The organism is Streptomyces sp. Je 1-332 (assembly GCF_040730185.1).
Taxonomy (GTDB): domain Bacteria; phylum Actinomycetota; class Actinomycetes; order Streptomycetales; family Streptomycetaceae; genus Streptomyces.
The window spans coordinates 1,689,849-1,915,707 of sequence record NZ_CP160402.1; the positions used below are offsets into that span (position 1 = coordinate 1,689,849).

Here is a 225,859-nt window from a genome sequence, read left to right on the forward strand (position 1 = left end):
GCCCGCGGGGCTCGTCGTGCTCTCGGGGCTCATGTGGCCGTCTCCTCACTCGTCTCGCCCGTCACCTCGGGCGCGCGGTCGAACTCGTCGGTCACCGTCGGCTCCCCGTCACCGTCCCCACCGGTCCACCGCACCATCAGCTCGCCCAGGGCGGTCTCCTGGTCCAGCTCGACGGCCTTCTCGCGGTACAGCTCCAGGAGCGCCAGGAAACGGGCCACGACGGTGAGGGTGTCCCCCGCGTCCTCGACGAGCGCCTGGAAGCTCACCTCGCCCCGCTCCCGCAGCAGGGCCACGACCAGACCCGCCTGCTCCTGCACGGAGACCAGCGGGGCATGGATGTGGTCGACGTACACCTGGGGCTTCGCCCGGGGCTGCATCGCCTTCACGGCGAGCCGGGCGAAGCCCTCCGCGCCGATGCTGATGACGACCTCGGGGAGCAGCTCCGCGTGGTGGGCCTCCAGGCCGACGGTCCGCGGATAGCGCCGCGCCTCCTCGTCCAGCCGCTCGCTGAAGATGTCGGCGATCCGCTTGTACGCGCGGTACTGGAGCAGCCGCGCGAAGAGCAGGTCACGCGCTTCGAGCAGCGCGAGATCCGCCTCGTCCTCGACCTCGGCGGAGGGCAGCAGACGGGCCGCCTTGAGGTCTAGCAGCGTGGCGGCGACCACGAGGAACTCGGTGGTCTGATCCAGGTCCCAGTCGGGCCCCAAGGCACGGATGTACGCCATGAACTCGTCGGTCACCGTGGACAGCGCGACCTCGGTGACGTCCATCTTGTGCTTCGAGATGAGCTGAAGCAGCAGATCGAAGGGGCCTTCGAAGTTGGCGAGGCGGACCTTGAACCGCCCGTCGTCGGGCTCGGAGGGCGAGTCCGGTTCCGGTGGGGGCTCGAGGGCCGGCTGCGGCTCCGGTTCGGGCTCCGCCGGAGCCGCGGCGGGGCCACGCCCCAGCGCACGCCGACGGACGGCCGGTGCGGAATCGTCGTTCAGGGGCATCGGCGGGAACGCTACCGCTACCGCCCGCGAAGCCGTCGTACGAGAATGCTCGCGTCCCCGCGCGACTCCAGATCCGCCAGCACCACGGCCACCGCCTCGCGGACGATGCGCCCGCGGTCGACCGCGAGCCCGTGCTCGCCCCGCAGCACCAGACGCGCGTGCTCGAGGTCCATCAGCTCCTCGGCGGACACGTACACGGTGATCTTCTCGTCGTGCCGCTCGCGCCCGCTGGGCCGCCGGTTGGCCGCCCGTGCACGCCGCCGCGCCTGTGCCGTGGAGGAGGCGTTCGCGGACCGGCCGCCGCCGCTCTGTGCGGCGGCGTCCTCCTGGTCCTGACCCTGCCCCTGGGCGGCACGTCCCTCGGCGGTGGCCGACCGGCTGCGGGATTCTCCCGACTCCGCGTCGGCGGCGCCGTGTTCGGCGCCGTCACCGCCGCCTGGCGCCGTGACACTGCCGTGCGCGTCGACGGCAGCGGCTTCGTCGCTCCCGCCGGCGGGAGCCGGCACCCGCGCCTCGCCGTTCGCCTGGCGTCGCGGGGACGACGACTGCAGCGCCATCCCCCCGGTCGTACGGAACAGTTCGTCGGCCCCCGGCAGACTCACTCGGCGTGACACCGGGCGAGCACCTCCCTGGCGAGCTGGCGATAAGCGGCCGCGCCGACCGAGTTCGATGCGTACGTCGTGATCGGCTCACCGGCGACCGTGGTCTCCGGGAAGCGGACCGTGCGTCCGATCACCGTGTGGTACACGTGATCGTCGAAGGCCTCGACCACCCGCGCGAGCACCTCACGGCTGTGCACCGTGCGGGAGTCGTACATGGTGGCCAGGATGCCGTCGAGCTCCAGGTCGGGGTTGAGCCGCTCCTGGACCTTCTCGATGGTCTCCGTGAGCAGGGCCACACCGCGCAGCGCGAAGAACTCGCACTCGAGCGGCACGATCACCTTGTGAGCCGCCGTCAGGGCGTTCACGGTGAGCAGGCCGAGCGAGGGCTGACAGTCGATCACGATGTAGTCGTAGTCCTGCATCAGCGGCTTCAACGCCCGCTGCAGCGTGGACTCGCGCGCGACCTCGCTCACCAACTGCACTTCGGCGGCGGACAGGTCGATGTTGCTGGGCAGCAGGTCCATGTTCGGGACCGCCGTCTTCAGCAGCACCTCGTCGGCCGACATGCCCCGCTCCATGAGCAGGTTGTAGACCGTCAGGTCCAGCTCCATCGGGTTCACCCCGAGGCCCACCGAGAGGGCGCCCTGCGGGTCGAAGTCGACCAGCAGGACCCGGCGTCCGTACTCCGCGAGCGCGGCACCCAGGTTGATGGTCGACGTCGTCTTGCCGACGCCGCCCTTCTGGTTGCACATCGCGATGATCTTCGCGGGACCGTGATCGGTCAGCGGACCCGGAATCGGGAAGTACGGCAGCGGGCGTCCGGTGGGGCCGACGCGCTCACGGCGCTGACGGGCCGCGTCCGGGGCCAGCGTGGCCGCGTACTCGGGATCGGGCTCGTACTCGGCGTCAGGGTCGTAGAAGTGCCCCTGGGGCAGTTCCTCGTAGTCGGCGAGTTGGGTGTGGGTGGTGTTCTCGCCACTCCGGTCGCCGGCCATGGCGTTCACGTGATGGCCATCCATGCTCTGGGGTGCAGACGATGCCGACTGAATCGCTTGCGTCGGCTGTGTTTGCTGGGGGTTCTGGCGGGCTGCGAAGGTGCGGACAGCGACGGAGCCGACAGCTTCGAGCCCCACGGGTCCTTGGCCCCGCTCAGAGGTTCCTGGTTGACCACCCCCGGGAGCAAATGTCGACTCATTCACAAGTCGTCTTACCTCCTTGGTGACCAGGAAATTTCTCGATAGGTCAGCGTGGCACCATGCCGACGGTTGGCGACTCTATGGCGTGTCACCGGTCCGCAGCAACACAATCCGCCGGACCCGGCCCGATGTGTCGGCAATCGAACGCCCCCATGTCAAGGGCGCGCGGGGTGCCGTTGGCACATTTCCGGGGTGTGCGAATCGGTTAAAGGGTTACGTTCAAGGCGAGTTGACCATGTCCACGGACATACGCATACGGCCGGACCCCTCTCAAGGTCCGGCCGTGGGCGTGAGATTGACGACTTTCGTTGACGAAAGCGGTCAGGATCAGCCGAGGAGCGTCTCCAGCTCGACGTGCTCGAGGCCGTGCGACTCGGCGACCTCCCGGTAAACGACCTTGCCGTCATGGGTGTTGAGGCCGAGGGCGAGCGCCTTGTCGCGGCGCAGCGCCTCGACCCAGCCGCGGTTCGCCAGCTCGACGATGTACGGCATCGTCGCGTTGGTCAGCGCGTACGTCGACGTGTTGGGCACCGCGCCGGGCATGTTGGCGACGCAGTAGAACACCGAGTTGTGGACCGGGAAGGTCGGCTCGGCGTGCGTCGTCGGGTGCGAGTCCTCGAAGCAGCCGCCCTGGTCGATCGCGATGTCGACAAGGACACTTCCCGGCTTCATGCGCGACACGAGCTCGTTGGTGACGAGCTTCGGGGCCTTGGCGCCCGGGATGAGAACGGCGCCGATGACGAGGTCGGCGTCGAGGCAGGCCTTCTCGAGCTCGAAGGCGTTGGAGACGACGGTCTGGATCTTCGTGCCGAAGATCTTGTCCGCCTCCTTGAGCTTGTTGATGTCCTTGTCGAGCAGGGTCACGTGGAAGCCCATGCCGATTGCGATCTGCATGGCGTTCCAGCCGGAGACGCCACCGCCGATGACGACGGCCTTACCGGCCGCGACGCCAGGGACACCGCCGGGCAGGACACCGCGGCCGCCCTGGGCGGCCATCAGGTGGTAGGCGCCGACCTGCGGGGCCAGGCGGCCCGCGACCTCGGACATCGGGGCGAGCAGCGGGAGCGCGCGGTTGGCGGTCTCGACGGTCTCGTACGCGATGGCCGTGGTGCCGGACTCCAGGAGCGCGTCCGTGCACTCCTTGGACGCGGCCAGGTGCAGGTAGGTGAAGAGGGTCTGGTCCTTGCGGAGGCGGTGGTACTCCTCCGCGATGGGCTCCTTGACCTTCAGGAGGAGGTCGGCGGTGGCCCAGACCTCGTCGGCGGTGTCCAGGATGACCGCGCCCGCGGAGACGTACTCCGCGTCCGTGATCGAGGAGCCGACACCGGCGTTCCGCTCGATGACGACCTGGTGGCCGTGGCGCACCAGCTCGTGCACACCGGCGGGGGTGATGGCCACCCGGAACTCGTTGTTCTTGACCTCGCGGGGGATGCCGACCTTCACGTCGATCACGGTCCTCTTGGCTCAGGGGTTCTTCGGGCAATGCACTACATACCGATACACAAGAGGGCGCATCGGAGACACCACGGAAGTACGCGGCGGAGCCAGTCTAATGAAGGACTTCTCGCTGTCTAGCCTTTCAATGCATCAATCTTCTGCGGAAGCGCTACGGATTTCGCAGGCGGAAGCCCCGGGTCCATCCTTCGAATCCTTCGATGCGAGGCCCCTGACCTCCTCGGCCTCCGTTTCCAGCATGCGCTCGGCCGCACTGCGGTGCAGCCGGGCGGCCGCCGGGTCCCCGAGCCGGTCCAGGGTGTCGGCGAGCCTGAGCTGCAGCGCCGCCTGGAGGCGTACGTCATCGGCCTGCCGCGCCCACTCGCCGGCTTCCTGGCAGGTGCGCAGCGACTCCTCGGGCCGCCCGGCGTACTCCTGCACCCGCGCCAGCTCGCTCAACGCCCTTGCCTGGCCCGCCACATCACCGACCTTGCGGTACCCGGTGACCGCCGAGCTCCAGTTGCGCAGCGCCTCTCCGTAGCGGCCCGCGTAGGTGTGCGCCGTCGCGATGCGGCCGTAGAGCCGTGCGGCGTCGGTGCGCTCGCCCCGCGCGAGCCGGTGGGCGAGGGCGCGCCCGAACCAGTCCGACGCACGCGACCAGTCCCCCAGCTCCTGGTGGGCACCGCCTACGGATTCCATCGCCCGGCCGGTCGCATACGGATCATTTGCTTCCCGTCCGGCGTCCAGAGCGAGCCGATAGCGCACCAGCGCCTCTTGCGTGCGTCCCGTCCTGGCGTCCAGATCCGCGAGATTCAGCAGGGCCGCCGCCTTCTCGCGGGGCAGGTTCCGGCGCTCGGCGACGTCCAGGACGAGGCGGTGGATGCCGTACAGGTCGGGAGCCGCGTCCTCCGTGCCCCGGTGGGCCACCAGGGCCCGCGTCAGCGCGGCCATCAGGCGTCGCGCCAGGGTGTCGAGCTCCCCGTCGGCGACCGCGAGGCGGGCGGCGGCCAGCAGGGCGGGCCTGCGGACGTGCAGCCACTCGGCGGCGGCGCCGGGGTGGGGGAAGCGCAGGGCCCGCGGCAGGCCCGCGAGCTTCTTGCGGGCCCCGGAGCTGTCCGGCTCCGTGATCGCCCGGCAGGACTGCAGGAGGCGCACGGTCCGCTCCAGCATCCTGGCCCGCGCGAGCTGCACCTCGGCGGCCCGGTCCTGGCTCTCGGTGCGTGCGCGCAGCAGCGGCACCAGGCAGGCCGGCACCTCGTACTGCGGAAGCGACGAGTCCACGGCCCTGACCAGGCCGAGCTTCACGAAGTCGTCCAGGGTCGTGCGAGCGGCGGAGACCGAGCAGCCGGCGAGCGCGGACGCGGTGTGCGGGTCGACGTACCCCGCGGGGGCGAGCGAGAGGTAGCGCAGTATCCGCGCCGCCGCCCCCGGCAGCGAGGTGTACGAGAGCTGGAACATCCGGGAGAGCGCGCCGGGCGCCGAGTCGTCGTCGGGCCGGTCGTGCATCTGCTTGGCGAGGTCGGCCACTGCCGCCTTGGGCCGCCCGGAGAGCCAGCCGCCGGCCAGGACGAGGGACGCGGGGTGCGCGGCGCACGCCTCGACCAGGCTCTCCGCCGACCGCGGGTCGACGGTGATGCGCACCGGGCCCGCCGCGCGGGAGAGCAGTTCGACCCCCGCGGCGGTGTCCAGGCCGCCCAGCGTGCACGGCCGCACGTCCGGGATGCCGGTGAGCGGGCCCTGGGACACGGCGACGACCAGGCACTCGGGCGCGTCCGGGAGCAGCGGGTCGACCTGTTCGGCGTCCGCGGCGTCGTCGAGGAGCAGCAGGGCCCTGCGCCCGGAAAGGGCCTCGCGGAGCACTTCGGCGAGCTCGTCCTCGTCGGCTCCCGCGGGCGCCGGGACCTTGAGGGCGTCCAGGAGCTCCCGTGCGGTGCGTTCCGTGGGCACGCGCGTGCCGTCGGGTTCGGTGAGCTGGGCCCGGAACATCCCGTCGGGGTAGTCGTCGGCGACCTGCCGCGCGAGTTCCTCGGCGAGCGCGGTACGCCCTGAGCCGGGGCGGCCCGCGATGAGGAGCACGCGTGCCCGAGGCGCTTTGCGGCCCGAGATGGTGTCGAGCCCCGCACGGTCGATGTCGGCCCGGAGCTCTTTCAACTCCCTGCGACGGCCGACGAACTGACCGCCCTCGGAGGTCTGGGCCGGAGCGGGCCGCGGCACCGCGCCGCCCGCTGCCGAACCGTCCGTGTCGACCGCCTGATCCGTCACGGGCCATGCTCCGTCCGCCTGCGCGCGAACCCGCCGGGAATCCGGTCGGGACGCTTCCAGAGCCTAGTTCAGGCCCTGCCGCCTCCCCCGGCGAGCGGCACGCGCAAGTCCCCCGATCGGATCAGCAGATCGTCACACCGGAGAGCTCCAATGGCGCAGAGCGCTGCCTCTCAGGCCTCGAAGGGACGCGCGGGCCAGGGCGCGTCGGCGGGGCGCAGCGCGTCGACGCCGTCGCCGCTCAGCGCGGCGGTCAGCGAGAGGGCGCCCACGACGAGGCAGTTGTTGTGCAGCTCACCGGCGAGCACGCCCCGTACGAGCTCTTCGAGCGGTACGCGCGCCAGCTCCATGTCGGCCTCCTCCTCGGAGACTTCGAAGCGCTCGCCCTCGGCCTCGGAGAGGTCGCGCGCGAGGAAGATGCGCACGGCCTCGTCGCAGCCGCCGGGGGTGGTGTAGACGTCGGTCAGGACACGCCAGTCCTCGGCCTTGACGTGCGCCTCTTCGTAGAGCTCGCGCTGGGCGGCGTGCAGGGGGTTCTCGCCGGGGATGTCGAGCAGACCCGCCGGGATCTCCCACAGCTTGTGGCGCACGGGGTGGCGGTACTGGCTCAGGACCAGGACGCGGCCCTCGTCGTCCAGGGCGAGCACCGCGACGGAGCCGGGGTGCACCTGGTAGTCACGGTGGACGACGGACCCGTCGGGCATGACCACGTCGTCGGTGCGAACCGAGGTCTTGTTCCCCACGAAGGGCGTCTTCGTCGCCGTGACCTGCCACTCCTCGGCGGTGTCCTTGATCGTCATGTCGCCCTGTCCTCCCACACGTGCAAACAGAAACCGGGGCACGCGCCTCATAAGGCCCGTACCCCGGCAACCGTATCGCTCTTGTGTTACTTACCCGTCTGGCGTGCTTCTTCCTGCCTCGCGACCGCGGCCTTCACCAGGCCCGCGAAGAGCGGGTGCGGGCGGGTCGGGCGCGAGCGCAGCTCCGGGTGCGCCTGGGTGGCGACCAGGTAGGGGTGGACCTCGCGGGGGTACTCGACGTACTCGACGAGCTTGCCGTCCGGGGACAGGCCGGAGAAGAGGATGCCGGCCTTCTTCTCGAGCTCGGCGCGGTAGGAGTTGTTCACCTCGTAGCGGTGACGGTGGCGCTCCTCGACGTACTCCTTGCCGTCGTACACCTCACGGGCGATGGAGCCCTCGGCGAGCTTGGCCGGGTACATGCCCAGGCGCATCGTGCCGCCCATGTCGCCCTCACCGGCGACGATGTCCAGCTGCTCCGCCATGGTCGAGATGACCGGGTGGGCGGTCGCGGAGTCGAACTCCGTGGAGTTGGCGTCGGGGATGTCCGCGAGGTTGCGGGCGGCCTCGATCACGATGCACTGCAGGCCCAGGCAGAGGCCGAGCAGCGGGATCCTGTTCTCGCGGGCGAAGGTGATGGCGCCGACCTTGCCGGTCACGCCGCGGTCGCCGAACCCGCCGGGGATGCAGACCGCGTCGACGTCACCGAGCTGCTTGGCGGCGCCCGACGGGGTCTTGCAGTCGTCGGAGGTGACCCACTTGACCTTGACGCGGGCGCGGTTGGCGAAGCCGCCCGCGCGCAGGGCCTCGGTCACCGAGAGGTAGGCGTCGGGCAGGTCGATGTACTTGCCGACCAGCGCGATGGTGACCTCGTGGTCCGGGTTGTGCACCCGGTCCAGGAGGTCCTCCCACTGGGTCCAGTTCACGTCGCGGAACGGCAGGTCGAGCTTGCGCACCACGTAGGCGTCGAGGCCCTCGGTGTGCAGGACCTTCGGGATGTCGTAGATCGACTTGGCGTCGATGGCGGCGACCACCGCGTCCTCGTCGACGTCGCACATCAGCGAGATCTTGCGCTTGATGGCGGTCGGCACCTCGCGGTCGGCGCGCAGCACGATGGCGTCCGGCTGGATACCGATGTTGCGCAGCGCCGCGACCGAGTGCTGGGTCGGCTTGGTCTTGAGCTCACCGGAGGGACCGATGTAGGGAAGGAGCGAGATGTGCACGACGAAGACGTTGTCGCGGCCGACCTCGTGGCGGACCTGACGGACGGTCTCCAGGAACGGCAGGGACTCGATGTCGCCGACCGTGCCGCCGACCTCCGTGATGACGACGTCGACGTCGTCGGTGGCCATACGGCGGATGCGGTGCTTGATCTCGTTCGTGATGTGCGGGATGACCTGCACCGTGTCGCCGAGGTACTCGCCGCGCCGCTCCTTGGCGATGACCTGCGAGTAGACCTGGCCGGTGGTGACGTTCGCCGAGCCGTCGAGGTCGACGTCGAGGAAACGCTCGTAGTGGCCGATGTCCAGGTCGGTCTCGGCGCCGTCGTTCGTGACGAACACCTCGCCGTGCTGGAAGGGGTTCATCGTGCCGGGGTCGACGTTCAGGTACGGGTCGAGCTTCTGCATGGTGACGCGCAGTCCGCGCGCCTTGAGGAGCGCACCCAGGCTCGAGGCAGTCAGACCCTTGCCGAGGGAAGAGGCGACACCCCCGGTGACGAAGATGTGCTTGGTCGTCGTGGACTTTGGCTGCATGGCCAAGAGGGGGCTCCCGTGGTCGCGGTCTGAAGGGTGCGTACCGGCACCCTCACCGGGCATTTTGGGGAGGTGCCGTCGCTGCGGTTCGGGGGTTCGATGACCACCGGCTCACGGGCTACCAGGGTATCAGCGACGGGACGAGGGTGCTTCCGGCCACGCACGGGCGCCCCCGTCACACCCACGTCACACCTCCCTCACCCGGCGCTCACCCGTTCGGCGCAGGCTGGTTGCCAGGAGCGGCGCGCAGATCACCTGGGTGCGTCGTATCCTGCTCGGACACTCGCTGCCGAGCCGGTCCGATCAACGGCAATCACCCCCGTACCGTTCCCCGGAACAAGAGGCTCGCGCAGTTCGTTTTACAGCGAAGCCTTGACCGTAGAGCGAGCGCCCCCGAGAGGGCGACGTGGCCGTTTGACTGGAGATGCACGTGGCCGGGCGCATCGAGGATTACGCACTCATCGGAGACATGCAGACCGCTGCCCTGGTCTGCCGGGACGGCACAGTCGACTGGCTGTGCCTGCCCCGCTTCGACTCGCACGCCATCTTCGCCGGATTGCTCGGCACGGAGGAGCACGGATTCTGGCGTCTCGGGCCCGCTCACAGCCCCGACGCACCACCGCCGACCGCCGCGCGGCGCACGTACCGCGGCGACTCGCTGATCCTGGAATCCGAGTGGGACACCCCGCGCGGCACGGTCCGCGTGACCGATTTCATGCCGCCGCGCGACACGGACGCCCCGCAGCTGGTACGGATCGTCGAGGGCGTCAGCGGCCGGGTGCCGATGCGCTCCGCCCTGCGGATGCGTTTCAGTTACGGCCGCATCGTGCCCTGGGTGCACAAGGTCGACGATCGCACGGTGGCCGTCGCCGGACCCGACTCCGTGTGGCTCGACACGTCGGCCGAGACCTACGGCAAGGACCTCACGACGTACGCGGACTTCACGGTCTCGCCCGGTGACCGGGTCGCGTTCACCATCTCGTGGCAGCCCTCGCACAAGCAGCCGCCCCCGCCCGCAGAGCCCGAGAACGCCCTCACGGCCACGCAGGACTTCTGGCGGGATTGGGTCGAGCACTGTACGTACCACGGCCCGTACCGCGAGGCCGTGGTCCGCTCACTGATCACCCTGAAGGCCCTGACGTACGCCCCCACGGGCGGCATCGTCGCCGCGCCCACGACGTCACTGCCGGAGGACATCGGCGGCTCCCGCAACTGGGACTACCGCTACACGTGGCTGCGCGACGCCGCCATCACGCTCTCCTCGCTGCTGCGCACCGGGTACCGCGAGGAGGCCCGTGCCTGGCGCGAGTGGCTCCTGCGCGCGGTGGCGGGCGACCCCGAGAACCTGCAGATCATGTACGGCATCGCGGGTGAGCGCGAGCTCGGCGAGGCCGAGCTCGACTGGCTGCCGGGGTACGAGGGCTCGACACCGGTCCGGGCCGGCAACGGCGCGGCGCACCAGCTCCAGCTCGATGTGTACGGCGAGGTCACCGAAGCCCTGCACCTGGCACACATGACGGGCCTGGCCCGCAGTGACTACGCCTCACTGCTCCAGCTCAAGCTGATCCGCTATCTGGAGACGCACTGGGACGAGCCGGACGAGGGCATCTGGGAGGTGCGCGGCCCGCGCCGCCACTTCGTGCACTCCAAGGTGATGGTCTGGGTCGCCGTCGACCGCACGATCAAGCTCATCGAGTCCGGCGACGCGGACGGCCCCCTGGACAAGTGGCGCGAGCTGCGCGACGACATCCACCGGGACGTCTGCGAGAAGGGCTACGACAAGGAGCGGAACACCTTCACCCAGTCGTACGGCTCCAAGGAGCTGGACGCCTCGCTGCTGCTCATCCCGCAGATGGGCTTCCTGCCGCCCGACGACAAGCGGGTGATCGGCACGATCGAGGCGATCCAGCGCGAGCTCTCGACGTCGGACGGCTTCATCCTGCGCTACCCCACGGCCGGGGACGACGCGGGCGTGGACGGCCTCGAAGGCGACGAGGGCGCGTTCCTGGCCTGTTCGTTCTGGATGGCGGACGACCTGGCGATGATCGGCCGGGTGGACGAGGCCCGCAAGCTCTTCGAGAAGCTCCTCGCGCTCCGCAACGACCTCGGGCTGCTCGCCGAGGAGTGGGACCCGCGGCTGCAGCGCCAGGTCGGCAACTTCCCCCAGGCGTTCAGCCACGTGCCGCTGATCGACACGGCACTGCGGCTGACGGCCAGCGGGGCGTACGGCGGTTAGCGAGCCCCTGCAGGACCGGACGGCGACGGGCGTGCCCGTCGCCGTCCGTGCGTTCAGGTACCGTCCGCCCCATGGAAAGTCAGGGCACTCAGGGCACTCAGGGCGGCATCACCGTGCAGCGGGCCCTGGAACTTCCGGGTCTTCGCGGCGGGCTCCCCGAGGTGGTCGCGGGCGCCGAGCGGCTGCAGCGCACGGTGCGGTGGGTGCATGCGGGCGAGGTGCCGAACATCGCCTCGCTCCTCAAGGGCGGCGAACTGCTCCTGACCACGGGCCTCGGCCTCGGCGCACGCCCCGCCGAGCAGCGTGTCTTCGTGCGCAAACTCGCCGAGCGGGGCATCGCGGCGCTCGTCGTCGAACTGGGCCCGCGCTTCGCACGGCTGCCCTCGGCGATAGTGGAGACGGCTCGGGCGGCGGGTCTTCCGCTGGTGCAGCTGCACCGCGAGGTGCCCTTCGTGACGGTCACCGAAGAGGTCCACACCGAGATCGTCAACGGCCATTACGCGCTCCTCCAGCAGGCCGAGGAGGTCCACCGACGCTGCACGGAGGCGCTGCTCGGCGGGGGCGGCGTCCCCCAAGTCCTGTCTGTCCTCGCCGAGTTCAGCGGTAACCCGGTGTTCCTGGAGACAGCGGACGGACAGCTCCTGTACGCGGCCGGTGCGGGCACGGAGTGCGCCGATCCGCTCCAGGTGTGGGAGGGCCTGCGGGGTCAGCACAAGGACGGGCCGCCCGCGGGTGCGCTGCTCGTCGACGTGCCGGGCGGCGGCCCCGGCTCGGGCTCGGTGCGCGCCCGGCTCGTGCTGCTCGCCGTGGAGTCCGCGCCGCTTCCGGTGCACCGGATCGCGGCGGAGCGGGCCGCGGGCTCGCTCGCGGTGGTCCTGATGCAGGCCCGGCAGGAGGAGGAGCTCGCCGCGCGGGGCCGGGGCGACTTCCTGACCGATCTCGCGGAGGGCCGGATCCAGGCCGAGGATGCGCCCGCCCAGGCGCGGGTGCTCGGTTTCAAGCCCGGCGAGAGCCCGCTGCTCCCGGTGGTGATGCGGCTCGCGGACGGACTGCCGCCGGGCGGCGGCTGGGCGGTGCTCGCGCGGGCGGTGGCGGAGGAGCTGGCCGCGGTAGGGGTGCCGGTGCTGCTCGGCGTACGTCCGGTCGAGGGGCGCGTCCCGTTGCTTCTGGGCCTGCGCTCGGAGTCCGAGCGCACCGCGGTGGCCGACCGTGTCGCCGCCGCGCTGCGCGCGGGCGTGGAGCGGGCGGGGATGCAGCGGGCCGGGGCGCTGCCGCCGGTCGTGGTGGTCGGCGTCGCGGGCGGCTGGGCGGCGGCGTCGGCGGGGCTGCGGCACGCCGCGGAGACGGCGACGGCCGCGCAGGGTCTCATCGACCGCCCTTGGTACGACGCGCGGCGTCTGGACATCGATCTGCTGCTGTGGCGCCTGCACAACTACGACGACTCGGCGCTCGCGGCGTTCGTGGACCGCGCGATCGGCCCGCTGCGGACCCACGACCAGCGCTCGAAGCCGCCGCTCCTGCCGACCCTGCAGACGTATCTGGCCCATGCGGGACGCAAGGCGGAGACGGCGCGCGAGCTGCACCTGAACCGTCAGACGCTCTACAACCGCCTCGCCCGGATCAGCGAGCTCCTCGGCACGGACCTGGACGACCCGCAGACGGTGCTCGCGTTGAGCCTGGCGCTGCGGGCGCGGAGGCATGTGGCGTAGCGGCCCCGCGCAACCCCGGCGCTACACGCCGAAGGGCCGCGTCAACTCGTCGTAGACGCTGAGGACTTGAGTGACCGTTTCGTCCTCGGTCGGCCATGTCGCCGCCTGGGCCGTGCCCTTGTCCTTGAGCCGCTCCCTGAGCGCGGGGTCGGCGAGGAGACGGGCGACGGCGGTGGCCAGGGCCTCGGCGTCGCCGTACGGGACGAGGGCGGCGGCGTCGCCGACGAGTTCGGGGATGCCGCCGACCGCGGTCGCGACGAGCGGCACGCGTGCGTGCAGGGCCTCTTGCGCAAGCACCGAGCGGGACTCCCAACTGGTGGGCAGCACCACGAGATCGGCCGCCGCGAGCATCTCGGGCACGTCGTCGCGCCGGCCGACGAGCCGGACCGGAAGGCCCTCGTTCTCGATACGGCGCTGCAGGGCGCCGCGCTCGGGCCCTTCGCCCGCGATGACGAGGAGCGGCAGAGGATCGAGGTGGCGCCACGCGCGCGTGGCCTGCAGGAGGACGTCGTATCCCCGCTGCGGTTCGAGCGTGCCGACGGTGACGATCAACGGGCGTCCTACGGCGCCGAGTTCGGCCAGGGCCTTGTGGCGCAGCCCCTCGGCGTCCTCGACCTCCCCGTCCGTCGGTCGCGGCGCGGGGAGTGTGACGGGAGCGAGGCGGGCGTCCCGCGCGCCCCTGCTGCGGGCGCGGTCGACGAGGTCGGACGAGGTGCCGAGGACCACGGCGGCGGCCTTGGCGACGCGTCGCTCCAGGAGGCGCAGGACGCGGGCGCGCGCTCCTTTCGCGTGCGCGCGCGTGTGCCAGGTGACGACGAGGGGGGTGCGCCGGCCGGTGAGCGCCAGGGCGGCGCGGAGCGCGGCGTGCAGTCCGTGCGCGTGCACGAGGTCGGCGTCGGCGCAGGCCAGCCGGAGGGAGGCGACCGATGCGGGGTCGTTGCTGCGCGGTACGTGGACGTGCCGGGCGCCGGTGCCTGTCAGGTCGTAGGCACTGGCGGCTTCGGCGGGGGCGCACACCGTGACCCGCACGCCCCGCGCCGCGAGTCCCGCGGCGAGCGACCTGACGTGGGCGCTGCTGCCCGCGCTGCCACCGCCCAGCACTTGCACGGTGTGCAGCGAGGTCTGACCGTGCGGTGAGTGGCTGCTCACGTGGCTCACGTAGCCGGGGCTCCTGGGTCGGCGTCGGGGGGCTGCGCCAAGGATGCCAGTCCGTACGGACGTTCCGGCACCGCCGAAAGGCCTCGTCCGTGTCGCACAGGGCAACTCCCTGACCCGGATCACCCACACGGGTGAGGACAACGGGGATTCAACACCGCGGATGACCTACGGCCCTCGCATCTTCGCAGCGCCACTCCCGTAACGAAAGCGTTCCGAGCCCTCAGGGCGCGGCAGCCCCCGCCAAGGAGCCACAGCCGCGAGGCACGACGCAACGACGAGAAGTCACATCAGCCGGGAGGCGGCACCTCGACGCCTACGCGCCCACCCCAACCCCACCCGCCCTCAACGCTTCACGCTCCCCCCACGCCTTCCGGCAGCGGGGCCCCCGCACCCGCCGCGACCGCGCCACGCCACACCACACCACAGCGCACGCTCTCAGCTCAACGAGGCCGCAGCTCAGCGGTGCCGAGTGGCTAGCCCCAACGCCCCGCACCCGCCGCGAACGCGCTGACCTTCTCGCCGTACGCGGCCGCCGCCACGACGCCGACCGCGTGGACGGCGAGACCCGTGCGGCCGTTGCCCGCGGCGATGGCGAGGCCGAGGGCCGCGCCCAAGGCGTGTGCTCCCGCGTCGCCGATCATGGCGTGCTCCCCGATGTCCTCCGGGAGCACGGCCGCCGCGGCTCCGACGGAGGCGGCGGAGAGCGCTCCGGCGGCGCCTTGGCGCAGCAGCCCCGGCATCCCCAGCGCGACCACCGCTCCGGCCGCCCACCCCGGGCGTACGTCCACGAGGTTGACGAAGTGAGCGGCGCCCGCAACCACGACACCGGCAAGAAGCTTGTCCACCGGCCGCTCCTTGAGCAGCGCGCCGGCGGCAAGACCTGCCGCGGAGACCCCGAACAACTTCACGGCCCCGCTGGTGACTTCCCCCGCCCGCAACGCGCCCAGGTGCGCACGGAAGCCCCGGCGCGGATCGCCCTCCCCCGCCACATCGTCGTACGCCCCGCACGCCCCCGCGGAGAGCACGGCGAGCGCGGCGGCGGCGCGGGCCCTGGCGGGCAGCACCACAGCTCCCGCCGCCGCACCGAGAGCGGCGGCGGGCCCGGCGTACAACTCCACCGTCCGCCCGGCATAGTTCTTCCGCTGCCAGCGCCCGACTCCACCCGGAGGGCGCGAACGCAACGCGGTGGTGGCGGCGCGGGTGACGGCGGCCGCGGCGAGAAGAGCGGTGCAGCGCTGGACGATCATGCGTTTCAGCGTACGCCGACCAGGTCACGGCCTCTCCGGCGTCCAAGGACAAAGGCGACGGAGCAGGCGATCGGCAGTACCCGAACCCCACCCACCGAAGACGCCCCACCAACCACCCACCCCCGAGCCGACCAGGCCACAGCCACCCGGCGCCCGACGACCAACTCAGCAGAGCCAGTGACAGGCGCACTCGAACCCCACCCACCGAAAGCGACCCGCCAGCCACCCGCGTCCGAGCCGAGCACGTCACAGCCCGACCGGCATCCAAGAACCAAGCCGGCCGAGCCGGAGATCCACCGGCTCCGCCGGGCTCGTTCTTGGATGCCGTTGGGCTGTGGCCTGGTCGGCACGGGGGGGGCGGGTGGTTGGTGGGGCGTCTTCGGTGGGTGGGGTTCGGGTACCGATAGCCAGTGACCGGCAGCACGCGAAGCCCACCTGCCGAGGGCGACCCGCCAGCTACCCGTCCCCCCGAGCCGTGGCCAGCAGTTCCTCCGCGTGGGCCCGTGCAGTCTCCGAGTCCTCCTGGCCCGCCAGCATCCGGGACAACTCCCGCACCCTGTCCTCCCCTTCGAGCACCAGGACTCCGGACCGCGTCACGGACCCGTCGTTCGTCTTCTCGACGAGCAGCTGCCGGTCGGCGAACGCCGCCACCTGCGGCAGATGCGTCACGACCACGACCTGCGCGGACTTGGCGAGGCGGGCGAGTCTGCGGCCGATCTCGACCGCGGCCTTGCCGCCGACACCCGCGTCGACCTCGTCGAAGAGGTACGTCGGCACGGGATCCGTACCCGCGAAGACCACCTCGACGGCGAGCATCACGCGCGACAGCTCACCGCCGGACGCACCCTTGGCGATCGGTCGCGGCGGGGCGCCCGGATGCGGGGCCAGGAGGAGTTCCACCTCGTCGACGCCCGCGGGCCCGTACGCGACGAGGCGGCCGTCGACCGGCACACCGTCCCCGCCCTCGGGCACCTCCGTGGCGGTGATGTCGATCGTCACGCGCGCGTGCGGCATCGCGAGCGAGGCCAGCTCTTCGGTGACGGCCGCCGCGAACCGCGAAGCCGCCTCCTGGCGCGCGTCGGTCAACGCCTGCGCGAGCCCCGCGAGTTCGCTGCGGAGCGCGTCACGCTCGGCGGTCAGTTCCTCGAGACGGTCGTCGTCACCTTCGAGTTCCGTGAGCCGCGCGGCCCCCTCCTGGGCCCAGGCGAGGACGGAATCGATGTCGGAGCCGTACTTCCGGGTCAGCTGGGTCAGTGCGGCCCGCCGCTCCTCCACCGCCGCGAGACGCAGGGGATCGGCGTCGAGGTCGTCGGCGTACCCCGCGAGCTCCCCCGCCACATCGCCCAGCAGAATCCCGATCTCGCCGATCCGCTCGCCCAGGGCGGCCAGGGCGGGGTCGTGGGAGCGGACCGCCTCAAGAGCCCGGTGGGCGCCCGCCACCAGCGTCGCGGCGTCCACACCTTCCGGGTCCTCGGGGACGCCCGCGAGCGCGGCGTGCGCGGCCGTCGCGGCGGAGGCGAGGGCCTCCGCGTGGCCGAGCCGCTCGGCCTCGGCGGCCAGTTCGGTGTCCTCACCCTCGCGCGGCTCCACGCCCGCGACCTCGTCGAGGCCGAAACGCAGCAAATCGGCCTCCTGGGCCCGTTCACGCGCGCGCGTGGTGATCTCGTCGACCTCGGTCGTCACGGCCCGCAGCCTGCGGTACGCCGCCGTGTACTTGGCCAGCGGCACGGCGACGGCGTCGCCCGCGTACCGGTCGAGGGCTCCGCGCTGCCGGGCCGGTTTGAGCAGGCCCTGCTGGTCCGTCTGTCCGTGCACCGCCACGAGGTCGTCGGCGAGTTCGGACAGCAGGCCCACCGGGACCGACCGCCCGCCGAGGTGCGCACGGGAGCGGCCCTCCGCCGAGACCGTACGGCTGATCAGCAGCGCCCCGTCGTCGAGCTCGGCCCCCGCTTCCTCCGCGCGCACGGCAGCCGTGGCATCCGCGGGCACAGTGATCCGCCCCTCCACCACCGCCGACTTGGCGCCGATCCGCACCAGGGCGGCATCGGCACGTCCGCCGAGCAGCAGGCCAAGGCTGGTGACCACCATCGTTTTGCCCGCACCGGTCTCGCCGGTCACCGCGGTGAACCCCGGCGACAGCTCGACCACCGCGTCGTCGATGACTCCGAGCGACCGTATCCGCATCTCCTCCAACACGGACACGACCTTACGAGGTCATGGGCCAGGTGTGCGACGGCCCCTGGTCTCCTTCCACCTTCCTTACACGAAGACGCAGGTGGCAAAGGCGGATCGAACGGACGCTGTCACTCGCAGGGGGTGGGCAGCCTGGGGGCTCCAGGGGTGGGGATTACCCCACCATGATCTTCCTGGCAGCCTCCTGGTGCACGGGTGACCCGGCACCCCACCATGATCGGTATGGGAACGGGACTGGTACTGGCGGCGCTGCGCGCGCATCGCCCGGCATTCGTGGGCACGGCGGTGGCCGCGCTCTTCGCGGCGACGGTGGTCAGCGCGTCGACGATGATGCTCGGCTCGACCGGCGCAGACGGGCTCTCCGCACGGGCACGCAGGCAGATCAGCGAGAACGGCGTGGGCGACATGGCCGTCGTCCTGCTCATCGGATCGATCTACATGTCGATATTCGTGGTCGTGTCGACGATGGGCACGGCCGTCGCACAGCAGCACCGCGAGCTCGCCCTGGTGCGTTCCATCGGCGCCAAACCCCGCCAGGTCCGCCGCGCGGTGGCCGGCCAGGCCCTCGCCGCGTCGATCCCCGCGGCGCTCGTCGGCTTCGTCCTCGGCGGTCTCGTCGCGCGCTGGTGGCACGCGGGCATGGTGTCGCACGGACTGCTCCCCACCGAGGCGGCCTTCCGCTTCGGCTGGGTCGCCCTGCCGGTGTGCGTCGGCGTGGCCGTGGTGACGACGACGCTCGCCGCGCTCCTGTCGGCACTGCGGTTCTCGCTGCTTCGCCCGGCCCGCGCTCTGAGCGAGGCGGCGACCGGGCGGCGGGGGCTCGGCATCCTCCGGGCGCCGCTCGGCCTGGCAGCGGTCGCGGGGGCCTGCGCCGTCTCCGTACTCCTGTCGAAGCAGCCCGCGGACGAGGCGAGTGAGGGCGCCTTCCTCGTCCTGATCCTCTTCTGCGTCGGCGCGGGGCTGCTCGGCCCGCGGATCATCGGGCCCGCGGCCTGGCTCGTCTCCGCGCTGGTGGGCCGGTTCGGCGGCAGCGCGCGCCTCGCGATGCTGAACGTCCGCTCGCAGCCCCGCCGCTTCTCCGCCGCGGTCGTGCCGCTCGTCCTGGTCGTGGGCTTCGGCCTGACCAAGATCGGCATGCACACCACGGCGCAGCACCACACGGGTTCGGCGGGCAGCACGGGCGAGGTCTGGCTCGACTACGTGGGCACGGGGCTCTACGCCGGCTTCGCCGCGATCGCCGCGGCGAACACCCTCGCCATGATCTCCTTCGAGCGCCGCCGCGACATCGCCCTGCTGCGAGTGGTCGGCAGCCGGCGCGCCCAGGTGTGGGCGATGGCCGCCTGGGAAGCGGTGGTCGTCGCCGGGACGGCACTGCTCCTCGGCACCGCGATAGCGCTCGGCACGCTGGCCCCGATCCTCAGCACGGCCTTCGGCTCGACACTCCCCCACCTGCCGTGGGCGGTACCGACGGGGATCGCGACGGGCACCTTGCTGCTTACGCTGCTGGCTACCGGCCTGCCGGTACATGCGGTCATGCGGAAGCGGGCCATCTCAGTGGTCGGCTCCACATGACCGCGGCGAGGCTGCGCCCCGAAGGGGCGCGAGGAACTGCGCGACCAGCCCCCACCGGGCCCGCAGTGATGACCGCACCCCCAGCGGAGCGCTAGTGCGGTGCCCCCCGCCACCCCGACACCGGCAACGCGAACTTCGCCACGAGGCGGTCGGTGAACGACGCGTGGTGCAGCCGCGCGAGCCGCACCGGCACCTCACCCCTGCGCACCTCGACCCGGGCCCCCGGCGGCAGTTCGACGGTCCTGCGGCCGTCGCACCACAGCACCCCGTGCGACGTGTGCTGCTGGACCTCGACGGCGAGCACCGAGTCCGGCGAGGTCACCAGGGGCTTGGCGAACAGGGCGTGGGCGCTGATCGGCACCATCAGGAGCGCCTCCACCTCCGGCCACACGACGGGTCCGCCCGCGGAGAAGGCGTACGCGGTGGAGCCGGTCGGCGTCGCGCACACGATGCCGTCGCAGCCGAAGCCGGTGACCGGACGGCCGTCGATCTCCAGGACGACCTCGAGCATCAGCTCGGCCGACATCTTCTGCACGGCGGCTTCGTTGAGCGCCCAGTCGCGGTGCACGACATCGCCGTTGCTGCGCACGACGACATCGATGGTCATCCGCTCCTCGACCTCGTAGGACTTCGTCACCACCCGGTCGACGACCTTGTCGAGGTCGTCGCGCTCGGCCTCGGCGAGGAAGCCGACGCGTCCGAGGTTCACGCCGAGCATCGGCACCCCGGACGCGCGGGCGAACTCCGCGCCGCGCAGCAGCGTGCCGTCGCCGCCGAGCACGACGAGCAGTTCACAGCCGTCGAGGCACTGGGGGGTGGCCTCCTTCACGGTGCCGACCTCGGTCGGCAGCGGCAGATCGGCCGCCTCCGCCTCCAGGACCCGTACCCCGATGCCGCTGCGCAGCAGCCCCTGGACTACGAGTTCGGCACTGCGGATGGCGGCAGGCCGTCCGGTGTGCGCGAGCAGGAAAACGGTACGAGCTCGGGTCTGGGTCTCTCGGGTCTGAGTCAACGGGGCCCCTCCGCCACGGCACGGTCAACGTCCGCCGGGTCGAGTTCGGGCGCCCCGGCACGCAGCCACAGAAAGTACTCGACATTTCCGGAAGGTCCGGGCAGCGGGCTCGCGGTCACGCCGACCACGCCGAGCCCGAGCCCCCACGCCTGGCGCGCCACTCCGCGTACGGCATCGGCCCGCAGCTCCGCGCTGCGCACCACACCGCCGCTGCCGAGGCGTTCCTTGCCGACCTCGAACTGCGGCTTGACCATCAGGACCAGGTCGGCGTCGGGGGCCGCGCACCGCGCGAGGGCAGGCAGCACAAGGCCGAGCGGGATGAAGGAGAGATCCCCGACGACCAGGTCGACGGGGGTGCCGTCGATGGCCTCCAGCGTCAACTCCCGTACGTTCGTACGGTCCTTGACGGTGACCCGGTCGTCGCTCTGCAGCGACCAGGCGAGCTGACCGTAGCCGACGTCCACCGCGACGACGCCCGAAGCGCCCGCGCGCAGCAGCACATCGGTGAAGCCGCCGGTGGACGCGCCCGCGTCGAGCGCGCGCCGCCCCTCGACGACCAGGCCCTGCGGCACGAACGCGGCGAACGCGCCCGCAAGCTTGTGACCACCGCGCGAGACGTAGTCGGGGTCACCCTCGTCGTTGGTGACCACGATGGCCGCGGCGGTCTCCACCTGCGTCGCGGACTTCGTCGCGGGGTTCTTGCCGACGGTCACACGGCCGGCGGCGATCAGCTGGCTGGCGTGCTCGCGCGAGCGCGCCAGCTTGCGCCGGACGAGCTCGGCGTCGAGGCGGCGGCGTGCCACTCCTGCCACGTTCTGTTCAGCTCCTGTTGTACGAGGTCGAGTGCTGGGGCGTGTACGGGGACGAGTGCTGGGGCGAAGCCGCGGGCGTCCCCAGGGGTGAGGGCGCCGGCGGCCCGGGGCGTGCGTCGAGCGCGGTCAGCGCGTCACGCAGGCCCCGGTGTACATCCTCGTACACCTCGATGTGGCCGTCCGTGGCGAGGTGGTCCGCGTCGCCGAGACGCCGCAGCAGACCGTCCACCCCGGCGTCACCGGTCGGCACACGCTCCACCCCGAGGGGCGCGGGGCCGACGGGGTCGTACGTCTCCGGCTCAGGCTCGGGGCCCGGCAACGAGTCGTTCATGCCACGACGCTACCGCGAAGCGCTGCGGTACCGTCGATCACGATGGCGACGATCGAAGAGTGCCGTGCGGCACTGGACAAACTCTCGGGCAGTCTCGCGGGCGCCGATGGCGGCGTGCGCAGTGCCGCCGCGCTCAACCGCTCGCTGAGCTGCCGCATCACCGACCTCGACGTGACCTTCACGGGCCGTCTCGGGAACGGCCGGATCACGGTGCTCGACACGCATCCCGGCGCCCCTCGTGAGAAGGCGGAGATCCGCCTCACCATGTCCGGCGACGATCTGGTGGCCCTGGTCGACGGCGAGCTGAACTTCGCGAAGGCCTGGGCCTCCGGCCGGGTCAAGCTGGAGGCGGGCCTGCGCGACATGCTCCGCCTCAGGTCGCTGCTTTAGCCCCCGCGCCCGCCGCATCGACAGTCTTCGTCCGCCCCCGCCGTGCCGCGGGCACCACGAGCGGCGTCCCGGTCTCCGGGTCGTCGATGATCTGGCAGTCCATCCCGAAGGTGTCCCGCACCAGCTCCGTCGTGACGACGTCGGCCGGCGCGCCCTCCGCGACGACCGCGCCGTCGCGCAGGGCGATGAGGTGGGTGGCGTAGCGAGCCGCGTGGTTGAGGTCGTGCAGGACGGCGACGAGCGTGCGGCCCTGCTCCTCGTGGAGGTCGGCGCACAGGTCGAGCACGTCGATCTGGTGCTGGATGTCGAGGAACGTCGTCGGCTCGTCCAGGAGCAGGAGCGGGGTCTGCTGGGCGAGCGCCATCGCGATCCACACGCGCTGACGCTGGCCGCCCGAGAGCTCGTCGACGTAGCGATCGGCCAGTTCGGCGACACCGGTCGAGGCCATGGACTCGCCCACGATCCGCTCGTCCTCCGCCGACCACTGGCGCAGGAGCCCCTGGTGGGGGTAGCGGCCGCGCGCCACGAGGTCGCCCACGGTGATCCCGTCGGGTGCGATGGACGACTGCGGGAGCAGGCCGAGCGTCCGCGCGACCTTCTTCGCGGGCATCGACTGGATGACGTTCCCGTCGAGCAGGACTCGGCCCGCGGAGGGCTTGAGCATCCGCGACAGAGCACGCAGCAGGGTGGACTTGCCGCAGGCGTTCGGGCCGACGATCACCGTGAAGGAGTTGTCGGGGATCTCGACGGACAACTTCTCCGCGATGACGCGCTGGTCGTAGCCAAGGGTCACGTCGTCCGCGATGAGCCGGTTCACTGCGGCACGCTCCTGCCTGTCGGTGCTCTCAGAGGTTTTCGTGTTCATGGCCGTACGCGTCTTCATATCCGCCCCGCCTTGCGCTCGATGACGAGGAGCCACAGCAGGTAGATGCCGCCGAGCACGCCCGTGACCACGCCGACGGGCAGCTGGTCGGCGCCGAAGGCCCGCTGCGATGCCCAGTCCGCGACGATCAGCAGGGTGGCGCCCATGAACATCGCCGGCATCAGGTTGGGCCCCGGCGAGCGGGTGAGCCGCCTCGCCAGCTGCGGCGCGGTGAGCGCGACGAAGCTGACGGGGCCCGCAGCGGCGGTGGCGGCGGCGGTGAGCAGCACGGCCGAGGCCATCAGGACGATGCGGGTGCGCTCGACGGGCACGCCGAGCGCGTACCCGACGTCGTCACCCATCTCCAACATTCGCAGCGGACGCGCGTACGTCATGACGAGGGGTACGAGGATGGCGCACAGGACGAGCAGCGGCCAGACCTGGTCCCAGTCACGCCCGTTGAGGGAGCCGGTCATCCAGACGACGGCGCGGGCGGCGTCGACGAGGTCCGCCTTGGTGAGCAGATAGCCGTTGATCGCGGTGACGAAGGCGGAGACGCCGATGCCGACCAGGACGAACCGGAAGCCGTGCACGCCCCGCTTCCAGGCGAGCACGTAGATCGCGAAGCCGGTCACCAGACCGCCCACGAGCGCACCCCCGGCAACCTGCACCGCGGTCCCCTGGAAGAGGACGATCATGATGAGCGCGCCCGCGGTGGCCCCCTGCCCGAGGCCGAGGATGTCCGGACTGCCCAGCGGATTGCGGGAGATGGACTGGAAGATCGCGCCGCCGAGCCCGAGCGCGGCCCCCACAAGGAGGCCGACCAGGACCCGCGGCAGGCGCAGGTCGTTGATGATGAACTCCTGCCCGGCGTCTCCGTTGCCGAGCAGGGTGCGGATGACGTCGGCGGCGGGGATGGGGAAGTCGCCGGTGCCGATCAGGACGACGCTCGCGACGAGCGCGGCCAGGATGAGCACGGCGACGACCACGGCCGTGCGGACGTCGAGGCGGAAGCTGAGCCCGCCCCGGGTGCGTATCGCCTTCACAGCTGAGCCAGCCTCCGCCGTCGTACGAGAAAGATGAAGACCGGGGCGCCGATCAACGCGGTGATGATGCCGACCTGCAACTCCGCGGGCCGCGCGACGATACGCCCGATGACGTCGGCGCCGAGCAGGAGCACCGGCGAGAGGATCGCCGCGTAGGGCAGGATCCAGCGCATGTCGGGCCCGGTGAAGGAGCGCACGACGTGCGGCACCATCAGGCCGACGAACATGATCGGCCCGCAGGCCGCGGTCGCCGCCCCGCAGAGCAGCGTCGCGGCGGCCATGGACAGGGCGCGGGTGCGGTTCAGATGGGCGCCGAGCGCGCGGGCGGTGTCGTCGCCCATGGCCATGGCGTTGAGCGGCCGGGCGAGGCCGAGTGCGAGCACGATGCCGATGACGAGGAAGGGCAGGACCTGAAGGATGGTCTCGTTCTTGGCGGATGCCAGGGAGCCGACCGTCCAGAAGCGCATCTTGTTGAGCGCGGCGTTGTCCGTGATCATCACGGCCTGCAGATAGCCGTAGAGCGCGGCGCTCAGCGCGGTACCGGCGAGCGCGAGCCGCACGGGCGTCGCGTTGCGGGTCCCGCCAAGGGCGTAGACGGCGGCTCCGACCACGGCCGCTCCGGCGAAGGCGAACCACACGTAGCCGCTCAGCGAGGTGACACCGAAGAAGCTGATGGCGGTGACGACGGCGGCCGACGCGCCGAGGTTGATGCCGAGCAGTCCCGGATCGGCCAGCGGGTTGCGTGTCAGTGCCTGAAGGACGGCGCCCGCGAGGCCGAGGGCCACGCCGACGAGCACGCCGAGCAGCGTCCGCGAGAGCCGCTCTCCGACGACGACATCGCCGTACGTCCCGGTGTCCTGGAACAGGCCGTGCCAGACCTGGTCCATGGACAGCTGTTTGGCACCGACCGCGATGCTCGCCACGACGACGAGCAGCAGCACGCAGACCGAGACGAGGAGCCCGGCGCTGCGTATCGCGCGGCGGTTGGGTGGCGCGGGGGCGGTCTCCGCGCTTGCTTCGGGGGGACTGTCGACCAACACCAGGTTAGGTTAGCCTACCCTCGCACTGGACTTCGACGAGAGAAGCACCACCTATGCGCGCCCGCCGCCCGATAACTCCCGCTCCGCCCCGCCGTGACGCGCTTGTCACCCGCGGCATGTCCCGCCGCGGCCTGCTCGCCTCCGGCGGAGCCCTCGGCATCGGCGCCCTGCTCAGCGGCTGCGGAAGCGAGGAGAAGTCCGGGAAGAGCGCGGGCTCCAAAGCCTGGACCTTCAAGGACGACCGTGGCAAGACCGCCGAGGTCAACCACACCCCGAAGAATATCGTCGCCTACATCAGCACGGCGGCGGCCCTGCACGACTACGGCGTCACCTGCACCGGAGTCTTCGGCCCCTCCAAGCCGGTGGACGGCAAGCCCAACCCCCAGGCGGGCGACCTCGACGTCAGCAAACTGACGAGCCTCGGCGAGTCGTTCAACCAGTTCAACATCGAGAAGTACGCGGGTCTCGACCCCGACCTCCTGATCAGCAACATGTTCCCGCCGCCCGCCCTCTGGTTCGTGCCCGCGGACAGCACCAAGAAGATCGAGGCGCTCGCGCCCACGGTCGGTATCAAGGGAGCCCGCGTCTCGCTGCTCGAACCGCTCAAGCGCTACACCGAGCTCGCCGAGGCGCTCGGCGGGGACCTCGACTCGGAGAAGGTGCGCGCCGCGAAGGCCCGTTTCGACAAGGCCGAGCGCCGACTGCGCGAGGCGGCGAAGGGCAACCGCGGCCTGAAGGTCCTGGCGATGACCGGCGACGCCGACCAGTTCTACGTCGCCGTACCGGACTCCTACTGCGACCTGAACTACTTCAAGGACCGCGGTGTCGAGTTCGTCGAGGGCAAGAAGAGCGACGAATGGGGCTTCTGGGAGTTCCTCAGCTGGGAGAACGCCGACAAATACCACGCGGATCTCATCATGATGGACAACCGGTCGACGGCGCTGCCGGCCAAGGAGCTGGCGAAGAAACCCACCTGGGAGCTGCTTCCCGCCGTCAAGGCCGGCCAGACGGTGCCCTGGTCGATGGAGGAGCGCTACAGCTACGCCGGTTTCGCCCCCGTGCTCGAACGACTCGCCGCCGCCATCGAGAAGTCCAAGAGGCTCACCTGATGACTGAATCGCCGTACCACTTCTTCGACTGCCACGTGCTGCGCGCCGAGTACGTCACGCCCTCCATGATCCGCGTGGCCCTCGGCGGCGACGGCCTGTCCCAGATGGCCTCGGCCGGCCGCGACCAGCGCATCAAGATCTTCCTTCCGCACCCGGGCCAGGACGCCCCCGTCATGCCGGACACGGCCGAAGGCGACGCGTCCAGCTGGTACGCGGACTGGTGCGCCCTCGACCCCGATGTCCGGGGCATCATGCGCACTTACACCACGCGTGAACTGCGCCGCGACCCCGACGAGTTGATCGTCGACTTCGCGGTGCACGGCGCGGCTCCCTCGCCCCACGACGGCCCGGCCACCAGTTGGGCACGGTCCGCGGGCCCCGGCGCGCGGATCGGCGTACTCGCCCCGATCGAGGAGGAGAACGGCGCCTACGACTTCCGGCCGCCGCAGGACACCGACTGGGTGCTCCTGACCGCCGACGAGTCGGCGCTCCCCGCGGTGGCGGCCATCCTGGAGACGCTCCCGCCGGGGACGCCGACCCGCGTGTGGATCGAGGTCCACGACCCGGCGGACCAGCAGGAGCTGCCCACGAAGGCGGACGCCGAGATCACCTGGCTGACGGAGGAGGGCGCGACTCCGTCGGCTATCCGCGCCGCCGAGCTGCCCTCCGGCACTCCGTACGCCTGGGTCACGGGCGAGTCCGCGACGGTCAAGACGGTCCGCCGCCACTTGGTCGGCGACCGCGGGTTCGACCGCAAGCGGATCTCGTTCTCCGGTTACTGGCGCAAGGGCACCACCACGGACGAACTGATAGACCGCAACGAAACGGCCTGACTCCGGCCACTCCGCTGCCCGAGGCCCCGGCCCACGCAGCGGCCGGGGGTTCGGCGCGAGAGGAGCCAACCCCCGGGCCGGCTCACCCCGAAGCCCCATCCCGAGCCACACCAGCCCGGGGCTGCACCCGGAAGCGCATCGCTTCAGAGCGACGACTCGGCCAGGTCAATCCGGAGCGCAACTCACAGCGCCGCCCCGCCACCAGCCGCCGGCGCCGGGACTACAACCCCAGCCGCCTCAACGCCTTCTCCCCGTCCAGCGCGCACTTCCCCTCCCCCGCCTCCGTCCATGCCGCAGCGCACAGCGCCCGCAGTCCGTCCATGGCGTCGCCCTCGCCGTCCAGCGCCAGCTCGTGCCCCCGGGCCGCCGCCGTCCAGCCGCCGCAGGCGAAGCCGCCCTCCGCCGAGGTCACTTCGGGCTGGCCGGTCAGCATGCCACGCAGGTCCGCGTCCACGTACGTGGGCCGGTGCTCGGGCGGGGCCGCGAGCAGCTGGGCGCCGTCCGTGACCCCGGTCAGGACGAGCAGCGAGTCCACCTCGCCGTTGAACGCGCCCTCGATGTCCGTGTCGAGCCGGTCCCCCACGACCAACGGCCGTTCGGCGCCCGTGCGCAGAATCGTCTCGCGGTGCATCGGAGGCAGCGGCTTGCCCGCCACCTGCGGCTCAGCGCCCGTCGCGATGCGTACGACCTCGACCGCTGCGCCATTGCCCGGCGCGATCCCCCGCGCACTGGGAATCGTCAGGTCAGTGTTGGACGCGAACCACGGCACGCCCCGCGCGATCGCGTAACAGGCCTCGGCGAACCTGCCCCACGCCATCTCGGGCCCGCCATACCCCTGCACCACCGCCACAGGACTGTCGTCCGCCGACTCCACCGGCTCGAGCCCACGCTCCCGCAGCGCGACCCGCAGCCCTTCCCCGCCGACGACCAACACCCGCGCGCCCGCGGGGACTTGCTCGCTCACCAGCCGCGCCGCCGCCTGCGCGGACGTGATGACGTCCGCGGCCCCGGTCGGAATGCCGAGCTCCGTCAGATGCTGGGCCACCGCGTCCGGCGTACGCAGCGCGTTGTTCGTCACGTACGCGAGATGCATGCCGCCGGAGGCGGCCTTACCGAGCGACTCGACGGCGTGGGCGATCGCTTGGCCGCCCGCGTACACCACCCCGTCCAGGTCGAGCAGCGCCGTGTCATACGCCTCGCTCAGCACATCCCGGCTGCCTTCGGGCCGCGTCCTGACGGTCTGGCTCATTACGCATCGCTCCTCGATCGATCCCACTCCCCCGATCATCGCTCATGCCACTGACACACATACGATGCAGCAATGAACACAGCGGGTCATACCGACGACCGAGGCCTCGACCTGATCCCGTTCCGAGGCGTTCGCTACGTCCCCGAACGGATCGGCAGCCTTGCCGCCGTGACGTCCCCGCCGTACGACGTGGTCGTACGGCCCGACGGCCTGCTCCACCTGGAGTCGGCCGACCCGCACAACATCGTCCGGCTGATCCTCCCGCAGGCCACCACACCGGCGGCCCGCAACCAGCAGGCGGCCGAGACCCTGCACGCCTGGCTCTCCCAGGGCATTCTCGCCCCCGATCCGGAGCCCGGTCTCTACGTCTACGAGCAGCGCGACGCAGGCATCCTGCAGCGCGGCATCATCGGCGCACTGCGCCTCTCCGAGGCGAAGGACGGCATCGTCCTGCCCCATGAGGGCGTCATGTCCCACGTGGTGGAGGACCGCGCGGCCCTGATGCGCGCGACGAGCGCCAACCTCGAACCCCTGCTCCTGACGTACCGCTCCACCGGCGACCCCACGGGCGCGACAGCCGTCATCGAACGCACCGTGACGACCGAGCCCCTCCTGTCGACGACCACGGAGGACGGCTTCAGCCACCGCCTGTGGGCCGTCACCGACCCCGCCGACCTCACCGAGATCCAGTCGGATCTCTCCCACCGGCAGGCCCTGATCGCGGACGGACACCATCGCTGGGCGACCTATCTCCGGCTGCGCTCGGAGCACCCGTCGGCCGGCCCCTGGGACCATGGCCTCGTCCTCCTGGTGGACACCGCCCGCTACCCGCTCCGGGTCCGCTCCATCCACCGCTACCTCCACCGGCTCCCGGTCTCCGACGCCCTGACCGCCGTCAAGGACTCCTTCCGCGTACGCACCGTCGAGGGTCCCCTGCCCCGCGCCCTGGAAGCCCTTGCCGATGCGGCGGCCGAAGGCAACGCCTTCCTCCTCGCGGGCGACGGAGCCTTCCACCTCATAGACCTCCCCTCCCCCGACCTCCTGGCCCGTACGATCCCGGCGAACCCCCCTGAGGCCTGGCGCACCCTGGACGCGACGGTCCTGCACTCCACGCTCCTCGATCACATCTGGCAGATCCCGGACGCTCCGGAGCACATCGCGTACATCCACGACACCGAGGCGACCGTCGAGAAGGCGGAACGGGACGGCGGGACAGCCGTCCTGATGCACCCGGTCCGCGAAGAGGTCGTACGCGACCTGGCCCGCCAAGGCGTCACGATGCCCCGCAAGTCCACGTCCTTCGGCCCCAAGCCGGCCTCGGGTCTGGTCCTGCGGAGCCTCGACTTCTGAAGCACGCGGACAGGTGAATCACGCGCACATGTGAGTTACGCACACATACGACAACGGGCGGGGCCCCTGATGGGATCCCGCCCGTTGTCGTACTACCAGGTCAGAGTCAGTGCTCAGGCCTTGCGGTCCTCATCACCGTCGTCGTCCAGCTCGAAGTCGTCCTCGTCGTAGTACTCTTCCACGCCCTCGTCCTCCTCGTCCTGGCCCTCCTGGACCGGGGCGACGAAGACGACGTCGGGCTCCGAGACCGGCGCCGCCTCTGCGACCGGCGCCTGCGACTCCCCCTCCATCACGTCGACGAACTCGACACCGTCAAGCTCGGCGAGACGGTCCGAGGCGTCCGTGCTGCCGTCCTTGTCGGACTCGATGACCTTCGCGAACCACTCGCGCGACTCGTCCTCACGCCCCGCCGCGAGCAGCGCGTCGGCGTAGGCGTACCGCAGCCGCGCGGTCCACGGCTGGACGGAGTTCGACGCGAGCTCGGGGCCCTGCAGGGTGACGATGGCGGCATCGATCTGCCCCAGGTCACGCCGCGCACCGGCGGCGACGAGACGCATCTCGACCTGCCCCGGCTTGTCCAGCTTCTGCACCTCGGGCGCACCGGCCATGTCCAGCGCCTTCTCGGGCCGGCCCATGCCGCGCTCGCAGTCCGCCATGACGGGCCAGAGCTCGACACTGCCGGTCATCCGCTTGGCTGCCCTGAACTCCCCGAGCGCCTCGCTGTACTTCTGGGTCGCGTACGCGGCGAAGCCCGCCGCCTCGCGCACGGCGGCGACGCGCGAGGCGAGCCGCAGAGCGATCCGCGAGTACTCGTAGGCCTGCTCGGGGTCCTCGTCGAGGAGGTTGGCGACCATCACCAGGTTCCTGGCGACGTCCTCGGCAAGCCCCTTGGGAAGGCTCTGCAGCTCCTGCTGCACGTCCTTGTCGATCTCGTGGCCCGTTACGTCATCGGGGATCGGCAGCCGCTTGATCGGCTCGCGGTCGCGGTCCCGGTCGTCACGCCCGCGGTACCCACCGCGGTCACCGTCACGCCGGTCGTCGCGCCCACGGAAACCGCCGGGCCGACCGCCTCGGTCATCACGCCGGGGCCCACGGTCATCACGCCCGCGGAAGCCGCCACCGCCACCGCCGCGGTTGTCATCGCGACGGAACCCGCCACGATCGCCACCGCCACGGTTGTCGTCACGCCGGAACCCACCCCGGTCGCCACCGCGGTCGTCACGCCGGTCGTCCCGACGGTCATCCCGGCGGAAGCCACCGCGATCGCCACCGCCACGGTTGTCGTCACGACGGTCATCGCGCTGGAAGGCAGGACGGTCACCACCACGGGGGCGGTCATCACGGCGGTCATCCCGGCGATCGTCACGACGGAAGCCGCCACGGTCACCACCGCGGTCGTCACGCCGGTCATCCCGACGGAACCCTCCGCGGTCACCACCACGGTCATCGCGACGATCGTCGCGGCGGAAGCCACCGCGATCGCCGCCGCCACGGTTGTCGTCACGCCGGAACCCACCCCGGTCACCGCCGCGGTCGTCACGCCGGTCATCCCGGCGGTCATCACGGCGGTCGTCGCGACGGAACGGAGGACGGTCGCCGCCGCGGTCGTCGCGGCGCGGAGCGCCGGAGGTCGAACGGTCATCACGGCGGAACGCGGGACGGTCACCGTCACGGCGGTCGTCGCGGCGCGGGCCACCGGAGGTCGAGCGGTCGTCACGGCGGAACGGAGGACGCCCACCGCCACTGCGGTCATCGCGCCCGCGGAAACCGCCGCCGCCACCGCCGCGGTTGTCATCGCGACGGAAGCCGCCACGGTCACCGCCCCGGTCGTCACGCCGGTCATCCCGGCGGTCGTCACGACGGTCGTCACGGCGGAAGGGGAGTCGGTCGCCGCCGCCACCCCGGTTGTCGTCTCGGCGCGGAGCGCCGGAGGTCGAACGGTCATCACGGCGGAACCCACCACGGTCACCACCGCGGTCATCCCGCCGGAAACCGCCGCGCTCGCCACCGCGGTCGTCGCGGCGAGGCGCACCCCGGTCGCGGTCGTCGCGACGCGGCCCACCGGAGGTGGAGCGGTCGTCACGGCGGAACGGGGGACGCCCACCGCCGCTGCGGTCGTCGCGGCGGGGCGCGCCGCCACGGTATCCGCCCCGGTCGCCACCGTCCCGGCCGCGCTGGCCGCGCTCCGGTCGCTCGTCGGGAGAGTTGGTGGACATCGGTGACTCCTAGTCTTCGGTACCGCAGTCATTCTCGCGCAGCCGGGTAGCCGGCGCGCTTCGACAAAACAAAAAGGACCCATGGTCCCAGCGTGTGTGCTGGGACCATGGGTCCTCCAAAGATTGTTCGGCGGCGTCCTACTCTCCCACAGGGTCCCCCCTGCAGTACCATCGGCGCTATGAGGCTTAGCTTCCGGGTTCGGAATGTAACCGGGCGTTTCCCTCATGCTATGACCACCGAAACCCTATGAAATATCCCGCCGCAAGAGCGGGATCTCAAACAGGGCAGCGAACAAGCACACTCTTCAATTAAGTGGTGTAGCCGTTCAGCCGACACAACTGTTCGTTGTTTCAGAACTAACACAGTGGACGCGAGCAACTGAGGACAAGCCCTCGGCCTATTAGTACCAGTCACCTCCACCCGTTACCGGGCTTCCAGATCTGGCCTATCAACCCAGTCGTCTACTGGGAGCCTTAACCCCTCAAAGGGGGTGGGAATACTCATCTCGAAGCAGGCTTCCCGCTTAGATGCTTTCAGCGGTTATCCTTTCCGAACGTAGCCAACCAGCCATGCCCTTGGCAGGACAACTGGCACACCAGAGGTTCGTCCGTCCCGGTCCTCTCGTACTAGGGACAGCCCTTCTCAATATTCCTACGCGCACAGCGGATAGGGACCGAACTGTCTCACGACGTTCTAAACCCAGCTCGCGTACCGCTTTAATGGGCGAACAGCCCAACCCTTGGGACCGACTCCAGCCCCAGGATGCGACGAGCCGACATCGAGGTGCCAAACCATCCCGTCGATATGGACTCTTGGGGAAGATCAGCCTGTTATCCCCGGGGTACCTTTTATCCGTTGAGCGACGGCGCTTCCACAAGCCACCGCCGGATCACTAGTCCCGACTTTCGTCCCTGCTCGACCCGTCGGTCTCACAGTCAAGCTCCCTTGTGCACTTACACTCAACACCTGATTACCAACCAGGCTGAGGGAACCTTTGGGCGCCTCCGTTACTCTTTGGGAGGCAACCGCCCCAGTTAAACTACCCATCAGACACTGTCCCTGATCCGGATCACGGACCCAGGTTAGACATCCAGCACGACCAGAGTGGTATTTCAACGTTGACTCCACGAACACTGGCGTGCCCGCTTCAAAGTCTCCCACCTATCCTACACAAGCCGAACCGAACACCAATATCAAACTGTAGTAAAGGTCCCGGGGTCTTTCCGTCCTGCTGCGCGAAACGAGCATCTTTACTCGTAGTGCAATTTCACCGGGCCTATGGTTGAGACAGTCGAGAAGTCGTTACGCCATTCGTGCAGGTCGGAACTTACCCGACAAGGAATTTCGCTACCTTAGGATGGTTATAGTTACCACCGCCGTTTACTGGCGCTTAAGTTCTCAGCTTCGCCAACCCGAAAGTTGACTAACCGGTCCCCTTAACGTTCCAGCACCGGGCAGGCGTCAGTCCGTATACATCGCCTTACGGCTTCGCACGGACCTGTGTTTTTAGTAAACAGTCGCTTCTCGCTGGTCTCTGCGGCCACCCCCAGCTCATGGAGTAAATCCAATCACCAGTGATGGCCCCCCTTCTCCCGAAGTTACGGGGGCATTTTGCCGAGTTCCTTAACCATAGTTCACCCGAACGCCTCGGTATTCTCTACCTGACCACCTGAGTCGGTTTAGGGTACGGGCCGCCATGAAACTCGCTAGAGGCTTTTCTCGACAGCATAGGATCATCCACTTCACCACAATCGGCTCGGCATCAGGTCTCAGGCACAAGTGTGACGGATTTACCTATCACACGCCCTACACCCTTACCCCGGGACAACCACCGCCCGGGCTGGACTACCTTCCTGCGTCACCCCATCACTCACCTACTACCACCTTGGGTCGGCGGCTCCACCACTTCCCTTTGCCCGAAGGCTCCAGGACGGCTTCACGGCCTTAGCATTAATGGGCTCGATGTTTGACGCTTCACAGCGGGTACCGGAATATCAACCGGTTATCCATCGACTACGCCTGTCGGCCTCGCCTTAGGTCCCGACTTACCCTGGGCAGATCAGCTTGACCCAGGAACCCTTAGTCAATCGGCGCACACGTTTCTCACGTATGTATCGCTACTCATGCCTGCATTCTCACTCGTGAACCGTCCACCACTCGCTTCCGCGGCAGCTTCACCCGGCACACGACGCTCCCCTACCCATCCCAGCAGGCGTTGGCCCTATATGCTGGAATGACACGACTTCGGCGGTACGCTTGAGCCCCGCTACATTGTCGGCGCGGAATCACTTGACCAGTGAGCTATTACGCACTCTTTCAAGGGTGGCTGCTTCTAAGCCAACCTCCTGGTTGTCTCTGCGACTCCACATCCTTTCCCACTTAGCGTACGCTTAGGGGCCTTAGTCGATGCTCTGGGCTGTTTCCCTCTCGACCATGGAGCTTATCCCCCACAGTCTCACTGCCGTGCTCTCACTTACCGGCATTCGGAGTTTGGCTAAGGTCAGTAACCCGGTAGGGCCCATCGCCTATCCAGTGCTCTACCTCCGGCAAGAAACACACGACGCTGCACCTAAATGCATTTCGGGGAGAACCAGCTATCACGGAGTTTGATTGGCCTTTCACCCCTAACCACAGGTCATCCCCCAGGTTTTCAACCCTGGTGGGTTCGGTCCTCCACGACCTCTTACAGCCGCTTCAACCTGCCCATGGCTAGATCACTCCGCTTCGGGTCTTGAGCGCGCTACTGAATCGCCCTATTCGGACTCGCTTTCGCTACGGCTTCCCCACACGGGTTAACCTCGCAACGCACCGCAAACTCGCAGGCTCATTCTTCAAAAGGCACGCAGTCACGACGTACAGCACAAGTGCTGCACGCGACGCTCCCACGGCTTGTAGGCACACGGTTTCAGGTACTATTTCACTCCGCTCCCGCGGTACTTTTCACCATTCCCTCACGGTACTATCCGCTATCGGTCACCAGGGAATATTTAGGCTTAACGGGTGGTCCCGCCAGATTCACACGGGATTTCTCGGGCCCCGTGCTACTTGGGTGTCTCTCAAACGAGCCGCTGATGTTTCGACTACGGGGGTCTTACCCTCTACGCCGGACCTTTCGCATGTCCTTCGCCTACATCAACGGTTTCTGACTCGCCTCACAGCCGGCAGACTGTGAAAGAGAGATCCCACAACCCCGCACACGCAACCCCTGCCGGGTCTCACACGTATACGGTTTGGCCTCATCCGGTTTCGCTCGCCACTACTCCCGGAATCACGGTTGTTTTCTCTTCCTGCGGGTACTGAGATGTTTCACTTCCCCGCGTTCCCTCCACACTGCCTATGTGTTCAGCAGCGGGTGACAGCCCATGACGACTGCCGGGTTTCCCCATTCGGAAACCCCCGGATCAAAGCCTGGTTGACGACTCCCCGGGGACTATCGTGGCCTCCCACGTCCTTCATCGGTTCCTGGTGCCAAGGCATCCACCGTGCGCCCTTAAAAACTTGGCCACAGATGCTCGCGTCCACTGTGCAGTTCTCAAACAACGACCAACCACCCGTCACACACCCACACTTGGATGCTTCACCGGGGTCGGCATTGAGGTCGGGAACAAGTCCGTACCCTCAGATACCCAACAGCGTGCCCGGCCCGACCAATTGACTCTGTGTTCCACGCCGAAGCAGTACTAACAGATCCAACCAGCCGTGCCGAATAGTCAACGTTCCACCCATGAGCTAACCACCGTCGAACATTTGCCGACGTAATGGCTCTTGGACCACCAAGCAAGCTTGGCAGTCTAGATGCTCCTTAGAAAGGAGGTGATCCAGCCGCACCTTCCGGTACGGCTACCTTGTTACGACTTCGTCCCAATCGCCAGTCCCACCTTCGACAGCTCCCTCCCACAAGGGGTTGGGCCACCGGCTTCGGGTGTTACCGACTTTCGTGACGTGACGGGCGGTGTGTACAAGGCCCGGGAACGTATTCACCGCAGCAATGCTGATCTGCGATTACTAGCAACTCCGACTTCATGGGGTCGAGTTGCAGACCCCAATCCGAACTGAGACAGGCTTTTTGAGATTCGCTCCGCCTTGCGGCTTCGCAGCTCATTGTACCTGCCATTGTAGCACGTGTGCAGCCCAAGACATAAGGGGCATGATGACTTGACGTCGTCCCCACCTTCCTCCGAGTTGACCCCGGCAGTCTCCTGTGAGTCCCCATCACCCCGAAGGGCATGCTGGCAACACAGAACAAGGGTTGCGCTCGTTGCGGGACTTAACCCAACATCTCACGACACGAGCTGACGACAGCCATGCACCACCTGTATACCGACCACAAGGGGGGCACCATCTCTGATGCTTTCCGGTATATGTCAAGCCTTGGTAAGGTTCTTCGCGTTGCGTCGAATTAAGCCACATGCTCCGCTGCTTGTGCGGGCCCCCGTCAATTCCTTTGAGTTTTAGCCTTGCGGCCGTACTCCCCAGGCGGGGAACTTAATGCGTTAGCTGCGGCACCGACGACGTGGAATGTCGCCAACACCTAGTTCCCACCGTTTACGGCGTGGACTACCAGGGTATCTAATCCTGTTCGCTCCCCACGCTTTCGCTCCTCAGCGTCAGTAATGGCCCAGAGATCCGCCTTCGCCACCGGTGTTCCTCCTGATATCTGCGCATTTCACCGCTACACCAGGAATTCCGATCTCCCCTACCACACTCTAGCCTGCCCGTATCGACTGCAGACCCGGGGTTAAGCCCCGGGCTTTCACAACCGACGTGACAAGCCGCCTACGAGCTCTTTACGCCCAATAATTCCGGACAACGCTTGCGCCCTACGTATTACCGCGGCTGCTGGCACGTAGTTAGCCGGCGCTTCTTCTGCAGGTACCGTCACTTTCGCTTCTTCCCTGCTGAAAGAGGTTTACAACCCGAAGGCCGTCATCCCTCACGCGGCGTCGCTGCATCAGGCTTTCGCCCATTGTGCAATATTCCCCACTGCTGCCTCCCGTAGGAGTCTGGGCCGTGTCTCAGTCCCAGTGTGGCCGGTCGCCCTCTCAGGCCGGCTACCCGTCGTCGCCTTGGTGAGCTTCTACCTCACCAACTAGCTGATAGGCCGCGGGCTCATCCTGCACCGCCGGAGCTTTCAACCCCCTCCCATGCGAGAGGGGATATCATCCGGTATTAGACCCCGTTTCCAGGGCTTGTCCCAGAGTGCAGGGCAGATTGCCCACGTGTTACTCACCCGTTCGCCACTAATCCACCCCGAAGGGCTTCATCGTTCGACTTGCATGTGTTAAGCACGCCGCCAGCGTTCGTCCTGAGCCAGGATCAAACTCTCCGTGAATGTTTACCCGTAATCGGGTGCACATCCGCGTTGAGCGGAACCAGGAAGAGGAATAATCTTCCGGTTCACAGCGTCCTCGCTGATGTTTTCTTCAAAGGAACCTCGTCCCGACCATGACGGCCGAAGACGGGGTATCAACATATCTGGCGTTGACTTTTGGCACGCTGTTGAGTTCTCAAGGAACGGACGCTTCCTTTGTACTCACCCTCTCGGGCTTTCCTCCGGGCGCTTCCCTTCGGTATTTCGTGTTTCCAACTCTACCAGATCCGTTTTCCGTTCCGTTCCCGGTTCGGATTTCATTTCCGGTGGCCGTTGGAGGGCCTTTGCCTTTCGGCGTGTTCACTACGTTAGCGGATTCCCTCGGCAACTCATAATCGAGTTCCGCGAGTTCGAATTCAGACATGCGAGCACGCCAAATTCGCCCCCGCTGAGGGGAAGTCGTAGGTAGTGGTTGGCCGCTTCCAGCTGTCGGCAGATTGCCGTCACCGGGTCAAGCGGCTCGGGCCACATTACGGTCCGCCCGGGGCCGCGTCAAGTTCGGCGGCGTCGGGGCGTATGGGCCCGATAAGGGCTCACCGTCGGGTCGTTGAGGGTCCAGAAGCGCCAGGGGTGGGCGGCTCCGTCGCCGCCGACTCCGGTGCGGGGGCCGCTGCCGACCTGGTCGGAGCCGATGGGGGCGCCCGTAAGGAGAGTGAGAGGGGCGTCCCCGCCCGCGCAGAGGTCGGTGCCGTTCAGGTCACGGTCCACGTCGAGGGCCGTGGCCAGGCGCGCCGGGCCTTTGGCCAGTTCCCTGTCGTTGCGGGCCGAGAGCCGACGCTTGCGGGCGATCTCGGCTCCGGTCGTGATCTCCCCGGCCCGGAGCAGAACCCCGCTCGCCTTGCCTTCCGGACCGCACACCACGTTGAGGCAGTGCCACATGCCGTAGGTGAAGTAGACGTACGCGTATCCGGGCGGACCGAACATCACGCTGTTGCGGGCGGTGGGGCCGCGATAGGCGTGTGACCCCGGATCGGCATCGCCCGCGTACGCCTCCACCTCTGTCAGGCGCAGCTCGATCGGACCGTCCGGTGAGCTGCGTACGAGGACGCGGCCCAGCAGATCAGGGGCCACGTCGACGACAGGGCGCTCGAAGAAGTCGTGGGTGAGGGGCGTACGGTCAGGGGCCTCGATCATGGCGTCCGAGCGTACTGGAGACAGTTCTGTACGGGCGGGTGGTCACCTGCCGGGCTGATTGCCAGGGTGAGGACGCGGAACCGGACGTGGGTTCACCGCGTTTGTATGGATCAAGGATCAAGTCGAGTCGAACCACAGGCGCGGCCTGGGGGAGGAGAGTCATGGGGTTCAAGAAGCTGCTTGCGAGCCTGGGTGCCGGCGGTGCGTCGGTGGAGACGGTGCTGACCGAGGTCAACGTCGTACCGGGTGGTGTCGTCCAGGGTGAGGTGCGGATCCAGGGCGGGTCCGTGGACCAGGAGATCGAGGGTCTCTCCGTCGGTCTGCAGGCGCGGGTCGAGGTCGAGGGCCAGGACCAGGAGACGAAGCAGGACATCGAGTTCACCAAACTGCGGCTCGGTGGGGCCTTCACGCTCCAGGCGAACCAGGTGCACGCGGTGCCGTTCGGACTCGAGATTCCCTGGGAGACGCCGGTCACCTCCATCGACGGGCAGCAGCTGCGCGGGATGAACATCGGTGTGACCACCGAGCTCGAGATCGCGCGGGCCGTGGACTCCGGCGACCTGGACCCGATCAACGTGCACCCGCTGCCGGCGCAGCAGGCCATCCTGGACGCCTTCATCCAGCTGGGCTTCCGCTTCAAGAGTGCGGACATGGAGCGCGGGCACATCCGTGGCACGCGGCAGAAGCTGCCCTTCTACCAGGAGATCGAGTTCTTCCCGCCGCAGCAGTACCGCGGACTCAACCAGGTCGAGTTGAGCTTCGTGGCCGACGACCGCGAGATGGACGTCATCCTGGAGATGGACAAGAAGCCGGGCATGTTCAGTGAGGGCAGCGACTCGTTCCGCTCCTTCAAGGTCGGTCTGAACGACTTCCAGGGCACGGACTGGGCGGCGTACCTCAACGAGTGGCTGTCCGCGGTCGGCAGCAAGCGCAACTGGTTCTAGGCTCGGGAGAGCAGAGCTGTAGAGCTACCGCCGAGCAGGAACCGATCAGGAGGTGCCGACGTGACCGAGCTCAAGAGGCCGCCGCTTCCCCATGACTTCCATCCGCCCGTGCCGTCGTTCACGGTCGTGAGCGAGGATCTCGAGCCGGGTGCGGTCCTTAAGGACGCTCAGGTCCAAGCGGCCGGGAACACCTCGCCGCACCTGCGGTGGGAAGGCTTCCCGCCGGAGACCAAGAGCTTCGCCGTGACGTGCTTCGACCCGGACGCCCCGACGGGCAGCGGGTTCTGGCACTGGTCCGTCTTCGACATCCCGGTGTCGGTGACGGAACTGCCCACCGGTGCGGGCAGCGGCAAGTTCGAGGGGCTGCCCGAGGGCGCGGTGCAGGTGCGGAACGACTTCGGGACGAAGGAATTCGGGGGCGCCGCGCCGCCGCCCGGTGACCCGGCGCACCGTTATGTGTTCACCGTGTACGCGGTGGATCAGGAGAAGCTCGGGCCGGACTCCGACGCCTCCCCCGCCGTCGTCGGATTCAACCTCCGGTTCCACACGCTCGGGCGCGCGCAGGTGCTCGCCGAGTACGCGGCTCCGGCCGATAGCTGAGCGTTCGCTGAACGTTTGCCCGCCCCTGGTCATGGAAGTGATCAGGGGCGGGCATTTTTATTGCGTTGTCCATCTCGGCGTGCCCGGCCAGAGTTGATCCAAGCCCGCCAGGGGTGGGTCGGTGTGCATACGGGAGGTGGGCGAAATGCGGGACACGCTGGTGCTGAACGCGAGCTTCGAGCCGCTGTCGACGGTGACGCTGAACCGTGCCGTCGTGCTGGTCCTCAGCGACAAGGCAGTCGTCGAGCAGGCCCACCCCGGACTCCGTGTGCGCGCGGCCGCGGTCGAGATACCGGTGCCTCGGGTGATCAGGCTCTGCAGGTATGTACGGGTCCCGTTCCGAAGACGGGCTCCGTGGTCGCGGCGGGGTGTGCTCGTGCGGGATCAGCACCGGTGCGCGTACTGCGGGAGGCGGGCGACGACCGTGGACCACGTGGTGCCGCGGGCGCAGGGTGGTACGGACACCTGGCTCAATACGGTCGCCTCGTGCGCGATGGACAATCACCGTAAGGCCGACCGTACGCCGGAGGAGGCGGGGATGCCGTTGTTGCGGCAGCCCTTTGAGCCGACTCCCGCGGACGCGATGCTCTTGTCGCTCGGCCGGGACGAGAGGGCCACCCTGCCGGAGTGGCTGGCGGCGCCTGCCGCCTAGTTCCCCGCGCCCCTTTGGGGCGCCTCAGTCGATGCGCGGCTGTTCGCGGCGCTCGGTGGCGGGGGCGGGGACGGAGGCACCGGAGCCGCCCGAACCGCCCGAACCGCCGCCCAGCGGGCCGAAGTTGCCGAGTGCTCCGCCGAGGCCCTTGAGGGCGTCGCCGATTTCGCTGGGGACGATCCAGAGCTTGTTCGCGTCGCCCTCGGCGATCTTCGGGAGCATCTGGAGGTACTGGTACGAGAGGAGCTTCTGGTCCGGGTCTCCGGCGTGGATGGACTCGAAGACCGTACGGATCGCCTGGGCCTCGCCCTCGGCGCGCAGGGCCGCTGCCTTGGCCTCACCCTCGGCGCGCAGGATCGCGGACTGCTTCTCACCCTCGGCGCGCAGGATCTCCGACTGCCGTACACCTTCCGCCTGGAGGATCGCGGCGCGCTTGTCGCGGTCGGCGCGCATCTGCTTCTCCATCGAGTCCTGGATGGAGGTCGGCGGCTCGATGGCCTTGAGCTCGACGCGGTTGACGCGGATGCCCCACTTGCCGGTGGCTTCGTCGAGGACGCCGCGCAGTGCCGCGTTGATCTCCTCGCGGGACGTCAGGGTCCGCTCGAGGTCCATGCCACCGATGATGTTGCGCAGGGTGGTGACGGTGAGCTGCTCGATCGCCTGGATGTAGCTGGCGACTTCGTACGTCGCGGCGCGGGCGTCGGTCACCTGGTAGTAGATGACGGTGTCGATGTTCACCACGAGGTTGTCCTGGGTGATCACCGGCTGCGGCGGGAACGGGACGACCTGTTCACGGAGGTCGATGCGGTTGCGGATCGAGTCGATGAACGGGACGACGATGTTCAGGCCCGCGTTCAGCGTGCGGGTGTAGCGGCCGAAGCGCTCGACGATCGCGGCGCTGGCCTGCGGGATGACCTGGATCGTCTTGATCAGGGCGATGAAGACCAGCACCACCAGAATGACCAGGACGATGATGATTGGTTGCATCGTTGTTCCCCGTACCCCTCTTGCCTCGGTGTTCCCGGAAGATCCGCAGAGCCCGGAAGCGGGTCGGCGAAGATCTTGCTGGTCGAGTCTGACAGACCGTCGCACACCCCGTGGCGGATTCGCCCGACGATGGCCGCCACACGACGGTGGCTGTCCGTCACATGACGATGGCTGTCGCTCCGTCGATCTCGACCACGTCCACCTCGCGCCCCGCCTCGTAGCTCTGGGCGGTGTCGAGCGCGCGGGCCGACCAGATCTCGCCGGCGAGTTTGATCCGGCCGCCGGAGGCGTCGACGCGTTCCAGGACGACGGCCGACCTGCCCTTCAACGCGTCGACGCCCGTGGCCAGTTCGGGCCGCCCGGCCCGGTGTCTCGCCGCCACCGGGCGTACGACCGCGACGAGCGCGACCGACACCGCGGCGAAGACGACGACTTGAAGCACGGTGCCGCCGCCGAGGCCCGCGGTCACGGCGCCCGCGACGGCGCCCACGGAGAGCATGCCGAACTCCGGCATCGCGGTCAGTACGAGCGGGATTCCGAGCGCGACGGCTCCGATCAGCCACCACACCCATGCGTCGATGTCCACATGGTCATGGTAGGACCGCGGGACCTTCCCGCACAGGGCACGTGATCTACCGACCGGCGCGGGCACGGTAGTTCGCGCCGGTGTCAGCCGAGCGGGAGGCCCTGGGCGCTCCAGCGCTCGCCCCGCTCCTCGACCACCAGGGGCAGTCCGAAGCAGAGGGAGAGATTGCGGGAGGTGAGTTCGAGTTCCAGCGGGCCCGCGGCCATGATCTTGCCCTGGCGGATCATGAGGACGTGCGTGAAGCCGGGGGCGATTTCCTCGACGTGGTGCGTGACCATGATCATCGAAGGGGCGATCGGGTCGCGGGCCAGACGGCCCAGGCGGCGTACGAGGTCTTCGCGTCCGCCGAGGTCGAGGCCCGCGGCGGGCTCGTCCAGGAGGAGCAGTTCGGGGTCGGTCATCAGGGCGCGCGCGATCAGGGTGCGCTTGCGCTCTCCCTCGGAGAGGGTGCCGAACCTGCGGTCCAGGTAGTCGGTCATGCCGAGGCGGTCGAGGAAGGCGCGGGCGCGCTGCTCGTCGACGTCCTCGTAGTCCTCGTGCCAGCCGGCGGTCATGCCGTACGCGGCCGTGAGCACCGTCTGCAGGACGGTCTGGCGCTTGGGCAGCTTCTCGGCCATCGCGATGCCGGCCACACCGATCCGCGGGCGGAGCTCGAAGACGTCCGTGCCGGGCTTGCCGAGGGTCTCGCCGAGGATGGTGGCGGTTCCGGCGCTCGGGTGGAGGTAGCTGGACGCGACGTTCAGGAGGGTGGTCTTTCCCGCCCCGTTCGGTCCGAGGATGACCCAGCGCTCACCCTCCTTGACCGACCAGGAGACCTGGTCCACCAGAGCCCGGCCCTCGCGGACCACGGATACGTCCTCCAGCTCCAGTACATCGCTCATGAGCGCGTTGTCTCCCATTGCAGTCTCGGCTGTCGCTTGCGCCTGTGGGCGCAGTCCCCTGGGAGAAAACCTACGCCACCGGCCGAGCGCTCCAGCCCTTAGCCCGGTCCTTAGGCTGTACGCATGCTCTCGGAACCACGCTCAGGACGCTTGGCTGCATGGGGAAACGCCCTTCTTGCCGGACTTGTCTCGCCGGATGAGGCGGTGCTCGCGATGGTCGGCGACGATGCCGTGCACCGGGTCGAAGGCCTGCCCGGCGAGTCGGGGCCCGTCGGTCTCACGCTCGCGATCGGACGACTGCGCACGCTCGGGGTGACCGGGCTCCGGGTCGCGCTGCCCGCGCCGGGGCATCCGCTCGGCCTCAGCGGCCCGCCCGAATTCAACGCACGGGCCCTGGACGCCCAGGAGGCGGTCGTCGCCTTCGGGGCGCCGTACGGCTTCGTGCCGGAGGTGTCCGAGGCGGGGCCCGCCGGTGATGTGCACGTGGAGGTCCGCTGGCACTGCCTGCCCGTGCGGGAGGCGCCGCCCGCCGACGTTCCCTCGCTGGGCGAGGCGGAGCGCGAGCTCGCCGAGGCGCTGCGGGATGCGACGGAGGTGCTCTCGCGGCTCGACGTGGCGGGCTCGGGGCCGGTCGCCGAGGCCGCGGTGGACGCCTACCGGGCGCGGGCGGAGCGGGGGCGCGAGGCTCTGGCGCCTGGCTATCCGCCGCGTGCCGTACGGGTGTTGGAACTGGCCCAGCGGGTCGGCCTGCTCATCTCGGTGGCGTACGAGAACGGCCACGGCGGGGCCGTGAGTGCCTCGGAGATGGCCGCGCGGGGGGCGGCGTTGCGCCCCGTGGAGCGGACTGCCCGGCGGGCGCAGGTGGCTGCGTACAACGCTTATGTGGAGGAGCGGGAGCGGTAGCCCTGGGGGCGTCTGAGCGGTCGGGGCTTCGCCTTTGGCCGCGAGCGCTCGGTGGCTTGTCGCGCGGTTCCCCGCACCCCTTTGGGGCGCAGTGCGCGGCCCCGGGGCTTTGCCCCGGGGCCGCGGCTTCGGAACTGCGTCAGTGGTTGACGCCGAGGTTGCCGAAGGCCGGGTTGAGGGCACCGATGACGGACACGGTGTTGCCCACGGCGTTCACGGGGATGTGCACCGGCGCCTGGACGAGGTTGCCCGAGCCGACGCCCGGGGACTTCACGGCCTTGCCGTCGGCGTGCGCGCCGCCCGTGGCGGAGGCGAGACCGGCACCGGCGACGACGAGGCCACCCGCCACCATCGTGACAGCAGCGGCCTTCTTCAGGTTCTTCACTTCTGGACCCTCCTAGCGATCGCTGCGGCCAGCCGCCGCAGCACGCACTGGAGAACGGCCGGGCGGCGCGCAGGTTGCGCCATACGAGGGACATCTACACGACGGTATGAATCTCAGTCCGGAACGCGACGGTCCGCATTAGGGGTTGACGAAGTGCGCCGGAACGTAGATCAGCCGGTCACACCATGTCGTACGGCCCACAGGGCGGCCTGCGTGCGGTCGGCGAGGTCCAGCTTCATCAGGATGTTCGACACGTGGGTCTTGACGGTCTTCTCGGAGAGCACGAGGGCGCGCGCGATCTCGCGGTTCGAGCGGCCGTCGGCGATGAGCCCCAGGACCTCGCGCTCCCGCTCGGTGAGCGAACCACCCCTCCCCTGACCGGTGTTGGCCTCCTCCTGGGACAGCAGCGCCCCCGCCACCTCGGGCTGGAGCAGCACATGGCCCGCGTGCACGGAGCGGATGGCACCCGCGAGGGCGTCCGGGTCGACGTCCTTGTAGACATACCCGGCGGCGCCCGCGCGCAGGGCCGGGACGACCGTGCGCTGCTCGGTGAAGCTGGTGACGATGAGCACGCGCGCGGGGTTGGCCAGTTCGCGGAGCTTGCGCAGCGCCTCGACCCCGTCCATGCCCGGCATCTTGACGTCCATGAGGACGACGTCCGGTTTCAACTTCTCGGCCTGCTCGACTCCTTCGGCGCCGTCCGACGCCTCGCCCACGACCTCGATGTCGTCCTGCACCTCGAGGAACGTACGCAGACCGCGGCGGACCACCTGGTGGTCGTCGACCAGCAGCACCCGGATTCCCGCCTTCGGGCCCGGCTTCGGATGGGACACAGCGTCAGCCACCGGGAACCTCCATCTCGATCGTCGTGCCCTTGCCGGGCTCCGATTCCACGGTCAGCCGTCCGCCGACCCCGCCGGCCCTGTCCCGCATGGAGACCAGGCCCAAGTGCCGCCCCGCGCGCCGGATCACGCGCGGGTCGAAGCCGCTGCCGTCGTCCGTCACGCGCAGCGCCGCGCCGGCTCCGCGCCGCGCCAGGGTGACGCGGACGTGCTCCGCGCCGGAGTGGCGCAAGGCATTGTGCAGCGCCTCCTGGGCGACGCGCAGCATCGCTTCCTCCTGGGACGCGGGCAGGGCGCGGACCGCGTGGCTCTCGAAGGTGACTTCGGCGGCGTGCGCGCGGTCGAGGACCTGCGTGTGCGTGCGCAGGGTGGCCACCAGGCCGTCCTCGTCCAGGGCCGCGGGGCGCAACTCCACGACAGCGGCGCGCAGTTCGTCCGCCGCCTCGGCCGCGAGGGCGGCCACCTGCTGGAGTTCGCCCTTGGCGCGCGAGGGGTCGCGGTCCACCAGGGCGGCCGCGGCCTGGGCCGTCAGGCGCAGTGAGAACAGCTTCTGGCTGACGGCGTCGTGCAGTTCGTGGGCGAGGCGCGAGCGCTCCTCGGCGATGGTCAGCTCGCGGCTGCGCTCGTAGAGCCGGGCGTTCGTGAGGGCGATCGCGGCGTGCTGGGCGAGGATCGTCAGGAGCTCTTCGTCGTCGGCGGTGAAGCCGCAACCGCCCTCAGGTTTGGGGCAGTTCTTGTTGGCGAGGAAGAGGGCGCCGAGTGTCTCGTCCCCGTACCGGATCGGCAGGCCCAGGAAGTCGGACATGTCCGGGTGGGCGGACGGCCAGCCCTCGAAGCGCGGGTCCTTGCGCACGTCGGCGAGGCGCTCCGGCTCGGCCTTGTGCAGCATGGAGGCGAGGATGCCGTGCTGACGGGGCAGCGGGCCGATGGCGCGCCACTGCTCGTCGCTGACGCCGTCGACGACGAACTGGGCGAACCCGCCGTGGTCGTCAGGAACGCCGAGCGCCGCGTACTCCGCGTCGAGCAGCTCGCGGGCCGAGGCGACGATCGTCTTGAGGACGTCGCGCACCTCGAGCTGCCTGCTCATGGCGAGAAGCGCGGAGCTCACCGCGTTCAGGCCGGACCGGGGACCTTGACTCATGGCCTCACCGTACCGGCGGGGTGTGACAGCGCGTATCGGACCTGTGGTGGCCGCCGCCTAGGGCTGTCGGCTTAGGCCCAAGGGCCCGCAGATGTTGCGGCCGGCGCACGAGGCGCCGGGAGCGGGCCCGTTCCTACCGTGGGGTCATCCGCTGGAGAGGCGGCCACAGGGCGACCTGAGGGGACGGATGTCATGCCGGTAGCGATCATCACGGGGGCTTCGAAAGGGCTGGGGCGCGCGCTGGGGGCGGCGCTCGCCGAGCGGGGGTGGGATCTGGTGCTCGACGCGAGGACGGCCGCCGTGCTCGACGAGGCGGCCCGCGAACTGGCGGGGCGCGGCGCGCGCGTGGAGGCCGTCCCCGGGGATGTCACGGACGCCGGGCACCGGGCGGATCTCGTGGCCGCGGCGCGGAAGCTGGGCGGTCTCGATCTGCTGGTGAACAACGCGAGCGCGCTGGGTGCGGAGCCTCTCGTACGCCTTGAGGAGCTCACGCTCGACGGGCTGCGGCAGGCGCTGGAGACCAATGTGGTGGCCGCGCTGGGGCTGATCCGCGAGGCGCTGCCTTTGCTGCGGGCCTCGGAGACGGGGGCCGTGGTCGACGTCAGCTCCGACGCGGCCGTCGAGGCGTACGAGACGTGGGGCGGTTACGGGGCTTCCAAGGCCGCCCTGGATCATCTGTCGGCGGTCCTCGCGGTGGAGGAGCCGGGGATCAGGGTGTGGGCGGTCGATCCCGGTGACATGCGGACCGATCTCTACGAAGCGGCCGTCCCGGAGGACGACGCCGCGGGGCGGCCGGCACCGGAGACAGTGGCGCCCGCTTTCCTGCGGTTGCTCGACGAGCGGCCGGCGAGCGGGCGGTACGCCGCCCCCTCCCTGCTGGACGCTCTCTCCTCTTTGGACGCGCTATGACGCTGGCCGTGCGGGTGCCGGACGAGCTGTCGGCGCGCGTCCCCGCCGAGCAGCGGGGCGAGGGCCTGGGCAGGGACGCGGTGCGGCTGCTCGTCTCGCGCGGGTCGGAGGTGTCGCATCACGCGTTCACCGAGTTGCCCGCGCTGCTGCGGGCCGGGGACGTGCTGATCGTGAACACCTCACAGACGCTGCCCGCCGCGGTCGACGCGGTCGCCGGGCACGCGCGCGTGGTGGTGCACTTCTCGACGCGGGGCGACGACGGCCGGTGGGCCGTGGAGGTGCGGGAGCCGGACGGCAGGGGCACCACGCGTCCGCGGGCGGGCGGGCCCGCGGATTCAGTCGTGCGGCTCCCCGGGGACGTACGCCTCGTCGTCGAGGAACCGCTGGCCCCGGGAAGCGGGCGTTTGTGGTGGGCCAGGGTGTCGGCCGACGTGCCCTCGCTGCTGCGGCGGCACGGGCGTCCCATCCGTTACTCCTACACGGAGAGGGACCAGCCGCTGTCCGCGCACCAGACCGTGTTCGCGCTGCCGTCGGCCGACGGGGCGGGCAGCGCGGAGATGCCGAGTGCGGCCCGGCCCTTCACCGCGGACCTGGTGGCCCGCCTGGTGAGCCGGGGTGTGCAGTTCGCACCGGTCACCCTGCATACGGGGGTGGCGTCCCCCGAGGCGCACGAGCCGCCGTATCCCGAGCTCTTCGAGGTGCCCGGGACTTCGGCGCGGCTGATCAACGCGGCCAGGGCGGGCGGCGGACGGGTGATCGCGGTCGGTACGACGGCGGTGCGCGCCGTCGAGTCGGCCGCGGGGCCCGGCGGGGTGGTCCGGGCGGCAGGGGGCCGTACGGAGCTCCTGGTGACGCCCGAGCGGGGCGTGGGTGTGGTGGACGGGCTGCTCACGGGGCTGCACGAGCCGCAGGCCTCGCATCTGCTGATGCTGGAGGCGATAGCGGGCCGGGCCGCTGTGGGCCGCGGTTATACGGAGGCGGTACGCCGTCTCTACCTGTGGCACGAGTTCGGCGACGTGCATCTCCTCCTTCCGGAGGAGTTTGCTCACACAGAGAATTGCTCTGGCAACTGTTGGTAAGGCTGTTACGTGTTCGATGTGAGCCCGCGCATAGGGCGCACGTCACGTACGAAGGTCCCTAGTGGTCAAGAAAGTCCGTTATCGGCTGGAGCGCGTTGCCGTCATAACGTACAAAGCACCCCCTGATCCACTATCCGGCTTCGTACGTCACTGCTTTGCCACAGAATTTTGCGGCCGCTAAGAATTGCATCCGTCGTTCGGCGCCGCGGTCTCGCACCGCGGCGTTTGTGCCGGATATGAACATGTCCCCGCCGGCCGGAACGACCTCCGCGATTCGAAGAGGTCCATCAGCATGTCCAAGCTCAGCACCCCTGGTCATAGTCGCCCCGCGCCGACCAAGACCCAGAAGTTCACGATCGCCGGTGTCGCCACGCTCGGCGCCGCCGCCCTCGCGTTCTCCCTCGTGCCGGGCAGCGCCGACGCCGGAACCGAGACCCAGAACGTCGAGGCCGCTCCGGTGGCCTTCAAGCAGAACGCCGACGCCCAGCAGGCCGTCGAGGCCGGTGTCATCAAGCAGCACACCGCCGTCGACAAGCAGGCCAAGGACGCCGCCGCCGCGAAGGCGAAGGCCCAGGCGGACGCCGCCGCGAAGAAGCGGGCCGCCGAGCAGGCCGCGGCCAAGAAGAAGGCCGAGGACGAGCGCAAGGCCAAGGAAGCCGCGAGCCGTGCCGCCGCGCGCAAGCCGGTCTACACCAACAACCTCGACGGCTGGATCCGCCAGTCCCTGGACATCATGAAGTCCAAGGGCATCCCCGGTTCCTACGAGGGCCTGCACCGCAACATCATCCGTGAGTCGGCGGGCGACCCGAACGCCAAGAACGGCTGGGACATCAACGCCATCAACGGCACCCCGTCCGTCGGCCTGCTGCAGGTCATCCAGCCCACGTTCGACGCCTACCACGTCCAGGGCACGTCCACGAACATCTACGACCCGGTCGCCAACATCACGGCCGCGGCCAACTACGCGGCCGACCGGTACGGCTCGATGGACAACGTGAACGGCGCCTACTGAGCCTGATCTCCTGATCAACGGACCTCTTCACCGAGGCTCGTCAGACGCCGAAGGGCGGCACCCCGCGCGGGGTGCCGCCCTTCTCGTCGTGTCCTAAGGCCCGCTACTTGCGCATGACCTCGGGCTCGTGGCGGCGCAGCAGCCGCGCGACCGCGAAGCCGCAGGCGATGCCGATCAGGAGCAGGATCGTGATGTTCATGCCCCACTGGCCCGCCGAGTGCTCCCACAGCGGGTCGAGGTCGCCCGGCTTCTTCGGGTCCCACGGCGGCATGAGGTGGGCGAGGTCCAGCGTGGCGCCCGCGCCGGCGATGGCCCAGCGCGAGGGCATCAGCCAGGCGAACTGCTCCAGGCCCGGCGAGCCGTAGACCTGGAAGAGCACGCCGGTGAAGACGACCTGGACGATCGCGAACATCACCAGGAGCGGCATGGTCTTCTCGGAGGTCTTCACCAGCGAGGAGATGACCAGGCCGAACATCATCGACGTGAAGCCCAGGGCGATGATGACCAGGCAGATCTCGACGGCCGGGGGCATGATCAGGCCCTCTTCCGGCATGTCGCGGGTCGCGAAGCCGATGCCGCAGATGATGACGCCCTGGAGGGCCGTGATCACGCCGAGGACGATGACCTTGGACATCAGGTACGCCGAGCGGGAGAGGCCGGTGGCGCGCTCCCGTTCGTAGATGACCCGTTCCTTGATCAGCTCTCGTACGGAGTTGGCCGCGCCCGAGAAACACATGCCGACCGCGAGGATCAGCATGATCGTGCCGGCGTCGCCGTTGAACTTCGACGGCGGCTCGGGAGGCGCGAGGCCGAAGTCGGCCGGGATGACGACGCTGACGATGCCGAGGACCGCGGGCAGGATCACCATCAGACCCATGAAGCCCTTGTCGGACGCGATCACCGAGGTGTAGCGGCGGATCAGGGTCCACAGCTGCGAACCCCAGCCCTGCGGCTTGGGCGGTCTGATCGCCTGCGGGGGCGGCATGTGGACGGACTGCGCGGCCACGGCGTCGATGTCGGCGGCGTACATCTGGTAGTGCTGCGAGCCCTTCCAGCGGCCCGCCCAGTCGTAGTCGCGGTAGTTCTCGAACGCCGAGAAGACGTCCGCCCACGTCTGGTAGCCGAAGAAGTTGAGCGCTTCCTCCGGCGGACCGAAGTACGCGACCGAGCCGCCCGGCGCCATCACCAGGAGCTTGTCGCAGATCGCCAGCTCGGCGACCGAGTGCGTGACGACCAGGACCGTGCGGCCGTCGTCGGCGAGGCCGCGCAGGAGCTGCATGACGTCGCGGTCCATGCCCGGGTCGAGGCCGGATGTGGGCTCGTCCAGGAAGATCAGCGACGGCTTGGTGAGCAGCTCCAGGGCCACCGACACGCGCTTGCGCTGGCCACCGGAGAGGGAGGTGACCTTCTTCTCCTTGTGGATGTCCAGCTTGAGCTCGCGCAGGACCTCGCCGATGCGCTGCTCGCGCTCCTGCTCGCTGGTGTCCGAGGGGAAGCGCAGCTTGGCGGCGTACTTGAGGGCCTTCTTGACGGTCAGTTCCTTATGCAGGATGTCGTCCTGCGGGACCAGACCGATGCGCTGGCGCAGCTCGGCGAACTGCTTGTAGAGGTTCCGGTTGTCGTAGAGGACGTCGCCCTTGTTGGCGGGCCGGTAGCCGGTGAGCGCCTTCAGGAGGGTGGACTTTCCGGAGCCCGAGGGGCCGATGACCGCGATGAGCGACTTCTCCGGGACGCCGAAGGAGACGTCCTTGAGGATGTCCTTGCCGCCGTCGACCGTCACCGTCAGGTGGCGGGCGGAGAAGGAGATCTCACCGGTGTCGACGAACTCCTCGAGCCGGTCGCCGACGAGCCGGAACGTCGAGTGGCCGACGCTGACGATGTCGTTCGGGCCGATGAGGGCCGTGCCCGACTTCGCGACCGGCTGACCGTTGATGTACGTGCCGTTGTGCGAGCCGAGGTCGTGGATCTCGAAGCGGCCGTCCGGAGTGGCCGTGAACTCGGCGTGGTGCCGCGAGACCTGGAGGTCGGAGACGACCAGTTCGTTCTCCAGGGCGCGGCCGATGCGCATCTTGCGGCCGAGCGAGAGCTGGTGGAACGTCGTCGGGCTGCGGTCACCGTAGACCGGCGGGGCCCCCGCGACACCGCCGGAACCCGCGCCGGGACCCTGCTGCTGCGGGACCTGCGGCTGCTGGTGCTGAGCGGCCTGCTGAGGCTGCGGCCAGCCCTGCTGCTGGGGCATCTGCTGCTGCGCCTGGTACTGCGGCGCCTGCGGCTCGGGTGCCTTGGCGGCCCAGCCGGGCCCGCCCTGCTGCTGCGCGTGGTGCTGCGGTGCCTGGTGTTGCGGCGCATGGTGGGCCGGGGCCTGCTGAGCGGCCTGCTGCGGTGCGGATACGGCGGCGGCGCCCGAGGCGCCACCGGACACATTCAGCCGCGGGCCGTCGGTCGCGTTACCGAGGTTCACCGCCGAGCCGGGGCCGATTTCCATCTGGTGGATCCGCTGGCCCTGCACAAACGTGCCATTGGTGCTGCCGTGGTCCTCGATGACCCAACTGCGGCCGCTCCAGCTGATCGTGGCGTGCCGCCAGGACACTCTGGCGTCGTCAAGCGCGAGATCCCCCTGCGGATCACGTCCGAGGGTGTACGACCTGGACGGATCGAGCGTCCAGGTCCTTCCATTCAATTCCAGTACGAGTTCCGGCACTCCAGCCCCACTGAGTTGTCCCCCGAGCTAGCCCCCGTCATGGGGAGTCTAGGGATGTCGAACATCGGGAGGAACTATTTCAGGCGGAGGCCTCTGACCGAAAGTCGGGCCTTGTGAAGACTGCGTACGGGCCTCTGTGGCCGCCCCGTTGACGGGGCAGAAACCACCCCGGAGAGTAGTAACCGCCCATGAGTCCATACGGATCATGCGCATTGCGCATATCTCGCATGAATCGGGCGATGCGACGTGAGTCGGGGGGTCCTGATGGAGTCCGGCGGAAAACGGGTCGAAGGCCGGGGTGTGCGGTGGGGCGATGTGCTGCTCTCCGCGATCGCCGCTGTGAGCTGGGCACTTGTCGGGATGGCCGGTGCGGCGGCGCTCGGTCTGCACCTTCTCGGCGCGAACGCGGTGGGGTCACTGGGGCCGATGACGGCTGCCGTGGTGGCGCTCGGCGCGGGTGGCTCGGTCACCCCGTCCGGTGACGTGTCGGCGTTCGGGCTCGAAGGGGCCGAGGCGACCACGGCGATCGACGTCGCGCCACTGGGGGTCGGCCTCGCGGGCGCGGTGCTGCTTGCGTATTTCTTCCTACGCTCCTTGCGCGGAGCGGGAGTTGTGATCACGACCGCCGAGTTGGCTGCGCGTGTCAGTGCGGTGATCGTCCTCTTTCTTGTGATGCTCGGCGGGTTGGCATGGGCTGGTCACGACATCATCACGATCGACGGCGAGCAGCTGGGGATCGACAAGGGCATCGAGGAGGGCGTCGACCAGCTCCCCGATGACATCACGGACAAACTTCCCGACGGTCTCGGTGACATCGGCGGTCTGCTGCCCGACCGGCTCGGCGATCTCGCCCAGGCGAAGGCCGCGGTCGGCTTCACGGTGGACACGGGGCCGACGCTGCTCGGGGGCGCGGTGTGGGTGAGCGTCGTCCTGCTGATCGCGCTGCTCGCCTCGCGTCGTACGCCGTTGCCGCGCGGGTGGGACAGCGTGCACCGCGTGCTGCGTCCTGCCGCGTCGGCGCTGGTCACGGTGTTGCTCATGGCGGTGCTCGCCGGTCTTGCCGCGGCGCTGTACGCGATGATCGGCGACGCCCATCCTCGGCGGATCGCGGGCGCGGCGTTGCTCGGGGCGCCGAACGGGGTGTGGCTCGGGGTGCCGGTCGGGCTCTTCGTGCCGTGGGACGGCGAGGCGACGGGCGAGCTGGCGAAGCTTCTGCCGGATCCGCTGGACGAGCTGCTCGCGGGTTCGGGCACCGCGGGCGCCGCGGGGGGCGAGGCGGTGACGCTGGGGCGGCTGGCGGAACTCGACAGCCGGGTCTGGCTTCTCGGGGTCGCGGCGGCGCTGATGATCCTGTGCGCCGGGGTGCTCACCGCGGTCCGCACTCCTTACATACGTGGTGAGACAGGCCCCCTGCGGTTCGCGGGACAGTGCGCGGTGCGGCTCGGCGCGCTGACGGCGGTGGCGCTGCCGCTGCTGGTGTGGCTGACGGGAGTCTCCGCGAACGCCTCACTCTCGGTCCTCGGCTTCGACGCTTTCGGGGCGGGGATAGAACTGCACGGCCAACTGGGGATGGCCTTGATCCTGGGGGCGGCGTGGGGTGCGGGGGCGGGGGCGGTGGGGGCGGCGCTTGCTGTGGCCAGTGGGGCGGCAGGGGGGAGGGTTGCTGCGTTGGCCCTTGTGGGGGTGGGGGCTGCGGGGGCGGGGGTGGATGCTGCGGGCCCAGCGGGGGCTGGGGGGTCGCGGGGAGCTGCGGGGGCCGCGGGGGCGGCCGGAGCTGCGGGGGCGCCCGGAGTCGCGGGGGCGACCGGCACCGCCGGGGCTCCGGGGCCGCACGGCACCGCCGGGGCTGCGGGGTCGCCGGGTAATGCGGGGGCTGCGGGGTCGCCCGGTGCTGCGGGGCCGTACAGCCCGAGCGCGCCCTTCCGGCCCTCGAACCCTGACACGAACCCCTACCTGCGTCCGCCCAGCGATGTCTCCGGGGCGCCGACGGTGGTGGGCCCGATCACGCCTCCCCCGCGCCCAAAGCCGAAGCCGCGCCCGCGCTCATCGGGCAACGGAGACTGGCCACCCCCGCCTCCCCCACCGCCGCCGCCTCCGAAGCGGGGGCCGCGGGGGCCGCGGGGCGGCGGGGGGCGGTAGGGCGTTCTGTCCCGCCGCTTCGCGGCGAATGCTTTCCCGCCCACCCACCCGATCACCCTGCGGCCGAGACTGCGATCGACAGGCGGGGACCGTCGACGCCGCGGGGTAAACGGGTGGGCGGGCGGGAAAGACCCGCCGGAGGTGAACGCCCGGGAGGCATAAAAGCCGCCGAGAGGCACCAGCGGCTAGGAAAAGCCGCCGCCCGATGGCCACCCGCCAGCGGGGACCGTCGACGCCACGGGGTGAACGGGCGGGCGGGCGGGCGAAAATCCGCCGGAGGTGAACGCCCGGGCGGGGAAAGAAACCGCCGAGGGGCACCCGCGGCTGGGAAAAACCGCCGCCCAAGGGCCACCCGCCCCCGGGCACCGTCGACGCCCCGGGGTGAGCGGCGGGTGGGTTGGGGGAGGAAAAGTGGGCCGGGGAGGAGGCGGTCGGCGCCCTGCGTGGGTGTCCGGGGAGCGGACCGGCGGTACGCCCCCGAGGGGCGACGGATACCGTGGAGACACCATGAGCGCTTCGCAGCCCCCGCACCCCGCAGACGCCCCCACGCTCCTCGTCAAGATCTTCGGCAAGGACCGCCCAGGACTCACCGCAGGCCTCTTCGACACCCTCGCCGCCTACTCCGTCGACGTCGTGGACATCGAGCAGGTAGTCACCCGTGGCCGCATAGTGCTGTGCGCGCTCGTGACCGCGCCCCCGGCCGGCCTGGAGGGCGACCTCCGGTCCACCGTGCACAGCTGGGCCGACTCCCTGAAGATGCAGGCCGAGATCATCTCGGGCATCGGCGACAACCGCCCCCGTGGCCACGGCCGTTCGCACGTCACGATGCTCGGGAACCCCCTGACCGCCGAGTCGACCGCCGCGATCGCCGCCAGCATCGCCGCGATCGGCGGCAACATCGACCGTATCTTCCGGCTCGCCAAGTACCCCGTGACCGCCGTCGAGTTCGACGTCTCCGGCACGGCGACCGAGTCGCTGCGCACCGCCCTCGCCCTGGAGGCGGCCAAGGTCGGCGTGGACGTCGCCGTCATCGCCGCGGGACTGCACCGCCGTGCCCAGCGGCTCGTCGTGATGGACGTCGACTCGACCCTCATCCAGGACGAGGTGATCGAGCTCTTCGCGGCACACGCCGGCTGCGAGGACGAGGTCGCCGAGGTGACCGCGGCCGCGATGCGCGGCGAACTGGACTTCGAGCAGTCGCTGCACGCCCGCGTGAGACTCCTCGCCGGGCTCGACGCCTCGGTCGTCGACAAGGTCCGCTCCGAGGTCCGCCTCACGCCCGGCGCCCGCACCCTCATCCGTACGCTCAAGCGCCTCGGCTACCAAGTGGGCGTCGTCTCGGGCGGGTTCACCCAGGTGACCGATGACCTGAAGGAACGTCTCGGCCTCGACTTCGCCCAGGCCAACACCCTGGAGATCGTCGACGGCAAGCTCACCGGCAAGGTGACCGGCGAGATCGTGGACCGCGCGGGCAAGGCCCGGCTGCTGCGCCGCTTCGCCGACGAGGCCGGGGTTCCGCTGGAGCAGACCGTCGCGATCGGCGACGGCGCCAATGACCTCGACATGCTGAACGCGGCCGGTCTCGGGGTCGCCTTCAACGCCAAGCCCGTCGTGCGGGAGGCCGCGCACACCGCGGTGAACGTCCCCTTCCTCGACACCGTCCTCTACCTCCTCGGCGTCACCCGCGAAGAGGTCGAGGCAGCGGACACCCACACCGACTGAGACCGCGGTCCGGGAGCCGCGAAGTCGCCATCACACCGATGGCCCCCGTACCGCTGCGGTACGGGGGCCATCGGTGTATGTGCGTCAGGGGGTCAGTCAGAAGGCGCCCAGTAGTCGGCGAGCGTGCCGACTCCGGGCTCCAGGGCCTTCCATGAGCCGGAGTACGTCAGTACGGCGAAGGCGGCGGTCGGGAAGCCGCGGCCGTTCATGCGCGTACGGGCGTCGCCCTCCGCGTCGCCCGCGAGGACGTCGGCGAGCCCCTGCACTCCGGGGTTGTGGCCGATCAGTACGACGTTCTGTACGTCGTCCGGGGTTTCGTTGAGCACGGCGATCAGTTCGCCCGGAGAGGCTTCGTACAGCCGATCCTCGTAGACCGTCTTGGGCCGTTGCGGAAGCTCATGGACGGCGAGCTTCCATGTCTCGCGGGTTCTGGCGGCGGTCGAGCAGAGGGCCAGGTCGAAAGAGATGCCGCTGTCGGCCAGCTTGCGCCCGGCGACGGGGGCATCCTTGCGGCCGCGCTCCGCGAGGGGCCGCTCATGGTCGGACACCTGCGGCCAGTCGGCCTTCGCATGCCGGAAAAGGACAATCCTGCGGGGTTCTGCGACGCTCATGCGTCCCAGCTTCGCACGAAACCCGCCAGCGGGCGCAGGGAGTTGGTGGGCTCCCCCGCCATGGGTGACGGCGTCCGCCCGGGGCAGGTCACGGGGCCGTACGGAACACGGTCTCCTGGATGCGCTCGAGCAGGTGCGTGACCACCGGCTCGCCGCTCGCCGCGTGTGCGTCGGCGGGGTTCAGTATCAGCAGGAGGAGGGCGGCGAAGGCGATGGCGGGGAGGGCGATCGCCCACCACGGAAGCTGGATCTCGACGCTCGCGGAGTCCTTGGTGGCTCCCAGGTCGCGCCGAGTGTGCGAGTGGGCCGACATGCCGCCTCCGGGGTCTTCGAGTCCTCCGTGCCACGTCTTCGCGGCCACATCTCGAAGGTACGGATCCCGCGACCCTCAGCACATCCGGTGATCCACCCAGTTGACCCTGACACTGGCCCCCTAGGGGATGGTGGTGCTAGCCCCACCATCGGCCCCGCCGGGTTCAGTTCACGGCGAGGCGATGGAGGCGATGATCCCGATGATCACGGTGATGGCCAGCATCGAGCCAAGCACGATGAGCAGCTTCTTCTGGCCGTTCTGGGGGTTCGGGTCGAGCACTGGCATGGAAAGAGTCTCGCACCCTTTGTCCGACGCGTCGCCGCCGGGGTCAGGTTGCCCGTCGAGCCGTCGCCGGGGCCAGGTTGCCGTCGAGCCACCCCCGTCGGGGCCGGGCAACCGCCTCCGGGCTCAGGCAGCCGCCGCGACCTCGTCCTCGACCGTGCGGTTGCGGCCCGCCAGGATGCCCACCACGATCTGCGGCACCATCAGGCCCGCCATGAGCGCGATCGGCAGCCCCCAGCCACCGCTGTGCTGGTAGAGCACGCCCACCAGGAGCGGACCCGGGATCGAGATCAGATAGCCCGTGCTCTGGGCGAAGGCCGAGAGCTTGGCGACGCCCACGCTGCTCTTGGCCCGCATGCCGACCATGGTGAGGGCCAGCGGGAAGGCGCAGTTGGAGACGCCGAGCAGCAGGGCCCAGGCCCAGGCTCCGCTCTCGGGGGCGAGATAGAGACCCGCGTATCCGGCGAGGCCACAGGCGCCCAGCACGACCACCACGGGCCCCTGGTTCGGCAGCCGGGTGGCGACCCGCGGGATCACGAAGGCCAGCGGCACGCCCATCGCCATGGTGACGGCGAGGAGCACACCGGCCTCCCCCGCCGGCACCCCGGCGTCACGGAAGATCTGCGGCATCCAGCCCATCGTGATGTACGCGGCGGTGGCCTGGAGCCCGAAGAAGGAGGCCAGCGCCCACGCCGTACGGCTGCGCGTGATGCGCAGTCCCGCGTCCTCCTGGCGCACCTCGGAGCTGACGTGCTCCGGGGCGGCCGACGCGGCGCTCCGGTCCCGCACGAGCGGGACCCACGGCACCACGGCGACGACCGCGAGCGCCGCCCACATCACGAGTCCGTTCTGCCAACTGCCGCCCATGGCATCGGTCATGGGCACGGTGATGGCCGCGGCCAGCGATGTACCGAGGGCCAGCGCCATCGAGTACAGCCCGGTCATCGAGCCGACCCGGTCGGGGAACCAGCGCTTGACGATCACCGGCATCAGGACGTTGCTGACCGCGATGCCCATGAGGGCGAGCGCGCTCGCGGCGAGGAAGCCGACGGTGCCGCCGAGGAAGGGGCGGATCGCCAGGCCCGTGGCGATGGCGACCATGCCCGCGCAGACCACCGCGCTGGGACCGAACCGGCGGGCGAGCCGCGGTGCCATCACACCGAAGACCGCGAAGCAGAGCGGTGGGACGGAGGTGAGCAGTCCGGCGAGCGTGCCGCTCATGCCGAGTCCGTCACGTACCTCTTCGAGGAGGGAGCCGAGGCTGGTGATGGCCGGACGGAGGTTGAGGGCGGCGAGGACGATGCCGACCATGACGAGACGCGTCGCCCACGCGCGCGTGGCGGGCTGTTTCTCCGCCGCCCCGTTCGCCGCGTCGGTACGTATCGGTGTCGTCGGTGTCGGTGTCATCGTCGTGGATTCCTCACTAGCCATGGAGCCATCATAGAATCATGGGATGATTGGCTGTCCAATCGGTTCGCCGATCCGCTCGCCCATCCGATCGCGTCACCTCACCCGTAACCTCGTCCCGCACGGCCCCGCCCGTCATCCCGCGCACGAAGGAACGTCATGCCGCTGACCACCCCTCACCGATCGGCGCTCTCCGAACAGGTCATCGCCGAGCTGCGCAACCAGATCTCCACGGGCGAGTGGCCGGTCGGATCCCGCATCCCCACCGAGCCCGAGCTGGTCGAGCAGCTGGGCGTGGCGCGCAACACCGTCCGGGAGGCGGTCCGCGCCCTCGCGCACAACGGCCTGCTCGACATCCGGCAGGGATCGGGCACCTACGTGGTCGCGACCAGCGAACTGGCCGGTGTCATGCAGCGCAGGTTCGCCGAGACGGATCCGCGGCACATCGCGGAGCTGCGCAGCACGCTGGAGTCGAGCGCGGCGAAGCTGGCCGCGCAGCGGCGCACGGAGCGCGACCTCAAACAGCTCGACACCCTGCTGGAGCGCCGCGAGGAGGCCTGGGCGTCGGGCGACGCCGAAGCCTTCGTGGCCGCCGACGCGACGTTCCACCTGGCCGTCGTGGCCGCGTCGCACAACGACGCGATGACGGCGATGTACGCCGACCTCGGCGAGGTGATGGTGGACTGGCTGCGCGAGGACATCGGCGATGAGCTGACCCCCGAGAGCCACATGGACCACGCCCGGCTCGTCGACGCGATCCGCGAGAACGACGCGGAGGCGGCGGCCAAGGAGGCCGCGGGCTACCCCTTCATGTGCCGCAGGGAACTCTTCGAGGACCCCGCCCGCCCCTGACGCCCGCGCACCTGGCCCTCACTTCTGGTGGCTGACCCAGACCGAGCGGATCTCCTTCCAGCACCGTCCGGTGAGCCGCACGGTCTGGGCGGGCCCGGCCTCCACGAAGACCCCGTCGCTGTCGATGTCCCACCACTGCTCGCACTCCAGGTGCAGCCGGACCCTGTCGGTCTCGGGGTACGGGTTGTGGCAATAGGCGACCGCGTCCGAGCCCTCGACACGAGTGCGGCACTCCGAGCCGAAGGGCCGCGGTTTCGCCGCCTCTTGAGCCTCCACGCGCGCGCGTGGGGGCTCCGCCTCTCCGACGGCATGCGACGCGGCGCCGTACGGCAGGGCGATCAGCAGGGTGAGAGCGGCGAGCACCGCAGGAGGTGACGGGCGCACACTTCAGGGTGCGCGGTGATGCAGCGACCCCGCCTGGCCGGTGGGCCGAACGGGTGACGCCCCGCCTCCCGCGCGGCGCGGGGACGGGGCGTCAAGAACGTACGAAAATGCCTGGTCAGGCACCCATCATGTGCACGCCGCCGTCGACGTGGATGATCTCGCCGGTCGTCTTCGGGAAGAAGTCCGAGAGCAGCGCGACGATGCCGCGGCCCGCCGGCTCCGGGTCGGCCATGTCCCAGTCCAGCGGGGAACGGGTGTTCCAGACGTCCGCGAGGTCGGCGAAGCCCGGGATGGACTTGGCCGCCATGGAGCCGATCGGGCCCGCGGAGATCATGTTGCAGCGGATGTTCTCCTTGCCCAGGTCGCGGGCGAGGTAGCGCGAGGTGGCCTCGAGGGCGGCCTTGGCCGGGCCCATCCAGTCGTACTTGGGCCAGGCGAACTGCGCGTCGAAGGTCAGCCCCACGACGGAGCCGCCGTTCGGCATCAGGGGGCGGCACGCCATGGTGAGCGACTTCAGGGAGAACGCCGAGACGTGCATGGCCGTCGAGACGTCCTCGAAGGTCGCCTCGAGGAAGTTGAAGGCGCCCTGCGGGGCGAAGCCGATGGAGTGCACGATGCCGTCGAGGCCGCCGAGCTCGTCCTTGACCAGGCCCGCGAGCCGGTCGAGGTGCTCCTGGTTGGTCACGTCGAGCTCGATGACCTTGGCGGGCTTGGGCAGCTTCTTGGCGATGCGCTCGGTGAGCGTGGGGCGCGGGAAGGCGGTGAGGATGACCTCGGCGCCCTGCTCCTGCGCGACCTTGGCCGCGTGGAACGCGATGGAGGACTCCATCAGCACGCCCGTGATCAGGATCTTCTTGCCGTCGAGAATTCCGCTCATGGTGATCAGTGACCCATGCCCAATCCGCCGTCAACGGGGATGACGGCTCCAGTGATGTACGAGGCGTCGTCCGAGGCGAGGAACTTCACCGCGGCGGCGATCTCCTCGGGCTGCGCGTAACGGCCGAGCGGCACCTGCGCCACGATGTTCGACCGCTGCTCGTCGGTGAGCACCTTGGTCATGTCGGTGTCGACGAAACCGGGCGCGACGACGTTGAAAGTGAGGTTGCGCGACCCGAGTTCACGGGCGAGCGAGCGCGCGAAGCCGACCAGGCCCGCCTTGGAGGCGGCGTAGTTCGCCTGCCCCGGGCCGCCCATCAGGCCGACGACGGAGGAGATCAGCACGACGCGGCCCTTCCTGGCGCGCAGCATGCCGCGGTTGGCGCGCTTCACGACACGGAAGGTGCCGGTGAGGTTGGTGTCGAGGACGGACGTGAAGTCCTCCTCGGACATGCGCATGAGGAGCTGGTCCTTGGTGATCCCGGCGTTGGCCACCAGGATCTCGACCGGACCGTGCTTCTCCTCGATCTCCTTGTAGGCCTGCTCCACCTGCTCGGAGTCGGTGATGTCGCACTTGACGGCGAGGACTCCGAGCTCAGTGAGGGCCTGGGGCGGTTCACCCGAGCGGTAGGTGATCGCGACCTTGTCTCCGGCGTCGGCGAAGACGCGGGCGATGGCGAGGCCGATGCCCCGGTTTCCTCCGGTGACGAGAACCGAGCGGCTCAACGGATCACCCTTTCGATAGCGGTCTGGTACCTCGAAAACCTATCGGTACGGTGCTCCATACGGAGAATCGACGACCGACAGTGGCGTACCGGACTCGCTGTCGGGTCCCTACAGAAATCTCTGGCCGCCGGGCCCTCACGCGCGACATGATCTGAGCGACCGGTGCCGACAGCAGGGAGACATCCGTGCCTCATTCCATCGATGAAGCCTTCACGGCGCTGCCGCTGAGGGCTCTCGCCGACGCCGCGCTGGCTCGGGCGCGCGCCCTGGGCGCAGACCACGCGGACTTCCGCTTCGAGCGCGTGCGCAGCGCCTCCTGGCGGCTGCGGGACGCCAGGCCGTCCGGCACATCGGACACCACGGACCTCGGCTACGCGGTCCGGGTCGTGCACGGCGGGACCTGGGGGTTCGCCTCGGGCGTCGATCCGACGATGGACGCGGCGGCGAAGGTGGCGTCCCAGGCCGTGGCGATGGCGAAGCTCTCGGCCAAGGTCATCAAGGCGGCCGGCTCGGACGAGCGGGTCGAACTCGCGCGGGAACCGGTGCACGCCGAGCAGACCTGGGTGTCGTCGTACGAGATCGACCCCTTCTCCGTGCCGGACGAGGAGAAGAGCGGGTTGCTCGCCGAGTGGAGCTCGCGTCTGCTCGCCGCCGACGGCGTCTCGCATGTCGACGCCTCGCTGCTCACCGTGCACGAGAACAAGTTCTACGCGGACACGGCGGGGACGGTGACCACGCAGCAGCGGGTCAGGCTGCACCCGCAGCTCACCGCGGTCGCGGTGGACGGGACGAGCGGCGAGTTCGACTCGATGCGGACCATCGCGCCGCCGGTCGGGCGCGGCTGGGAGTACCTCACGGGGACCGGCTGGGACTGGGACGCCGAGCTCGCGCGCATCCCGGAGCACCTCGCCGAGAAGATGCGGGCCCCGAGCGTGGAGGCCGGCTCGTACGACCTGGTCGTCGACCCCTCCAACCTCTGGCTGACCATCCACGAGTCCATCGGCCACGCCACCGAGCTGGACCGTGCGCTCGGCTACGAAGCTGCGTACGCGGGGACGTCGTTCGCCACCTTCGACCAGCTCGGCAAGCTCGCGTACGGCTCGTCGATCATGAATGTGACGGGTGACAGGACGGCCGAGCACGGACTCGCGACCATCGGGTTCGACGACGAGGGGGTGGCCGCGCAGTCCTGGGACCTGGTGAAGGACGGCACCCTGGTCGGCTACCAACTGGACCGGCGCATCGCGAAACTCACCGGCTTCGAGCGGTCCAACGGCTGCGCGTACGCGGACTCCCCCGGCCATGTGCCGGTGCAGCGCATGGCGAACGTGTCGCTCAAGCCGGATCCCGGCGGGCTCTCGACGGAGGACCTGATCGGGGGCGTGGACCGGGGCATCTACGTCGTGGGCGACCGTTCGTGGTCGATCGACATGCAGAGGTACAACTTCCAGTTCACCGGACAGCGCTTCTACCGCATCGAGAACGGCCGCATCACCGGCCAGCTGCGCGATGTCGCGTACCAGGCGACGACCACCGACTTCTGGGGCTCGATGACGGCGGTCGGCGGCCCGCAGACGTACGTACTCGGCGGCGCCTTCAACTGCGGCAAGGCCCAGCCGGGCCAGGTCGCGGCGGTCTCCCACGGCTGCCCGTCGGCCCTGTTCCGGGGCGTCAACATTCTGAACACCACGCAGGAGGCGGGTCGATGAGCCGTAGCGCCAACAAGCCGCACGAGGTCGTCGAGCGCGCCCTCGAACTGTCCACCGCCGACGGCTGTGTCGTCATCGCCGACGAGCACTCGACCGCGAACCTGCGCTGGGCGGGCAACGCCCTGACCACGAACGGCGTCACCCGCGGCCGCACCCTCACCGTCATCGCGACCGTCGACGGCAAGGAGGGCACGGCGTCCGGCGTCGTCTCCCGGTCGGCCGTGACCGCCGCCGACCTCGAACCCCTGGTGCGTGCCGCCGAGCACGCCGCGCGCGGCGCGGGTCCCGCCGAGGACGCGCAGCCGCTGGTGGCCGGGGCCAAGGAGTCGGCGGACTTCGGGGACGCACCGCTCGCGACGTCCTCCGCGGTCTTCGACGACTTCGCCCCGGCGCTCGGCGAGGCGTTCGCCGCGGCCCGAGCGGGCGGACGCGAGCTGTACGGCTTCGCGAACCACGAACACACGACGAGCTACCTCGGTACGTCGACGGGGCTGCGGCTGCGGCACGATCAGCCGAGCGGCACCCTGGAACTCAACGCCAAGTCCCCCGACCGCACCAAGTCCGCGTGGGCGGGCCGCGCGACCCGTGACTTCAAGGACGTGGACCCGGCGGCGCTCGACGCTGAGCTCGCCAAGCGTCTGGGGTGGGCGCAGCGGCGCATCGACCTGCCGGCCGGGCGGTACGAGACGCTGCTGCCGCCGACCGCCGTCGCCGACCTGCTGATCTACCAGCTGTGGTCGGCGTCGGCCAGGGACGCCGCCGAGGGCCGGACGGTGTTCTCCAGGCCGGGCGGCGGCACCCGCGTCGGCGACCGCCTCGCCGAGCTGCCCCTGACGCTGCGCAGCGACCCGAACGAGCCGGGCCTTGAGTCCGCGCCGTTCGTGCTCGCGCACGCGTCGGGCGGCGACTCGTCCGTCTTCGACAACGGGCTGCCGCTGGCCGCCACCGACTGGATGCGCGCGGGCGAGCTCGCGCACCTGACCAGCACCCGGCACAGCGCGTCCCTGACCGGCCTGCCGGTGGCCCCCGCCATCGACAACCTCATCCTGGACGGCGGCACCGACCGCAGCTTGGAGGACATGGTCGCGGGCACGGAGCGCGGGCTGCTCCTGACCTGCCTCTGGTACATCCGCGAGGTCGACCCCGCGACCCTGCTGCTCACCGGGCTCACCCGGGACGGCGTCTACCTCGTCGAGAACGGCGAGGTCGTGGGCGAGGTGAACAACTTCCGCTTCAACGAGTCGCCGGTGGACCTGCTCTCGCGGGCCTCGGAGGCCGGCCGCACGGAGAAGACGCTGCCCAGGGAGTGGGGCGACTGGTTCACCAGGGCCGCGATGCCCGCCCTGCGCATCCCCGACTTCAACATGAGCTCGGTCAGCCAAGGCGTGTGACGCCCATAGACTGGCCGGTACCGGCCAGAAACCTCAAGCCCTTCGACCGGCCAGAAACCTTTCAAGGAGACACAGGACCGTGACGGACATCGTCGACGAGCTGAAGTGGCGGGGCCTTTTCGCCCTGTCCACGGACGAAGATGCACTGCGCAAGGCGCTCGCGGACGGTCCCGTCACGTTCTATTGCGGCTTCGACCCGACCGCGGCCAGCCTGCACGTCGGGCACCTGGTGCAGGTCCTCACCGTCCGCAGGCTCCAGCAGGCGGGGCACCGCCCGCTCGCCCTGGTGGGCGGCGCCACGGGTCAGATCGGTGACCCGCGGCCGACCGCCGAGCGCACCCTGAACGACCCGGAGACGGTCGCGAACTGGGTGGCCCGGCTTCGCTCGCAGATCGAGCCGTTCCTGTCCTTCGAGGGCGAGAACGCCGCGACGATGGTCAACAACCTGGACTGGACCGCGGGCATGTCCGCGATCGAGTTCCTGCGGGACATCGGCAAGCACTTCCGTGTGAACAAGATGCTGACCAAGGACTCCGTGGCCCGCCGCCTGGAGTCCCAGGAGGGCATCTCGTACACGGAGTTCAGCTACCAGCTGCTGCAGGGCATGGACTTCCTGGAGCTCTACCGTCGCTACGGCTGCACGCTGCAGACCGGTGGCAGCGACCAGTGGGGCAACCTCACCGCGGGCATCGACCTGATCCACCGCCTGGAGCCGGACGCCACGGTGCACGCCGTCGGCACGCCGCTGATGGTCAAGGCGGACGGCACCAAGTTCGGCAAGTCCGAGAGCGGCGCCGTCTGGCTCGACCCGCAGATGACCACGCCGTACGCGTTCTACCAGTTCTGGCTGAACGTGGACGACCGTGACGTCTCGACGTACATGCGCATCCTCAGCTTCAAGTCCCGCGAGGAGATCGAGGAGATCGAGAAGCTCACCGAGGAGCGCCCGCAGGCCCGTGCGGCCCAGCGCGCGCTCGCCGAGGAGCTGACGACGCTGGTGCACGGCGCCGACCAGTGCGCCGCGGTCATCGCCGCGTCCAAGGCGCTGTTCGGCCAGGGTGAGCTCGGTGACCTCGACGAGGCGACGCTGAGCGCGGCCCTCTCCGAGCTGCCGCGCGTCCAGGTCACGGAGCTCGGCCCGGTGGTGGACCTCCTCGCGGAGGTCGGCCTGGTGGCGAGCAAGTCCGCGGCCCGGCGCACGGTCAAGGAGGGCGGGGCCTACGTGAACAACACGAAGGTCGCATCCGAGGACGCCGTCCCGTCCCGCGACGAGCTCCTGCACGGGCGCTGGCTCGTGCTGCGCCGCGGCAAGAAGAACCTGGCGGCCGTCGAGGTCACCGCGGGCTGACCCGCGGCACCGTAGGCGCGCGTGAGGGGCCGGCCCGACGGACCGGCCCCTTCCGCACGCCGCGTACGGGCAGGTCAGGCGCGTTGCCTGTTGCCCTTGATCATCTTGTACGCCATGTCTCCGACGCCGACGACGACGAGGGCCGCCACGAGCTGCAGGGCGTGCCGCCCCCAGTCGATGCCCTTGGTGTCCTCGATGCCGAACGCGGAGGCAAGCGAGTTGCCGATGATCGCGCCGATGATGCCGAAGATCGTGGTCAGCCAGAGCGGACTGTGCTGCTTCCCGGGCAGGATCGCCTTGGCGATCAGTCCCAGCACGAATCCCACGATGATGGCCCACAACCAGCTCATAGCTGCCTCCTCGTTCGGCTCAACATGAGCATTACGGCAAGTCTCGACCGATCCTCCATACGGCGCATGTCGGGCACCCCCATACGTGGCATGACGCAGACAGGACACCGAGAAGAGGCCCGCCCCGGTCTCGAAGGCTGCGCAGCCCAGGCGTAACGTGGAGCGGGTCCGGGCCGGGGAGCGCCCGGCTTCTTGTGAGCAGGCGGTGGAATGTGATGCGGAAGCAGAGCGGCGCCCAGGTCTTCCGGATCACAGGGGCCCGGCAGTCACTCGCGGACGACGTGCGCGGCCGGCAGCGGCGGTACGTGATCTCGATGTCGATCCGTACTCTTTCGGTCATTGCCGCGGCGGTGCTGTGGAACGTCGAGCGGCATGTCGCCTTCGTCGCCCTGGTGCTCGGCATCCTCCTCCCGTACATCTCCGTGGTGATCGCCAACGCGGGCCGGGAGAACGCCCCTTCACTGCCGTCGACCTTCGTACCGGCGCCGTCCCGGCCGATGCTCGCGCCACCGCCCCTGCGTACCGAGTCCCCGGAACCCGTCCCGGAAGCGGGCGCGGGCCCCGAGACGGGCGAGCCCAACGCTCCGTACGGCCACCAGAACTGACCGTCGACGTTGCGCCAAGCTCAAGAAAAGCTCAGATCAATCATGTAGTTCCGGTGCCAGGCACCGGGTCCCCCATGACATACTTCGTACGCGCTCCGCATCCCCCGTCGGAGCGACAGACCGACGCCGGGCAGCTCCCCCCGTGGCTGCTCGGCGTCGCCTTGTTTTGAACGCACTTGGACGTTACTCGTGAGCGACGAAACACCGATCTGTTCCGCCAAGGGCTGCCGCGCCGCCGCGGTGTGGGTGCTCGCGTGGAACAACCCGAAGATCCACACCCCGGAGCGCCGCAAGACGTGGCTCGCCTGTGCGGAACACCGCGAGCACCTCTCTCAATTCCTGGGCGTACGCAGCATGTTGAAGGACGTCGTGCCGCTCGCCGAGTGGGAAGCCCCGGAGAGCTAGCGCGCGAGAGCTCGCGCGCCCTAGCCGCCGATCGCCGACATCGGGCGGTCGGGCTGCAGGAACGTCGGGTCGTCGAGGCCCGAGCCCGCCTTCTTGCCCCACATCGCGAGCTTCCATATGCGCGCGATCGCCTCGTCCGAGCCGGCTGCGTCGTCGGCGCTGTCCTCCCGATTGGCCCGCAGGGCCGCCCTCAGGTCGGTCTCCTCCGTGGCGAACAGGCAGGTGCGGACCTGGCCGTCGGCCGTGAGCCGGGTGCGGTCGCAGGCCGAGCAGAACGGGCGGGTGACGGAGGCGATGACGCCGACGCGATGCGGGCCGCCGTCCACGAGCCAGCGCTCGGCCGGCGCGGAGCCGCGCTCGCCGGAACCCTCCTCGGTGAGCTCGAAGCGCGTACGCAGCGACTGCAGGATGTCACCGGCGGTGATCATGCCGTCGCGCTTCCAGCCGTGCTGGGCGTCCAGGGGCATCTGCTCGATGAACCGCAGTTCGTAGTCGTTCTCGACGGCCCAGGCGAGGAGGTCGGGGGCCTCGTCGTCGTTCAGGCCCGGCATCAGGACCGTGTTCACCTTGACCGGGGTCAGGCCCGCGTCACGGGCCGCTTCCAGGCCCTCCAGGACGTCCTTGTGGCGGTCGCGGCGGGTGAGGGTCTTGAAGACGTCCGGGCGCAGCGTGTCCAGGGAGACGTTCACCCGGTCGAGGCCCGCGGCCTTGAGGGCGGCGGCGGTGCGCTTGAGGCCGATGCCGTTCGTCGTCAGGGACATCCGGGGGCGCGGCTCCAGCTGGGCACAGCGCTCGACGATGCCGACGAGGCCGGGGCGCAGGAGCGGCTCGCCACCGGTGAAGCGGACCTCGGTGATGCCGAGCTGCGTCACGGCGATCCGGATGAGGCGGACGATCTCGTCGTCGCTGAGGAGCTCGGACTTGGACAGCCACTGCAGGCCTTCTTCGGGCATGCAGTACGTGCACCGCAGATTGCACTTGTCGGTCAGCGAAACCCGCAGATCGGTGGCCACTCGGCCGTAGGTGTCGATGAGCACGTGGGCCCCCTCCCTGATCCTGTTCAGCCGTTCGGTCCAGATAACACGAGCCTACGTGACGGGACCGACAGTGAGGGGGGCCCGATCCCACGAGGAGCGGTACGGCCGCGTCGTAGAGATCTACCAACGATCTACGACGCGGCCGCTGACCTGCGTGTTTCAGGCGGAACCGAGGAGGATCAGTGGGCTCCGGTTCCCGTCAGGGACCGTACCTCCAGCTCCGCGTACTTGCCCTTGTCCGCCTCCTCCTTCGACAGCAGCGTGCCGAGCCAGCCGAGCAGGAAGCCCAGCGGGATGGAGATCAGGCCCGGGTTCTCCAGCGGGAAGAAGTCGAAGTTCGCGTCGGGGAACATCGAGGTGGGCTTGCCCGAGACGACCGGCGAGAACAGCACCAGGCCGACCGCGGCGATCAGTCCGCCGTAGATGGACCAGAGCGCGCCCTGCGTGGTGAACCGCTTCCAGAAGAGGCTGTAGAGGATCGTCGGCAGGTTCGCGGAGGCCGCGACGGCGAAGGCGAGGGCGACCAGGCCCGCCACGTTGAGGTCACGGGCCAGGGCGCCGAGGGCGATGGAGACGATGCCGATGAAGACGGTCGACCAGCGGGCGGCCTTCATCTCCTCCTTCTCGGTGGCCTTGCCCTTGCGGATGACGTTCGCGTAGATGTCGTGCGCGAACGAGGACGACGAGGCCAGGGTGAGGCCCGCGACGACCGCGAGGATCGTGGCGAAGGCGACCGCGGAGATCACCGCGAGCAGGATCGCGCCGCCGGTGGAGTCGCCACCGCCGCCGATCTCCAGGGCGGCGAGCGGTGCCGCGGTGTTGCCCGCCTTGTTCGAGGCGATGATGTCGCCGGGCTTGAGCAGGGCGGCGGCGCCGAAGCCGAGGACGATCGTCATCAGGTAGAAGGAGCCGATGATGCCGATCGCCCAGTTCACGGACTTACGCGCGGCCTTGGCCGTCGGCACCGTGTAGAAGCGGATCAGGATGTGCGGCAGTCCCGCGGTGCCGAGCACCAGGGCGATGCCGAGCGAGAGGAAGTCCAGCTTCGAGGTGCCGCTCACGCCGTACTTGAGACCGGGCTCCAGGAAGGCCGAACCCTTGCCGCTGTTGGAGGCGGCGGTGCCGAGCAGGTCGGAGACGTTGAAGTTGAACTTCAGCAGGATCAGGAAGGTGATCAGGATGGTGCCCGCGATGAGCAGCACGGCCTTGACCATCTGCACCCAGGTGGTGCCCTTCATGCCGCCGATGGTGACGTAGACGATCATCAGGACGCCGACGAGGGCGACGATCAGGATCTTGCCCGCGTCGCTGGTGATGCCGAGCAGCAGCGAGACCAGGACGCCCGCGCCCGCCATCTGCGCGAGCAGGTAGAAGATCGAGACGACGATCGTGGAGGTGCCCGCGGCGGTGCGCACCGGACGCTGGCGCATCCGGAAGGCCAGCACGTCGCCCATCGTGTAGCGGCCGGAGTTGCGCAGCGGCTCGGCGACCAGGAGCAGCGCCACCAGCCAGGCGACGAGGAAGCCGATGGAGTAGAGGAAGCCGTCGTACCCGAAGAGCGCGATGGCGCCCGCGATGCCGAGGAAGGAGGCGGCGGACATGTAGTCGCCGGAGATCGCCAGGCCGTTCTGGAAGCCGGTGAACTGGCGGCCGCCCGCGTAGAAGTCGGCGGCGCTCTTGGTCTGGCGTCCGGCCCAGACGGTGATGAAGAGGGTCGCGACGACGAAGGCCGCGAAGAGGCTGATGATCAGCGCACGGTGCTCGGAGGCGTCGGAGGCCGCGGCCAGGACAGTGGTGTTCAGCGCGGGGCTCATGCGCCGCCCTCCATACGGGACTTGATCGCGTCGGCCCTGGGGTCGAGCTTGGTGGCCGCGTGGCGGGAGTACCACCAGGCGATGAGGAACGTGGTCAGGAACTGCCCGAGGCCGAGGACAAGGGCGACGTTGATGTTGCCGAAGAGCTTGGTGCCCATGAAGTCGCCCGCGTAGTTGGAGAGCAGGACGTACACGAGGTACCAGGCGATGAAGGCGATGGTCAGCGGGAAGGCGAAGGAGCGGTGCGCCTTGCGGAGTTCACCGAACTCGGGGCTCGCTTGCTCCTGGAGGAACTCTTCCGTGGACGGCGCGTGCGGAGCGGGGGCTTCTCCGTCCTTGGACGGTGGGGATGCATCGGGGGCCACGGAGTCTTCTCCTCGTGGTGCGGGTGCGGTGGGGACGGACAGCTGATCCATTGGCTCTCTCTGATCCGGCAGTGACGCGGATCACGTGAGCCACGGATGGCGATGCTAAGGCCATGGGACGTGATCCGACAGGGGTCGATGTTGCTTCCGTTACCTGTTCAACGTCTCGGCGGCGCGCCCGGCGCGGGGTTACGCGTCGTTTTCTTCCGGAATCCATTGCTGGCCTGGGAGTTCGGGGGATAGCTTCACCCTGCACACCCCGTCATGTACCTGCCCGATCACTAGATGTGTTCGGGCAGTTCACGTATCCGGATGATGTGGAGATCCCATGGCTCATCTGCGTTCCAGACGTCGCATCGCCCTCACCGTGCCCCTCGGCATCGCGCTCGCGGCGTCGGTCGGTTTCGCTCCCGGCGTCGCGACCGCGGCCCCCGACGCACCCGCCACCGCGTCGGCGAAGGCCGAGGCCCCGAAGCTCGCGTACGTCGTCAACACCCGCACGGACTCCAAGACGATCGCGTACGTCAAGAAGGCGATCGCCAGGGCGGACGGCACCGTCGTCGTCACGTACCCGAAGATCGGCGTCATCGTCGTGCACTCGGCCAACCCCGACTTCGGCAAGCAGCTGCGCAAGGTGAAGGGGGTCAAGTCCGCGGGCGCGACCCGTACCTCGCCCCTGACGGCCGCGGGCACCACGGAGGAGGGCGCACCGACCCTCCTGTCGAAGTCCGAGGCCAAGTCGCTGAAGGCGAAAGCAGTTGCGGGCACCGAGCCCCTCGAAGCGGACCAGTGGGATCTGCGCGCGATAGGCGCCGACAAGGCGGCGAAGATCAACCCGGGCAGCAAGAAGGTCACCGTCGGCGTCATCGACACCGGAGTCGACGACACCCACCCGGACCTCGCGCCCACCTTCTCGGCCTCCCAGTCGGCGAGCTGTGTCGGCGGCAAGGCGGACACCTCTCCCGGCGCCTGGCGCCCGGAGAAGCCGGAGCACTACCACGGCACGCACGTGGCGGGCGAGATAGCCGCCGCCCGCAACAACGTGGGTGTCGCGGGTGTCGCCCCCGGTGTGAAGGTCGCGGGCATCAAGGTGGCCGACCCGGTCAGTGAGCTGTTCTACCCGGAAAGCGTCGTCTGCGCGTTCGTGTTCGCCGCCGACAAGGGCATCGAGATCACGAACAACAGCTACTACGTGGACCCGTGGCTCTACAACTGCATGGACGACCCGGACCAGCGGGCCATCGTCGACGCGGTCAACCGCGCCCAGCTGTACGCCCAGAAGAAGGGCACCCTGAACCTCGCCTCCGCAGGCAACTCCAACCACGACCTCGCCGCCGACGAGATCCTGGACGACTCGAGCCCGGACGACTCGACGCCGGTGCCGCGCACCATCGACCCCTCCGAGTGCTTCGACCTCCCGACGCAGCTGCCGGGTGTCGTCACGGTCAGCGCGACGGGCGTGCAGAACCTCAAGTCGTACTACTCGACGTACGGCAAGGGCGTCATCGACGTCGCTGCCCCGGGCGGCGACGCACGCCAGATCCCGGCCGACACCCCGTCGAAGAACGGCCGCATCCTCTCCACGATGCCGGGCAACCAGTACGGCTGGCTGCAGGGCACCTCGATGGCGTCGCCGCACGCGTCGGGCGTGGCCGCGCTCCTGAAGTCGACGCACCCCAAGGCGAGCCCCGCCGAGCTCCAGCGGCTGCTCAAGAAGCAGGCCGACAACCCGGGCTGCCCGACGGAGCCGTACGACCCGGACGGTGACGGCAAGGTCGACGCTGTCTGCGAGGGCTCCAAGAACAAGAACGGCTTCTACGGCAGCGGGATCGTCGACGCGCTCGACGCCGTGAAGAAGTGAGGGGCACACGCAGCATGACCGCACCGTTCACACGCTCCCGACGCGTGCTCGCACTCCCGCTCGGCGTGGCGGTGGCCTCGGCCGTCGCCTTCCTGCCGGGCACGGCGTCGGCCCAGCCCGATGCCGCGTCTCAGCCGGGCGGCCCTGTGTCGTCCGTCGTGTCCGCCGTCGGCGCCTCGCTCAGCGACGGCACGTCGATGAGCTACGTCGTCAACGTCAGCTCCGGGCATGGCGGTTCACCGTCCGCCAAGACGTCGGCGTACGTGAAGAGGGCCATCTCCAAGGCGGGCGGCAAGGTCGTCATCGCGTACGACAGGATCGGCGTGATCGTCGTCCACGCGTCGAACGCGGACTTCGCCAAGAAGATCCGCGGGGTGAAGGGCGTCGCGTCGGCGGGAGCCACCCGTACGGCTCCGCTGTCCGCGCAGTCCGACGACGCCCTTGAGGCCGACCGGCCCCTGACCGCCGCCGAGGCGAAGCAGGCCGCCGGACGGGCGGGCGCCGGCCAGGACGAGCTGGAGCCGCTCCAGTGGGACCTGCCCGCCATCAAGGCGGACAAGGCTCACAAGGAGTCCCTCGGCAGCTCCAGGGTCACCGTCGGCGTCCTGGACTCCGGCGTGGACGACACGCACCCGGACATCGCGCCGAACTTCGACGCGAAGGCGTCAGCGAGCTGTCTGGGCGGCGTGCCCGTGCAGAAGGACAGCGCGTGGCGTCCGGTGAGCGGGGAGAGCGACCACGGCATGCACGTGGCGGGTACCATCGCCGCCGCGAAGAACGGCACCGGCGTCACCGGTGTCGCTCCGGGCGTGAAGGTGGCGAGCCTGAAGGTGGCCGAGCCCGCGACCGGCATGTACTACACCGAGGCCGTGGTCTGCGGCTTCATGTGGGCGGCCGAGCACGGGGTCGACGTCACCAACTCCAGCTACTACACCGACCCGTGGCTGTTCAACTGCAAGACGGACGCCGACCAGAAGGCCTTGGTCGACGCCGTCGGGCGGGCCACGCGGTACGCGGAGCGCAAGGGTGCGGTGAACGTCGCGGCGGCCGGAAACGCCGAGACCGACCTGGCGCAGGACGAGATCGTCGACGACTCGAGCCCGGACGACACGACGCCCACGGAGCGGGTCATCAAGACCGCGGACTGCCTCGACCTTCCGTCGCAGCTTCCGGGTGTGGTGACCGTCTCGGCCACGGGCGCGAAGGGCGTCAAGGCCTCGTACTCGAACTACGGCAAGGGCGTCATCGACATCGCGGCGCCCGGTGGCGACTCGACGAAGTTCCAGGCACCGGACGCGCCGGCCACGGACGGCCGTATCCTGTCGACGCTGCCCGGGGGCAAGTTCGGCTACAAGGCGGGTACGTCGATGGCGTCACCGCACGCCGCGGGCGTGGCCGCGCTCATCAAGTCGGCCCACCCGTACGCGTCTTCGTCGAAGGTGAAGGCGCTGCTCCACGGCGAGGCCGACGCCATGAAGTGCACCGATCCGTACGACATCGACGGCGACGGCAAGGTCGACGCGGTGTGCGCTGGCGGCAAGAACAAGAACGGCTTCTACGGCGTGGGCATGATCGACGCCTTGGACGCCGTGCGGAAGTAGCCCTCCCGCAGAGGGTGTCGGGCCGGGCGGTCGCGGACCGCCCGGCCCTTCGCGAGAGGATCTCGTTCCATGTATGAGTACAAGGACTCCCAGTTCGTCCAAGCCGACACGGAGCACTGGGTGGCGGCGCCCGTCCGGCCCCGAGGGCTGCTGGTGCTCGGCTTCGTGGGCATGATCGCGTACATACCGGTGTGGTGCGCTCTCGCGGTGGTGAAGGTAGCGGGGTTCATCGTGTGCCTGCTCCTCGCGGACATCGTCGGTTCGGTCAGCGACTCGGGCGGGCGGAAGCTGGTCGCCCTGTCGGACCGCATGCTGGGACGCCTCCGGCTGCCGGGCTGGTGCGTGACCTGGCCGGAGCTGCGCCACGAGGGAGACACGGCGTACCACCGCGCGCGGGTCGACAAGGTCGTCGGCCGCTGGACGGCCCGGGCGTCCGCCCCCCGGAAGCCGAACAAGCGGCTCTGGCCCGTCGAGTGTGAGATCCCGTGGCGCGTCTACCACGGTGTGGGCGGCCACTACGTGGTCGAGACCGCGACGGCCCAGGGGTGGGAGCTGCGGCCGTCGGAGCCGCGGGTGTCGATCAGGCTGTGGTGGTCGGCGGCCACGCAGAGCGAGGCCGGCAAGGACACGGTGGGGTAAGTGGCCTGTGGGGCGGAACGCGGTTCCGCCAGTTGTTTGCCAGGACTTGCCCCTTAACGGTGCACCTGGTGAAGATCATGTGGTGAGCTCCATACAACCGTCCGCCGACCCCGGAGGCGAGGCCTCGGCGGAGGCGGTCGCCGCCGCGCCCCGCGCCTCGCATCGCGCCCCGCGCCGCCCCTCCACGGCCCGTGCCGTCGCCCTCCTCCTCCTGGTGGCCGTCGCCGCGCTCGTGCCGCTGCTCGGCCCTTCGGCGGCGCTGAGCGGCACCGGGGAGGCCAAGGCGCCCGGCACGGCCGGGATCACCTTCCTGCGGACGGCTCTGTTCGCCGCGCTGTGCGTGCAGTTGGGCGAGGTGTACGCGATCCGTCTGGCCCGCAGGGTGCCGGGAGCGCCGCTGGAGCGCGAGCCGCGGAGCTGGTCCACGTACGCGGCGGTGGCGGGTGTCGTCGCCTCGCTCGGCCTCGCCTCGGTCGTGGCCACCGGCAATCTGGTGCCCCGGGCGCTCTCCGACATGGACCTCGGCGGGCTCTACGCGTCGCGGGACGGCAGGCTGGCGCTCCTGGAGGTCAACGCCTTCATCGTGGCGCTGCTCTGCTCACGCTCGCGCCGCCCCTCCACCGCCGCGCTTCCGCTGGCCGCGGTGATCGTCGCGGAGGCGCTGCGGGCCCACCCTCCGGTGGAGGACACCCCGCTCGTCGGCACCGGTCTGACCCTGGTGCATCTGACGTGCGGGGTGCTGTGGGCGGGCGGCCTGCTGCAGGTCCTCCGGATGCTGCGGCTGTGGCGGACGTTCGCCCCGGAGGCGGGCGCGGCGCTTCTGGGGCTCTACGCGCGCGTGGCGGCTGTCCTGTTCGCCGCGATCACCGTGACGGGGGTGTGCAGCACCCTGCGGCGGATGCCGCCGGGCACGGTCCTCGATCAGCTCACGGAGACGGCCTACGGACGCACGCTGCTCGCCAAGGTGCTCCTCGTGGCGGCCGTGGCCGTCCTCGCGCTGCTCGCGCGCCTGCGGCTGCGCAGGCCCGCCGGCCCGGCTTCGGCGTACTCCCCCGCGCGCTGGGAGGTCATCGCGCTAGGGGTCGTGGTGGCGGTGTCGGCTCTGCTGACCGCGTTGCCGCTGCCGATTCGCTGGTGAGCCGAGCCGCCAGTACACCGCTGACGAGCAGGAACTGTGCGGCGATGTAGGTGAGCATGATCCAGAAGTCGGGGCGCGGGGCCTGCGGCCACTCGGCGACGCCGGTCGCGATGAGGGTGTCCGACAGGAGGAACAGCGCGCCGCCCGCCGCCGCGGTGAGGCCGAGCCTCGTGGCGCCGAAGGCCATCGCGGTGAGCAGGAGGCTGTAGCCCGCCACCGGGCCCCGCATGTCCGCGGGGAGGTCCGGCCACAGGAGGGCGACCGTGGCGATGAGGGCGGTGGCGTATGCGGCCACCAGCCAGGCGCCACGCGCGCGTGGCGTGCCGTGACGCTTGAAGAGGGCGAGGTAGCAGATGTGGCCCGCCGCGAAGGAGCCCATCCCGGCGAGGAACGCGGCATCGGCGTCCGCCAGCAGCAGGACGTCACCTCCCCAGCCGAAGAGGAGCGCGGCGATCAGTAGGCGCGGGCCTTTGACCGTGAGTACGTACGCCGTCAGGAGCGGCATGAGCAACGGCTTGAAGACCGTGTGCGCCGCGTCCGAGCTCGCCAGCAGTGCCGCCAGGTCGCCTGTGGCCGCCAGGGCGAATGCGGCCAGGAGGAGCTTGGCCGCGGGGCGCCCGTCCCCAACCGTCACGCCGCGCTCTCCGTAACCGGCTCCGTAACCGGCTCTGTCACCGTCGCCGGCTGCGGTGCCGGCTGCGGTGCCACAGGCGCCTGCGGCTGCCAGCCAGGACCGCGGAACAGCCTTCCGCCGCGCTCGCGCCAACTCGTCGCCGTCTTGAGGTCCTTGGCTATCGCCGCGTACTCGTGCGTGGCCACCCGCAGCGGGTTGTACGTGGCGATGTTCTTCGTGAGGCCGTAGACGGGACGGTCCGTCTCCGCGACCCACGAGCCGAACACGCGGTCCCAGATGATCAGGATGCCGCCGAAGTTGCGGTCGAGGTAGCCGCCCTGCGACGCGTGGTGCACGCGGTGGTGGGAGGGCGTGTTGAAGACGAACTCGAAGGGCCGCGGCAGCTTCCCGATGCGTTCGGTGTGGATCCAGAACTGGTAGACGAGGTTCGCCGACGAGCAGAACGCGAGCGCCGCCGGATGCACGCCCAGAGCGATCAGCGGGACGTAGAACGGCCAGACGGTCAGGCTCGTCCAGGGCTGGCGCAGCGCCGTCGTGAGGTTGAACTTGCGGCTGGAGTGGTGCACGACGTGGCAGGCCCACAGGATGCGGATGACGTGGTGTCCGCGGTGCGACCAGTAGTAGAAGAAGTCCTGCGCGAGCAGCATCAGCGGGATCGTCCACCACAGGACGGGGATCTGCAGCGGCGTCAGCGCGTACACCGCCGAGTAGATCGCGACTATGGGGATCTTCCACAGGAGGTCGAAGACGAGGCTGCCGAGCCCCATGGTGACGGAGGTGGCGGCATCCTTCGTCTCGTACCCGGCTTCGTCCTCGTCCGGATGGATCCGGTGGCTCACGATCTCCACGACCGTGAGCAGCACGAAGGCAGGTATGGACCACAGCACGACATCGGGCAGGTTCGGCGGCATGCGTGCACCGTAGAGGCCTCTGGACGGCCGCCGCTAGACGTAGTTACCGACAAGTATTACCAGGGGTACGACAGCGGATGTTGGCAATCTCCGCCAAAAGCGGACGCTCAGACACCGACCGCCCCGCACCTGATCGCTCACCCGGGGAGGTCTCCCCGGGTGAGCGGTTTCGGCAGGGGCACGCCGTCACCAGACGCGTACGGACCCTCCCGGGGCGAACACCGGGCTCGTCGCGCCGGCCGGCGTCTCCTTGAGGGGTTCGTCCAGCTCCTGGACCGTCGGGCCCACGCGCGCCGCGATCTCCCCGAGCCGCTCCAGGTCGAAGCCGTACACACGGGCCGCGTTACCGCCGACCATGGCGGCTATCTCGTCCTTGGGGAGACCCGCGTAGGCGATGCGCAGACCCTCGCGCGAGAAGGGATGGGTGCCCTCGTCGTGCGGGTAGTCGCTGCCCCACATGATCTTGTCGAGGCCGATCCTGTCCCTCATCCGCGCCTCGTGCGGCCGCATGAAGCTCGCGCCGACGAAGCAGTTGTCGCGCCAGACCTCGGAGGGGCCCTTGCCCATCGAATCGGCCAGGCCCGCACCGAACTTCGCCTCGGCGGTCTCCGCCTTCGAGGCGGCGGCGACCAGCCGCCCGTGGTAGTAGTCCAGCATGTCGAGCACGCCCGGGATCCACCCCGAGCCCTGCTCGGTGAGCACGAGCCGCAGCTCCGGGTGGCGGCGGAAGGCGCCGCCGAACACCAGGTGCCACAGCGCCCGGTGCGAGAACCACGTCGTCTCCACCATGAAGACGGCCCGCGCGGCCGGCTCGTCACCGAGTGGCGGGGAAGCCGATCCGGCATGGTGGTTGACCGGCATACCGCGCTCGGCGCAGGCCGCCCAGATCGGGTCGTACGTCGAGGAGTAGAGCTCCGCGAGCCCGCTGCCCGGCGGTGTGCCGGGCAGCAGCAGACCGCCGTTCAGGCCCGCGTCGGCCGCCCAGTGGATCTCCTTGACGGCCGCGTCCACGTCGTTGAGGAGGATCTGGAAGGCGCCCGCCCTGCGCCCCGGGGCCGCGGCGCAGAAGTCGGCGAGCCAGCGGTTGTGGGCCCGCAGGCCCGCCCATCGCTGCTCGAACTCCTCACGGGTGGGCGCCGGCGCCATCAGGGAAGCGCTCGGGAAGAACGGCGGGATGGTGTTCGGGAAGACGACCTCGGCGACGATGCCGTCCTGCTCCAGCTCCCTGAGGCGGCGGTCCGAGTTCCAGTTGCGGTCCGCGGTGTCGGCGAGCAGGTCCTCGTACGGGTTGACGTAGGTGGCCGCCCACGCGTCGAACGCGTCGTGGTGGCGTGACTCCAGGTAGGGGCGGTAGTCGAGGAGATCGGCGCCCGCGTGGCAGTCGGCCGAGATGACGGTGTAGCGCTCTTCGGTCATGTGCTGCCGGCTCATGTGTCCGCCCCCATCACCGGGAAGTCGTGGTCGGTCAGCCAGTGGCGCCCCACCTCGCGCGAGCGCGCCCAGGAGGCCTCGACGGCCGACTGGTCGGGCTGCTGGCCGAGTTCGGCGGGCGTCGGGCCGATCCTGCGGGCCAGCGGCGCCAGCTTCTCCGTGTCGAAGCCGAAGACCTCGGCGGCCGCGAGACCGAGCATCCGGCGGGTCTCGCTCACCGGGATGTCGTGGAAGGTTTTCCTCAGCCACGCGCACGTGTCGGGCCAGGTCCCCTCGGGGTGCGGGAAGTCGCTGCCCCAGAGGATGTTGTCGACGCCTATCTCGTAACGCTGGGCGAGCTCGCGGCGCTTGGTGTTGGTCGCGCAGATGAAGATCTGCCGGTCCAGGTACTCGTGCGGGGGCCGCCGCAGCTCCGCGAACGGGGAGAGCTTCTTGCCGCCGTGCGCGCCCAGGTAGAGGCGGTCCATGAACCACAGGAGGTTCGGCAGCCACCAGCAGCCGGACTCCGCGACACCGAACTTCAGCCCCGGATGACGCTCGAAGACGCCCGACCAGAGCATGAACCACAGCGGCCGGGCGGGCCACCAGGTCACTTCGGAGACGTAGATCCCCAGGTGATCGCCGTACTCGTGGCGGGGCGCCGCCCCGGAGTGGGTCACCACGGGCATCGCGCACTCGGCCGCCGCCGCCCACACGGGGTCGTAACGCCGGTCGTGGTAGGGCGCCTTGTCGACCCACATGGAGGGGATCATCAGCGCGCCGAGCCCGGACTCCTTGGCCCGGTGGACCTCGGCGACGACCCGGTCGACCTCCCCGGTGATGGGCAACAGGGCGACCCCGCAGTGCCGTTCGGGGTGCTCGGACACGAAGTCGGCGAGCCAGCGGTTGTGTGCCTGCGCGCCCGCCATGCCGAGCTCCGGGTCCTGGTCCCCGGAGAGCCCGAGGCCCACCCCGAAGGGCGCGGCCGTCTGACTGTCCACGGCGTCCGCGTCGGGGAAGACGACCTCGGCGGCCACCCCGTCGCCGTCGAGCTCCTTGAGGCGCTGTGCGGTCTCCCAGCCGCCGCGCAGGCCCTCCTCGTTGTCCTGGAACCACTTGGCGGCGAACGCGTCGTTGCGGATGCCGAGCCGCGTCGCCTCCGCGCGGCGGGCGTCGCGCTCCCCCAGGAACTGATCGAAGTCCCGGTGGAAGCGGCTGTCGAGGTAGGGCCGGTACTCCTCGGTGGGAAGCCCGGCGTGGCAGTCGGAGGAGATGATCAGGTAGGGGTCCTGGTCGGTCATCACGTGCCCTTCAGTCCAGAATGAAGCTCTCCAGATACGCCGGGTTCGCGCGGTCGAGCATCGACCGCGACCTCGCCTTGATCTGCCGGTCGCTGTGCTCGCTCTGCGGGAGCAGCCAGAAGCGGTCGGCCGCGATCCCCTCCGCCACGAAGTCCGCGACCTGCTCGACGGGCGTGAACGCGACCTCCTTGCCCGCGTCCTTCATGGCGGACTCCCACTGGTCGAGAGAGCGGTAAGGGGTCCTGCGGGGGCGGGACTTGGCGTACCGGTCGGGGCGGTTGCGGTGCGACTCCCACAGCCCCGTGCGCAGCATGTGCGGCCCCGGGAAGAGCACGGAGGCGCCCACGCGCGCGTGCTCCGCCTTCAGATGCGCGTACAGCGACTCGGTCATCGTCACGACGGCCGCCTTGGTGACCGCGTACACGGACGCCGTCGGCAGCGGTGCGATGCCGCCGTCACCGGAGGAGGTGTTGACGACATGGCCGGGCTCGCCGCCCGCGAGCATCCGGGGCACGAAGGCCTGGATGCCGTGGAAGACGCCCCACACGTTGACCTCGAAGGCCCACTTCCAGTCGTTCGGCTCGTGCTCCCACATGCGGCCCTCGGCGCCCGAGCCGACGCCCGCGTTGTTGCACAGCACATGCACGGCGCCGAACTTCTCGTACGCCGCTTCGGCGAGCGCGAAGACCTCTTCGCGGGAGCCGACGTCGACCACGCGCGCGTGCACGCTCGCCCCGTCCTCGCGCAGCCCGGCCGCCGCCTTCTCCAGGGCGCCCTCCTCGACATCCGCGAGGACCACCTTCAGGCCGTCCGCCGCGAACCGCCGCGCCATGGCGAGGCCGATGCCGCTCGCGGCGCCCGTGACGACGGCGACCTGTCCTTGCCGCAGCTCCATCTCAGACGCTCCCCTCGGGCGGGCCGTCGAGGATCTGCTGCGGGTCGTCGTAGCGCTGGTGGATGTAGGGCAGCAGTGCCTGCGCGCTGACACGCTCGGCCACCCGGCCCCTCTGGTCCGTGGTCTTCTCGCCGATGGTGATCTCGACGACCGTGCGCACGGGCAGGTCCGCCACCGGGTCGTACATCGACTCGCGCAGCACGACGTCCCCGGTGATGCCCTCCAGCTTGCGGACCTTCTCGTTGCGTACGCAGTGCACGAGCACCGGGTCGGCGTCGAAGCCCGAACCGTCCACCGCGGGCAGGAACTTGAAGTAGAAGTCCGTCTTCTGGACCGGCTCGGGAAGCGGCAGTGCGCCGCTGACCGCGCCCCGCACCTCCACGAAGGCGATGCCGTGCCGGGCCAGCGAGGCACGGATGACCAGGCCGTCGCGCTCCACCTCGACCTCGCCCAGCTTCTTCGGCTCCCCGAAGACCTCACGCCCGCCGATCAGGGCCCGTTCGTGGGTCATCGGCATGACGAGCGGATACCAGCCCTCCACCCCGTCGTGCTCGGCGGCGACGGCGACCGAGCCCGCCCCGAGCGGATATCCGGGCAGGTCGACCTTGCTGATGTTGGCGCGCACCAGCGGCCGGTGCGTGGGCTTCAGCGGGGGCGGCAGAACGGCAGCCACCGCGTCCGGGTCGCTCTCCCAGAGGGCCACCACACCCGTGGACCAGATGTCGGGCAGCTTCGAACTCGCACCGCGCGCCGCGGCGATCTCCGCCTCCGTACGCGCTCCATAACGTACGCGTGCCATGTCGTACCACCCTTCGTCAGGACTACAAGAGGTCTTGCGGGCGGTTCTGTAACACAGTTACAACAGGAGGCGTGAAGAGTGAAGAGACGCGTACGCATCCGGAGCGGGAACGCGGCCATCTCGACCGGGAACAGGTCCTCGCCGCCGCCGCGGCGCTCGTCAAGCGGCACGGCCCGCAGGCCCTGACGATGCGCGGGCTCGCCGCCGAGCTCGGCGCCGCCGTCACCTCGATCTACTGGCACGTCGGCAACCGCGAGTCGCTTCTTGACGCCCTCGTGGAGCGCACCCTCGCCGACCTCGGCGCGATCCGGCCCACCGGCCGCACCCCCGACGGGCGCATCGTCTCCGTCGCGCGCGCCCTGCGCCGGCAGCTGCGCGACCACCCGCACCTCATCGCGATGGTGCACGAACGCGGCCTCACCGAGCGGATGTTCCTGCCCGCTCAGCAGGTCCTCGTCCACGAAGTGCACGCGGCGGGACTGCGCGGCGCCCGCGCCGCCGACGCCGTACGCGCCGTCCAGGTCCACGTCGTCGGCCACCTCCTGGTGGAGCGCAACCGCGAACGTGCCCCCGCACAGCACCCCGGCGAGGAGGAACTGTGGAGCGCGCAGACGGCCGAACAGGACCCGGCGCTCGCCCGCGCGCTCGCCCGACCCGCCGACCCCGAGGCGCTGTTCACCCTGTCGGTCAAGGCACTGGTGTCCGGACTCCTCGGCCGGGGGAACAGCCCAGGGACCTGACTGTCAGTCGTGGCCCGTATCCTCATGGACCATGCTCGAAGACCAGACGACCGCAGCGTCCGCAGCCTCTTGGCCGGCCGCGTACCCAACGGGGTACGCGGTCGTCGACGTCGAGACCACCGGTCTCGCCCGCGACGACCGCATAGTGTCGGCTGCCGTCTACCGCGTGGACGCCCAGGGCGAGGTGGAGGACCACTGGTACACACTGGTCAACCCCCAGCGCGACCCCGGTCCCGTCTGGATCCACGGCCTCACCAGTGAGCTGCTCGCCGGCGCGCCCCTCTTCAGGGACATCGCCGAGGAGTTCGCCGCGCGCCTGGCCGACCGCGTCCTGGTCGCGCACAACGCCGTCTTCGACTGGTCGATGATCGCCCGGGAATACGCACGCGCGGAACTCACCGCCCCCGTGCGCCAGCGCCTGTGCACCATCGCCCTCTCCAAGGAGCTGCGGCTCCCGCTGCCCAACCACAAGCTGGAGTCGCTCGCCGCGCACTTCGGGGTCGAGCAGCGCAACGCGCACAACGCGCTCGACGACGCGCGCGTGCTCGCCGAGGCCTTCCGCCCCAGCATCAAGGCCGCGGCCGGCGGCGGGGTGCGGCTGCCGCTCCTGGAGTGCCGTCCGCTCACCGAGTGGTCCGACGGCGCGCCCCGCATCGCCCGCCAGCCGGCCGGACCGGGCTCGGCCGCCTCCTCGTACTCCTCGTACGGCCCCGCGAGTTGGCGTCCCTCGCGCAAGCGGCCCGCGTGCCCGTTCCCCAACCCGGGTCGGTACGAACCGGGCAAACCGCTCCAACAGGGCATGCGTGTCGCGTTCTCCGGCGACACGTCCATCGAACGCGACCTCCTTGAGGACCGCGCGGTCGAGGCCGGGCTGCACATCGCCACGAGCGTGTCGCGTCTGACCAGCCTGCTCGTCACGAACGACCCGGACTCGGGCACCTCCAAGACCGTGAAGGCGCGGTCCTTCGGTACGCCCGTCATCGACGAGGCCGCGTTCGGCCAGCTCCTGCAGGACGTCGCTCCGGCGGCGGAGGGCTGAGCCGCCCGCGAGCGGCAGACGGGTGATTGTCGGACCGGCTCCCGCCTGCTTGCTCGCATGCGGGCGCCCGGCGTCCCACCCTGTGGCGCATGGCACGTTGCGAGGTCTGCGGAAACGACTACGGCATGTCCTTCGAGGTGCATGCCCAAGGGGCAGTGCACGTCTTCGACTGCTTCTCCTGCGCCATCCACCGTATGGCGCCCATCTGTGAGCACTGCCGGTGCCGGATCATCGGCCAGGGCGTGGAGGCCGACGGACGGTGGTACTGCGGTGCGCACTGCTCGCGGGCGGAGGGGCAGGTGGGCATCGTCGACAGGGTGTGACCCGAGCCCTCCCCCAGGGTCCCGGCGGCCCTCCCCTGCTCCGTTCCGGAGTACCCCACCCCCGTGCACCCCACGACCGAGTTGTACCGTCGTGGGGTGTACCGCTTCCTGTTGTCCCGGCAGTGGGTGATCCTCACCCTCATCGCCCTCGTTCTCATCCCCACGATGATCGAGCTGGGCTTCTGGCAGTTGCACCGCCACGAGCACCGCGTCGCGCAGAACGCGGAGATCTCCAGGGCGCTGGACGCCGAGCCGGTGCCGGCCGAGACACTGACCTCGCCCGGCCACTCCGTCAAGGACGCCGAGCGCTACCGCCGGGTGAGCGCGAAGGGGACGTTCGACACGAAGGACGAGGTCGTCGTGCGGCGCCGCACGAACTCCGACGAGGAGATCGGCTTCCATGTCCTGACCCCGTTCGTCCTCGACGACGGCAAGGTCCTGCTCGTCAACCGGGGCTGGATCCCGGCGAACGGACCGCAGACCGTGTTCCCGAAGGTCCCGGCAGCGCCCAAGGGCGAGATCACCGTCACCGGCCGTCTGATGGCCGACGAGACGTCCGCGCAGAGCGGCATCAAGGACGTCCAGGGGCTGCCTGACCGTCAGATCATGCTGATCAGCAGCGGTCAGCAGGCGCACAGCCTCGGCAAGGAAGTGCTCGGCGGCTACGTCGAGCTGACCGCCCCGGAGCCCGCCGGCGACTCCCCGCAGCTGATCGGCGAGCCCGAGCACGGCGACATCGGCCCGCACATGGCGTACGCCGTCCAGTGGTGGCTGTTCTGCACCGGCGTGCCCATCGGCTGGGTGATCCTGGTGCGCAGGGAGGTGCGGGACCGCAGGGCCGCTGCCGCTCAGACGGCGCCCGCCACGGAGTCGACGCCGGCCGCCGTATAGCGAGCCTCGCGTTCCGTGGCCTCGACGCGGCAGGATAGAGCCATGGATCTTGGACTGAAGGACCGCGTCTACGTCATCACCGGTGCCACCCGCGGCCTGGGCAACGCCGCCGCGCGTGCGCTGGTCGCGGACGGCGCGAAGGTACTGATCAGCGGCCGGGACGAGAAGACGGTCACCGAGGCGGCGACCGAGCTCGGCGCCAACGCCCGCGGGCTCGCCGCCGACAACGCCGATCCGGCCGTCGCCGGGCGGCTGATCGCCGCCGCGCGCGAGCACTTCGGTCGCTTCGACGGTGTGCTGATCAGCGTCGGTGGTCCGGCCCCCGGTTTCGCCGCCGACAACACGGACGAGCAGTGGGAGTCGGCCTTCGAGTCGGTGTTCCTCGGAGCGGTGCGGCTCGCCCGTTCCGCGGCGACGGAGCTCGGCGAGGGGGGCGTCATCGGCTTCGTGCTCTCCGCCTCCGTGCACGAGCCGATCCCGGGGCTCACCATCTCCAACGGACTGCGGCCCGGACTCGCGGGCTTCGCCAAGTCGCTCTCCGACGAGCTCGGCCCCCGGGGCATCCGCGTCGTGGGGCTGCTCCCGTCCCGTATCGACACCGACCGGGTGCGTGAGCTCGACGCGCTCTCCGCGGACCCGGAGGCGACGCGGGCCGGCCACGAATCCAGGATCCCGCTGCGGCGTTACGGGACCCCGGAGGAGTTCGGGCGTACGGCGGCGTTCTTCCTCTCGCCCGCCGCCTCGTACCTGACGGGCGTCATGCTGCCGGTGGACGGCGGGGTGCGGCGCGGCTTCTGACCGGCCGCAGGGCCCGGCACATGCGGCCCGTCAACTCACCCGCCCGGCCCGGTGCTTGACCGCCCGCAGCTGCACCACCGCGGGCAGCCGGGCGAGGCCCGCCGAGTCCCTCGCGTGCGCCAGCGCCTCCGCGGAGAGCTGGTGCAGCGCCTCACCGGGCGTCGCGTCGGGCTCCAGGTGCAGGGACACCCGGGCCTCGGGAGCGTTGCGGCGCCCCGTCAGCATGACCCCGGCCCGCTGCACGCCCTCCAGGGACTCCGCCTCCCCCACGAGGACGCTCTCCAGGGCGCGCCCCCGCAGCAGCGCGCCCTCCCCGTCGCCGGTCTCCACGAGCACCTCGGCCAGCCTCCGCCGCCGCAGCTGCGCCACCAGCCACCACAGGGCGAGCAGCAGGAGCACCGCGAGTACGGCGATCACCGTGGGCCAGAACCAGCCCTCGTCCCGCCACCGCGACCGGTCCGCGTCGCTCAGCAGGACGTCACGCTTGCCGTCGTGGACCCACCACGACGGTGGCGGCGCCCCGAGCCCGACCGCGAGGACCGAGCCGCCCCCGAGAACCAGCACCAGGCCGATCAGGCCGAGCACCACACGGTTGACCGTCTTCAGCATCGCGCGCTCAGCCCTTCCTGCCAGGCCGTGCCACCCGGACGGAGAGCGCGGGGCCGCGGGCGAGGCCCAGGTCCCTGATGCCGTCGGCCAGCGTGGCGTCCAAGTCGTTTCGTACGTCGTCGAGTTCACGGAAGTGGGAGACCGCGTGGACGTCCACCTTGGAGCGCTTCATGCGGACCCGCACCGACTGCACGCCGGACACGTCCATCGCCCGGTCCCGCAGCACCATCGCGGCGGCGCTCCTGTGCAGCCCCGCCCGTACGTCCGCGTCCTCGCGCCGCATGGCGAGCACCGCCCGCAGCCCGGGTGTCGCGGCGAGCACGATCAACCAAAGGCCGAGGGCCGCGACCACCCCGGCGCCGACGAGGACGGCCGTGTCGTCCAGGGGCCGTTCGCCGAGTTCACGGGCGAGGCCGCGCCGCCATCCCATCGCGGAGTGGCCGGCCCGCACCGCGGCGACGTCGTACAGAAAGAGCCCCGCGCCACCGAGGAGCAGCAGCGCGAGGAGGGCGGCGGGCACGCGGCGCGGTGACCAGAAGCGGGACGCCTTGGTCTCGTCGGCCAGCGTGGGCCGCGGGTCGTAGGACGCCGCGGAGGCCGACTGGTCGAGTTCGCTCTCGGCGCGTTCGACGACGGGCAGCGGCTGCGTGCCGCCACCCGCGCCCGCGGCGCCCGCCCTGTGCGACCCCTGAGCCTCGCTCATCGCGTCCTCCCCCGCGCCGCGGCGCGCACGTGTGCCGAGTGCAGCCGCTCGACCTGGACCGCGACCTCGGGAACTTCCATCCCCGCCAACGCCTCTACCCGCTGGGCGACTTGGCGACGCACGGCGCCGCACTGCCCGCCGATGTCCGAGGGGTAGTCCAGCTCGACGCTGACCCGGACGCGGGCCACGTCATGGCGCACGTGGACGGTCGCGTGCGGTGGCGAGCAGTCCGCGGGCAGCTCCGTCAGCGCCTCGCGTGCCGCCCGCGCGGCGATCTTCGCGACGACCCGGTCGGCGATCAGGGTCGCGCCGCGCTCCCCGGGCGCGACCTGTGCCGCCACGGCTCACCGCCGCCGGTCGTCGCCACGGGTACGGAAGAAGTCGCCGGGCTCCAGGTCCCCCTCGAGGAACCGGCCGGCGACAAACCCTATGGCGCCCAGGGCCGCCACCAGCACAAACGCCCCGAACCCGCCGAAGTATCCGGCGAAGCCGAGGGCCATTCCGGCAATCATGCCGATCACGGCCATGCTCATCGTGCGCTCCTTAGCAAGACACGGATGTCACTGAAGGCGGCCTTGCGGCTCGTCGTCGTCCTCGTCGTCGTCCGGGAGCTTCACATCGCTCACGGCGATGTTGACCTCGACGACCTCGAGCCCGGTCATGCGCTCGACCGCCCCGATGACGTTCTCCCGCACATCGCGCGCGACGTCGGCGATCGGGACGCCGTACTCGACGACGATCTCCAGGTCGAGTGCCGTCTGCACCTCACCGACCTCGGCCTTCACTCCGCGCGACACGGACTTGGAGCCCGAACCGCCGGGCACCCGGTCACGTACGGCCCCGAAGGTCCTGGAGAGGCCGCCGCCCATCGCGTGCACGCCGTCCACATCGCGGGCCGCGAGCCCGGCGATCTTCTCGACCACGCCGTCCGCGATGGTGGTACGCCCACGGGAGGCGGGGTCACCGCCGCCCTTCCTGGTCGTGCCGCCCTTCCCCGCCGTCTCGTCCGAAGCCCCCTTCTCAAGGGTCTCCCCCGGCCGGTTCCGCTGTCCGATGTCACTCATCGCCGTGTGTCCCTTTCGAACGGGGATCTACTCCTTCGTCCACACTAAGTGCGGTTACGTCCTCGCGCGCCAGGGATGCGGCAGGCTGGGGCAATGACCGGTGACGGATGGACCGATGCGGTACGGCGGCAGCTCGGCCTGGGGCGCGTTCTCCCCCTCGGCGGACCGGGCGACGGCTCCTGGCTGACCGAGGCGTGCGCGGACGGGGTGCTGCGCCATGCGGCGCAGCGGGTGAGCGGCGTACGCCTCGGCGGTCTGCGGGTAACGCTCGCCGATCCTTCGCGGGAGTACGTCTCTTCGGTGCCCGCGCCGCCGAGCGCGCTGCCGCCGGGGCCGCTGCGGATCACCGCGGACTTCGCGGCCGAACCGACCGAGCCGTTGCCCGCGGCGGCGGCCCGGCTGCGGACCGCCCTGTTCGCGGCGGCCGGGGAGCGGCTCGGCCTGGTCGTCGAGGACGTGGACCTCAGCGTGACGACGCTCCTGGAGGCGGGGCAGGCCCCCGCGGCCGTACCGGCGGACGGAGCGACGCCGCCGGACGCTGCGCAGGCGGCGCCCGGCGACGGGGACGAGGCCCGCGTGGCGAGCGCGGCCCTCGACGTGCCGGGCGTCCGGCGGCTGACCGGCGCCCTCGGCGGTTTCGGCCGCGCCGTTCACCTCGACGAGGCCGTGAGCGATCGAGCGGCGGACGCCTCCCTGCCGCGTCGCCACGCGCGCGTGGAGCTGGCGACGGACCGCGAACACCGCGCCCTGGACGTGGCGCTCGCGGTCCGCGCGGCGGTCGGCGACGTGCTGCGGGACCACCCTTCGGTGGCCGTCCTGGTCACCGGGGTGGAGTGACGGCGTCAGTCTCCGAGCCCCGCCAGGTCCCGCAGCCGGCGCCCCTGCGCGGCACGCTCGGCGGTGCGCTGCTCCTCGTATGTACGACCGGCGACACCCTGGAGCAGGGCCTTGGTCTCGATGACGGCGTCGCGCGGCGCGGTGAGCAGCGCGGCCGCGAGGTCGCTCACGGACGCGTCGAGCTGGTCGGCGGGCACGACGAGGTTGGCCAGGCCCACGCGCTCCGCCTCGGGCGCGTGGACGAACCGCCCGGTGGCGCAGATCTCAAGGGCGCGGGCGTATCCGACAAGCCCCACGAGGGGGTGCGTGCCGGTGAGGTCGGGCACCAGGCCCAGGCTGGTCTCGCGCATGGCGAACTGCACGTCGTCGGCGGCGATCCGCAGGTCGCAGGCGAGCGCGAGCTGGAAGCCCGCACCGATGGCATGCCCCTGGACGGCCGCGATCGACACGATGTCGCTGCGCCGCCACCAGGTGAACGCCTCCTGGTATTCGGCGATCGTCGCGTCGAGGACGTCGTCTTCGCCGCGCGCCAAGTCGATGAAGGACGGCTCACCGTCGAAACCCTCGGGCGTGAACGCCTGGCGGTCGAGGCCCGCGGAGAAGGACTTGCCCTCACCGCGGAGCACGACGACACGGACACTGCCCGGCACCATCCGGCCTGCCTCGGCCAACGCCCTCCACAGCGCGGGAGATTGGGCGTTGCGCTTGGCCGGGTTGGCCAACGTCACCGTGGCGACAGCCTCGTCGACAGTCAGGCGTACGCCGTCCTTGTCGAGTACCGGTGCGGATCCGCCGAGTTCACTGCCGGGCGAAACCATGGGAGCCTCCGATGGTGGTGTGCAGTCGGTCCGGACGCTGTACGCGCCCGTAAGTGACTGCACAGTAACCACCCAGTCGACAGGGAGTCCCCCCAGGTCCCGTTAAGGACTCCGGGGGACGATCGACCGGGTGGCCACCGTCGGAGCCGGTGAACCGCCCGCAGCCGTCAGCCGGCTGCGGCCTTCTTGCCTCGCGTCGCCCCGCCGCGTCCCCGCAGCGTGACGCCGGACTCGCTGAGCATCCGGTGCACAAAGCCGTACGAACGGCCGGTCTCCTCGGCCAACGCCCGGATGCTCGCACCGCCGTCGTACTTCTTCTTCAGGTCTGCCGCGAGCTTGTCGCGCGCGGCGCCGGTTACCCGGCTGCCCTTCTTCAGAGTCTCGGCCACCCGTGCCTCCTCATGGGAAGTGCGCTCTGGACTTCTCATGATCACCCCTCCCGGGCTTCCTGGCCACCCATTCGGCAAGGTCCGTACGACGAGGTTTCCCGCAGGAGAAGGCGACACCACGAGTGGAATTAACGATTCCGCGCGGGGAATTCCATGGGGCCGAATGGGTTGCGAGGCGAAGTGCCAGGTCAGCGCGGTGCCGGGCGAGAACAGGGCCCGTGGCCCGCGCCGCCCCCGAAATCCGTGTACCCCACACTTCGGTACGAGGACACCTCACACAGATGAAGGATCACGGCTCGGCCGAATGATCCATACGCTGTGGATCAGCTATTCGATCAACCTGTGTGGACTCCTCGCGGGGCCCGCCCGGCGATCAGCGGGGCCCGCCCGGCGATCAGGCGAGCGCGACCAGATCCGCGTAGTCCTGGCCCCACAGGTCCTCGACGCCGTCGGGCAGCAGGATGATCCGCTCCGGCTGGAGCGCCTCCACCGCGCCCTCGTCGTGCGTGACGAGGACGACCGCGCCCTTGTAGGTGCGCAGCGCGCCGAGGATCTCCTCGCGGCTGGCCGGGTCGAGGTTGTTGGTGGGCTCGTCGAGGAGCAGGACGTTGGCGGAGGAGACCACCAGGGTCGCGAGCGCCAGACGGGTCTTCTCGCCACCGGACAGGACGCCCGCCGGCTTGTCGACGTCGTCGCCGGAGAAGAGGAACGAACCGAGCGTCTTGCGCACCGCCACGAGGTCGAGGTCGGGGGCGGCCGAGCGCATGTTCTCCAGGACCGAGCGCTCCGGGTCGAGGGTCTCGTGCTCCTGCGCGTAGTAGCCGAGCTTGAGGCCGTGGCCCTCGATGACCTGTCCCGTGTCGGGCTTCTCGGCGCCGCCGAGGAGCCGCAGGAGGGTGGTCTTGCCCGCGCCGTTCAGGCCGAGGATGACCACGCGCGAGCCCTTGTCGATGGCGAGGTCGACGTCCGTGAAGATCTCCAGGGAGCCGTACGACTTCGAGAGGCCCTCGGCCATCAGCGGGGTCTTGCCGCAGGGCGAGGGGTCGGGGAAGCGCAGCTTGGCGACCTTGTCGCTCTGGCGCACCTCGTCCAGACCGGCGAGGAGCTTGTCGGCGCGCTTGGCCATGTTCTGCGCGGCGACGGTCTTGGTGGCCTTGGCGCGCATCTTGTCGGCCTGCGAGTGGAGCTGGCTCGCCTTCTTCTCCGCGTTCTGGCGCTCGCGCTTGCGGCGCTTCTCGTCGGACTCGCGCTGCTGCTGGTAGAGCCGCCAGCCCATGTTGTAGACGTCGATCTGGGCGCGGTTGGCGTCCAGATAGAAGACCTTGTTGACGACCGTCTCGACCAGTTCGACGTCGTGGGAGATCACGATGAAACCGCCGCGGTAGGACTTGAGGTAGTCCCGCAGCCAGACGATGGAGTCGGCGTCGAGGTGGTTCGTGGGCTCGTCGAGGAGCAGGGTGTCGGCGTCCGAGAAGAGGATGCGGGCCAGCTCGACGCGGCGGCGCTGGCCACCGGAGAGCGTGTGGAGGGGCTGGCCGAGCACGCGGTCGGGGAGGCTGAGCGCGGCGGCGATGGTGGAGGCCTCGGCCTCGGCGGCGTAACCGCCCTTGGTGAGGAACTCCGTCTCCTGGCGCTCGTACTGCCGCATCGCCTTGTCGCGCGTCGCGCCCGAGCCGCTGGCGATGCGCTGTTCGTTCTCGCGCATCTTGCGGATGAGGGTGTCGAGGCCGCGCGCGGAGAGGATGCGGTCGCGGGCGAGCACGTCCAGGTCGCCGGTGCGGGGGTCCTGCGGGAGGTAGCCGACCTCTCCGGAGCGGCTGATGGTGCCGCCGGCCGGGATGCCCTCACCGGCGAGGCACTTGGTGAGCGTGGTCTTGCCCGCTCCGTTGCGGCCCACCAGACCGATGCGGTCGCCCTTGGCGATGCGGAAGGTGGCGTTCTCGATGAGGATGCGGGCGCCGGCGCGCAGCTCGATGCCGGAAGCGGTGATCACGGACAGACTCCTGGGCAGGGGTGGGTTCGGACGGCGGAAAGGCTAGAAAGGTGGTGCCGCGCGCAGCGCGCCGTTGGAAGGGCGGTGGCGGGCTGGCGGGCGGGCGTTCACGCCGTCTAATGCACGAGGAGAATGGCCATACGGCCAATTCTAACGGGGCGGTGCAACCGCTTTTCCTGCCCGGGTTCGTACGTCGTCGGGGGCGCCGCCCGGCAGCTCGTTGCCCAGGGGTGAGCGGCGGGGCACGATGCGGCCGAGGTCGTCCACCGCGATCAGCTGCGAGGTCCACGGCGTCGCGGCGTCGCCGCAGGGCTGGGCGACCATCAGGGCGCCCTCGCGCCGCACGGAGCGTGCGGGCTCGAAGGCGCACCCGGGGTGGGCCGGCAGCACCCAGCGCAGGTCGCCGTCGGCGCTGCGGTAGGCGGCGATGCGCTGCGGGGTGACGACGGCGATCATCCGGCCGCGGAGATCGAGCGGCTGGAGGACTCCGGCGGCTCCCCGGGAGGCCGCGGAACCGAGCCAGGACGCGCTGTCGGGGATGCCGCGGTGCCAGCGCACGGCGCTGCCGTCGGCGCGTGGCGCGGTGTCGGTGACCAGACCGTCGCTCCAGAGCGCGACGGCGTGCCCGGGGACAGGGAGCAGCGCGAGCGGGCGGGCCCCCTCGCGGCGGTACGTCCAGTGGGCGCGCCCGCTCGCCGGGTCGTACGCCTCGACAGCGCGGCCCGTGGTGCGGAGCTCGGGGGCTGCCGTGCCGTCGGCCACGCGCGCGTGCACGGTGACGTGGTCACCGTAGGGGGCGGGCAGCGAGTGGTGGGCCGCGGTGATGAGCGGCAGGGCGAGCAGGCCGAGAGCCGCCGGCAGGGCGAGCCGGGATCCGCGGCGGGCGGGCACCGGTTCCGCGGGGCTCGCGCGACCGGATCCGGTCACCCCGAACGGCACAACGGACACGACGCCCCCCTCATGCGGGCACCTCGGCCGGTACCTCTGCCCACGCAACAGGCGCAGAGCGTAGCGGCGGCCCCGCCGCACGGCCCCGGGCGACGGCCGCGACACGACGCACCGATCGGCGAGGGTCCCCCGTTCGGACCCCCGTCCGGCGCCACACCGAGTGGGGCATATCAGGATGAAGGCGCCGGCATCTCGGCACAGGGCGGCGCGACGCCGCCCCGGACGCGAGGCAGAGGGTGGTGCGCCCATGCAGTTCGACGACGACGCCAATCTGGACACGTCCGAGGTACAGGACGTGCGGGGCAGCCGGATCCCCGGCGGCAAGGCGGTCGGCGGCGGCATCGCGGGCCTGATCGCGCTGCTCCTCGGGCTGTTCTTCGGGGTCGGCCCCGACCAGCTCGGCCTCTCGTCGGGCAACGAGGAGCCCGCCGCCACCTCCACGTCCCTCGCGCAGGTCCAGCAGAGCTGCCGTACCGGGCAGGACGCCAACACCAAGGACGACTGCCGCATGGTGGCCGTGGTCAACAGCGTCCAGGACTACTGGCGCCCGGAGTTCCAGCGCCGGGAGGGGACCTACTCCGCCGCGCCGACCGTCCTGTACACCAGCCGGGTGGGCACGGCCTGCGGCGCCGCGTCGTCGGCGGTCGGCCCCTTCTACTGCCCCGGCGACCGGAAGGTCTATCTGGACCTCGGCTTCTTCGACGAGCTGCGGACCAAGTTCGGCTCCAGCGGCGGCCCCTTCGCACAGGCGTACGTCGTGGCGCACGAGTACGGGCACCACGTGCAGAACCTGATGGGGACGCTGCAGCGCTCCCAGGACGGGCGCACGGGACGCAACAGCAACGCCGTGAAGGTGGAGCTGCAGGCCGACTGCTACGCGGGTGTCTGGGCGCGGCACGCGACCCGCACCGCCGACGACAGGACGGGCAAGCCGCTGATCACCAGCCTCGACGAGGCGGACATCCGCGAGGGCCTGGACGCGGCGGCCGCCGTGGGCGACGACCGCATCCAGGAGAAGTTCCAGGGCCGGGTCACCCCCGAGTCCTGGACCCACGGCTCGGCCGAGCAGCGCCAGCAGTGGTTTTACCAGGGCTACCGCACCGGCGACATGGCGCAGTGCAACACCTTCCGGTGAGGCTCCGCAGGCTCTACACCCCTCCGGTGTGCACCTGGAAGGCCGCCCGGCGCACGGCCTTGGCCAGCGCCGGGTCGGGGTGGGCCGCCGCGAGGGCCACCAGGACCTGGACCGTGCGGGGGTGGCCGACCCTGCGGACCTCGTCAAGGAGCGCGGGCACGGTGGGCTGCACCGCGGACTCCAGATGGCGTACGAGGAGGTTGATCTCCCCGTGGTCGGCGACGGCCGCCGCCGTGTCGACCCACAGCCACGTCGACTCCTCCCGCGTCAGGACGAGGTGGACGTCCTCGGGGTCGGCGCCTTCGTGCTCGGCCAGCCAGATGAGGGCGTAGGGCCGCAGCGGGGTCTCCTCCACGGCGGCCCGCACCTCCGCCTCGGCCGGGGCGCCGACCACCCGCAGGGCCTCGAAGGCGAGGCCGCGCAGCAGGGCGTCCTCGCCGCGGGCGGCCTCCAGGAGCTCGGCGACGGCGCTGCCGACGGGGCGGGCGGCGAGCCAGGCGCGGTACTCGGAGCGGGCGGCGTTCGGGCGCAGGCGGGCGCAGCCGCGCAGCATGTCGTCCGCTGACTGCTCGATGTTGCCCGCCGGGCTCTGCGCGGCCACGCAGATCTGCTCCAGCTTGACCCAGACCGCCCAGCTGCCGAGCGGCGTCAGGGTGGCCTGTCCGTCGGCGTACGTCAGCGCTCCGACGGCGGCGAGACCGCGCAGCGCCCAGTCCAGGAGGGTGGCGAGGGACGGGGTGTCGGCCACGTCGAGCGGCTCGGGCTGCGGGCCGTAGGGGATCTCGCAGCGTTCCGTGCGCAGTTCGGTGACGCGCTGGTCCAGGAGGTCGAGGAGCTGCGGCACGGGGACGGGGCCCGCGGAGAGCTGCAGCAGGGTGAGGAGCTGCGGCATGGCCTCGACGGTCTCGGCCACGGTGGCGGGCGGCAGTTCGCGCGACGCGGGGTGCGCGAGCGACCAGGCGTCGAAGAGGGCGACCCAGCCACGCAGTACGGCGGCGTCGTCACGGTCCCAGGCGCGCAGCCGCCAGCCGGGGCGCGCACTGTCACCGTGCACCTCGATGAGGCCGGCGAGCCGTGCGGTGTCCCAGTCGGCGCGGACCTGATCCGGGGTCAGCGCCAGTTCCGCGGCGGCCCGTTCGGCGGTGGCGGCGGAGAGGGTGCCGTCGCCGCCTTTGGCGGCCGCGGCTCCCGTCGAGCCCGTGGGGGTTCCCGGGCGGGTGCGCCCCGGGTGCAGGGACGCGTCGGCCCAGCGCGCGATCCGTACGGCGTCGGCGAGGCTCCTGCGCGCCATCCGGGCCAGCTCTCCCGGGGCGGGTGTGCCCTCGGGCGGCCGGGGCGCGGGGCGGCGCGCACGTGCTTGCGTCACTGCGCCGGGGGCGGTCAGGGGCCGCGCTGCGCCGCGCTCCACCCCCGCTCGCCTCTCGGCCCCGGGGGACTGAGCGCGGACGAGTCGGAGCCTTGAGTCGCGCGGGATACGGGACGTCACGGGAGCAGTCTTCCTGTTGACGGTCCGAAAACCCAAACGGAATGTCTGCGCAAGGCTTCCGAGCGCCGCCTCGGAGGGCTTTCGCGCGCTACATGAGGGGCGTGAGGAAGCGCCGCAGTGCTTCTTCGTAGCCCGCGGGGTCGGCGTTCCACATGGCGCCGTGGGGCGCATCCGGAACGGTGTGGAGTGTGACCAGCTCCGGGCGGCGCTCGGCCAGTTGCCGGGAGAGCGCCCAGGGGGCGATGACGTCGTCGGGGCCGTGGAAGAGGAGCGTGGGGACCTTGAGCACCTCGGGGTCGGCGGCCTCCAGGATGCGGTCGCCGCGCAGGCCCGTGCGCCCCTGGGCGGCGCGTACCGCGAGCGGCAGCAGGGGCCCCGGTGTGCGGCGGGCCGCGGCGAGGGCACGCAGGGTGGTCTCCCAGTTGAGCACCGGGGAGTCCAGGACGAGTCCGCTGATCCGGTCGCGGAGTGCCGAGTACGCGGCGGCGTGCAGGGCCATGGCGGCGCCGGTGGACCAGCCGTGCAGGATCACCTTCTGGGCGCCGTAGCGCACGGCGTAGCGGATGGCCGCGTCCAGGTCGCGCCACTCGGTCTCGCCGAGGTGGCCGAGGCCGTCCGGGGAGCGGGGCGCTCCGAGGTCGCCGCGGTAGGCGAGGTCGAGCACCGGAAACTGCTGGTGGTGCAGGAAGTCCATGACGACCATGGGGTGCTCGCGGGTGGTGCCGAGGCCGTGCACGGTGATCACCCAGGTGTCGCGGACGCCCGGCACGAACCAGGCCGGCAGACCGCCGAGTTCGCCGGGGATGTCGACGTCCGCGTGGTCGATGTCCAGGGCCGAGTGCGGGTCACCGATGTGGACCTGCGGGGTGAGCCAGACCTTCGCGCCGGGTTCCATGGCGCCATGCGTGACGCGCTCCAGGCGGCGTACGACGGTGTCGGCCGCGTGCGGGGCGGCGTCCAGGACGGGCCCGATCACGGCATGACTGCCGTGGCCGCTGAGCCCGTACGTACCGGGGCGCAGGCTCGCCAGGGCGCGGGTCAGGGTGATCTGCCCGGCGGCCGTGGAGTGGACGGTGAGGCGGGGCTCGGTCGGCAGCGGGCGGCCGGCAGGTGCTTTGAGGGCCGCGTTGCTGGCGAACCGGCCCGCGGCGACGGCGGCTGCGCCGCCCAGGAGGGCGGTCGTGACGGCGGTGACGGCCGTTGCCGTCGCGTTGGCTGGGCGCACCTGCCCAGTGTCGGGCCCTGGCCTGGCTGGGGCCAGTGGGCGGGGCCCGCGGGGTGACGCGACTTCACCTTCGGCCCCACCGGGGGGCGTCCGTGATGTCACTTCGCCCGCGCCACCACGGGGCCGCGTCACTGTTGGCCGTAACCCCGCAGCCTGTCCTCCGCCTCCCTCAGCTGTCCCGTCGACAGGAGGGTCGGGGCGTGACCAGGGACGGAGCTGGCCGTCAGCCACAGGTGGGACATCCACTCCAGCTGCGCCGTACGGTCGTACGCCTGGTCCAGGGTGTCCCCGTACGTGATGGTGCCGTGGTTCTGCAGCAGGCAGCCGGTGCGTTCCCTGAGGGCCCGGAGCATGTTCTCGGCCAACTCGTCCGAGCCGTACGGCGCGTATCGGGCCACCCGTACGGGGCCGCCGAGCGCGGCGGCCATGTAGTGGATGGGCGGGAGCTCCGGGACCAGGGTGGAGACGGCGGTGGCGTGCACCGCGTGGGTGTGGACCACGGCCGCGGCGTCCGTGGTGCGGTAGACCGCGAGGTGCATGGGAAGTTCGCTGGTCGGGGCGAGCTCACCGAAGAGGCGGTTGCCGTCCGTGTCGACGCCGACCGCGTCCCGCGGTCCCAGCCGGTCGTAGGGGACCCCGCTGGGGGTGACCAGGATCGTGCCGCCGAGGCGCACCGAGACGTTGCCCGAGGTGCCCACCACCAGGCCGTCCGCCACCGTCCTGCGGGCCGCCGCCACCAGTTCGTCCCACGCCCGCTCCACGCCCCGCCGGCCTTCGTCCCGCTGCTCCGTCATGCCGTGATCCTGCCAGGCGCCTCGCGATCCGCCGGCGCGGCGGCCGGGCGGCTCGGGTGATCAGAATCTCTTCGGCGGCTCGCCGAGGCGGCTTGAGGGGCGGGCCCGAGGGTGGTGAGGCACCCTGGGAAGCCGGGAATCCGGGCCTCCCGCCGCCGCTCCGGTCGATCACCGGCACGGCACAAGCGGAACCGGAGCGAAGGCGCCCCGTATTGGGTCACCGCACGGCCCGGCCCAGTTCACTTTCCGTTCACCAAGGTTGCCTACGTTCCACTTGCCACTGACGTCCAACAGAAGCCTGGGTAAATGGAACACATCACGCTTCTCCTCGGGATCGTGATCGTTACCGCTCTCGTGTTCGACTTCACGAACGGTTTCCACGACACAGCCAACGCGATGGCTACCACCATCTCGACTGGCGCTCTCAAGCCCAAGACGGCGGTGGCCATGTCCGCCGTGCTGAATCTCGTCGGCGCTTTCCTCTCCGTCGAAGTCGCCAAGACGATCTCTGGCGGCATCGTCAACGAGGACGGACTGAAGACAGAGGTGATCTTCGCGGCGCTGGTCGGCGCGATCCTCTGGAATCTGCTGACCTGGCTGGTGGGCCTGCCCTCCAGTTCCTCCCACGCACTCTTCGGTGGCCTCATCGGCGCCGCGGTCATGTCGATGGGCTGGTCGTCGATCAACGGCGGCACCGTCGTCACCAAGATCCTGATCCCGGCCCTGGCCGCGCCCCTCGTGGCGGGTCTCGCCGCGCTGGTGGCCACGCGCCTGACGTACCGGATCGGCCGCAACACCGACACCAAGGCCACGGCCAAGGGTTACCGCGCCGGACAGATCGCCTCCGCGGGCCTCGTCTCGCTGGCCCACGGCACGAACGACGCGCAGAAGACCATGGGCATCATCACGCTCGCCCTGGTCACGGGCGGCGTCCTGAATCCGGGTGCCAACCCCCCGATGTGGGTCATCGTCTCGGCCGGTGTCGCCATCGCGCTCGGCACCTACCTCGGCGGCTGGCGCATCATCCGCACCATGGGCAAGGGCCTCACCGACCTCCAGCCGCAGCAGGGCTTCGCCGCCCAGACCAGCGCCGCGACGGTCATCCTGGCCTCCTCGCACATCGGTTTCTCGCTCTCCACCACGCAGTCCTGCTCCGGCGCCGTGATGGGCGCGGGCCTCGGCCGCAAGGGCGGCGTGGTCCGCTGGTCCACGGCGACCCGCATGTTCGTCGCCTGGGGTCTGACCCTGCCGGCCGCCGGTCTGGTCGGCGCGGGGGCCGAGTTCCTCACCAAGCAGGGCCCCTGGGGCATCGCGGCCACCGCCGCGCTCCTCATCGGCGGCTCCGCCGTCATCTGGGTGCTGTCCCGGCGCAACGCCGTCGACCACACGAACGTCGCCGACGACGAGATCGGCGGCTCCTCCGCCGCCGAGCCCGTGGGCGTCGTGACCAACGCGATGGCCGCCGTCACACCGCCCCCCACCGGGTCGGCCGTGGCCAGCGCGGACGTCGACTTCGTCAAGGCCACCATCGCGGCCCCGACCAGCACCGTGGCGGACCCCGCCCGGCCCGCCACGGTGTAAGGAAGAGTCAGCATGGACATCGACTGGGCAGCTCTCGGCTCCGTCTTCGGAGTCAGCCTCGCGGTGACGGTGGCCCTGGTGGGCCTGTTCACCCTCGGCATCGTCGGCCTCTCCAAGCACGAGGCGGCCACGTCCGGCGCCTCCAGCGCCGGCGCCTCCGCGGGTGCCTCCACGGCGGGCGGCACCGCCGCCGCGGCCCGCACGGGCGCGTACGTGTGCTTCGCGCTCTGCGCGGCGGCCGTGGCGTACGGGATCTATCTGATCGTCGCCTGACGACCGGCCTCGAAGGTGGGGTGCGGGACGCTTCTGCGTCCCGCACCCCACCTTCGTATGTGGGCCTCCGCACACTCTCCCGTCGCAGGTCAACGGCGAGTTGACGGGCCTTCGCGGGCCGTGGTGGACTGCCGGAGCCAATACGGCAGCAGGAGAGGAAGCCGGTGCGAATCCGGCGCGGTCCCGCCACTGTCATCGAGGAGCTGACTCCTCGGAAGCCAGGAACTCTCGCCGCCGATCACGTCGAACCAGGGCGCGGACACCCTGAGTGAGGACATTCGCCATGCGCGGCCGCCCGTTGCCGGACCAGTTCCCGAGCGTGAGCTCTCTTCTCGGCACGACGACCGGCTGAAGCCATGCGTGCCGATCGCGACTTCGCGTACGGCGCCGCCGCCGGCCTCCTCGGTGATCTGTTCCTCGGCGATCCGCGCCGCGGGCATCCGGTCGCCGCGTTCGGGCGGGCCGCGAGCGCTGTCGAGCGACTGCTCTGGCGTGACCACCGCGGGTGGGGCGCCCTGCACGCCGTGGTGTGCGCCGGAGGCGCGGCCGGCGCCGCCGTCCTGGCCTCTTCTCTTGTACGTGACTCACGCGCCGCGTCCGTCGCGCTGACCGCCGCTACCACCTGGGCCGTGGTCGGCGGCACCTCGCTGGGGCGTGAGGCGCGGGCGATCGGCGGGGCGCTCGCCGCCGGGGACATCGAGGTGGCGCGTGAGCGGCTGCCGCATCTGTGCGGCCGCGATCCGCAGGCGCTCGACGCCGACGGCATCGCGCGGGCCGTGGTCGAGTCCGTCGCCGAGAACACCTCCGACGCCGTGGTGGGGGCGTTGATGTGGGGGGCCCTTGGCGGGGTGCCCGGCCTCGTCGCCTTCCGCGCCGTCAACACGCTCGACGCCATGGTCGGGCACAAGTCCGTGAAGTACCGGCGCTACGGGTGGGCTTCCGCGCGCCTCGACGACGTACTGGGGTGGCCGGGCGCCCGGCTCACCGCGGTGCTCGCGGCTGCCGCCGGGGACGCGCCGCGTGGCGCGGTGCGGGCCTGGCGGGAGGACGCCGCCAAGCATCCGAGCCCCAACGCGGGGCCCGTCGAGGCCGCGTTCGCCGGGGCGTTGGGCGTACGGCTCGGGGGGACCCTCTCGTACGCGGGCCGGGTCGAGCACCGGCCTGTCCTGAACGGGGACGGGCGGGGCGTCGAAGTCACCGACATCGAGCGGGCAGTGAAGCTGTCGCGGCGGGTCGGGCTGCTGGCTCTCGGGGTCGCCGCAGCCGTGAGCACCATACGGAAAGGCAGGGCCTCATGAGTGGTGGGCTGCTCGTCGCAGGAACCACGTCCGACGCGGGCAAGAGCGTCGTCACCGCCGGGATCTGCCGGTGGCTGGCCCGAAAGGGCGTCTCCGTCGCGCCCTTCAAGGCGCAGAACATGTCCCTCAACTCCTTTGTCACGCGCGAAGGCGCCGAGATCGGGCGGGCGCAGGCCATGCAGGCGCAGGCCGCCCGGGTCGAGCCGACCGCGCTGATGAACCCCGTGCTGCTCAAGCCCGGCAGCGACCGCAGCAGCCAGGTCGTGCTCATGGGCAAGCCGGTCGGTGAGATGAGTGCGCGTGGCTACCACGGTGGGCGGCAGGAAGCGTTGTTGTCGACCGTCGTGGGATGCCTCGAGGAACTTCGGGGCAGCTATGACGCCGTGATCTGCGAAGGTGCGGGCAGTCCCGCCGAGATCAATCTGCGGCGTACGGACATCGTGAACATGGGGATCGCGCGGGCCGCCCGCTTCCCTGTGGTCGTGGTGGGAGACATCGACCGCGGGGGCGTCTTCGCCTCCTTCTTCGGGACGACGGCGCTGCTGAGTGCCGAGGACCAGGAGCTGGTCGCCGGGTATCTCGTCAACAAGTTCCGGGGCGATGTCTCGCTGCTCGAACCGGGGCTCGACATGCTTCATGAGCTGACCGGGCGGCGCACGTTCGGTGTGCTGCCCTTCCAGCACGGCCTCGGCATCGACGAGGAGGACGGGCTCCGGGTCTCCCTACGGGGTGCCGTGCGGGAGTCCGTGGTCGCTCCCCCGGTCGGTGAGGACGTGCTGCGGGTCGCCGTCTGTGCCGTACCGCTGATGTCGAACTTCACGGACGTGGACGCGCTGGCCGCCGAACCCGGCGTCGTCGTGCGGTTCGTGGACCGGGCCGAGGAACTCGTCGACGCCGATCTCGTGATCGTGCCGGGGACGCGCGGCACCGTCCGCGCCCTGGAGTGGCTGCGCGAGCGCGGTCTCGCCGACGCCATCGCGCGGCGCGCCGCCGAGGGGCGGCCCGTGCTCGGGATCTGCGGCGGCTTCCAGGTGCTCGGCGAGCACATCGAGGACGACGTCGAGTCGCGTGCGGGGGCCGTGGACGGGCTCGGGCTGCTGCCGGTGCGCGTGCGGTTCGCGCGGGAGAAAACCCTCGCGCGGCCGGTCGGCGAGGCGCTCGGTGAACCCGTCGAGGGGTACGAGATCCATCACGGCGTCGCTCAAGTCCTGGGCGGAGAGCCGTTCTTGGACGGGTGCCGGGTCGGCGAGGTGTGGGGCACGCACTGGCACGGCTCCCTGGAGTCCGACGCGTTCCGGCGGCGCTTCCTCACCGAGGTCGCCCGCGCCGCCGGGCGCCGCTTCGTGCCCGCGCCCGACACCAGCTTCGGCGCGCTCCGCGAGGAGCAGCTCGACCTGCTCGGCGACCTGATCGAAGAACACGCGGACACGGACGCGCTGCTCAGCCTGATCGAGACCGGCGCACCCGCCGGTCTCCCCTTCATCGCACCGGGGGCACCCTCATGACCGTCCTGCTTCTGTCCACCGCCGACACGGACCTCCTTGCCGCCCGTGCCTCCGGCGCCCCCTACCGCATCGGCAACCCGACCCGGGTCGACGCGCAGACCGAGCTGCCCGCGCTGATCGAGGGCGCGGACATCGCCGTCGTACGCCTGCTCGGCGGCAAGCGGGCGTGGGAGGACGGTCTTGCGGGGCTGAAGGCCGCCGGGATCCCGACGGTGCTGCTCGGCGGCGAGGCCGTACCGGACGCCGAGTTGATGGCGGAGTCGACCGTGCACGCGGGGTCCGTGGCGGAGGCGCTGCGGTATCTCGTCGAGGGCGGCACGGAGAACCTGCGCGAGCTGGCCCGGTTCCTCAAGGAGGACGTGCTTGCGGCGGGGCACGCGCGCTCCGGTGACGCCCACGAGCGGCAGAGCGCCGAGCCGCGGAAGATGCCCGAGTACGGGGTGCACGGCACGCGCGCGTACGTCGAGGGCCGGCCGACCGTGGGGGTGCTCTTCTACCGGGCGCACCAGCTCTCCGGGAACACCGGTTTCGTCGACACGCTGTGCGACGCGATCGAGGCGCGGGGCGCCAACGCCCTTCCCGTGTACTGCGGTTCGCTGCGCGGCGCGGACGCGGGCCTGTACGAGATCCTCGGGAAGGCGGACGCCCTGGTCGCCACCGTCCTCGCGGCGGGCGGCACGCACGCCTCGGGCGCGAGCGCGGGCGGCGACGAGGAGGCCTGGGACATCGGCGCCCTCGCCGACCTCAACATCCCTGTCCTGCAAGGACTTTGTCTGACCTCGTCGCGTGCCACGTGGGACGCGTCGGACGCCGCGCTCTCCCCCATGGACGCCGCCATGCAGGTGGCGATCCCCGAGTTCGACGGCCGTGTCATCACCGTGCCGTTCTCCTTCAAGGAGCAGGGCCCCGACGACGTACCGGTGTACGTGGCCGACCCCGAGCGTGCCGCCCGGGTCGCCGGAATCGCCCTGCGGCACGCCCAGTTGAAGCACAAGCCGAACGCCGAGAAGAAGCTAGCGCTCGTCTTCACGGCCTATCCCACCAAGCACTCGCGCGTCGGCAACGCGGTCGGCCTCGACACCCCCGCGTCGGCGGTGCGGGTGTTCGACTCCCTGCGGGACGCGGGGTACATCGTCGAGGGCCACCCCGACAACGGCGACGAGCTGATCCACCGGCTCATCAACGCCGGTGGCCACGACGTCGAGTGGCTCACCGAGGAGCAGCTGGCCGCCGCCCCCGCGCGCGTGCCGCTCGCCGACTACCGGGCGTGGTTCGACAAGCTGGACCCGGAGCTGCGTGACGGCATGCTGGAGGCGTGGGGTGAGCCGCCCGGCAATCTGTACGTGGACGGCGACGACATCGTGCTCGCCTCCCTGCAGTTCGGGAACGTCGTCGTGATGATCCAGCCGCCGCGCGGCTTCGGTGAGAACCCCATCGCGATCTACCACGACCCCGACATGCCGCCCTCGCACCACTACATGGCGGCCTACCGCTGGCTTGAGATGTCCTTCGGCGCCGACGCGGTCGTCCACATGGGCAAGCACGGCACGATGGAGTGGCTGCCGGGCAAGGGCCTTGGCCTGAGCGGTGGTTGTGCTCCTGACGCGGTGCTCGGCGAGCTGCCGCTGATCTACCCGTTCATCGTGAACGACCCCGGCGAGGGCACCCAGGCCAAGCGGCGCGGGCACGCCACGGTGGTGGACCACCTGGTGCCGCCGATGGCGCGTGCGGACACGTACGGGGACCTGGCGAAGCTGGAGCAGCTCCTCGACGAGTACGCGCTGGTCAGCGACCTGGACCCGACGAAGGCCCCTGCCGTCCGCGCGCAGATCTGGACGCTGGTGAAGGCCGCCGAGCTCCACCACGACCTGCATGTCGACGAGCAGCCGGACGACGTCGAGTTCGACGAGTTCGTCATGCACATCGACGGTTATCTCTGCGAGATCAAGGACGTGCAGATCCGCGACGGACTGCACATCCTCGGCGGCGGCCCCGAGGGCGAGGCGCGCGTCAATCTGGTCCTCGCCGTCCTGCGGGCCTCGCAGGTGTGGGGAGGGACGGCCAACGCCCTGCCCGGTCTGCGGGCCTGCCTCGCCGAGCACTTCGGGCTCAGCGAGAAGGAGCTGCTCGCCGAGCCGGGCGCGGCGGTGAAGGTCGCGGACGGCCTGACGTCGCTGGTCGACGGGCCCGCGCGGACCGGCGCGGACGCGCTTGACCTGCTTGAGCAGCTGTGCCGCCGGCTCGCCGAGGGCATGGAGGAGCGCGGCTGGGATCTCTCCGCCGTGCGAGGGCTCGTACGGGATGTCGTAGGCGTCGAACTGCCGCCCGCCGTGGCCGTGTTGGGCTTCGCGTGCGAGGAGGTCGTGCCCCGTCTTGCCAGGACCACGGACGAGATCGGGCACATCCTGCGGGCGCTCGACGGCGGTTACGTCCCCGCCGGGCCCTCCGGGTCGCCCACGCGCGGGCTCGTCAACGTGCTGCCGACCGGCCGCAACTTCTACTCCGTCGACCCCAAGGCGATCCCCTCGCGGCTGTCCTGGGAGGTCGGCCAGTCGCTGGCCGACTCGCTCATCGCGCGCTATCTGGCGGACACCGGCGACTACCCGAAGTCGGTCGGCCTGACCGTGTGGGGCACCTCGGCGATGCGTACGCAGGGCGACGACATCGCGGAGATCCTGGCGCTGCTCGGCTGCCGTCCCGTGTGGGACGACGCGTCGCGGCGTGTGACCGGGTTCGAGATCGTGCCGGTGGAGGAGCTCGGCCGGCCGCGCATCGATGTGACGGTGCGGATCTCCGGCTTCTTCCGTGACGCGTTCCCCCATGTCATCGGCCTGATCGACGACGCGGTACGGGCCGTGGCGGAGCTGGACGAGGCCCCGGAGTCCAACTACGTGCGGGCGCACTCCGACGAGGACACCGCCGAGCACGGCGACCGGCGCCGGGCCACATCCCGGATCTTCGGCTCCAAGCCCGGGGCCTACGGCGCGGGTCTGCTGCCGCTGATCGACGCGCGCAACTGGCGCAGCGACGCCGACCTCGCCGAGGTGTACGCGGTGTGGGGCGGTTACGCGTACGGGCGCGGGCTCGACGGGAAGGCCGCGCGCGGGGACATGGAGACCGCGTTCCGGCGGATCAACGTCGCGGCCAAGAACGTGGACACCAGGGAGCACGACCTGGTCGACGCCGACGACTACTTCCAGTACCACGGCGGCATGGTCGCCATGGTGCGCCACCTCACGGGCGAGTCCCCCGAGGCGTACGTGGGCGACTCGGCAACCCCCGACCAGGTGAAGACGCGGACCCTGGGCGAGGAGACCCACCGCGTGTTCCGGGCCCGCGTGGTCAACCCCCGCTGGATGGCGGCCATGCGGCGCCACGGCTACAAGGGCGCCTTTGAGATGGCCGCCACCGTGGACTACCTCTTCGGGTACGACGCGACCGCGGGCGTGGTCGACGACTGGATGTACGAGAAGCTCTCCGCCGAGTACGTCTTCGACCCCGAGAACCGGGAGTTCATGCAGAAGTCCAACCCCTGGGCGCTGCGCGGCATTTCGGAGCGGCTGCTCGAAGCGGCCGAGCGTGGCCTGTGGGCCGAGCCCGACGCGGGGACGCTGGAGCGGCTGCGGGCCACCTACCTGGAGCTTGAGGGCGAGCTGGAGGGCGAGGGGTGAGGCCCGCCGTTCCCGCACCCTGCCCCTGCCCCTCCCTGGTTCACGCAATGGAGGCCTTGTGACCACCCCCTATCCGTTCACCGCCCTCGTCGGCCAGGACGACCTGCGGCTCGCCCTGCTTCTCAACGCCGTGTCGCCCGCCGTCGGCGGCGTGCTCGTCCGCGGCGAGAAGGGCACCGCCAAGTCCACCGCCGTGCGCGCCCTTTCGGCGCTGCTTCCGCAGGTGCCCGTCGTCGCCGGCTGCCGGTTCTCCTGTGACCCGGCCGCTCCCGACCCCGCATGCCCGGATGGTCCGCACCACGTCGCCGGGGCGTCGGTGCGGGACGCGCGGATGGTCGAGCTGCCCGTCGGTGCCTCCGAGGACCGGCTCGTCGGGGCGCTCGACATCGAGCGTGCGCTCGCCGAGGGCGTCAAGGCCTTCGAGCCGGGACTGCTCGCCGACGCCCATCGCGGCATCCTCTACGTCGACGAAGTGAACCTGTTGCACGACCACTTGGTGGACCTGCTGCTCGACGCCGCCGCCATGGGTGCCTCGTACGTCGAGCGTGAGGGCGTCTCCGTGCGCCATGCCGCGCGGTTCCTGCTCGTGGGCACCATGAACCCCGAAGAGGGCGAACTGCGCCCGCAGTTGCTCGACCGTTTCGGGCTCACCGTCGAGGTCGCCGCGTCGCGCGAGACCGACCAGCGCGTCGAGGTCGTGCGGCGGCGGCTCGCGTACGACGACGACGCGGAAGGGTTCGCCGCACGGTGGGCCGACGAGGAGTCCGCGGTGCGGGCCCGGATCGTCGCCGCCCGCGCGCTGCTTCCCCAAGTGCGGCTGGGTGACGGTGCGTTGCGGCAGATCGCGGCCACCTGCGCGGCCTTCGAGGTCGACGGGATGCGGGCCGACATCGTGATGGCGCGTACGGCGACGGCGCTCGCCGCGTGGGCGGGGCGCGAGGACGTGCTCGCCGAGGACGTCCGGCAGGCCGCGCTCCTGGCTCTTCCGCACCGGCGTCGGCGCAACCCCTTCGACGCGCCGGGGCTCGACGAGGACAAGCTCGACGACACGCTGGAGCAGGCCTCCGACAACGACCAGGGCGACGACGACCCGGACCCCGACGGCCCCGGCGGTGGCGGAAAGCCCCCGGAGAGCGGGCCCGACACCCCCGACACCCCGGGCTCGCCCGAGTCGCAGGGCGAGGCGGGCCAGGAGGGCGAGGCAGGCCAAGGGGACGAGGCCGGCCAGCAGGACGAGGCGTCGCCCGCGCAGGCTCCGGCCGCCGGTGGCGGTGAGCAGCAGCCCGTGCGGGCCGCAGAGCCGTTCCGCACCAAGATGCTGAGCGTGCCCGGCCTCGGTGAGGGTGCCGCAGGGCGGCGCTCACGGGCGCGCACCGAGCACGGGCGGACCACCGGCGCCCGGCGGCCCCAAGGAGCCCTCACCAAGCTGCACTTGGCGGCCACCGTGCAGGCCGCGGCCCCGCATCAGCGGGCGCGCGGCCGCTCGGGGCGCGGGCTCGTCGTACGGCGTGACGATCTGCGGCAGGCGACGCGGGAGGGACGTGAGGGCAACCTCGTGCTCTTCGTCGTGGACGCCTCCGGGTCCATGGCGGCCCGGCAGCGGATGAGCGCCGTGAAGGGCGCGGTGCTCTCGCTGCTGCTCGACGCCTACCAGCGGCGGGACAAGGTCGGCCTCGTCACCTTCCGAGGAGCCGATGCCGAGGTGGCGCTGCCGCCCACGTCCTCCGTGGACGCTGCCGCCGCGCGCCTGGAGTCGCTGCCCACGGGCGGGCGTACGCCTGTCGCGGCCGGGCTGCTCAGGGCGCACGAGGTGCTGCGGGTGGAGCGGCTGCGCGATCCGGCGCGGCGTCCGCTGGTGGTGGTCGTGACGGACGGGCGGGCCACGGGTGGCGTGGAGCCGGTGGCCCAGGCGGGGCGCGCGGCGCGGCTCTTCGGGGCCGCGGGGATCGCTTCGGTGGTCGTGGACTGCGAGTCGGGGCCCGTGCGGCTCGGGCTCGCGGGGCAGCTCGCGGGTGAGCTCGGCGGGACGGCCGTGACGCTCGACGAACTGCGGGCGGAGTCCATCGCCGGGCTCGTCAAGGACGTACAGGGAACTCGAACGAGGAGCGTGGCCTGATGCCTCAGGGGCAGCCGAGCGTGGTGCCGGACGACGGGCTCACCACGCGCCAGCGGCGTAACCGTCCGCTGGTCGTCGTGCACACCGGGATCGGCAAGGGGAAGTCCACCGCCGCTTTCGGTCTGGCGCTGCGGGCCTGGAATCAGGGGTGGCCCATCGGGGTCTTCCAGTTCGTGAAGTCGGCGAAATGGAAGGTCGGCGAGGAGAACGCCCTCAAGGTGCTCGGGGCATCCGGCGAGGGCGGGTCCGTCGACTGGCACAAGATGGGCGAGGGCTGGTCGTGGATCCAGCGCGCGCCCGCCCACGGCGAGCAGAGCAACGAGGAGAAGGCCCGCGAGGGCTGGGAGCAGGTCAAGCGGGACCTCGCCGCCGAGACGTACCAGCTGTACGTCCTCGACGAGTTCGCCTACCCCATGCACTGGGGGTGGATCGACGTGGACGACGTCATCGAGACGCTCCGGGCGCGGCCGGGGAACCAGCATGTCGTCATCACGGGGCGCAACGCGCCTGCTGAGCTGGTCGAGTTCGCCGATCTCGTCACCGACATGTCCAAGGTCAAGCATCCGATGGACGCCGGTCAGAAGGGCCAGAGGGGCATCGAGTGGTAGCTCGGCTCGTCGTCGCGGCGCCGTCGTCCGGAAGCGGGAAGACGACCGTCGCCACGGGGTTGATGGCCGCGTTCGCCGCGGCCGGGCTCGCCGTGTCCCCGCACAAGGTGGGGCCCGACTACATCGATCCCGGGTATCACGCGCTGGCCACGGGGCGGCCTGGCCGCAACCTGGACGCGTATATGTGCGGGCCGGAGTTGGTCGCGCCCCTGTTCGCCCATGGGGCGCGGGGGTGCGACCTCGCCGTGGTCGAGGGTGTCATGGGCCTGTACGACGGGGCCTCCGGGCAGGGTGAACTGGCTTCCACCGCGCAGGTGTCGAAGCTGTTGCGGGCGCCGGTGGTGCTTGTCGTGGATGCGTCGTCGCAGTCGCGGTCTGTTGCCGCGCTTGTGCATGGGTTCGCCTCGTGGGATCCGGAGGTGCGGATCGGGGGCGTGATTCTGAACAAGGTGGGGTCTGCGCGGCATGAGGGGTTGCTGCGGGAGGCTCTTGATGAGTCGGGGGTGCCTGTGCTGGGGGCGTTGGGGCGCGCGCCCCAGGTTCAGGCTCCCTCTCGGCACTTGGGGCTCGTTCCTGTTGCCGAGCGGCGGGCTGAGGCTTTGGAGTCCGTCGCGGCGTTGGCCTCGCAGGTGCGGGAAGGGTGTGACCTGGAGGCGATTCTTGCGCTGGCGCGTAGTGCGCCTGGGTTGTCCGGTGACGCGTGGGATCCGGTTGCTGTGGGGGCCTGCGGCGCTTCTTTCCCCAATCCCACCCCTTCCCGAAACTGGGGCTCCGCCCCAGACCCCGCTCCTCAAACGCCGGAGAGGCTGAATACTCGTCCCGTGGTCGCCATCGCCGGTGGCCCCGCCTTCTCGTTCTCCTATGCGGAGCATGCCGAGCTGCTCGCCGCCGCGGGAGCCGACGTCGTCACCTTCGATCCGTTGCGCGACGAGGAACTGCCCCCCGGCACCGCCGGGTTGGTCATCGGTGGTGGGTTCCCCGAGGTGTACGCGCCCGAGCTCTCCGCCAACGAGCCGCTGCGCAAAGCCGTCGCCGAACTCGCGCTCAGCGGTGCGCCTGTCGCCGCCGAGTGTGCCGGACTGCTGTACCTGACCCGGGAGTTGGACGGGAAGCCGATGTGCGGGGTGCTTGACGCGCACGCGCGGATGTCCGAGCGGCTCACGCTCGGCTACCGCGACGCCGTCGCCGTGTCCGACAGCTCGCTCGCGGCGGCCGGGACCCGGATGCGCGGGCACGAGTTCCACCGCACCGTCGTCGAACCGGGCGCCGGGGCGGTCGCCGCCTGGGGGATGCACGCTCCTGAGCGGCGGCTCGAAGGCTTCGTACAACAAGGTGTGCACGCGAGTTATCTGCACACGCATTGGGCCGCCGAACCCGGTATCGCCCGTCGGTTCGTAGAGAGGTGCAGAGGATGGGCAGCAGCATGAGCAGCAAGCTGGTCGGTGTCGGGGTCGGCCCCGGAGACCCCGAGCTCGTCACGGTCAAGGGCGTGAACGCCCTGCGCGCCGCCGCTGTCGTCGTCGTGCCCGTCATGGCCGCGCCGGACGGGACGGACGGCGGGGAGCGTGGCCGGGCCGAATCGACCGTGCTGCACTACGTCCCCGAGGACAAGGTCGTACGCGTCGTGTTCGCGCTCAACGAGCGCAGTGACCGGCAGCGCCGCGAGGCCGCCTGGGACGCCGCTGGCGAGCGGGTCGCCCAACTGCTGCGCGAGCAGGGTTCCGTGGCCTTCGCGACGATCGGTGACCCCAACGTGTACTCGACGTTCACCTACCTCGCGCAGACCATCGCGGAGCTCGTGCCCGGCGTCGAGGTGGAGACCGTGCCCGGCATCACCGCCATGCAGGACCTCGCAGCGCGCAGCGGCGCCGTCCTCACCGAGGGCACCGAGCCGTTGACGCTGGTGCCGGTGACCGCGGGCGCCGCGGTGCTCAAGGACGCGCTCGCCGGGCCCGGCACGGTCGTCGCGTACAAGTTCGGGCGGCTCGCCCACGAGGTCGCCGCCGCGCTGCGCGAGACCGGGCGCACCGAGGACGCCGTGTGGGGTTCCGCCCTTGGACTGCCCGAGGAGTCCATCCAGGGCGCCGCCGGTATCGGCGAGGCCCCGCTGCCCTATCTGTCGACGCTCATCGCTCCCGCGCGGCGCGAGGGCGGCCGGGGCGGGAAACTGTGACCTCCGCGCACGCCTCGGCGCCTGTCGCGGCCTCACTCCGCGATGCCCACCACCAGCCAGATGAACGCCGCTCCCGCCACCGTGCACAGCAGCGTCGAGCGGGCCGGGTGCTCGTGGTGCGCCTCCGGCAGGATCTCCGCGGCGGCCAGGTAGAGCAGCGCTCCGCCGAAGAACCCGAGATACCCGCCGAGCAGTTGCTCCGGAATGGTGAACAGGAGCGTCGACGCGGCGCCCACCACCGGGGCCACCGCGTCCGCGAACAGCATCGCGATGGCCTTGCGCCGTGCGTTCCCGTACAGGCTGGTGAGCGTGTACGTGTTGAAGCCGTCCGCGAAGTCATGGGCGATGACCGCGAGGGCCACCGCCGTTCCCATGCCGCCGCCCACCTGGAAGGCGGCGCCGATCGCGATGCCGTCCATGGCGCTGTGCCCGACCATCGCGCCGGCCGCCGTCAGGCCCACCTGCGGCACCCTGCCCTTGTCGTGCTCGTCCGCCCCGTGCCCGGCGTGCCGGCCCGCGAGGAGGTGCTCCACGAGGTGCGCGGCGAGGAAGCCCGCGACGAACAGGAGCAGCGCCGCGGGGACGCCGAAGACCGGGGTGCCGGCGGCCTCGATCGCCTCCGGCAGCAGGTCGAGTCCGACCACGCCGAGCATCAGACCGCCCGCGAGCCCCAGGACGAGGTGGCGCCGGTCGGTGACCCGCTGGGCCGTCCAGCCGCCCACCAGGGTCATCACAAAGGCGCCGAGCGCCACGAACACCGCCATGCGCCCTTGCTAGCCGATTGACCCCCTGCCCCGCACATCCGGCGCGGGGCGACACCCACTGTTTTTCTGTTTCGTACGAGAGGAACCCACCCATGGCCGACGCCGAAGCCACCACCGGCAAGGTGACCTTTGTCGGGGCAGGGCCCGGCGCCGCCGACCTGCTCACCTTCCGCGCCGCACGGGCTATCGCGGACGCCGATGTCGTCATCTGGGCCGCCAGCCTCGTACAGGCCGAAGTCCTCGAACACGCACGCGCGGGCGCAGAGATCCTCGACTCGGCGACGATGTCCCTCGAAGAGGTGGTCTCCGTCTACGAGCGGGCGGCCACCGAGGGCCTGAAGGTGGCCCGCATCCACTCCGGCGACCCCGCCCTGTGGGGCGGCACGCAGGAGCAGGTCGACCGGTGCGCCGACATCGGCGTGGCCACCGAGATCGTGCCCGGCGTCTCGTCGTTCTCGGCGGTCGCCGCGATCGCGCAGCGCGAGCTGACCATCCCCGAGGTCGCGCAGTCCGTGATCCTCACCCGGCTCGGCGGCGGCAAGACGCCGATGCCGCCCGGCGAGGAGGTACGGGAGTTCGCGCGGCACGGCACGACGATGGCGCTGTTCCTCTCGACGGCGCGCAGCGGCCAGCTGGTGCGGGAGCTCCTGGAGGGCGGCTACCCGACGACCACGCCCGTCGTCATCGCGTACCAGGTGACGTGGCCCGAGGAACTCGTGCTGCACTGCACCATCGAGACCCTCGAAGAGACGGTCAAGGAGCACAAGCTCTGGAAGCACACCCTCTTCCTGGTCGGCCCCGCCCTCGCCGCGCACGGCACCCGCTCGCACCTGTACCACCCGGGCCACTTCCACGGTTACCGCAAGGCGGACCCGCAGGCGAGGGCCGCGCTACGGGCCGAGAAGGCCACCTCGTGATCACCGTCATCGGTACGGGGACGGGGGCGCCGCTCGACGCGGCGGCCCTGGAGGCGGCGCGCGGCGCGGCGCTCGTGGTGGGAGCCCGGCGCCACATCGACGCCGCCCAGCTGCCACCGGGGACGGCCCGTGTGGTGATGGGGCCGCTCGCCCCCGCGCTCGACGCCATCGAGGAGCAGTTGGCGAAGGCGGACGCGGCGACGGATGGTGGCGGTGTCGTCGTGCTGGCGTCCGGGGACCCGGGGTTCTTCGGGATCGTGCGGGCGCTCGCGGTGCGGTTCGGGCCCGCCGAGCTCGACGTGCGGCCCGGCGTATCGTCCGTGGCCACCGCCTTCGCGCGGGTCGGGCTCCCGTGGGACGACGCGGTGGTGGTGAGCGCGCACGGCCGGGACCTGCGCACCGCCGTGAACACCTGCCGTACACACCCCAAGGTGGCCGTCCTGACCGGCCCCGGCAGCGGCCCCGCCGAACTCGGCGCCGAGCTGATGCGCCGCACCGACACCCGCACCCTCGTCGTCGCGTCCGCCCTGGGCGACCCGGAGCACGAGCGTGTCGAGCGGGTCACCCCGGCCGAGGCGGCGAGCCGCGACTGGGGCGCCGCGGTGAGCGTCGTCCTGTGCCTGGACGAGGACCGGGCCCTCACGCCCGTACGCACGGTGGCCGGGCCCCGCCCCTCCCCAGACCGATGGGCCCTGGACGAGGCCGAGTTCACCCACCGCGACTCGATGATCACCAAGTTCGAGGTGCGCGCCCTTGCCCTGGCCCGGCTCGGGCCGCGCGTCGGCGACCTCGTGTGGGACATCGGCGCGGGGTCGGGGTCGGTCGCCGTGGAGTGCGCGCGGTTCGGGGCGGCGGTCGTCGCCGTGGAGAAGACCGCCGACGGCGTCGAGCGCGTGCGGGCCAACGCCGCCGCGCACGGTGTCGACGTACGCGCCGTGCACGGGGCCGCGCCCACCGTCCTGTCCGATCTCTCGGACCCGGACGCCGTGTTCATCGGGGGCGGCGGCCGTGAGCTGCCCGCCATAGTGAGCGCCTGCGCACGGCGTGCGCGGCGGACCGTCGTGGTCGCCATGGCGGCGATCGACCGGGTGCCCGCGGTACGGGCCGCGCTGAGTGGCGCCGGGTACGACTGCGACGGCGTACTGCTGCAGTCCTCGCGGCTCGCGCCGCTGCCCGGTGAGGTCTCGCGGCTCGCGGCGGCCAATCCGGTCTTCCTGGTGTGGGGCACCCGCCCCTCATCTTCCTTGCCTGAAGGAGTAGTTGAGTGATCGGCCTGATCTCCGCCACGGCGGCGGGCGGCGCGGCACGCGACCGCGTCGCCGCGGCGTGGCCCTCGCGGACGCGGGTGTACGAGGGTCCCGTGCGGGAGGCCTTGGAGCGGGCCTTCCCGGAGTGCGAGCAGGTGGTGTGCTTCCTGGCCACCGGCGCGGTGGTGCGCCTCGCCGCGCCGCTCCTGCGGGGCAAGGACGTCGACCCCGGGGTCGTGTGCGTCGACGAGGCCGGGCGGTTCGCGGTCGCCCTGCTCGGCGGGCACGAGGGGGGCGCCAACGCCCTGGCCCAGGAGCTGGGGGACCTCCTGGCGGCCACACCCGTCGTGACGACGGCGACCGACTCCGTGGACGTGCCGGGGCTCGACACGCTCGGCCTTCCGGTGGAGGGGGATGTCGCCGGGGTCACCCGCGCGATCCTCGACGGCGAACCGGTCGCCCTGCACGTGGAGTTGGCGTACCCGCTGCCCGCACTGCCGCCCAACGTCACACCTGGCCACGGGCACCCGGTGGTCCGGGTGACGGACCGGGCGCTCGAACTCGGCCCGGGTGAGGTCGTGTTGCGGCCCGGCTCGCTCACCGTGGGTGTGGGCGCGAGCAAGGGCGCGCCCACCGAGGAAGTCCTCGGGCTCATCCAGGACACCCTCCGGGACGCGGGGCTCTCCCCCGCCTCCGTCGCCGCGCTCGCGACCGTCGACGCGAAGGCCGACGAGCCCGGTATCGTCGAGGCGGCGGCGCGGCTCGGGGTGCCGGTGGTGACGTACGCGGCCGACGAGCTGGCCGGCGTCGACGTCCCGAACCCGTCCGAAGCGCCGCTCGCCGCCGTCGGTACGCCCTCCGTGGCGGAGGCCGCCGCGCTGCGCGGCGGCGGTGAACTCCTCGTGCCGAAGCGGAAGTCGGCGCCGGAGGGCCGTGCGCCCATGGCGACCTGCGCGGTCGCGCGCCGCGCGCCCCGCGGCCGGCTGGCCGTGGTCGGGCTCGGCCCCGGCGCCCGTGATCTGCTGACGCCGCGCGCCCGCGAGGAGCTGCGCAGGGCCTCGGTCCTGGTCGGCCTCGACCAGTACGTCGACCAGATCCGCGACCTGCTCAGGCCCGGCACGAAGCTCATCGAGTCGGGCCTGGGCGCCGAGGAGGAACGGGCCCGTACCGCTGTCGCCGAGGCCCAGAAGGGCCAGGCGGTCGCGCTGATCGGGTCCGGCGACGCGGGCGTGTACGCGATGGCGTCGCCCGCGCTCGCGGAGGCGAGCGACGACATCGACGTCATCGGTGTGCCCGGCGTGACGGCCGCGCTCGCCGCGGCGGCGATCCTGGGCGCGCCGCTCGGCCACGACCACGTGTCCATCAGCCTGTCCGACCTGCACACGCCCTGGGAGGTCATCGAGCGCCGGGTGCGCGCGGCGGCCGAGGCGGACATCATCGTCACCTTCTACAACCCGCGCAGCCGGGGCCGCGACTGGCAGCTGCCGAAGGCCCTGTCGATCCTCGCCGAGCACCGGGAGCCCACGACCCCGGTGGGTGTGGTGCGCAACGCCTCTCGCCCGGACGAGTCGGCGCTCCTGAGCACGATCGGCGAACTCGACCCGGCAGTCGTCGACATGATGACGGTCGTGACCGTTGGCAACACCGCGACCCGCGAGATCGCGGGCCGCATGGTGACCCCGCGCGGCTACCGCTGGCAGCAGGCGGACCCAGCGGCTCCTTCCGAGGCCCCGGCGGCCCCTTCGGAGGTGGCCAAGTGACCCGTGTCGTCCACCCCATCGAGCAGGAGTCGTTCCGGCGGCTGCGGGCCCGCCTCGACACCTCGCACTTCGCGCCGCTGACCCGCGCGGTCGTGGAGCGCGTCATCCACTCCGCCGCCGACCTGGAGTACGCGACGGACCTCGTCACCGACGAGGACGCCTTGGTGGCCGCCCACGCGGCGCTGCACGCGGGCGCGCCCGTCGTCACCGACGTGGAGATGGTCGCGGCGGGCATCACCAAGCGCGAGACGGTCTGCCGCCTCAAGGACGCCAAGTCCCATGCGGGGATGACCCGTTCGGCCCACGCGATCCGTCTCGCGTACGAGCAGGTGGGCCCCGGCGCGCTCTGGGTGATCGGCTGCGCGCCGACCGCCCTGGAGGAACTGCTCGTCCTGGACGCCTCCCCCGCCCTGGTGATCGGCCTGCCGGTCGGTTTCGTGGGGGCCGCGGAGTCCAAGGCGGCCCTGCGCGAGAGCGGGCTTCCCGCCGTCAGCAACGTGTCGGAGAAGGGCGGCTCGGCGGTGGCGGCGGCGGCGCTCAACGCGCTCCTGTACCACCCCGCTCCGGCCCGGCCGCCGCACCGTACGAACGAAACAACCGACGAAGCAATCAAGGAGTCCCCGTGACCACCCCGCCCGCACTGCTCATCGCCGGACACGGCACCCGTGACGACGCCGGGGCGGCAGCCTTCCGTGACTTCGTGCAGGAGCTCGCCCGGCGCAACCCCGAACTCCCGGTCGCCGGCGGCTTCATCGAGCTGTCCCCGCCGCCGCTGGGTGACGCGGTCTCCGATCTCGTGGACCGGGGCGTCAAACGTTTCGCGGCGGTGCCGCTGATGCTGGTGTCGGCCGGGCACGCCAAGGGGGACATTCCCGCGGCGCTCACCCGCGAGAAGGAGCGCCACCTTGGCATCTCGTACACCTACGGCCGCCCGCTCGGCCCGCACCCCTCGCTCCTGAAGGTCCTCGACCGCCGCCTGGACGAGGCGCTCGGCGGCTCGGCCCGCACGCCCGAGGACCGCGCGGACGTCACGGTGCTGCTCGTGGGCCGCGGTTCCACCGACCCGGACGCCAACGCCGAGGTGCACAAGGCGGCGCGGCTGCTGTGGGAGGGACGGGGTTACGCGGGCGTGGAGACGGCGTTCGTGTCGCTCGCGGCGCCGGACGTGCCGTCGGGCCTGGACCGCTGCGTACGCCTGGGCGCCAAGCGGATCGTGGTCCTGCCCTACTTCCTGTTCACCGGCATCCTGCCGGACCGCGTCCGCCAGCAGACGGACGGCTGGGCGGCGGCGCACCCCGACACCGAGGTGCGCTCGGCGAACGTGATCGGCCCAGAGGAGGAGCTGCTCGACCTCGTCATGGAGCGCTACCGGGAGGCGGTCAAGGGCGATCTGCGGATGAACTGCGACTCCTGCGTCTACCGCATCGCGCTGCCCGGCTTCGAGGACAAGGTGGGTCTTCCGCAGCAGCCGCACTTCCACCCGGACGACGACGGGGACCACGGTCATGGACACGGACATGGCCATGGGCACGGCCACCACCACGGGTCCCATGCGCACTCGCACTGAGGCCGAGTCCGGTACGGGGGCCGGGTACGACGGTGAACCGGATCTGCGGCATCACGGTGATGCCGAGATCCGGGGCGCCGGCGGCCTCACCGACCTCGCGGTCAACGTCCGAGCGAACACCCCGCCCGCCTGGCTGAAGCGGCACATCGCCGCGTCGCTGGACGGCCTCGCCGCCTACCCGGACGGCAGGGCGGCACGGGCCGCGGTGGCGGCCCGGCACGGCGTGACGCCGGACCGGGTGCTGCTCACGTCGGGCGCGGCGGAGGCGTTCGTACTGATCGCGCGTGCGCTGAAGGTGCGTCAGCCGGTGGTGGTGCACCCGCAGTTCACCGAGCCGGAGGCTGCGCTGCGGGATGCGGGGCATGCGGTGGGGCGGGTGCTGCTGCGGGAGGAGGACGGGTTCCGCCTCGCGGGGGCGGAGGTCCCCGATGAGACCGACCTGGTGGTGATCGGCAACCCCACGAACCCGACGTCGGTGCTCCACCCTGCTACGTCGATCACCTCACTGGCGCGCCCTGGGCGGGTACTGGTGGTGGACGAGGCGTTCATGGACGCGGTGCCGGGGGAACGGGAGGCGTTGGCGGGCCGCACGGATGTGCCCGGCCTCGTCGTCCTGCGAAGCCTCACCAAGACGTGGGGCCTGGCGGGGCTGCGGATCGGTTACGTCCTCGCCGCCCCCGAGACGATCGCCCGCTTGTCGCGGGCGCAGCCCCTGTGGCCGGTTTCCTCACCTGCCCTCGCGGCGGCGGAGGCGTGTGTGACGCCGGGGGCGCTTGCCGAGGCGTCGGCGGCGGCGGTGCGGGTGGCTGATGACCGGGCCCATCTCCTGCGCGGGCTGCGGGAGTTCGCCCCCTTCGGGGTGCGGGCGGTCGAGCCTGCGGAGGGGCCCTTCGTCCTGCTCCGGGCTCCGGGGGCCGCGGCCCTCCGCGAGCGGCTGCGGGAGCGGGGGTTTGCTTTGCGGCGGGGGGATACGTTTCCGGGGTTGGGGGTGGAGTGGTTGCGGGTCGCCGTCCGGGACCGGGGGACCACCGATCGATTGCTGGGGGCGGTGCGGGGGGTGTTCGGGGGGTAATTTCCCCAACCCCGCCCCTTCCCGAAAACTCGCTCGGCGCGAGGGCCTTGGTTGCCGTCGATCACCGGCTCCGCCGAGTTCGTCCTCAAACGCCGGACGGGCTGAAACCAATCAGCCCGTCCGGCGTTTGAGGACATCTTTTCGGGGGTCCAGGGGGCGGTGAGGAGAGCCCCGCAGGGCCCGCCCTCCCCTCAGCCCCTACGCCCCCGACGAGTCATCGCCACCGCAGCCCCGCCCCCGGCAAGCAGCAGAGCCCCACCCCCCACCAGGTACGGGGTGGCCGAATTCCCCCCGGTCTCAGCGAGGTTCGCCTCGGCAGGCTTGGCCGGCTTCGCCACCACCGGCTTCTCCCCCGTACCCCCCTGCGGCTTCACCGGCGGAGCCGAAGGCTTCGCGACCGCCGCGGGCGCCTCGCACGACGCACCCGCCAGCGTCACCGTCCCCTCCACCTCCGCGACATTCAGCTTCAGCGGGTTCACGGACACCTTCAGCTCCAGCGCGGTCGCCGCCGCCGTACGCGACGTCGTGTGCGTCCTCGACAGGTCGAGCCGCACCTCACCGACGCCCGGCACCGCCACCTGAGTCGTACCGCCCGCCGAGAACGTGACCTTCTTGCCCAGCACGGTGACGCCGCCCAGCAGATTCGCCTCGGCGACGGGCCGCTTGCCCGCGGCGCAGACCGCCTTGGAGGTGACCTGCTCGACCTCGATCAGGGACAGCAGCGGCAGGCCCGGCACATGCACCTTGGCCCGCGCGATGTTGCTGTAGCCCTCCGCCTTGCCGTTCTCGGCGGTCGCCTTCGCGGTGGCGACGTCCGCCCGCAGCACGCTGAACGGCTGCCCGCCGTTGACCCCGTTCAACTCGGCGGTGAGCGCGGTCTTCCCGGCGCTGGCCGGCGCCTGGACCTCGTTGAGCGAGACCTTGAGTGGGACGTTCAGGGTCTTGTTGAGCAGGGACACATCGAGCCCGGTACGCAGCACGACAGCGCTCGCGCGGCCCTTGTCGCCGCTGTCGCCGCCCGTCGCCGACGCGGTTCCCGCGGTGGCCAGCGCCGCGGGCCCCGCGACGAGAACCGTGGCGGTGGCGATCACGCCGAGACGGCGTGCGGGCAGGCGGAAGGCATTGCTGTTCAAGGTGGTGGAACCCCCACAAGAGTTACGGAGCCGCCGGCAGCGTCGCGCTTCGCTGGATGGGGACATCGCTTGAGCACGACACCGGCAACATCGACAGGGGGAATCTTTACGCACTGAGAGTGAATAGCCAGCGACGAAGCGTGAGTTCACTCCAAAGGGAGGTTTCCGCCTTTGCTTTCGAATCTTCCGGCACGCACGTTCCCCCCGACCACCCGAGCAACTCCCTGTCTCGAACACACCGGTTGACGCCAACGTCCTGGCCGAATGTTGCACAACGAACCGAGGCGCGTGCGCGTAACGCTCCGTCAACGTGGGTCACTTGGGCCATCGATGTCGGCCGCTTGGGCCGAAGGTCGGGCTGCGGCCCCCAGGGAGAGGCGGGCTACCCCACCACCCTCCCGTTCAGCACCACCCTCCGCGGCGCCGCCAGCACCCCCACGTCCTCCCGCGGATCGGCCCCGTACACCACCAGGTCCGCCGGCGCTCCCTCCGTCAGGCCCGGGCGGCCCAGCCAGGACCTCGCGCCCCAGGTCGTCGCAGACAGCGCGTCCACCGCCGGAATTCCGGCGAGCCTCAGTTCGGCCACCTCTGCGGCGACCAGGCCGTGGGCCAGGGAGCCGCCCGCGTCCGTGCCCGCGAACACCGGTACCCCGGCGTCGTACGCCGCTCGCACCGTGTCGTAGCGGCGGTCGTACAACTGGCGCATGTGCCGGGACCACTTGGGGAATTTCGACTCCCCGCCGTCCGCGAGCTGGGGGAACGTCGCGATGTTCACCAGTGTCGGGACGATCGCGACGCCCCGCTCGGCGAAGAGCGGGATGGTCTCCTCGGTCAGTCCGGTGGCGTGCTCGATGCAGTCGATGCCCGCCTCCACCAGGTCCCGCAGGGAGTCCTCCGCGAAGCAGTGCGCCGTCACCCGCGCGCCCAGGCGGTGCGCCTCGGCGATCGCCGCCTCCACCTCGGGGCGCGGCCAGCACGCCGTCAGGTCTCCTGCCTCGCGGTCGATCCAGTCGCCGACCAGCTTGACCCAGCCGTCACCCCGCCGCGCCTCCTGGGCGACGTACGCGACGAGGTCGGCGGGCTCGATCTCGTGGGCGTAGTTGCGGATGTAGCGGCGCGTACGGGCGATGTGGCGGCCCGCGCGGATGATCTTCGGGAGGTCCTCGCGGTCGTCGATCCAGCGGGTGTCCGAGGGGGAGCCCGCGTCCCGGATGAGGAGCGCGCCGATCTCGCGGTCGGTCAGCGCCTGCTTCTCGGCCGTGGCCGCGTCCACCGGCCCGTGCGCGTCAAGACCCACGTGGCAGTGCGCGTCGACCAGGCCGGGGAGCGTCCAGCCCTCGACCGTCGTGACGTCCGCCGCCCGCGACGGGCGGTCGTACGTCACTCTGCCGCCGACCACCCACAGTTCGTCCCGGACCTCCTCCGGGCCGACGAGCACCCGCCCCTTCACGTGCAGCACCGTGTGATCGCTCATGTACAGCAGCTTAGGAGCCTGTCGGTACGCTCGGTCCGGCAGCCCGAACGAACTCGTGAGCGAAGTGAGCAGCGAAGTGAGCAGCACCGTGACCCCACACGTGACGACGCATCCATTCCTTGACCTGGCCCCCTTGAGCGCCCAGCACTTCGCCTCCATCGAGGAGCGCGTCGCCGGTCTGCTCTCCACCTCGCAGGACGTCGTGATCATGCAGGGTGAGGCGCTGCTTCCCCTGGAGGGCTGTATCCGGGGTGCGGCGCAGCCCGGCACGACCGCCCTGAACGTCATCACCGGGCCCTACGGGCAGACCTTCGGGAACTGGCTGCGGGACTGCGGGGCGACCGTCGTCGACCTCGCCGTGCCCTTCCACACCGCCGTCACCGCCGAGCAGGTGCGCCAGGCGCTCACGGAGCACCCCGAGATCGACTTCGTCTCGCTCGTCCACGCCGAGGCCGCGACGGGCAACACCAATCCCGTCGCCGAGATCGGAGAGGTCGTACGTGAGCACGGCGCCCTCTTCATGCTCGACGCCGTCGCCTCGGTGGCCGCCGAGCCGCTGCTGCCGGACGCGTGGGGCGTGGACCTGTGCGTGATCGGCGCGCAGAAGGCGATGGGCGGCCCGGCAGGCGTCTCCGCCGTATCCGTGAGCGAGCGGGCCTGGGCGCGCCTCGCCGCCAACCCGCAGGCGCCGCGCCGCTCCTACCTCTCCCTCCTGGACTGGAAGGAGCGCTGGATCGACGGCGGCCGCAAGGCGTTGCTGCACGCGCCCGCCCAGCTGGAGATGCTCGCGCTCGAAGCGTGCGTGGAGCGCATCGACGCGGAGGGCCTCGACGCGCTGATGGCGCGGCACGCCACCGCCGCCGCGGCCACGCGCGCGGGCGCGATCGCGCTGGGCGGAGGGCTCACCCCGTACGTCCATGCGGCGAGGGACGCGGCCCCGGTGGCCACGACGCTGCGCACCCCGGACGGGGTGGACGCCTCGGAGCTCGTCGCCAGAGCCCTCGCGGCGGACCCGGTGCTTCCGCTGGTCGCCGGTGGCGGCGCCCTCGCGAAGGAGATGATCCGGGTGAACCACTACGGCCCGGACGCGACCCGTGGCGTCGTCCACGCCTCGCTCGCCGCGCTGGGCGCCGCGATGGGCGAAGCCGGCCGCACGGTCGACCTCGAAGCGGCACGGCGCGCGGTGACGGCGGCCTGGCAGTAGGAGCGCGGTACGGACCGTACGGACCCGTCTCCACCGCCCGACGCCCACCGCGCCCCCATCGCTCACAGCGAACAGCGGCCGCCCGGATCGCCCCGCATGGCAGCGTGACGGCCATGCCCACTCTCCCGGACGGCCGCCCCGTTCCCGACCCGACCGCCGACGAGCCCGCGATGCTGGCCGACTGGCTCGACTTCCATCGCGGGACCCTCGCGGTCAAGTGCTCCGGGCTCGATGACGCACAGACCCGTGTCGCTTCCGTCCCGTCCTCGTCCCTGACCCTGCTCGGTCTCGTGCAGCATCTGGCCGAGGTGGAGCGGAACTGGTTCCAGCGGGTGCTCGCCGGGCGGGACGTGCCGCCGGTGCACGAGGGACCGGCGGGGGGCTTCGCCCTGGACCCGGAGCGGACATGTGAGCAGGCCCTGGCCGCGTGGCGGCGTGAGGTGGCGGTGAGCCGGGAGCTCTGCGCGGGACGCTCGCTGGACGACGTCGGACGGCTGAGCGAGCAGGAAGCGGCCGTGTCCGGCATCTCCGAGGTCAGCCTGCGCTGGATCCTGGTCCACCTCATCGAGGAGTACGCGCGGCACAACGGGCACGCCGATCTCCTCAGGGAGGGCATCGACGGAGTGACGGGGCCGTAAATGCTCTACGTAAATTCACGGACCAATTCTCACCGCTTCTTTATCCACTTTATGAGCACAGCTTCCCGTATTCTTCTGCCCGCTTTCCGGGGACCTAAACACTAAGGTTTCGTCAGCACGAAATCTCACAATCCGGACATGCTTCGAGGGAGTTACGGTTCTGTGACGTACTCCACATCGCGCCCGGTATGTGCCGTATGACCCCATCAAATCAGGCCAAATCTCCGAGGTTTCCTGCGGGCGCACACCCGCGCCTGATAACACATACGGCGCTCCGACGTAACCCCTCCCGGCGATGCAATTCAAGAAATTGCTCGGTAAATTCAATCCGCATGACCGCTGCACAAGCCGATCTACCGACCGACCTGCACGCGAATTCCCTGGAAATGCCCGAGGGGTTGCGCCTCGACACCCCCGACGTCGCCGACGGTGCCGCCATCTGGCGCATCGCCCGCGACTCGAAGGTGTTGGACCTCAACTCCTCGTACAGCTACCTGCTGTGGTGTCGCGACTTCGCGGCGACCTCGATGGTGGCCAGGGACTCGAACGGTGAGCCCGCCGGGTTCATCACCGGCTACATCCGGCCCGAGCGGCCTCGCACCCTGGTGGTCTGGCAGGTGGCCGTCGACCAGGCGCACCGAGGCCGCGGCCTTGCCGGTGCGCTGCTCGAAGGGCTGACCGCCAAGGTCGCCGCCGACCGGGAGCTGGTCTCGGTCGAGACGACCATCACGCCGGACAACGCCGCCTCCCAGCGGTTGTTCACCTCGTTCGCACAGCGCCACGGAGCGTCCGTCGAGCGCACGGTGCTCTTCGACGCGGGGCTCTTCCCCGACGAGGGGCACCTGCCCGAGGTCCTGTTCCTCATCGAGCCGATCGCACAGAGCGTGCACGACGCACAGAGCGGGCACAAGGCACGGACCGGGAACGTCGCGCGGACCGAACCGGTCGAGCCACTCGGCTGAGTTCCCGCCCTTCCCCCACAGACTTCACGCGCTTCACGCACCACCCATCACCCCCCACCTCCCACGTCTTTCCATCTCCCAGGAGATCTGCTGTGACCATCACCCAGCCCGACCTGAGCGTCTTCGAGACCCTGGAGTCGGAGGTGCGCAGCTACTGCCGCGGTTGGCCCACTGTCTTCGACCGTGCGCAGGGCAGCCGCATGTTCGACGAGGACGGCCACTCGTACCTCGACTTCTTCGCCGGGGCCGGCTCGCTCAACTACGGCCACAACAACCCGGTCCTCAAACGCGCCCTGATCGACTACCTGGAGCGCGACAGCGTCGTCCACGGTCTCGACATGTCGACGACCGCCAAGCGCGCGTTCCTCGAGTCGTTCCAGAACATCATCCTGCGCCCGCGTGACCTGCCGTACAAGGTCATGTTCCCGGGCCCGACGGGCACCAACGCCGTCGAGTCCGCGCTGAAGCTGGCCCGCAAGGTCAAGGGCCGCGAGTCGATCGTGTCGTTCACGAACGCCTTCCACGGCATGTCGCTCGGTTCGCTCGCGGTGACCGGCAACGCCTTCAAGCGCGCCGGCGCCGGCATCCCGCTGGTGCACGGCACGCCGATGCCCTTCGACCGCTACCTCGAGGGCACCACCCCCGACTTCGTCTGGTTCGAGCGTCTTCTCGAAGACCAGGGCTCCGGCCTCAACCAGCCCGCCGCCGTGATCGTCGAGACGGTGCAGGGCGAGGGCGGCATCAACGTCGCCCGCGCCGAGTGGCTCCGCAAGCTCGCCGACGTGTGCGAGCGCTGGGACATGCTGCTCATCGTCGACGACATCCAGATGGGCTGCGGCCGCACCGGCGCGTTCTTCTCCTTCGAGGAGGCCGGCATCACGCCGGACATCGTGACGGTGTCCAAGTCCATCAGCGGCTACGGCATGCCGATGGCGCTGACGCTGTTCAAGCCCGAGCTGGACATCTGGGAGCCGGGCGAGCACAACGGCACCTTCCGCGGCAACAACCCCGCGTTCGTCACGGCCGCCGCCGCCCTGGAGACCTACTGGTCCGACGGCCCGGCCATGGAGAAGCAGACCCGCGCACGCGGCGAGCAGGTCGAGGAGGCCTTCGCCGCCATCGTCGACGAGAACCCCGGCGCCATCAAGGAGTACCGCGGCCGCGGTCTCGTCTGGGGCATGGAGTTCATCGACAAGGCACGCGCGGGCGCCATCGCCAAGCGCGCCTTCGAACTCGGTCTGCTCATCGAGACCTCAGGACCCGAGAGCGAGGTCGTCAAGCTCCTTCCGGCGCTGACGATCACCGCCGACGAGCTGGACGAAGGACTTCGCACGCTCGCCCGCGCGGTGCGCGAGACCGCCTGAGCGGTGCGCCGGGCCGCCGCCGCACCGGCGGCGGCCCGGCCGCCCGCCTCCTCACCCCCGTAAGAGAAAAGGAACCAACTCACCGTGATCGTCCGTTCGTTCAAGGACATTGAAGGCACCGACCGGCACGTGAAGTCCGCGTCCGGCACCTGGGAGAGCAAGCGCATCGTCCTCGCCAAGGAGCGGGTGGGCTTCTCGGTCCACGAGACCATCCTGTACGCGGGTACGGAGACGTCGATGTGGTATGCCAACCACATCGAGGCCGTCGTGTGCACCAAGGGCGAGGCCGAGCTGACCGACGACACGACCGGCGAGAAGTACACGATCACGCCGGGCACGATGTACCTGCTCGACGGGCACGAGAAGCACACGATGCGGATCAAGGAGGACTTCCACTGCATCTGTGTCTTCAACCCGCCCGTCACGGGTCGTGAGGACCACGACGAGAACGGCGTGTACCCGCTGCTCACGGAGCCGGAGCCGGCCTAGCCGGAGCACGCCCCAAGAATCTCCCTCGCCGCCCTTTCCTCTGGGCGGCGGGGGTGTACATCCCGGAAAGGGCCGTACGAGAGGAGAGGCAGGCAACACCATGACCACCGCACCCGAACGCACCGCCGATCTGTACCCGACCCGAGGCACCGAAGAGGTCCTCATCGAGCGCAAGGACCCCGTCGTGTGGTCCGAGCCGGGTACGCCGGGGCCGATCGCGGCCGATGAACTGGCGGGGTTCGAACGGGACGGTTTCCTGGCGATCGACCAGCTCATCACCCCGGACGAGGTGAGCGTCTACCACGCCGAGCTTGAGCGGTTGATCGGTGACCCCACGATGCGGGCGGACGAGCGCTCCATCGTGGAGCCGCGTTCCCAGGAGATCCGCACCATCTTCGAGGTGCACAAGATCAGCGAGCTGTTCAAGAAGCTCGCGGCCGACCCGCGAGTGGTGGGTCGGGCCCGGCAGATCCTGGGTTCCGACGTGTACGTCCACCAGTCCCGGATCAACGTGAAGCCCGGCTTCGGAGCCTCCGGGTTCTACTGGCACTCGGACTTCGAGACCTGGCACGCCGAGGACGGACTCGCGAACATGCGGACCGTCTCCGTCTCCATCGCGCTCACCAAGAATCACGACACCAACGGCGGCCTCATGATCATGCCGGGGTCGCACAAGACGTTCCTCGGCTGTGAAGGCGCGACGCCGAAGGACAACTACAAGCGGTCCCTGCAGATGCAGGACGCGGGCATTCCCTCGAACGAGACGCTGACCAGCCTCGCCTCGGACTACGGCATCCGGCTCTTCACCGGTGAGGCGGGCTCCGCTACCTGGTTCGACTGCAATGCCATGCACGGTTCGGGGGACAACATCACGCCGTTCCCGCGCAGCAACGTCTTCATCGTGTTCAACAGTGTGGAGAACACGGCGGTGGAGCCGTTCGCGGCACCGGTCCGGCGACCGGAATTCATCGGGGCCAGGGACTTCACTCCGGTGAAGTGAGCAGCCGCTGAAGCAGGCGGTCCCGTACGAGAGTTGGCCCGGCACCTGGGGGTGCCGGGCCACACTTGTCTCCGCTGCCCGCGCGGCTACAGCGCCGGGTAGTCGGTGTAGCCCTTCTCCGTGCCGCCGTAGAACGTCGTCGGGTCCGGCGTGTTGTACGGGCCTTCGGTCTTGAGGCGGGCCGGCAGGTCGGGGTTGGCGAGGAACAGCGAGCCGAACGCGACGACGTCCGCGGTGCCGTCCTCCACCAGGGCGAGCGCGTCGTGGCCCGTGGGTCCCTCCGTGGCCGGGTTCAGGACGAAGGGTCCGTTGAAGCCGTCGCGCAGGGTGCTCACCAGCTCGCGGACCGGCCCCACCTCCATGACGTGCAGGTACGCCAGGTCGAGGGCGCTCAGCTCCTTCACCAGGGAGGTGTACGTCGCCTCCAGCTCGGTCTCCGGCTCGGAGATGTCGTTGAAGGGGTTGCCGGGAGAAAGCCGGATGCCGGTGCGGGCCGCGCCGATCTCGGCGGCCACCGCCCTCGCGGTCTCGACCGCGAAGCGGATGCGGTTCTCCGGGGTGCCGCCCCATTCGTCGGTGCGGCGGTTGGAGCCCGGTGCCAGGAACTGGTGGATCAAGTAGCCGTTGGCGCCGTGCAGTTCGACTCCGTCGAAGCCCGCGTCGATCGCGTTGCGGGCCGCGGCCGCGAAGTCGGCGATGGTGGCGCGGACCTCTTCGCCGGTCAGCTCGCGCGGCGTGACGTAGTCCTTGGGGCCCTCCGCCGTGTACACCTGCCCCTCGGCCGCGACGGCCGACGGGGCGACGTTCACCAGGCCGTCGGGGAGCAGTACGGGGTGTCCGATGCGGCCCGCGTGCATGAGCTGCGCGAAGATCCTGCCGCCCGCGGCGTGCACGGCGGCCGTGACCTTGCGCCAGGACGCCACCTGCTCGGCGGAGTGCAGGCCCGGGGTGTCCGGGTAGCCCTGGCCGACGACGGAGGGCTGGATGCCCTCCGTGATGATCAGGCCCGCCGAGGCGCGCTGGGCGTAGTACTCGGCGGTGAGATCCGTGGCGGTGGCGCCCTCGCCGGCCCGGCTTCGGGTCATGGGAGCCATGGCGATGCGGTTGGCGAGCGGGGTGCCCGCGAGGTCGATGGAGTCGAACGCGGTGGTCATCTTGGTGCCCCCAGGAAAGGTGATTGGTCGGCCAAGTAATTGAACCGGACGCCACTGTAACCTATTCCTTGGTCGGCCAAGCTAATCTGGAGAAGTACAGCTCCTCCCCTCCCAGAGGAGGACGTCTCCTCCCCCTCAGGAGCCCTCATGAACGCCTCGGGCGAACCCGCCGACCCTGCCGACCCCGCCTGTACCGAGCTCCCCACCGCGGCGCGGCGGGGCCCCGTCAGCCACACCGTGAGCAGGGTGGCCCGGCTGCACCGGATCGCGGCGGGCAAGGTGCTGAAGAAGCTCGGGCTCTACCCCGGCCAGGAGTTCGTGATGATGTACCTCTGGGACGCGGGGCCGGTGCGGCAGTCGGAGCTCATCAAGGCGGTCGACCTGGACCCCTCGACGGTCACCAAGATGCTGCAACGCCTCGAACAGTCGGGCCACGTACGCCGCAGCCCCGACCCGGCCGACCGCCGCGCGGTACTGGTCGAGGCCACGGACGCGAGCTGCGGGCTCCTCGCGGAGGTGGAGCGTGCGTGGGGCGAACTGGAGGAGCAGACGCTGGCCGGCCTCGACGCGGGCGAGCGGGCGGAGCTGGCGCGGCTCCTGGGCCGGGTGGAGGCGAACCTGTGCACGGAGACGGCCGACTGCCCCTTGGAGGGGCGGGGCTAGGTCAGCCGGAGAGCACGTCGAGGACGCGGTCCACGTCGGCCTCTGTGTTGTACAGATGGAACGAGGCCCGCAGGTGTCCCGCCCGCGCGGACGTGATGATGCCGGCCCGGCTCAACTCGGGCTCTCTGCCCGCGAGTCCGGGGACCGAGACGATGGGTGAGGCGCCGGGCACCGGCTCGTGGCCGAGGTCCGCGAGCCCGGCGCGGTAACGGGCCGCCAGCGCCGTGTCGTGGGCGTGCACCGCCTCGATGCCGGTCTCTTCGAGGTACGCCAGGGCCGCCGCCGCCCCGTGGTACGCGAGGAAGGCGGGGGGCTCGTCGAAACGGCGGGCGTCGGGGGCCAGTTCCGTGAGCGGGCCGTACGTCGCGTTCCAGCTCTCGGCCGCGGCGAGCCAGCCGCCGTGCAACGGCACGAGGGATTCCTGCGCTTCCTCGCTCACCGTCAGGAACGACGTGCCGCGCGGGCAGAGCAGCCACTTGAAGGCGCCGGTGACGGTGTAGTCGTACAGACTCGCGTCGAAGGGCAGCCAACCCGCCGCCTGTGTCGCGTCGTTGAGGGTGCGGGCGCCGTGGACGGCGGCAGCCTCGCGCACCGCCGCGTCGTCGGCGATGCGGCCGTCGGCCGACTGCACGCCGGAGTACACGACGAGGGCCGTGGTGGGACGGATCGCCTCGGCGAGCTGGTCGAGCGGCGCGTAACGGATCTTGAGGTCGCCGCGGACCACGAAGGGGTTGATGATCGAGCTGAAATCCCCCTCGGGGAAGAGGACTTCGGAGCCGGGCCGCTGCGCCGCGGCGATCAGTCCGGCGTGCACGGCGACCGAGCCGCCGTTGGCCACGCGCGCGTGCGGCACGCCGACGAGCCGCGCGAAGGACTCGCGGGCGGCCTGCACGATCCCGAAGTCGCCCGAGCCGCCGCGCCTGCCCGTGCCGTTCTCCGCCGCGAGAGCCTGGATCGCCTCGACGGCCGTCGCGGGCAGCAGGCCGCAGCTCGCCGTGTTCAGATAAGTCGACGTGGGCGCGAACGCGGCGCCGGTAGTGATCCCCATGGGGTCAACTCTCGCGCCCCTTCGCACCCACGTCCATCACCGACTGTGGAGATCGTGGGGTTCAGGCCTGCGGGACCGCGCAGCCGTCGGGGCCGCAGGCGTCCCCGTCCGCGAGCGTGGTGAGGGGCGAGCGGCTGCCCCACGCCTGCTCCAGGGCCTGCGTGAAGACATCGGCGGGCTGGGCGCCGGAGACCCCGTACTTGCGGTCGAGGACGAAGAACGGCACGCCGTTCGCGCCGAGCTCGGCGGCCTCGCGCTCGTCGGTGCGTACGTCGTCGGCGTAGCGGGACGGGTCGGCGAGCACCGCACGGGCCGCGTCCGCGTCGAGGCCGGCCGCGACCGCGAGCTCCACGAGCCGTTCGTCGTCGTCGAAGACGGAGCGCTCCTCGGCGAAGTTGGCGCGGTACAGGAGCCCGAGCAGCTCGTCCTGCCTGCCCTGCTCCTTGGCGAAGTGCAGCAGGCGGTGCATGTCGAAGGTGCTGCCGTGGTCGCGTCCCTCGGTGAGGTAGTCAAGGCCTTCGGACGAGGCGTTCACACCGAGGTTCCGCTCGGCCTCCTGTGCCTGCTCCTCGCTCATGCCGTACTTCTTGGCGAGCATCGGGATCACGAGCCCGCTGTCGCCCTTGACGCGCGAGGGGTCGAGCTCGAAGGAACGGTGCACCACCTCGACGTCGTCGCGGTGCGGGAAGGCGGCGAGCGCCTTCTCGAAGCGGGCCTTGCCCACGTAGCACCAGGGGCAGGCGATGTCGCTCCAGATCTCGACGCGCATGTGACTGGCTCTCTTCAGGTCGAACGGTAGTACGGAGGGTCCCTCCGGTCAGTTGAAGAACGTACGACCCGCCCCGCTCATTCCCCGGCAGTCACGGTCAGCCGCATCCGCAGGTGAGTGCTCGCGCCCTCGCCCGCCTCTTCGGGACACCAACCGTGGCGTACGTAGAAGGCCTGGGCCCGCCGGTTCTCGCGGTGAACGTCCAGGGAGGCCTCCCGGATGCCGTCGGCCCGCCACTCCTCCACGCAGGCGGCGTGCAGGGCCGCGCCGACCCCGGCGCGCCAGTGGTCCGGGTCGACGTGGAACTGGAAGAGCGTCACGGTGTCCGCGGCCTCGCCCTCCGGCGTACGGAACGACGCGAGGCCCACGATCCGCCCCTCGCGGACCGCGCACAGCACATGCCCGCCACGGCGCTCGATGCCCGCCCGCCACATCGCCGCCGCGTCGACGGCTCCGTCCGGCAGCCCCTCGGGGTAGTACGTGGCGCGGGCCCGGGTGTGCAGGGCCGCGAGGGCCGGGGCGTCGGCGGTGAGGGCGCTGCGTATGACGGTCGGCATGGCGGTCCGCATCGTCGTGGGGAGTGCTGAGTGGATCACGCTGCGATAGACGTCTTCCGGGAGCTTTGAGTTCCGATGTGGCTGAACTGGGCGCGGTAGGCGCTGGGCGTGAGACCGGTGCGGCGCACCAGGTGGCCGCGGAGCGAGTCGGCGGTGCCGAGCCCGCAGGCCCGCGCCACCCGGTCCATGGAGAGCGAGGTCGTCTCCAGGAGCTCCTTGGCCCGCTCGATGCGCTGGTGGAGCAGCCACTGCAGCGGGCTCACGCCACTCTCCGCGTGGAAGCGGCGGGTGAGGGTGCGCACGCTCACGCCCGCCTGCCGGGCGAGGTCGGTGAGCGTGAGCGGCTCGTCGAGGTGGCGCATGGCCCAGCCCCGGGTGTCGGCGCAGGCGTTGCCGCGCTCGGGCGGGAGCGGGGTCTGGGTGAACTGGGTCTGGCCACCGGGCCGTACGGGGGCGACGAGCGCGGCCCTGGCCACTTGGTTGGCGACGGCCGCCCCGTAGTCGGCGCGGATGATGTGCAGGCACAGGTCGATCCCGGCGGCGTACCCGGAGGACGTCATGACCTGCCCGTCCTCCACGTACAGGACGTCGCCCTTGAGATCGAGCGCGGGGTAGCGGCTGCGCAGTTCCTCGGCGAGCTGCCAGTACGTGGTGGCGCTGCGCCCGTCGAGCAGGCCCGCCTCGGCGAGTACAAAGGCGCCGCTGCAGATGGAGGCGGTGCGCCGGCCCGCTGCGGCGGCCTCGCGGACGGCGGCGACGGTCCGCGGGTCGGGTGCGTAGCGGTGTCCGGTGCCCGCGACGAGGAGGGTGTCGGCGTCGCGCACGGCATCTAGCCCGTGCTCCACCTGGAGGCTGAGTCCACCGGTGGTGGCGATGGTGCCGGGCTGCGGGGTGCAGACGACCACCTCGTAGCCGGGCCCGCCGGCCACCTCGACCTTCTCGAAGAGCATCTCGGGGATCGCGAGGTTGAACATCGATACGGGCGAGGGCGCGATGACGGCGACGCGGTGGGGCCGGTGGGGCGAGCGCTCGGACTTAGGGCGGGACATGGCCAGAACCTCCGGAGGTATGGCATTCAGGCCACTACTGTAGTCACGCCGCCGTCCGCAGACTCATGGGCATGGCAACGAACAACCTCACCGAAGGCTCCAGCGCCGCGGCGCAGTTGACACCCCCGGCTCCCACGCCGACCCCTTGCCCCACGCCCGGCAGGGGCCGCCGCGTCTCCCCCGGCCTCACGCTCACGGCCGCCATGCTCGGCTTCGCCCTGATCACGCTCGACGCCTCCGTGGTGAACGTGGCGCTGCCCGCGATCGGCGACTCCCTGGGCGGCGGCATGTCCGGCCTCCAGTGGGTCGTGGACGCCTACACCCTCGCCTTCGCCGCCCTGATGCTCTCCACCGGCGCGCTCTCCGACCGGATCGGCGCGACCCGGGCGTACGCGATCGGCATCACGGTGTTCACGGCCGCTTCGGTGGCCTGCGGGTTCGCGCCTTCGTTGCCCGTGCTGACCGGCGCCCGGGTGGTGCAGGGAGTGGCGGCCGCGGTGGTCCTGCCCGCCTCGCTCTCTCTGGTGCGCCAGGCGTATTCCGACGCGGCCAGGCGGGCGCGTGCGGTGGCCCTGTGGGCGGCGGGCGGTTCGGTGGCGGTGGCGCTCGGCCCGGTCGCGGGCGGCGCGCTGACCACCGCGTGGGACTGGAGCGGCATCTTCTTCATCAACGTCCCGCTGGGCGCGGTTGCGCTGGCCTTGCTGCTGCGTTCGCCGCGCTCGGAGCGGCGGCCCGCGCCGCTGGACGTGCCGGGCCAGTTGCTCGCGGTCCTGACGCTGACGGCCCTGACGTTCGCGGTGATCGAGGGCGGTACGACGGGTCTGTTCGCCCTGGTCGTCGCGGTGGCGGCGGGCGCGGTGTTCCTGTGGACGGAGGCGCGGCAGGCGCACCCGGTGGTGCCGCTCGGTCTCTTCCGCGACCGGACGGTCGCGATCACCGTCGCGGCCGGGGCCGCGTGCAGCGTCGCCTTCTACGGTCTCGTCTTCGTCTTCAGCCTCTTCTTCCAGGAGGTGCAGGGGCGTTCGGCGCTGTGGGCCGGGCTGATGTTCCTGCCGATGACCGGGCTCATCGCGGTCACGAACGTCGCGGCGGGCAAGCTGGCGGCGCGGGTCGGGCCGCGGGTGCCGATGCTGGTGGGGCAGGCGGTGGCGGTCCTGGGCTTGCTGGCCCTGCTGTTCGCCGACGCGTCGACACCCGCCGTCGGCCTCGCGTTCCTGATGGTGCCGCTGGCCCTGGGCTGCGCCCTGACGATCCCGCCGCTCACGGCGGCGATGATGGAGGCGGTGCCCGCTGACCGGGCCGGTCTTGCCGCGGGGGTCCTCAACGCGGCCCGGCAGGTGTCGGGAGGCCTGGGAATCGCCGCCTTCGGGGGCCTGTTGGCCGGGGACTTCGTCTCCGGGATGCGGGTGAGCCTGTTGATCGCGGCGGGGTTGCTGGCGGCTTCGGGGGTGGCGACGCTGGGTCTGCGACGGGGACGCTGAATTCTCCCCAACCCCGCCCCTTGCCGAGCTCGTCCTTCCAACCGCGGGGCAATCGGGTGGGTGGGCGGGAAAGATAGCCCCTCCGGCGCTTGAGGAGCGGGGTCCGGGGCGGAGCCCCGGGACCGGCGCCCACCCCGCAGGGTGCTAGGAGCCGTCCCTGAGGCCCCGGGGCCAGTTCGGGCGGAACTCGATCCCCTCGTACGTCACCACACACCCCTCCCCCACGGGCGACTGCGCCATGAACCCCACCAGAGCCGCACCCGCCGCCTTCTCCTCGCCCAGGGAGAAGATCCGGACGAACGTCCAGTGCTTCCCGTCCAGGGAGGCGTGGAAGGCGAACGCCGAGCCCGTGCGGCTGATCCGGAGCCAGACGCTGCTGCCGTCCACCACGAACGCGTTCGCGTCGTCGGAGCGGCCGCGGGTGACGACCGTGCAGACCGTCGCCTCGTCCGGCGACCGCTCCAGGCAGAGCTTGGCCCACTCCCGGTCGCCCACGTGCAGGTACAGGACGCCCGCGTCGAACGTCGCCGCGAAACCGACCGTCACCCGCGCGATCAGCTGGAAGTCCCCCTCGGGCGCCCCGAGGAGGCGAGGCGCGTCCGACGCGGGGTCGAGCGCCTCGCCCGTCGGCGGCACGAAGCGGTCCTGCCGGGCGCCCGCCCAGCCGGTGAGCACCCCGTCCTCGTACGACCAGTTGCCGTCGGGGCCGTACGTGCGCAAGGGAAAGGGCAGTTCGGGGATGTTGACGTCCATGGGCGTCAGTGTTCCAGGCGCCCGTCGTAGCGGCGCGGGAGCCCCAGCGGGTTCTCGTCCCGCAGCTCGGGCGGCAGCAGCGCGGCGGGCGTGTTCTGGTAGGCGACGGGACGCAGCCAGCGCTCGATCGCCGTACCACCGACGGAGGTCGAGGTGGACGTCGTCGCGGGATAGGGCCCGCCGTGGTGCTGCGCGGGCGCCACCGCGACCCCGGTCGGCCATCCGTTGACCAGCACGCGCCCGGCCAGCGGCGTCAGTTCGGCGAGCAGCGCGGCCCCGCGCCCCTCGCCCGCAGCCTCCTCGGCGGACAGCTGCACCGTGGCCGTGAGGTTGCCGGAGAGCCGGGTGAGGGCGGCGGTGATCTCCGCGTCGTCCTCGTAGCGCGCGACGACCGTCACCGGGCCGAAGCACTCCTCCAGGAGCAGGTCGTGCTCACCCTCGGTGGCGAGCTTCGCCGCGGGGACCGTCAGGAAGCCCGCGCTCACCGTGTGCTCGCTGCCCGCACCCGGCGTCACCGGCGCGTCCACGTCCGGCAGTTGACCGCGCTCGCGTACGCCCGCCACGAAGTTGTCCCGCATCCGGTGGTCGAGGAGCACCCCCGCCTCGGTGTCGCTGACCGCCTCGGTCAGGGATTTGATGAACCGGTCGCCGCCCGCGCCCGCCGGAGCGAAGACCAGGCCAGGCTTGACGCAGAACTGGCCGACGCCGAGCGTCATCGAACCCGCGAGGCCCGCTCCGATCTCCTCCGCGCGCTCGACCGCCGCCGCCTCGGTCACGACGACCGGGTTGAGGGAGCCGAGCTCTCCGTGGAAGGGAATCGGCACGGGGCGGGCCGCCGCCGCGTCGAAGAGGGCGCGGCCGCCGCGGATCGAGCCGGTGAAGCCCGCGCCGGACACAAGCGGGTGCTTGACGAGCTCGACGCCCGCGTCGAAGCCGTGCACGAGGCCGACGACGCCCTCGGGGATGCCGTGCAGGGCCGCGGCCCGGCGCAGCGTCGACGCCACAAGCTCGGAGGTGGCCGGGTGGTCCGGGTGCGCCTTGACGACCACGGGGCAGCCCGCGGCGAGCGCGCTCGCGGTGTCGCCGCCGGGTACGGAGAAGGCGAACGGGAAGTTGGACGCGGAGTAGACGGCCACGACGCCCAGCGGGATCTTGTAGCGCCGCAGGTCCGGGATGGGTGGCGTGGCGCTGCTGTCGGGGTGGTCGATGACGACGCCGAGGAAACCGCCCTCGTCGACGACGTCCGCGAAGGCCCGCAACTGGTAGCAGGTGCGGGCGAGTTCACCGGTGAGCCGGACGGGACCGAGCGCGGTCTCCGCGTCCGCGGCCTCCACCAGGTGATCCTTCGCCCCGTCGAGCAGTTCGGCCGCGGAGCGCAGGAAGGCGGCGCGCACGGCGCGGTCGGCGAGGGCGTCCTTGGCGGTCAGCGCGGCACGTACCGCCTGATCCACCTCTTCGACTGTGGCTTCGACCGCAACCTGTTCGCGCTGCTTCCCGGTTCGGGGGTCGACACTCCAGACTGGTGCTGCTGCCACCGCGGGGTCCTCCAGAGGTGATGCCACAGATGTGCTGCCACCCACCTGGGCTGTTCGATATGCTGAACGCTGTCTCCGGTGATGAATAGCGGAGACTTCGGAGACTATTTCTCGTCGAACTAAGGGGTCAAGGGCGATGTCGGCTGGCGAGACTGGCGGGGCACAGGTCAAGTCCGCTGTGCGGACGGTTGAGTTGCTCGAGTATTTCGCGGGACGCCCCGGAATGCACTCTTTGGCCGCCGTCCAGGAAGCCGTCGGGTATCCCAAGTCCAGCCTGTACATGCTCCTTCGTACGCTGGTGGAGCTCGGCTGGGTCGAGACGGACGCGACGGGCACGCGGTACGGGATCGGGGTACGGGCGCTCCTCGTCGGCACCTCGTACATCGACGGTGACGAGGTGGTGGCGGCGGCGCGTCCCACGCTCGACCGCCTCTCGGACGACACCACGGAGACGATCCACCTGGCACGGCTCGACGGCACGAACGTCGTGTACCTCGCCACGCGCCAGTCGCAGCACTACCTGCGGCCCTTCACGCGGGTGGGCCGCCGCCTCCCCGCGCACTCGACGTCGCTGGGCAAGGCGCTCCTCGCCACCCACACCGACGAGCAGGTCCGCAAGATGCTCCCCGAGACGCTGCCCGCGCTGACCGAGCACACGATCACCGACCGCGAGAAGCTGATCGAGGAGCTGCGCACGGTCCGCGAGCAGGGCTTCGCCGTCGACCGCGAGGAGAACACGCTCGGCCTGCGCTGCTTCGGCGTCGCGATCCCGTACCGCACGCCCGCGCGGGACGCGATCAGCTGCTCCGTGCCGGTTGCGCGGCTGACGCCGGCGCACGAACAGATGGTGAAGGACGCGCTGTTCGACGCGCGGGACCGGCTGACACTGGCGACTCGTAGGCTCTGAGCATGGAGAGCCCGAGCAGGAACACGATGAGCATGGATGTCAGTCTGCGAGCGGTGCACGACAGTGATCTCCCGGTCTTCTACCGGCAGATGAACGATCCCGAGTCGAACCACGTGGCCGCGTTCACCTCTCCGAAGACGTCCGACTGGACGCTCTTCGAGGCCCACTGGAAGGGCCTTCGGGAGTCGGACGACGTCGTCGCCCGCACGGTCCTCGCGGACGGCGACGTGGTGGGCAGCGCGGCGGTGTACGGGGAGCCGGGCGAGCGGGAGGTCACGTACTGGATCGACCGCTATTACTGGGGCCGGGGGCTGGCCACGGCCGCCCTGCGGGCCCTCCTCGCGGAGGTGCCGGAGCGCCCGCTGTACGCGCGGGCGGCAGCGGACAACGCGGGGTCCCTGCGGGTGCTGGAGAAGTGCGGCTTTCGGGTGACCGCCGCCGCGCGGGGCTTCGCGCATGCGCGGGGCGAGGAGATCGACGAGGCGGTGTTGGTGCTGGCGTAGGAGCCTCGCGCACCGTCGATCACCGGCTCCGCCGAGTTCGTCCTCAAACGCCGGACGGGCTGACCAATTCCGGCCCCTCCCCCGCACGGCGGACCCGGATCATCGCCGGGCAGGAGGTGCCCGGGTCCCCCCGCCGGAAGGCTGGGCGCATGAGACAGGCCCTCGGCACCGCCGCCATCCTCGCCCTCGCACCCCTGGTCATGCACCTGCTCTGGGTCACCGGCTCCACGGCCGGTCTCAGCGAGGCGCGCGTCGATGAGCGCACGACCGACTTCTACGTCCTCGAAGCGATGGACATGATCTACCTCTGCTCCGCGGTCGCCGGCGCTCTGCTCCTCACCTTCCGGCGGGCTCCCGCACTGCCCGTCAAGGTGCCGCTCGCCCTGGCCTGGCTCGGCTCGGGCGCGGTCGCCTGCTGGGGTGGCTGGCTGCTGTTCGCCTCGGTCATCGGCGAGGACGACATCGCCCGGCAGCCGACGGCGGCGATGCTCCTGACCTACTCTGTCCAGATGATCGTCGGGGCACTGGTGGCCACCCTCGGGGTGGTCTTCTTCAAGGAGCGGGCGGGCGCGGCCGTCCGTGCCCCGCGGCAACCGGCGTGAGGACGCTCGCGGCAGCCCTCCCGGCCCTGTTCGGACGGCGGACGCGGCGCCGCTGGATCCATCTGATCCTGGGCGGCGCGCTCGCCATGCCGTACGTCTTCGTGGGCTCCGTCGTGGTCGGGCCGCTGCTCGGCGAGGACAACGTGTTCGGCTCACCCACCTCCCAACTCACCGCGTTCGCGGTGGGGTTGCCGCTGGCCGCGATCACCGCGCTCTTCCCGCTCACCCGACCCATGTCGGTGGCCGCCGTACGCGCGTTGTGCGACGTACCGGGCGACACGCTGGCCGACGGGCCCGCGCGGTCCCGGCAGGCGCGCGGCCGCACCGTCGCCTGGTTCACGCTGCACCTCGGGTTCGGCGGGGTCATCAGCGGCATGTCCCTCGCCCTGCCGCCGTTCGCGGCGGTCCTGATCGCGCTGCCGTTCGCCGCGGCACTGCGCGACAGCCGGATCGGGATGCCCGAAGTCTTCGGCGAAGGCTGGATGCTGGCGCTCGCCCCGGTCATCGGGGTCCTCTCCCTCGTGGCGCTCGCGGGGTGCGCCGCCGCGGCCGGGGGCCTGCTCGCGCGCTGGGCACCCGAACTCCTCGGGCCCTCGCCCGCCGACCGGCTCGCGGCGGCCGAGCAGCGCGCGGCGGACCTCGCCGTACGCAACCGGCTCGCGAGGGAGCTGCACGACTCGGTGGGCCACGCCCTGAGCGCGGTCACGCTCCAGGCGAGCGCCGCCCGCAGGGTCCTCGACCGCGACCCGGAGTTCGTCCGTGAAGCGCTGGCCGCGATCGAGGAGACGACCCGGCGGACGGTGAGTGAACTCGACGCGGTGCTCGGCGTGTTGAGGGAGGGCGGCGGTCAGGCGAGCCCGACGGCTCCCGCCCCCACCCTCTCCGCCGATCTCGACGGGCTCCTCAAGCGCACCCGGGCCGGCGGCCTGCGGGTGCGGGCCACGGTCGAGCTCGGCCCCGAAGGACCGGACGCCCTGCCCCCGATGGTCTCCCGCGAGGCCTACCGCATCGTCCAGGAGAGCCTGAGCAACGCGCTGCGGCACGCGGGCCCCGACGCCCCGGTGACGCTGAGGATCGCCCTGGACGGCACCGACCTGGAGATCGTCGCCGAGAACCCGCTGCCCGACGGCGCCCCCGCCTCCCGCCCCGGCGGTGGCCACGGCCTTCGCGGCATCACCGACCGCGCCAGGCTCCTTGGCGGCACCGCCGAGGCGGGTCCGGTGAACGGCGGCTGGCGACTGGACGTACGACTTCCCCTGAAGGGACCCGCATGACCGAGACGGCAGCCCCCTCGATCCGCATCGTGCTCGCCGACGACGAACGCATGGTCCGCACCGCCCTGCGCGTGATCCTCTCCGCCGAGCCCGACCTGGAGGTCGTCGGCGAGGCGGCGAGCGGCGCGGAGGCGGTGTCCGTCGTGCGCGAGGCGCAGCCCGACGTGGTGCTCATGGACGTACGGATGCCGGAGATCGACGGCATCCGGGCCACCGAGCAGATCCTGCGGACGCAGGCCGACCCGCCGCGGATCGTGGTCGTGACGACCTTCGAGAACGACTCCTACGTGTACGAGGCGCTGCGCGCGGGGGCCTCCGGGTTCCTGCTCAAGCGGGCCGACGCGGACTCACTCGTACAGGCGGTTCGGCTCGTGGCGCGCAGTGACTCGCTGCTCTTCCCCGCGGCGGTGCGCGCCCTGGCCGCCGAGCACGCGCGCGCGAAGCCCGCGCCGCCGGCCTGGGTGGCGAGGCTGACGGGGCGCGAGAGCGAGGTGCTGCGGCTGATGGCGGCGGGCCTGACGAACGCGGAGATCGCAGGCCGGATGGGGGTGGGTCCGGCGACGGTGAAGACGCACGTGGCGTCGGTGCTGGCCAAGACGGGGACGCGGGACCGCACGCAGGCGGTGATCGCGGCGTACGAGGCGGGTTTCATGAACGCCGACTGAATCCGCCGCCCGCAGTATGAGGAATCTCTGAGAAACCCGGCAGAACGGAACGAATACGTCCGCTCTGCTCGTCCTTTTATGGGATGAACAAGACGATCAGGAACGCCTCGGTCTTCACGCTGCTGCTCGTGCTCGCCCTCCTGGTGCGGGCGACGTGGGTGCAGTTCTACGACTCGAAGGCGCTCGCGGACGACAAGCTGAACCGGCGCAACGCGATCGAGCAGTACGCGAACCCGCTGGGCGACATCATCGTGGGCGGTGACGCGGTCACCGGCTCCGAGCGGACGAAGGGCGGCGACCTCAAGTACAAGCGCACCTACAAGGACGGTGACCTGTACTCGTCCGTCACGGGCTACAGCTCGCAGGTGTACGGGGCCACGCAGCTCGAGGGCATCTACAAGGACGTCCTCGACGGCACCGACACGCGGCTGAAGAACCCGCTGGACACGCTCACCAACAAGCGCGCCGACCCGGGTGACGTGATCACGACGATCGACCCCGCGGTGCAGAAGGCGGCGTACAAGTCGCTCGGCGACAAGAAGGGCGCGGCCGTCGCCGTCGACCCGAAGACGGGCAAGATCCTCGGCCTGGTCTCGACGCCCTCGTACGACCCCTCGGACATCAGCGGTTCCACGGACTCCAAGGAGTGGCAGGCGCTCCTGAAGGACGAGGAGAAGCCGATGGTCAACCGCGCGCTGCGGCAGCCGCTTCCGCCCGGTTCGACGTTCAAGCTGGTCGTCGCGGCGGCGGCCCTGGAGGACGGGCTCTACGGCTCGGCGGACACCGGGACCGACAGCCCGAACCCGTACACGCTGCCCGGCACGCGGACGGTCCTGAAGAACGAGAGCGCGAGCGCGCCCTGCGAGGACGCCTCGATCCGTACGGCGCTCCAGTACTCGTGCAACAACGTCTTCGCGAAGCTGGCGGTCGACCTGGGCCAGGACAAGGTCAAGGCGATGGCCGAGAAGATGGGCTTCAACACGGACAAGCTGGACGTGCCGGTGCGCGCGTCCGAGAGCGTCTACCCCTCCGACATGGACAAGGCCCAGACGGCGCTGACCGGCATCGGCCAGTTCGACGTGACGGCGACGCCGTTGCAGATGTCCATGGTCACAGGCGCGATCGCCAACGGCGGCGAGCTGGTCTCGCCGCACATGGTGTCCCAGATCACCGACTCGAACGGCGATGTGCTCGACTCGTTCGACGACGCGGACTCCGAGCGTGTGATGAGCGAGGACACGGCGAGCCAGCTGCAGTCCGCGATGGAGACGGTCGTCGAGAAGGGCACCGGCACGAACGCGCGGATCAGCGGCGCGGACGTGGGCGGCAAGACGGGCACGGCCCAGCACGGCGAGAACAACAGCAAGACGCCGTACGCCTGGTTCACGTCGTACGCCAAGGGCAGCGACGGCAAGGAGGTCGCGGTCGCCGTCATCGTCGAGTCGTCGGACGCGGCGAGGTCGGAGGTCAGCGGCAACGGCCTGGCGGCGCCGATCGCGAAGTCGATGATGTCGGCTGCGCTGAAGCGCTAGCGCTGCGGCTGTCGCTGCGGACCGGCGTTCCGCCGCGGGGTGCCGGTCAGAGCGGGACGGCACCCCGCGGAGGTCAACGGCGCGAGCGCCGGACCTGACGGTCTACTCCACGAAGTACGTCGGATTCGGCAGCTTGTACGTCTTGTCCGCGTACCCGCCCGCGAGGTCGGAGACCTGGTCACCGAAGCTGCCGACGATGTTGTAGCCCTGCGACTCGATGTGCTTGCGGGTGCCCTCCTTGAACTGCACCGTGGTGCACTCCCACTTGGCGGGCGTGGCGCAGCCGCTGAGATAGGCGGGCGGGGCCGTCTTGTTCTTGGTGAAGACGTGCGTGGTGTCCAGCTGCGTGTCGTACCCGGCCCTGGCGAGGTTCGTGACGGCGCCCGCGCGCTGCGACTCGCTCAGGCCGGTCAGGAAGAAGACCTCGACGCCCTTGCTCTTGGCGTACTTGACGAGTTCGGGCATGCCGAAGACGGCGGGGCGCTCGGCCGCCTTCACGTACGCGTCCCATGTGGCGTTGTCGTACGTGTAGTTGGTGGTCTTCTCGTAGTCGAAGCTGAGCAGCGCGGTGTCGTCCACGTCGAGGACGATCGCGGGCTTCTTGCCGTGGCCGCCGACGTGCGCAGCGGCCTTTCGGATGTCCTTCCTCGCCTTGGCCTGGACGCGCGCCAGATCCTTGGCGTACGGGCTCTTGGGCGAGGAGCGCCAGACGCCGTCGGCGTCCTGGTACGCGCCGTAGTAGTCGTCGATCTCGCCGACGAGCACGCCGATGTTCTGCGGCTCGGCGGTGTGCCGCGCCGGTGCGTTGTCGGCGGTGGCGGCGCCGGTGCCGTACAGCGCGGCGCCGGCGACGGCGCAGGCGGTGGCGATGCCCGCCGTTCGTAGGGACTTGCGCATGGGTGCGTTCTCTCCGGATCAGAGTCAGGGCAGGTCAGTGCGTGTCTACGCGCACTGTCTACGCGCATCACACGCTGCCCCGCGAGACCCTTTACCCGATCAATACCTGATCCGGAGGAAGCCGGGAGGAAGCCGGGGGGAAGCCTGGTGACTAAGCCCCGGGCGGCGCCCACCCCGGGTCCCGCCCGCTGAGACCGATCACCCGGTCGAGGAGCGGGGCCTCGTCCGGCACCGGCACCACGGACCCGAAGAGGCTGTTCCCGGAGTCGTCGCCCTCCTGGGGCGTGAGCAGCCCCTGCGCCACGCGCAGGCTCGCCTCGTCGGGTGCGTACGCCTGGCCCGTCGCCCGCGCCAAGTCCCATCCGTGCACCACGAGTTCGTCCATGGCCACGGCCCCGGCGACGGCGCCCGGCAGATCGACACCGCCCGCCCGGGTCATGCCCTCGTACGCGGCCGGGTCGCGCCACGCCTCCGCGAGCTCGTCGAGCAGCTTCGGCAGGGCGGCACGCCACTCGGGGTCGAGGTCCGGCACGGCGCTGCCCGGGTCCTGGTCGAGGTGGGGCCCGAGGTCCTTGCGCGCGGCGTCCCGGAACGCGGCGGTCAGACCGACCAGATGACCGAGGAGATGACGCACCCGGTACTCCGGACAGGGCGTGGGCCCCGCGAGCTGCTCGTCGCTCACGCCTTCCGCGACGGCCGCCACCAGCCGGGCCTGCGGCGCGAAGTCGATCGTCTCCGTCATGAATGCTCCCGATTCTCGGCGGCCCCGCACGACGGACCGCGGTCCTGCCCCTGTAGACCGGCCCCGCCGGTCCTGCCTCTGTAGACCGGCCCCGACGCCGGAACTCATCGCCGAAACCGAGAGGCCGATCTACCGCACCTGCCCTATGCCGGGCCGGGGAACTTAGAACCACCATCACCTGCCATGACACCTGCCGCACCTGCCGCGACATCCACGATCACGCGCGTCCTGCGCAACCGCGACGCGCGTCTCTGCCTGGGGGCGGTGGTGGTCTCCGGCTTCGGGAGCTCCGCGATGTGGCTGGTCGCCGGGGTCTGGGTCAAGGATCTGACCGGCTCGGACGGCCTGGCGGCCCTGTGCACCTTCGCGCTCTGGGCCCCGACCCTGGTCGGCCCCCTCCTGGGGACGTTCGCCGACCGCACCCGCCGCAAACCCCTGCTCATCGGCGTGAACCTGGCCCTGGGCGCCCTGCTGACCTCCCTCCTGTTCGTCGACTCCCCGGACACACTGTGGATCCTCTACGCCGTGCTCTTCCTGTACGGGGCATGCGGCGCCATCACTGACGCGGCGGAGGCGGCGCTGGTGACGTCGGCGGTCGGCAGGGACCTGACGGGGGACTTCAACGGTCTGCGGATGTCGGCTAACGAGGGCATGAAGCTGATCGCGCCGCTCGCCGGAGCAGGCCTCTTCGCCGCGTACGGAGGCGCCCGGGTGGCGCTCCTGGACGCCGCAACCTTCGTACTGGCGGCCGGAATGTTCACGCTGCTGCGGGTACGGGAGGACGCACCCGCACGCACCACGAAGAGCTGGTGCGGCCGAACAGCCGAAGGCGCCCGCTACTTGTGGGGCAGCCGGCAGCTGCGCCCCCTCATCCGCGCGGGCGGTCTGACCATGCTGACCTCGGGGATCAGCGGGGCCGCCGTCTACGCGGTCGTGGAGGGACTGGGCCACTCCCCCGCGTACACGGGCGTGCTGTACGTCGTGCAGGGAGCCGGCTCGGTCGCGGTCGGCGTCGCGTCGGGCGCGCTGCTGCAGCGCTTCGGGGGACGCCGCTTCGGCGGGGCGGGCATCGCGCTCACCGCCATCGCCGCGGCCCTGCACGCACTGCCGTACGACGGGACGGCCCTGGCGGGCAGCCTCGCCAACGGACTCGGGCTGCCCTGCGTGCTGATCGCGGGCATGACGGCGGTACAGCGCGAGACACCGCAGGCCCTCCTGGGCCGCGCCGCGGCGACCGCGAACACCTTGATGTTCACGCCGACCGCGCTGGGCATCGCCCTGGGCGCGGCCCTGATCGAGACAGTCGACTACCGCGTCCTGCTGCCGGTCCTCGCGGGGGCACGGCTGCTGATCGCCATGCCCCTGCTCAAGGCCCCACCGGTGGCGGCTACTTCACGTCGGCCCAGCGCTTGATCGTCGCGATGGCCTCGGCCTGGTCGGCGGCCGGGAGTTTGGCGATGGAGGCGCCGTGGTTGGAGCCGGGGACCTCGTAGCGGTAGGAGTCGCGGTGGCTCGGGGTGAACTTCTCCGCGCTCCACGGGTCGTTCTCGCCGTAGATGAACATCATCCGCTGGCCGCGGGTCTTCACCCAGCGGTCCACGTCGGCGATGGTCCGGTTGTTGTACGAGCCGCGCATCGCCTCGGGAAGGACGGAGTTGGGCTGGTAGATGTCCGGGTAGTGGCGGACATCCTTGAGGTGCTTGAACTTCAGGTCCGCCCAGCCGAGTTGGGTGGCGGCCTGACGGTAGTAGGGGCCCGTGCCGTTCGTGCCGAGGGACTCGTCCTGGTAGACGCTGAAGCCGTGCTTCTTCGACCAGTCGTAGAGCTCGTCGTCGCTCGCCTGCTCGGCGTCGGGCACGGTCGGGCAGTTGTCGACGGTGCCGCTCTGCCAGAAGTTCCACACCTGGTCGAGCACGGCGAACTCGTAGGCCCGGTCGGTGGTGCCGAGCGTCTCCTCGAACGTGTCGCCGTTGGCCTTGGCGTCCGCCTCGAACTTGGGGAGCAGCGCCTCGCGGCGTACCAGCATCTCGCGCTGCACGGCGTTCAGGGCCTTGCGGCATTCGGCCGTGCCGACCGTCCTGAAAAAGCGCTCGTAGCCGCTGTCGTCCTTGTTGTTCGCGTCGTTCGGGGCCACGAAGGCGACGACCGCGTCCAGGTCGTCGGGGTAGAAACGCTCGTGGTACGTCGCTGTCATCCCGCCCTTGCTGGCGCCCGTGCCCAGCCACTTGCCCTTCTCGATGCCGCGCAGCGCCCGGGTGAGGCGGTGCTCGTCGGCGGATTCCTGCTCGACGGTGAGCTTGGACCAGTCGGAGCCGGCCGGGCCCGAGGGCCGTGACTGCTCGAAGTAGCGGTGCTCGACGCTGACTTGGTTGGCGTCGATCAACTTGGTGAGGGCCGTGGTGTTGGACGCCAAGGTGTAGCCGCCGGTGTAGAGCACGGTCGGCTTGTCCGTGGCCTTGTGCCAGAGCGTGGCGCGCTGGGTGAAGGTGCCGGCGCGGGGGTTGCCGTGGTCGACGGGCTGGGCGTACGTGAGCGTGTAGAGGGGGTAGCCCTCCCTGTCGGCCACGGAGACGACCTTCATGCCGGGTATCTTCTCCAGCCGATCCCGGATGTCGGGCGCGGCGGCCTGGCTCCCGTCCGTCTGCGCGGCGGCGGGCACGGCCCCGCCGAGTACCGCCGCGCCTGCCATGAACCCGGCACAGAACAGCGCCGATATCCCCTTGTCGCGCACCTTGTCTCCTCGTACTGGAGCGAATGGTTGCGCGGATGGTAACCGTCTTCACTTGGCGGGCGACAGGGGCTACTTGAGCTCCGAAAGGGCCGTCCTCACCTGCGCGAGATCCGCGTCCGACGCCAACCCGGCGTGGTAGAGCCGCAGTTCGTCCGCGCCCAGAGCGACCGCGCGCGCGGCGTCGGCGGCGAGGGTGCCGGGGGCGCCGCCCATGCCGGACACGACGGTCAGGTTCGCGGCGAGCGTGGTGCGGTCCGTGCGGTACGGAGCGAACGCCTTCAGGGCGTCCGCGCCTCCCGTGCAGGGCACCACGACGCCGTCGGCCACGGAGAGGATGTGCTCCGGGTCGACTCCGGCGTTGGCACCGCAGTGGTACGTCACCGGGTCGGCGTGCAGCAGCACACGGAAGCCGTTGGGAGCGGCGGCGCGCACGGCTGCGATCGCCGCCTCCTGGAGTGTGCGGGCGGTCTCCTCGCGCCACGCGCGCGTGGCGGCAGCCGTCTCGGCGCCGAGGAGCCGCTCCACCGCCTCCCAGCCGCCGGGAGGCTCCTCGCCCCGCCACACGGGCTCCAGGGCGCGGCGGACCCGGGCCGCCAACTCGCCGGGAGCCAGCCCCTGTCGGGCGTACCCCTCGCCACAGTCCGCGCAGAAGCAGAGCGACATCAGGTACTGCCCGGCCTCACCGAGCGACACCCCGGCGATCTTGTCGTGGGCGTGCAGATGCGCGAGTCCGTACCAGCCGAGGGACTCCAGCTCGGTGCCGCTCGCCCCGGGGCGGACGGCGGCCTCGGCGGCGAGGTCGACGAGGTACGCGCGCGTGGCGGGCTGGGCGATGCAGGGCGCCCAGGGGTAGCGGTCCCCGTAGGCGTTGACGACGGAGGTGTCCGGATGGTCGGCGCCCATACGGGAGTTGTGGGCGAGGACCACCCAGGTGTGCACGTCGAGCCCGGCGGCTACGAGCGCCTCGGCAGCCTCCCCGTAGGCATCGCCCGGGGCCCAGCTTCCGGCCGCGTACGGACGCAGCGCGCGCCCCTCCCACCGGCCGTCGGGTCCGTACAGCACCGCCGCGTGCTCGGCGGTGACGATGCGGTGGCGCGGGTGGCGGGGGGTCAGCGCGCGCGTGGAGTGGTAGGCGGAGGCGAGGGTGACCTGCTGGACGCCGAGGTCCGCGACGCGCGCGGGGGCGGCGGGGTCGCCGACGACATCCCAGGGGTAGAGGAAGGCGGAGGCACGCATGCGACTCACGGGGCTCACGCGCCCTCCTCCCGCAGCAGGGCGCGCCCGCGCTCGGTCAGCTCCGCGAGGCGCTTGATGTGTTCGTCGGCGGGTTCGTGCAGCGGTGTCCGCACCCCGCCGACATCGAGCCCGGCCAGCCGCACGCCCGCCTTGACGAGCGATACGGCATAGCCGCGGCCCTCACCGCGCAGCTCCACGAAGGGGCGGTAGAAGCCGTCGATGAGCCGGTTCACGGTGGCGTCGCCCTCGGCGGTCCCGGCGTTGAAGGCCCGGTGGAAGGCGAGCGCGATGTCGGGCGCGAAGCAGAAGACGGCCGACGAGTAGAGCCTCACGCCGATGCCGCGGTAGGCGAGCCCTGTCAGCTCGGCGGTGGGCAGGCCGTTGAAGTAGAGGAATTCCTCCGGGACTTCGGCGCGCACCGCACTGACGATGCGCTGCATCAGGTCCATGTCCCCGAGGCCGTCCTTGAAGCCGATGACGCCCTCGGTGCGGGCGAGCTCGACGACCGTCTCCGGGCTGAACACGGCGTTGTCGCGCTGGTAGACGATGACTTCGAGGGAGGTGGCCGCGGCCAGTTCGGCGTAGTGCCGCAGCAGGCCCTCCTGTCCGGCCACGACGAGGTAGGGCGGCATCGCGAGCAGCCCGTCGGCACCGGCCTCCTCGGCGAGGCGCGCGTACCGTACGGCCAGCGCGGTGCCGTACCCGGCGCCCGCGACCACCGGCACCCGCCCCGCCGTCTCCTCGACGGCGGCACCGACACAGGCCCGGAACTCCTCGGGCGTCAGGGCGTGGAACTCGCCCGTGCCGCAGCACGCGAACACGGCCGCGGCGCCCGCGTCCACGCCCGCGCGCACGTGCGCGCGGAAGACGTCGAGGTCGACGGAGCCGTCCGGTGCGTAGGCGGTGACCGGGAAGAACAGCGGCCCGCTGGGGATGTCGAGTCGAGCGGCGAGGGGTGCTGACGTCACGGGCTCTCCCTTAGCGTGCACGTTTCTGATCCACGTCCATATTTCTGAACAGACCCACGCTAAGCCGCCCCTGAGCCCCGGTCAAGCGCCCGAGTCGACCCAAGGTCGACAAGAGATCCACAGGAGATCGATGATCCATGGGCAATCGTCGGGCGGATTCCCCGCCTCCGTACGACACTTGACGCGACGAGCCGTTGATCCCTAGCGTGTCCACAGATATGAATGCTGTACGCAGATGCGAACGCAGCCGCTGGCGTTGACGCTGATGCTGACGCTGACGCTGATCCGAGGAGACCCTCATGCCCGCTCCCCGCACCGTCCTGCTCACCGGCGCCGCAGGCGGCCTCGGCACCCTGATGCGGGGGCTGCTTCCGGCGTACGGCTACGAACTGCGGCTGCTCGACGTGCGGCCCATCGAGGGCGAGCCGGACGCGATCACGGCGGACCTCGCGGACAGGAAGGTGCTACGGGAGGCCGTGCGGGGTGTCGACGCGGTCATCCATCTCGCGGGCATCTCCCTGGAGTCCTCCTTCGACAAGATCCTGCGGGCGAACATCGAGGGGACGTACAACCTCTACGAAGCGGCGCGCGAGGAGGGCGTCGGCCGGATCGTCTTCGCTTCGTCGAACCACGCGGTGGGGTTCACGCCGCGGCCCGTCGGCGACGACGATCCGCTGATCGCGGTGGACACTCCGCGCCGTCCCGACACGTTCTACGGCCTCTCCAAGTCCTTCGGCGAGGACCTCGCCCAGCTCTACTGGGACAAGCACGGCCTCGAGACGGTCTCCGTGCGGATCGGTTCGTGCTTCCTGGAGCCGACGAGTGTGCGGATGCTGTCGGTCTGGATGAGCCCCGGGGACGGGGCCCGGCTCTTCCACGCGGCGCTGACCGCTTCCGCGGTGGGGCATGCGGTGGTGTACGGGTCGTCCGCCAACACGCGGCTGTGGTGGGACCTTTCGTCGGCGCGGGCGCTGGGGTACTCGCCGCAGGACGACTCCGAGCAGTACGCGGCGAAGCTGGTCGCGGAGCAGGGTGAACTGGATCCCGCGAACCCGGACCACGCGAACCTGGGGGGCCACTTCTGCACGAACCCGCCGGTGTGGCCGTACTGACGGCTCCTTTCCCCAATCCCGCCCCTTCCCGAAAACCCGCTGCGCGGGGGCGTCCTCAAACGCCGGACGGGCTGGATTTCCAGCCCGTCCGGCGTTTGAGGACGAACTCGGCGAAGCCGGTGATCAACGGCAACCAAGGCCCCCGCGCCAGAGCGGGCAGCGAACGGGCACCCCCCACCCCCAGAACGGGCACGGACCAAGCCCGAAGCAGAGGCCCAGGCCCCGCCAAACGGGCACACCCGGGCACCATCACCCCCGCTCCGAGCCTGTTCACGCACCGCCCCCCGCTGTAGAACTTCCCCACAGGGCCCGAACGGGCACAGCGAGGGAAGGAGGCGGCGGCCATGACCGCGGAAGAGCGCCAGCGGGAAATCGTCAGGGCGGCACGGACCTCCGGCTCCGTGGACGTCACCGCACTCGCCACCGAGCTCGGCGTCGCCAAGGAAACCGTCCGCCGTGACCTCCGCGCCCTGGAGGACCACGGCTTGGTCCGCCGCACCCACGGCGGCGCCTACCCCGTGGAGAGCGCCGGCTTCGAGACGACCCTCGCCTTCCGCACCACCATGCACGTCCCGGAGAAGCGAAGGATCGCCTCCGCCGCGGCCGACCTCCTCGGCGACGCCGAGACGGTCTTCGTCGACGAGGGCTTCACCCCGCAGCTCATCGCCGAGGCCCTCCCCGAAGCCGCCGAGGGACGCCCTCTGACCATCGTCACCGCGTCCCTGGCCACCGCCGGCGCCCTCGCCGAGGCGGACAACATGTCCGTCCTCCTCCTCGGCGGCCGCGTCCGCCCCGGCACGCTCGCGACCGTCGACCACTGGACGACGCGCATGCTGGCCGGGTTCGTGATCGACCTCGCTTTCATCGGGGCCAACGGCATCTCCCGGGAGTACGGCCTGACCACGCCCGACCCGGCGGTCAGCGAGGTGAAGACGCAGGCCATCCGCGCGTCACGCCGCACCGTGTTCGCGGGTGTGCACACCAAGTTCGGGGCGACGAGCTTCTGCAGGTTCGGTCACGTCGGCGAGCTGGAGGCCATCGTCACGAGCACGCAGCTGCCCGCCTCCGAGGCGCACCGCTACTCGCTCCAGGGCCCCCAGGTCATCCGCGTCTGACACACCCCCGCCCGCTCACCCGCCACCGGCACCTCTCGTGATCCCGCACGCCCGAATTCACCCCTCACGCATCCCACAAGTCCCCATACGTCCAGGAGCACCCATGCGAACCCACAGCCGACGGAGGCCGCGCGCACTCGCCGCGGCAGCCGCAGGGACGCTGCTTGCCCCGCTGCTCTCCGGCTGCTGGGCCGGGGCGGGCGGGACCGGTTCAGGCGGCGACTCCATCAACGTACTGATGGTGAACAACCCGCAGATGGTCGAACTGCAGAAGCTCACCGCCGCCCACTTCACCAAGGAAACGGGCATCAAGGTGAACTTCACGGTCCTGCCCGAGAACGACGTCCGCGACAAGATCAGCCAGGACTTCGCCAACCAGGCGGGCCAGTACGACGTCGCCACGCTCAGCAACTACGAGATCCCGATCTACGCCAAGAACGACTGGCTGCACGAACTCGGCTCGTACACCCGCAAGGACAAGGCGTACGACGAGAAGGACGTACTGCCGTCCATGCGTCAGTCCCTCACCGGGGACGACGGCAAGCTCTACGGGCAGCCCTTCTACGGAGAGTCGTCCTTCCTGATGTACCGCAAGGACGTCTTCGAGAAGGCCGGCCTGACCATGCCGAAGAAGCCCACCTGGCAGCAGGTGGCGAAACTCGCGGCCGATGTCGAAGGCGCCGGTGCCGAGCCCGGGATGAAGGGCATCTGTCTGCGCGGACTTCCGGGCTGGGGTGAACTGATCGCGCCGCTGACGACGGTGGTGAACACCTTCGGAGGGACGTGGTTCGACAAGGGGTGGAAGGCCCGCCTCGACTCCCCCGAGTTCGAGAAGGCGACGCGCTTCTACGTGGACCTCGTCCGCGAGCACGGCGAGTCCGGCGCCGCCCAGTCCGGCTATGCCGAGTGCCTGAACAACCTCACCCAGGGCAAGACCGCCATGTGGTACGACGCCACGGCCGCCGCCGGGTCGCTGGAGTCCGCCAAGTCCCCGGTCAAGGGCAAGATCGGCTACGTTCCGGCGCCCGTGGAGAAGACGAAGAGCTCCGGGTGGCTCTACACCTGGGCCTGGGGCCTGCAGAAGGCGTCACGGAACCCGGACAAGGCCTGGAAGTTCGTCTCCTGGGCGTCCAGCAAGGAGTACGAGGAACTGGTCGGCGAGAAGATCGGCTGGTCCAACGTCCCCGCGGGCAAGCGCGCTTCGACGTACGACAACCCGGAGTACGTCAAGGAAGCCGCCGCGTTCCAGGACGTCACCCATGACGCCATCGAAGGCGCCCGGCCGACCGACCCCGGCGTGCAGCCCCGGCCCGCGCCCGGCATCCAGTTCGTCGGCATCCCCGAGTTCACCGACCTCGGCACGAAGGTCTCCCAGGAGATCAGCGCGGCCATCGCCGGGCGCCAGTCCGTCGCATCGGCCCTCAGGAAGTCACAGAAGCTCGCCGAGAAGATCGCCGAGGAGTACGAGGGACGATGACCGCCACCGCGAGTACCACCACCGTCGCGCCCACCACCGCGCGCGCCCCCGCACCCAAAACACCGGGAAGGCTGCGCGCCTGGGCCACCAGGGCCCCGCTGCTGCCCGCCCTGATCTTCATGGTCGTCGTCACCCAACTGCCCTTCGTGGCCACGCTGGTGATCTCCTTCTTCGACTGGAACGCCCTCTACCCCGACGCCCGCAGCTTCGCCGGCTTCGACAACTACTCCGAGGTCCTCACCGACCCGGATCTGCGCAAGTCCGTCCTGACGACCATCGTGCTCACGGCCACCGTGGTGATCGCGAGCCTCGTCATCGGCCTCGGGCTCGCCCTGCTCCTCGACCGGAAGTTCCGGGGCCGGGGCATGGTGCGTACGTTGCTCATCGCGCCGTTCCTGCTGGTGCCGGTGGCCGCGGCGCTGCTGTGGAAGCACGTGCTCTACAACCCCGAGTACGGCCTCTTCAACGGCCTGCTGCACTGGGTGGGCGGTGACGGCGCGGCACAGCCCGACTGGGTCTCCAACACCCCGCTGATCGCCATCGAGGCCTCCCTGATCTGGCAGTGGACGCCCTTCATGATGCTGATCCTGCTCGCGGGCCTGCAGAGCCGCGACAGTGAACTCATCGAGGCCGCCCGCATGGACGGGGCCGGCAACTGGCAGGTGTTCCGGTATCTGACGCTGCCGCATCTGCGCCGCTATCTGGAGCTGGGCGCACTCCTCGGCTCGATCTACATCGTGCAGAACTTCGACGCCGTCTTCACGATCACCTCGGGCGGTCTCGGCACCGCCAACCTGCCGTACACCGTCTACCAGAGCTTCTACCAGGCCCACGAGAACGGCCTGGCGTCCGCCGCCGGTGTCCTCGTCGTCATCGGTTCCATCATCATCGCGACCTTCGCACTGCGGGTCGTCTCGTCCCTGTTCCGTGAGGAGGCGTCCCGCGCATGAGTACCGCCGTGACGCGTATACGTACCCGGCCCGGGAGCCGCTTTCGCATCCGGGGCTCGGCGGGGCTCGGCCTCGTCGCGTGGCTCATCGGCCTGCTGTTCTTCCTGCCGATCGCCTGGATGACGCTGACCTCCTTCCACTCGGAGGAGGACGCCGCGACCAACCCGCCCTCGCTCGCCGCCTCGCTCACCCTGGACGGCTACCGCGACTTCTTCGGGTCGGGCGGCGGGGCGAGCCCCTGGCCCTCGCTCATCAACTCGACCGTGGCGTCGGTCGCCTCGACCCTCCTTGTGCTGCTGCTCGCGCTGCCCGCCGCGTACGCGCTCTCCATCAGGCCGGTGAAGAAGTGGACGGACGTCCTGTTCTTCTTCCTCTCCACGAAGATGCTGCCGGTCGTGGCGGGACTGCTTCCGATCTACCTCTTCGCCAAGAACGCCGAGATGCTCGACAACATCTGGCTGCTCGTCATCCTCTACACGTCGATGAACCTGCCGATCGCGGTGTGGATGATGCAGTCCTTCCTCTCCGAGGTGCCGGTCGCGATCATCGAGGCCGCGCAGATCGACGGGGCGCGGCTGCCCACCATCCTCGGGCGCGTGGTGGCCCCCATCGCGCTGCCGGGCATCGCCGCGACCTCTCTGATCTGCTTCATCTTCAGCTGGAACGAACTCCTCTTCGCGCGGGTGCTCACGGGCGTCGTCGCCCAGACCGCGCCCGTGTTCCTGACCGGCTTCATCACCAGCCAGGGCCTGTTCCTGGCGAAGGTGTGCGCCGCGTCGCTCGTGATCTCCCTGCCGGTGCTCGCCGCGGGGTTCGCCGCCCAGGACAAGCTGGTCCAGGGCCTGTCGTTGGGAGCAGTCAAGTGAAGGCCGCCATCATCGAGTCCGTCGGCAAGGCTGTCGTCGGCGAGGTGCCCGACCCCACTCCGGGGCCGCGCGAGGTCGTCGTCGAGGTCGCCGCGTGCGGTCTGTGCGGGACCGATCTGCACATCCTGCAGGGCGAGTTCGCGCCCACGCTGCCGGTGGTGCCGGGGCACGAGTTCGCCGGGGAGGTGGTGGGGCTCGGCCGCGAGGTCACGGAGCTCGCCGTCGGCGACCGGGTCGCCGTCGACCCCTCGCTCTACTGCTACGAGTGCCGCTACTGCCGCACCGGCCACAACAACCTGTGCGAGCGCTGGGCCGCGATCGGTGTCACCACGGCGGGCGGCGCCGCCCAGTACGCGGTCGCGCCCGTCGCCAACTGTGTGCGGCTGCCCGAGAACGTGCGCACCCAGGACGCGGCCCTCATCGAGCCGCTGTCCTGCGCGGTGCGCGGCTACGACGTGCTCCGCGCCCGGCTGGGCGCCCACGTCCTGATCTACGGCTCCGGGACGATGGGCCTGATGATGCTGGAGCTCGCCAAGCGGACGGGGGCGGCGAGCGTGGACGTCGTGGACCTCAACGCGGACCGGCTCGCCACGGCGCGGCAGTTGGGCGTGTCGGGCTCCGCCGCGGGCGCGGACGAGCTCGACCGGCCGCAGGGCTGGGACATCGTGGTCGACGCCACGGGCAACGCGAACGCGATCCAGGACGGCCTCGGGCGCGTCGCCAAGGCGGGGACGTTCCTGCAGTTCGGGGTGGCCGACTACGCGACGCGGGTCAGCATCGATCCGTACCGCATCTACAACCAGGAGATCACCATCACCGGGTCGATGGCGGTGCTGCACAGCTATGAGCGGGCGGCGGAGCTGTTCGCGGGCGGCGTCCTTGACCCGGACGTGTTCATCAGCGACCGGATGCCGCTGGATGCGTACCCTGCGGCGCTTGACCGGTTCGCCTCCGGAGTCGGCCGGAAGATCGTGGTGGTGCCGTAGCGGCGTTCCCTGCGGGGCATTCCCCGATCCCGCCCCGCTCCTCAAACGCCGGAGGGGCTGAAGGACATGTCCGGACCGGCGGAAGATCTCAGCCCGTCCGGCGTTTGAGGACGAACTCGGCGAAGCCGGTGATGACGGCGGCCAAGGCGCCCCCGCCAGAAACTTCGGCGGGTAAGGGAACGGCAAAGGCGGGACGTTCGTTACCCCGTGCATGACCGCTATGACACCCGGCTCGAACATCCCTCTCTCCGCCACCCGCGTGGCGGTGGACGTCGCCGCTCCGGTGCGGCTCGACGTATCGGGCCTGCTGCTCACCGCCGACGGCAAGGTGCGCTCCGACGACGACTTCATCTTCTTCAACCAGCCCTCGGGCCCCGGCGTGACCTACCAGTCGGGTGGCGGCACGACTCCCGACAAGATCACGGTGGACACCAGCGCCGTGCCCGCCGGCATCGAGAAGATCGTCGTCACCGCGAGCCCGGACGCGGCGGGCCAGAGCTTCCAGGGCATCGAGCCCACCGCCACCATCCGCAACGCGGACGACGGCTCCGTCCTCGCCACGTTCACGCCCCCGCAGCTCGGCGGCGAGACCGCCCTGGTGATCGTCGAGGTCTATCTGCGCAACGGCGCGTGGAAGGCCCGCGCCGTCGGCCAGGGGTACTCGAACGGCCTGGCCGGCATCGCGACGGACTTCGGTGTCTCGGTCGAGGAGCCCGCGGCCCCGGCCGCTCCGGCCGCCGCCGCGCCCGCCGCCCCGATGGCGCCGCCGTCCGGCGCCCCGGTCCAGGGCCCGCCCCCGCCGGTCGCGGACCCGCGTCTCGCGGCGCCGGCCGCCCCCGCCGCTCCCCCGGCCCCCGCCGCCCCCGCGCCCGGTGCCGGGAAGATCAACCTGGACAAGGGCCGGGTCAGCCTCCAGAAGAACCAGACCGTGTCCCTGGTCAAGGACGGCAAGCCGCTCCTCTCGCAGGTCAAGATGGGCCTGGGCTGGGAGCCGGCGTACGGCGGCAAGGACATCGACCTGGACGCGTCCGTCATCGCGTACGGCCCGCAGCGCAACCACGTGGACAGCTGCTACTTCGGCAAGCTGTCGATCGTGAACGGCGCGATCAAGCACTCCGGCGACAACCTCACGGGTGAGGGCGGCGGTGACGACGAGGTGATCGTCGTGGACCTGGGCCGTCTGCCGCAGGACGTGACGGGCCTCGTCTTCACGGTGAACTCGTTCTCGGGCCAGAAGTTCACGCAGGTCGCCAAGGCGTACTGCCGTCTGCTGGACGCGGCGTCGGGCGAGGAGCTGGTGCGCTTCGACCTCACGAATGCCGAGGCGCAGACGGGCGTGATGATGGCCAAGCTCATCAGGCAGTTCACGGGCGAGTGGGAAATGACCGCCATGGGTGACTTCGTGAAGTCGCGGACCGTGCGCGGCATGGTGAAGCCCGCGGCGCAGGCGCTCTAGCTGCGGCGGGCATGTGCAGGGGCGGCCGTCGGGAGGGTTCCTCCCGACGGCCGCCCCTTTGGCGTACGCAGGTCAGCGGGTCAGAGCTTGGCCAGCTTGGGATACGGGCTCAGGAACCTTCCCTGGCGGCCTGCGAAGTCGATGACCACTGCTTCCTCGCCTTCGACTCCGACGATCCGTCCGAGTCCGTACTGATCGTGGGAGACCCGGTCGCCCACGGCGAACTGCTCGATGGGCGGTGCGGGCGGCGGCGGAACGTTAAAGGGGCTGTTCGGCAGGTGGCGTCGGGTACCGGGGGGCCTCGTCATGTTCTGAGTATGCGCCCTCCGGACCCCGGCGCACCATGCTCCGAGCTCACACGGTCCTCACATCGGCATCAAACCGACACACAAATTCCCCTTCCCCGTAGCGTTACGTAGTTACCCCGTTGCACCGAGCGCACATGTGTGCCCAGAGGCCTCGATGGGCCCCGCTCAGAACAGAGCGCTGTAGGCGTTCAGGGCGGGCTGCCCGCCGAGGTGGGCGTACAGGACGGTCGCGTCGCGCGCGATCTCGCCCCGGTCCACCAGGTCGATCATCCCGGCCATCGACTTCCCCTCGTAGACCGGGTCGGTCACCATGCCCTCCGTGCGGGCGGCGAGCCGCATCGCGTCGAGGGTCGCCTCATCGGGGAGTCCGTAGGTGCCCGCGTGATAGCGCGCGTCCAGCTCGATGTCGGCGTCCTCGACCGCTGCCTGGACGCCGATGAGTTCCGCCGTCCCGCGGGTGATCCTGGCGATCTGCTCGCGGGTGCGGCCGGGGTCGGCGGAGGCGTCGATGCCGAGGACGCGGCGCGGGCGGGCGCCCTCCTCCGTGAGCGCGGCGAATCCGGCGATCATGCCGGCCTGCGTGGACCCGGTCACCGAGCAGACCACGACGGTGTCGAAGAAGACCCCCAGCTCCTGTTCCTGCTCGGCCACTTCGTACGCCCAGCCCGCGAAGCCGAGACCGCCGAGACGGTGCTCGGAGCAGCCCGCCGGGATGGCGTACGGCCTGCCGCCCGCCTCCTCGACCTCGCGCACCGCCTGCTCCCAGCTCTCCTTGACGCCGATGTCGAATCCGGCGCGTACGAGGCGTACGTCGGCGCCCGCGAGCCTGCTGATGAGGATGTTGCCGACCTTGTCGTAGACGGAGTCGGGCCAGTCGACCCAGCTCTCCTGGATCAGCACGCACTTGAGGCCCGCGCGGGCGGCCACGGCCGCGACCTGGCGGGTGTGGTTGGACTGGACACCGCCGATCGACACGAGGGTGTCGCAGCCCTGGGCGAGGGCGTCGGCGACCAGGTACTCCAGCTTGCGGGTCTTGTTGCCGCCGTACGCGATGCCGGAGTTGCAGTCCTCCCGCTTGGCCCAGAGCGTCGCGCCGCCGAGGTGGTGGGTGAGGCGGTCCAGGGGGTGGACGGGCGAGGGGCCGAAGAGGAGGGGGTAGCGGGCGTAGGAGTCGAGCGGCGCGGACATGGCGGGCCTCCGGAAGGTTCGGGGACTTCAGGGGCTTCAGGGGCTTCAGGGGTGGGCGAGCTCTTCCAGGACGCGCCAGATCTCCGTGGTGGCGGCCATCGCCGCTTCCGGGTCGCCGTCCGCGCACGCGTCGATGAGTCGCTCGTGCAGTTCGGCGGATCCGCAGGTCACGCCCTCGCCGAAGCGCTGCCTCTCCAGGCGGCGGATGAGGGGGGTGTAGCGGGCGATGGTGGCCGCGGCCGCGCTGTTGCCGCAGGCCTCGACGAGGACGCCGTGCAGGTCGTCGTCGGCGCGCAGGGCGCCCTCCACGTCGCCGGACGCGACGGCCGCCGCGAACCGGCCGTTGGCCTCGCGCATCGCGTAGAGGTGCGCGGGCTCGAGGCGGGGCACCGCGCCGCGGGCCACGAGTTCGTGCATGGCGCGGACGACGGCCGCCGCGTCCCTGACGTCGGCCGCGTCCAGCGGCGTCACCCGGGTGTGGCTCTGCGGTTTGCTCTCCAGGAGGCCTTCGTCGACGAGCCGCGCGAACGCCTCGCGGACAGGCGCGCGGGAAAGACCGAGCGAGGCGGCGAGCTCGGCGTCCCGCACGACACTGCCCGGCGGAAGGTCACCGTCGACGATGGCGTCACGGATCGATGCGTACGCCTGGTCCCTGAGCAGGGTGCGGCGCACCGGTTGCATGGTTCCCATGCACTGAAATGTTAGATGTCAACTCCCGGCGTGGGCAAGGGAATCGACACTTGTGCGGGAGCTAGCCGCGCTGCCTGCGCCACGGCCCCGTGATCGCCAGCATGATGCCGGGGCTCTGGATGTTGGCGTAGAGCGTCTTGCCGTCGGGCGAGAACGTGACGCCGGTGAACTCGCTGTACGAGGGCTTCTCGGGGGTGCCCGCGTTCAGTTCGTTGCGTGCGATCGGGTACGTGCGCCCGCGCTCGGTCGCCCCGAAGAGGTGCTGGATGCCGTTGCCGTCCTCGGCGATGACGAGGCCGCCGTACGGGGAGACGGTGATGTTGTCCGGGCTGTCGAAGGCGCCTTCCTGGGTGGGGCCTCCCCTGCTCGAACGAAGTTGAGAGCTTGGGGAAGGGTCCTGGTTGACGCCGAGGAGGACCTTCAGGGTCAGGGTGCGGCGGGCCGGGTGGTAGAACCACACCTGGCCGTCGTGCTGGACCGGGCTCTCGTCGCGGGCGTACGAGGCGACGATGTAGGCGCCGCCGTCGCCCCACCACATGCCTTCGAGCTTGCGGGCACGCGTGATGTCGCCGTCGTCGAACTGCTCGCGCACCGGGACCGTGCGGGCGTCGCGGTCCGGTACCTCCACCCAGTCCACGCCGTACACGGTGCCGATCTTGGTGGCGCGGGACAGGTCGTCGACGAAGCGGCCGCCGGAGTCGTAGCACTTGGGCGCCTTCAGGACGCCCGCGTCGTCGGCGAGGGCGCGGAGCTTGCCGCGGCCGTGCTCGAAGCCGTGCGGCGGGGTCCAGCGGTAGATCAGGCCGTTGGGCTCGTCGGCGTCCTCGGTGAGGTAGAGGTGCCCGCTCTTGGGGTCGACGACGACGGCCTCGTGGGCGTAGCGGCCGAGGGCCTTGATCGGCTTGGGCGCGCGGTTGGCACGCCGGTCGTAGGGGTCGACCTCGAAGACGTAGCCGTGGTCCTTGGTCATGCCGTTCTCGCCGGCCTTGTCCTCGGTCTCCTCGCAGGTCAGCCAGGTTCCCCAGGGGGTCGAGCCGCCGGCGCAGTTGGTGGCGGTGCCCGCGATGCCGACCCACTCGGCCACGTGCCCGTCGCGGCGGACCTCGACGACGGTGCAGCCGCCGGACGCGGCCGGGTCGTAGACGAGCCCGTCGGTCAGCGGGACCGGGTGGTCCCACTTGGAGCGGGGGCCGCTCAGCTCGTGGTTGTTGACGAGCAGCGTCACGCCGCGCGGGCCCTCGAAGGTGGCCGTGCCGTCGTGGTTCGACGGCGTGAACTCGCCGGTCTCCAGCTTCGTCCTGCCGCTGTGGGTGAGGACGCGGTACGAGAATCCGGCGGGCAGCGCGAGCAGGCCGTCCGGGTCGGGGACGAGGGGCCCGTAGCCGGGGGCGCCGCCGCCGAGCGGGTCGGCCCCGCCCTCCGTCGTCTCCTCGGCCGCGAGCGCGCCGGGTGCGGTGGCGAGCGCGCCGACGCTGCCGGCCAGCGCGACCCCCGCGCCGGTGATCGCGGAGCGTCTGGCGAAGTCCCTGCGGGTGAGCGACATGATGTCTCCTGAGGCGCGTACGAAGCGGGCTACGGGCTAACTGTGTACGTGCTGCGACGGCCGGCCTGCGCGTTTTCGGACACTTCCTGCGTATTTCCGGATAGGTCCAGTCTCGGCCGGGCTGCTGTCGGCGTCACGTTCTCGCTCGCGTATAAACGGCGGTTGAACGCCGTCCGACGTCAAGGGGCCACCTTCCATGAACCTGCCTGCCGCCCACCGCCGTGTCCTGATCAGCGGAGCCTCCCGCGGTCTGGGCAGAGCCCTCGCGCAGGCCTTCGCCACGAACGGCGACCGTGTCGCCGTGCACTACGGCTCACGCGAGGAGGAGGCACGCGCGACGCTCGCCTCGCTCGCGGGCGAGGGCCACGTCCTGGTGGGCGGGGATCTGTCGGAGCCGGCGGGCGCGGCGGACGTCGCCCGGCGGGCCACCGAGGCGCTCGGCGGCCTCGACGTCCTGGTGAACAACGCCGCCGTGAACCTGCCGCACCCCCTCGCCGACACCTCGTACGAGGACTGGGCGGCCCTGTGGCACCAGCACGTTTCGGTGAATCTCCTGGCGACGGCGAACCTCAGCCACCTGGCGGCCCGCCGGATGATCGACCAGGGCACGGGTGGCCGCATCGTGAACATCGGTTCGCGCGGCGCGTTCCGCGGGGAGCCCGACCACCCGGCGTACGGGGCGACCAAGGCGGCCGTGCACGCGCTCGGCCAGTCCCTCGCGGTGTCGCTCGCGCCGTACGGGATCGCGGTGGCGTCGGTGGCGCCCGGGTTCTTCGGGACGGAGAGGGTCGCGCACCGGCTGAGCGGGGACGAGGGCGCGGCGATCCGCGCGCAGAGTCCGTTCGGGCGGGCCGGCACGGCGGACGAGATCGCCGCGGCGGTGCTGTGGCTCGCCTCCCCGGTCGCGGAGTGGGCGTCGGGCACGGTGCTCGATCTCAACGGTGCCTCGCATCTGCGCACCTGAGCGGGAAGTCGCCGGGGCAGACGTGATCGTCGTGTCCGTGACCCGCGAGGTGCTCCGTGACTTCCTGGGCCCTCGGACGACGTCGGCCAACGCCACGTCGGCTCTGAGCCGAACGGGCACGAAGCCGGGCGGGCCGGTATCCCGGCCCGACCGGCTTCGGCGCGTCACATCCCTTGCTGCGAACGGGCCTTGAACGCCGCCTTGCGGGCTTCTTTGGCCACCTTCTTGTCGGGGTGCAGCCGCCCCATCGCCTCCAGGACATCCGCGGTGGCGGGGTGTTCGACCCGCCAGGCCGCGGCGAAGAACCCGCTGTGCTGCTCGGAAAGGCCCTCCACGAGACCCTGCAGCTCATCGGAGTTGCCCTCTGCGGCGAGCTGCGCGGCGATGGTGTCGATGGTCAGCCAGAAGACCAGCGCCTCGGAGGGCGCGGGCACGTCGGCCGCCCCGTGCTCGGCAAGCCACACCCGGGCGAGCCCACCGAGCTCCGCGTCGTCGAGCACCTCCCGCAGCGCGGGCTCCGCCTCGTTGCCGACCAGCGAGAGCGCCTGCTGGCAGCGGAGGCGCCGCAGCGGCGCGCCCTCGTCCCCGCCCCGCGCGGCGGCCAGCAACTCCCGTGCGGCGCCCAGCGGTTCGTGCCGGGCGAGCCACTGCTCGATCTCGGCCTGCGCGGCGGCCTGCGGGAAGCCGGCCGTCCCTGCGAGCAGCGCGTCGGCGCCCTTGTCCGTGAGATCGCCGACCGCGGGGGCGTCCACGCCGGCCTCCAGCATCCGCGCCCGGATGCCGTACACACCGAGCGGGGTCAGCTTGACCATGCCGTACCGCGTGACGTCCTCGTCGCCGTCCGGCAGCGGCGCCTCCGCCTCGTCGATGTCCACCATGAGGGCCTCGTCGACCGGCTGGTACTCGACGAGCCCGAGCGGCTCGAAGAGCCGGAACTGGTCGTCGAGCTTCATCATCGCGTCCGACACCTGCTCCAGGATGTCGTCCGTCGGCTCCCCCATGTCGTCGGGCACGATCATCGACGCGGCGAGCGCGGGCAGCGGCACCGGGCCCTCGCCCGCCCCCGCCTCGCCCGCGGTGAGCAGGTACAGGTTGCCGAGCACACCGTCCAGGAAGTCGGCCTCCGCCTGCGGGTCCCAGCCGAGCTCCTCGAAGTCGACCTCGCCCTTCTCCTCCAGGACGTCGAGGAGGTTGTCCATGTCGGGCACGGTCGCGTCCGCGTACACGGTGTCCAGGGCGCCGAGCCAGACGGCCAGGATGTCCTGCGGGCTGCCGGAGGTGAGCGCGGCGAGGTCCTCGCCCGGGGTCACCGTGCCCGGCGCGTCCTCACCCTCCGACTCGTCCGCGTCCGTGACGTCCACCAGGCCGGTGTCGACGGCCACGCGCCAGGCCTCGCTCGCGTACGCGGCGGCGTCCGGGTCGTCCGCTTCGAGGCCCAGCTCCGCGGCGGCGGCCGGCAGCTGCTCCTCGATGAGCTCACCGCCCGCCCCGACCCGCGTCTCGGGGCCGGCCCAGCGGGCAAGGCGCGCCGCCCGAGAGAGCAGCGGTGTGGCGAGCGCGGCCCGCGCGAGTTCCGCTTCGGAGTGCAGCAGCACCGGCGGCAGGGTGGCGGGACTTACGGACATCGGCTGGTTCTCCTCCGGGGGAAAGCAACGGTTCTGCTGGGTCGAAGCCTAGACGGATTTGGACGCATGCCGCCCGGTTCATGTCCCTGTCAGAAGACATACACGGTGAGAACACCCGCCGAACCTTGACAACTCCCCTGGTCACACAAGAGATTGACGCGCGTAGAGCGCTGAGCGCGCCTTCCCGTCCGGCTGCTTCGTACGCCCTCCCCTCACTCTCACCTCACCTCGCCTCACATCACCTCACCCTCACCCTCACCCTCACTCACCCGGAGTGCTTTCCTCATGTCGCACATATCCCGTGCCACCCGGCCCGCCGTGAGATCCGCCGCCGTCTCCACCGTCGTCGCGACCGCCCTCGCGGCCGGTCTGCTCGCCGTGAGCTCGTCGTCCGCGTCCGCCGCGGAGGTGCGCGTGCACGACATCCAGGGCACCTCCCGCCTCTCGCCCCTCGCGGGACAGCAGGTCACGGACGTGACGGGCATCGTGACCGGCGTCCGTACGTACGGCTCGAAGGGCTTCTGGATCCAGGACCCGAAGGCCGACTCCGACGCCGCGACCAGCGAGGGCGTCTTCGTCTACACCGGGTCCGCGGCCCTGACCGTGAAGGCCGGTGACGCGGTCCGCGTCTCCGGGACCGTCACCGAGTACGTGCCCGGCGGCGAGGCGTCCGGCAACCAGTCCCTGACCCAGCTCACCAAGCCGACGGTCACGGTCGAGTCGTCCGGCAACGCGCTGCCCGCGCCCGTCACGGTGAACGCCAAGTCGGTGCCTTCCGCGTACGCGCCCGCCGGTGACCCCGCGGACGGCGGCAGCATCAACGCCCTGCGTCTGAAGCCCCGTTCGTACGCCCTCGACCTGTACGAGTCCCTGGAGGGCATGAACGTACGCGTCGGCACCTCGCGCGTGGTCGGCGCCACCGACCCGTACTCGGAGCTGTGGGTCACCGTGAAACCGCACGAGAACCCGAACCGGCGCGGCGGCACGGTCTACACGTCCTACGACGACCAGAACACCGGGCGCCTGCAGATCCAGCAGCTCGCCCCGATCTCCGAGCGGCCCTTCCCGAAGGCGAACGTCGGCGACTCCCTTTCCGGCGGCGCCGAAGGCCCCCTGGACTTCAACCAGTTCGGCGGCTACACGCTGGTCGCGCGCACCCTGGGGAAGGTCACGGACAAGGGTCTCGTACGGGAGAAGACGCGGCGCCAGGCCAAGGGTGAGCTCGCTGTCGCGACGTACAACGTGGAGAACCTCGACCCGGGCGACCCGCAGACGAAGTTCGACGCGCTGGCCGGGGCCGTCGTCTCGAACCTCGCCTCGCCCGACATCCTCGCCCTGGAGGAGATCCAGGACGACAACGGCGCGAAGAACGACGGGACCGTCTCGGCGGAGGCGACCCTGAAGAAGTTCGCGGACGCGATCGTCGCCGCGGGCGGGCCCCGGTACGAGTGGCGGTCCATCGCCCCCGAGAACAACAAGGACGGCGGGGAGCCGGGCGGCAACATCCGTCAGGTGTTCCTCTTCAACCCCGACCGGGTCTCCTTCACAGACCGGGGCCAGGGGGACGCGACCACGGGCACGGATGTCGTACGGTCCTCCGGCGGGCGCGCGGCGCTGACGCTCTCCCCCGGGCGCGTCGACCCCGCGAACATCGCGTGGGAGGACAGCCGCAAGCCGCTGGCCGGGGAGTTCGCCTTCCGGGGGCGCAGCGTGATCGTGGTCGCCAACCACTTCGGGTCGAAGGGCGGCGACGAGGGTCTTACGTCACGGCACCAGCCGCCGGTGCGGTCGTCGGAGGCCAAGCGGCTTCGGCAGGCGCAGGCGGTGAACGCCTTCGTGCGGGACGTGCGGAAGGTGAACAAGAGCGCGGACGTGGTCGTCGTGGGCGACGTGAACGACTTCGAGTTCTCGCGGACGACGGCCGCGCTGGAGGCGGGCGGTGCACTGAAGTCCGCGGTCAAGTCCCTTCCCCGGTCGGAGCGTTACTCGTACGTCTACCAGGGCAACTCCCAGGTCCTCGACCAGATTCTGACGAGCCCCGGGGTGGGCAGGGGCTTCGCGTACGACAGCGTGCACATCAACGCGGAGTTCGCGGAGCAGAACAGTGATCATGACCCGCAGGTGCTGCGGTTCCGGCCGTAGCGCGGTGGGCGCGCGCCGGGCACCGTCTCGGGCCACGCGCCGGGCTCCGCGCCGGGCTCCGCGTCAGCCGTAGAGCCTGAGGAGCCAGTCCCGCCAGGCCATTTCGGTGCCCTTGGCGTCCGCCTGCGGCGCGAAGTCGTGGATGCTGACGGCGACCGGGGCGCCGAAGTGGTTGCGGCCGAAGAAGCGGTAGAGCGCGGTGTCCGTACGCAGGCCGATGAAGTGCCTGCTGCGGAAGTCGACCATCGCGTCGAGGCGTTCACCGGGGGCGTCCACGCGTACGCGGGCGCCCTCGGACGCGTCGTCGGGAAGGCCGAGGCGGCGGCCGAGCCTGATGAGGGCGTCCGGGGCGGCGGCGGGGGCCGGGCCGTCGAGGCCGGTGAAGGTGGCGGGGAGGCCCGGGAAGTACGTCAGGTACTGGCGCAGGGTGTGCAGGTGGAAGTCGGTGTGCTTGGTGGCCGCGTCGTACTGGTTGTCCCAGTCGGCGGTGAGGACGCCGCTGTGCACGTAGCGGACCCAGGAGCGGCGGCCGCCGTCGCGGGGCTCGATGGTGCGGTCGAGCTGGTTGCGGATCTGGCCTCGCGGCAGACCTTCGGGGTCGTCGACGCGGTCGGTGAGGCGGTGCGGGGGCTCCCAGCGGGTGACGACGCCGCCGAAGGGGGCGGCGCCGCCCTCGCGTGGTTCGTACTCCACCATGGGCCACAGCCAGCCGCCGGTGCCGGTGGTGAACGCCTCCCAGACCTCGGTGGGAGAGGCGTCGACCTCGAACTCCCGCGCGATCTCGAACTCCTTGCCCGCGGTCATGACGACTCCCCCCTGACGCCCCACTTCGCTTCAACATCCCACCGGCGCCCCTTTCCGTCCAGGGCGGAGGGCGTCGGGTCCGGGGCGGAGGGCGCCGGGGGCCAAGGCGGAGGGCGTCGGCGCTCAGCGCGGCACGATCGCGCAAGCCAGGCGGTACGTGCCGGCCACCGGCAGCCCTTCCCCGCTCTCCCACTCGGCGTAGCTGATCACCCGCTCGCCGTCCGTCGTCACGTGGAAGTGGCGGGAGATCAGGCCGGGCGCCGTCTGCGGATCCGCGTCCTCCCCCTCGGTGATCACGATCGCCCCTGCCACCCGGTCGTCCCCGGCCGCCCGCGCCACCCCGTCCCGCAGCCGCGTCTTGCGCAGCCCCAGCCGTTCGATGCCCGGCACGGCCTCGTCGATCTCGGCGTTCCGCTCGTCCCTGCTGTGGGCGAAGAATTCCTGGTACGCCGCTTCGTCCCGCCAGTGCGAGCGGTGCGCCAGCGTCGAGCCGTCCGCGCCGGCGTACACGGTGTACGACAGGAGCCCCTCGTGCGGCCACGGACGACTCCCCCAGGCTGCGGCGATCGCCTCGACCGCCGCCCGCTGCCGCTCCGGCGTGCCCGTGCTCCAGGTACTGAGAAACACGAGCCCGCCGTGCGCGCGGGCCGGGTCGGGGAGGGAGGTGGCGTCGACATGTGCCTTCATGACCTGCTCCTTCTGCGTATGGACGTGCCCTGCTCGGCCCGACGCACGCACATCCTGCGACCTCAAGCCAACTTGAGGTCAAGCCCGTTCAGGGGAAGCGGCGACCGTCCCGGGCCCGGGACGCCGCGCCCCGTCACGACCGCCGGTCACAGGAGGTGGCCGCCGCCGTCCACCAGAAGGATCTCGCCGGTGATGTACGAGGCGTTCACCAGGTCGAAGACGGCGTCCGCGATGTCCTGCGGCCGGCCCACGCGGCGCAGCGGAAGCCGCGCCGCGGTCTCCTCCATCGCGGACTCGATGCCCTCCACTCCGTCGAACCAGGGGGTGTCGATCATGCCGGGCGCGACCGCGTTGACCCGTATGTCCGGGCCGAGCGTCTTGGCGAGCAGTTTCGTCATGTGGTTCACGGCGGCCTTGCTGACCGAGTACGGGATCGAGCTGCCGCCGGGGCGCACGCCCGCCTGAGAGGAGATGGTGACGACGCTGCCCGTTCCGCTCGCCCTGAGGTGGGGGACGGCCGCCGTGATCGTCTGCCAGACGCCGATGACGTTGATGTCGTACAGATCGCGCCAGACCTGGGGGTTCGCGGTCTCGAGGTCGTCGTGAGGGATGAAGCGGGTGGCTCCCGCGCAGTTGACCAGGATGTCCAGTCGTCCGTAGGCGTCGACGGCGGACCGGACCAGGCGCTTGGCGTCGTCCTCATCGGCGACGTTCGCCCGGACGTAACGGGCGTCGGGGAGTTCGGCGGCCAGTTTCTCGCCTGCCTCGACCGAGCGGGCGGAGTTGAGCACCACGCGGATCCCCGCCGCTGCGAGACGTCTGGCCACCTCGGCGCCGATGCCCGACGACGAGCCCGTCACCAGGGCCACGCGCGCCTCTTGTGCCGTCCCCGCCCGGCTGTCGTTCGCTGTCCCGGCTCGGGTTTCGTTCTTGTTCATCAAGCCTCATGCCTTCGTCATGTCGGCCTGTCGCACCCCGCGCCGATCATGCCAGAGAGCTCTCCGGGTCCCTATTCCCGCCCGTCCCCCGCCAGCCGCGCCAACTCCCCCTGGAACACATCGAGCCGGGCCTGCAGCAGCGCCGCCTCCGCGACCAGTTCGGGTACGCCCATGGCCTCGGACGGTGACCCCGGCACCGACTCGGAGCCCACCCCGGTGACCGTGAGGCCCTCTCCGGCCAGGCGGGCGAACGCCGGGAGCCCCAGTGATGTGCGCCTGCCCGCGCAGGCACCGCACGCCCCCTCCACGACCCGCCACCCCGGCCTGCCCCACCCGGCGTCCGCGAGGACGGAGGCGCGCGCCCCGCAGCTACAGGGCTGCACCGTCACGGCGCGCACCCGCTGCCGTGCGTAACGGAAGCCGCGCTCGAAGCGGATGTACGCGCCGAGCACCGTGACCCGCAGCAACGCCGCACCCCGGTGTTCGGCGGTGCACAGGAGGGCCTGGGCCGTGGCGGAGTCGTGGACGCAGTGGAAGCCGCAGTCGCAGCGGCGGTGCGGGGCCGCGTGCCGCCGCCCGTAGACGCAGCGGGCCTCGTCGAGTACGCCGTAGGGCAGGGCCGCGCCCAGGGAGACGCCGGTGAACCCCGCTCTCGCGCCGTCCTGGGACAGCGCGAGGCGGGCGATCTTGTATCCGGTCGGCGGCTCCTTCGGGCGTTCCGCGGGGAGCCGCAGCCTCATCGGACCGCGGGGACCTCGGCCGCCGGGACTTCGGCCGCGGGCTCGTCCGCCGTCACCGCCGGTTCGGGCTCGGGCGCCGCCTGCTGCCCGAGGTCCTTCTGCCGCAGGCGCTCCTGCGGGTCTTCCTCGGCGATCCCGGTGGCGAGTGCTCTGCCCAGCCTCATGACGCCTCCTGTGGCCGACCGCCGCGCGGCCGCCCGTCGACTACCGTCGGCCCATGGTGGCCCATACGGGGGCGAGTTGGCACTAGGGCGGCCCGGCCCGCCCGCGGCCACTTCGTAGCGTTCCTGTCCCCTACCTCGTAGCAGAATTAAGTGGAGCTTCAGGGTTGGCGTGCCGACACTGCCTCTATGACCTCACCCTCATCAACGCCTCCTCCCCTCGGCCGCGCCCTCTGCGCGATGGTCACGCCCTTCACCGACGACGGCCTGCTCGACCTCGACGGTGCCCAGCTGTTCGCCGACCGGCTCGTGGCCGACGGCTGCGACGGGCTCGTGCTCTCCGGCACCACCGGCGAGTCCCCCACCACCTCCGACAGCGAGAAGGCCGCGCTCGTGCGCGCCGTCGCGGAGGCGGTGGGCGACCGGGCCTCGATCGTCGCGGGCGTCGGCAGCTACGCCACCCGGCACACCGTCGAGATGGCGCTCGCGGCCGAAAAGGCGGGCGCGGACGCCCTGTTGGTGGTCACGCCCTACTACAGCAAGCCGCCGCAGGACGCCGTCGAGGCGCACTTCCTCGAGGTCGCCGACGCCTCGGGGCTGCCGCTCGCGCTCTACGACATCCCGGGGCGCACCGGAACCCGCATCGAGCCGGAGACGATGCTGCGGCTCGCGGAGCATCCGCGGATCGTCGCCGTGAAGGACTGCGCATACGACCTGATGGGCACCCAGAAGGTGCTGTCCCGTACCGACTTGGCGTACTACACCGGCTGCGACGAGTTCATCCTGGCGCTGTACGCGGTGGGCGGCGCGGGCTACATCAGCACGGTGGCGAATGTCGTGCCGCGCCAACTGCGTTCGATCATCGACGCGTTCGACGCGGGCGACACGGCTCAGGCCCGCCAGCTCCAGCAACAAGCCATGGAACTCATCGAGTTGATGATGGGCTCCGGCCTCCCGGGCACGGTCACCTCCAAGGCGCTGCTCGGGGCGCTCGGCCTGCCCGGCGGCCCGGTCCGCGCACCGCTGCGGCCCGCCGGCCGCGAAGCGACCGACGAGCTGACCGCGGCCTACGAGGCGCTCCGACAGGCGCCGGGCAGCAGCCTCAGCCCGCGGCCGGGAAGCCTCCTGCCTTCGTCCAGGTGAGCTTGTCGGCGCCCCGGCTGAACGTGACCTTCTTGCCCCCGTCCGCGACGGCGATCTTCTCCCAGCCGTCGAAGTCCTTCGTGAGGTGCGTGGCCCACTTCGTCAGCGGGCCCGTGGCGACCGCGGCGACCGACTCGGTCGGCGGCTCGCCGTCGGCGCAGTAGTCGCCGAAGTCCCCGAAGGCCGCGACGGTGCCGGCCTTGGCCTTGAGCGTGATCCCCTGGCAGGCGTCGCTCTTCGTCCCGTACACCAGGGCCGACTTGGACCACCCCTTGGCCTTGGGGCTGTAGTCCTGCACGAAGAGCCCCTTGCCCTTCATGTAGTGCATCGCCACGCGGCGCCCGTCGGCGAGCTTGACCTGTGCGTTGAACGGGCTCGGGCTGCCGCTCCAGGGAATGTCGCTCTTCTCCAGCGGATGGCCGTGGTCGCCGGCCTCGACGGAGGCGCGGCTCACCGTCTGCGCCGCCCCGGCCCCGGCGTCCTGGCCCTGACCGGCGCTCTGGCCGCACCCGGCCACCAGACCCAGTACCGCCACTCCCCCCAGGGCAAGGGCCCGTATCCCCGCTCGGCGCATGTCACTCTCCCGTCGTCCCACGCGGCCCGCGCACGCGTGACAGGGCAGCTTACGCATGGCACACGCGAAGAGCGCCCCCGGGGAGACCGGAGGGCGCTCTGTCGGGGCTACGGCGACGCTCAGTTGTGGCTGTGCAGCACGTCGTTCAGACCGCCCCACACCGCGTTGTTCGGGCGGGCCTCGACGGCGCCGGTGACCGAGTTGCGGCGGAAGAGGATGTTCGAGGCGCCGGAGAGCTCACGGGCCTTGACGATCTGCCCGTCGGGCATGGTCACGCGGGTGCCCGCGGTGACGTACAGGCCGGCCTCGACGACGCACTCGTCACCGAGCGCGATGCCGACGCCCGCCTCGGCGCCGATCAGGCAGCGCTCGCCGATCACGATGCGGACGTTGCCGCCGCCGGAGAGGGTGCCCATCGTGGAGGCGCCGCCACCGATGTCGGAGCCGTCACCGACGACGACACCGGCGGAGATGCGGCCCTCGACCATGGAGGTGCCGAGCGTGCCCGCGTTGAAGTTCACGAAGCCCTCGTGCATGACGGTCGTGCCCTCGGCGAGGTGCGCGCCGAGCCGCACGCGGTCGGCGTCGGCGATCCGGACGCCCTTCGGCGCGACGTAGTCGGTCATGCGCGGGAACTTGTCGACCGAGGTCACGGCGAGGTGCAGGCCCTCGGCGCGGGCGTTGAGCCTGACCTTCTCGACGTCGTCCACGGCGACCGGGCCGAGCGAGGTCCAGGCGACGTTGGCCAGGAAGGCGAACTGGCCGTCGAGGTTCACACCGTGCGGCTTGACCAGACGGTGCGAGAGCAGGTGCAGGCGCAGGTAGACGTCGTGGGCGTCAAGCGGCTTGTCGTCGAGGGAGGCGATGACCGTACGGACGGCGATGGTCTCCACGCCACGGCGGGCGTCCTGGCCGATGGCCTTGGCCGCGCCGTCGCCGAGCAGCTGCACGGCACGCTCGGCGGAGAGCCGCTCGGTGCCTGCGGGGCCCGCTTCGGCGACGAGCTCGGGCGCGGGGAACCAGGTGTCGAGAACGGTGCCGTCGGCGGTGAGAGTGGCGAGGCCTGTGGCAACGGCGCCGGTGGTGCGGGAAGCGTTCGTGTCGGTCATGGGGAAAACCTAACCGGCGCCACACCACCCGAGCGAACCGGTCTCAGGAACCGGGCTCAGGAACCGGGCTCAGGAACCGGGCCCCGGGGCGACGCCCTCCGCCCCCGCCCCCGGCACAAGCCGCCCGAACACCTCGCGGGCGTACGCCTCGTCGTACCGCCCGCCCGTGAGCAGCACCTGCAGTGAGATGCCGTCCACGAGCGCGACCAGTGCCTGTGCGGTGACGGGGTCGGTGCGGCGGCGCAGGACCTCGGCGAGGCCGTCCCCGCACTCCGCCGCCACGGCCCGCAGCGCGGGCTTGCGCAGGGCGGCCAGGTAGAGCTCGTACTCCAGCTCCAGCTCCGTGCGGTCCCCGGCGAGCCACTGACCGAGCAGCTCGGCGAGCTCGTCGGCGAGGTCGATCCGCGGATCCTCGAACGCGCCACTCGCGGTGACCGTCTTGGCGAACCCTTCGTTGGCCTGCCGCAGCGCGGCCACCAGCAGGTCGTCGAGCGTCTTGAAGTGGTACGTGGTCGAACCGAGCGGCACGTCGGCCTCGGCGGCGACCGAGCGATGGCTGAGCCCGCCTATCCCCTTGTCCGCCACCACCCGGATCGCGGCGTCGATGATCCGCTGCCGCCGCTCGGGGTCGTAACGCCGGGCCATCAATGCGCCCCGCCGAGGTTGAGCACGACGACACCCACGATCACGAGGGCGATCCCCGAGATCTTGACGAGGCTGGCGGACTCGCCCATGAAGATCATCCCGATGGCGGCGACCGCGGCGGTCCCGATCCCCGCCCAGATCGCGTAGGCGGTGCCGACGGACAGCGTCTTCAGCGTCTGCGCGAGCAGCGTGAAGGCGATCACGTATCCGGCGACGGTGATCAGCGATGGCCAGAGCTTGCTGAACCCTTCGCTGTACTTCATGGCCGTCGTCCCGGCCACCTCCGCCGCGATAGCCGCGGCCAGCAGTCCGTATCCCATGCGTACGAGTGTACACAGCGTTGCGTACGACCGTACATAAACCGGCTGAGCGGACCGGTTAAGGTGACGCGATCACTGTGGGGGGCCACAGCGAGCACACGCGGAACGCCGCACGGAGCTACGGAGCACAAGAGCGATGTCAGACCCATCGGGGTGGGGGCCGGGGCCACAGGGGCCAGGGCCGCATGCAGGGCCATATCCGGGGCCGTATTCGGGTCCATATCCGGGGCCGTATCCGGGGCCGTATCCGGGGCCGTATCCGCCGGGCTGGGGCTGGACACCCCCGCCCCCGCCGCCCAAGCCCGGTGTCATCCCCCTCGCACCACTCGGCGCCAACCACATTCTCGGCGGCGCCTTCGCGACGATGCGGCACTACGCCAAGCCCCTGTTCGGCACCGCCGCCGCGGCCTACGGCCTGCTCACCGTCGTCGCCGTGGCAGGTCTCGGGCTCGCCTACTTCGCGACGCGGGAGCATGTCAGCGCCGTGTACGAGCCGGGCGCGGACTTCTCCTGGGACGACGGCAGGCCGATCCTCGTCGCGTTCGGCCTGGCGTGGCTGCTTTTCATGCTCGCCACGCTGGTCGTCAACTCGTTCGTCCAGGCCTCGTGCGCCGCCACGCTGCAGGAGGCGGTCCTCGGCCGTCCGGCGACGTTCGGCGCGGTCCGGCGCAGGGCGTGGTCACGGACGCCGTCCGTGCTGGCCGTGACCTTGCTGCTCTCGCTGATCCTGATGCTGCCGGTGGCCGCTTTCCTGCTGGTCCTCTTCTCCCTCCTCTTCCTGATGATGACCCAGTCGATCATCCCCATCGGCCTGGTCTTCCCGTTGTTCCTGCTGACGATGCCGCTCGCGGCCTGGCTGTACGTCCTGTTCGCCTTCGCCCCGGCGGCCGCGGTCCTCGAAACGGCGTCGCCCTTCACGGCGTTGCGGCGCTCCGTGCGCCTGGTGCGCGGCGCCTGGTGGCGCACCTTCGGCATCTCGCTGCTCGCGGGCCTCATCGTGCTGGGCGTCTCGCTCGCCCTGCGACTCCCCCTGCAGTTCGCCGCCCCGACCCCGCCGCCGGTCGACCCGGACGACTCCGCGTCGGCCTACTTCCTCGACCAACTGCGCTCCCAGTTCGGCCTGTACGCCGTTCTCGGCCTCGTCGGCAGCTTCCTCACCCAGCTGGCCGCCACCGTGTTCCTGCCGCTGGTGACCGCCCTGATGTACCTCGACCGCCGCATCCGCAAGGAGGGCCTGGCGCAGACCCTGGCGGAAGCCTCATCGGCCCCGCAGCCGGTGCCGTAGAAACGGTCACGTGCCGTAGAAACAGTCGTGCCGTAGAAACAGCTCGGCCCCCCGCGCCGAAGCGCGGGGGGCCGAACCATGGGTGCGTGTCTCAGACGTTGAACCCGAGCGCCCGAAGCTGCTCGCGGCCGTCGTCCGTGATCTTGTCCGGGCCCCACGGCGGCATCCAGACCCAGTTGATCCGGAGCTCGTTGACGATGCCGTCGGTGGCGGACTTGGCCTGGTCCTCGATGACGTCCGTCAGCGGGCAGGCCGCCGAGGTGAGCGTCATGTCGATCGTCGCGATGTTCGCGTCGTCGACGTGGATGCCGTAGATCAGGCCCAAGTTGACGACGTCGATGCCCAGCTCGGGGTCGACCACGTCGTACAGCGCCTCGCGGACCTCTTCTTCGGAGGCCGGCTTGGTCAGGGTCTCGTTCTCGCTCATGCGGTCTTCCTCTCAGCGACGTCGTCGGTACCGAGTGCCTGCGCCGTCGCGTCCTTCCACGCCATCCAGCTCAGCAGAGCACACTTCACCCGCGCCGGGTACTTCGAGACCCCGGCGAACGCGACGGCGTCCTCCAGGACCTCCTCCATCGCGTCGTCCGGCTCCAGCTTGCCCTTGGACTGCATCAGCTCCAGGAACACTTCCTGGATCTTCTGCGCGTCGGCGAGCTCCTTGCCGACCAGCAGGTCGTTCAGGACGGACGCGCTGGCCTGGCTGATGGAGCAGCCCTGGCCCTCGTACGACACGTCGGCGATCGTCGACCCGTCGTACTTGACGCGCAGCGTGATCTCGTCGCCGCACGTCGGGTTGACGTGGTGCACCTCGGCGTCGCCATCACGAAGACCGCGCCCGTGCGGGTGCTTGTAGTGGTCCAGGATGACTTCCTGGTACATCGAATCCAGCTTCACGTCCCGGTCAGCCCCTCAGCCGAAGAAGTTCCGTACGTGCTCCAGGCCGTCGACGAGAGCGTCGATCTCGCCGGGCGTGGAGTACAGATAGAACGACGCTCGCGTGGTCGCAGGAATTCCGTAGCGGAGGCAGACGGGGCGGGCGCAGTGGTGACCCACGCGGACCGCGATGCCTTCCTCGTCGAGGACCTGGCCCACGTCGTGCGGGTGGATGTCGCCGAGCGCGAAGGAGATCGCGGCGCCGCGCTCCTCGGCCGTCGTCGGGCCGATGATCCGGAGGTCGGGGACCTCCAGGAGGCGCTTGACCGCGTACTCGGTGATCGCGTGCTCGTGAGCGGCGATCTTGTCCATGCCGATCGAGGAGAGGTAGTCCACGGCCGCGCCCAGGCCGACGGCCTGGGAGATCGGGGGCGTGCCCGCCTCGAACTTGTGCGGCGCGGGAGCGTACGTCGACGAGCTCATCGACACGGTCTCGATCATCTCGCCGCCACCGAGGAACGGCGGCAGGTCCTCCAGGAGCTCCTGCCGTCCCCACAGGACGCCGATGCCCGTCGGGCCGCACATCTTGTGACCGGTGAAGGCCACGAAGTCGGCCTGCAGCGCCTGCACGTCCAGCGGCATGTGCGGGGCGGCCTGCGAGGCGTCGATCAGCACCAGGGCGCCGACCTCCTGCGCGCGGCGGACGATCGCCTCGACGGGGTTGTGCGTGCCCAGGATGTTCGACACGAGCACGAAGGAGACGATCTTCGTCTTCTCCGTGATGACCTCGTCGATGTTGGACAGGTCGAGCCGGCCGTCGTCCGTGAGACCGAACCACTTCAGCTTCGCGCCCGTGCGCTGCGAGAGCAGCTGCCACGGCACGATGTTGGAGTGGTGCTCCATCTCCGTGATGACGATCTCGGTCTCGTGGTCCACGCGGTAGGGCTCGTCGGCCCAACCGAGCATGTTGGCCACGAGGTTGAGCGACTCCGAGGCGTTCTTGGTGAAGATCACCTCGTCGCGGCTCGGCGCGTTGATGAACGCAGCGACCTTGTCACGGGCGCCCTCGTAGAGCGCCGTGGCCTCCTCCGCGAGGACGTGCACACCACGGTGGACGTTGGCGTTGTGCTTCTCGTAGTACTCGTTGAGTACGTCGAGCACCTGGCGCGGCGTCTGGGACGTCGCCGCGTTGTCCAGGTAGACGAGCTTCTTGCCGTCGTGGATCGTGCGATCCAGGATCGGGAAGTCCTTGCGGATCGCCTCGGTGTCGAGGAGGCCGGAGAGCCCCTGGTGGGCCAACGTCACGCTGATACGCCACCCTTCGTGTAAGCCTCGTAGCCCTCGGCCTCGAGCTTGTCGGCGAGCTCGGCGCCGCCGGACTCGGCGATGCGGCCGTTCGCGAAGACGTGCACGAAGTCGGGCTTGATGTAGCGCAGGATGCGCGTGTAGTGCGTGATCAGCAGGGTGCCGACCTCACCGGTCTCGCGGACGCGGTTGACGCCGTCCGAGACCTGGCGCAGGGCGTCGACGTCCAGGCCGGAGTCGGTCTCGTCGAGGATCGCGATCCTCGGCTTGAGGAGCTCCATCTGGAGGATCTCGTGGCGCTTCTTCTCACCGCCGGAGAAGCCCTCGTTCACGTTGCGCTCGGCGAAGGCCGGGTCCATCTGGAGCTGCTCCATCGCGGACTTGACCTCCTTCACCCAGGTGCGCAGCTTGGGGGCCTCGCCGCGGAGCGCCGTCGCCGACGTACGCAGGAAGTTGGAGACCGAGACGCCGGGGACCTCGACCGGGTACTGCATGGCCAGGAACATGCCGGCGCGGGCACGCTCGTCGACGGACATCTCCAGGACGTCCTCGCCGTCGAGGGTCACGGTGCCCTGCGTGATCGTGTACTTGGGGTGACCCGCGATGGAGTAGGCGAGCGTCGACTTGCCGGAGCCGTTCGGGCCCATGATGGCGTGCGTCTCGCCCTGCTTCACGGTGAGGTCGACGCCCTTGAGGATCTCCTTCGTGGCGTTGTCGGCCTCGACGGTGACGTGCAGGTCGTGGATTTCAAGCGTTGCCATGTGCCTCAGGACTCCTGGGTGAGGGAGACGAGCACATCGTCCCCTTCGATCTTTACGGGGTATACGGGGACGGGGCGCGTCGCGGGAAGGCCGGACGGCTTGCCGGTGCGAAGGTCGAAGGCGGAGCCGTGCAGCCAGCACTCGATCTGGCAGTCCTCCACCTCGCCCTCGGAGAGGGAGACGTTCGCGTGCGAGCAGATGTCGTTGATCGCGAACACCTCGCCCTCGGTGTGGACGACCGAGACCGGCGTGCCGTCGAGTTCCACCCGCTTCGGGGTGTCCTCCGACAGCTCGCTCAGGCCACAGGCGCGTACGAATGTCATGCCGCCGACGCCTCCAGCTCCTCTTCGATCTTGACGAGGAGTCGCTCTTCGACGTCGGGCAGGCCGATCTGCTGGATCAGCTCGGCGAAGAATCCGCGGACGACCAGGCGGCGCGCCTCGCCCTCCGGGATACCGCGCGACTGCAGGTAGAAGAGCTGCTCGTCGTCGAAGCGGCCGGTCGCCGAGGCGTGGCCCGCTCCGACGATCTCGCCGGTCTCGATCTCGAGGTTCGGCACGGAGTCGACACGGGCGCCGTCGGTCAGCACGAGGTTGCGGTTCATCTCGTACGTGTCCGTGCCCTCGGCGGCGGCCTCGATGAGGACGTCGCCGATCCACACCGCGTGGGCGTCGTCGCCCTGGAGCGCGCCCTTGTAGACGACGTTCGACTTGCAGTGCGGCTGGTTGTGGTCGACCAGGAGGCGGTGCTCCTGGTGCTGGCCGGCGTCGGTGACGTACAGGCCGAGGAGCTCGGCCTCGCCGCCCGTGCCCGCGTACTCGACGCGGGGGTGCAGGCGTACGACGTCGCCGCCGAAGGTCACGACGACCGACTTGAAGGAGGCGTCGCGGCCGATCAGCGCGTTGTGCTGCGCGATGTGCACGGCCTTGTCGTCCCAGTCCTGGACGGAGACGACGGTGAGCTTGGCGCCGTCGCCCAGGAGGTAGTCGACGTTGGCCGCGAGCACGGCGTCACCGGTGTGGTCGATGACGACGAGGGCCTCGGCGAACGCGCCCACCTCGATGACCTGGTGCGCGAAGGCGGTGCCGCCCTCGCCGTGCACGGCGATGCGGATCGGCTCGGTGAGGACCGTCTCCTTGGGGACGGAGACGACCGAGGCCTTCTCGAAGGAGGAGTAGGCCTGCGCGGCCACGCGGTCGACGGGCTTGCCCGCCTTGCCCACGCGCGCGTCGTCACGGCCGACGGTCTCCTGGGTGACGCCCGCCGGGGCGCTCACCTCGACGCGGATGCCGCCGGTGGCGACCGCGGTGCCGTCGTGCAGCCCGCGCAGGCGCTCCAGCGGCGTGAACCGCCACTCCTCCTCGCGGCCGTGGGGGACGGGGAAGTCCGCCACGTCGAAGGACGGGGGAGCGCTCATGCGGGTCGCGACGGTGGACTCGGCGGCCACCGCGATGGATCCGGCGGTCGTGGACCCGACCGGGATGTTCTGAGCCTCAGCCATGGCTGTCGTCGTGCTCTCTCTCTGGGTCAAGAAGTCAGTCGCTGCGGGGGACGGTTGCCGGAATTAACCGACCGAACCCTCCATCTGCAGCTCGATCAGCCGGTTCAGCTCCAGGGCGTACTCCATGGGCAGCTCCTTGGCGATCGGCTCGACGAAGCCGCGCACGATCATCGCCATGGCCTCGAACTCGGTCAGACCGCGGCTCATCAGGTAGAAGAGCTGGTCGTCGGAGACCTTGGAGACGGTCGCCTCGTGGCCCATGGACACGTCGTCCTCGCGGACGTCCACGTAGGGGTACGTGTCCGAGCGGGAGATCGTGTCGACGAGCAGCGCGTCACACAGGACGTTCGACTTCGATCCGGCGGCGCCCTCGCCGATCTCGACGAGACCGCGGTAGGAGGTGCGGCCACCGGCACGCGCCACGGACTTCGAGACGATGTTGGAGGACGTGTTGGGCGCCATGTGGACCATCTTGGATCCGGCGTCCTGGTGCTGGCCCTCGCCCGCGAAGGCGATGGACAGCGTCTCGCCCTTGGCGTGCTCGCCCATCAGGTAGACGGCGGGGTACTTCATCGTCACCTTGGAGCCGATGTTGCCGTCGATCCACTCCATGGTCGCGCCCTCGTACGCCACGGCGCGCTTGGTGACCAGGTTGTAGACGTTGTTCGACCAGTTCTGGATCGTCGTGTAGCGGCAGCGGCCGCCCTTCTTCACGATGATCTCGACGACGGCGGAGTGCAGCGAGTCCGACTTGTAGATCGGCGCCGTGCAGCCCTCGACGTAGTGAACGTACGCGTCCTCGTCGACGATGATCAGCGTGCGCTCGAACTGGCCCATGTTCTCCGTGTTGATGCGGAAGTAGGCCTGGAGCGGGATCTCGACATGCACGCCCTTGGGGACGTAGATGAACGAGCCACCGGACCACACGGCGGAGTTCAGCGACGCGAACTTGTTGTCGCCGACGGGGATGACCGTGCCGAAGTACTCCTTGAAGAGCTCCGGGTGCTCCTTCAGGGCGGTGTCCGTGTCGAGGAAGATGACGCCCTGCTCCTCCAGGTCCTCACGGATCTGGTGGTAGACGACCTCGGACTCGTACTGGGCCGCGACACCGGCGACGAGGCGCTGCTTCTCCGCCTCGGGGATGCCGAGCTTGTCGTACGTGTTCTTGATGTCCTCGGGCAGGTCCTCCCAGGACGCCGCCTGCTTCTCCGTGGACCGCACGAAGTACTTGATGTTGTCGAAGTCGATGCCCGACAGGTCCGAGCCCCAGTTGGGCATGGGCTTCTTGTCGAAGAGCCGCAGGCCCTTGAGGCGCAGCTTCGTCATCCACTCCGGCTCGGACTTCTTGGCCGAGATGTCCTTGACGACGTCTTCGTTGATGCCGCGCTTGGCGGAGGCCCCGGCCACGTCGGAGTCGGCCCAGCCGTATTCGTACGTGCCCAGACCCTCGAGTTCGGGGTGGGCAGTCTCCGTGGGGAGCGTCATGCGGGGTTCCTCCCGGCCGTGCTTGCGGATGCGTTGTCGGTGGTCTGTGGGGGTTGCGGGGCGTTACGGGGGATGAATGTCGTGCAGACGCCGTCGCCGTGGGCGATGGTGGCGAGCCGCTGGACATGCGTCCCGAGCAGGTCGGAGAAGATCTCCGTCTCCGCCTCGCAAAGTTGTGGGTACTGCTCGGCGACGTGGGCGACCGGGCAGTGGTGCTGGCACAGCTGCTCGCCTACGGGCGCCGTGCGGGCCGTAGCAGCGTACCCGTCGGCGGTCAACGCCTTGGCGAGAGCCTCCGTGCGCTGCTCGGGGGGCGCCGCGTCGATCGCCTTGCGGTACGCCACGGCCTGGGCGGCCATCCGCTCGCGGGCGAATTCGACGACCGCTCCTTCGCCGTGCCGCTCGCTGATCCAGCGCAGGGCGTCGGCGGCGAGCTTGTCGTACGACTGGTCGAAGGCGTCCCGGCCGCAGTCGGTGAGCGCGAAGACCTTGGCGGGTCGCCCGCGCGTACGTGCGCCGTAGATCCGCTGCTCACGGGGCTCGACCACGTTCTCGTGGGCGAGGGTGTCGAGGTGCCGGCGCACGGCGGCCTGGGTCAGGCCGAGGCGCGCGGCGAGGTCGGCCACCGTCGAGGGGCCGTGGTCCAGGATGGAGCGCGCGACCCGGTTGCGCGTAGACCGCTCCCCGGTCGCGAGTTCCTCCTGCGGAGCCTCGCCAACGTTTTTCACAACGCCATTGTTGCGTAATTCCTCAGAGCCTGACAACCCGCGTCCGGATCAAGGTGCGGTGCGCTGCATCACTTAGGCATACCTAAGCTGACCTGCGGAAATGATCACTGATCGATCAAATCGGTGGCGCGCGAGTAAGGGTGCGAGGAGACTCCCTGACCATGTCGACACCCCCTCCGACCGGGCCTTTGTGCACGCGTGCTTCCCTCGCGACCGACCTCCGGGAGCTCGGCGTGACCGCCGGGGAGACCCTCCTCGTGCACTCCTCGCTGAGCGCCCTGGGATGGGTGAGCGGCGGTCCGGTCGCCGCCGTCCAGGCGCTCCTGGACGTACTGGTCCAAAAGGGGACCCTGGTGGTTCCCACGCACTCCAGCGACAACTCCGACCCCGCGGAGTGGGGAAATCCGCCCGTGCCGGAGTCCTGGTGGCCCGAGATCCGCGCCTCGATCCCCGCCTACGACCCGCACACCACCCCCACCCGAGGCATCGGCGTGATCCCCGAGACCGTACGGACCTGGCCCGGCGCCCGGCGCAGCGCCCACCCGCAGACCTCCTTCGCCGCGGTCGGCCCCCGCGCGGCGGCCCTCCTGGAGGGACACGCGTTGGACTGCCGCCTCGGTGAGCGCAGCCCGCTGGCCCGCCTGGAGGAATCGGGCGCCCGGGTCCTGCTGCTCGGCGCGGGCTTCGACTCCTGCACCACCTTCCACCTGGCCGAGTACCGGATCCCGGTACCGCAGGTCGAGAACTCCTTCGCGGTCATGACCCCGGAGGGACGCTGCTGGATGACGGTCCGCGAGGCATCGATCACCGACGAGCGCTTCGACGAACTCGGCGCCGACTTCGAGCGGGACCGCCCCGTGGTGCGCGGCACGGTGGGCGCGGCTACGGCCCGCCTCTTCCCGGTGGCCGATGCGGTCGCCTACGCCGAGCGCTGGCTCGACACCCACCGCTCCCGCGCCGAGTGGGCCGGGTAGCAGCCCCCTGCCCGCGGGCCTCCCGCCCCTCTCTAGACTTCCCGCCATGGGAATTGAGTCCGTCGTCCAGGTCACCGGCCTGGTCAAGCGGTACGGCAAGAAAACCGCGGTGGACGGCCTCGACCTCCGGGTCCGTGCGGGCACCGTCACCGCGGTCCTCGGGCCGAACGGCGCAGGCAAGACCACCACGATCGAGACCTGCGAGGGCTACCGCAGGCCCGACGCGGGCACGGTCCGCGTCCTCGGCCTGGACCCGGTCCGCGAGGCCGGCGCGCTGCGCCCCCGCATCGGCGTGATGCTCCAGTCCGGCGGTGTCTACTCCGGCGCCCGCGCCGACGAGATGCTGCGCCACATGGCGAAGCTGCACGCGCACCCGCTCGACGTGGGCGCGCTGATCGAGCGCCTGGGCCTGGAGAGCTGCGGCCGCACCACCTACCGGCGTCTGTCCGGCGGCCAGCAGCAGCGCCTCGCGCTCGCCATGGCCGTGGTCGGACGGCCCGAGCTGGTCTTCCTGGACGAGCCGACCGCGGGCCTTGACCCGCAGGCACGCCGGGCCACCTGGGACCTCGTACGCGATCTGCGTACCGACGGCGTCAGCGTCATCCTCACCACGCACCACATGGACGAGGCCGAGCAGCTCGCCGACGAGGTGGCGATCATCGACGCGGGCAAGGTCATCGTCGAGGGCACCCCCGAGGCCCTGTGCCGCGGCGGCGCCGAGAACACCCTGCGCTTCTCCGGACGCCCCGGACTCGACGTCGCGTCCCTCCTCAAGGCACTCCCGCCGGACTCGGCGGCGGCCGAACTCACCCCCGGCGCCTACCGCGTCAGCGGCACGGTCGACCCGCAGCTCCTCGCCACGGTCACCTCCTGGTGCGCCCAGCACGGCGTGATGCCGGAGAAGATCGCCGTCGAACGCCACACCCTGGAAGACGTGTTCTTGGAACTCACCGGCAAGGAGTTGCGCTCATGATCCCGGCCCACTCGACTTTCGGCCGGGGGTCCGGGGGTTGTCCCCCGGGAAGGCACAGTCTGGAGCTCACAGGCAAGGAGCTGCGCGGATGAGCGCCGCCGGTACGTACACACCGAAGCCGGGCGCCGCCCCGCTCCCCCGCATGATCGCCGCACAGGCGGCGCTCGAGACGAAGATGCTGCTGCGCAACGGCGAGCAGCTGCTGCTGACCGTCGTGATCCCGACCCTCCTCCTCGTGCTGTTCAGCGCGGTCGACATCGTCGACACGGGCGACGGCAAGGCGGTGGACTTCCTGGCCCCCGGCATCCTCGCCCTCGCCGTGATGTCGACGGCGTTCACCGGGCAGGCCATCGCCACGGGCTTCGAGCGCCGCTACGGCGTGCTCAAGCGGCTCGGCGCCTCGCCGCTGCCCCGGTGGGCGCTGATGGCGGCGAAGACCCTGTCGGTCCTGGTCACCGAGGTCCTGCAGATCGTGCTCCTGACGGTGATCGCCTTCGCGCTCGGCTGGTCACCGCACGGCAACCCCTTCGCCGTACTGCTCCTCCTGATCCTCGGCACGGCGGCCTTCTCCGGGCTCGGTCTGCTGATGGCGGGCACCCTCAAGGCGGAGGCGACGCTCGCCGCCGCGAACCTCGTCTTCCTGCTCCTGCTGGTGGGCGGCGGCGTCATCGTGCCGCTGGACAAGTTCCCGGACGCGGCCCAGGCGGTGCTCGGGCTGCTGCCGATCTCCGCGCTCTCCGACGGGCTGCGGGACGTGCTGCAGGACGGTGCGGGGATGCCGTGGGGGAACCTCGGGATCCTGGTGGTCTGGGCGGTGTTGGGGCTCGGCGCGGCCGGCAAGTTCTTCCGCTGGGAGTGACTGGCGGCGTAACCGGCGTCACAGAAGGCCCGGATACGTCCCCCTCGTGAAGCCGTGCACAAGCGGCCCCCTACGATGGGCCCGTGCCAAACGTGACCCGAGCCGACGCCGTCTCCGCCGTGCGCAACCCGCTCGCCTTCATCGCCGAACGCTGGACCCCGCAGCAGCGGACCGTCCAGCGCGCCGCCCTCATCTCGCTCGCGATGACGGTGTGCATCGTGGTCACCGGCGGCGCCGTCCGGCTGACAGGATCGGGCCTCGGCTGCCCGACCTGGCCCAAGTGCACGGACGACTCCCTGACGGCCACCCACGAGATGGGCTTCCACGGAGCCATCGAGTTCGGCAACCGCATGCTGACGTACGTGCTGTGCGCGGCCGTCGGCTGGGCGATCATCGCGGCGCGCTCGCAGAAACCGATGCGGCGCAGCCTGACCCGGCTCGGCTGGGTCCAGTTCTGGCTCGTCATGGGCAACGCCGTACTGGGCGGCATCGTGGTGCTCGTCGGCCTGAACCCGTGGACGGTCGCGGCGCACTTCCTGCTCTCCACCGCCCTGATCGCGGTCGCCGTCACGATGTGGCAGCGCACCCGCGAGGGCGACGGCGATGTACGCCCGCTGGTCGGCAAGGCCGTCGTGCAGCTGGTGTGGTTCCTGGTCGCGGCGTCCGTGCTGCTCATCGCGGTCGGCACGATCGTGACGGGCTCCGGGCCGCACGCCGGTGACTCCAGCGAGGTACCGCGGATGGGCTTCGACTGGGAGACCGTCAGCAAGCTGCACGCCGTGTTCGCCTGGATCGTGGTGACGCTGACGTTCGCCCTGTGGTTCGTCCTCAAGGCCGTCGACGCCCCCAAGGGCCCGCTGCACCGCACCCGCGACCTGTTCCTGATCCTGCTCGCCCAGGGCGCGATCGGTTACGTCCAGTACTTCACGGATCTGCCCGAGGTCCTGGTCGGACTGCACATGTTCGGTTCGTGCGTGGTCTGGATCGGCGTGATGCGTGTCCTGCTCTCGCTGCGCGAGCGTCCGTACACCACCTCCGGCCTGCCGGCCCAGGCCGACGACTCGCAGCTCTCGGCCGTCTGACCTCAGCCGTCGGTCAGGCCGTACACGCGGCGGGCGTTGCCCGCCGCGATGAGCCCCGCGACACGCTGCGCGTCCGGCAGCGACCACGCCCCCTCCGCGACCCACCCGCCGAGCACGCGCCCCATCGCTTCCCCGAACAGCCGTGCGCCCACGACGTGCAGTTCGGGAAGGCCGTGCGCGCCACTGGAGAACAGCAGCTTGCCGAAGGGCGCAAGCTCCAGGATCTCCGCGAGCACGGCGGCCGCGCGGGCCCCCGTACGCACCAGGGCGGGCCCCAGATCGGCGTACACATGCGGGAAGACGCCCGCGAGGTCCGCGGCGTTGCGGTGGTACGGATAGCCGTGCAGCAGGACGAGGTCGGTGCCGAGCCCCGCGGTTGCCCGCGCGAAGCCGCCGAAGTGTGACTCCGGGTCCCCCGCCCCCGCGTGCAGTTGCAGCGGACGCCCCGACGCGACGGCGATCCACAGCAGATGCCGCAGCAGCACGGGGTCTTCGAGCGCCCCGCCCACCTGCCGCCGGGCCAGCCAGCGCCCCGCCGCTCCCCGCACCTCGCCGGGGCCCGGCGGTTCGGGGGCGAGAGCGAGACTGCGCCGCACTCCGGCGACGGAGGTGAAGGCGACGGCGTTCGCGGCGGCCGCGTGTACGGACTCGGCGAGGTTGGCGAGGAACGAGTCGACGGTGCCCGAGGTGTCGGCCACCTGTTCGGCCAGTAATTCCAGGCGGACGATCTCACGGGCGTCGGCGTCACCGGCTGACGCCATCTCGCCGGGCCCCGTCAGGTCGCCGGGCAGCCCCGTGTCCACGAGATACGTCGTGATGCCGCTCCCCCGCAGCAGCCGCCGCCCCGCCTCCAGGACGCCCAGCTCACGGCGGCGGGCGAGATAGCGGGCGGGCGGACAGTGCGGTTCGAGGCCGAGCAGGGGCGGGCACCAGCGGCGTACGGCGAAGCCCGTCTGGGTGTCGAAGAAGGTGGTGCCGGGTGCGGGAGGCCCCTCACCGCGCCCGAGGTGGGCCTCGAAGGTGCCGAGGCCCAGCTCCGTACGCAGCACACCGTGGCAGTACTGGTCCACCAGGGACGGCGTTTCGATCATCCGGGCTCCCCGTAGACGGACGTGCTCCTACCGTCCTAACGGGTGACCCGGGTGTCAGGTGTTGCTCACGGCCGTTCTGTCCGGCACGGTCTCGGCGCCGTCAGCCGTTGCTCTTGCCGCCGAGCTGGATGCCGGCCATCCGCGACCACTCGTACGGGCCGGTCTTCACCTTGGCCGCGAAGTCACCGTCGAAGTCCTCGTGGACGGTGATCCCGGCCTTCTCCACGGCGCTCTGCGCGATGGCGTACGTGGGCGCCACCAGGTCGCCCCAGCCGCCGTCCTCGCCGACCAGGACGATGCGGGTGCCCTCGTGCCCGATGTACGCGATCTGACCCTCGGCACCGCCGTGCGCCTGGGCGAAGGCACCGATCTGCTTGGCCAGCTTGGCCGCCTTCTTGTCCGCGCGGGCTGCCTGCTTGCTGTCCTCGACCTGCTGCGTCTCTGCCGTGTCTGCCATGGGCAGGATGCTACCGACGGGTAGATCAACTGGCGACGGGCGGGGTACGTGGCGTTCAACACCACGTACCCCGCCCGTCGGGAACGTCTTCGGCTCAGCGAAGGAAGGGGTCCACCGCGACCGCCACGAAGAGCAGCGAGACGTAGGTGATCGACCAGTGGAAGAGCCGCATCTCCTTGAGCTTGCCGCCCGTGACCTCGGCCTTGGCGCGGTTCTGCAGCCCGTGCGCCTCCCACAGCCACCAGCCGCCGGTCACGCCGGCCACGATCGTGTAGAACCAGCCGGTGTAGCCCAGCGGCTGCAGCAGCAGCGAGACGGCGACCATCACCCAGCTGTAGAGGACGATCTGCCGCGCGACCACCTTGTTCGACGCGACGACCGGCAGCATCGGCACGCCCACGCGCGCGTAGTCGTCCTTGACCTTCATCGACAGCGGCCAGTAGTGCGGCGGCGTCCAGAAGAACATGACGAGGAAGAGGATGACCGGCGCCCACGACAGGGAGTTCGTGACCGAGGACCAGCCGATGAGGACCGGCATGCAGCCCGCGATGCCACCCCAGACGATGTTCTGCGAGGTCCGGCGCTTCAGGATCATCGTGTAGACGACCACGTAGAAGAGCAGCGCACCGAGGGCGAGCCAGGCGGACAGCCAGTTGACGACGAGGCCGAAGAGCAGCGTGGAGGCGACCGCGAGCGCGACGCCGAACACGAGGCACTCGCGGGGGCTGACCATCCCCGTGACCAGGGGCCGCTGGGACGTACGGTCCATCAGGGCGTCGATGTCGCGGTCGATGTACATGTTGAGCGCGTTGGCGCCACCCGCCGACAGGTAGCCGCCGAGGCAGGTCACGAAGACCAGCCAGAGGTCGGGCACCCCCTGCTCGGCGAGGAACATCACCGGAACGGTGGTGATCAGGAGGAGTTCGATGATTCGCGGCTTGGTCAGCGCCACGAACGCCATGACACGGGCCCCGAGCGGCCGGTGGCTTGGGCTAGAGCTCGTCCCAATTGCTCCCGCTGGACGGGATTCAACGGCCGTCACGCACACCCCTGACAGAGACTTCCCAGCGAGCCGCGTCGGACGTTCAGACATGAAGATCCGGTAAAGGCTCGCGCGTACCACGCCACTGTAGACGTTGCCCATACCTCGCCCTTCGCGGGGGTGGGGTCGTGTTGAGCAGCGTGTTGGGCCGCCCGAAACACGGCCCGACACCCGTTCAGATGAGCGGAGCCGCACTCGTTGTGAGAGTCCAGATGAGCGGCTTACGGATCACATGGTGAACACCGTGGATCCCTTTCGGGAGGCGGATGACGGCGCACCCCGGCACTCTGGAATGACTCGAAAAAATGCACGTCTTTACAGCGGTAGGCTCGACATCGGCCGGTGGGATCTACATCGCCGGCATTCGACATGTGGAGAGGAGCCCTGACTCAGGGTGAGCACCAAGCCGACCACCACAGACCTCGAGTGGACCGAACTGGACCAGCGGGCTGTTGATACTGCCCGCGTCCTGGCCATGGACTCCGTACAGAAGGTCGGCAACGGCCATCCTGGTACGGCCATGAGCCTCGCGCCCGCCGCGTACACCCTCTTCCAGAAGGTGATGCGGCACGACCCCGCGGACGCCGAGTGGACCGGGCGCGACCGGTTCGTTCTCTCCGCGGGCCACTCGTCCCTGACCCTCTACATCCAGCTCTACCTGGCCGGCTTCGGCCTGGAGCTCGATGACCTGAAGGCGTTCCGCACCTGGGGCTCGAAGACCCCGGGCCACCCGGAGTACGGGCACACCACGGGCGTGGAGACGACGACGGGCCCGCTCGGCCAGGGCGTCGCGAACGCCGTGGGCATGGCGATGGCCGCCCGTTACGAGCGTGGTCTGTTCGACCCGGAGACCGCTGCCGGCGAGTCGCCGTTCGACCACCACATCTTCGCGATCGCCGGTGACGGCTGCCTCCAGGAGGGCATCTCCGGCGAGGCGTCGTCGCTGGCCGGGCACCAGAAGCTCGGCAACCTCGTACTGCTGTGGGACGACAACCACATCTCCATCGAGGGCGACACGGAGACCGCGGTGTCCGAGGACACCATGAAGCGGTACGAGGCCTACGGCTGGCACGTCCAGCGCGTGGAGCCCAAGGAGAACGGCGACCTCGACCCGGCCGCCCTCTACAAGGCGATCCTGGCCGCGAAGGCGGAGACGGAGCGTCCCTCCTTCATCGCGATGCGCTCGATCATCGCCTGGCCCGCGCCGAACGCGCAGAACACCGAGGCCGCGCACGGCTCGGCGCTCGGCGACGAAGAGGTCGCGGCCACCAAGCGTGTCCTCGGCTTCGACCCGGAGCAGACCTTCGAGGTCCCGGACGAGGTCCTCGCGCACACCCGTGCGGCGCTCGACCGCGGCCGTGACGCCAAGGCCGAGTGGGAGAAGGGCTTCGCCGCCTGGCGCACCTCCGACTCCGAGCGCGCCGCGGACTTCGACCGCATCGCCGCGGGCGAGCTCCCGCAGGGCTGGGAGGAGAAGCTCCCGGTCTTCGAGGCGGGCAAGGGTGTCGCTACGCGTGCCGCGTCCGGCAAGGTCCTGCAGGCGCTCGGCGCGGTGATCCCCGAGCTGTGGGGCGGCTCCGCCGACCTCGCGGGCTCGAACAACACCACGATCGACAAGACGTCGTCGTTCCTCCCGGTGGGCAACCCGCTGCCGGAGGCGGACCCGTACGGCCGCACGATCCACTTCGGTATCCGCGAGCACTCCATGGCCGCGGAGATGAACGGCATCGCGCTGCACGGCAACACCCGCATCTTCGGCGGCACCTTCCTGGTGTTCTCCGACTACATGCGCAACGCCGTCCGTCTGTCCGCGCTGATGCACCTCCCGGTGACGTACGTGTGGACGCACGACTCCATCGGTCTCGGCGAGGACGGCCCGACGCACCAGCCGGTCGAGCACCTGGCCTCGCTGCGTGCCATCCCGGGCCTGAACGTGGTCCGCCCGGCGGACGCGAACGAGACCGCCGTCGTGTGGCGCGAGATCCTCAAGCGCTACACCAAGGAGTTCGGCAAGGGCGCCCCGCACGGCCTCGCGCTGACCCGTCAGGGCGTGCCGACGTACGACCGCGAGGTCACCGAAGGCGCCGTCAAGGGTGGCTACGTCCTCTTCGAGGCCGACGGCGGCACCCCCGAGGTCGTCCTCATCGGCACCGGCTCCGAGGTGCAGCTCGCCGTCGAGGCGCGCGAGCAGCTGCAGGCCGCGGGTGTTCCCACGCGCGTCGTCTCGATGCCGTGCGTCGAGTGGTTCGAGGCGCAGGACCAGGGGTACCGCGACAGCGTCCTTCCGCCGTCCGTCAAGGCGCGCGTGGCGGTCGAGGCGGGCATCGGCCTGACCTGGCACCGCTTCGTGGGTGACGCCGGGCGCATCGTCTCGCTGGAGCACTTCGGTGCCTCGGCCGACGGCAAGGTGCTGTTCCGCGAGTTCGGCTTCACCGCCGACGCCGTCGCGGCCGCAGCCCGGGAATCGATCGACGCCGCTCAGCGCTGACGCCGACATACGACAAGTAGGAGATGTAACCCCATGACAGACGCACTCAAGCGCCTCTCCGACGAAGGCGTCGCGATCTGGCTGGACGACCTGTCGCGCAAGCGGATCACGTCCGGCAACCTCGCCGAACTGATCGACCAGAGCCACGTGGTGGGTGTCACCACGAACCCGTCGATCTTCCAGAAGGCGATCTCGCAGGGCGACGGTTACGACCAGCAGCTCTCCGACCTCGCCTCGCGCGGTGTCACCGTCGAAGAGGCCATCCGCATGATCACGACGGCGGACGTCCGTGACGCCGCCGACATCCTGCGCCCGGTCTTCGACGCGACGGGCGGCCAGGACGGCCGCGTGTCGATCGAGGTCGACCCGCGCCTGGCGCACAACACGAAGTCGACGGTCGCCGAGGCCAAGCAGCTCGCCTGGCTGGTGGACCGCCCGAACACGCTCATCAAGATCCCGGCGACGAAGGCGGGCCTGCCCGCGATCACCGAGGTCATCGGCAGGGGCATCAGCGTGAACGTGACGCTGATCTTCTCGCTCGAGCGCTACCGCGAGGTCATGGACGCGTACCTGGCGGGCCTGGAGAAGGCGAAGGCCGCGGGCCTGGACCTCTCCAAGATCCACTCGGTGGCGTCCTTCTTCGTGTCCCGCGTGGACACCGAGATCGACAAGCGCCTGGACGCGCTCGGCACCGACGAGGCCAAGTCCGCCAAGGGCAAGGCCGCGCTCGCCAACGCCCGTCTCGCGTACGAGGCGTACGAGGAGGTCTTCTCCTCCGACCGCTGGGCCGCGCTCGACAAGGCGCAGGCCAACAAGCAGCGTCCGCTGTGGGCATCGACCGGCGTCAAGGACCCGGCGTACAAGGACACCCTGTACGTCGACGACCTGGTCGCGCCGAACACGGTGAACACGATGCCGGAGGCGACCCTGGAGGCCACCGCCGACCACGGCCAGATCACGGGCAACACCGTGGCCGGGACGTACGACGCGGCGCGCGGTGAGATCGAGGCCGTCGAGAAGCTCGGCATCAGCTACGACGACGTGGTGCAGCTGCTCGAGGACGAGGGCGTCGAGAAGTTCGAGGCGTCCTGGAACGACCTGCTCAAGTCCACCGAGGCGGAGCTCAAGCGCCTCACCCCTTCGGAGGGCTGACCACCTTGTCAAGCAGCAATCCGCTGCGTGACGCCGCAGACCGACGGCTCCCGCGTATCGCGGGGCCGTCGGGCCTGGTCATCTTTGGCGTCACGGGCGATTTGTCCCGTAAAAAGCTGATGCCCGCTGTCTACGACCTCGCCAACCGAGGGCTGCTGCCGCCGGGCTTCTCGCTCATCGGCTTCGCCCGTCGCGACTGGGAGGACGAGGACTTCGCCCAGGTCGTCCATGACGCGGTCAAGGAGCACTCGCGCACGCCGTTCCGCGAGGAGGTCTGGCAGCAGCTCATCCAGGGGATGCGTTTCGTCCAGGGCAACTTCGACGACGACGCCGCCTTCGAGCAGCTCAAGGCCACCATCCAGGACCTCGACAAGGCGCAGGGCACGGGCGGCAACTTCGCCTTCTACCTCTCCGTGCCGCCGAAGTTCTTCCCCCAGGTCGTCCAGCAGCTCAAGAAGCACGGGCTCGCGGACGCCCCCGAGGGCTCCTGGCGCCGCGGCGTCATCGAGAAGCCCTTCGGGCACGACCTGGCGTCGGCCCGGGAGCTCAACTCGATCGTGCACGAGGTGTTCGCCCCGGACCAGGTGTTCCGGATCGACCACTACCTCGGCAAGGAGACCGTTCAGAACATCCTGGCGCTCCGCTTCGCCAACCAGATGTTCGAGCCGATCTGGAACCGGTCGTACGTGGACCACATCCAGATCACCATGGCCGAGGACATCGGCATCGGCGGCCGGGCCGGCTACTACGACGGCATCGGCGCCGCCCGTGACGTCATCCAGAACCACCTGCTCCAGCTGATGGCGCTCACCGCGATGGAGGAGCCCGCCTCCTTCGACGCGGACGCGCTGGTCGCCGAGAAGGCGAAGGTCCTCGGCGCCGTGAAGCTGCCCAAGGACCTCGGCGAGAGCACGGTCCGCGGGCAGTACGCCGCGGGGTGGCAGGGCGGCGAGAAGGCCGTCGGCTACCTCCAGGAAGACGGCATCGACCCCAAGTCGAAGACCGACACCTACGCGGCCATCAAGCTGGAGGTGGACAACCGCCGCTGGGCGGGCGTCCCCTTCTACCTCCGTACGGGCAAGCGCCTTGGCCGCCGTGTCACCGAGATCGCGGTCGTCTTCCAGCGCGCGCCCCACTCCCCCTTCGACCACACGGCGACGGAGGAGCTGGGCCACAACGCGATCGTCATCCGCGTCCAGCCCGACGAGGGAATCACGGTGCGGTTCGGCTCGAAGGTGCCCGGCACCTCCATGGAGATCCGCGACGTGTCGATGGACTTCGCGTACGGCGAGTCCTTCACCGAGTCCAGCCCGGAGGCGTACGAGCGCCTGATCCTGGACGTCCTGCTCGGCGACGCCAACCTCTTCCCGCGCACGGAGGAGGTCGAGCTGTCCTGGAACATCCTCGACCCGATCGAGGAGTACTGGGACAAGCACGGCAAGCCCGCGCAGTACCCGTCCGGGACCTGGGGCCCGTCCGAGGCGGACGAAATGCTCGCACGAGACGGACGGAGCTGGCGTCGCCCATGAGGATCGACCTGACGGACACCACTTCCAGCAAGATCAACAAGGCGCTCGTGAAGGGCCGCAGGGCGATCGGCTCCCCGGCCGTCGGCATGGTCCTCACCCTCGTCATCGTCACCGACGAGGAGAACGCCTACGACGCCCTGAAGGCCGCCAACGAAGCGTCCCGCGAACACCCCTCGCGCACCCTGGTCGTCATCAAGCGCGCCGCGCGCTCGCCCCGTGACCGCACGACGTCGCGCCTCGACGCCGAGGTACGGGTCGGCGCGGACGCGGGCACCGGCGAGACGGTGATCCTGCGGCTCTACGGCGAGGTCATCAACCACGCCCAGTCGGTCGTCCTGCCGCTGCTGCTTCCCGACGCCCCCGTGGTCGTGTGGTGGCCGGTGAACGCCCCGGCCGACGCTGCCAACGATCCGCTCGGCGCCCTGGCTCAGCGCCGTGTCACGGACTCGTACGCGGCCGAGGACCCGATCCGCGAGCTGACCGCCCGCGCCGAGTCCTACCACCCCGGCAGTACGGACCTGGCCTGGACCCGGATCACCCCGTGGCGCTCGATGCTCGCGGCGGCTCTCGACCAGATCGCCTGCAAGGTGACCTCGGTCGAGGTGGAGGGCGAGGAGTTCAACCCGAGCTGCGAGCTGCTCGCCATGTGGCTCGCGGACCGCCTCCACGTCCCCGTGAAGCGCTCGCTGTCCGCGGGCCCCGGCCTCACCGGCGTACGCATGGACACCGACTGCGGTCCCATCGTGCTCGGCCGGGCCGACGGCTCGCTGGCCACGCTCTCCGTCCAGGGCCAGCCCGACCGCGCGGTGGCGCTCAAGCGCCGCGAGACGGCTGAGCTGATCGCCGAGGAACTGCGCCGTCTCGACCCGGACGACACCTACGCGTCCGCGCTGAAGTACGGCGTGGAACGCCTGGGCGAGTACGCGGCGGAAACCGCGGTTCCCGCGGTGGAGGAGCCCGCGGAAGCGGCGAAGAAGAGCGCTCCCGCGAAGAAGGCCCCGGCCAAGAAGGCGGCGGCGAAATGAGCGCGGCCCCGCAGCTGGTGGTGCACCGCGACAAGGAGCTGATGGCGCAGGCCGCGGCGGACCGCCTCATCACGAAGATCGTCGACGCGCAGGCCGCCCGCGGCTTCGCGTCGGTGGTCCTCACCGGCGGCCGCAACGGCAACGGCCTGCTCGCGGCGCTGGGTTCGTCCCCGGCGAAGGACGCGATCGACTGGTCGCGCCTTGACCTGTGGTGGGGCGACGAGCGCTTCCTGCCGGACGGCGACCCGGAGCGCAACTACACCCAGGCCAAGGAGGCACTGCTCGACTCGGTGCCGCTGAACCCGGCCCGGGTGCATCCGATGCCCGCGTCGGACGGCGCGTACGAGGTGGACGCGGCCGCCGGAGTCTACGCGGCCGAGCTCACCGCGGCCGCGGGGCCCGAGGACCATGGCCCGGTGCCGACGTTCGACGTGCTGATGCTCGGCGTCGGCCCGGACACCCATGTCGCCTCGCTCTTCCCGGAGTTGCCCGCGGTCCGCGAGACGGAGCGGACGGTGGTCGGCGTGCACGGCGCTCCCAAGCCGCCGCCCGTGCGCATCACGATGACGCTCCCGGCGATCCGCTCGGCCCGTGAGGTGTGGCTGCTCGCGGCGGGCGAGGACAAGGCGAACGCCGCGGCGATCGCCCTGTCGGGCGCGGGCGAGGTACAGGCGCCCGCGGCGGGCGCGTACGGCAGGTCGCGGACGCTGTGGCTGCTCGACGCCGCGGCGGCCTCGCAGCTGCCGCGCGACCTGTATCCACCGGCTTCTCCCTGAGGTTCATGCACAGCCGTACGGCCCGGCCCACCTCCTCGGAGGCGGACCGGGCCGTACGGCTTTCAGCGGCTCAACGCCCGCGCAGGTCCCGATACTTGGCGACCAGCGCAGTCGTGGACCCGTCGAGGTCGGGTACGTCCGCACCCTCCGTCAGGGCGGGCTCGATGCGCTTGGCGAGCACCTTGCCGAGCTCGACACCCCACTGGTCGAACGAGTCGATGTTCCACACGGCGCCCTGCACGAACACCTTGTGCTCGTAGAGCGCGATGAGCTGGCCGAGAACCGACGGTGTCAGCTCCTTGGCGAGGATCGTCGTCGTGGGGTGGTTGCCCTTGAACGTCTTGTGCGGGACGAGTTCCTCGGACACGCCCTCGGCCCGCACCTCGTCGGGCGTCTTGCCGAAGGCCAACGCCTGCGTCTGCGCGAAGAAGTTGGCCATCAGGAGGTCGTGCTGGGCGACCAGACCGGGCAGCAGGTCGGCGACGGGCTCGGCGAAGCCGATGAAGTCGGCCGGAATCAACTTCGTGCCCTGGTGGATGAGTTGGTAGTACGCGTGCTGGCCGTTGGTGCCCGGGGTGCCCCAGACGACCGGGCCCGTCTGCCAGTCGACCGGCTCGCCGTCACGGCCCACCGACTTGCCGTTGGACTCCATGTCCAGCTGCTGGAGGTAGGCGGTGAACTTGGAGAGGTAGTGCGAGTACGGCAGGACCGCGTGCGACTGGGCGTCGTGGAAGTTGCCGTACCAGATGCCCAACAGGCCGAGCAGCAACGGCACGTTGGACTCGGCGGGCGCGGTGCGGAAGTGCTCGTCGACGAGGTGGAAGCCGGCCAGCATCTCGCGGAACGCGTCCGGTCCGATCGCGATCATCAGCGAGAGACCGATCGCCGAGTCGTACGAGTAACGGCCGCCGACCCAGTCCCAGAACTCGAACATGTTGGCCGTGTCGATGCCGAAGTCGGAGACCTTCTCGGCATTCGTCGACAGGGCCACGAAGTGCTTGGCGACGGCGCTCTGGTCGGCGCGCAGGCCGGTCAGGAGCCAGTCGCGCGCCGAGGTGGCGTTCGTGATGGTCTCGATCGTCGTGAACGTCTTCGACGCGATGACGAACAGCGTCTCGGCCGGGTCCAGGTCACGCACGGCCTCGTGCAGGTCGGCGCCGTCGACGTTCGACACGAATCGCACGGTGAGGTCGCGGTCGGTGAAGGAGCGCAGCGCCTCGTACGCCATGGCGGGGCCGAGGTCCGAGCCGCCGATGCCGACGTTCACGATGTTCTTGATGCGCTTGCCGGTGTGCCCGGTCCACTCGCCGGAACGGACCTTGTCCGCGAAGGCGCTCATCTTGTCGAGCACGGCGTGCACGGCCGGCACGACGTTCTCACCGTCGACCTCGATCACCGTGTCCCGCGGGGCGCGCAGCGCCGTGTGCAGGACGGCGCGGTCCTCGGTGGTGTTGATCTTCTCGCCGCGGAACATGGCGTCCCGCAGACCGAAGACGTCGGTGGCCGCGGCGAGCTCGCGCAGAAGCGTCAGCGTCTCGTCCGTGACGAGGTGCTTGGAGTAGTCGACGTGCAGGTCGCCGACCTGGAGTGTGTATGCCGTGCCGCGCGCCGGATCCTCGGCGAAAAGATCACGCAGCTGCACCTCCCCCAGCTGCTCCCGGTGCTTGCCGATCGCCGCCCATTCGGGCGTCTGGTTGAGCCTGGCGCGGCTTTCTGCGTTCATCTCGGACTTCAGCCTTCTCTCGTACCTGTGTACGTACCTTGCCCCGCTGCACGTTCCAACCTAATTGATCAGGGCCCGATATGAGATCTCTGAAGCTGTCTGTCCGCACACGTGCCGGTAAACGCCGCATGAAAGCACAGCGGCCGGACATCCACTGATGTCCGGCCCTTCTCAACGCTCTAGATCTCGCCCCGTAGTTTTGCCAGCGCCTCCGCGAGAATCGCCTCGCCGTCCGCGTCGGTGCGCCGCTCACGTACATACGCGAGGTGCGTCTTGTACGGCTCGGTGCGGGGTGGGTCCGGCGGGTTGTCCCGGTCCTGACCTGCGGGGAAGCCGCAGCGAGGGCAGTCCCAGGTATCGGGGACCTGCGCGTCGCTGGCGAAGCTGGGCACCGTCTCGTGTCCGTTGGAGCACCAGAAGGAGATGCGCAGACGCGGCGCGGACTCACCGCGCTCGGCCTCGCCCATCGGCCCCGCCCCGACCCGACTTCCTCGGATCGCGTTGCCACTTGCCACGGTCGTAACTCCCCTGCGTGATGGTGCTGCTGCGGGCGCCTCAGTCTACGTAAGGCCCAACGCGCGTCCAGTGTTCGGAGTTACACCCGCACCCCGACACGCAAGCCCCATGATAATCCGCGCCGTGCGGCGCGCACCGTACATGGGGCTTTAGGTGAAGCTTTCGCAAGGTAGCAATCAAGCCGCTTTCGCGGTCAGTTGTTCACCTTCATCAACAGACCGAGCACGACAATGCACGCGAACCAGAGAAGACCGACCACGACAGTGATGCGGTCGAGGTTGCGCTCGGCGACCGACGAGCCGCCGACGGACGACTGCATGCCGCCACCGAACATGTCGGAAAGGCCGCCGCCCTTGCCCTTGTGCATCAGCACAAGGAGCATCATCAGCCCACTGAAGACGATCAGGGCGATCGAGAACCCCATAACCACGGCTGGACCAACTTCCTCGGATCTGAATCGGCTCTGTATCGACGACGGGGGCCGGATGCCTCTTGATGAGAAGCCGTCCGGCCCCCGCAAGGGTACGACGTATCGGCGCTACCGCATACTCACTGGTCGCGGAAGCGGACGATCTTGACGAACTCGTCCGAGTCCAGCGCGGCGCCGCCCACCAGGGCGCCGTCGACGTCGGGCTGCGCCATGATCGCGGCGACGTTGCCGGACTTCACGGAGCCGCCGTACTGGATGCGCACCTTGTCGGCGAGCTCCTGCGAGTACAGCTCGGCGAGGCGGCCGCGGATCGCGCCGCACACCTCCTGGGCGTCCTCGGGGGTCGCGACCTTGCCGGTGCCGATCGCCCACACCGGCTCGTACGCGATGACGATGGACTCGGCCTGCTCGGCGGGGAGGTCCTTCAGACCGCCGTCGAGCTGGGCGAGGGTGTACTGGATCTGCTGGCCGGCCTCACGGATGTCGAGGCCCTCGCCGATGCAGAGGATCGGGGTCAGGCCGTGCTTGTAGGCGGCCTTCACCTTGGCGTTGCAGATCTCGTCGCTCTCGTCGTGGTACTGACGGCGCTCGGAGTGGCCGACGGCCACGTACGTGCACTTCAGCTTGGAGAGCATCGGGCCCGAGATCTCACCGGTGTAGGCACCGGTGTCGTGCGCCGAGATGTCCTGGGCGCCGTACTTGATCTTGAGCTTGTCGCCGTCGACCAGGGTCTGCACCGAACGCAGGTCGGTGAAGGGAGGCAGGACGGCGACCTCGACGGCCTCGTAGTCCTTGTCGGCGAGGGCGAAGGCGAGCTTCTGGACGTGCGCGATGGCCTCGAGGTGGTTGAGGTTCATCTTCCAGTTGCCCGCCATCAGCGGGGTACGCGTAGTCATCAGGTGTCAGTTCTCCAGTGCGGCGAGGCCGGGGAGCGTCTTACCCTCGAGGTATTCGAGGGAGGCGCCGCCGCCGGTGGAAATGTGGCCGAATGCGTTCTCGTCGAAGCCCAGCGTGCGGACGGCCGCGGCGGAGTCGCCACCGCCGACGACCGTGAAGGCCGGGGAGTCGAGGAGGGCCTGGGCGACCGCCTTGGTGCCCTCGGCGTAGTCCGGGTGCTCGAAGACGCCCATCGGGCCGTTCCAGAAGACGGTGGCCGCGTCGGCGAGCTTCGAGGCGTAGAGCTTACGGGTCTCGGGTCCGATGTCCAGACCCTCCTGGTCGGCCGGGATGGCGTCCGCGGCGACCGTGGTGGGGTTGGCCGGAGCCTTGGTCTTCAGGTCGGGGAAGTCGGTGGAGACCAGCACGTCGACGGGCAGGACCAGCTCGACGCCACTGTCCTGCGCGCGCTTGATGTACTCCTTGACGGTCGGGACCTGGTCCTCCTGGAGGAGGGAGATGCCGACCTCGTGGCCCTGCGCCTTCAGGAAGGTGTAGGCCATGCCGCCGCCGATCAGGAGACGGTCGGCCTTGCCGAGCAGCTGGTCGATGACGGCCAGCTTGTCGGAGACCTTGGCGCCGCCGAGCGCGACCACGTACGGACGCTTGACGTCCTCGGTGAGCTTCTTCAGGACGCCGACCTCGGTGGCGATGAGGTAGCCCGCGAAGTGCGGCAGGCGCGCGGGAAGGTCGTACACGGAGGCGTGCTTGCGGTGCACGGCGCCGAATCCGTCGCCTACGTAGACATCCGCGAGGGCGGCGAGCTTGTCGGCGAACTCACCGCGCTCGGTGTCGTCCTTGGACGTCTCGCCCGCGTTGAAGCGGAGGTTCTCGATCACGGCGACCTGGCCGGACTCGAGGCCGTCGACCGCGTCGTGCGCGGCGGGGCCGACGGTGTCCTGGGCGAACGCCACGGGCTTGCCGAGGAGTTCACCGAGGCGCTCGGCGGCGGGAAGCAGCGAGAACGCCGGGTCCGGCGCACCCTTGGGGCGGCCGAGGTGCGAGGCGACGATCACCTTGGCGCCGGCTTCGGCGAGCTTGGTGACGGTCGGCAGGACGGCGCGGATGCGGCCGTCGTCGGTGATGGTGCCGTCGGCGAGCGGCACATTGAGGTCGGCGCGGACAAAGACCCGCTTGCCTTCGACCCCTTCGGCGAGAAGTTCGTCGATCGTCTTCATGACTGGTCCAGGACTCCTTTGGAGGGCTGACGTGCAACAAGGCCCGGACCACGCAGTATTGCGCGGTCCGGACCCTGTGCTCACATCGAGGTGCCTGCTCTGGTGATCAGAGCTGGCCGCCGACGAAGACCGTGAGGTCGACGAGGCGGTTGGAGTAGCCCCACTCGTTGTCGTACCAGCCGAGGATCTTCACCGTCTTGCCCTCCTGGACCATGGTCAGGGAGGAGTCGAAGGTGCAGGAGGCCGGGTCGCTCACGATGTCCGACGAGACGATCGGGTCCTCGGTGTAGAACAGGATGCCCTTGAGGGCGCCGTCGTCGGCGGCCTTCTTGAACGCGGCGTTGACCTCGTCCTTGGTGACCTCGCGCTGGAGGTCGACGACGAGGTCGGTGGCCGAGCCGGTCGGGACCGGGACGCGCATCGCGATGCCGTCGAGCTTGCCCTTGAGCTGCGGAAGGACCAGAGCGGTGGCCTTGGCGGCGCCGGTCGTGGTCGGAATGATGTTCTCGGCGGCGGCGCGGGCGCGACGCAGGTCCGAGTGCGGGAAGTCCAGGATGCGCTGGTCGTTGGTGTACGCGTGGACCGTCGTCATCAGGCCCTTGACGATGCCGAAGTTCTCGTCGAGAACCTTCGCCATCGGCGCCACACAGTTGGTGGTGCAGGACGCGTTCGAGATGACGTGGTGGTTGGCCGCGTCGTACTTGTCCTGGTTGACGCCCATCACGATGGTGATGTCCTCGTCCTTGGCCGGAGCCGAGATGAGGACCTTCTTCGCGCCACCGGCGATGTGCTTCTCGGCGTCGGCCTTCTTGGTGAAGATGCCGGTCGACTCGATCACGATGTCGACGCCCAGCTGGCCCCACGGAATGTCCGCGGGGTTGCGCTCGGACAGCACCTTGATGGTGTGGTTGTCGACCGTGATGGTGTCCTCGGTGTGCGACACCTCGGCCTTGAGACGGCCCAGGATGGTGTCGTACTTCAGGAGGTGCGCCGTAGTCGCGGTGTCACCCAGGTCGTTGACAGCCACGATCTCGATGTCCGCACCCTGCTCAAGCAGCGCCCGGAAGTAGTTGCGCCCGATGCGGCCGAAGCCGTTGATGCCTACGCGGATCGTCACGAACCGATCTCCTCGTTGGTACGCCGGTTTCAGACGCCGGCGAGTTGTATGGGATGTCCCCGACCGCCTCCGACCCTACCTCTCTGATGGCCTTTGGGTGACATCGACAGGGGGTCCGGACGGCACGGTGGCCCGTACCCCCGAGTAGGGAACACGAGCCACCGGGACCACGGTCCTGATTACGCAGCGTCAGCGGCGCAGATGTGCAAGGGATGCGCCCATAAGAGCGGCCCGTTCGGCGTTTCCGGGTACATGCTCGAACCCGAAGCCGAGCAGCACGCTGTCACGCGCTGTGACGGCCGCATGGGGCTTGTAGAGCTCTCCCGTACGGGCCCAGTCACCCGTGATGCCGGGGCTTCCGGGGGGCGCCGGAGCGACGCTCCAGGTGCCCAGTGAGGCCTCGAATCCCTCGGTCTGCGTGGCGTTGCCCCGTATCACGAGCTGGGCGTTGTCGGCAAACAGTCCGCGGCCCCCGCTGGAGGGGTCGGTGACGGAGCTGAGGGAGACCTCGATCGTCTTGCCCGCGTAGGCGCTCAGGTCGAAGGAGACAGGCTTCCAGCCGCCGGAAGACCCGGTGAAGCTGTTCCAGGCCCCGCTGGTGCCGGACGCCGCACAGCCGTCCGCCGACTGCGTCAGGTAGTGCCGCAGGAACGGGTGGCCGTTGATGAAGAACCCGGCTCCGCACTCGGCGGGCACCGCCTGGGACGAGTTGCCGTTCGAGTCCGGCAGCGTCGTCCAGTCGTCGGCGCCGGTGGTGTGCGCCTCCAGCACGCCGTGGTCGTAGCCGGTCTCCAGGTTCCAGTTGAGCGCGAACCGCAGCTGCGGCTGGTCCGCGGCCGTGACCCCGGTCAGGTCGATGGTGCGGGTCAGCCGCTTCCAGTCCTGGTCGGCGTGGGACGCCGAGGCCATGCCCTGGCCCTCGAAGGGTGCGTACGGATTGGCGAGGCCGGGGTAGCTGCCTGCCGCCGCGCTCTTGAACTGCGGGAACTCGTCGACGGGCAGGTTGTCGGACGTGACGGTGTAACGGCCCGCCTTGTCCAGGGGGTTGGCTTCGGCCGCGGCGAGCGGCGTCTTTACGCCGTTCAGCGCGCCGCTGCCGGTGAAGCTGGTGGCGCCGGGTGCGGAGAGACGTTCGTAGGCGCCGAGGTAGTACTGCGCGAAGTCGTCGGTCAGCGCGTCCCCGAGGTCCACGTTGCCGCCCGTGCGTTCACCGGACTCGATCAGCTTGCCGCCCTCGTTGAGGTAGGCGCGCAGGGCGAGTTGGGTGGCCGCCGACGGCACCGGGTCGCCGGTGTGGTGCACGACCGCGGAGAAGTGCGACAGGACGCCGAGCGGGTGCGGGGCGCCCTGCTTGGCGACGTCCCAGACCACAGCGGAACGGCCGTTGGCCTTAAGGGCGTCGACGTACTTCTGGGCCTGCGTCGCGGGAGCGCCTTCCTCGGCGACGACGAGGGTGTTGGCCTTGGCCCGCTCGGTGACGGTGTACGTGAAGTGCGGGCTCTCCGTGCGCCCCTTCTTGGTGCGGCCGCTGAACCACACCTCGACCTTGTCGCCCGCGCGCGCGTCCTCGACCTCGGCGCGGTACTGGTCGAAGTGGATGTTGTCCTCACCGCCGTACGTCTCGCCGCCCTTCCAGGCCTTGAGGTTCTCGTCGTGCGTACGGCCGCCGTTGATCCGGTAGTTGAGCTCCTTGTCGCGCACCGACTTGCGGGCGGTGACGGCGACTTCCTGGTCCCCTCCACGGGCGTACGAGTCCTTGAAGGCGTCCGGCGTGAAATCCGGGGCCTCGATGCCGGTGACGGAGACGGGCTGGTCCGGGTGGAGTGCGGTCTCGGCCACGGCGAGCGCGAACGGGACGTTCTTGGCGAACTCCTGCTGGATCAGCTTCTCGTCGTCCGGGAAGGTGAAGATGGAGGCGCAGTCCTCGGGCTTCCAGGGGTCGTCCGGGTCGATGGCGGAGGCCGTCTGGCAGGTGGACATCTCCGGCGTGAACATCGAGATGCCGTTGATGTTGCCCGCGTGGCCGTCCGCCTCGCCGTTGGTGGTGTAGAGCTCCGATGCGACCTGCGGGTGGTAGCCGGGGACCGCGGGCTTCTCCGGGGTGCCGTTCAGCGCCTTGTAGAGGACGTCGTCCGGGGTCGGCGTGGCGACCTGCCAGCCCACTCCGTAGAGGAGCAGTTCGGCCGCGGAGTGGTAGTTGATCCCGTACGTGAAGCCGATGCGCTTTTGGAAGCGGTCGATCGCCTTGGTCTCGGGCTCGGACATCGGGCCCGTGCCGCGGTAGGTCTCGGACGACGGGTTCGGGGACGAACCCTCGTTGTCATAGCCCCACTTGTAGGCGAAGTTTCGGTTGAGGTCGACGCCGTCGCCTGCCGCGATCTTGCCGTCGCCGTCGATGTCGCGGAGGTTCTTGCGCCACTGGCGGTCGCCGTCGGCGGCGTGCGTGAAGTCGTAGCCGTCGGGGTTGGCGGAGAGCACGAACCACAGCTCGGTGGAGTTCACGAGCTTGGTGACGCGTTTGTCCTTGCCGTAGTTGTCGAGGTAGTGGTGCATCAGGCGGCGGGTCATCTCGGGGGTGATCCACTCGCGCGCGTGCTGGTTGGACATGTAGAGCGTGGAGGGCTTGGAGCCGTCCTTGGACTTCGCCGCACCCTTGGAGAGCTTCAGGGCGAGGATGTCCTGGCCCTTGAGGGTCTTGCCGATGGAGACGACCTTGGTCAGGCCGGGGTGGGCCTGCCCGGTCTTGACGATCTCCTCCTTGAGGCCGCCCTTGCCGCTGTACGGGCGGTACACGCCGTCCCCCGCGGCCTTGAGCTTCTGCTGCGTACCGGCGGAGACCTTCTGCTCGGTGAGCTTCACTCCCTCCCGCTCGACGCCCTTGGCCTGCGCCTCGGTCAGGTAGACCTCGACGCGGGCGGTGCCGCGCTCGCGGGTCCGGCCCGCCAGCTCGTGCGCGTCCTGGCCCGCCTCGACGAGGACCGGGATCTGCTTCTCGGTGACCTGGGCCTCGTAGACCTTCACGGCCGCCGGGTCGTCGGCGGCCGGGGCCTTCGCCCCGCTGTCGGCCTGGGCGTGCGGCACGGCGACGAGACCGCCGACGAGCAGCGCGCCCGCGGCGACGACGGATCTGAAACCGGCTCTGGATCTCTTGGATCTCTCTCTTCGTCTCATGAGTCCCCCTTGCGGTTGTCCGGCACGTTTGTGTGCGAACGCCAGGCTCGTGACACTTCATGATCATGTCAATATGCCGCGAGGTCGGCGCGCGCCGTCGGGCGGAGTGCACAGCGATATGAAAAGCCGCCGGCGCCTCGACGGCTCCGGCGGCTCACAAGACGGGCGACAGCGGTCAGACCGCCATGTTGTCGGCGAGCTCCTCGCTCAGATTGGACTCCGTGCCCGGAATCCCCATGTCCTGCGCCCGCTTGTCCGCCATGGCGAGCAGCCGGCGGATGCGGCCCGCGACCGCGTCCTTCGTCAGCGCCGGGTCGGCGAGCGCGCCCAGCTCCTCCAGGGAGGCCTGCTTGTGCTCCATGCGCAGCCGTCCGGCCGCCGCGAGGTGCTCGGGGACCTCTTCGCCGAGGATCTCCAGGGCGCGCTGCACACGGGCGCCCGCGGCGACGGCCGCGCGGGCCGAGCGGCGCAGGTTGGCGTCGTCGAAGTTGGCGAGGCGGTTGGCGGTGGCGCGCACCTCGCGGCGCATCCGCCGCTCCTCCCAGGCGAGCACCGACTCGTGGGCGCCGAGCCGGGTCAGCAGGGCGCCGATCGCGTCGCCGTCCCGGACGACCACGCGGTCCACGCCGCGCACCTCACGGGCCTTGGCCGCGATCTGCAGCCTGCGCGCGGCGCCGACCAGGGCGAGGGCGGCCTCCGGGCCCGGGCAGGTGACCTCCAGGGACGAGGAGCGCCCCGGCTCGGTCAGCGAGCCGTGCGCGAGGAACGCCCCGCGCCACGCGGCCTCGGCGTCACAGGTGGCCCCCGAGACCACCTGTGGCGGCAGCCCTCTGATGGGGCGTCCCCGGCCGTCCACCAGACCCGTCTGCCGGGCCAGCTGATCACCGCCCGCGACCACCCGTACGACGTAACGCGAGCCGCGCCGCAGCCCGCCGGGCGCCATCACGATCAGCTCCGAGCTGTGCCCGAAGATCTCAAGAATGTCCCGCTTCAGCCGTCGCGCGGCCATCGCCGTGTCCAGCTCCGCCTCGATCACGATGCGGCCGCTCACCAGGTGAAGGCCGCCCGCGAACCGCAGGATGGCCGAGACCTCTGCTTTCCTGCAGCAGGTCCGGGTGACGGGAAGCCGGGAGATCTCGTCCTTCACCGCTGCCGTCATCGCCATGGGCCGATCCTTCCATGCATCCGAAAAATACGGTCGTACGCGGTGGCCAGGAGCTCCGGATCGTGCCTCGGAGTGCCATCGTGCCTGGCCACCGGCGCCAGCTCGACCGTGGCGCCGAGCCGCTTGGCGGCATCGGTGAGTGACTCACGGTCGGGCACGGCGGCGTCGTCGGCCAGCACCACGTCCAGGGCGAGTTTAGGGGCGTGTCGGGCCAAAACCTCCAAATGACGCTGCGGAGAGAACCCATCGGTTTCACCGGGTTGGGGCGCGAGGTTGAGCGAGAGCACCCTGCGGGCCTTCGTCTCGATGAGCGCGTCGAGCAGTTCGGGCACCAGCAGATGGGGGATCACCGAGGAGAACCACGAGCCGGGGCCGAGCACCACCCAGTCCGCGTCGAGCACGGCGGCGACCGCCTCGGGGACGGCCGGCGGGTCGTGCGGGACGACGTGCACGGACTGCACCTCACCGGGGGTGAGCGCCACCGTGGCCTGCCCCCGGACCGTGTCCACCTCGTCCGGGCGCTGCGGGTCGTGCCCCTTGACCAGGGCCTGGAGCTCCAGCGGCACCGCCGACATGGGCAGCACGCGGCCGTGCGCGCCGAGCAGCTTGCCGACCAGGTCGAGGGCCTGGACGTGGTCGCCGAGCTGCTCCCACAGGGCGACGATCAGCAGATTGCCGACCGCGTGCTCGTGCAGGTCGCCCTTGGACTGGAAGCGGTGCTGGATGACGCGGGCCCAGGTCTGGCCCCAGTCGTCGTCCCCGCACAGGGCCGCGAGCGCCTTGCGCAGGTCGCCGGGCGGCAGGACGCCCAGTTCGTCGCGGAGCCGCCCGCTGGAGCCGCCGTCGTCGGCGACGGTGACCACGGCGGTGAGGTCACCGGTGATGCGGCGAAGACCGGCGAGCGAGGCGGACAGGCCCATCCCGCCGCCGAGCGCCACGACCTTGGGCTGAGTGCCCCGCTTGCGGCCCAGACGGTTCAGCCGCAGGGAGGACTTCACTCTCGCCCCATGTCCCGATGGACGAGGACGGTCTCGACGCCCTCGGACACGAGGCGCGCCGCGAGCTTCTCCGACATGGCTACGGAGCGGTGCTTGCCGCCCGTACAGCCGACCGCGATCGTCACGTAACGCTTGCCCTCGCGGCGGTATCCCGCGGCGATGAGCTGGAGCAGCTCGGCGTACCGGTCGAGGAACTCCTTGGCGCCCGGCTGGTTGAAGACGTAACCGGACACCTCCTCGTTCAGCCCCGTGAAGGGGCGCAGCTCCGGCACCCAGTGCGGATTGGGCAGGAAGCGGCAGTCCACGACGAGGTCGGCGTCGACCGGCAGGCCGTACTTGTAGCCGAACGACATGACCGTGGCCCGCAGCTCGGGCTCTTCGTCGCCCGCGAACTGGGCGTCCATCTTGGCGCGCAGCTCGTGCACGTTCAGGCTGGAGGTGTCGATCACCAGGTCGGCGTCGCCGCGCAGCTCGCGCAGGAGCTCGCGCTCGGCCGCGATGCCGTCGACGATGCGGCCGTCGCCCTGCAGCGGGTGCGGGCGGCGGACCGACTCGAAGCGGCGCACCAGGGCGTCGTCCGAGGACTCCAGGAAGACGATCCGCCGGGTGACGTGCTTGGCCTCCAGGTCCGCGAGGGACTGGCGCAGATTGTCGAAGAAGCGGCGGCCTCGCACGTCGACGACGACCGCGATGCGGGCGACGTTCCCCTGCGAGCGGGCGCCGAGCTCCACCATTGTGGGGATCAGCGCGGGCGGCAGGTTGTCGACGACGAACCAGCCGAGGTCCTCCAGACACTTCGCCGCGGTGCTGCGTCCGGCTCCCGACATGCCGGAGATGATCACCAGCTCGGGGATCGCCGTCTCGGCGGCCTCACCCGGCGTGATGGTGCTGCCCGTACTCACTTGCTCGCCGCCTTCGTCGTGCTCGGTCATGTCTCCTGCCCCCGTCGTTCTTCTGAGGTGCCCGCGGTCACGGACTCCTCGTCGTCGCTGGAGAGTCCCGCGCCTGCGGGCTCCTCGTTGTCGCTGGAGGGTCCCGCACCCGCGGGCTCCTCGTCTTCAATGATCTCTCCGGTCGCCGTGTTCACGGCGGGACCGGCCGGAACCGCTCCGGCGAGAGCCGCCACGATCACCTCGGCCGTCTTGCGGCCTATGCCCGGAATCTCGCAGATCTGGTCGATTGTCGCGGATCGCAGCCTCTTCACCGAACCGAAGTGCTTGATCAGCGCCTGCTTGCGGGCGTCACCCAGGCCCGGCACGGCGTCCAGGGGCCCGGCCTTGAAGCGCTTGGCCCGCTTGGCGCGCTGATACGTGATCGCGAAACGGTGCGCCTCGTCGCGTACCCGCTGGAGAAGGTACAGCCCCTCGCTGGTGCGCGGCAGGATCACCGGGTCGTCGTCGCCCGGCACCCAGACCTCTTCGAGGCGCTTGGCGAGGCCGCACACCGCGATGTCGTCGATGCCGAGCTCGTCGAGGGCGCGCTGGGCTGCCGCGACCTGCGGCTGGCCGCCGTCGACCACGACGAGCTGGGGCGGGTAGGCGAAGCGCTTGGGCCGGCCGTCCTCCTCGGTGAGGCTGTTCGTCTCGGCGCTCACCTCACCGCCCACGTCTCCGCTCTCGGCGCCCGTCTCCTTGGGGTCCCACTCGCCCGTCTGTTGCTTGTCGGAGAGGTAGCGCCTGAAGCGGCGCGTGAGCACCTCGTGCATCGAGCGGACGTCGTCCTGGCCCTCGAAGCCCTTGATCTGGAAGCGCCTGTACTCACTCTTGCGTGCGAGGCCGTCCTCGAAGACGACCATCGAGGCCACGACGTCGTCACCCTGCAGATGCGAGATGTCGTAGCACTCGATGCGCAGGGGGGCGCTGTCCAGTTCGAGCGCCTCGGCGATCTCCTCCAGGGCGCGGGAGCGGGTGGTCAGGTCGGATGCGCGCTTGGTCTTGTGCAGCACGAGCGACTGCTGGGCGTTGCGCGCCACGGTCTCCATGAGCGCCTTCTTGTCGCCGCGCTGCGGGATGCGCAGCGAGACGTTCGAACCACGGCGCTCGGTGAGCCACTCCTGGACGGGCTCTACCGGGTCGGGCAGCGCGGGCACGAGGACTTCCTTCGGTACGGAGTCGCCGCTCTCCTCCCCGTACAGCTGCTGGAGGGCGTGCTCGACGAGGTCGCCGCTGGTGACCGCCTCGACCTTGTCGGTGACCCAGCCACGCTGACCGCGCACGCGGCCGCCGCGGACGTGGAAGATCTGGACGGCCGCCTCCAGCTCGTCCTCGGCCAGCGCGATGAGGTCGGCGTCCGTGGCGTCGGCGAGGACGACGGCGCTCTTCTCCATGGCCTTCTTCAGGGCCCCGACGTCGTCGCGGAGACGGGCCGCCTTCTCGTACTCCATGTCCTCGGCGGCGTCCGCCATCTGCCGCTCGACGCGGCGGATGTACGCGCCCGTACGGCCCGCCATGAACTCGCAGAAGTCCTCGGCCAGTTCGCGGTGCTCCTGCGGGGAGACGCGCTCCACGCAGGGCGCGGCGCACTTGCCGATGTAGCCGAGGAGGCAGGGGCGGCCGGTGCGCTCGGCGTTCTTGAAGACCCCGGCCGAGCAGGTGCGGACGGGGAAGACCCGCAGGAGGAGGTCCACGGTGTCGCGGATCGCCCACGCGTGGCCGTAGGGCCCGAAGTAGCGGACGCCCTTCTTCTTGTGGCCGCGCATCACCTGGACGCGCGGAAACTCCTCGTTCATCGTCACCGCGAGGTACGGATAGCTCTTGTCGTCGCGGTACTTGACGTTGAACCGGGGGTCGAACTCCTTGATCCAGGAATACTCCAGCTGCAACGCCTCGACCTCGGTGGAGACCACCGTCCACTCGACGGACGCTGCGGTCGTCACCATCGTGGCCGTACGCGGATGCAGATTGGCGAGGTCCTGGAAGTAACTGTTCAGGCGCTGACGCAGGCTTTTCGCCTTGCCTACGTAGATCACCCGGCGGTGTTCGTCGCGGAACCGATAGACCCCCGGCGAGTCGGGGATCTGTCCCGGCTTGGGGCGATAGCTGGAGGGGTCTGCCATGCTCCACACCCTACTGGCGGGGGCTGACAGTCAGGGTTCGGAGGGGGTGCCGCTTGGACCCACCCGCCCGCCCTGAAGGGCGGGTGGGTGGGGAAGCTCCCGGCCGGAGGCCGGGGGCAGGTCAGCCGTGCTGGCGGGTGCGGCGGCGCAGGACGGCCACCCCGGTGAGGCCGAGGGCGGCCAGGGCTCCCGCTCCGGCCACCGAGGAGGCCACCGTGACGGGTCCCTCAGCCGAAGCCGCGACCCGAGCGGCGGGAGCCGGAGCCGGAGCCGAAGCCGCCGGGGGCCCAGGGGTCCGCTCCTTCGGGGCGAAGCCCCCCGCCTCGCCGGACTTCGCGTACGAAGACCCCGGCAGCTTGTCGGCGTACGCAGCGTGCACGCGCTTCTGATAGGCGGCGACCGGGACCCCGCCCGCGCCCACGGCACGCACCGCGTCCGCGTCGAGCGGCAGCACCCGCCCCCGCCCCGCCACGTACCAGGCATTGATCTGCGGCTCGTGGAAAACGGTGCCCCCGGGGAGCTTGTCGGCGCCCACGCGCGCGTAGTGCGTCTCGTCGTCCCCGGTGGCGATGTTCACCACCTGCCAGGACCCGCCCTGCCGCACGGTCCACAGGGAGGCCTCCTGTCCGTCCGACGAGACCGCCTTGCTGGCGAGGAACTCCACGCGGGCGATCGGCGCACCCTTCTCGCCGGCGACGAACTCCGGGGAGAGATAGCGCACGGGAACGGCATCGGAGCCCTGCACGCGCGGGTCCGCCGCGGCCTTGCTGACCGCCCCCTCGCGGGCGAAGAAGCGGGAGAGCGTGTCGAGGGTCCTGGGGGCTGCCGCGGCATCGTGAGCCGCCTCACGTGCGGCGTCCGAAGGCCCGGAGTCCGCGCCGGCGGACGGCGCCGCGAGGCCGAGGAGCAGGGTGGCCGCCGAGCCGGCGAGCACGGCCCTCAGCACAGGACGGGGAAAGTGACGGTTCATCGCGCTCACGCCCCGATCCGGTACAGCGAGTGGGTCCAGGAGAAGGTGTTGTTGTTGACGTACCAACTGTGCGAGGCCCAGTTGTAGCGACCGCTGGAGGGCCACGGGTCACCCCAGTAGACCCAGCTGCTCGCGTCGTCGTACCCGTAGAGGACGTGCATGTGGCCGCCGCCGTTGGACCACTGGATGCGCGTCTCGACCGGGCGGCCCGCGTTGATCTCGGCCTGCACGGTCGGATAGCGCAGCCAGCCGTTGACGTACGAACCGGCGTTGACGCCGGCCCAGTCCAGACCGTTCTGCACATCGCCGAGCGTGGCCTGCGAGTTGGGGCACTCGGTGTTCTGGTTGCGACCGAAGGAGGCGTTGCAGAACTGGTTCTGGCTGTACCTCTTGCCGTAGAAGGTGGCGATCGTGTTCCCGGCCGCGGCCCAGCACCAGTTGGTCTTCTCCTGCGCCTGCATCGTGATGTTCAGCCGCTTGGCGGCGAGAGCGGACGGGTCGTCGGAGGCGACCGCGGCAGTGGCCGGGGCGGCCGTGGCAGCAGCCGGGGCAGCCGTGGCGGTGGCGGTGGCCGCCGGCGCGGCGACCAGGGCCGCCGCCACGAGGGCGAGCGCGGACAACCGTCTGCGTCCGCCGTACCTGCTGGTTCTATGGCGCATCGCGTTCCTCCCGAGGGGGGTGGGGTGGTGGAGGAGCGCGTCCGGACGCTGCGATTGAGCATCGAGTGTTGTCGGGTGCAGGTCAACAAGGTTCAATGCGAGATTACTTGGGCCGTGAACGGCGGCGTACGGATGTGAACACCCCTCGTACGCCCACCTGGTGGCCCACCCCGACCGGCGCGTACGCCCGGACGGCCGATGTGAACGTTCACGGAAGGGTCTTGCGATGCGGCACGGCACACAGCTCGCGGACGGCGCGCCTGCGGACCTGGAGGCCGCCCTGCGCACCGGCCCCTTTCACGTGGCGCTGCGGGCCGCGATCGCCGCACGCCGCCTGCCCCTGCAACGCGTACGGCATCATCTCGCGCGGCAAGGCGTCAACGTCGGTGTGACGAGCCTGAGTTACTGGCAGCAGGGCGCGCGGCGCCCCCAGCGCACCGAATCGCTCCGGGCCGTGCGCGCTCTGGAGGAGATCCTCGAACTCCCCGAGGAGTCACTGATCCGGCTGCTCGCCAAGCCCTCCGGCCACCCGGACTGCGAACGCCCCGCCGCCCGCACCTACCGCTCCCTCCTCGATGCGTCCGACGTCGTCCAGCAGCTGATCACCGAGCTCGGGTCGCCGCTCGACGGCGGTCTGCACACCATCGGCCACCACGAGCGGGTGCGCATCGGCGGGCGCCGCGAGCTGCTCGGCCGCGACTCGCAGCACGCCGTGCGCGCCCACCGGGACGCCGTGGACCGCTACCTCGCGATCTACCACGGCGACCCCGGCTGCGTACCGGAACGCGTCGGCGTGCACGCCCTGGAGAACTGCCGCACGGGACGTGTGCGGTGGCACCGGGAGACGGGGGTGCTCGTCGCCGAGCTGCTCTTCGACGCGCGGCTGCGCGCGGGCGACACGCATCTGTTCCGCTACGGCTTCGAGGACGGCACGGCGGGGGCGGCCACCGAGTACTTCCGCGGCTTCACCTTCGCGGGCGGGCAGTACGCGCTCCAGGTGCGCTTCGACGAGGCGGCGCTGCCCGTACGCTGCCACCGCTTCACCCAGCATTCGGCAGCCGCGCCGCGCGGCGGGCGCCAGGAGCTGACGCTGAGCGGCAGCCATCGGTCGGTGCACCTCGTGGAGCCGCAGGTGCGGGCGGGGATCCTGGGGATCGCGTGGGACTGGGAGTGACGCGTCCGGAAGTGGGACGTGCGGTGAAGGGTCGCGTCGGTGCTCAGCCCGCGACGATCTTCCCGTCCTCCACCTTCACCGGCAACTCCTCCAGCGGCCTGGTGGCGGGGGCGTGCAGCACCTTGCCGTTCGTGGCGTCGAACTGGCTGCCGTGGCAGGGGCAGATGAGCTTGTGCCCCTCCAGTTTGTTGATGGGGCATTTCTCGTGCGTGCAGATCGTGCTGAACGCCTTGTACTCGTCGTCCGAGATGCGGCTCACGACGACGTTCTCACCGGTGTAGAGCTTCGACGCGCCGACCTTCACGTCGTCGGACTTGCCGAGGTCCACGGGCGCGGTCGGCGTCGACCGGGTGGAGCTCCCGCCGTCGCCGCCACCGGAGGAGCAGGCCGTGATCCCCAGGCCGGCGGCCGGGGCGAGGGCAGCGGCGCGCAGCACGGTACGGCGGGCGGGGGGCGGCGTGCCGGGCATGGAATCTCCACAGGTCAGTCGCTTCAGTGACGGATCAGACCATACCGGTGGGGTGCCGCTTGCCCGCGTTGGGCGCGGCCGTGCCCGAGTGCCGCCCGTACCGGGCCGGGGCCGCCGGGAAGCCCTAGCCTGTGGCCAGAGCCGGGAGCACGACCGCTGAGTCATGGCCGCGGAACCGCGACCGCTGAGCCGAGAGGAACCGCCCGTGATAGTCGTCGCAGGAGAGGCCCTGATCGACCTCGTACCGCAGGGCCCCGCCGACGCCGGGCTGCCCGCGCTCGCCCCACGGCTCGGCGGCGGTCCGTACAACACCGCGGTGGCCCTCGGCCGGCTCGGCTCTCCCGCGGCCTTCTGGTCCCGTGTCTCGACGGACGCGTTCGGTGACGCGCTGGTCGCCGGACTGCGCGCCGCGGATGTCGACGTCTCGTACGTCCAGCGGGGCGCCGAGCCGACGACGCTCGCGGTCGCCTCGATCGGCGCGGACGGCTCCGCCGGTTACTCCTTCTACGTCGATGGCACGGCGGACCGGCTCTTCACGGCCCCGGAGCGGCTGCCCGACGACGTACGGGCGATGTCGTTCGGTACGTGCTCGCTCGTCCTGGAACCGGGCGCGAGCGCGTACGAGTCGCTGATGCGTCGGGCGGCGGCACAGGGTGTCTGCACGGTGCTCGATCCCAACATCCGGGCGGGCCTGATTCCGGACGCCGACGCCTACCGGGCCCGGTTCAGGAGCTGGCTGCCGTCGGTCTCGTTGCTCAAGCTCTCGGAGGACGACGCGAGTTGGCTCGGTGGCACGCCGCGCGAGTGGCTCGCGTCCGGCCCCGGAGCGGTGGTGATCACGCGCGGCGGCGAGGGCCTCACCGTCTTCACTCGGAACGGCGACGAGTGGTCGGTGCCGGGCGAGCGGGTCGACGTGGTGGACACCATCGGCGCGGGCGACACGGTCAACGCGGCGCTGCTGCACGCACTTTCCGCACGGGACGCGTTGTCCGCCAAGTCCCTGGCCACCCTCGGCGCGGACAGCTGGAGCGACGTCCTGCGCTTCGCGGCACGCGCGGCAGCCGTGACCGTCTCCCGCCCGGGCGCGGAGCCTCCGTACGCGAAGGAGCTGGGGTGAGCCTCAACTGCCCCGCACCAACCGCTAGTTGAGCACCGGCTTTCAGCCCGTCACCGCACGCAAACCCCCCGGCTTGCGGCCGTTGAGGCGGTCGAGTGCCGCCGTCGTCGCTTCGTCGGACGGGAGGCGGACGATCAGGCGCTGGCCGTCGGCGTCGGGCAGCGTCAGCGTCTCGTACGACAGCCGTAGCGCTCCGACCTCCGGGTGTGTCATGCGTTCGACCCCGGTGGACCGGGGCAGCCGCGGCACCGCCGCCATCCGGTCGGCGAACGGCGCACCGGCTATGACCGTCAACTCGTCGGCGAATCCCTCGGCATGGGAGTCGTTGAGCAGGGACCCGGTCCGGAGCGAGGCGACCTGCTCGTCGGCGACCCGGTCCCACTCGGGGTAGGCGGCGCGGGCCCGCTCGTCGGTGAACAGGAACCGGATGAGGTTGGGCCGCTCGTCGTCGAGGAGGCCGATGGGCCCGACGATCCGCTCGTAGCCCGAGGTGTACGCGAGGACGTCGCCGAGCCGGTTCAACAGGACGGCCGGTGTGGGTTCAAGGCGGTCGATGAGCGCCCGCACGGTGGGGCGCACCGACCGGGAGGGCGCGGCGCCGGCCGTCGGGCAGCAGGGGTCGCCGCTCGTCTCCTTCTCCAGGCGGCGCAGGTGGAGGCGTTCCTCGACGGAGAGCCGCAGGGCGTCCGCGAGCGCGCCCATCACCTGCGGGGACGGGTGACGGTCGCGGCCCTGTTCGAGGCGGGCGAGGTACTCGACGCTGACGCCGGCGAGCGTGGCGACCTCGGAGCGGCGCAGGCCCGGCGTGCGGCGCCGGGGGCCGGTGGGCAGCCCTACTTCGGCGGGCGTGACCGCTTCGCGGCAGGTGCGCAGGAAGGTGCCGAGCTCGTTGTCGCTCACCGGCCGAACGTACCAGCCGGCACCGGGCCGGATCGTGGCCCTGTCACTACCAGTCTCGGCTCGGCCTTCCTCGGGTGCCGTCGGCCTCGCATCGTGGACGGCATGACTTCCGACACGAGTACCGCCCCCGCCACGACCGCGCTTCCCCTCCCCGCCGGGAGCTGGGAGATCGACCCGCTCCACTCCGCCGTCAACTTCACCATCCGCCACCTCGGGATCTCGAAGGTGCGGGGCCGGTTCACGGAGGTGACGGCCGGACTTGTCGTGGGTGAGAGCGCCGAGACCTCATCGGTGACGGCGACCATCGCCCTGGCGTCCGTCGACACCGGCAACAAGGACCGCGACGCCCACGTCCGCGCGCCGGACCTCCTCGACGTGGAGCGCCGCCCCACGATGACGTTCCGCTCGACGCGGGTGCTCGGCAAGGAGGACGACTGGACCCTGGAGGGCGAACTGACCATCGGTGACGTCACGCGGCCCGTCACCCTCGCCGTCGAGTTCGGCGGGCTCCAGGCGTTCCCCGGGGACGCCCGACGCCATGCGGGGTTCGAGGCGACCGGGGAGATCAAGCGCAGTGACTACGGTCTCGACTTCGGCGCCGGACTGCTCGGCGACGTGGTGAAGATCCAGCTGGACATGCAGTTCCTGGAGCCCGCCGAGTCCGCCGCACCCCAGGAGTGAGCCGGGGTCTCAGGATTCCGTGAACGCGCCGTGCCGCCCCTCCCCCGCGGCGAACCTGGCCGCGCCGTCCGCCGCCTCGGCGAGGGACCGCAGGCCGTGGCGGAGTTCGCCCGCCATCGCGTCCTCCTCGGTCAGACCGCTCTGCTCCCGTACGGAGAGCCGGTCGTTGCGCAGGCAGGTCTGCGGGAACGCGGCGATCTCCGCGGCGAGACGCTCGGCCGCGGCGCGGGAGGTGCCCGGCGGTACGGTCCGGTTGACCAGGCCCATCGCGAGCGCCTCCGCCGCGGGGACGGGGCGGCCGGTGAGCACCAGGTCCATGGCCCGGCTCTCGCCGATGAGCCGGGGCAGCCGCACCGTCCCGCCGTCGATGAGCGGGACGCCCCAGCGGCGGCAGAAGACTCCCAGGACGGCGTCCTCGTCGGCGACCCGCAAGTCACACCAGAGGGCGAGCTCCAGGCCTCCGGCGACCGCGTGTCCGGAGATCGCGGCGATGACGGGCTTGGCCAGACGCATGCGGGTCGGTCCCATGGGCCCGTCGCCCTTCTCGGTCACCTCGTTCCCGGCCGGGGTTCCGATGGCCTTGAGGTCGGCTCCGGCACAGAAGGTGCCGCCCTCGCCCCAGAGCACGGCGACGGACGCGTCAGGGTCCGCGTCGAAGGCACGGAACGCGTCGGCGAGGGCCAGTGCCGTGGGCCCGTCGACGGCGTTGCGCACATCGGGCCGTGACAGCACGATCGTGGTGACGGGACCTTGGCGTTCGCTGCGTACGGGCATGCCGCCAAGACGAACACGCGAACGGGCCGCCGGACAAGGGAACTTGTCCGGCGGCCCGTTGCCGTCGCCCCGAAGGGGCGCGGGGAACTGCGCGCTCAGCCACAGCGGACCCGCGGATCCGCCCGGCTGCATCAGGCCTTACGAGCCCTGGTGGCCTTCTTGGCCGGGGCCTTCTTGGCCGTCGCTGTCTTCGCGGCGGCCTTCTTGACCGGAGCCTTGGAAGCCGCCTTCTTCGCGGTAGCCGTCTTGGCCGTGGCCTTGGCCGCCGTCGACTTCTTCGCCGCCGAGGAGACCGCCCGCTTACGCCCCTGCGAGGCCCCGTCAGTGATCCGGTCCGTCGCGAGGATGTCCCGCAGGAACTTGCCCGTGTGGCTCGTCGTGATTCCGGCGACCTCCTCGGGCGTGCCCTCGGCGACGACAAGACCGCCGCCGTTGCCACCCTCGGGGCCCATGTCGACGACCCAGTCCGCGGTCTTGATGACATCGAGGTTGTGCTCGATGACGATGACCGTGTTGCCCTTGTCGACGAGGCCGGACAGGACCGAGATCAGCTTGCTGATGTCCTCGAAGTGCAGACCAGTGGTCGGCTCGTCCAGGACGTAGACGGTCCGGCCCGTCGAGCGCTTCTGTAGCTCGGATGCCAGCTTCACGCGCTGGGCCTCACCGCCGGAGAGCGTCGGCGCGGACTGGCCGAGCCTGACGTACCCGAGGCCCACGTCGTTGAGCGTGCGCAGGTGGCGGGAGATGGCCGGCACCGCCTCGAAGAAGTCGAGCGCTTCCTCGATCGGCATGTCCAGGACCTCGGCGATGGACTTGCCCTTGTAGTGGACGTCCAGCGTCTCGCGGTTGTAGCGCGCCCCGTGGCAGACCTCGCAGGGGACGTACACATCCGGCAGGAAGTTCATCTCGATCTTGATCGTGCCGTCGCCGGAGCAGTTCTCGCAGCGACCGCCCTTGACGTTGAAGGAGAAGCGGCCGGGGAGATAGCCCCGGACCTTCGCCTCCATCGTCTCCGCGAACAGCCGGCGGACGTGGTCGAAGACTCCGGTGTACGTCGCCGGGTTCGACCGGGGCGTGCGGCCGATGGGCGACTGGTCGACGTGCACGACCTTGTCGACGAGGTCGTCACCCTCCACGCGCGTGTGCCGTCCGGGGACGGACCGGGCGCCGTTCAGCTCGCGCGCCAGGTGCGTGTAGAGGATGTCGTTGACCAGCGTCGACTTGCCGGAGCCCGAGACACCCGTGACGGCGGTGAGGACGCCGAGCGGGAAGGAGACGTCGATGTCCTGGAGGTTGTTCTCCCGGGCGCCGTGCACCGTCAGCTGACGGGTGGGGTCCGCCGGGCGGCGGATGTCCGGCACCGGGATGGACCGCTTGCCCGACAGATACTGGCCGGTGATCGACTTGGAGTTGGTCAGCAGCTCCTTCATGGAGCCGCTGTGCACGACCTTGCCGCCGTGCTCGCCCGCGCCGGGGCCGATGTCCACGACCCAGTCGGCGACCTTGATGGTGTCCTCGTCGTGCTCGACGACGATGAGCGTGTTGCCCATGTCGCGCAGGCGCACGAGGGTCTCGATCAGGCGGTGGTTGTCGCGCTGGTGCAGGCCGATGGAGGGCTCGTCCAGTACGTACAGGACTCCGACGAGGCCCGAGCCGATCTGCGTGGCCAGGCGGATGCGCTGGGCCTCGCCTCCGGAGAGGGTGCCCGCCGCGCGGTTCAGGGAGAGATAGTCCAGGCCGACGTCGACCAGGAAGCGCAGCCGTTCGTTGACCTCCTTCAGGACGCGCTCGGCGATCTTCTTGTCGCGGGCGCCAAGCCGCAGCTCGGCGAGGAAATCCGCGCAGTCGCTGATGGACATCGCCGAGACCTCGGCGATGGACTTCCCCATGACCGAGACGGCCAGGACGATCGGCTTGAGACGCGTGCCCTCACAGGTGGGGCACGGCACCTCGCGCATGTAGCCCTCGAAGCGCTCGCGGCTCGCATCGCTCTCGGCCTCGCTGTGCCGGCGCTTGACGAAGGGGACGGCGCCTTCGAACGCGGTGGTGTAGACCCGCTCGCGGCCGTACCGGTTGCGGTAGCGCACCTCGATCTGCGTCTTGTGGCCGTTCAGGAGGGCCTTCCTGGCGCGCTGCGGGAGGCCGGCCCAGGGCATGTCGGTGGAGAAGCCGAGGGCATCGGCGAGCGCGCCGACGAGCCGGCCGAAGTACTCCTTGGTGTGGCCGTGCGACCAGGGGTGGATGGCGCCCTCGTCGAGCGACTTGTCCTCGTCCGGGACGATCAGCTCGGGGTCGACCTCCATGCGCGTGCCGATGCCGGTGCAGTCCGGGCAGGCGCCGAAGGGCGAGTTGAAGGAGAAGGAGCGCGGCTCGAGCTCCTCGAAGGACAGGTCGTCGTACGCGCAGTACAGGTGCTCCGAGTACATGCGCTCGCGCTCGGGGTCGTCCTCGGGGAGGTCGACGAAGTCGAGTACGACCATGCCTCCGGCGAGACCGAGCGCGGTCTCCACGGAGTCGGTCAGGCGGCGCTTGGCGGAGTCCTTCACCGTGAGACGGTCGATGACCACCTCGATGGTGTGCTTCTCCTGCTTCTTCAGCGTGGGCGGCTCGGAGAGCTGGATCGTCTCGCCGTCGACCCGCGCGCGGCTGTAGCCCTTGGTCTGGAGGTCGGCGAAGAGGTCGACGAACTCACCCTTGCGCTCGCGCACCAGCGGCGAGAGGACCTGGAAGCGGCTGCCCTCGGGCAGCTCCAGGACCTTGTCGACGATGGCCTGCGGCGACTGCCGGGCGATGGGGCGCCCGCACTCGGGACAGTGCGGCTTGCCGATGCGCGCGAAGAGCAGGCGAAGGTAGTCGTAGACCTCGGTGATCGTGCCGACCGTGGAGCGCGGGTTGCGCGAGGTCGACTTCTGGTCGATGGAGACCGCGGGCGAGAGGCCCTCGATGAAGTCGACGTCCGGCTTGTCCATCTGACCGAGGAACTGCCGGGCGTACGAGGACAGCGACTCCACGTACCGCCGCTGGCCCTCGGCGAAGATCGTGTCGAACGCGAGCGAGGACTTGCCCGACCCGGAGAGCCCGGTGAAGACGATGAGGGAGTCGCGCGGGAGGTCGAGCGAGACGTTCTTGAGATTGTGCTCGCGCGCGCCACGGACGATGAGACGGTCGGCCACGCCGGTCCGCACCTTTCTTGAGAGAAGTGACAGGGGCGGGACCCCCGTCATTCGCAGACTAGGGCGAGCCACTGACAACGCCGGGGCGGTTGCCCTGGTTGATAACAAACCCGGACCACCAAGAATGCCCGATGCCGCACTCGACCATATAGCACGTGCATTCGATTAGCGGTGCCGCTCCGAGACCTTCACCCGAACGGGTGGCGCGGCTATCGTCGGGCGCATGATTGATCATGTGCGCGACCTGGCGTCTGTACGTGACGCGACCGACCGGCTGCTCACCGCAGCCGCGAAACTGAACAACGATTCGACCGCCGAGCCGTCACGGCTGCCGGGCTGGACCCGCGGTCATGTCCTGGCTCACATCGCCCGCAACGCGGACGCGCTCGTCAATGTGCTGGCCGGGCAGCCCATGTACATCAGTGGTGACGCACGCGACAACGACATCGAGCGTGACGCGCCCCGGCCCCTGACCGAGCAGCTCACGGACGTACGCGAGTCCGCCGAGCGCTTCGAGGCCGCGGGCACGATCCCCTCCGACTGGTCCCGCACCGTCGAGCTGCGCAACGGCGTGACCGACTCCGCGTCCCGGGTGCCGTTCCGGCGGTGGGTCGAGGTCGAGCTGCACCACGTGGACCTGGGGATCGGGTACGAGCTCGAAGACCTCCCCGAGGAGTTCGTGCAACGGGAGATCGCGTTCCTGGCCGCCCGTTTCTCGGGGCACCCCGATGTGCCCCCGACGCGGGTGACGGACGGCACGCACGCGTGGAGCACCGGCCGGGACGGCGATCCCGAGGTCACGGTTTCCGGCCCCGCACCGGACGTGGTCGGCTGGCTCTCCGGCCGCCGGGACGGCTCCGCGCTGACCACCGAAGGCGGCCTCCTGCCCTCCCTGCCGCCGCTATAGGCTGAGGAACATGACGTACAGCGGAGCAGTGAAGGTCGGCGGCGGGGCGGACGTGCACGAGCTGCAGGACCTGATGATCTCCAAGGTCGCGGTCGGCCCGATGGACAACAACGCCTATCTGCTGCGCTGCCGGGCCACGGACGAGCAGCTCCTGATCGACGCGGCGAACGACGCTCCCACGCTGCTCACGCTGATCGGTGACGACGGCATCACGTCCGTCGTCACCACCCATCAGCACGGCGACCACTGGCAGGCCCTCGCCGCGGTCGTCGAGGCGACCGGCGCCCGTACCTACGCGGGCCGCGAGGACGTCGACGGCATCCCCGTACCCACGGACATCCCGCTCATCGACGGCGACACCGTGAACGTCGGGCACGTCTCTCTCACCGTGCGCCATCTGGTCGGCCACACGCCGGGCTCGATCGCCCTCGTGTACGACGACCCGCACGGCCACCCGCACGTCTTCACCGGCGACTGCCTCTTCCCCGGCGGCGTCGGCAACACGCACAAGGACCCGAAGGCCTTCGCGAGCCTGTTGCACGACGTCGAGACGAAGATCTTCGGCACGCTGCCCGACGAGACCTGGGTCTATCCCGGCCATGGGGGCGACACGTCGCTGGGCGCCGAGCGGCCGCATCTGGCCGAGTGGCGTCAGCGGGGCTGGTGAGCCGCCCACGCCGGCCTGACGCGGACGAGGCTCAGGCCGCGCCGACCAGCGCGGCCACCCGCTCCACCGCGAACGCGTACCCCTGCACACCGCACCCCGCGATGACGCCGTCGGCGCGCTGGGAGACGTACGAGTGGTGCCGGAACGCCTCGCGCTGATGGATGTTGGAGATGTGGACCTCCAACACCGGCATGCCGTCACAGGTGTTGAGCGCGTCCAGGATCGCGACCGAGGTGTGTGAGTAGGCCGCCGGGTTGATGACGATGCCCACGTGGTGCTCGCGCGCCTCGTGGATCCAGTCCACCAACTGACCCTCGTGGTTGCTCTGCCGCAGGTCCACGGTGCCGCCGTGCGCGGCCGCCGCCTTGGCGCACAGCGCCTCGACGTCGGCGAGGGTGTCGGAGCCGTAGATCTCGGGCTGGCGCTGACCGAGGAGGTTCAGGTTGGGGCCGTTCAAGATCATGATCGGGGCGTTGGCAAGAGTGCGCGTCATGCCGTCAGCGTACTGAGGGATCACTCCGCGCCTCCGCACGCCCCCGTGACCGGCCGTCACGGTGGGTAGTTGACGCGACATGCGTAAGATCCACTCCCCCGCCGAGGCCCCCACCAAGGCACCCTCCCTGCCCCGGCTCGCGGCCGCCTCGCTCGCCGGGACCGCCATCGAGTTCTACGACTTCTTCATCTACGGGACGGCCGCCGCCCTCGTGCTCGGGCCCCTCTTCTTTCCGACTTTCTCGCCGCTCGCGGGAACTCTCGCCGCCTTCGCGACATTCGGAGTGGGCTTCGTGGCGCGGCCCCTCGGGTCCGTCCTCTTCGGGCACATCGGTGACCGGCGCGGGCGGCGGCCCGTCCTCGTCGGCTCGCTGCTCCTGACGGGCCTCGCCACGGTCGCCGTCGGCTGCGTGCCCACGTACGAGTCGATCGGGGTCGCCGCTCCGGTGCTGCTCCTTGTGCTGCGGTTCCTCCAAGGGCTCGGGCTCGGCGGGGAGTGGGGCGGGGCCGTGCTCCTGACCGCCGAGCACGCACCCGCCGAGCGGCGCGGCCTGTGGTCGAGCTTTCCGCAGATGGGGCCACCGCTCGGGTTTCTGCTCGCCAACGGGATCATGCTGGTCCTCTCGGCGACCCTCACCGAGGCGCAGTTCGCCTCCTGGGGGTGGCGTGTGCCGTTCTGGGCGGCGGGTGTGCTCGCGGCGGCCGGGCTCGCGCTGCGCACGTCCCTCGCGGAGAGCCCGAGCTTCCTGGAACTGCGGGAGCACGCGCGCGTGCCGCTCGCCGAAGTGGTGCGCGACCACTGGCGGCTCGTCCTGCTCACGGCGGGCGCGCTCGCCGTCGGGTACGCCGTGTTCTACGCCGTGACGACGTGGTCCCTCGCCTACGCGGTGGAGCGGCTCGACGTGAGCCGTACGGTCATGCTCGCCTGCATCATGGCGGCGGTCGTGGTGAAGGGCGCGCTGACGCCCGTGGCCGCGATGCTCGGTGACCGGTACGGACGGCGGCCCCTGTGCCTGCTGGGGTGTGCGCTCTGCGCGCTCTGGATGTTCCCGATGATCGCGCTGCTCGCGACCGGCGAGCCGCTGCTGATGTTCCTCGGTTTCCTGGTGGCGATGATCGCGTTCATCACGATGTTCGCCGTGATCGCCGCGTATCTGCCCGAGCTGTACGAGCCGCGGGTGCGCTGCACGGGCGCCGCGGTGGGCTACAACCTCGGCGGGGTGCTCGGCGGCGCGCTCACCCCGATCGTGGCGACGGCGGTGGCGCACGGCGAGGGCACTCCGTGGGGCGTCGCGGCCTATCTGACGGCCGTGGCCCTGCTGAGCCTGGGCTGCTTCGCCCTGCTGCCCGAGACGCGGCCCGTGCCGGAACCCGCCCCCGTCACGGCGTGAAGCCGCCCCCGTCAAGGCGTGACCGCGAGCTCCAAGTACGCCGCGAACAGCACCAGATGGACGCCGCCCTGCAGCAGCGTGGCGCGCCCCGGCACGACCGTGAGCGTGCCGACGACGACGGTGAGCGCGAGCAGCACCATGTGGGTCGGGCCGAGTCCGAGCACCAGCGGCCCGGAGAGCCAGACGGAGGCGACCGCGACGGCCGGGATGGTCAGGCCGATGCTGGCCATCGCGGAGCCGAGGGCGAGGTTGAGGCTGGTCTGCACCCGGTCGCGGCGGGTGGCGCGGACGGCCGCGATGGTCTCCGGGAGCAGCACGAGCAGCGCGATGATCACGCCGACCACGGCGTGCGGCATGCCGGCGCTCTCCACGCCGGACTCGATGGTCGGCGACACCCCCTTGGCGAGGCCGACCACGCCGATCAGGGCGAGGGCGAGCAGGGCCAGGCTGATCACGGCGGCGCGGCTCGACGGCCCGCCCGCGTCCTCGGAGTCGATCACCTCGCCCTTGCGGGTGATCGGCAGGAAGTACTCCCGGTGGCGCACGGTCTGCGTGGTCACGAACAGGCCGTACAGGACGAGCGAGGCGAGGGCGGCGAAGGTGAGCTGCGCCGTGGAGAACTCCGGGCCCTGCTTGGTCGTGGTGAAGGTCGGCAGGACCAGGCTGAGCGTGGCGAGTGTGGCGACGGTCGCGAGGGCGGCGCCGGTGCCCTCGGACTGGAAGACGACGACACGGTGGCGCAGGGCGCCCACCAGCAGACACAGGCCGATGATGCCGTTGCAGGTGATCATCACGGCGGCGAACACGGTGTCGCGGGCCAGTGTGGAGCTCTTGTCGCCGCCATCGGCCATGAGTGTGACGATCAGCGCGACCTCGATGATCGTCACGGCGACCGCGAGGACGAGCGAGCCGAAGGGTTCGCCGACGCGGTGCGCGATCACCTCCGCGTGGTGCACGGCGGCGAGGACGGCGCCGGCGAGCACGAGCGTCACCACGGCCACGCCCACGCCCGGCAGATCGCGTCCCCAGGTGAGGGCGAGCAGGACGACGGCGAGGACCGGCACGGCCGCGGTCCACTGGGTGACGAGTGCCCGGAGCCGAGTGATCATGCCTCCGATGCTGCCCCGGCCGCACCGGGCACGCGACTGGGCGGGCGCGGCATGGGCAGTGGCCCGCGGCGATCCGCCGCGGGCCACTGCCCATGCTGGTGACTCCCGGGTCCGACTGCTTGAGTCCGACCGCTGGAGTCCGACGCCGTCAGGCCTCGATGCTGTCCTTCGGGGTCTCGTCGGCCGTGGTCTCCGCGGCCTCCTTCTGCGCCTGCTTCTTGGAGGCGATGAGGCTGGTGATCGTCGTGATGACCAGGACACCGCAGATGACGCCGAGCGAGACCGGGATGGAGATCTCGGGGACGTGCACCCCGTTCTCGTGCAGGGCGTGCAGGACCAGCTTCACGCCGATGAAGCCCAGGATCACCGAGAGGCCGTAGCTGAGGTGGACCAGCTTCTTGAGCAGTCCGCCGATGAGGAAGTACAGCTGGCGCAGACCCATCAGCGCGAAGGCGTTCGCGGTGAAGACGATGTACGGGTCCTGGGTGAGGCCGAAGATCGCGGGGATCGAGTCCATCGCGAAGAGCAGGTCGGTCGTACCGATGGCGAGCATGACGACCATGAGCGGCGTCATGATCTTCTTGCCGTTCTTCTGGATGAACAGCTTCGTGCCGTGGTACCGGTCGGCGACGCCGAACTTCTTCTCGGCGGCCTTCAGGAGGCGGTTCTCCTCCCAGTCCTCTTCCTCGTCGCCGGCCCGTGCCTCCTGGATGAGCTTCCAGGCGGTGTAGATCAGGAAGGCGCCGAAGATGTAGAAGACCCACGAGAAGTTGGCGATGACCGCGGCGCCGGCCGCGATGAAGATCGCTCGCAGTACGAGCGCGATCAGCACACCGAACAGCAGCACCCGCTGCTGGAGATGGCTGGGCACCGAGAACTTCGCCATGATCAGGATGAAGACGAAGAGGTTGTCCACGCTGAGCGACTTCTCGGTGATGAAGCCCGCGAAGAACTCACCGCCCGCCTGACCGCCGCCCCAGATCACGAGGCCCACTCCGAAGAGCCCGGCCAGCACGATCCAGACGATCGTCCAGATTCCGGCTTCCTTGATCGATACGTCGTGCGGCTTACGGCCGATGAAGAAGTCGACCGCGATCAGGGCGACCAGACCAAGAATGGTCAGCACCCAAAGGGTCATTGAAACGTCCACTGCGCCTCCGGCGTCGTACGGCTACTGATCAGCGTCGTCGCTGCCGGAGGTCTCTTCCACCCGAGGCGGCTCACCGCCCCACGGGCCGACGCCCCGGGACCGATGGCGGTCCGTATTGACGGGCACGTCGCGTTCGGGAGTACTCCCCTCCGCTGACAAGAAGAGTACGCGAAACACCAAGGGTTGGTAAAGGAGAATCCAAGCCAGAGCTAAAAGTCCAGGTCAGAGCGGTCCAAAAGTCGCTTTACCGGCAGAGGCCCGAGTGATGTGCTGAGCTCGTCGAGGCGTCAGCGACCGCCGGTGCGCCGGGCGTGCGCGACCCGGCCGAGGACCTGCTCGAGGACCCGGCTGCCGGGCGGCACCATCGGCGGTTCGTACGTCCACGCATGCCCGACCCAGGGATCGGCGAGGTGGTCGTCGGCCACCGGGGTCAGCCGCAGGAGCGCGCGCCAGAGCGGGTCCAGCAGCGGGCCGTACTCGGCGGCGTCCTCGCGGTCGGCGACCATCATCAGGTGCACGCCGACCGCGGGGCCCTCGTCCGCGAGGTAGCGGAGCTGGGTGACGGCGCGGTCGTCGAAGCCGTGCGGGAAGTCGTTGACGATCAGGAGCTGCTCGGCGGTGTCCAGATCCGGCGGCAGCGCGTCGGCTGCGCCCGCGCGGATGGCCATCTGCACCAGGTCCACGCGCTGGGTGAGCTTGGCGAGCACGGCGGACACTCCGGCCGCGCCGGCGGCAGGGGGCTCGGCGAGGACTCCGGCCGCCGTCAGCGGGGTGAGCGCGCCGGCCGCGGAGCCCGCCGCGTCGATGACGTGCACCGTGAACTCGCCCGCGGGGTAGACCGCGAGCAGCCGGGCGGCGTGCGCGACCGCGCTGTCCATGGCGAGGCGGCGCAGCTGGTCCGTGTCGGCCAGGGAGTCGGTGCCCGAGGAGCGGCCGCTGTCGATCCACAGGCCGCGCTCCAGGGGCAGCCTGACGAGCATCGGGATGTGCAGGTCGGGGCGCTCGGGCAGATGGAGGTCGCCGAGGCGCAGCGCCATGGGGATCTCCATCGGGGTGCGGTAGGCGTGCCACACCGGACTGGCCCAGCCGGCGAACGCCAGAGGCAGGGCGGGCTCGACGACCTCGGACTCGGCGGCGAGCTGGCCCAGGTCGCGGTCGAGGGCTTCCCTGGCCCGGTCGACGAGGCGGCCGTGCTTGGCGCGGGCGGCCTCGCGCGCGACGTCACCGGTGTTGCCGATGCGGCTGCGCGGGTCGGACAGGACCTTGTCGAGCTCCTGGTCCATGCGCGACTCGGCGAAGTCGACGGCGCTTCGGTACGCGGCCGTGGTGCGGGCGAGGTCCTCGAACATGCCCCACACCTGGTTGTAGAGGCGCTCCTCCATGGACCAGCCGGTGGCGTCGCCCGCCACGGGCTGCGCGGTCCTGCCCGGTTCGGCCGGGGCGGCGGCCGGCGGGGGCGGCGGCGGTGCGCTGGTCTGGCGGCCGGGGTGGGTGTAGTTGACGGGGCCGCCCGTGCCGGGGCTCGCGTCGCCCGGCTGGCGCGGCGCCGGGGCGTGCTGGGGGTTTGGCTGGGGTCCGCCTGCGCTGTCCGGGCCCGGTGCTCCCGGGCCGGGGGCGGCCGTCTGCCCCGTCATCCGCACGCGGGCCTCGTCCGAGGGGCGGGGCGGGGGCGCGGCCACCGAGCGGGCCAGACCCTGGGCCACCGCTTCGTTGATCGAGCCCGCCAGTTCGTGGGCCTGCGGCAGGCCCTGGTCGGTGAGCATGTCGGCGAGGCCGCCCGCGTACCCCTGTCCGACGGCGCGCACCTTCCAGGCGTCCAGCCTGCGGTACAGCTCCAGGGCGACGACGGCGGACTCGGCGTCCAGATCGGTGATGGTGTAGCTGGCGACCTCGGAGCCGTCGAGTGCGGTGACGGCGACGAAGGGGGCGGCGAGGGAGCCGAAGCTGACCGGTCCGCCGGCGCCGACGGGCAGCGCGAGGAGGACGTTGACCCGGTGGACCGCTTCGGGGACGGCGCCGAGGTCCACCGCGAGGCGGTGGTCGGCGGCGGCCTGGCGGGGTACTTCGAGCCCCGGAAGTGTGGGCGACCCGGGGTGGGCCACCCAGTCCGTGCCGCGCACCTTGCCCTGGTCGTCGCTGAGCGTGACCCCCGCCACGATCGGCTTCCCGACCGAGACCCGGATCTCCAGACGGGTCTCGGGAAGCGGGTGGTTCTGCCCCCGGACCAGCTCGGCCGTCATCGCCTTCGTCCCCCTCGTGCCCTTTGTACTTGTGCGTGCCGCGTTGTACTTGTGGGTGCCGCGCGCTGTACTCGTGGGTGCCGCGCGTCACTTGTGGGTGCCGCGCGTCGCGCCGCGCGGCAGCCGCGTGCTTACAGGTGCGGCAGGATCGACGGCATCAGGTCCTGGAACGTGCGGCCGTTGGCGGGATTGCCGATGGCCGTCATCTGCCAGCCCGCGCCCGCGCGGTGGACCTTCGCCATGATCTGCGCGGTGTACTGACCGCCGCCGTCGAGTGTGTACCGGGCCAGTTCCTGGCCGTTGGTCTCGTCGACCAGGCGGCAGAAGGCGTTCTGCACTTCCTGGAACGTCTGGCCCGTGAAGGAGTTCACCGTGAAGACGATCTGGTCGATGTGGACCGGGATCCGCGCCAGGTCGACGAGGATCGCCTCGTCGTCCCCGCCCTGGCCGACACCGCCGACCAAGTTGTCACCGGTGTGCCGCACGGAACCGTCGTCGCTGACGAGGTGACGGAAGAACACGACGTCCACCGGCTGCTTGTCGGCGAACAGGACCGCCGACGCGTCCAGGTCGACTTCGCGCGTACGCGTGCCGAACAGCCCACGCCTCGGGGCCGCTTGCCAGCCGAGTCCCATGCGCACCGCGGTCAGGGCGCCCCCGTCGTCCTTCTGCAGGTTGATGGCCTGACCCTTGGTCATGTTGACCGTCACGCGCTGTCCCCTCTCGAGCTGCCTGGGCAACCGCCGGTCTGTGCGGTTGCCCAGCACCTTATGCAGAGGCACTGACAGTGCCGCCCCGCGGGCGGCACTTTGTGTCGGTCTTGCAACACACCAGGCAGTACGCCTACGCCTGCCCCGCCTCTCGCATCTGCCGGAGCTCCTTCTTCATCTCTGACACCTCGTCACGCAGCCGTGCGGCGATCTCGAACTGGAGATCCGCCGCGGCGGCGCGCATCCGCGCGGTCATCTCCTCGATCTGCTCGGCCAGTTCGGCCGCGGGGCGGTCGGTGGGCACCTTCTCGGCGGCCTTGCCCTTGGCCGCCTTGCCCGCCTTCTGCGCCGTATCCGCCTTTCCGCCGAGCGCGGGCACCGGCGCCTTGGCTTCCTTCGCCTTGCGGTAGTCCGTGCCGAGGAGCTGCTCCGTGTCGACCTCCTCGCGCGCGATCGCCGACACGATGTCGTTGATCTTCTTGCGCAGCGGCTGCGGGTCGATCCCCTTCTCCTTGTTGTACGCGATCTGCTTCTCGCGGCGGCGGTTCGTCTCCTCGATGGCCTGCTCCATCGCCGGGGTGACCTTGTCCGCGTACATGTGGACCTGGCCGGAGACGTTTCGCGCCGCGCGGCCGATGGTCTGGATCAGGGAGGTGCCGGAACGCAGGAAGCCCTGCTTGTCGGCGTCGAGGATCGACACCAGGGAGACCTCGGGCAGGTCGAGCCCCTCTCGCAGGAGGTTGATGCCGACCAGGACGTCGTACTCACCGGCGCGCAGTTCGCGCAGGAGCTCGACGCGGCGCAGGGTGTCGACGTCGCTGTGCAGATAGCGGACCTGGATGCCCAGCTCGAGGAAGTAGTCGGTGAGGTCCTCGGCCATCTTCTTGGTGAGCGTGGTGACCAGGACACGCTCGTCCTTCTCGGTGCGTGTGCGGATCTCGTGCACCAGGTCGTCGATCTGCCCCTCGGTGGGCTTGACCACGACCTCCGGGTCGATGAGGCCGGTGGGGCGGATGATCTGCTCGACGAAGCCGTCGCCGCGCGAGAGCTCGTACTTCCCGGGGGTCGCCGAGAGGTAGACGGTCTGGCCGATGCGGCCCAGGAACTCCTCCCACTTCAGCGGGCGGTTGTCCAGCGCGGACGGCAGCCGGAAGCCGTGGTCCACCAGGGTGCGCTTGCGGGAGGCGTCCCCCTCGTACATCGCGCCGATCTGCGGGACCGTGACGTGCGACTCGTCGATGACGAGGAGGAAGTCCTCGGGGAAGTAGTCGAGGAGGGTGTTCGGGGCGGTGCCGGGCGCGCGGTCGTCGAAGTGCATCGAGTAGTTCTCGA

General features: G+C 70.5%; 208 protein-coding genes, 3 rRNA genes, 1 pseudogene and 1 riboswitch (2 of these 213 only partly in view). Of the genes and pseudogenes, 89 read left to right on the forward strand and 123 right to left on the reverse strand.

What is annotated here, in order from left to right; translation table 11 throughout:
• From scpB to ABXJ52_RS07920, 8 genes are all read right to left on the reverse strand, one after another.
• On the reverse strand, positions 1–33 hold the beginning of the coding sequence (gene scpB / locus ABXJ52_RS07885) for an SMC-Scp complex subunit ScpB (protein ID WP_367040424.1). It extends 633 nt beyond the left edge of the window; the window shows 33 of its 666 coding nt (coding positions 1–33); it begins with the start codon at positions 31–33; the stop codon falls past the left edge of the window.
• On the reverse strand, positions 30–992 hold the full coding sequence (locus tag ABXJ52_RS07890; protein WP_367040426.1) for a segregation/condensation protein A: 963 nt from the start codon (positions 990–992) through the stop codon (positions 30–32). The genes scpB and ABXJ52_RS07890 overlap by 4 nt, the downstream gene beginning before the upstream one ends.
• A 17-nt stretch (positions 993–1,009) precedes the next feature.
• Positions 1,010–1,606 carry a hypothetical protein gene (locus tag ABXJ52_RS07895; protein WP_367040427.1) on the reverse strand — a complete coding sequence of 199 codons (597 nt, stop codon included), beginning with the start codon at positions 1,604–1,606 and terminating at the stop codon, positions 1,010–1,012.
• Positions 1,591–2,793 (reverse strand): ParA family protein, encoded by a 1,203-nt coding sequence (locus tag ABXJ52_RS07900; protein ID WP_367040428.1) that lies wholly within the window; start codon positions 2,791–2,793, stop codon positions 1,591–1,593. Before ABXJ52_RS07900 ends, ABXJ52_RS07895 begins: the two co-directional genes overlap by 16 nt.
• A 324-nt stretch (positions 2,794–3,117) precedes the next feature.
• Complete coding sequence (ald, locus tag ABXJ52_RS07905; protein ID WP_367048886.1) at positions 3,118–4,233, reverse strand: alanine dehydrogenase; 1,116 nt, start codon at positions 4,231–4,233, stop codon at positions 3,118–3,120.
• A gap of 144 nt (positions 4,234–4,377) precedes the next feature.
• Entirely contained in the window at positions 4,378–6,438 is a 2,061-nt protein-coding gene (locus ABXJ52_RS07910; protein ID WP_367048888.1) for a tetratricopeptide repeat protein, read from the reverse strand.
• 218 nt (positions 6,439–6,656) lie between these two features.
• The gene (locus ABXJ52_RS07915) at positions 6,657–7,283 is read right to left on the reverse strand and encodes an NUDIX hydrolase (RefSeq protein ID WP_367040430.1); all 627 of its coding nucleotides are present in this window, start codon (positions 7,281–7,283) and stop codon (positions 6,657–6,659) included.
• Between the two features lie 86 nt (positions 7,284–7,369).
• Positions 7,370–9,034 carry a CTP synthase gene (locus tag ABXJ52_RS07920; RefSeq protein WP_367048890.1) on the reverse strand — a complete coding sequence of 555 codons (1,665 nt, stop codon included), beginning with the start codon at positions 9,032–9,034 and terminating at the stop codon, positions 7,370–7,372.
• Between the two features lie 424 nt (positions 9,035–9,458).
• Here ABXJ52_RS07920 and ABXJ52_RS07925 point away from each other — a divergent pair, with 424 nt between their 5' ends.
• Together ABXJ52_RS07925 and ABXJ52_RS07930 are read left to right on the forward strand one after the other, a co-directional pair.
• Positions 9,459–11,270 carry a glycoside hydrolase family 15 protein gene (locus ABXJ52_RS07925; RefSeq protein WP_367040432.1) on the forward strand — a complete coding sequence of 604 codons (1,812 nt, stop codon included), beginning with the start codon at positions 9,459–9,461 and terminating at the stop codon, positions 11,268–11,270.
• Positions 11,271–11,341: 71 nt separating this feature from the next.
• Entirely contained in the window at positions 11,342–12,979 is a 1,638-nt protein-coding gene (locus tag ABXJ52_RS07930; protein WP_367040434.1) for a PucR family transcriptional regulator, read from the forward strand.
• Between the two features lie 21 nt (positions 12,980–13,000).
• On the opposite strand, the gene ABXJ52_RS07935 is transcribed toward ABXJ52_RS07930, so the two are convergent.
• From ABXJ52_RS07935 to recN, 3 genes are all read right to left on the reverse strand, one after another.
• Positions 13,001–14,137, reverse strand: coding sequence for a glycosyltransferase family 4 protein (locus ABXJ52_RS07935; RefSeq protein WP_367040435.1), 1,137 nt, complete (start codon positions 14,135–14,137; stop codon positions 13,001–13,003).
• 473 nt (positions 14,138–14,610) lie between these two features.
• Positions 14,611–15,384, reverse strand: a complete 774-nt coding sequence (locus ABXJ52_RS07940; protein ID WP_367040436.1) for a hypothetical protein — start codon at positions 15,382–15,384, stop codon at positions 14,611–14,613.
• 456 nt (positions 15,385–15,840) lie between these two features.
• The gene (recN, locus tag ABXJ52_RS07945) at positions 15,841–17,568 is read right to left on the reverse strand and encodes a DNA repair protein RecN (RefSeq protein ID WP_367048892.1); all 1,728 of its coding nucleotides are present in this window, start codon (positions 17,566–17,568) and stop codon (positions 15,841–15,843) included.
• Positions 17,569–17,799: 231 nt separating this feature from the next.
• Between recN and ABXJ52_RS07950 the strand changes: the two genes are divergently transcribed.
• The gene (locus tag ABXJ52_RS07950; protein WP_367040437.1) at positions 17,800–19,149 is read left to right on the forward strand and encodes an FtsX-like permease family protein; all 1,350 of its coding nucleotides are present in this window, start codon (positions 17,800–17,802) and stop codon (positions 19,147–19,149) included.
• Between the two features lie 91 nt (positions 19,150–19,240).
• On the opposite strand, the gene ABXJ52_RS07955 is transcribed toward ABXJ52_RS07950, so the two are convergent.
• The 3 genes from ABXJ52_RS07955 to ABXJ52_RS07965 are packed head-to-tail and all read right to left on the reverse strand — an operon-like array spanning position 19,241 to position 21,304.
• Positions 19,241–20,161 (reverse strand): NAD kinase, encoded by a 921-nt coding sequence (locus ABXJ52_RS07955; protein WP_367040439.1) that lies wholly within the window; start codon positions 20,159–20,161, stop codon positions 19,241–19,243.
• Positions 20,158–20,973: a TlyA family RNA methyltransferase gene (locus tag ABXJ52_RS07960; RefSeq protein ID WP_367040441.1), complete on the reverse strand. Its 816-nt coding sequence runs from the start codon at positions 20,971–20,973 to the stop codon at positions 20,158–20,160. Before ABXJ52_RS07960 ends, ABXJ52_RS07955 begins: the two co-directional genes overlap by 4 nt.
• 7 nt (positions 20,974–20,980) lie before the next feature.
• Positions 20,981–21,304 carry a hypothetical protein gene (locus ABXJ52_RS07965; RefSeq protein ID WP_367040442.1) on the reverse strand — a complete coding sequence of 108 codons (324 nt, stop codon included), beginning with the start codon at positions 21,302–21,304 and terminating at the stop codon, positions 20,981–20,983.
• A 42-nt stretch (positions 21,305–21,346) separates the two neighbouring features.
• Between ABXJ52_RS07965 and ABXJ52_RS07970 the strand changes: the two genes are divergently transcribed.
• Positions 21,347–21,694, forward strand: coding sequence for an SCP2 sterol-binding domain-containing protein (locus ABXJ52_RS07970; RefSeq protein WP_367040443.1), 348 nt, complete (start codon positions 21,347–21,349; stop codon positions 21,692–21,694).
• Here the strand turns inward: ABXJ52_RS07970 and ABXJ52_RS07975 are convergent.
• From ABXJ52_RS07975 to ABXJ52_RS07985, 3 genes are read right to left on the reverse strand one after another with little or no spacing between them, the layout of a single operon-like run.
• A complete protein-coding gene (locus ABXJ52_RS07975) occupies positions 21,678–22,559 on the reverse strand; it encodes an ABC transporter ATP-binding protein (RefSeq protein WP_367048894.1) in 882 nt (293 codons plus the stop codon). The genes ABXJ52_RS07970 and ABXJ52_RS07975 overlap by 17 nt on opposite strands.
• Positions 22,560–22,573: 14 nt before the next feature.
• Positions 22,574–23,602 (reverse strand): iron chelate uptake ABC transporter family permease subunit, encoded by a 1,029-nt coding sequence (locus ABXJ52_RS07980; protein ID WP_367040445.1) that lies wholly within the window; start codon positions 23,600–23,602, stop codon positions 22,574–22,576.
• Complete coding sequence (locus tag ABXJ52_RS07985) at positions 23,599–24,642, reverse strand: iron chelate uptake ABC transporter family permease subunit (RefSeq protein ID WP_367040447.1); 1,044 nt, start codon at positions 24,640–24,642, stop codon at positions 23,599–23,601. Before ABXJ52_RS07985 ends, ABXJ52_RS07980 begins: the two co-directional genes overlap by 4 nt.
• Before the next feature lie 116 nt (positions 24,643–24,758).
• On the opposite strand from ABXJ52_RS07985, the gene ABXJ52_RS07990 reads away from it, so the two are divergent.
• Complete coding sequence (locus ABXJ52_RS07990; RefSeq protein ID WP_367048896.1) at positions 24,759–25,751, forward strand: ABC transporter substrate-binding protein; 993 nt, start codon at positions 24,759–24,761, stop codon at positions 25,749–25,751.
• Complete coding sequence (locus ABXJ52_RS07995; protein ID WP_367040448.1) at positions 25,751–26,584, forward strand: siderophore-interacting protein; 834 nt, start codon at positions 25,751–25,753, stop codon at positions 26,582–26,584. Before ABXJ52_RS07990 ends, ABXJ52_RS07995 begins: the two co-directional genes overlap by 1 nt.
• Before the next feature lie 220 nt (positions 26,585–26,804).
• On the opposite strand, the gene ABXJ52_RS08000 is transcribed toward ABXJ52_RS07995, so the two are convergent.
• Entirely contained in the window at positions 26,805–27,833 is a 1,029-nt protein-coding gene (locus ABXJ52_RS08000; protein ID WP_367040449.1) for an HAD hydrolase-like protein, read from the reverse strand.
• A gap of 72 nt (positions 27,834–27,905) precedes the next feature.
• Between ABXJ52_RS08000 and ABXJ52_RS08005 the strand changes: the two genes are divergently transcribed.
• On the forward strand, positions 27,906–29,183 hold the full coding sequence (locus tag ABXJ52_RS08005) for a DUF1015 domain-containing protein (protein WP_367040451.1): 1,278 nt from the start codon (positions 27,906–27,908) through the stop codon (positions 29,181–29,183).
• A gap of 113 nt (positions 29,184–29,296) precedes the next feature.
• Here ABXJ52_RS08005 and ABXJ52_RS08010 read toward each other — a convergent pair whose 3' ends face one another.
• The 6 genes and pseudogenes from ABXJ52_RS08010 to ABXJ52_RS08035 all read right to left on the reverse strand — a co-directional run bounded on the left by ABXJ52_RS08010 (position 29,297) and on the right by ABXJ52_RS08035 (position 37,905).
• Positions 29,297–30,145: a hypothetical protein gene (locus ABXJ52_RS08010; protein WP_367048898.1), complete on the reverse strand. Its 849-nt coding sequence runs from the start codon at positions 30,143–30,145 to the stop codon at positions 29,297–29,299.
• Between the two features lie 405 nt (positions 30,146–30,550).
• Positions 30,551–31,273 (reverse strand): annotated as a pseudogene (locus tag ABXJ52_RS08015) (hypothetical protein); the annotation flags it as partial.
• Positions 31,274–31,524: 251 nt separating this feature from the next.
• Positions 31,525–31,641 (reverse strand): 5S ribosomal RNA (gene rrf, locus ABXJ52_RS08020).
• Positions 31,642–31,780: 139 nt separating this feature from the next.
• Positions 31,781–34,904 (reverse strand): 23S ribosomal RNA (locus ABXJ52_RS08025).
• A 302-nt stretch (positions 34,905–35,206) separates the two neighbouring features.
• Positions 35,207–36,732: ribosomal RNA gene (locus tag ABXJ52_RS08030) — 16S ribosomal RNA — on the reverse strand.
• Together the 16S, 23S and 5S rRNA genes form the textbook arrangement of a ribosomal RNA operon.
• Before the next feature lie 531 nt (positions 36,733–37,263).
• Positions 37,264–37,905 carry a DNA-3-methyladenine glycosylase gene (locus ABXJ52_RS08035; protein WP_367040453.1) on the reverse strand — a complete coding sequence of 214 codons (642 nt, stop codon included), beginning with the start codon at positions 37,903–37,905 and terminating at the stop codon, positions 37,264–37,266.
• A gap of 161 nt (positions 37,906–38,066) precedes the next feature.
• Here ABXJ52_RS08035 and ABXJ52_RS08040 point away from each other — a divergent pair, with 161 nt between their 5' ends.
• The 3 genes from ABXJ52_RS08040 (at position 38,067) to ABXJ52_RS08050 (ending at position 40,101) form a co-directional block, all read left to right on the forward strand.
• On the forward strand, positions 38,067–38,849 hold the full coding sequence (locus ABXJ52_RS08040; RefSeq protein ID WP_367040455.1) for a sporulation protein: 783 nt from the start codon (positions 38,067–38,069) through the stop codon (positions 38,847–38,849).
• A 60-nt stretch (positions 38,850–38,909) separates the two neighbouring features.
• Complete coding sequence (locus ABXJ52_RS08045) at positions 38,910–39,449, forward strand: YbhB/YbcL family Raf kinase inhibitor-like protein (protein WP_367040456.1); 540 nt, start codon at positions 38,910–38,912, stop codon at positions 39,447–39,449.
• Between the two features lie 145 nt (positions 39,450–39,594).
• Positions 39,595–40,101 carry an HNH endonuclease gene (locus tag ABXJ52_RS08050; protein ID WP_367040458.1) on the forward strand — a complete coding sequence of 169 codons (507 nt, stop codon included), beginning with the start codon at positions 39,595–39,597 and terminating at the stop codon, positions 40,099–40,101.
• 24 nt (positions 40,102–40,125) lie between these two features.
• Here ABXJ52_RS08050 and ABXJ52_RS08055 read toward each other — a convergent pair whose 3' ends face one another.
• The 3 genes from ABXJ52_RS08055 to ABXJ52_RS08065 all read right to left on the reverse strand — a co-directional run bounded on the left by ABXJ52_RS08055 (position 40,126) and on the right by ABXJ52_RS08065 (position 42,555).
• Positions 40,126–41,088, reverse strand: a complete 963-nt coding sequence (locus ABXJ52_RS08055; RefSeq protein ID WP_367040460.1) for an SPFH domain-containing protein — start codon at positions 41,086–41,088, stop codon at positions 40,126–40,128.
• 157 nt (positions 41,089–41,245) lie between these two features.
• The gene (locus ABXJ52_RS08060) at positions 41,246–41,674 is read right to left on the reverse strand and encodes an NfeD family protein (RefSeq protein ID WP_367040462.1); all 429 of its coding nucleotides are present in this window, start codon (positions 41,672–41,674) and stop codon (positions 41,246–41,248) included.
• Between the two features lie 83 nt (positions 41,675–41,757).
• Entirely contained in the window at positions 41,758–42,555 is a 798-nt protein-coding gene (locus tag ABXJ52_RS08065; RefSeq protein WP_367040464.1) for an ABC transporter ATP-binding protein, read from the reverse strand.
• Positions 42,556–42,678: 123 nt separating this feature from the next.
• Between ABXJ52_RS08065 and ABXJ52_RS08070 the strand changes: the two genes are divergently transcribed.
• Positions 42,679–43,458: a hypothetical protein gene (locus tag ABXJ52_RS08070; RefSeq protein WP_367040466.1), complete on the forward strand. Its 780-nt coding sequence runs from the start codon at positions 42,679–42,681 to the stop codon at positions 43,456–43,458.
• A 139-nt stretch (positions 43,459–43,597) separates the two neighbouring features.
• Here the strand turns inward: ABXJ52_RS08070 and chpE are convergent, their stop codons facing one another.
• From chpE to ABXJ52_RS08085, 3 genes are all read right to left on the reverse strand, one after another.
• Entirely contained in the window at positions 43,598–43,843 is a 246-nt protein-coding gene (chpE, locus tag ABXJ52_RS08075; RefSeq protein WP_367040468.1) for a chaplin ChpE, read from the reverse strand.
• Positions 43,844–44,013: 170 nt separating this feature from the next.
• Positions 44,014–44,688, reverse strand: a complete 675-nt coding sequence (locus tag ABXJ52_RS08080) for a response regulator transcription factor (RefSeq protein ID WP_367040470.1) — start codon at positions 44,686–44,688, stop codon at positions 44,014–44,016.
• Positions 44,681–45,826, reverse strand: a complete 1,146-nt coding sequence (locus ABXJ52_RS08085) for a GAF domain-containing sensor histidine kinase (protein WP_367040471.1) — start codon at positions 45,824–45,826, stop codon at positions 44,681–44,683. Before ABXJ52_RS08085 ends, ABXJ52_RS08080 begins: the two co-directional genes overlap by 8 nt.
• 192 nt (positions 45,827–46,018) lie before the next feature.
• On the opposite strand from ABXJ52_RS08085, the gene ABXJ52_RS08090 reads away from it, so the two are divergent.
• The 3 genes from ABXJ52_RS08090 to ABXJ52_RS08100 all read left to right on the forward strand — a co-directional run bounded on the left by ABXJ52_RS08090 (position 46,019) and on the right by ABXJ52_RS08100 (position 48,826).
• Positions 46,019–46,735 (forward strand): SDR family oxidoreductase, encoded by a 717-nt coding sequence (locus ABXJ52_RS08090; RefSeq protein ID WP_367040472.1) that lies wholly within the window; start codon positions 46,019–46,021, stop codon positions 46,733–46,735.
• Entirely contained in the window at positions 46,732–47,814 is a 1,083-nt protein-coding gene (locus ABXJ52_RS08095; RefSeq protein ID WP_367040473.1) for an S-adenosylmethionine:tRNA ribosyltransferase-isomerase, read from the forward strand. The genes ABXJ52_RS08090 and ABXJ52_RS08095 overlap by 4 nt, the downstream gene beginning before the upstream one ends.
• Before the next feature lie 292 nt (positions 47,815–48,106).
• Positions 48,107–48,826 (forward strand): transglycosylase SLT domain-containing protein, encoded by a 720-nt coding sequence (locus tag ABXJ52_RS08100; RefSeq protein WP_367040475.1) that lies wholly within the window; start codon positions 48,107–48,109, stop codon positions 48,824–48,826.
• Positions 48,827–48,929: 103 nt separating this feature from the next.
• On the opposite strand, the gene ABXJ52_RS08105 is transcribed toward ABXJ52_RS08100, so the two are convergent.
• Positions 48,930–51,527: an FHA domain-containing protein gene (locus ABXJ52_RS08105; protein ID WP_367040476.1), complete on the reverse strand. Its 2,598-nt coding sequence runs from the start codon at positions 51,525–51,527 to the stop codon at positions 48,930–48,932.
• Between the two features lie 264 nt (positions 51,528–51,791).
• On the opposite strand from ABXJ52_RS08105, the gene ABXJ52_RS08110 reads away from it, so the two are divergent.
• Complete coding sequence (locus tag ABXJ52_RS08110) at positions 51,792–53,666, forward strand: streptophobe family protein (RefSeq protein WP_367040478.1); 1,875 nt, start codon at positions 51,792–51,794, stop codon at positions 53,664–53,666.
• A 507-nt stretch (positions 53,667–54,173) separates the two neighbouring features.
• Positions 54,174–55,388, forward strand: coding sequence for a phosphoserine phosphatase SerB (gene serB / locus ABXJ52_RS08115; RefSeq protein ID WP_367040479.1), 1,215 nt, complete (start codon positions 54,174–54,176; stop codon positions 55,386–55,388).
• Positions 55,389–55,480: 92 nt separating this feature from the next.
• Here the strand turns inward: serB and ABXJ52_RS08120 are convergent, their stop codons facing one another.
• The 4 genes from ABXJ52_RS08120 to ABXJ52_RS08135 all read right to left on the reverse strand — a co-directional run bounded on the left by ABXJ52_RS08120 (position 55,481) and on the right by ABXJ52_RS08135 (position 58,025).
• Positions 55,481–55,999, reverse strand: a complete 519-nt coding sequence (locus ABXJ52_RS08120; RefSeq protein ID WP_367040481.1) for a histidine phosphatase family protein — start codon at positions 55,997–55,999, stop codon at positions 55,481–55,483.
• An 88-nt stretch (positions 56,000–56,087) separates the two neighbouring features.
• Entirely contained in the window at positions 56,088–56,312 is a 225-nt protein-coding gene (locus ABXJ52_RS08125; protein ID WP_367048899.1) for a hypothetical protein, read from the reverse strand.
• Between the two features lie 168 nt (positions 56,313–56,480).
• A complete protein-coding gene (locus ABXJ52_RS08130; protein WP_150166275.1) occupies positions 56,481–56,597 on the reverse strand; it encodes an SGM_5486 family transporter-associated protein in 117 nt (38 codons plus the stop codon).
• A 123-nt stretch (positions 56,598–56,720) separates the two neighbouring features.
• On the reverse strand, positions 56,721–58,025 hold the full coding sequence (locus ABXJ52_RS08135) for a CynX/NimT family MFS transporter (protein WP_367040482.1): 1,305 nt from the start codon (positions 58,023–58,025) through the stop codon (positions 56,721–56,723).
• Positions 58,026–58,160: 135 nt separating this feature from the next.
• Here ABXJ52_RS08135 and ABXJ52_RS08140 point away from each other — a divergent pair, with 135 nt between their 5' ends.
• Positions 58,161–58,853 carry a FadR/GntR family transcriptional regulator gene (locus ABXJ52_RS08140; protein ID WP_367040483.1) on the forward strand — a complete coding sequence of 231 codons (693 nt, stop codon included), beginning with the start codon at positions 58,161–58,163 and terminating at the stop codon, positions 58,851–58,853.
• Positions 58,854–58,871: 18 nt separating this feature from the next.
• Here ABXJ52_RS08140 and ABXJ52_RS08145 read toward each other — a convergent pair whose 3' ends face one another.
• The 3 genes from ABXJ52_RS08145 to fabG all read right to left on the reverse strand — a co-directional run bounded on the left by ABXJ52_RS08145 (position 58,872) and on the right by fabG (position 60,839).
• Positions 58,872–59,216, reverse strand: a complete 345-nt coding sequence (locus ABXJ52_RS08145) for a hypothetical protein (protein WP_367040485.1) — start codon at positions 59,214–59,216, stop codon at positions 58,872–58,874.
• A 136-nt stretch (positions 59,217–59,352) separates the two neighbouring features.
• Positions 59,353–60,114 (reverse strand): enoyl-ACP reductase FabI, encoded by a 762-nt coding sequence (gene fabI, locus ABXJ52_RS08150; RefSeq protein ID WP_367040487.1) that lies wholly within the window; start codon positions 60,112–60,114, stop codon positions 59,353–59,355.
• Positions 60,115–60,119: 5 nt separating this feature from the next.
• Positions 60,120–60,839 carry a 3-oxoacyl-[acyl-carrier-protein] reductase gene (gene fabG, locus ABXJ52_RS08155; protein ID WP_367040488.1) on the reverse strand — a complete coding sequence of 240 codons (720 nt, stop codon included), beginning with the start codon at positions 60,837–60,839 and terminating at the stop codon, positions 60,120–60,122.
• A gap of 185 nt (positions 60,840–61,024) precedes the next feature.
• Here fabG and ABXJ52_RS08160 point away from each other — a divergent pair, with 185 nt between their 5' ends.
• From ABXJ52_RS08160 to tyrS, 3 genes are all read left to right on the forward strand, one after another.
• On the forward strand, positions 61,025–62,548 hold the full coding sequence (locus ABXJ52_RS08160; RefSeq protein WP_367040489.1) for a TldD/PmbA family protein: 1,524 nt from the start codon (positions 61,025–61,027) through the stop codon (positions 62,546–62,548).
• On the forward strand, positions 62,545–63,939 hold the full coding sequence (locus tag ABXJ52_RS08165) for a metallopeptidase TldD-related protein (protein WP_367040491.1): 1,395 nt from the start codon (positions 62,545–62,547) through the stop codon (positions 63,937–63,939). The genes ABXJ52_RS08160 and ABXJ52_RS08165 overlap by 4 nt, the downstream gene beginning before the upstream one ends.
• 79 nt (positions 63,940–64,018) lie before the next feature.
• A complete protein-coding gene (gene tyrS / locus ABXJ52_RS08170; protein ID WP_367040492.1) occupies positions 64,019–65,287 on the forward strand; it encodes a tyrosine--tRNA ligase in 1,269 nt (422 codons plus the stop codon).
• A 74-nt stretch (positions 65,288–65,361) separates the two neighbouring features.
• Here the strand turns inward: tyrS and ABXJ52_RS08175 are convergent, their stop codons facing one another.
• Entirely contained in the window at positions 65,362–65,637 is a 276-nt protein-coding gene (locus ABXJ52_RS08175; RefSeq protein WP_367040493.1) for a GlsB/YeaQ/YmgE family stress response membrane protein, read from the reverse strand.
• A 215-nt stretch (positions 65,638–65,852) separates the two neighbouring features.
• Between ABXJ52_RS08175 and ABXJ52_RS08180 the strand changes: the two genes are divergently transcribed.
• Together ABXJ52_RS08180 and ABXJ52_RS08185 are read left to right on the forward strand one after the other, a co-directional pair.
• Complete coding sequence (locus tag ABXJ52_RS08180; protein ID WP_367040495.1) at positions 65,853–66,242, forward strand: DUF3099 domain-containing protein; 390 nt, start codon at positions 65,853–65,855, stop codon at positions 66,240–66,242.
• Positions 66,243–66,431: 189 nt separating this feature from the next.
• A complete protein-coding gene (locus tag ABXJ52_RS08185) occupies positions 66,432–66,647 on the forward strand; it encodes a hypothetical protein (protein ID WP_367040496.1) in 216 nt (71 codons plus the stop codon).
• A 20-nt stretch (positions 66,648–66,667) separates the two neighbouring features.
• Here ABXJ52_RS08185 and moaA read toward each other — a convergent pair whose 3' ends face one another.
• The 3 genes from moaA to ABXJ52_RS08200 all read right to left on the reverse strand — a co-directional run bounded on the left by moaA (position 66,668) and on the right by ABXJ52_RS08200 (position 69,863).
• Positions 66,668–67,684, reverse strand: a complete 1,017-nt coding sequence (moaA, locus tag ABXJ52_RS08190; protein WP_367040498.1) for a GTP 3',8-cyclase MoaA — start codon at positions 67,682–67,684, stop codon at positions 66,668–66,670.
• Between the two features lie 179 nt (positions 67,685–67,863).
• Positions 67,864–69,498 (reverse strand): cation acetate symporter, encoded by a 1,635-nt coding sequence (locus tag ABXJ52_RS08195; protein WP_367040500.1) that lies wholly within the window; start codon positions 69,496–69,498, stop codon positions 67,864–67,866.
• Complete coding sequence (locus tag ABXJ52_RS08200; protein ID WP_367040501.1) at positions 69,495–69,863, reverse strand: DUF485 domain-containing protein; 369 nt, start codon at positions 69,861–69,863, stop codon at positions 69,495–69,497. Before ABXJ52_RS08200 ends, ABXJ52_RS08195 begins: the two co-directional genes overlap by 4 nt.
• 328 nt (positions 69,864–70,191) lie before the next feature.
• On the opposite strand from ABXJ52_RS08200, the gene ABXJ52_RS08205 reads away from it, so the two are divergent.
• From ABXJ52_RS08205 to ABXJ52_RS08220, 4 genes are all read left to right on the forward strand, one after another.
• Positions 70,192–71,724 carry a S8 family serine peptidase gene (locus tag ABXJ52_RS08205; protein ID WP_367040503.1) on the forward strand — a complete coding sequence of 511 codons (1,533 nt, stop codon included), beginning with the start codon at positions 70,192–70,194 and terminating at the stop codon, positions 71,722–71,724.
• A 14-nt stretch (positions 71,725–71,738) separates the two neighbouring features.
• Positions 71,739–73,325, forward strand: coding sequence for a S8 family serine peptidase (locus tag ABXJ52_RS08210; RefSeq protein WP_367040504.1), 1,587 nt, complete (start codon positions 71,739–71,741; stop codon positions 73,323–73,325).
• A 69-nt stretch (positions 73,326–73,394) separates the two neighbouring features.
• A complete protein-coding gene (locus ABXJ52_RS08215; protein WP_367040505.1) occupies positions 73,395–73,964 on the forward strand; it encodes a hypothetical protein in 570 nt (189 codons plus the stop codon).
• An 82-nt stretch (positions 73,965–74,046) separates the two neighbouring features.
• Positions 74,047–75,102 carry a CopD family protein gene (locus tag ABXJ52_RS08220; protein ID WP_367040507.1) on the forward strand — a complete coding sequence of 352 codons (1,056 nt, stop codon included), beginning with the start codon at positions 74,047–74,049 and terminating at the stop codon, positions 75,100–75,102.
• Here ABXJ52_RS08220 and ABXJ52_RS08225 read toward each other — a convergent pair.
• The 6 genes from ABXJ52_RS08225 to ABXJ52_RS08250 all read right to left on the reverse strand — a co-directional run bounded on the left by ABXJ52_RS08225 (position 75,032) and on the right by ABXJ52_RS08250 (position 81,052).
• Positions 75,032–75,736 carry a lysoplasmalogenase gene (locus ABXJ52_RS08225; protein ID WP_367040509.1) on the reverse strand — a complete coding sequence of 235 codons (705 nt, stop codon included), beginning with the start codon at positions 75,734–75,736 and terminating at the stop codon, positions 75,032–75,034. The two genes, ABXJ52_RS08220 and ABXJ52_RS08225, sit on opposite strands and share 71 nt — an antisense overlap.
• Entirely contained in the window at positions 75,733–76,647 is a 915-nt protein-coding gene (locus ABXJ52_RS08230; RefSeq protein ID WP_367040511.1) for a sterol desaturase family protein, read from the reverse strand. Before ABXJ52_RS08230 ends, ABXJ52_RS08225 begins: the two co-directional genes overlap by 4 nt.
• A 186-nt stretch (positions 76,648–76,833) precedes the next feature.
• The gene (locus ABXJ52_RS08235; RefSeq protein WP_367048900.1) at positions 76,834–78,063 is read right to left on the reverse strand and encodes an amidohydrolase family protein; all 1,230 of its coding nucleotides are present in this window, start codon (positions 78,061–78,063) and stop codon (positions 76,834–76,836) included.
• Positions 78,064–78,074: 11 nt separating this feature from the next.
• Positions 78,075–79,358, reverse strand: coding sequence for an amidohydrolase family protein (locus tag ABXJ52_RS08240; RefSeq protein WP_367040513.1), 1,284 nt, complete (start codon positions 79,356–79,358; stop codon positions 78,075–78,077).
• A 10-nt stretch (positions 79,359–79,368) separates the two neighbouring features.
• Positions 79,369–80,253 carry an SDR family NAD(P)-dependent oxidoreductase gene (locus ABXJ52_RS08245; protein ID WP_367040515.1) on the reverse strand — a complete coding sequence of 295 codons (885 nt, stop codon included), beginning with the start codon at positions 80,251–80,253 and terminating at the stop codon, positions 79,369–79,371.
• A 1-nt stretch (position 80,254) separates the two neighbouring features.
• Positions 80,255–81,052, reverse strand: coding sequence for an acetoacetate decarboxylase family protein (locus ABXJ52_RS08250; protein ID WP_367040517.1), 798 nt, complete (start codon positions 81,050–81,052; stop codon positions 80,255–80,257).
• A gap of 71 nt (positions 81,053–81,123) precedes the next feature.
• Here ABXJ52_RS08250 and ABXJ52_RS08255 point away from each other — a divergent pair, with 71 nt between their 5' ends.
• The 5 genes from ABXJ52_RS08255 to ABXJ52_RS08275 all read left to right on the forward strand — a co-directional run bounded on the left by ABXJ52_RS08255 (position 81,124) and on the right by ABXJ52_RS08275 (position 84,843).
• A complete protein-coding gene (locus tag ABXJ52_RS08255; protein ID WP_367040519.1) occupies positions 81,124–81,792 on the forward strand; it encodes a TetR/AcrR family transcriptional regulator in 669 nt (222 codons plus the stop codon).
• Positions 81,793–81,823: 31 nt separating this feature from the next.
• Positions 81,824–82,831, forward strand: a complete 1,008-nt coding sequence (locus tag ABXJ52_RS08260) for a DEDDh family exonuclease (RefSeq protein WP_367040521.1) — start codon at positions 81,824–81,826, stop codon at positions 82,829–82,831.
• Between the two features lie 89 nt (positions 82,832–82,920).
• Positions 82,921–83,154 carry a hypothetical protein gene (locus ABXJ52_RS08265; protein ID WP_363313022.1) on the forward strand — a complete coding sequence of 78 codons (234 nt, stop codon included), beginning with the start codon at positions 82,921–82,923 and terminating at the stop codon, positions 83,152–83,154.
• Between the two features lie 96 nt (positions 83,155–83,250).
• Positions 83,251–84,045 carry an SURF1 family protein gene (locus ABXJ52_RS08270; RefSeq protein ID WP_367048902.1) on the forward strand — a complete coding sequence of 265 codons (795 nt, stop codon included), beginning with the start codon at positions 83,251–83,253 and terminating at the stop codon, positions 84,043–84,045.
• A gap of 42 nt (positions 84,046–84,087) precedes the next feature.
• A complete protein-coding gene (locus ABXJ52_RS08275) occupies positions 84,088–84,843 on the forward strand; it encodes an SDR family oxidoreductase (RefSeq protein ID WP_367040523.1) in 756 nt (251 codons plus the stop codon).
• A gap of 30 nt (positions 84,844–84,873) precedes the next feature.
• Here the strand turns inward: ABXJ52_RS08275 and amaP are convergent, their stop codons facing one another.
• Genes amaP through ABXJ52_RS08300 form a run of 5 tightly spaced genes read right to left on the reverse strand, consistent with a single transcriptional unit; the run spans position 84,874 to position 87,219 of the window.
• The gene (gene amaP / locus ABXJ52_RS08280) at positions 84,874–85,452 is read right to left on the reverse strand and encodes an alkaline shock response membrane anchor protein AmaP (protein ID WP_367040525.1); all 579 of its coding nucleotides are present in this window, start codon (positions 85,450–85,452) and stop codon (positions 84,874–84,876) included.
• Between the two features lie 7 nt (positions 85,453–85,459).
• Positions 85,460–86,155 carry a DUF6286 domain-containing protein gene (locus ABXJ52_RS08285; RefSeq protein ID WP_367040527.1) on the reverse strand — a complete coding sequence of 232 codons (696 nt, stop codon included), beginning with the start codon at positions 86,153–86,155 and terminating at the stop codon, positions 85,460–85,462.
• The gene (locus tag ABXJ52_RS08290) at positions 86,152–86,496 is read right to left on the reverse strand and encodes a hypothetical protein (RefSeq protein WP_367040529.1); all 345 of its coding nucleotides are present in this window, start codon (positions 86,494–86,496) and stop codon (positions 86,152–86,154) included. The genes ABXJ52_RS08285 and ABXJ52_RS08290 overlap by 4 nt, the downstream gene beginning before the upstream one ends.
• A 3-nt stretch (positions 86,497–86,499) precedes the next feature.
• The gene (locus ABXJ52_RS08295) at positions 86,500–86,688 is read right to left on the reverse strand and encodes a hypothetical protein (protein WP_367040530.1); all 189 of its coding nucleotides are present in this window, start codon (positions 86,686–86,688) and stop codon (positions 86,500–86,502) included.
• 27 nt (positions 86,689–86,715) lie between these two features.
• The gene (locus ABXJ52_RS08300) at positions 86,716–87,219 is read right to left on the reverse strand and encodes an Asp23/Gls24 family envelope stress response protein (RefSeq protein ID WP_367040532.1); all 504 of its coding nucleotides are present in this window, start codon (positions 87,217–87,219) and stop codon (positions 86,716–86,718) included.
• Positions 87,220–87,312: 93 nt separating this feature from the next.
• Between ABXJ52_RS08300 and ABXJ52_RS08305 the strand changes: the two genes are divergently transcribed.
• Complete coding sequence (locus ABXJ52_RS08305; protein WP_367040533.1) at positions 87,313–88,056, forward strand: nucleopolyhedrovirus P10 family protein; 744 nt, start codon at positions 87,313–87,315, stop codon at positions 88,054–88,056.
• 5 nt (positions 88,057–88,061) lie between these two features.
• On the opposite strand, the gene ABXJ52_RS08310 is transcribed toward ABXJ52_RS08305, so the two are convergent.
• The 4 genes from ABXJ52_RS08310 to ABXJ52_RS08325 form a co-directional block, all read right to left on the reverse strand.
• Positions 88,062–88,874, reverse strand: a complete 813-nt coding sequence (locus ABXJ52_RS08310; RefSeq protein ID WP_367040534.1) for an enoyl-CoA hydratase/isomerase family protein — start codon at positions 88,872–88,874, stop codon at positions 88,062–88,064.
• A 167-nt stretch (positions 88,875–89,041) separates the two neighbouring features.
• Positions 89,042–89,263 carry a helix-turn-helix domain-containing protein gene (locus ABXJ52_RS08315; protein ID WP_055550175.1) on the reverse strand — a complete coding sequence of 74 codons (222 nt, stop codon included), beginning with the start codon at positions 89,261–89,263 and terminating at the stop codon, positions 89,042–89,044.
• A gap of 394 nt (positions 89,264–89,657) precedes the next feature.
• The gene (locus ABXJ52_RS08320; RefSeq protein ID WP_367040535.1) at positions 89,658–91,256 is read right to left on the reverse strand and encodes an ABC-F family ATP-binding cassette domain-containing protein; all 1,599 of its coding nucleotides are present in this window, start codon (positions 91,254–91,256) and stop codon (positions 89,658–89,660) included.
• A gap of 150 nt (positions 91,257–91,406) precedes the next feature.
• Entirely contained in the window at positions 91,407–92,204 is a 798-nt protein-coding gene (locus ABXJ52_RS08325) for a hypothetical protein (RefSeq protein WP_367040536.1), read from the reverse strand.
• A 247-nt stretch (positions 92,205–92,451) separates the two neighbouring features.
• Here ABXJ52_RS08325 and ABXJ52_RS08330 point away from each other — a divergent pair, with 247 nt between their 5' ends.
• The gene (locus ABXJ52_RS08330; protein WP_367040537.1) at positions 92,452–93,339 is read left to right on the forward strand and encodes a neutral zinc metallopeptidase; all 888 of its coding nucleotides are present in this window, start codon (positions 92,452–92,454) and stop codon (positions 93,337–93,339) included.
• A gap of 13 nt (positions 93,340–93,352) precedes the next feature.
• Here ABXJ52_RS08330 and ABXJ52_RS08335 read toward each other — a convergent pair whose 3' ends face one another.
• The 3 genes from ABXJ52_RS08335 to ABXJ52_RS08345 form a co-directional block, all read right to left on the reverse strand.
• Positions 93,353–94,825, reverse strand: coding sequence for a hypothetical protein (locus tag ABXJ52_RS08335; RefSeq protein WP_367040538.1), 1,473 nt, complete (start codon positions 94,823–94,825; stop codon positions 93,353–93,355).
• An 88-nt stretch (positions 94,826–94,913) separates the two neighbouring features.
• On the reverse strand, positions 94,914–96,050 hold the full coding sequence (locus ABXJ52_RS08340; RefSeq protein ID WP_367040539.1) for an alpha/beta fold hydrolase: 1,137 nt from the start codon (positions 96,048–96,050) through the stop codon (positions 94,914–94,916).
• A 128-nt stretch (positions 96,051–96,178) separates the two neighbouring features.
• Positions 96,179–96,844 carry a class II aldolase/adducin family protein gene (locus ABXJ52_RS08345; protein ID WP_367040541.1) on the reverse strand — a complete coding sequence of 222 codons (666 nt, stop codon included), beginning with the start codon at positions 96,842–96,844 and terminating at the stop codon, positions 96,179–96,181.
• 306 nt (positions 96,845–97,150) lie between these two features.
• Here ABXJ52_RS08345 and ABXJ52_RS08350 point away from each other — a divergent pair, with 306 nt between their 5' ends.
• From ABXJ52_RS08350 to cobI, 9 genes are all read left to right on the forward strand, one after another.
• The gene (locus ABXJ52_RS08350) at positions 97,151–98,425 is read left to right on the forward strand and encodes an inorganic phosphate transporter (RefSeq protein WP_367040543.1); all 1,275 of its coding nucleotides are present in this window, start codon (positions 97,151–97,153) and stop codon (positions 98,423–98,425) included.
• Between the two features lie 12 nt (positions 98,426–98,437).
• Complete coding sequence (locus ABXJ52_RS08355) at positions 98,438–98,698, forward strand: hypothetical protein (protein ID WP_367040545.1); 261 nt, start codon at positions 98,438–98,440, stop codon at positions 98,696–98,698.
• Between the two features lie 106 nt (positions 98,699–98,804).
• Positions 98,805–98,947, forward strand: a riboswitch (cobalamin riboswitch).
• Positions 98,948–99,054: 107 nt separating this feature from the next.
• Positions 99,055–99,996, forward strand: coding sequence for a cobalamin biosynthesis protein (locus tag ABXJ52_RS08360; protein WP_367040547.1), 942 nt, complete (start codon positions 99,055–99,057; stop codon positions 99,994–99,996).
• Entirely contained in the window at positions 99,993–101,501 is a 1,509-nt protein-coding gene (locus tag ABXJ52_RS08365) for a cobyric acid synthase (RefSeq protein ID WP_367040548.1), read from the forward strand. The genes ABXJ52_RS08360 and ABXJ52_RS08365 overlap by 4 nt, the downstream gene beginning before the upstream one ends.
• Positions 101,498–105,172, forward strand: a complete 3,675-nt coding sequence (gene cobN, locus ABXJ52_RS08370) for a cobaltochelatase subunit CobN (RefSeq protein ID WP_367040550.1) — start codon at positions 101,498–101,500, stop codon at positions 105,170–105,172. Before ABXJ52_RS08365 ends, cobN begins: the two co-directional genes overlap by 4 nt.
• Before the next feature lie 58 nt (positions 105,173–105,230).
• A complete protein-coding gene (locus ABXJ52_RS08375; RefSeq protein ID WP_367040552.1) occupies positions 105,231–107,288 on the forward strand; it encodes a putative cobaltochelatase in 2,058 nt (685 codons plus the stop codon).
• A complete protein-coding gene (cobO, locus tag ABXJ52_RS08380) occupies positions 107,288–107,896 on the forward strand; it encodes a cob(I)yrinic acid a,c-diamide adenosyltransferase (protein WP_367040554.1) in 609 nt (202 codons plus the stop codon). Before ABXJ52_RS08375 ends, cobO begins: the two co-directional genes overlap by 1 nt.
• The gene (locus ABXJ52_RS08385) at positions 107,890–109,323 is read left to right on the forward strand and encodes a cobyrinate a,c-diamide synthase (RefSeq protein ID WP_367040556.1); all 1,434 of its coding nucleotides are present in this window, start codon (positions 107,890–107,892) and stop codon (positions 109,321–109,323) included. The genes cobO and ABXJ52_RS08385 overlap by 7 nt, the downstream gene beginning before the upstream one ends.
• Positions 109,320–110,069, forward strand: a complete 750-nt coding sequence (gene cobI / locus ABXJ52_RS08390; protein ID WP_367040558.1) for a precorrin-2 C(20)-methyltransferase — start codon at positions 109,320–109,322, stop codon at positions 110,067–110,069. Before ABXJ52_RS08385 ends, cobI begins: the two co-directional genes overlap by 4 nt.
• Positions 110,070–110,101: 32 nt before the next feature.
• Here cobI and ABXJ52_RS08395 read toward each other — a convergent pair whose 3' ends face one another.
• A complete protein-coding gene (locus tag ABXJ52_RS08395) occupies positions 110,102–110,833 on the reverse strand; it encodes a ZIP family metal transporter (protein WP_367040560.1) in 732 nt (243 codons plus the stop codon).
• 92 nt (positions 110,834–110,925) lie between these two features.
• Here ABXJ52_RS08395 and cobM point away from each other — a divergent pair, with 92 nt between their 5' ends.
• From cobM to cobC, 6 genes are read left to right on the forward strand one after another with little or no spacing between them, the layout of a single operon-like run.
• Entirely contained in the window at positions 110,926–111,750 is an 825-nt protein-coding gene (cobM, locus tag ABXJ52_RS08400) for a precorrin-4 C(11)-methyltransferase (RefSeq protein ID WP_367040562.1), read from the forward strand.
• Positions 111,747–113,018 carry a precorrin-6y C5,15-methyltransferase (decarboxylating) subunit CbiE gene (gene cbiE, locus ABXJ52_RS08405; protein ID WP_367040564.1) on the forward strand — a complete coding sequence of 424 codons (1,272 nt, stop codon included), beginning with the start codon at positions 111,747–111,749 and terminating at the stop codon, positions 113,016–113,018. The genes cobM and cbiE overlap by 4 nt, the downstream gene beginning before the upstream one ends.
• Positions 113,015–114,757, forward strand: coding sequence for a precorrin-3B C(17)-methyltransferase (gene cobJ / locus ABXJ52_RS08410; protein ID WP_367040565.1), 1,743 nt, complete (start codon positions 113,015–113,017; stop codon positions 114,755–114,757). The genes cbiE and cobJ overlap by 4 nt, the downstream gene beginning before the upstream one ends.
• Complete coding sequence (locus ABXJ52_RS08415) at positions 114,754–115,383, forward strand: precorrin-8X methylmutase (RefSeq protein WP_367040567.1); 630 nt, start codon at positions 114,754–114,756, stop codon at positions 115,381–115,383. The genes cobJ and ABXJ52_RS08415 overlap by 4 nt, the downstream gene beginning before the upstream one ends.
• Positions 115,380–116,324, forward strand: coding sequence for a sirohydrochlorin chelatase (locus ABXJ52_RS08420; protein ID WP_367040568.1), 945 nt, complete (start codon positions 115,380–115,382; stop codon positions 116,322–116,324). Before ABXJ52_RS08415 ends, ABXJ52_RS08420 begins: the two co-directional genes overlap by 4 nt.
• Positions 116,308–117,396: an Rv2231c family pyridoxal phosphate-dependent protein CobC gene (gene cobC, locus ABXJ52_RS08425; protein WP_367040570.1), complete on the forward strand. Its 1,089-nt coding sequence runs from the start codon at positions 116,308–116,310 to the stop codon at positions 117,394–117,396. Before ABXJ52_RS08420 ends, cobC begins: the two co-directional genes overlap by 17 nt.
• Positions 117,397–117,587: 191 nt before the next feature.
• Here the strand turns inward: cobC and ABXJ52_RS08430 are convergent, their stop codons facing one another.
• Together ABXJ52_RS08430 and ABXJ52_RS08435 are read right to left on the reverse strand one after the other, a co-directional pair.
• Positions 117,588–118,529: an SCO1860 family LAETG-anchored protein gene (locus ABXJ52_RS08430; RefSeq protein ID WP_367040572.1), complete on the reverse strand. Its 942-nt coding sequence runs from the start codon at positions 118,527–118,529 to the stop codon at positions 117,588–117,590.
• A gap of 382 nt (positions 118,530–118,911) precedes the next feature.
• Entirely contained in the window at positions 118,912–120,003 is a 1,092-nt protein-coding gene (locus ABXJ52_RS08435) for an amidohydrolase family protein (RefSeq protein ID WP_367040574.1), read from the reverse strand.
• A 100-nt stretch (positions 120,004–120,103) separates the two neighbouring features.
• On the opposite strand from ABXJ52_RS08435, the gene ABXJ52_RS08440 reads away from it, so the two are divergent.
• From ABXJ52_RS08440 to thpD, 6 genes are all read left to right on the forward strand, one after another.
• Positions 120,104–121,207, forward strand: coding sequence for an aminotransferase class V-fold PLP-dependent enzyme (locus ABXJ52_RS08440; RefSeq protein WP_367040576.1), 1,104 nt, complete (start codon positions 120,104–120,106; stop codon positions 121,205–121,207).
• Between the two features lie 113 nt (positions 121,208–121,320).
• On the forward strand, positions 121,321–121,845 hold the full coding sequence (locus ABXJ52_RS08445; RefSeq protein WP_367040577.1) for a DinB family protein: 525 nt from the start codon (positions 121,321–121,323) through the stop codon (positions 121,843–121,845).
• Between the two features lie 332 nt (positions 121,846–122,177).
• The gene (gene ectA, locus ABXJ52_RS08450) at positions 122,178–122,807 is read left to right on the forward strand and encodes a diaminobutyrate acetyltransferase (RefSeq protein WP_367040579.1); all 630 of its coding nucleotides are present in this window, start codon (positions 122,178–122,180) and stop codon (positions 122,805–122,807) included.
• Positions 122,808–122,899: 92 nt separating this feature from the next.
• Positions 122,900–124,171 carry a diaminobutyrate--2-oxoglutarate transaminase gene (gene ectB, locus ABXJ52_RS08455; RefSeq protein WP_367040581.1) on the forward strand — a complete coding sequence of 424 codons (1,272 nt, stop codon included), beginning with the start codon at positions 122,900–122,902 and terminating at the stop codon, positions 124,169–124,171.
• 84 nt (positions 124,172–124,255) lie between these two features.
• A complete protein-coding gene (locus tag ABXJ52_RS08460; RefSeq protein WP_361826232.1) occupies positions 124,256–124,660 on the forward strand; it encodes an ectoine synthase in 405 nt (134 codons plus the stop codon).
• 100 nt (positions 124,661–124,760) lie between these two features.
• Positions 124,761–125,660: an ectoine hydroxylase gene (gene thpD / locus ABXJ52_RS08465; RefSeq protein WP_367040583.1), complete on the forward strand. Its 900-nt coding sequence runs from the start codon at positions 124,761–124,763 to the stop codon at positions 125,658–125,660.
• 86 nt (positions 125,661–125,746) lie between these two features.
• Here thpD and ABXJ52_RS08470 read toward each other — a convergent pair whose 3' ends face one another.
• Positions 125,747–126,814, reverse strand: coding sequence for an alkene reductase (locus ABXJ52_RS08470; protein WP_367040585.1), 1,068 nt, complete (start codon positions 126,812–126,814; stop codon positions 125,747–125,749).
• 147 nt (positions 126,815–126,961) lie between these two features.
• Between ABXJ52_RS08470 and ABXJ52_RS08475 the strand changes: the two genes are divergently transcribed.
• Positions 126,962–127,477 carry a MarR family transcriptional regulator gene (locus tag ABXJ52_RS08475; RefSeq protein WP_367040587.1) on the forward strand — a complete coding sequence of 172 codons (516 nt, stop codon included), beginning with the start codon at positions 126,962–126,964 and terminating at the stop codon, positions 127,475–127,477.
• Between the two features lies 1 nt (position 127,478).
• Here the strand turns inward: ABXJ52_RS08475 and ABXJ52_RS08480 are convergent, their stop codons facing one another.
• From ABXJ52_RS08480 to ABXJ52_RS08495, 4 genes are all read right to left on the reverse strand, one after another.
• A complete protein-coding gene (locus tag ABXJ52_RS08480) occupies positions 127,479–128,525 on the reverse strand; it encodes an aminotransferase class V-fold PLP-dependent enzyme (protein ID WP_367040589.1) in 1,047 nt (348 codons plus the stop codon).
• A 61-nt stretch (positions 128,526–128,586) separates the two neighbouring features.
• Positions 128,587–129,294 (reverse strand): DsbA family oxidoreductase, encoded by a 708-nt coding sequence (locus ABXJ52_RS08485; RefSeq protein ID WP_367040590.1) that lies wholly within the window; start codon positions 129,292–129,294, stop codon positions 128,587–128,589.
• A 77-nt stretch (positions 129,295–129,371) separates the two neighbouring features.
• The gene (locus ABXJ52_RS08490) at positions 129,372–129,863 is read right to left on the reverse strand and encodes a GNAT family N-acetyltransferase (protein ID WP_367048903.1); all 492 of its coding nucleotides are present in this window, start codon (positions 129,861–129,863) and stop codon (positions 129,372–129,374) included.
• Between the two features lie 23 nt (positions 129,864–129,886).
• Complete coding sequence (locus ABXJ52_RS08495; RefSeq protein WP_367040591.1) at positions 129,887–130,900, reverse strand: helix-turn-helix domain-containing protein; 1,014 nt, start codon at positions 130,898–130,900, stop codon at positions 129,887–129,889.
• Between the two features lie 71 nt (positions 130,901–130,971).
• On the opposite strand from ABXJ52_RS08495, the gene ABXJ52_RS08500 reads away from it, so the two are divergent.
• The gene (locus tag ABXJ52_RS08500) at positions 130,972–132,381 is read left to right on the forward strand and encodes an MFS transporter (protein WP_367040593.1); all 1,410 of its coding nucleotides are present in this window, start codon (positions 130,972–130,974) and stop codon (positions 132,379–132,381) included.
• A gap of 144 nt (positions 132,382–132,525) precedes the next feature.
• Here the strand turns inward: ABXJ52_RS08500 and ABXJ52_RS08505 are convergent, their stop codons facing one another.
• Positions 132,526–133,134 (reverse strand): DUF1349 domain-containing protein, encoded by a 609-nt coding sequence (locus ABXJ52_RS08505; protein ID WP_367040595.1) that lies wholly within the window; start codon positions 133,132–133,134, stop codon positions 132,526–132,528.
• Between the two features lie 5 nt (positions 133,135–133,139).
• Positions 133,140–134,669: an aldehyde dehydrogenase (NADP(+)) gene (locus ABXJ52_RS08510; protein WP_367040596.1), complete on the reverse strand. Its 1,530-nt coding sequence runs from the start codon at positions 134,667–134,669 to the stop codon at positions 133,140–133,142.
• Positions 134,670–134,805: 136 nt separating this feature from the next.
• Here ABXJ52_RS08510 and ABXJ52_RS08515 point away from each other — a divergent pair, with 136 nt between their 5' ends.
• From ABXJ52_RS08515 to ABXJ52_RS08540, 6 genes are all read left to right on the forward strand, one after another.
• The gene (locus ABXJ52_RS08515) at positions 134,806–135,576 is read left to right on the forward strand and encodes an IclR family transcriptional regulator (protein ID WP_160504308.1); all 771 of its coding nucleotides are present in this window, start codon (positions 134,806–134,808) and stop codon (positions 135,574–135,576) included.
• A 32-nt stretch (positions 135,577–135,608) separates the two neighbouring features.
• Positions 135,609–136,079, forward strand: coding sequence for a GNAT family N-acetyltransferase (locus tag ABXJ52_RS08520; RefSeq protein WP_367048905.1), 471 nt, complete (start codon positions 135,609–135,611; stop codon positions 136,077–136,079).
• 149 nt (positions 136,080–136,228) lie between these two features.
• Entirely contained in the window at positions 136,229–136,681 is a 453-nt protein-coding gene (locus tag ABXJ52_RS08525; protein WP_367040600.1) for a hypothetical protein, read from the forward strand.
• Entirely contained in the window at positions 136,678–137,955 is a 1,278-nt protein-coding gene (locus ABXJ52_RS08530) for a histidine kinase (protein ID WP_367040601.1), read from the forward strand. The genes ABXJ52_RS08525 and ABXJ52_RS08530 overlap by 4 nt, the downstream gene beginning before the upstream one ends.
• A complete protein-coding gene (locus tag ABXJ52_RS08535; RefSeq protein ID WP_367040603.1) occupies positions 137,952–138,620 on the forward strand; it encodes a response regulator transcription factor in 669 nt (222 codons plus the stop codon). The genes ABXJ52_RS08530 and ABXJ52_RS08535 overlap by 4 nt, the downstream gene beginning before the upstream one ends.
• Positions 138,621–138,703: 83 nt before the next feature.
• Complete coding sequence (locus ABXJ52_RS08540; protein ID WP_367040604.1) at positions 138,704–140,152, forward strand: penicillin-binding transpeptidase domain-containing protein; 1,449 nt, start codon at positions 138,704–138,706, stop codon at positions 140,150–140,152.
• Between the two features lie 102 nt (positions 140,153–140,254).
• On the opposite strand, the gene ABXJ52_RS08545 is transcribed toward ABXJ52_RS08540, so the two are convergent.
• On the reverse strand, positions 140,255–141,049 hold the full coding sequence (locus ABXJ52_RS08545) for an HAD family acid phosphatase (RefSeq protein ID WP_367040605.1): 795 nt from the start codon (positions 141,047–141,049) through the stop codon (positions 140,255–140,257).
• A gap of 151 nt (positions 141,050–141,200) precedes the next feature.
• Complete coding sequence (locus tag ABXJ52_RS08550) at positions 141,201–141,791, reverse strand: TIGR03086 family metal-binding protein (RefSeq protein ID WP_367040606.1); 591 nt, start codon at positions 141,789–141,791, stop codon at positions 141,201–141,203.
• A gap of 183 nt (positions 141,792–141,974) precedes the next feature.
• On the opposite strand from ABXJ52_RS08550, the gene ABXJ52_RS08555 reads away from it, so the two are divergent.
• Positions 141,975–143,204, forward strand: a complete 1,230-nt coding sequence (locus ABXJ52_RS08555) for an MFS transporter (protein ID WP_367040607.1) — start codon at positions 141,975–141,977, stop codon at positions 143,202–143,204.
• Here ABXJ52_RS08555 and ABXJ52_RS08560 read toward each other — a convergent pair.
• From ABXJ52_RS08560 to ABXJ52_RS08570, 3 genes are all read right to left on the reverse strand, one after another.
• Entirely contained in the window at positions 143,179–144,522 is a 1,344-nt protein-coding gene (locus ABXJ52_RS08560) for a S28 family serine protease (RefSeq protein WP_367040608.1), read from the reverse strand. The two genes, ABXJ52_RS08555 and ABXJ52_RS08560, sit on opposite strands and share 26 nt — an antisense overlap.
• A gap of 69 nt (positions 144,523–144,591) precedes the next feature.
• A complete protein-coding gene (locus ABXJ52_RS08565; protein WP_367048906.1) occupies positions 144,592–145,758 on the reverse strand; it encodes a hypothetical protein in 1,167 nt (388 codons plus the stop codon).
• 14 nt (positions 145,759–145,772) lie between these two features.
• Entirely contained in the window at positions 145,773–146,726 is a 954-nt protein-coding gene (locus ABXJ52_RS08570; RefSeq protein WP_367040610.1) for a 5-dehydro-4-deoxyglucarate dehydratase, read from the reverse strand.
• A gap of 299 nt (positions 146,727–147,025) precedes the next feature.
• Here ABXJ52_RS08570 and ABXJ52_RS08575 point away from each other — a divergent pair, with 299 nt between their 5' ends.
• The 7 genes from ABXJ52_RS08575 (at position 147,026) to ABXJ52_RS08605 (ending at position 154,688) form a co-directional block, all read left to right on the forward strand.
• Entirely contained in the window at positions 147,026–147,838 is an 813-nt protein-coding gene (locus ABXJ52_RS08575; protein ID WP_367040612.1) for an NAD(P)-dependent oxidoreductase, read from the forward strand.
• A 344-nt stretch (positions 147,839–148,182) separates the two neighbouring features.
• On the forward strand, positions 148,183–148,953 hold the full coding sequence (locus tag ABXJ52_RS08580; RefSeq protein WP_367040614.1) for a DeoR/GlpR family DNA-binding transcription regulator: 771 nt from the start codon (positions 148,183–148,185) through the stop codon (positions 148,951–148,953).
• A gap of 103 nt (positions 148,954–149,056) precedes the next feature.
• Complete coding sequence (locus tag ABXJ52_RS08585; RefSeq protein ID WP_367040616.1) at positions 149,057–150,430, forward strand: sugar ABC transporter substrate-binding protein; 1,374 nt, start codon at positions 149,057–149,059, stop codon at positions 150,428–150,430.
• Positions 150,427–151,380, forward strand: a complete 954-nt coding sequence (locus ABXJ52_RS08590; protein WP_367040617.1) for a sugar ABC transporter permease — start codon at positions 150,427–150,429, stop codon at positions 151,378–151,380. The genes ABXJ52_RS08585 and ABXJ52_RS08590 overlap by 4 nt, the downstream gene beginning before the upstream one ends.
• A complete protein-coding gene (locus tag ABXJ52_RS08595; protein WP_367040619.1) occupies positions 151,377–152,246 on the forward strand; it encodes a carbohydrate ABC transporter permease in 870 nt (289 codons plus the stop codon). Before ABXJ52_RS08590 ends, ABXJ52_RS08595 begins: the two co-directional genes overlap by 4 nt.
• Positions 152,243–153,232 carry a zinc-dependent alcohol dehydrogenase family protein gene (locus tag ABXJ52_RS08600; protein ID WP_367040620.1) on the forward strand — a complete coding sequence of 330 codons (990 nt, stop codon included), beginning with the start codon at positions 152,243–152,245 and terminating at the stop codon, positions 153,230–153,232. Before ABXJ52_RS08595 ends, ABXJ52_RS08600 begins: the two co-directional genes overlap by 4 nt.
• A 220-nt stretch (positions 153,233–153,452) precedes the next feature.
• Positions 153,453–154,688, forward strand: coding sequence for a TerD family protein (locus ABXJ52_RS08605; RefSeq protein ID WP_367048907.1), 1,236 nt, complete (start codon positions 153,453–153,455; stop codon positions 154,686–154,688).
• A gap of 80 nt (positions 154,689–154,768) precedes the next feature.
• Here the strand turns inward: ABXJ52_RS08605 and ABXJ52_RS08610 are convergent, their stop codons facing one another.
• The 4 genes from ABXJ52_RS08610 to ABXJ52_RS08625 all read right to left on the reverse strand — a co-directional run bounded on the left by ABXJ52_RS08610 (position 154,769) and on the right by ABXJ52_RS08625 (position 158,417).
• Positions 154,769–154,996: a CarD family transcriptional regulator gene (locus ABXJ52_RS08610; RefSeq protein WP_135329399.1), complete on the reverse strand. Its 228-nt coding sequence runs from the start codon at positions 154,994–154,996 to the stop codon at positions 154,769–154,771.
• Positions 154,997–155,161: 165 nt separating this feature from the next.
• Positions 155,162–156,184: a 1-aminocyclopropane-1-carboxylate deaminase gene (locus ABXJ52_RS08615; RefSeq protein WP_367040622.1), complete on the reverse strand. Its 1,023-nt coding sequence runs from the start codon at positions 156,182–156,184 to the stop codon at positions 155,162–155,164.
• A 45-nt stretch (positions 156,185–156,229) separates the two neighbouring features.
• Positions 156,230–156,874: a GntR family transcriptional regulator gene (locus ABXJ52_RS08620; protein ID WP_367040624.1), complete on the reverse strand. Its 645-nt coding sequence runs from the start codon at positions 156,872–156,874 to the stop codon at positions 156,230–156,232.
• Between the two features lie 61 nt (positions 156,875–156,935).
• Positions 156,936–158,417: an alkaline phosphatase PhoX gene (locus tag ABXJ52_RS08625; RefSeq protein ID WP_367040626.1), complete on the reverse strand. Its 1,482-nt coding sequence runs from the start codon at positions 158,415–158,417 to the stop codon at positions 156,936–156,938.
• 196 nt (positions 158,418–158,613) lie between these two features.
• On the opposite strand from ABXJ52_RS08625, the gene ABXJ52_RS08630 reads away from it, so the two are divergent.
• Complete coding sequence (locus ABXJ52_RS08630; protein WP_367040627.1) at positions 158,614–159,381, forward strand: SDR family oxidoreductase; 768 nt, start codon at positions 158,614–158,616, stop codon at positions 159,379–159,381.
• A 164-nt stretch (positions 159,382–159,545) separates the two neighbouring features.
• Here the strand turns inward: ABXJ52_RS08630 and ABXJ52_RS08635 are convergent, their stop codons facing one another.
• A complete protein-coding gene (locus ABXJ52_RS08635; RefSeq protein WP_367040629.1) occupies positions 159,546–161,006 on the reverse strand; it encodes a hypothetical protein in 1,461 nt (486 codons plus the stop codon).
• Positions 161,007–161,291: 285 nt separating this feature from the next.
• Between ABXJ52_RS08635 and ABXJ52_RS08640 the strand changes: the two genes are divergently transcribed.
• Complete coding sequence (locus tag ABXJ52_RS08640) at positions 161,292–163,148, forward strand: endonuclease/exonuclease/phosphatase family protein (RefSeq protein ID WP_367040631.1); 1,857 nt, start codon at positions 161,292–161,294, stop codon at positions 163,146–163,148.
• Positions 163,149–163,211: 63 nt separating this feature from the next.
• Here the strand turns inward: ABXJ52_RS08640 and ABXJ52_RS08645 are convergent, their stop codons facing one another.
• The 5 genes from ABXJ52_RS08645 to ABXJ52_RS08665 form a co-directional block, all read right to left on the reverse strand.
• Positions 163,212–163,952: an SRPBCC domain-containing protein gene (locus ABXJ52_RS08645; protein ID WP_367040632.1), complete on the reverse strand. Its 741-nt coding sequence runs from the start codon at positions 163,950–163,952 to the stop codon at positions 163,212–163,214.
• 123 nt (positions 163,953–164,075) lie between these two features.
• Entirely contained in the window at positions 164,076–164,639 is a 564-nt protein-coding gene (locus tag ABXJ52_RS08650) for an antibiotic biosynthesis monooxygenase (RefSeq protein ID WP_367040634.1), read from the reverse strand.
• A 146-nt stretch (positions 164,640–164,785) separates the two neighbouring features.
• The gene (locus tag ABXJ52_RS08655; protein WP_367040636.1) at positions 164,786–165,577 is read right to left on the reverse strand and encodes a glucose 1-dehydrogenase; all 792 of its coding nucleotides are present in this window, start codon (positions 165,575–165,577) and stop codon (positions 164,786–164,788) included.
• Positions 165,578–165,648: 71 nt separating this feature from the next.
• The gene (locus ABXJ52_RS08660) at positions 165,649–166,317 is read right to left on the reverse strand and encodes a hypothetical protein (RefSeq protein ID WP_367040637.1); all 669 of its coding nucleotides are present in this window, start codon (positions 166,315–166,317) and stop codon (positions 165,649–165,651) included.
• Positions 166,314–166,481: a hypothetical protein gene (locus ABXJ52_RS08665; RefSeq protein WP_367040639.1), complete on the reverse strand. Its 168-nt coding sequence runs from the start codon at positions 166,479–166,481 to the stop codon at positions 166,314–166,316. Before ABXJ52_RS08665 ends, ABXJ52_RS08660 begins: the two co-directional genes overlap by 4 nt.
• 186 nt (positions 166,482–166,667) lie before the next feature.
• Here ABXJ52_RS08665 and dapA point away from each other — a divergent pair, with 186 nt between their 5' ends.
• Entirely contained in the window at positions 166,668–167,621 is a 954-nt protein-coding gene (gene dapA, locus ABXJ52_RS08670; RefSeq protein WP_367040640.1) for a 4-hydroxy-tetrahydrodipicolinate synthase, read from the forward strand.
• On the opposite strand, the gene ABXJ52_RS08675 is transcribed toward dapA, so the two are convergent.
• The 4 genes from ABXJ52_RS08675 to ABXJ52_RS08690 form a co-directional block, all read right to left on the reverse strand.
• Positions 167,581–168,195 carry a hypothetical protein gene (locus ABXJ52_RS08675; protein ID WP_367040642.1) on the reverse strand — a complete coding sequence of 205 codons (615 nt, stop codon included), beginning with the start codon at positions 168,193–168,195 and terminating at the stop codon, positions 167,581–167,583. The two genes, dapA and ABXJ52_RS08675, sit on opposite strands and share 41 nt — an antisense overlap.
• A 119-nt stretch (positions 168,196–168,314) precedes the next feature.
• On the reverse strand, positions 168,315–169,304 hold the full coding sequence (gene dapD, locus ABXJ52_RS08680) for a 2,3,4,5-tetrahydropyridine-2,6-dicarboxylate N-succinyltransferase (RefSeq protein ID WP_367040643.1): 990 nt from the start codon (positions 169,302–169,304) through the stop codon (positions 168,315–168,317).
• A 69-nt stretch (positions 169,305–169,373) separates the two neighbouring features.
• On the reverse strand, positions 169,374–169,949 hold the full coding sequence (locus ABXJ52_RS08685) for a TetR family transcriptional regulator (protein ID WP_367040645.1): 576 nt from the start codon (positions 169,947–169,949) through the stop codon (positions 169,374–169,376).
• Positions 169,949–170,269: a multidrug efflux SMR transporter gene (locus ABXJ52_RS08690; RefSeq protein WP_367040646.1), complete on the reverse strand. Its 321-nt coding sequence runs from the start codon at positions 170,267–170,269 to the stop codon at positions 169,949–169,951. Before ABXJ52_RS08690 ends, ABXJ52_RS08685 begins: the two co-directional genes overlap by 1 nt.
• A gap of 364 nt (positions 170,270–170,633) precedes the next feature.
• On the opposite strand from ABXJ52_RS08690, the gene ABXJ52_RS08695 reads away from it, so the two are divergent.
• Complete coding sequence (locus ABXJ52_RS08695; RefSeq protein WP_367040648.1) at positions 170,634–171,554, forward strand: hypothetical protein; 921 nt, start codon at positions 170,634–170,636, stop codon at positions 171,552–171,554.
• A 91-nt stretch (positions 171,555–171,645) separates the two neighbouring features.
• On the opposite strand, the gene ABXJ52_RS08700 is transcribed toward ABXJ52_RS08695, so the two are convergent.
• The 8 genes from ABXJ52_RS08700 to ABXJ52_RS08735 form a co-directional block, all read right to left on the reverse strand.
• Positions 171,646–171,981: a metal-sulfur cluster assembly factor gene (locus ABXJ52_RS08700; RefSeq protein WP_160504340.1), complete on the reverse strand. Its 336-nt coding sequence runs from the start codon at positions 171,979–171,981 to the stop codon at positions 171,646–171,648.
• Entirely contained in the window at positions 171,978–172,448 is a 471-nt protein-coding gene (gene sufU, locus ABXJ52_RS08705; protein WP_367040649.1) for a Fe-S cluster assembly sulfur transfer protein SufU, read from the reverse strand. The genes ABXJ52_RS08700 and sufU overlap by 4 nt, the downstream gene beginning before the upstream one ends.
• A 15-nt stretch (positions 172,449–172,463) precedes the next feature.
• Complete coding sequence (locus ABXJ52_RS08710; protein WP_367040651.1) at positions 172,464–173,732, reverse strand: cysteine desulfurase; 1,269 nt, start codon at positions 173,730–173,732, stop codon at positions 172,464–172,466.
• The gene (gene sufC, locus ABXJ52_RS08715) at positions 173,729–174,493 is read right to left on the reverse strand and encodes a Fe-S cluster assembly ATPase SufC (protein WP_367040653.1); all 765 of its coding nucleotides are present in this window, start codon (positions 174,491–174,493) and stop codon (positions 173,729–173,731) included. The genes ABXJ52_RS08710 and sufC overlap by 4 nt, the downstream gene beginning before the upstream one ends.
• Positions 174,494–174,498: 5 nt before the next feature.
• A complete protein-coding gene (locus tag ABXJ52_RS08720; RefSeq protein WP_190083272.1) occupies positions 174,499–174,816 on the reverse strand; it encodes a bifunctional 3-phenylpropionate/cinnamic acid dioxygenase ferredoxin subunit in 318 nt (105 codons plus the stop codon).
• Complete coding sequence (gene sufD, locus ABXJ52_RS08725; RefSeq protein WP_367040655.1) at positions 174,813–175,994, reverse strand: Fe-S cluster assembly protein SufD; 1,182 nt, start codon at positions 175,992–175,994, stop codon at positions 174,813–174,815. Before sufD ends, ABXJ52_RS08720 begins: the two co-directional genes overlap by 4 nt.
• 63 nt (positions 175,995–176,057) lie before the next feature.
• Positions 176,058–177,479 (reverse strand): Fe-S cluster assembly protein SufB, encoded by a 1,422-nt coding sequence (gene sufB / locus ABXJ52_RS08730; RefSeq protein WP_367040656.1) that lies wholly within the window; start codon positions 177,477–177,479, stop codon positions 176,058–176,060.
• Positions 177,476–178,207: a metalloregulator ArsR/SmtB family transcription factor gene (locus ABXJ52_RS08735; protein ID WP_367040657.1), complete on the reverse strand. Its 732-nt coding sequence runs from the start codon at positions 178,205–178,207 to the stop codon at positions 177,476–177,478. The genes sufB and ABXJ52_RS08735 overlap by 4 nt, the downstream gene beginning before the upstream one ends.
• Before the next feature lie 161 nt (positions 178,208–178,368).
• On the opposite strand from ABXJ52_RS08735, the gene ABXJ52_RS08740 reads away from it, so the two are divergent.
• From ABXJ52_RS08740 to ABXJ52_RS08755, 4 genes are all read left to right on the forward strand, one after another.
• Positions 178,369–179,181 (forward strand): AAC(3) family N-acetyltransferase, encoded by an 813-nt coding sequence (locus ABXJ52_RS08740; RefSeq protein WP_367040658.1) that lies wholly within the window; start codon positions 178,369–178,371, stop codon positions 179,179–179,181.
• A gap of 46 nt (positions 179,182–179,227) precedes the next feature.
• Positions 179,228–180,154, forward strand: a complete 927-nt coding sequence (locus ABXJ52_RS08745) for an ABC transporter ATP-binding protein (RefSeq protein WP_367040660.1) — start codon at positions 179,228–179,230, stop codon at positions 180,152–180,154.
• Positions 180,155–180,242: 88 nt separating this feature from the next.
• Positions 180,243–181,013, forward strand: coding sequence for an ABC transporter permease (locus ABXJ52_RS08750; protein WP_367040662.1), 771 nt, complete (start codon positions 180,243–180,245; stop codon positions 181,011–181,013).
• Between the two features lie 92 nt (positions 181,014–181,105).
• The gene (locus ABXJ52_RS08755) at positions 181,106–182,095 is read left to right on the forward strand and encodes a COX15/CtaA family protein (RefSeq protein WP_367048908.1); all 990 of its coding nucleotides are present in this window, start codon (positions 181,106–181,108) and stop codon (positions 182,093–182,095) included.
• A gap of 2 nt (positions 182,096–182,097) precedes the next feature.
• Here ABXJ52_RS08755 and ABXJ52_RS08760 read toward each other — a convergent pair whose 3' ends face one another.
• The 3 genes from ABXJ52_RS08760 to ABXJ52_RS08770 all read right to left on the reverse strand — a co-directional run bounded on the left by ABXJ52_RS08760 (position 182,098) and on the right by ABXJ52_RS08770 (position 184,691).
• Positions 182,098–183,186, reverse strand: a complete 1,089-nt coding sequence (locus ABXJ52_RS08760) for an amidohydrolase family protein (protein WP_367040664.1) — start codon at positions 183,184–183,186, stop codon at positions 182,098–182,100.
• Positions 183,187–183,286: 100 nt separating this feature from the next.
• A complete protein-coding gene (locus ABXJ52_RS08765) occupies positions 183,287–183,643 on the reverse strand; it encodes a hypothetical protein (RefSeq protein WP_367040665.1) in 357 nt (118 codons plus the stop codon).
• Between the two features lie 94 nt (positions 183,644–183,737).
• Complete coding sequence (locus ABXJ52_RS08770) at positions 183,738–184,691, reverse strand: heme o synthase (protein ID WP_367048910.1); 954 nt, start codon at positions 184,689–184,691, stop codon at positions 183,738–183,740.
• A gap of 388 nt (positions 184,692–185,079) precedes the next feature.
• Here ABXJ52_RS08770 and tkt point away from each other — a divergent pair, with 388 nt between their 5' ends.
• The 5 genes from tkt to pgl are packed head-to-tail and all read left to right on the forward strand — an operon-like array spanning position 185,080 to position 191,655.
• Entirely contained in the window at positions 185,080–187,173 is a 2,094-nt protein-coding gene (gene tkt / locus ABXJ52_RS08775; RefSeq protein ID WP_367040667.1) for a transketolase, read from the forward strand.
• A gap of 33 nt (positions 187,174–187,206) precedes the next feature.
• Positions 187,207–188,325, forward strand: a complete 1,119-nt coding sequence (tal, locus tag ABXJ52_RS08780; RefSeq protein ID WP_367040668.1) for a transaldolase — start codon at positions 187,207–187,209, stop codon at positions 188,323–188,325.
• A complete protein-coding gene (gene zwf, locus ABXJ52_RS08785; protein ID WP_367048912.1) occupies positions 188,322–189,854 on the forward strand; it encodes a glucose-6-phosphate dehydrogenase in 1,533 nt (510 codons plus the stop codon). Before tal ends, zwf begins: the two co-directional genes overlap by 4 nt.
• Positions 189,851–190,879 carry a glucose-6-phosphate dehydrogenase assembly protein OpcA gene (opcA, locus tag ABXJ52_RS08790; protein ID WP_367040670.1) on the forward strand — a complete coding sequence of 343 codons (1,029 nt, stop codon included), beginning with the start codon at positions 189,851–189,853 and terminating at the stop codon, positions 190,877–190,879. The genes zwf and opcA overlap by 4 nt, the downstream gene beginning before the upstream one ends.
• Positions 190,876–191,655 (forward strand): 6-phosphogluconolactonase, encoded by a 780-nt coding sequence (gene pgl / locus ABXJ52_RS08795; protein ID WP_367040672.1) that lies wholly within the window; start codon positions 190,876–190,878, stop codon positions 191,653–191,655. The genes opcA and pgl overlap by 4 nt, the downstream gene beginning before the upstream one ends.
• Positions 191,656–191,725: 70 nt before the next feature.
• Here pgl and pgi read toward each other — a convergent pair whose 3' ends face one another.
• From pgi to ABXJ52_RS08860, 13 genes are all read right to left on the reverse strand, one after another.
• On the reverse strand, positions 191,726–193,378 hold the full coding sequence (gene pgi / locus ABXJ52_RS08800; protein WP_367040674.1) for a glucose-6-phosphate isomerase: 1,653 nt from the start codon (positions 193,376–193,378) through the stop codon (positions 191,726–191,728).
• 179 nt (positions 193,379–193,557) lie between these two features.
• Positions 193,558–193,893, reverse strand: coding sequence for an RNA polymerase-binding protein RbpA (locus ABXJ52_RS08805; RefSeq protein ID WP_363208051.1), 336 nt, complete (start codon positions 193,891–193,893; stop codon positions 193,558–193,560).
• Positions 193,894–194,087: 194 nt separating this feature from the next.
• The gene (gene secG, locus ABXJ52_RS08810) at positions 194,088–194,318 is read right to left on the reverse strand and encodes a preprotein translocase subunit SecG (RefSeq protein WP_067430519.1); all 231 of its coding nucleotides are present in this window, start codon (positions 194,316–194,318) and stop codon (positions 194,088–194,090) included.
• Between the two features lie 125 nt (positions 194,319–194,443).
• Positions 194,444–195,220 carry a triose-phosphate isomerase gene (gene tpiA / locus ABXJ52_RS08815; RefSeq protein ID WP_367040677.1) on the reverse strand — a complete coding sequence of 259 codons (777 nt, stop codon included), beginning with the start codon at positions 195,218–195,220 and terminating at the stop codon, positions 194,444–194,446.
• 6 nt (positions 195,221–195,226) lie between these two features.
• Positions 195,227–196,438 carry a phosphoglycerate kinase gene (locus ABXJ52_RS08820; protein ID WP_367040679.1) on the reverse strand — a complete coding sequence of 404 codons (1,212 nt, stop codon included), beginning with the start codon at positions 196,436–196,438 and terminating at the stop codon, positions 195,227–195,229.
• Positions 196,439–196,544: 106 nt separating this feature from the next.
• Positions 196,545–197,555, reverse strand: a complete 1,011-nt coding sequence (gene gap / locus ABXJ52_RS08825) for a type I glyceraldehyde-3-phosphate dehydrogenase (protein WP_361188387.1) — start codon at positions 197,553–197,555, stop codon at positions 196,545–196,547.
• Positions 197,556–197,744: 189 nt separating this feature from the next.
• Positions 197,745–200,726 (reverse strand): M14 family zinc carboxypeptidase, encoded by a 2,982-nt coding sequence (locus ABXJ52_RS08830; protein ID WP_367040680.1) that lies wholly within the window; start codon positions 200,724–200,726, stop codon positions 197,745–197,747.
• Between the two features lie 175 nt (positions 200,727–200,901).
• Positions 200,902–201,891: a DNA-binding protein WhiA gene (gene whiA, locus ABXJ52_RS08835; protein ID WP_367040681.1), complete on the reverse strand. Its 990-nt coding sequence runs from the start codon at positions 201,889–201,891 to the stop codon at positions 200,902–200,904.
• Positions 201,882–202,889 (reverse strand): uridine diphosphate-N-acetylglucosamine-binding protein YvcK, encoded by a 1,008-nt coding sequence (yvcK, locus tag ABXJ52_RS08840; protein ID WP_367040683.1) that lies wholly within the window; start codon positions 202,887–202,889, stop codon positions 201,882–201,884. The genes whiA and yvcK overlap by 10 nt, the downstream gene beginning before the upstream one ends.
• Complete coding sequence (rapZ, locus tag ABXJ52_RS08845) at positions 202,886–203,821, reverse strand: RNase adapter RapZ (protein ID WP_367040684.1); 936 nt, start codon at positions 203,819–203,821, stop codon at positions 202,886–202,888. Before rapZ ends, yvcK begins: the two co-directional genes overlap by 4 nt.
• Positions 203,818–205,944: an excinuclease ABC subunit UvrC gene (gene uvrC / locus ABXJ52_RS08850; RefSeq protein WP_367040686.1), complete on the reverse strand. Its 2,127-nt coding sequence runs from the start codon at positions 205,942–205,944 to the stop codon at positions 203,818–203,820. Before uvrC ends, rapZ begins: the two co-directional genes overlap by 4 nt.
• 121 nt (positions 205,945–206,065) lie before the next feature.
• The gene (locus tag ABXJ52_RS08855) at positions 206,066–206,914 is read right to left on the reverse strand and encodes a hypothetical protein (RefSeq protein ID WP_367040688.1); all 849 of its coding nucleotides are present in this window, start codon (positions 206,912–206,914) and stop codon (positions 206,066–206,068) included.
• Between the two features lie 5 nt (positions 206,915–206,919).
• Positions 206,920–207,573 carry a papain-like cysteine protease family protein gene (locus ABXJ52_RS08860; protein WP_367040690.1) on the reverse strand — a complete coding sequence of 218 codons (654 nt, stop codon included), beginning with the start codon at positions 207,571–207,573 and terminating at the stop codon, positions 206,920–206,922.
• Positions 207,574–207,799: 226 nt separating this feature from the next.
• On the opposite strand from ABXJ52_RS08860, the gene ABXJ52_RS08865 reads away from it, so the two are divergent.
• Positions 207,800–208,747, forward strand: a complete 948-nt coding sequence (locus tag ABXJ52_RS08865) for a hypothetical protein (RefSeq protein ID WP_367040692.1) — start codon at positions 207,800–207,802, stop codon at positions 208,745–208,747.
• Positions 208,748–208,790: 43 nt separating this feature from the next.
• Here ABXJ52_RS08865 and ABXJ52_RS08870 read toward each other — a convergent pair whose 3' ends face one another.
• Entirely contained in the window at positions 208,791–209,216 is a 426-nt protein-coding gene (locus tag ABXJ52_RS08870) for a Rieske (2Fe-2S) protein (protein ID WP_367040694.1), read from the reverse strand.
• A 205-nt stretch (positions 209,217–209,421) separates the two neighbouring features.
• Here ABXJ52_RS08870 and ABXJ52_RS08875 point away from each other — a divergent pair, with 205 nt between their 5' ends.
• Entirely contained in the window at positions 209,422–210,333 is a 912-nt protein-coding gene (locus ABXJ52_RS08875; RefSeq protein ID WP_367040696.1) for a carbohydrate kinase, read from the forward strand.
• 42 nt (positions 210,334–210,375) lie between these two features.
• On the opposite strand, the gene ABXJ52_RS08880 is transcribed toward ABXJ52_RS08875, so the two are convergent.
• A complete protein-coding gene (locus ABXJ52_RS08880; RefSeq protein WP_367040698.1) occupies positions 210,376–211,233 on the reverse strand; it encodes a helix-turn-helix transcriptional regulator in 858 nt (285 codons plus the stop codon).
• A gap of 102 nt (positions 211,234–211,335) precedes the next feature.
• On the opposite strand from ABXJ52_RS08880, the gene ABXJ52_RS08885 reads away from it, so the two are divergent.
• Positions 211,336–211,914 carry a YceI family protein gene (locus ABXJ52_RS08885; protein WP_367040700.1) on the forward strand — a complete coding sequence of 193 codons (579 nt, stop codon included), beginning with the start codon at positions 211,336–211,338 and terminating at the stop codon, positions 211,912–211,914.
• Positions 211,915–211,923: 9 nt separating this feature from the next.
• Here ABXJ52_RS08885 and ABXJ52_RS08890 read toward each other — a convergent pair whose 3' ends face one another.
• Both ABXJ52_RS08890 and uvrA read right to left on the reverse strand, forming a co-directional pair.
• Positions 211,924–212,688 carry a crotonase/enoyl-CoA hydratase family protein gene (locus ABXJ52_RS08890; protein WP_367040702.1) on the reverse strand — a complete coding sequence of 255 codons (765 nt, stop codon included), beginning with the start codon at positions 212,686–212,688 and terminating at the stop codon, positions 211,924–211,926.
• A 131-nt stretch (positions 212,689–212,819) separates the two neighbouring features.
• Positions 212,820–215,861 (reverse strand): excinuclease ABC subunit UvrA, encoded by a 3,042-nt coding sequence (uvrA, locus tag ABXJ52_RS08895; protein ID WP_367040704.1) that lies wholly within the window; start codon positions 215,859–215,861, stop codon positions 212,820–212,822.
• A gap of 223 nt (positions 215,862–216,084) precedes the next feature.
• On the opposite strand from uvrA, the gene ABXJ52_RS08900 reads away from it, so the two are divergent.
• Together ABXJ52_RS08900 and ABXJ52_RS08905 are read left to right on the forward strand one after the other, a co-directional pair.
• Positions 216,085–216,768, forward strand: coding sequence for a maleylpyruvate isomerase family mycothiol-dependent enzyme (locus tag ABXJ52_RS08900; RefSeq protein WP_367040705.1), 684 nt, complete (start codon positions 216,085–216,087; stop codon positions 216,766–216,768).
• Positions 216,769–216,778: 10 nt separating this feature from the next.
• Positions 216,779–217,435 carry an MBL fold metallo-hydrolase gene (locus ABXJ52_RS08905; protein ID WP_367040706.1) on the forward strand — a complete coding sequence of 219 codons (657 nt, stop codon included), beginning with the start codon at positions 216,779–216,781 and terminating at the stop codon, positions 217,433–217,435.
• 31 nt (positions 217,436–217,466) lie between these two features.
• Here the strand turns inward: ABXJ52_RS08905 and aroQ are convergent, their stop codons facing one another.
• The gene (aroQ, locus tag ABXJ52_RS08910; protein ID WP_367040707.1) at positions 217,467–217,928 is read right to left on the reverse strand and encodes a type II 3-dehydroquinate dehydratase; all 462 of its coding nucleotides are present in this window, start codon (positions 217,926–217,928) and stop codon (positions 217,467–217,469) included.
• A 79-nt stretch (positions 217,929–218,007) separates the two neighbouring features.
• Here aroQ and ABXJ52_RS08915 point away from each other — a divergent pair, with 79 nt between their 5' ends.
• Positions 218,008–219,318: an MFS transporter gene (locus ABXJ52_RS08915; protein ID WP_367040709.1), complete on the forward strand. Its 1,311-nt coding sequence runs from the start codon at positions 218,008–218,010 to the stop codon at positions 219,316–219,318.
• 11 nt (positions 219,319–219,329) lie between these two features.
• Here the strand turns inward: ABXJ52_RS08915 and ABXJ52_RS08920 are convergent, their stop codons facing one another.
• From ABXJ52_RS08920 to uvrB, 5 genes are all read right to left on the reverse strand, one after another.
• Positions 219,330–220,427 (reverse strand): ionic transporter y4hA, encoded by a 1,098-nt coding sequence (locus ABXJ52_RS08920; protein ID WP_367040711.1) that lies wholly within the window; start codon positions 220,425–220,427, stop codon positions 219,330–219,332.
• Between the two features lie 148 nt (positions 220,428–220,575).
• Positions 220,576–221,565, reverse strand: coding sequence for a TerC family protein (locus ABXJ52_RS08925; RefSeq protein ID WP_367040713.1), 990 nt, complete (start codon positions 221,563–221,565; stop codon positions 220,576–220,578).
• Positions 221,566–221,864: 299 nt separating this feature from the next.
• Positions 221,865–223,817 carry a TerD family protein gene (locus tag ABXJ52_RS08930; protein ID WP_367040715.1) on the reverse strand — a complete coding sequence of 651 codons (1,953 nt, stop codon included), beginning with the start codon at positions 223,815–223,817 and terminating at the stop codon, positions 221,865–221,867.
• A 131-nt stretch (positions 223,818–223,948) separates the two neighbouring features.
• Positions 223,949–224,527, reverse strand: coding sequence for a TerD family protein (locus ABXJ52_RS08935; protein ID WP_367040717.1), 579 nt, complete (start codon positions 224,525–224,527; stop codon positions 223,949–223,951).
• Between the two features lie 133 nt (positions 224,528–224,660).
• Positions 224,661–225,859 carry the 3' portion of an excinuclease ABC subunit UvrB gene (gene uvrB, locus ABXJ52_RS08940; RefSeq protein ID WP_367040719.1) on the reverse strand. Its footprint extends 940 nt past the window's final position, so only the last 1,199 of its 2,139 coding nucleotides appear in the window; its start codon lies beyond the right edge, outside the window; its stop codon occupies positions 224,661–224,663.

Coding starts and splice junctions, on each gene's coding strand:
- ABXJ52_RS08745 (WP_367040660.1), top strand. CDS start 179,228: ATGGGAATTGAGTCCGTCGTCCAGGTCACCGGCCTGGTCAAGCGGTAC.
- ABXJ52_RS07890 (WP_367040426.1), bottom strand. CDS start 992: ATGCCCCTGAACGACGATTCCGCACCGGCCGTCCGTCGGCGTGCGCTG.
- ABXJ52_RS08035 (WP_367040453.1), bottom strand. CDS start 37,905: ATGATCGAGGCCCCTGACCGTACGCCCCTCACCCACGACTTCTTCGAG.
- ABXJ52_RS08565 (WP_367048906.1), bottom strand. CDS start 145,758: ATGCGTGCCTCCGCCTTCCTCTACCCCTGGGATGTCGTCGGCGACCCC.
- ABXJ52_RS07950 (WP_367040437.1), top strand. CDS start 17,800: ATGGGAACGGGACTGGTACTGGCGGCGCTGCGCGCGCATCGCCCGGCA.
- ABXJ52_RS08625 (WP_367040626.1), bottom strand. CDS start 158,417: ATGTCGCTCACCCGCAGGGACTTCGCCAGACGCTCCGCGATCACCGGC.
- ABXJ52_RS08635 (WP_367040629.1), bottom strand. CDS start 161,006: ATGTCCGTAAGTCCCGCCACCCTGCCGCCGGTGCTGCTGCACTCCGAA.
- ABXJ52_RS08690 (WP_367040646.1), bottom strand. CDS start 170,269: ATGGGATACGGACTGCTGGCCGCGGCTATCGCGGCGGAGGTGGCCGGG.
- ABXJ52_RS07995 (WP_367040448.1), top strand. CDS start 25,751: ATGACTGAATCGCCGTACCACTTCTTCGACTGCCACGTGCTGCGCGCC.
- ABXJ52_RS08750 (WP_367040662.1), top strand. CDS start 180,243: ATGAGCGCCGCCGGTACGTACACACCGAAGCCGGGCGCCGCCCCGCTC.
- ABXJ52_RS08365 (WP_367040548.1), top strand. CDS start 99,993: ATGAGTGGTGGGCTGCTCGTCGCAGGAACCACGTCCGACGCGGGCAAG.
- ABXJ52_RS08065 (WP_367040464.1), bottom strand. CDS start 42,555: ATGAGCGATGTACTGGAGCTGGAGGACGTATCCGTGGTCCGCGAGGGC.
- ABXJ52_RS08860 (WP_367040690.1), bottom strand. CDS start 207,573: ATGCGCCATAGAACCAGCAGGTACGGCGGACGCAGACGGTTGTCCGCG.
- ABXJ52_RS08050 (WP_367040458.1), top strand. CDS start 39,595: ATGCGGGACACGCTGGTGCTGAACGCGAGCTTCGAGCCGCTGTCGACG.
- ABXJ52_RS08330 (WP_367040537.1), top strand. CDS start 92,452: ATGCAGTTCGACGACGACGCCAATCTGGACACGTCCGAGGTACAGGAC.
- ABXJ52_RS08125 (WP_367048899.1), bottom strand. CDS start 56,312: ATGTCGGCCCACTCGCACACTCGGCGCGACCTGGGAGCCACCAAGGAC.
- whiA (WP_367040681.1), bottom strand. CDS start 201,891: ATGGCGATGACGGCAGCGGTGAAGGACGAGATCTCCCGGCTTCCCGTC.
- opcA (WP_367040670.1), top strand. CDS start 189,851: ATGAGGATCGACCTGACGGACACCACTTCCAGCAAGATCAACAAGGCG.
- ABXJ52_RS08930 (WP_367040715.1), bottom strand. CDS start 223,817: ATGACGGCCGAGCTGGTCCGGGGGCAGAACCACCCGCTTCCCGAGACC.
- serB (WP_367040479.1), top strand. CDS start 54,174: ATGAGCGCTTCGCAGCCCCCGCACCCCGCAGACGCCCCCACGCTCCTC.
- ABXJ52_RS08550 (WP_367040606.1), bottom strand. CDS start 141,791: ATGACGGAGACGATCGACTTCGCGCCGCAGGCCCGGCTGGTGGCGGCC.
- ABXJ52_RS08925 (WP_367040713.1), bottom strand. CDS start 221,565: ATGACCCTTTGGGTGCTGACCATTCTTGGTCTGGTCGCCCTGATCGCG.
- ABXJ52_RS08620 (WP_367040624.1), bottom strand. CDS start 156,874: ATGGGAACCATGCAACCGGTGCGCCGCACCCTGCTCAGGGACCAGGCG.
- ABXJ52_RS08640 (WP_367040631.1), top strand. CDS start 161,292: ATGTCGCACATATCCCGTGCCACCCGGCCCGCCGTGAGATCCGCCGCC.
- ABXJ52_RS08395 (WP_367040560.1), bottom strand. CDS start 110,833: ATGGCGGTGTTCGTGGCGCTCGGCGCCTTTGTGATGACCCTGGTGGGC.
- cobC (WP_367040570.1), top strand. CDS start 116,308: ATGCGCACTCGCACTGAGGCCGAGTCCGGTACGGGGGCCGGGTACGAC.
- ABXJ52_RS08515 (WP_160504308.1), top strand. CDS start 134,806: ATGTCGGCTGGCGAGACTGGCGGGGCACAGGTCAAGTCCGCTGTGCGG.
- ABXJ52_RS08555 (WP_367040607.1), top strand. CDS start 141,975: ATGACACCTGCCGCACCTGCCGCGACATCCACGATCACGCGCGTCCTG.
- ABXJ52_RS08485 (WP_367040590.1), bottom strand. CDS start 129,294: ATGCGCGTCGAGATCTGGAGCGACATCGCCTGCCCCTGGTGCTACGTG.
- cobO (WP_367040554.1), top strand. CDS start 107,288: ATGCCTCAGGGGCAGCCGAGCGTGGTGCCGGACGACGGGCTCACCACG.
- pgl (WP_367040672.1), top strand. CDS start 190,876: ATGAGCGCGGCCCCGCAGCTGGTGGTGCACCGCGACAAGGAGCTGATG.
- dapA (WP_367040640.1), top strand. CDS start 166,668: ATGACCTCACCCTCATCAACGCCTCCTCCCCTCGGCCGCGCCCTCTGC.
- ABXJ52_RS07920 (WP_367048890.1), bottom strand. CDS start 9,034: ATGCAGCCAAAGTCCACGACGACCAAGCACATCTTCGTCACCGGGGGT.
- aroQ (WP_367040707.1), bottom strand. CDS start 217,928: ATGACGCGCACTCTTGCCAACGCCCCGATCATGATCTTGAACGGCCCC.
- ABXJ52_RS08305 (WP_367040533.1), top strand. CDS start 87,313: ATGACCGGTGACGGATGGACCGATGCGGTACGGCGGCAGCTCGGCCTG.
- ABXJ52_RS08295 (WP_367040530.1), bottom strand. CDS start 86,688: ATGAGCATGGCCGTGATCGGCATGATTGCCGGAATGGCCCTCGGCTTC.
- ABXJ52_RS08585 (WP_367040616.1), top strand. CDS start 149,057: ATGCGAACCCACAGCCGACGGAGGCCGCGCGCACTCGCCGCGGCAGCC.
- ABXJ52_RS08055 (WP_367040460.1), bottom strand. CDS start 41,088: ATGCAACCAATCATCATCGTCCTGGTCATTCTGGTGGTGCTGGTCTTC.
- ABXJ52_RS07940 (WP_367040436.1), bottom strand. CDS start 15,384: ATGATCGTCCAGCGCTGCACCGCTCTTCTCGCCGCGGCCGCCGTCACC.
- ABXJ52_RS08005 (WP_367040451.1), top strand. CDS start 27,906: ATGAACACAGCGGGTCATACCGACGACCGAGGCCTCGACCTGATCCCG.
- sufC (WP_367040653.1), bottom strand. CDS start 174,493: ATGGCAACGCTTGAAATCCACGACCTGCACGTCACCGTCGAGGCCGAC.
- ABXJ52_RS08360 (WP_367040547.1), top strand. CDS start 99,055: ATGCGTGCCGATCGCGACTTCGCGTACGGCGCCGCCGCCGGCCTCCTC.
- amaP (WP_367040525.1), bottom strand. CDS start 85,452: ATGCTGAAGACGGTCAACCGTGTGGTGCTCGGCCTGATCGGCCTGGTG.
- ABXJ52_RS07930 (WP_367040434.1), top strand. CDS start 11,342: ATGGAAAGTCAGGGCACTCAGGGCACTCAGGGCGGCATCACCGTGCAG.
- ABXJ52_RS08110 (WP_367040478.1), top strand. CDS start 51,792: ATGGAGTCCGGCGGAAAACGGGTCGAAGGCCGGGGTGTGCGGTGGGGC.
- ABXJ52_RS08650 (WP_367040634.1), bottom strand. CDS start 164,639: ATGAAGGCACATGTCGACGCCACCTCCCTCCCCGACCCGGCCCGCGCG.
- ABXJ52_RS08355 (WP_367040545.1), top strand. CDS start 98,438: ATGGACATCGACTGGGCAGCTCTCGGCTCCGTCTTCGGAGTCAGCCTC.
- ABXJ52_RS08580 (WP_367040614.1), top strand. CDS start 148,183: ATGACCGCGGAAGAGCGCCAGCGGGAAATCGTCAGGGCGGCACGGACC.
- uvrC (WP_367040686.1), bottom strand. CDS start 205,944: ATGGCAGACCCCTCCAGCTATCGCCCCAAGCCGGGACAGATCCCCGAC.
- ABXJ52_RS08575 (WP_367040612.1), top strand. CDS start 147,026: ATGCCCGCTCCCCGCACCGTCCTGCTCACCGGCGCCGCAGGCGGCCTC.
- ABXJ52_RS07970 (WP_367040443.1), top strand. CDS start 21,347: ATGGCGACGATCGAAGAGTGCCGTGCGGCACTGGACAAACTCTCGGGC.
- ABXJ52_RS08915 (WP_367040709.1), top strand. CDS start 218,008: ATGCGTAAGATCCACTCCCCCGCCGAGGCCCCCACCAAGGCACCCTCC.
- cobN (WP_367040550.1), top strand. CDS start 101,498: ATGACCGTCCTGCTTCTGTCCACCGCCGACACGGACCTCCTTGCCGCC.
- ABXJ52_RS08090 (WP_367040472.1), top strand. CDS start 46,019: ATGCCGGTAGCGATCATCACGGGGGCTTCGAAAGGGCTGGGGCGCGCG.
- ABXJ52_RS08495 (WP_367040591.1), bottom strand. CDS start 130,900: ATGTCCCGCCCTAAGTCCGAGCGCTCGCCCCACCGGCCCCACCGCGTC.
- ABXJ52_RS08210 (WP_367040504.1), top strand. CDS start 71,739: ATGACCGCACCGTTCACACGCTCCCGACGCGTGCTCGCACTCCCGCTC.
- ABXJ52_RS08130 (WP_150166275.1), bottom strand. CDS start 56,597: ATGCCAGTGCTCGACCCGAACCCCCAGAACGGCCAGAAGAAGCTGCTC.
- ABXJ52_RS08490 (WP_367048903.1), bottom strand. CDS start 129,863: ATGCGGACCGCCATGCCGACCGTCATACGCAGCGCCCTCACCGCCGAC.
- ABXJ52_RS08275 (WP_367040523.1), top strand. CDS start 84,088: ATGGATCTTGGACTGAAGGACCGCGTCTACGTCATCACCGGTGCCACC.
- ABXJ52_RS08175 (WP_367040493.1), bottom strand. CDS start 65,637: ATGAGCTGGTTGTGGGCCATCATCGTGGGATTCGTGCTGGGACTGATC.
- ABXJ52_RS08720 (WP_190083272.1), bottom strand. CDS start 174,816: ATGACATTCGTACGCGCCTGTGGCCTGAGCGAGCTGTCGGAGGACACC.
- ABXJ52_RS08230 (WP_367040511.1), bottom strand. CDS start 76,647: ATGCCGCCGAACCTGCCCGATGTCGTGCTGTGGTCCATACCTGCCTTC.
- ABXJ52_RS08700 (WP_160504340.1), bottom strand. CDS start 171,981: ATGAGCGAGAACGAGACCCTGACCAAGCCGGCCTCCGAAGAAGAGGTC.
- ABXJ52_RS08675 (WP_367040642.1), bottom strand. CDS start 168,195: ATGCGCCGAGCGGGGATACGGGCCCTTGCCCTGGGGGGAGTGGCGGTA.
- ABXJ52_RS08865 (WP_367040692.1), top strand. CDS start 207,800: ATGCGGCACGGCACACAGCTCGCGGACGGCGCGCCTGCGGACCTGGAG.
- ABXJ52_RS08615 (WP_367040622.1), bottom strand. CDS start 156,184: ATGTCCGCGCCGCTCGACTCCTACGCCCGCTACCCCCTCCTCTTCGGC.
- ABXJ52_RS07965 (WP_367040442.1), bottom strand. CDS start 21,304: ATGAACGACTCGTTGCCGGGCCCCGAGCCTGAGCCGGAGACGTACGAC.
- ABXJ52_RS08000 (WP_367040449.1), bottom strand. CDS start 27,833: ATGAGCCAGACCGTCAGGACGCGGCCCGAAGGCAGCCGGGATGTGCTG.
- ABXJ52_RS08610 (WP_135329399.1), bottom strand. CDS start 154,996: ATGACGAGGCCCCCCGGTACCCGACGCCACCTGCCGAACAGCCCCTTT.
- ABXJ52_RS08070 (WP_367040466.1), top strand. CDS start 42,679: ATGCTCTCGGAACCACGCTCAGGACGCTTGGCTGCATGGGGAAACGCC.
- ABXJ52_RS08120 (WP_367040481.1), bottom strand. CDS start 55,999: ATGAGCGTCGCAGAACCCCGCAGGATTGTCCTTTTCCGGCATGCGAAG.
- ABXJ52_RS08630 (WP_367040627.1), top strand. CDS start 158,614: ATGAACCTGCCTGCCGCCCACCGCCGTGTCCTGATCAGCGGAGCCTCC.
- ABXJ52_RS08760 (WP_367040664.1), bottom strand. CDS start 183,186: ATGATCGAAACGCCGTCCCTGGTGGACCAGTACTGCCACGGTGTGCTG.
- ABXJ52_RS08890 (WP_367040702.1), bottom strand. CDS start 212,688: ATGCCCGTACGCAGCGAACGCCAAGGTCCCGTCACCACGATCGTGCTG.
- ABXJ52_RS08240 (WP_367040513.1), bottom strand. CDS start 79,358: ATGACCGACCAGGACCCCTACCTGATCATCTCCTCCGACTGCCACGCC.
- ABXJ52_RS08905 (WP_367040706.1), top strand. CDS start 216,779: ATGACGTACAGCGGAGCAGTGAAGGTCGGCGGCGGGGCGGACGTGCAC.
- ABXJ52_RS08260 (WP_367040521.1), top strand. CDS start 81,824: ATGCTCGAAGACCAGACGACCGCAGCGTCCGCAGCCTCTTGGCCGGCC.
- ABXJ52_RS08645 (WP_367040632.1), bottom strand. CDS start 163,952: ATGACCGCGGGCAAGGAGTTCGAGATCGCGCGGGAGTTCGAGGTCGAC.
- ABXJ52_RS08480 (WP_367040589.1), bottom strand. CDS start 128,525: ATGGGGATCACTACCGGCGCCGCGTTCGCGCCCACGTCGACTTATCTG.
- secG (WP_067430519.1), bottom strand. CDS start 194,318: ATGGGGTTCTCGATCGCCCTGATCGTCTTCAGTGGGCTGATGATGCTC.
- ABXJ52_RS08830 (WP_367040680.1), bottom strand. CDS start 200,726: ATGAGACGAAGAGAGAGATCCAAGAGATCCAGAGCCGGTTTCAGATCC.
- ABXJ52_RS08655 (WP_367040636.1), bottom strand. CDS start 165,577: ATGAACAAGAACGAAACCCGAGCCGGGACAGCGAACGACAGCCGGGCG.
- ABXJ52_RS08595 (WP_367040619.1), top strand. CDS start 151,377: ATGAGTACCGCCGTGACGCGTATACGTACCCGGCCCGGGAGCCGCTTT.
- pgi (WP_367040674.1), bottom strand. CDS start 193,378: ATGAACGCAGAAAGCCGCGCCAGGCTCAACCAGACGCCCGAATGGGCG.
- ABXJ52_RS07925 (WP_367040432.1), top strand. CDS start 9,459: ATGCACGTGGCCGGGCGCATCGAGGATTACGCACTCATCGGAGACATG.
- ABXJ52_RS08250 (WP_367040517.1), bottom strand. CDS start 81,052: ATGGCACGCGTACGTTATGGAGCGCGTACGGAGGCGGAGATCGCCGCG.
- ABXJ52_RS07975 (WP_367048894.1), bottom strand. CDS start 22,559: ATGAACACGAAAACCTCTGAGAGCACCGACAGGCAGGAGCGTGCCGCA.
- ABXJ52_RS08300 (WP_367040532.1), bottom strand. CDS start 87,219: ATGAGTGACATCGGACAGCGGAACCGGCCGGGGGAGACCCTTGAGAAG.
- ABXJ52_RS08215 (WP_367040505.1), top strand. CDS start 73,395: ATGTATGAGTACAAGGACTCCCAGTTCGTCCAAGCCGACACGGAGCAC.
- ABXJ52_RS08235 (WP_367048900.1), bottom strand. CDS start 78,063: ATGACCGAAGAGCGCTACACCGTCATCTCGGCCGACTGCCACGCGGGC.
- ABXJ52_RS08885 (WP_367040700.1), top strand. CDS start 211,336: ATGACTTCCGACACGAGTACCGCCCCCGCCACGACCGCGCTTCCCCTC.
- ABXJ52_RS08520 (WP_367048905.1), top strand. CDS start 135,609: ATGGATGTCAGTCTGCGAGCGGTGCACGACAGTGATCTCCCGGTCTTC.
- ABXJ52_RS08085 (WP_367040471.1), bottom strand. CDS start 45,826: ATGAGTCAAGGTCCCCGGTCCGGCCTGAACGCGGTGAGCTCCGCGCTT.
- ABXJ52_RS07915 (WP_367040430.1), bottom strand. CDS start 7,283: ATGACGATCAAGGACACCGCCGAGGAGTGGCAGGTCACGGCGACGAAG.
- sufB (WP_367040656.1), bottom strand. CDS start 177,479: ATGACGCTCCCCACGGAGACTGCCCACCCCGAACTCGAGGGTCTGGGC.
- ABXJ52_RS08205 (WP_367040503.1), top strand. CDS start 70,192: ATGGCTCATCTGCGTTCCAGACGTCGCATCGCCCTCACCGTGCCCCTC.
- ABXJ52_RS08765 (WP_367040665.1), bottom strand. CDS start 183,643: ATGGCAGACACGGCAGAGACGCAGCAGGTCGAGGACAGCAAGCAGGCA.
- ABXJ52_RS08525 (WP_367040600.1), top strand. CDS start 136,229: ATGAGACAGGCCCTCGGCACCGCCGCCATCCTCGCCCTCGCACCCCTG.
- tal (WP_367040668.1), top strand. CDS start 187,207: ATGACAGACGCACTCAAGCGCCTCTCCGACGAAGGCGTCGCGATCTGG.
- ABXJ52_RS08095 (WP_367040473.1), top strand. CDS start 46,732: ATGACGCTGGCCGTGCGGGTGCCGGACGAGCTGTCGGCGCGCGTCCCC.
- recN (WP_367048892.1), bottom strand. CDS start 17,568: ATGCGGATACGGTCGCTCGGAGTCATCGACGACGCGGTGGTCGAGCTG.
- ABXJ52_RS08135 (WP_367040482.1), bottom strand. CDS start 58,025: ATGGCTAGTGAGGAATCCACGACGATGACACCGACACCGACGACACCG.
- ABXJ52_RS08545 (WP_367040605.1), bottom strand. CDS start 141,049: ATGCGCAAGTCCCTACGAACGGCGGGCATCGCCACCGCCTGCGCCGTC.
- sufD (WP_367040655.1), bottom strand. CDS start 175,994: ATGGCTGAGGCTCAGAACATCCCGGTCGGGTCCACGACCGCCGGATCC.
- ABXJ52_RS08180 (WP_367040495.1), top strand. CDS start 65,853: ATGCGGAAGCAGAGCGGCGCCCAGGTCTTCCGGATCACAGGGGCCCGG.
- tpiA (WP_367040677.1), bottom strand. CDS start 195,220: ATGACTACGCGTACCCCGCTGATGGCGGGCAACTGGAAGATGAACCTC.
- ABXJ52_RS08445 (WP_367040577.1), top strand. CDS start 121,321: ATGCCCACTCTCCCGGACGGCCGCCCCGTTCCCGACCCGACCGCCGAC.
- ABXJ52_RS08165 (WP_367040491.1), top strand. CDS start 62,545: ATGAGCCGTAGCGCCAACAAGCCGCACGAGGTCGTCGAGCGCGCCCTC.
- ABXJ52_RS08535 (WP_367040603.1), top strand. CDS start 137,952: ATGACCGAGACGGCAGCCCCCTCGATCCGCATCGTGCTCGCCGACGAC.
- thpD (WP_367040583.1), top strand. CDS start 124,761: ATGACCACCGCACCCGAACGCACCGCCGATCTGTACCCGACCCGAGGC.
- ABXJ52_RS08870 (WP_367040694.1), bottom strand. CDS start 209,216: ATGCCCGGCACGCCGCCCCCCGCCCGCCGTACCGTGCTGCGCGCCGCT.
- ABXJ52_RS08265 (WP_363313022.1), top strand. CDS start 82,921: ATGGCACGTTGCGAGGTCTGCGGAAACGACTACGGCATGTCCTTCGAG.
- cobI (WP_367040558.1), top strand. CDS start 109,320: ATGAGCAGCAAGCTGGTCGGTGTCGGGGTCGGCCCCGGAGACCCCGAG.
- ABXJ52_RS08285 (WP_367040527.1), bottom strand. CDS start 86,155: ATGAGCGAGGCTCAGGGGTCGCACAGGGCGGGCGCCGCGGGCGCGGGT.
- ABXJ52_RS08345 (WP_367040541.1), bottom strand. CDS start 96,844: ATGACGGAGCAGCGGGACGAAGGCCGGCGGGGCGTGGAGCGGGCGTGG.
- ABXJ52_RS08140 (WP_367040483.1), top strand. CDS start 58,161: ATGCCGCTGACCACCCCTCACCGATCGGCGCTCTCCGAACAGGTCATC.
- ABXJ52_RS08660 (WP_367040637.1), bottom strand. CDS start 166,317: ATGAGGCTGCGGCTCCCCGCGGAACGCCCGAAGGAGCCGCCGACCGGA.
- ABXJ52_RS08310 (WP_367040534.1), bottom strand. CDS start 88,874: ATGGTTTCGCCCGGCAGTGAACTCGGCGGATCCGCACCGGTACTCGAC.
- ABXJ52_RS08590 (WP_367040617.1), top strand. CDS start 150,427: ATGACCGCCACCGCGAGTACCACCACCGTCGCGCCCACCACCGCGCGC.
- ABXJ52_RS07990 (WP_367048896.1), top strand. CDS start 24,759: ATGTCCCGCCGCGGCCTGCTCGCCTCCGGCGGAGCCCTCGGCATCGGC.
- ABXJ52_RS08695 (WP_367040648.1), top strand. CDS start 170,634: ATGCGGCACTACGCCAAGCCCCTGTTCGGCACCGCCGCCGCGGCCTAC.
- fabI (WP_367040487.1), bottom strand. CDS start 60,114: ATGAGCGGAATTCTCGACGGCAAGAAGATCCTGATCACGGGCGTGCTG.
- ectA (WP_367040579.1), top strand. CDS start 122,178: ATGACCGCTGCACAAGCCGATCTACCGACCGACCTGCACGCGAATTCC.
- ABXJ52_RS08855 (WP_367040688.1), bottom strand. CDS start 206,914: ATGAACCGTCACTTTCCCCGTCCTGTGCTGAGGGCCGTGCTCGCCGGC.
- ABXJ52_RS08040 (WP_367040455.1), top strand. CDS start 38,067: ATGGGGTTCAAGAAGCTGCTTGCGAGCCTGGGTGCCGGCGGTGCGTCG.
- ABXJ52_RS08685 (WP_367040645.1), bottom strand. CDS start 169,949: ATGGCCCGGCGTTACGACCCCGAGCGGCGGCAGCGGATCATCGACGCC.
- ABXJ52_RS08540 (WP_367040604.1), top strand. CDS start 138,704: ATGAACAAGACGATCAGGAACGCCTCGGTCTTCACGCTGCTGCTCGTG.
- ABXJ52_RS08665 (WP_367040639.1), bottom strand. CDS start 166,481: ATGAGGCTGGGCAGAGCACTCGCCACCGGGATCGCCGAGGAAGACCCG.
- ABXJ52_RS08245 (WP_367040515.1), bottom strand. CDS start 80,253: ATGGAGCTGCGGCAAGGACAGGTCGCCGTCGTCACGGGCGCCGCGAGC.
- ABXJ52_RS08475 (WP_367040587.1), top strand. CDS start 126,962: ATGAACGCCTCGGGCGAACCCGCCGACCCTGCCGACCCCGCCTGTACC.
- ABXJ52_RS08505 (WP_367040595.1), bottom strand. CDS start 133,134: ATGGACGTCAACATCCCCGAACTGCCCTTTCCCTTGCGCACGTACGGC.
- ABXJ52_RS08470 (WP_367040585.1), bottom strand. CDS start 126,814: ATGACCACCGCGTTCGACTCCATCGACCTCGCGGGCACCCCGCTCGCC.
- ABXJ52_RS08100 (WP_367040475.1), top strand. CDS start 48,107: ATGTCCAAGCTCAGCACCCCTGGTCATAGTCGCCCCGCGCCGACCAAG.
- ABXJ52_RS08195 (WP_367040500.1), bottom strand. CDS start 69,498: ATGAGCCCCGCGCTGAACACCACTGTCCTGGCCGCGGCCTCCGACGCC.
- dapD (WP_367040643.1), bottom strand. CDS start 169,304: ATGACCGACACGAACGCTTCCCGCACCACCGGCGCCGTTGCCACAGGC.
- ABXJ52_RS08500 (WP_367040593.1), top strand. CDS start 130,972: ATGGCAACGAACAACCTCACCGAAGGCTCCAGCGCCGCGGCGCAGTTG.
- ABXJ52_RS08740 (WP_367040658.1), top strand. CDS start 178,369: ATGTCGACACCCCCTCCGACCGGGCCTTTGTGCACGCGTGCTTCCCTC.
- cobM (WP_367040562.1), top strand. CDS start 110,926: ATGGCCGACGCCGAAGCCACCACCGGCAAGGTGACCTTTGTCGGGGCA.
- rapZ (WP_367040684.1), bottom strand. CDS start 203,821: ATGACCGAGCACGACGAAGGCGGCGAGCAAGTGAGTACGGGCAGCACC.
- ABXJ52_RS08900 (WP_367040705.1), top strand. CDS start 216,085: ATGATTGATCATGTGCGCGACCTGGCGTCTGTACGTGACGCGACCGAC.
- ABXJ52_RS08920 (WP_367040711.1), bottom strand. CDS start 220,427: ATGATCACTCGGCTCCGGGCACTCGTCACCCAGTGGACCGCGGCCGTG.
- ABXJ52_RS08605 (WP_367048907.1), top strand. CDS start 153,453: ATGACACCCGGCTCGAACATCCCTCTCTCCGCCACCCGCGTGGCGGTG.
- ABXJ52_RS08350 (WP_367040543.1), top strand. CDS start 97,151: ATGGAACACATCACGCTTCTCCTCGGGATCGTGATCGTTACCGCTCTC.
- ABXJ52_RS08435 (WP_367040574.1), bottom strand. CDS start 120,003: ATGAGCGATCACACGGTGCTGCACGTGAAGGGGCGGGTGCTCGTCGGC.
- ABXJ52_RS08820 (WP_367040679.1), bottom strand. CDS start 196,438: ATGAAGACGATCGACGAACTTCTCGCCGAAGGGGTCGAAGGCAAGCGG.